Genomic DNA, 230,686 nt, shown 5'->3' with positions numbered 1-230,686 from the left:
ACAATGACGCCGCGTGAAAGCATGCCAGAAATCATCCAGAACATCATGCTGGCAGCCCCCAATACGCATTTTGTCATTCTGGCGCAGGCGGTGCTGTTCCGTGGCGCGGGGCTTAGTGTTGTCTGGCCGCAACTGCTTGCACTTTTCGTGATCGGATCGCTGCTGTTCCTGTTTGCGCTGCGCCGGTTCAGGGCATTCCTGAAATAGAAAACGTCTTTAAAATCAAAAGGATTTTTGAAAAATATGAGAATGTGATTCCAGGACGTGTTGTGGCATGGCTATTGCCATGCTTCCGACGGTGTTGCGAATCCGCATAGGCATTGCTATGCCTGTATGCAGAAGACGGTTCCGCCGTAAAAAGCGGATGAAAAGGGAACGCGGTGCGATCATTGGATCAAGGCCGCGACTGCCCCCGCAACTGTAACCGGAGAGCGATCCTCCTAAGACCGGAAACGGTCATGGCCACTGAACGCGAATGCGATTGGGAAGGTGGAGGTAAGGCAAAGACCCGGAAGTCAGGAGACCTGCCGTGTTCTGTCACCCATGCCTGGATACGGGGTGTGTCCATGCGCGGCTTTCCGTAGCGGTGACATTCGAACAATGTTGCCGCAGGTGCGGAAGTGAAACGCCAATCATTTCTCGGTCTGCGGTCTGGCTTTGCCCTCAGGCGGGAGAAATGAAATGCGCATATCCAATCATCTTGTATCTCTGGCAGCGACAGTTTCCATTCTGGTGCCGGCAGGCGTCATGGCGCAGCCTGTGGCAGTAAACGATGAGACGGTCGTACTGGATACGATCGTGGTCACGCCGCTGCGCCGCGCCGGTTCGCTGGCGCGTTCGACATCATCGATGATCGTGATTGACCGGGCAGAGATCGAGCGCTCTGCGGCAACCGATCTGCAGTCGCTGCTCACAAACTATAATGGCATCACGGTCAATGCGAATGGCGGCATGGGGGCGGCATCCTCACTCACGATACGCGGCATGTCATCGATGCAGACGGTGGTGCTGATCAATGGCGTGCGCACTGCTTCGGCTACGACCGGTGCAACTTCCCTTGCCAATATTCCATTGAGTGCCATTGAGCGTATTGAAATTGCCAAGGGGCCGCATTCGGCGCAATATGGCGCGGATGCCATAGGCGGTGTGGTCAATGTCATCACCAGACAGGGTGGGCTTTGCGGGGACAAGGCCTATTGCGGCAGTGTTTCGGCTGGTGTGCTTTATCCGTGGGGAGGCTATACCTCTGCCAATCTGCAAGGCCGCAGCACGGATGGGGTGGATTATGCCATCGGTGCTGCCCTGATTGGAACCGAGGGCTATGATTTCACCGCACCCGACTATTTTGGTCACGAGCCGGACAAGGATGGTTTCCTGCAGGGCTCGTTCAATCTCGCGCTGTCGAAGGATTTTGATTGGGGCAAGATCTATGCCGATGGCCTGTTGAGCCGTAGCCGGATTCGCTATGACAATAGCTATCCCTATCGCAACGAGGCCTATGCAACCGCTTTCACCGGCAAGGTTGGAACGCGCATCGACCACAGTGAGGACTGGTCGTCGACGGTTGAATTCAGCACAGGTCTTGATCATTCGCGCGATTTCCGCAAGGGTGTGCCGGGTTTTGACCGTTTCCAGACCGTACGTACGGGCCTGCTTGCCACAAGCACAAGGGAATTCGAGACCGGCAAGGTCTCGCATAGCCTGACGGGCGGTGTCGAAGCCTATCGTGAACAGGTCAATTCAACCACTGCTTATGATGAAAAGGCGCGCAATCTGGCTGCCGTCTATGGGCAATATTCGCTCGAATATGAGGCGCTTACAGTCGATAGCGGTGTGCGTTATGACTATAACCAGCAGTTCGGCGATGTCGTGACCTATAATCTTGGCGCAAGCTATGCGATCCTGCCGGACTTGGTCATGCGGTCATCCTTCGGCACCGGCTTCCGCGCGCCGACTTTCAACGAGCTTTATTATCCGTATTTTGGCAATCCCGATCTGCAGCCAGAAAAATCGCGCTCGTATGAAGTCGGGCTGAACTGGAAGGTGACCGAAGCAACGAGCCTTGATCTTGCCGTCTATCAAAACCGGCTCAAGGATGCGATCATCAGCGTCGCGCCGACCTATCTGCCTTACAACATTGCCCGCGCCAAGGTGACCGGCCTTGAAGTGGAACTGTCACACCGTTTCAATGAGCGCTGGTCGGTGAGGGGCAGTTTTGAGTATAAGCAGCCGATCGATGAAGACACCGGCAATGACCTGGCCTATCGCGAAAGGGTCAAGGCAGCAGGCGAGCTGAGCTTCAAGGCGCTTGACAGTCTCGATCTGACCGGCCGGCTGCGCTATGGCGGCTCGCGTTATGCCAATGCGTCCAATACGGAAAAGCTTGATCCCTATGTCACGGCCGATCTGGTGGCGGTCTATTCCTTTGATGAACAGTCAAAGCTCAAGGTTTCGGTGGAGAACTTGTTTGACAAGGATTATCAGACGGTATCCGGTTATGTTGCACCTGGCCGCACGATCAATGTCGGTCTGACGCGTAATTTCTGAGGACGGCTCGAATTGAATCGTGGCATGGCAAAGAAATGGAAAGTCGGACTGGCTCTGTGGCTAGGGCTGGTTGGCTGGGTCTTTTCTGCGGCTCATGCCACGCAAACAACCCCAAGGAAAATCGTCTCGATCAATGTCTGCACGGATCAGCTTGCCATGATGCTGGTGGGCAAGGATCAGTGGCTTTCCGTATCCCGGCTGGCGCTTGACCCGGAACTGTCCGTTCTTGCCGCTGAAGCGGAGAATTACCCGATCAACAATACAGATGCGGAAGAGATTTTTCTCATGAAGCCCGATCTGGTGCTGGCGGGTACCTATAATTCGCGCGCAACGGTTGCCATGCTGCGCAAGCTTGGGCTTCGGGTCGAGGAATTCGAGCCGACCCTGTCCTTTGACGATATTGCAGAGCAGATGCTGCGCATTGGGGCGTTGATCGGGCGTGAGGAAGAAGCCAGACGCCAGATCGCGCAGATGAAAGCTGATCTTGCGGCAATCAAGAGACCTGAACAGCGCAAGACACTCGCGCTTTATTATGCCAACAGCTATACGGCGGGCCGGGGTACGCTGATTGATGATGCTGTGCGGCTTGCAGGCTTTGACAATCTGACGGATCGCATTGGTGTGGAAGGGGCCGCACGCCTGCCGATGGAATTGCTGGTGATGGAAAAGCCGGACGTGCTGGTGTTGAGCAAACGCCAGTGGACGCCAGCGCTTGCAGAGGAAAATCTGGCCCATCCGGCGATTCATCGCATGGTGAGCGACGCACGACTGATTGAACTGGATGACAAGCTGACAGTATGTGGTGGGCCGTTCAGCGTGGAGGCCGTGGCACGTTTGGCGGAGGCCGGGCGTGACTGACACGATGCGTTATGGGCTGCTGCTGTTTGGACTGGTGCTGATCGTGGTGGTTCTGTCCTTCTGGTCACTGTTGACCGGGCCTGCACCCATTCCCATGCGCGACAGCCTGCATGCGCTTTTGTCGGGCGAGAGCGAGGCGATCGCGCTTGTTGTGCGTGAAATACGCCTGCCGCGCACTCTGCTTGCGCTGATGATCGGTGCGTCACTTGGGCTTTCCGGGGCTGCCCTGCAGGGCTATCTGCGCAATCCTCTGGCAGAGCCAAGCATTCTCGGGGTCAGTGCTTCGGCTTCGCTTGGGGCGGTGATTGCGATATATACCGGCCTGTCGCTGGCCTTTCCGCTGGCACTGCCGCTGATGGCGCTCGCGGGGGCAGTGGTTTCGGTCTTTCTGGTCAAGCTGCTTGCCGGGCGTGGTGCAAGCGCCCTTGCGGTGATCCTTGCCGGCGTTGCCGTCACCAGCCTTGCCGGGGCCATGACGGCGCTCGCGCTTAATATTTCGCCCAACCCCTTTGCGGCCATGGAAATCGTGTTCTGGATGCTTGGCTCGCTCGCCGATCGTTCGATGGTTCATGTGGCGCTGGTTGCCCCGTTCATTGTCATCGGCTGGCTCATGCTCTTGTCGCTGGGGCGCGCACTGGACAGTCTCACGCTCGGCTCGGATGCTGCAGAAAGTCTCGGTGTCAGTCTATCGCGGGTGCAATGGCTGGCGGTTCTGGGTACGGCCTCATGTGTTGGCGCCTCGACTGCCGTGGCAGGTGCAATTGGTTTCGTCGGTCTTGTGGTGCCGCATATTCTGCGCCCGCTGGTGGGTGCACGGCCGTCGCGTCTCCTGGTGGCAAGCGCGTTTGGCGGGGCGGCACTTCTGCTTGGCGCTGATCTTGTCGTGCGGCTGACCATGCGCGGTGATGAGCTGAAGCTTGGCGTCTTGACGGCTCTGATCGGCGCGCCATTCTTTCTGTGGCTGATCTTCAAATATCGGAGGCAGTTGCTGTGACTGTGCTGAGCGTTCAAAATCTTGGCGCCATGCTTGGCGGCAGAGCTGTCCTCAATGACATCAGCTTTGAAGCAGGTCGCGGCGAGCTGATTGGCCTGATCGGGCCGAATGGCGCAGGCAAGACAACGCTTCTGCGCTCAATTCTGGGGCTTGCGCCGGCAAAAGGCAAAATTGCGTTCGATGGCCGCGACATGGCTGCGTTGCGCAGGACTGAAAAGGCCGCATTGATTGCCTATCTGCCGCAAGAGCGGGATGTCGCCTGGCCTATTACCGTCGAGATGCTGGTTTCGCTGGGAAGACGGGCGCTGAAAGCGGCCTTTGTCGGGCTTAATGCGCACGATGCGGCAAAGATTCAAGCCGCCATGGAACAGATGGATATTGTGGGTTTTCGCGATAGGCCGGCCGATGCGCTATCCGGCGGTGAACGGGCGCGCGCGCTGATTGCGCGTGTGCTTGCCCAGGATACACCGCTGATTCTTGCCGATGAGCCGGTGGCAGGCCTTGATCCAGCACATCAACTGGGGCTGATGGAAAGTCTTGCGGCAGAGGCAAGAGACGGGCGCACGATCATCGTGTCGCTGCATGATCTAGGGCTTGCCGCGCAATATTGTACCCGGCTGATCCTGATGGACCGGGGGCAGGTGGTGGCGGATGGCGTGCCGGAGACCGTGCTGACGCAACAGCGCCTGAGCGATGTCTATGGGATCGAGGCGCATATCCTGCGCCTGGAAGGGCAGTTTCTCATTCTTCCAAAGGCACGTATTCAGCGCTGAAGCCAGTCTTTAACGGTGCTTGTGGAAGATCATGAACAGGGCAAAAGCGGCAAGGCCAACAGCCATGAAACCCTGAATGATAAAGATTGTATTCATCCTGATGACTTTTCACATGAGGTGGGGGAAGGGCATGCGGGTTGGAGGGAGGCTCTGCGTGGGCCGGCACTCCAGAGCCTGTTATATGCTATAGCACCCAATGGTAGTAAAGCGGCAAGAGCAACTTTATGTTGAGGCAAGCTGCAACGATCAGAGGGCGGCAAAGCCTTTCTTGAGGTCATCGATCAGGTCGGCTGTATCCTCAATGCCGATCTGCAGGCGGATGACCGGGCCAGGATAGTCGCGTTTGGTCACAGTGCGGTCACTCAGGCTCACCTTCACGGCGAGGCTCTCATAACCGCCCCAGGAATAACCTAGGCCAAAGATTTCCAGCGCATTGAGGAACCTGTAAGCCTCCGCATTGCCGCCTTGCTTCAGCACAAAAGAAAAGACGCCGGACGAGCCGCTGAAATCGCGCTTCCAGATATCATGACCCGGATGGCTTTCAAGGGCAGGGTGGAGAACCTGTGCGACGGCGGGATGATTTTCAAGCCAGCGGGCAATTTCGAGCGCGCTTTTGCGATGATGTTCCAGCCGCAGTTTCATGGTGCGCAGACCGCGCAATATCTGATAAGTGTCATCAGGTGCTGCGCAAAGGCCCAGCGTGCCGTGAGTTTCGAGCAGTTGCGGCCAGCATTTTTCATTGGCCGAAACCATGCCGAACAGAATATCGGCATGGCCGGACGGATATTTCGTGGCAGCATGAATGCTGACATCGACGCCAAAATCGAGCGGCCTGAAATAGAGCGGTGTCGCCCATGTATTGTCCATCAGGACAACTGCGCCAGCCTTGTGCGCCTCGTCAGCGATGGCCGGAATATCCTGGATTTCAAACGTATTGGAGCCTGGGGATTCGGTGAAGACGACCTTGGTATTGGGGCGCAGCAATTGTGCAATGTCTGCGCCAATTTCCGGCTGGTAATATTCCACCTCGACACCCATGCGCTTCAGGATCGTATTGGCAAAGTGCCGGGTTGGCCCGTAGACGGAATCGACGATCAGAGCATGGTCGCCGCAGGATAGAAAAGCAAGCAGCGGCAGCGTGACAGCAACAAGACCGGAGGGAACCAGAACCGTGCCGGCCGAGCCTTCAAGCCCATTGACCGCATTGGCCAGTGCATCGCTGAGCGGGGTGCCGCGTGTGCCATAGGTATATTTCTGCCCGCCCGTGGCCATGGTTTCGGCATTGGGGAACAGCACGGTCGAGCCGCGAACGACAGGAGGATTGACGAAACCGTAATAATCGTCTGCGGAATAGCCATCATGGGCAAGACGGGTGTTTATCCCAAGCTTCGACATATCAATCTTCTTGTTAGCCACGAAATCGCCTCCTGATGGTGATCTATCGCTTTACGCAATCCGTCTCATCGATAAGCCGCGATTCGTAGCGATGCAAGCCACGTCTTGGGAGGGAACAGGACGCAGTCTGCATGTATGGGCATGAATTGTGATCGGTCGCACTTCAGAAAGCAGGAATGAATGGGCACAACTGTGAAAGCCATGGTTTCAAATCCCTTTCGACTGGCGCTTGCGCTTGCGGGCGCGCTGTCAAGGCCAGCCTCTGCCGGTGCGCAACCCGTCTGGATGCAACGGATGACGCTGATGGTCGTGCTGCTCGTGCCGCTTGTCGTCCTGCTTCATGCCTGGGATGCGGACATTTCCCGTCAAGTGCAGGCAGGAACAGGGTTTTTCATGGATTCCGTGCGCTTTGCCACGGATTTTGCGCGCACAGCCTACTGGTTTGCCGCGGCCTTGCTGATCTGGTTGCTTTCGGCCCTGTTTCTTTATCCGGCCAGCCCCGTGCGCAACAGTCCGTGGCTGTTAAAGGCCAATTGGTGGGCAACACTGGTGCTGTTGTCGATTGTAGGGGCTGGCATTCCGCTAAAACTCATTAAAATTGCAGTCGGACGTGCCCGGCCCTATCTGCTTGAAAGCCTCGGCCCCAGGGCTTTTGATCCGTTCAATGGCGCAGATCTTTACCAGAGCTTTCCGTCGGGCCATTCCATGATGGCCGGCATTCTGATGGTGTCATTGTGGATATTTTTTCCATTTTTGCGCGTGGTGACGGTCATGATCTGCCTGTTACTTGTCTTCAGCCGCATGGCTATCGGGGCACATTATCCGAGCGATGTCGTTGCTGGATTTGCAACGGGTCTGATCATGACATGCTGTGTGGCCCGCTACATGGCTGCGCGAAATATTATTTTTTCAACCACGGACGGTTGCATGCTGCCTGACGTATAATTTGGTTGGCAGAGTGCTGCAGAAAGCCGTGACGGTTGGAATATCGTATTATTAAAATATTGAAAGAGAATAATAATTCAGTTTTATGTGTAATCTCTAAACTTCCTTCCATTCATTATTTGGAATATACCCAGTACTGGGCAAATTGTGTAAAAATCGTCATTTTGAATAAGGGGATTTCACCGCAAAGACAGGCTGTGGCGAGTTATTTGACTTGACCGGAGACGAAATTTCAACTTCGATATGGAGTGTGAAGGAGGCGGCTGAACTTCTCGTAATTAGGAAAAGAGGGCTCTACTGCTCGTTGAGAATGTTGGCTGCTAAATGGAAGGAGACAAGGGATCGGGGGGGCTGCCTCGGCCGAAACCTGTGTCTGACAAATAATATGATCAAGAGGCGCGGCAGATTTGGTTCTGCGTCTGTGCTCGTAGGGAACAAAGGTTGCAAGCCAGATGAAAAAAACTGCATTGATGGGCCTATTGGGGGTAGCTGCGCTGCTGGGCGCTGCAACAGGGGCATCGGCCGACACACTCTCGGATGTAAAAGCGAAGGGATATTTGCAGTGCGGCGTGAACACAAGCCTGCCTGGCTTTTCGGCTCCCAATGACAAGGGAGAATGGACTGGTTTCGACGCGGATTATTGCCGTGCTGTCGCTGCGGCGATTTTCGGCGATCCCAGCAAGGTCAAGTTTACACCGTTGAACGCGAAAGAGCGCTTTACCGCCCTGCAGTCGGGCGAAGTTGACGTGCTGATCCGAAATACGACCTGGACCATCAGTCGCGATACGTCGCTTGGCCTCGATTTCGCAGGCGTCAATTATTATGACGGCCAGGGCTTCATGATCAATGCCAAGAAGCTCGAAGGCATCAATTCCGCCCTCCAGCTTTCCGGCGCCTCCATCTGCGTTCAGTCCGGCACGACGACGGAACTGAACATGGCGGACTTCTTCCGCACCAATAAGATGGAATATAATCCGGTCGTGTTCGAAAAGGTTGAGGAAGCCAATGCGGCCTATGATTCCGGCCGTTGCGACGCCTATACGACCGACCAGTCCGGCCTTTATGCCATCCGTCTGACGCTGGCCAATCCGGAAGACCATGTCATCCTGCCTGAAATCATCTCCAAGGAACCGCTCGGCCCGGCTGTGCGTCAGGGTGACTCTAAATGGGCTGATATTGTGCGCTGGACGCATTATGCCCTGCTGAATGCCGAGGAATTCGGCATCACCCAGGCCAATGTCGAGGAAATGAAGAAGTCGGACAATCCGGAAATCAAGCGTCTGCTTGGCGTTGAGGCCGATACCAAGATCGGTGCGGATCTGGGCCTGGACAATGACTGGGTTGTGAACATCATCAAGGGCGTTGGCAATTATGGCGAAATCTTCGAGCGCAATCTCGGCTCTGGCAGCCCGCTCAAGATCGCCCGTGGTCTGAACGCCCAGTGGTCGAAGGGCGGCCTGCAGTACGGCATGCCTATTCGCTAGGATTTGGCGGCGCGTCACGGCTTGGTGGCGCGCCGTTCTTTCGTATGTCAGTCATCGGTGTTGCGCTGCCGCATCAATGTTGAGACGCGGCATCCGTGCGGCTGTTCGCAACCGTAAGACATAGGCCCATAACCGGATCTCTTTCCATGACCGGATCCTGTCTGTCGTATGGGGCACAATGGTCTGTGTGATGGGCCTTTGCCTGATGACATTGGCGTCTGACCTGTTTCAAACGCAACCTCGACGTGTCGATAGTTACGATTGCATTGTGCTCCGCTTCGGCCTGATCGGCAGGTGATGGTGGCAATTGGTGACTGGGCACAAGACACGGTGAATATATGGCATCCAATTCTTCAATGAGCGAAAACCAGGCTGGAGGTATCCCGTTGCTCTATGATCCGCGGGTGCGCGGAATCGTCTACCAGCTATTGGTTTTTGTGGCCATTGTCGCGCTGGTTTATTGGATTGTGGGCAATACAGTTGCCAATCTGCAGCGTGCGCATATCGCTTCGGGCTTTGGTTTTCTGCGCGGTCGTGCTGGTTTTGACATCAGCCAGACCCTGATTCCCTATACCAGCGATTCAACCTATGCGCGGGCGCTTCTGGTGGGGCTGCTCAATACGCTCTATGTCTCGGCGCTGGGCGTGGTGACGGCGTCCATAGTCGGATTTCTCGTTGGCATTGGTCGTTTGTCGCGCAACTGGCTCATCCAGAAATTATGCACGATCTATGTCGAGATTTTCCGCAACATCCCGCCATTGCTGGTCATTTTCTTCTGGTATTTCGGCGTTCTGTCGGTGCTGCCGCAGGCGCGTGCCAGCCTGTCGCTGCCGTTTGGCAGCTATCTCAACAATCGCGGCTTCTTTCTGCCTGCCCCCGTTTGGGGAGAGGGGGCAATCCTTGTCCTGGCAGCCTTGATTGCCGGCATTGTGGCAAGCATTGTCATTGCACGCTGGGCGTATAATCGCCAGATGGCCACAGGCAGGCAGTTTCATACTGCGCGCGCGGCAGTCGGGCTGATTGTCGGCTTGCCATTGCTCGCCTTCATCGTGACAGATTTCCCGGTCTCATTCGAATATCCGAAGCTGGGTGCCTTCAATCTGACGGGCGGTGTGCAGATCAAGCCGGAATTTCTGGCCCTGTTTCTGGCCTTGTCCTTCTATACCGCCGCCTTCATTGCCGAAATCGTGCGTGCGGGCATCATGGGGGTCAACAAGGGACAGACTGAGGCGTCCTATGCCTTGGGCCTGCGCTCGGGGCCGACCATGCGGCTCATCATCATTCCGCAGGCCCTGCGCATTATCATTCCGCCGCTTTCAAGCCAGTATCTCAACCTGATCAAGAACTCATCGCTTGCTATTGCCATCGGCTATCCGGATCTGGTGGCTGTTGGCGGCACAATTCTCAATCAGACAGGCCAGTCAGTGGAAATCGTGGCGATCTGGATGACGATCTATCTCGGCATCAGCCTGATTACCTCCGCTTTCATGAACTGGTTCAACGCCAAGATGGCTTTGGTGGAGAGATGAGCATGGCAAATACAGATATCCATTACGTTCGCAGCCATATGGTTGCACCGGAAGCACCGCCACGCTCGGTTCATGGCATGGCGCATTGGCTGAGAACAAATCTTTTCTCCTCGCCGCTCAACAGCATGCTCACCATTTTTGGTCTGCTGCTGGTGGCATGGTTCCTGCCGCCAGTCATTCAATGGCTGTTCATCAATGCCGTGTGGACGGGAGAAAACCGTGCTGTCTGCTCGACCATTGCGCAGGGCGGTATCCAGCCGGATGGCTGGTCGGGCGCCTGCTGGGCTTTTGTCAATGCCAAGCTGGGACAGTTCATTTATGGACGCTACCCAATTGATCAGCGTTGGCGTGTCGATGTCACGGCCCTGTTGTTCGTGATCCTGCTCGTGCCGCTTCTGATCCCGCGCATCAAGCACAAGGTGTTTAACGCGATTCTGTTCTTCTGTGTCTTCCCGGTCGTGGCCTTTTTCCTGCTGGTCGGCGGCTGGTTCGGGCTTCCCTATGTGGAAACCCCATTGTGGGGCGGGCTGTTGGTGACGCTTGTTCTGTCCTTTGTCGGCATTACCATGTCACTGCCGCTTGGCATCCTGCTGGCGCTCGGGCGCCGTTCGCATCTGCCGGTCATCAAGGCGCTGTCGGTGATCTTCATCGAGACCATTCGCGGTGTGCCGCTGGTGACGGTCCTGTTCATGGCAAGCGTCATGCTGCCTTTGTTCCTGCCGCCAGGCATCACCTTTGACAAGCTGTTGCGTGCCCTGATTGGTGTGGCCCTGTTTGCCTCAGCCTATATGGCCGAAACCATCCGTGGTGGTCTGCAGGCCATTCCGCGCGGCCAGTATGAAGGAGCTGACGCATTGGGGCTGAGCTATTGGCAGAAAATGGGACTGATCATCCTGCCGCAGGCGCTCAAACTCGTCATTCCGGGCATTGTGAACAGCTTTATCAGCCTGTTCAAGGATACAAGCCTTGTCTATATCATCGGCATGTTCGATCTGTTGGGTATTGTTCGACAGAACTTCGCAGATTCAAATTGGGCATCGCCACAAACACCAGCGACAGGATTGGTTTTTGCCGGTTTTGTTTTCTGGATTTTCTGTTTTTCCATGTCACGATATTCTATATTTGTAGAACGTCGGCTCGACACGGGTCACAAACGATAAATGAAGGGAATTCTGGAGATGAGTGCACAGCCAAGCACCCTTCCACAATCAGATGTCGAAGTTGACCGCTCGAAGATGCAGGTCTCGAAGACCGACGTCGCTATCGAAATCATCAACATGCACAAGTGGTATGGTGATTTCCATGTTCTGCGGGACATCAACCTGAAAGTCATGCGCGGTGAGCGCATTGTCGTGGCAGGTCCGTCGGGTTCGGGCAAGTCGACCATGATCCGCTGCATCAACCGTCTGGAAGAACACCAGAAGGGCAAGATCATTGTTGATGGAACAGAGCTGACCAGTGATCTGAAGAAGATTGACGAAGTGCGCCGCGAAGTCGGCATGGTGTTCCAGCACTTCAATCTCTTCCCGCATCTGACCATTCTGGAAAACTGCACGCTGGCGCCGATCTGGGTGCGCAAGATGCCAAGGAAACAGGCGGAAGAGGTGGCGATGCACTTCCTCGAACGCGTCAAGATCCCGGAACAGGCGCATAAATATCCGGGTCAGCTTTCTGGTGGTCAGCAGCAACGCGTGGCGATTGCCCGCGCACTCTGCATGAACCCTAAGGTGATGCTGTTTGACGAGCCGACCTCAGCGCTTGATCCGGAAATGGTCAAGGAAGTGCTGGATACGATGGTAAGTCTTGCTGCCGAAGGCATGACCATGATCTGCGTCACGCACGAAATGGGCTTTGCCCGTCAGGTTGCAAACCGCGTGATCTTCATGGATCAGGGGCAGATTGTTGAGCAGAACTCGCCTGAGGAATTCTTCGACAATCCGCAGCATGAGCGTACCAAGCTCTTCCTGAGCCAGATCCTGCATTAACGGTACCGTTTCGGTTTGTGCTGAACACCCGTCAGTCGCTGGCGGGTGTTTTGTTTTGGCCTTCCGGGACACCGTCTCTGAAAGAAACATGCCGTCCTTTCAGGACCTGGGCCTGTCATCTCAAGGCCAGGGATCGGTCCTGGCAGACAGCTGATCAATCCAGGAAGCATGTCATCCGATACCAGCGGGGGATTGGGCTGCGAATGCCGGGTCGCTTCCAGGAAGGCTCAAGCGATCCGAATCCGGCATGTATCATTCCTGTGCGGCCTTCAGGGGAATGATCGAAATCCCGCAATCAGGCCGCAATGGCGCCTGCGGCATCATACTCATAGAGCCAGTCTAGATCGGCAAGGAAGGCATCTGCGCTGCGGGCGGCAAAGAGCAGGTTGCGGCCAAGCGCGAAAATGCCGGTTGCATGATAGGCAAAGCGGTTCATCTGCCCCCGTTTGGCGACGGTGGCAAGGCGGGCCTTGCGAACGGTATCGAATTTACGCAAGCCGGCGGATCTGTCCGGCATGTCGAGGGCCGCGGCAAGGGCAGCGGCATCCTCAATCGCCATGGCTGCCCCTTGTGCGGCAAATGGGGTGACGGCATGCGAGGCGTCTCCGAGAAAGATGGTTCGATCAGCGCCAACAAATTGCGCCTTTGGCATCTGGAACAGAGGCCAGTATGTCCAGTTTTCCGTTGCCGCCAGAATATCGCGCACTGGCTGCGACCATTGTGCGAAATGCTTCCGAAGCCTTGTGCTGTCTCCGCTGCGCGACCATAGCTTGCCCGGATTCTCACCCTTGGTGATTGCGACGAAATTGAAGCTTTTGCCTGCCTTCACCGGATAGGCGATGAAATGGGAATTCGGTCCAAGCCAGGCGGATACGGCGGTTTTTTGCGCAAGTGCGCTGGCAAAGGAATCGGGCAGACTGTCTGTTGCGAGCGTCGTGCGCCAGGCAATATGGCCGGAAAATTCCGCACCGTCGAGACGCGCTTCCGCGCGCGCCTGCGACCAGACGCCGTCGCAGGCAAGGTGATAATCGACATCAAGCGATTGCAGTTTGCCATCGCGCTCGATCACGCAATGGATCGTTGCACCATTCACCGACCTGGTGCTGACCGTGGCGTTCAGGGCGATGGTGATGTTTGCGTGTTCGCGGCAGGTTTCAAGCAGGGCGGCCTGCAGATCTGCACGGTGGCAGACCCAGTAAGGATTCTGCCATCTTTGTTCGGCCTTTTGCCCTAGCTCCATGGCAAGCAACGGGCGGGCGCTGCGGCCATCCACCAGATAAAGCGTGTCAGGCGTGACAGCATTGGGCGCCAGATGGTTTGCCACGCCGAGACGCTGCAAATGCCGCATCGCATTGGGAGCAAGCTGCAGACCGGCGCCAACTTCGGTGAGTTTGGCTGCCTTTTCGACAATCAGCACCTTCCAGCCACGTGCAGACAACTCAAGTGCCGCGCTTAAACCTGCAACGCCGGCACCGGAAATCAGAATTTGCCCATGACGGGAACTGGTCATATGATCAGCGGCGCAACACCGTCCCAGTTTCAGGCAGCCTGTTCGGCCGAAATGTCATAGGTGCAGCCGGCTGGCTGCGTTTCATCTGCATGCAGCGCGGCATTGTAACGGTAATGCGTCGAGCAATAGGGGCAGACGATCTCATGATCATCGCCCATGTCGAGATAGATATGCGGATGATCGAAAGGCGGGTTGGCGCCAACGCACATGAATTCCTTCACGCCAATTTCGATGCTGTTATGACCAGCGTCGTTCTGGAAATGCGGAATGATGTGATCGGACATGACAGGCTCCGGCTCTTGTGAATGAAGGCGCTATATTCCCGAAAGGATTTAGCGCGAAAGTCTTGTTTCCGGAAGCGTTTTCATCAATTCTGAAGACAATGCAAGTGAATTGCTGTCAAACTGTCATGGAAGAACCATAGTCTGGGTGGGAAACTGGCATGAGCTGAAACGGGGCTTGCCTTAAAAAGTGAACAAAAACAGTGCTGTGGCAGTGAGTGCAGACCATGACGCAAAATGCGACGCAAAGATCCGACAATTTTGCAGCCAAAATATCGCAAGGCGCGCCAGCTGATGCGATGCAGACGGGAACAGTCATTTCCCTGATGGAAAGCCCGGAACGGTTTGTAAACCGCGAATTTTCCTGGCTGCAATTCAATCGCCGTGTCCTTTATGAGGCAGCCAATCCGCGTCAGCCGCTGCTGGAACGGCTGCGTTTCCTGTCGATCTCGGCAACGAATCTCGATGAATTTTTCATGGTGCGCGTTGCCGGTCTGGCAGGGCAGGTGCGCGCCGGTGTGGCCATGCGCAGTGCCGACGGTCGCACGCCGCAGGAGCAGCTTGAATTTGTCCTGGAAGAAGTGGAGCGCCTGCAGGCAGAACAGCAGGACAGGCTGCGCGCCTTGCGCAAGGAACTTGAACAGGAAAATATCGAGATCGTGCGGCCATCTTCCCTGTCGAAGGCCGAGAAATGCTGGCTCGAAAACCATTTTCTCGATACGATCTTTCCGGTTCTGACGCCGCTTTCCATTGATCCGGCCCATCCCTTCCCGTTCATTCCCAATCTAGGCTTCACTATCGGCCTGCAGCTTGTGCGCCGTCTCGACAATCACCCGATGACTGCGCTGTTGCGCATTCCGACCGCGCTCAAGCGCTTCATCCAGCTGCCCAACGAGCAGAGCAATATTTATCGCTTCATTACCATCGAGGATGCGGTAAGCCTCTTTATCGGCCGCCTGTTTCCCGGCTATGAGGTACGTGGTGCAGGTACTTTCCGCATCATTCGCGACAGCGATATTGAAGTGGAGGAAGAAGCGGAAGATCTCGTGCGTCTGTTTGAAACGGCACTGAAACGCCGCAGGCGTGGTCAGGTGATCCGCATTGAATTTGACCGCGACATGCCGCCTGCCTTGCGCAGCTTCGTGGCAAGCGAACTGGGCGTTGCGGAAAACCGGATCAGCGTGCTTGATGGCCTGCTTGCGCTGAACATGATTTCAGAAATCGTCGCGATCCCGCGCGATGATCTGAAATTCGTTCCCTATAATCCGCGTTTTCCGGAACGCATCCGCGAACATGGCGGCGACTGTTTTGCTGCCATTCGCGAGAAGGATCTCGTCGTTCATCATCCTTATGAGTCGTTTGATGTCGTGGTGCAGTTTCTGCGGCAGGCGGCGGCCGATCCGGATGTGCTGGCGATCAAGCAGACGCTTTACCGCACGTCCAATGACAGCCCGATCGTACGCGCGCTGGTGGATGCGGCAGAGGCAGGAAAATCCGTCACGGCGCTGGTCGAGCTGAAGGCGCGCTTTGACGAAGAAGCCAATATACGCTGGGCGCGCGATCTGGAACGGGCTGGCGTGCAGGTAGTTTTCGGCTTCTTTGAATGGAAGACCCATGCCAAGATGTCGCTCGTGGTGCGGCGCGAAGACCAGAAATTGCGCTCCTATGTGCATCTTGGCACTGGCAATTACCATCCGATCACGGCGCGCATCTATACGGATCTGTCCTTCTTCACCACGGATCCGGATATTTCGCGCGATGTTGGCAATGTTTTCAATTTCATCACCAGCTATGCCCAGCCAACGGATGAGATGAAAGTCGCTATTTCGCCGATTTCACTGCGCCAGCGCATTCTCAAGCATATTGAGGATGAGATTGCCAATGCACGCGCCGGAAAACCGGCGGCGATCTGGATGAAGATGAACGCGCTGGTTGATCCACAGATTATTGACGCGCTTTATACGGCAAGTCAGGCGGGGGTGCAGATCGAGTTGGTGGTGCGCGGCATTTGCTGCCTGCGTCCGGGTGTTCCGGGCCTGTCCGACAATATCCGAGCCAAGTCGATAGTCGGCCGTTTCCTTGAACACAGCCGCATTTTCTGCTTCGGCAACGGGTATGATCTGCCGTCGCCCAATGCCATTGTCTATATCGGCTCGGCGGACATGATGCCGCGCAATCTCGACCGACGTGTCGAAACACTGGTGCCCATCACCAATGAAACGGTGCACCAGCAGGTACTGTCGCAGATCATGTTTGCCAACATACTTGATAACCAGCAGAGCTATCAGCTACTTGCGGATGGTACCTCTCGCCGGATAGAAAAGGCAGACGAAGAGGAAGCTTTCAACGCGCAGGAATATTTCATGACCAATCCAAGTCTTTCTGGTCGCGGCAAGTCGCTGAAGTCGTCAGCTCCTCATCTTATCGCGCATCGCAAGCGCGTACAGGCGGAAAGAAACACCACCGCATGAGTCCAGCAATCGCGCAAGGTCGCCTGAAGGGCCTCAAACCCGTTGCCGTCATCGATATTGGCTCGAACTCGGTTCGCCTTGTCATATATGAAGGCATCGTGCGTTCACCCACCGTGCTGTTCAATGAAAAGATCCTGTGCGGGCTTGGCAAGGGACTGGCCAAGACCGGACGTCTCAATGAAAAATCCGTGGAAGCGGCCTTGCGGGCGTTGAAACGTTTCCGGGCCCTGGCCGAGCAGGCCGACGCCATTTCCATTCATGCGCTGGCTACGGCTGCCGCGCGCGAGGCAAAGAACGGCCCGGACTTCATTGCGCAGGCGGAAGCCATTCTAGGCCGTCATATTGAAGTCTTGTCCGGCAAGCAGGAAGCCTATTATTCCGCGCTTGGCATCATTTCCGGTTTTTACAAGCCCAAAGGGGTGGCAGGCGACCTTGGCGGCGGCAGTCTCGAACTGGTCGCCGTTGATGATCATGACATAGGCGAGGGGATCACATTGCCGCTTGGCGGCCTGCGGCTGCAGGATATGGCGAATGAGAAATTGTCCGAGGCTGCCAGGATTGCGCGCAAGGAGCTTGCACGCGCTGCACTGCTGCAGGCCCATGAGGGGCAGATATTCTATGCAGTTGGCGGCACATGGCGCAATCTTGCCAAGCTGCACATGACACAGAAGAACTACCCACTGCATGTCATGCATGGCTATGAGATCGAGACAGGAGAGGCGATCAGCTTTCTGAAGCGTGTCGCCAAGGGCAATCTCGATGCGCTGCGCGGGATTGATTCCATCTCGAAAAACCGCCGCCAGCTTCTTGCCTATGGCGCAACTGTCCTGCTTGAGACGATCAAGCGCATGAAGCCGTCAAAAATCGTCTTTTCGGCGCTTGGCGTGCGTGAAGGCTATCTTTATTCGCTGTTGCCTGCGAGCGAACAGCGGCTTGATCCGCTGTTGTCTTCGGCAGAGGAATTGGCGGTGCTGCGCTCGCGTTCGCCGCGCCATGCACGGGAACTGGCTGTCTGGACGACCTTGTCGCTCCAGGCTCTCGGGATGGAAGAAAGCGAGGATGAGACGCGCTACCGGCAGGCAGCCTGCCTGATGGCGGATATAAGCTGGCGTGCGCATCCGGATTATCGTGGCTCGCAGGCACTGAACATCATTGCGCATGGCTCGTTCAGCGGCATTGATCATCCGGGCCGCTGCTATATGGCTCTGGCCAATTATTACCGCCACGAAGGTCTGGTGGACGACGATATTGCACCGGAAATCATGAAGCTGGTGCCGCAGCGCCTGCGCGAGCGCGCCAAGCTGCTGGGCGCGCTGTTGCGTGTGGTCTATCTCTTGTCGGCCTCCATGCCAGGCGTCATTCCGCGGCTCGTCTGGCGGCAAAATGGCGATGTGCTGGAACTGGTCGTGCCAGGCGATCTGGCGGATCTGATCTCAGACCGTCCGGAAGGACGCCTGCAGCAGCTTGCCAAGGTGACAGGTCGCGATATTCGCTTTGCCATCAGCGAGGAGCGGGAAGGGGCATAAGCAGGTGTGGGGCGCAGCACCGGTCAGCGCCGCTAGCAGTTCCAGGAAAAGTGGGAACCGGTTTTCCGCCTGGAACTGCGACAAACAATCAAGCAGTTCCAGGAAAAGTGGGAACCGGTTTTCCGTCCGGAACTGCGCATCAGCGTATTCGTCAATCTGAATTGCTCTATGTTCAGTCAAGCGGCACGACGCGAATGCGGCGGTTTTCAAAGCGGAGAGCGATCTTGCCATCAATCAGGTCAAGCGCCTTCTGACCGAACAACTCACGCCGCCAGCCATGCAGGGCCGGGACATTGGCCTTTTCGCCTTCACTGGCAATCTTTTCAATGTCATCGGAACTGGCGACGACCTTGGCGGCAACGCCATGCTCTTCGGTAACGAGTTTCAGCAGCACTTTCAGAAGATCGGCTGCTGCAGCACTGCCTTCTGCCGATTGTGGCTGCTTGGGCAGGCGCGGCAGTTCCTCCTTCGGCAGGGCAATGGCTGCCTGTATGGCCTCGATCAGCCCGGCGGCCTGTGACGAGCGCTCCCAGCCTTTTGGAATGGAGCGCAGTCGTCCCAGCGCTTCCGATGTGCGCGGCTGCTGTTGGGCAATTTCGGCGATGGTATCATCTTTCAGGATACGGCCGCGCGGCACATTGCGTTCCCGTGCGGCGCGCTCGCGCCATGCGGCAACACTTTGCACAATGGCCAGCTCAATCGGCTTCTTCACCCGCGCCTTGACCCGGCGCCATGCATCATCCGGATGCATGTCATAGGTTTCCCGGGCGCACAGAACGGCCATTTCCTCTTTTACCCAGTCGGCGCGGCCTTCCCTTTCAAGCGCACTCTTCAGATGGAGATAGATGTCGCGCAGATAGGTGACATCGGCCAGAGCATAATCGAGCTGTTTTTCTGACAGCGGACGATGGCGCCAGTCGGTAAAGCGTGAGGATTTGTCAATATGCTTGCCGGTTACTCTCTGCACCAGCTGGTCGTAGGAAATGGAATCGCCAAAGCCGCAGACCATGGCGGCGACCTGTGTGTCGAAGACCGGCGCGGGGATGAGGTTTCCGAGATGAAAGATGATCTCAATGTCCTGACGCGCAGCGTGGAACACCTTCACGATTCTTTCATCGGCCATGAGCCGGAAGAAGGGCGCAAGATCAAGCCCCGGCGCCAGCGCATCAACCAGCGCGGTCTGGTCGGGTGAGGCCATCTGGATCAGACATAATTCCGGCCAGAACGTCGTTTCCCGAATGAATTCGGTGTCGACCGTCACGAAATCGGACCTGGTCAGAGCGGATACGGCCTCTTCAAGGGCCTGTGTCGTAGTAATGAGTTGCATGACGATCTGTTTAGACAATGAAGCCGGATTTGTCTCGGTTGAATTTGCGTGCGAGAATGAGCCAAATCGCGCGAAGCACAAGCGAAAATCGCACTTTTTTCCGCAATGCGTGTATGTGCACGTTAATCCGAAGGCCCGGAGAAGGAATGCAGACTTGACAAAAGCCGGTCAAAATGCGCTTTTCCGCCAGAATTTGCAGTCTCTTGCTGCACTGACTTATCCTATTCCAAAAGGCAGAAATCATGCACCGTTACCGCAGCCATACCTGCGCAGCCCTTCGCAAGGCGGATGTGGGTTCGAATGTCCGACTGTCAGGCTGGGTTCACCGCGTCCGTGACCATGGCGGCATTCTGTTTATCGACCTTCGTGACCATTATGGCATCACGCAGATTGTCGCCGATCCTGATTCGCCAGCTTTCAAGGTTGCCGAAACCGTTCGTGGCGAATGGGTCATTCGCGTCGATGGTGAAGTGAAGGCCCGCGCCGAGGAAGCCATCAATCCGAATCTGGCGACTGGCGAGATCGAAATCTTCGCCACCGAGATCGAAGTGCTTTCTGCGGCCAAGGAATTGCCGCTGCCAGTCTTCGGTGAACCGGACTATCCGGAAGATATTCGTCTGAAATATCGTTTCCTTGATCTGCGTCGCGAAACGCTGCACAAGAACATCATGAGCCGCACCAAGATCATTGCCGCGATGCGTCGCAGCATGACCGAGATCGGCTTCAATGAATTCACCACGCCGATCCTGACGGCTTCCTCGCCGGAAGGCGCGCGCGACTTCCTCGTGCCAAGCCGTATCCATCCGGGCAAGTTCTATGCGTTGCCGCAGGCGCCGCAGCAGTACAAGCAGCTTCTGATGGTGGCCGGTTTCGACCGCTATTTCCAGATTGCGCCGTGTTTCCGCGATGAGGATCCACGTGCCGACCGTCTGCCGGGCGAATTCTACCAGCTCGACCTTGAAATGAGCTTTGTGACCCAGGAAGAGATCTGGGAAACGATGGAGCCGGTCATTCGTGGCATTTTCGAGGAATTCGCCGATGGCAAGCCGGTAACGCAAAAGTTCCCGCGCATTCCTTATGACGAAGCCATCCGCAAATATGGCTCGGACAAGCCTGACCTGCGCAATCCGATCGTGATGGAGGAAGTGACCGGACATTTTGCCGGTTCCGGCTTCAAGGTCTTTGCCAACATGATCGCCAATGACCCGAAGGTCGAGGTCTGGGCAATTCCGGCCAGGACTGGCGGCAGTCGCGCCTTCTGCGATCGCATGAATTCATGGGCGCAGAGCGAAGGCCAGCCGGGTCTCGGCTATATCTTCTGGCGCAAGGAAGGCGACAAGCTGGAAGGCGCTGGCCCGATTGCCAAGAATATTGGCGAGGAACGCACTGAAGCCATCCGTCAGCAGCTTGGTCTGGATGATGGCGATGCCTGCTTCTTCGTTGCTGGTCTGCCGTCCAAATTCTACAAATTTGCAGGTGAAGCCCGTACGCGCGCCGGCGAGGAGCTCAACCTCGTTGACCGTGACCGTTTCGAACTGGCCTGGATCATAGACTTCCCGTTCTATGAATGGGACGAGGACAACAAGAAGCTCGACTTCGCGCATAATCCGTTCTCCATGCCGCAGGGCGGTCTGGAGGCGCTGGAAACCATGGATCCGCTCGAAATCAAGGCATATCAGTACGACATGGTCTGCAATGGCTTTGAAATCGCCTCAGGCTCGATCCGTAACCAGCTGCCGGAAGTCATGGTCAAGGCCTTCGAAAAGGTCGGTCTCAGCCAGAAGGATGTGGAAGAACGTTTCGGCGGGCTCTACCGCGCCTTCCAGTATGGTGCACCACCGCATGGCGGCATGGCTGTCGGCATTGACCGCGTGATCATGCTGTTGGTGGGGGCTAAGAACCTGCGCGAGATCTCGCTGTTCCCGATGAACCAGCAGGCGCTTGATCTGCTGATGGGTGCGCCGTCGGAAGTCACGCCGGCGCAGCTGCGCGATCTGCATATCCGTCTGGCACCGGTTCAGAAGAGCTGAGAATTTTAAAAAGGCTGAAAAAACCCGGCCTTGGCCGGGTTTTTTTATAATCTGATTCTGATCAGTTATTGGCTTCCACGCCGACTTTCAGCAGCTGGACGATTCTTGTCGGATCAACGGAGGCCGTTGCGACGATCGTGGCAAAGGTCACGGGATTATCCGGCGTTGCGCTGATGGTGAAGGATTTCGGATCGCTCATGAACTTGTTGACGGCATTCGACAGTTTCTGCGTCAGCTCGGGATCGTTGAGCTGGGCGGCAATCATCGGAGCCATGGCCTTGATCTGGTTGCTCAGCATGGCGGGATCAGTGCCCTGTTGCTTGGCGAAATAGGCCAGCAGTTTCTGTACCATGTCGTCATTGTCAAAGCGGATGGACATGTTCTTTATGCTGAGCTGTTGGATCAGCGACAGAAAGGCAAGGCCGGCGGCCGAGTCATCCTGCTCCTTGGTTTCAGCAATCGCCTTCTGCGTTTTTTCAACGGCATCAATGAATGCAAGGTCGTAGCCGCCCATGCTCAGGGAGAGATTGAGCTTGCCAATCTTCCGGGCGTCCAGTTCAAGCTGATCGACTGTCAGTTCACCCGACATGGGCGACCAGCTGCCTTTTGAGTTCAGGGATGCTTCAAACTTGTCGATACCGAGAGGCTCAAACGCCGCACTGCCATTTTTCGGCACATTGACCGTGATCGAGTCGATGCCCCATTCGTAGCTGATCTTCTCCGGCTTGTTGGAGGAATCCACGGTCAGATTCAGCCCCTTATAGGCGATGACATTGCCAGTTGTGCCGCTTGCATTGATTTCATCGATATGCACGCGATCAGCCGCAATGAATTTATCGACAGGGTTGGCAGGCTTTTCCGAAGGAATACGATAATTGTCTAGGCTCATGCCGGAAAGGCGGATGGTTACATCTTCCTTTACCACCTTGTCTGCCTGATCGGAGGCTTCCTCATCATTGTCAGCATCATCCGCCGCAATGGAGATTGTGGTGGTCGTCCTGATGGTGAAATCCGGAACAGTGACATGCTGGACCAGATAACCACCGTCTGGCGTATCCTGGACGTTTTGCAGCGTGATGTTGCCGACCGAGATCTTGCTGTCAGGCTCGGATGCCAAGGCATAGGACGTGCCCTCAAGTATGATGTCCATGCCGTCTGCCCTGACCCCGGTAAACTCAATGCTGGCTCCCTGCCGGGCAACCACAGCCTTGAGGCGTTCTGCCACGGCATTGGCGTCAGCGGCGAAGGCTGCGGTGCCAAGGAGGAGCGATATAGCCGTTCCGGTTGCCAGAAGGCGAACGGTTGGCAGAACAGTATAAGGATTTTGCATATAGGGCTCCCGAATTATCCATTTTGAAAACAAGTTGTAAAACGAAACGGCGATTTTTCAAACTGACTTTGATTCGCATCATAGAACCGGGGATAAGCCAGATTGGGCTGCCTAATTGACTGGAAAAGGCGGTGTAATTGCGGCGAATGTACTGGATTGGTTCTCATCCGTACTTGCTGATGATTCGCGCAATTGGTACTAGGTGATATGGGTAAAAGTCTGATTCCGCCTGGCGATGGCGAAGATAATATTGAACGGATTGATCTGAAATCCGCTCTTGAAGAGCGTTATCTCTCATATGCTCTGTCCACGATCATGCACCGTGCGCTGCCGGATGTGCGCGACGGGCTGAAGCCCGTGCATCGGCGCATCATGCATGCGATGCGGCTTTTGCGGCTTAATCCTGATCAGGCCTATGCAAAATGCGCGCGTATTGTCGGTGATGTGATGGGTAAGTTCCATCCGCATGGCGATGCGTCGATCTATGATGCTTTGGTGCGTCTGGCGCAGGATTTTGCCGTGCGCTATCCGCTTGTCGATGGGCAGGGCAATTTCGGCAATATCGATGGCGATAATGCTGCCGCCATGCGCTATACTGAAGCGCGCATGACGGAAGTGGCGATGCTGCTTCTGGAAGGCATCAATGAAAATGCGATCGATTTTCGTCCGACCTATAATGAGGAGGACGAGGAGCCGGTTGTTTTGCCGGGCGCTTTCCCGAACCTGCTTGCCAATGGCTCATCCGGCATTGCAGTTGGCATGGCGACCAATATTCCGCCGCATAATGTGGCGGAGATCTGCTCGTCCGCGCTTTATCTCATCAACCATCCTGATGCGACAGTTGAAGAGCTTTTGACCTCGCCGGAAGAGTGGGAGGCGCTGAAGCGCGAAGCGGAGACCGATCCGTCGGCCTTGCTGAAATGCAAGGTGCGTGGCCCCGATTTTCCGACTGGCGGTGTGCTGGTTGAGGACTATGCCAATATTGTCGAGGCCTATCGCACGGGGCGCGGTGCTTTCCGCACTCGCGCGCGCTGGCACAAGGAAGAAGGCAATCGCGGCACCTGGGTCATTGTGGTAACCGAAATTCCCTATCAGGTGCAGAAGTCGCGCCTGATCGAGAAGATCGCCGAACTGTTGATTGCCAAGAAGCTGCCGCTGCTCGACGATATTCGCGATGAATCGGCAGAAGACATCCGCATCGTTCTTGAACCGAAGAGCCGCACGGTTGATCCGGAGCTGTTGATGGAATCGCTGTTCAAGCTGACCGAGCTTGAAAGCCGCATTTCGCTCAACATGAACGTGCTGTCGCATGGCAAGGTGCCGAATGTGTTGTCGCTTGCCGGCGTGCTGCGCGAATGGCTTGATCACCGCAAGGAAGTGCTGGTGCGCCGCTCGCAGTTCCGGCTGGAGGAGATCAACAAGCGGCTGGAAATTCTGGGCGGCTTCCTGATTGCCTACCTCAATCTGGATGAGGTCATCCGCATCATTCGTGAGGAGGATGAGCCGAAACAGGAATTGATGAAGGCCTTCAACCTGACCGACATGCAGGCGGAATCGATCCTCAATATGCGCCTGCGTTCGTTGCGCAAGCTTGAGGAATTCGAGATCCGCAAGGAATTTGATGCGCTGACTGTCGAAAAATCCGACCTTGAAGCGCTTCTTGCGTCCGGCACGCGCCAGTGGAAAAAGATCAGCGCGGAAATCAAGGCCGTGCGCGACAAGTTTGGGCCGAATACCAGGCTTGGCAAGCGGCGCACGACCTTTGCCGAGGCGCCGAACCACGACATTGAAGAAATCCAGCAAGCCATGATCGAACGCGAGCCGGTCACGATTGTCGTGTCGGAAAAGGGCTGGCTGCGCGCGATGAAGGGGCATCTGGCCGACTTCTCGACATTGTCCTTCAAGGAAGGTGACAAGCTGAAACTGGCCTTTCATGCCGAAACAACGGACAAGATCCTGTTCCTGACCACGGGCGGCAAATTCTTTACCATTGCCGCCAATACGCTGCCGGGCGGTCGCGGGCATGGTGAGCCGATCCGCATTCTGGTCGACATGGACAATGATCAGGATATCCTGACCGCCTTTGTCCATGATCCATCAGCCAAGCTGCTGCTGGTCTCGCATGAGGGCAATGGCTTCATCGTTCCGGAAAGCGAGGCGGTCGCCAATACCCGCAAGGGCAAGCAGGTGATGAATGTCAAACTGCCGGATGAGGCCAAGCTGTGCCAGCGCGTCAATGGCGATCATGTCGCGGTGGTGGGCGAAAACCGCAAGATGCTGATCTTCCCGCTGTCGGAAATTCCGGAAATGACACGCGGCAAGGGCGTGCGTCTCCAGAAATACAAGGATGGTGGCGTTTCCGACGTGCGCACCTTCTTCATGGCGGATGGCCTGACATGGCAGGATTCGGCAGACCGCACCTTTACACGCAAGAAGGAAGAGCTGATTGAATGGATGGGCGCGCGTGCTTCGGCAGGCCGTCTGGTGCCGAAGGGATTTCCGCGCTCCGGCAAGTTCTGACAGCATCTCGTGCCATTCGAAAGGGCATATCCCAAAACTAAACCCCGCTGATGTCAGCGGGGTTTGATTTTGACGGCAAGCGGTTTTGAAACTGATTCAAAAAATGCCGCATGCTGTTGTTCTTGTTATTATTCCGGCGGGGGCTTTGCCGGAATAATCGCTTATTCGCCGCCGGCCTGCACCGGATTTGGGCGGCGCTTTTCAATGGCATATTTCAGCAAGGCGGCAGTGCGGAAAATACCGTGAGCGAATTTGCCGTAAGGCAGCGTCAGGAACAGGCCCATGACGAAGCCAAGATGCAGCGCCAGCAATAGCGGCATGGCGGCCGTTTCGCGCAAGCCCAGAAGGGCAAGGCCGGTCAGGCTGATGAAGAACAGGAGCGCGATGAAACCACGATCCATGCTCTTCTGACGTTCATCGATCTGTTTCGGATTGCGGCGCAGATTGAGCCAGAACAGGCCGGCCGGGCCAACCAGAAGGCCGATGCCGCCAAGTGTTCCGAGAATGACCGGCAGGCTGAAGATCGGATATGGCGCTTCATAGGCCCAGAGATAATGGTAGAGCGTTGCCACAGAGGTTGCGGCAAAGCACAGCATGAAGCCATAGAAGGTGAAATGATGGAACAGGCGACGACGATGGGTGAAGGCATCGTCCTCATTGTTGCAGCCATCACCATGACCGCCATCGAGATATTTCAGCGTCAGCACATTCTGCGCCGTTTCACCGACGGTTGCCGGGATGGAGACCGGCTTGCCCGGTTCTGAAATTTCGCGCCAGAAGCGGGTGACGCCGATGGCAAGGGCCAGAATGGCGAAGCAGAACACGACGCCAAAGACGAGCGCCAGCGTATTATGCGGGAAGACCGCATAGAAATTGGCGCCAAGGCCCGGCACGAACAGGCTGCCCGAGGCCATGATCGTTGCGATCAGGAAGGCGGCAAGGCCAAGGCTCACCGACATGGCAACCGTCAGGCCATTGCGGCGGTAAAGCTTGCCCAGGGATTTAGGGAAAGCATATTCGATATAGGTGTCGCGGCGGATGCTCGCCAACGTCTTTGGCACATTGACGCCGAATTCATGCGGCGGGGCATATTGGCAGGCATAAAGACATGCCGAGCAGTTGTGGCAAAGATTGGCGAGGTAATGCGTGTCTGCGACATTGAAGTCGAGACGGCGCGTCATGGCCGGGAAGACTGCGCAGAAGCCTTCGCAATAGCGGCAGGCATTGCAGATGTGCAGGATGCGATCAGCCTCAGCGGAATTGGCTTCCAGTTCGCGTTCGGCCTCTTGCGCGAGGCTCATGAGGGATTGGGTTGCCGCCATTTCAAGCGCTCCTCGATTGTTCTGCGCCGCGTGCGGCTGCGGCCGCACGTGTTCCGGCGATGCGGCCAAAGGCCGTACCGATGCTCATTCCAACGCCAGCCGTGTAGCCTTTGCCGAGCACGTTGCCGGCCATCATTTCACCAGCCACGAACAGATTGGGACTTGGCACGTCGTTGAAGCGGACGGCTGCGGTTTCATCCACCTTCAGGCCGAGATAGGTGAAGGTGATGCCCGGACGCAGTGCATAGCCATAGAAGGGCGGTGTATCGATGGTCTGTGCCCAGTGGGTCTTGGGTGGGGTAAGGCCTTCCGTTCTGCAATCATCAAGCACGGTGTGATTGAAGGTGCCCGGACGCACGGCTGCATTATAGCTGCTGAGCGTTTGCATGAAGTTTTCAACCGGAAGCCCAAGCTTTTCAGCCAGTTCCGGCAGGCTGTCAGCTTTCACGCCGGGGAAGACCGGTGGCATGAAACGGCCAACGACCTTGCGGTCGATGATCGAATAGCCGATCTGACCCGGCTGCTGGGCAACAAGGCGTCCCCAGATGGCATAGCGCTTTGGCCAGAAATCCTCACCTTCGTCATAGAAGCGTTCGCCATCGCGGTTGACGACCACGCCAAGCGAAACACAGTCGATACGGGTGCAGATGCCACCATCATAAAGCGGTGCGCGGGCGTCGATGGCCACGCAGTGCCCCTGTGACGGATCGCCGATGATGTCGGCGCCCGCCTTCATCATGAATTTGAGCAGAACGCCCTGATTGAAGCGGGTGCCGCGAATAAGGAAATTGTCGGCTGGCCATTCGCCGCGTTCGTTCACCCCCCATGCCTCGCGCAGCCATTCGCGGTTCGATTCAAAGCCGCCGGCAGCCAGCACGCAGGCCTTCGCATGGATCAGCTCACCGCTTTCTGTCCTTGCGGCAATAAACTTGCCGTCTTCAAGCACCAGTTCGCTGATCGGTGTTTCGTAGCGGATCTGTACACCGAGTTTTTCCGCGCTGCGGTAATAGGCATTGACCAGCGCCTTGCCGCCGCCCATGAAAAAGGCGTTGGTACGGGCAACATGCAATGCACCGGAAAGGGGTGGCTGGAAGCGCACGCCATGCTTGCGCATCCAGTCGCGGCAACTGGATGAAGCGCGGATGACCAGGCGGGCCAGATGCTCGTTGGTCTGGCCGCCTGTCACCTTCAGAAGATCCTGCCAGAATTCTTCTTCCGGATAGGAGTCAACCAGCACGTCCTGCGGCCCATCATGCATGCAGCGCAGATTGCGGGTATGCTGGGAATTGCCGCCGCGCCATTCCTTTGGGGCTGCTTCAACCAGAAGCACGGATGCGCCAGCCTCACGCGCCATCAAGGCCGCGCAAAGCGCCGCATTGCCGCCGCCGATGACCAATACGTCGATCACGTTTGTTCTCCTTAAAGTTTCAGCGCAGCTTTAAGGAAGTCGTGTCGCGCGAGCCATCATCAGTTGCTTAATGCTTCTTCATGAATCGTGAAGGGTGGTGCCGATCCATTGGCCGCTGTTGACGAGATGGGCCACGGTCTTGCGCAATTGTGCTCTCAGCGCCAGAGCAGCCGGCGACAGTTCATGTTCCGGCAGGCTGACCAGAAGATTGGTGCGCTGTGCGCCCGCATCGGTGATGGCATGGACATCAAGCCTTGTCACCGAACTGCGTGCCAATGCCGCACCCGGCTGGATCGTATAGGCAATGCCGGCCGAGACCGCTTCCATGATGACGGCAAGGGAATCAATTTCCATGACGATATTGGGCACGATATTGACCGCCGCATAGGCGCGATCCAGCGTGTTGCGCAGGCCATGGCCGCGGCTGGGCAGAATGAGCGGCAGACCGGTCGTTGCAGCAAGGCTGATCGGGCCCTTGGCAATCTCAGGCCAGGGCTGTTCGCCCTTCTGTTCGGCTGGCCGGCCAATCAGGAACAGACTTTCGTCAAGCAGGGGTGTTGCTTCGCCGCGTGCCAGTGTGACGGCTTCGGCATTGAACAGGACGGCAAGATCGATCTGGCGCGTCTTGAGCATGCTTGCGAGATGGCCGGACATGCCTTCCACCAATTGCAGGCGGATATTGGGATAGCGCTTTTCCATGGTCTTGATGAGAGGAAGCGCCAGAATGGAGGCGGTTGTCGGTGCAAGGCCGAGCGAAACAACGCCGGAAAGGCGCGCACCCTGCGCGGCAGCAACGGCAGCATCAATATGGCGCAGCGCCAAAGTGGCGTGGCGGCAGAAAGCCTCGCCTGCTTCCGTAGGCGTCACGCCAGAAGCGCCGCGCACGAGAAGGCGGGCAGACAGTTCGCTTTCCAGACGGCTGATCTGCTGGCTGAGCGCGGATGTCGCCATGCCAAGCTCTGCCGCAGCCTTGCCAAGGCTGCCGCATTGTACGGCCGTCACAAAATATCGAAGCTGGCGCAACTCCATCATGAAATCCTGATGATTGATCAGCCCTATCAATCACATTGTGCCGCCGTATGAAAGAAGGGATGCGCATCTGATGTGCGCGGGAGAGGGCAAGTCTTAACCTTCGTAGCGTTTCCAGCCATTGGCTGTCAGATGTTCCTGCGGCGTGAAGCGGGTCTTGTACCGCATCTTGCGTGAGCCTTCGACCCAATAGCCGAGATAGACATAAGGCAGCCCGGCGGCACGTGCGCGTTCAATATGGTCAAGGATCATGAATGTGCCAAGCGAGCGTTCCGGCATGTGCGGCGAGAAGAACGAATAGACCATGGACAGGCCGTCGGACATGACATCGGTCAGGGCCGCAGCCACCAGTTCACCATCGTTCTTGGGATCCATGAAGCTTTCAGGCCCACGTTTGCGATATTCGATCACTTTGGTGTCGACATGGGTGTCTTCCACCATCATGGCATAATCAAGCACGGTCATGTCCGACATGCCGCCGGCATGATGGCGGGCGTCGAGATAGTCGCGGAACAGCGCATATTGTTCGGTGCTGGGATGGGCGCCCTGGGGACGGCCGATCAGGTCGCGATTGTGCTGCCAGACGCGTTTCATATTGCGCGTCATCTTGAAATCCTGCACGACAATGCGCACGGAAACGCAGGCACGGCAATTTTCACAGGCCGGACGATAAGCGATATTCTGGGAGCGACGGAACCCACCCTGGGTCAGGAGATCATTGATCTCGGCGGCCTTGTCACCGATCAGATGCGTAAACACCTTCCGTTCCATCTGGCCTTCCAGATAGGGGCAGGGAGACGGAGCCGTCAGAAAGAACTGCGGCGACTGTTGCGGTTGATGGGTCATTCAACATCCACAAAGGCGGTTTCACACCATCATCATAACGCAACAATTGAACCGGCTGCATAAAAGGTCAATAGGCATTATGGACAGCCGGCCTGATCGACGAAACCGCGGGTCCTGTCAGCGGTCAGAGCGGATCATCACGGTGCCAAGCAACAGGTCATGCACGCCGCGCTTGCGATCAAGCACCAGCATGGCCAAAAGAATCAGCGGTGTCAGAATCACATTGAGGCCCCAGAACAGTACCGTGTGCGCCACGGCGACAAGCGGATCAATCCGGACGCCATCAAGGCGTACCAGCTTGATATTCATCATCTGCATGCCTTTGGTTGCCTGCTGCTCGCCGCCGAGCGTACGGGCGACATAGAACAGTGCCACCAGCGGAAACATGATGGCATAAAGGCTCCAGCCCAGACCAAATGTCAGCAGGCCCAGAAATGCAATAAGGACGGCCGCTGGAATGCACAGCAAAAAGACGATCACATAATCAATCAGGAAGGCCATGACACGGCGGGTGCGCACACCTTCATAAAAGGCACGGCTGTCATATTGTGGTGTCATGATTTCTCCATGCAGAATATTGTCGGACATCATTCCTTCCAGTCGATATGTGCAGTATCAGACCGGTCTTTCTGCAAAACTGCGCTGATCAGAACGCATGCAACCCAGACGATCAGGTTCTACTGCCTGTAACAGTTTTGTAAAAATGGGGCTGGTATCCCTTCTATTCAAGGGAAATCAGTAGAGCATGGAAAAAAAGCGGTTTTGTGCCGTCAAAGTTATTTAAGCCGCTGCGCCGCATCAAGGGCGAAATATGTCAGGATCCCGTCACAGCCAGCGCGCTTGAAGGCAAGCAGGCTTTCCATCATCACCTTTTCCTCGTCAATCCAGCCATTCAGGGCGGCAGCCTTGATCATCGCATATTCGCCGGAGACCTGATAGGCGAAGGTCGGCAGCCGGAAGGTTTCCTTCAGCCGGTAGACAATATCGAGATAGGGCAGGCCGGGCTTGACCATCAGCATGTCAGCCCCTTCGGCAATGTCTTGTTCAGCTTCGCGCACCGCATCTTCGGAATTGGCCGGATCGACATAATAGGTTTTCTTGTCGCCCTTCAATAGGCCAAGCGTGCCGATCGCATCCCGATAAGGGCCATAAAAGGCTGATGCAAATTTGGCCGCATAGGACATGATCGGAATATGGTTGAAGCCATTTTCGTCAAGCGCCTTGCGGATGGCGCCAATGCGGCCATCCATCATGTCGGAAGGTGCAATCACATCCGCGCCGGCTTCGGCCTGGGACAGGGCGCCACGCACGATCATCTCGACCGATTCGTCATTGACGATCTCGCCATTGCGCAAGATGCCGTCATGACCATGGGTGGTGAAGGGGTCGAGGGCGGCATCGGTGATGATGCCGATTTCCGGCACTTCCTTCTTGATGGCGCGCACGGCGCGATTGATCAGATTGTCCGGATCCGTGATGTAGGAACCGTCTTCCGTCTTCTTTTCCGGATCCTCGCGCGGGAATGGGGCAATTGCCGGAATGCCGAGTTTGGCGGCCTTTTCTGCCATGCGTACGGCCATATCGACCGAATAGCGTTCAACGCCCGGCATGGCCTCGACAGGCTCTGCAACACCGGTGCCGGTGGTCAGGAAAAATGTCCAGATCAGGTCATTGACTGAGAGTTCGTTTTCCAGAACCAGCCGGCGCGACCAGTCGGTGCGACGCAAGCGCCGCAGCCGGCGCCCTCCGGTAACCTCGTCAATATGCGCACTGGCGCTTGCGGACGAAAACTGGGACGGGCGGTCTTTCATTGGCTTATCCTGATCTGACATATCCTTGCATGGGCAGATTGCCATGCGGAGTCGGTTTATAACCGGAAAAGTGGCAAAACCAAGTATAATCACGCAGATCGACAATCTGGTGGGATTGACGAAGGGGCACGCAATTTTTACCCCTGTGCATGGAAGGGAGAAATGACATGCAGTTTGACTTTGGGGGCGACGACGAAATCCGTTTCGAGCGTCAGGGAAAGGCTGGTCTGGTGCGTCTTACCCGCACTTCGGCGCTCAATGCATTGACTCATGACATGATCAAGGCGCTGGATCGCGCCTTGCGCACATGGGAACAGGATCCAGAGATTGCCTGTGTCATTGTGGAAGGCGAGGGGCGTGCATTCTGCGCCGGTGGCGATGTCGTTGCTGCTTACAAGGCCGGCCAACAGGGCGCGCCTGCCTATGATTTCTTCCATGACGAATATGTGCTCAATGCGCGTATTGGCCGTTTCCCAAAGCCTTATGTCTCGTTTCTCAACGGCATTGTCATGGGCGGTGGTGCTGGCATTTCGGTACATGGCTCGCACCGCATCGTCACCGAAAACACCCTGTTTGCCATGCCGGAGACCGGCATCGGCTTTTTCCCGGATGTCGGTGGTGGAGCTTTCCTGCCGCATCTCAAGCATAATTTTGGCTTCTATCTGGCGCTTACCGGCAACCGCATTCGCTGGGGGGATTGCCTGCAAAGCGGTATTGCCACCCATGCGGTTCTGGCAAAGGATCTTGACGCGGTGCGGGAAAAACTGATTGCCACGGGGGATGTCGAGGCAGCACTCACCAATCTGCAATATCCGGATTATGAGACATCGGCGGAAGCGCGTCTGATCATTGCGGACTGCTTTGAGGCAGCAAGCTTGAGCGCCTGTCTCGGTGCGCTTGAACAGGCCATGAATGCCGGCAGCAAGGATGCAGCCGACATCCTCAAGGTGATTGCAACGCGCTCGCCGACCAGTCTTGCCGTCACCTTCCGTCAGATCAATGAGGCGCGCCTGCTCAAGCTCGATGATGTGATGCGCATGGAATACCGTATTGCCTGCCGCATGCTGGAAGGACATGATTTTTATGAAGGCGTGCGTGCAGTACTGATCGACAAGGATGGCGCACCGGTCTGGCAGCCTTCCGATCTCGATTTGGTGACGGCAGATCAGGTGAATGCCTATTTCGCTCCTTTGGGTGAGAAGGAACTGGTCCTCTGATGCAGGAGATAGCGCTTAGCCAAACCAACCGTTTCAGTGATCTCGACTGGGCATATACCCTGTTTCTGCGGCTTCTTGCGCTGTTCGTTCTTGGTGAAGGCGTGCTTTACTGGGTGCGTCTGATCGGCATTTTCCCGGGGCTTCTGTGGCGTTTTGACCTGATGCCCTGGATGTGGCAAACGGCCTGCGTGGCGCTGGCCGTGCTTTTACCCGTGGCGGCTTGTGGCCTGTGGATGCGCACACCCTGGGGGGCGATCCTCTGGTTCATTGCTGCGGTTGGTGAGATCATGATCTATGCGGTTTTTGACCGCTATTTTGAATATCGGCCCTTCATTGCCGTCTTCAATGGTGCCGCCATTCTCACCTTTATGGTCTTTGTCATTCTGCTGCATCTGGAGCGGCGCAAGCAGATGCGCGCAAAGGCACTTGTTTGACGTCTTGCTTTCTTCTACAGAAAGAGCTGAAATAATAGGCAAGACTGACGGCGGTGGTATGACTTCATGAACCCCCCTGTCTGCGGTTACTTCGGTTGAAATGCTGGAGTACGTCCGGGCAGGGAAAGCTGTTTTAGCGTGTGCATCCCAATTTTCTTCAAATTGGGACATGATTAAGCCATAAAAAACCACTTAATCATTATAATACAACGCATGGGGATTATGCTATCGGACGCGCAGAGACCCAGCATGATTGCTGTTTCTACCGCCGAGTTACAGGGACAATGCCGTTTATGCGGTGCAGCCTTTCCGGGACGACTAGACGATGACCAAGACCGATAAAACTGCTGAAGCTTTCACTGTGGATCGCCGCCGCTTCCTGCGCGGTGCAGCAACTGTCGGACTGACAGCTGCCGTTTCCTCTGTTGCTTCTGCCTCTTTTGCCCAGCAGGCGCTCAATGATGTGCTTGCTGCGCCGCGTCGGGGAAATTGGGATGATCAGTTCGATGCACGTGTTCCAAGCAGCAAGACTGTTGCAACCAACCAGCCGGTGATCAGCGCACAGACCATCGCCGATGTGCAGACCGCAATCGGACAATATATGGATATTGTCGCGCGTGGCGGCTGGCCGGAAGTGCCGGGCCAGGCCAAGCTTCAGCTTGGCATGAGCGATCCGGCGGTGCAGGCCTTGCGTCGCCGTCTCATGGTCACGGGCGACCTGCCGCAAAGTGCGGGTATTTCCAATGCGTTTGACACTTATGTTGATGCGGCGGTGAAGCGTTTTCAGGCGCGCCATGGCCTGCCGGCCGATGGCGTCATGGGACAGTTTACCTATGCGGCGATGAATGTGAGCGCGCCTGCGCGCCTCAACCAGTTGCAGATCAATCTGCAGCGTCTCAACGAGCTTGTGGCGACCGGCGGCTCTGAACCACGCTTTGTCATGGTCAATATTCCGGCCGCACGCATCGAAGCGGTGGAAAATGGCAGCGTCGTACAGCGCCATACTGCCGTTGTCGGCAAGATCGACCGCCAGACGCCGATCCTCAATTCCAAGATCCATGAGGTCATCCTCAATCCTTACTGGACGGCGCCAAAGTCGATCATCCAGAAGGACATCATTCCGCTGATGCGCAAGGATCCGCAATATCTGGCCAAGAACAAGATCCGCCTTTACGACCAGTCCGGTCAGGAAGTTGCACCGGAAAGCGTCGACTGGAATACGGACGAGGCCGTAAAGCTGATGTTCCGTCAGGATCCGGGCAAGATCAATGCCATGTCCTCGACAAAGATCAACTTCCACAATCCTTATGCCGTTTACATGCACGATACACCGCAGAAGAGCTATTTCAACAAGCTCATGCGCTTTGACTCCTCGGGCTGCGTGCGCGTGCAGAATATTCGCGATCTTGACGTCTGGCTGCTGAAGAACACGCCGGGCTGGGATCGTCGGGCGATTGAAAGCACCATTCAGTCGGGCGTCAATACGCCGATCCAGCTTGCCGATCCGGTGCCGTTGCATTTTGTCTATATCAGCGCCTGGTCAACCGGCGGTGGCGTCGTGCAGTTCCGTGACGATATTTACAAGCTGGATGGCGCTGCAGAGCTGGCGCTAGGCAGCGCCACCTGATTCGTGCCGATTGATCGAGATTGCAGCCGCCCGGAGATCGACCGGGCGGCTTTTCATATTTTTCACCGGCTTAAATCCATTTGTCGTATTTTGGTATAAATTTTTCGGATTGCGACCATTGGCCTTGCAGCAACAAGTATGATAATGCCGCCACAGCCATTTCGCTTTTGCCGGGTTAATCAAAGGGTGTGGAACCATGTCGCACGACAACACCAGGAATGCGTTTTCAAACGCGTTCTTCAACGCCAGCCTCGAAGAGGTCGATTCCGAGATTTTTGCTGCAATTCGTAAGGAACTTGGCCGTCAGCGCCATGAGATCGAACTGATTGCTTCGGAAAATATTGTATCGCGCGCTGTTCTGGAAGCGCAGGGCTCGATCCTGACCAACAAATATGCCGAAGGTTATCCGGGCAAGCGTTATTATGGTGGTTGCCAGTATGTTGACGTTGTTGAGGAGCTGGCGATTGAACGCGCCAAGAAGCTCTTCAATGCGGAATTTGCCAATGTCCAGCCCAATTCCGGCAGCCAGATGAACCAGGCGGTGTTTCTGGCGCTTCTGCAGCCGGGCGACACATTCATGGGGCTTGATCTGAATTCGGGCGGCCACCTGACGCATGGTTCGCCGGTCAATATGTCCGGCAAGTGGTTCAACGTCGTTTCCTACGGCGTTCGTCAGGATGATCACCTGATCGACATGGACGAGGTTGCGCGTCTGGCACGTGAGAACAAGCCGAAGCTGATCCTTGCTGGCGGCACGGCCTATTCGCGCATCTGGGACTGGAAACGCTTCCGTGAAATCGCTGATGAAGTCGGCGCCTATCTCATGGTTGACATGGCGCATATTGCCGGTCTGGTTGCCGGTGGCGTACATCCGTCGCCAGTGCCGCATGCCCATGTTGTCACCACGACGACGCACAAGTCGCTGCGCGGCCCACGTGGCGGCATGATCCTGACCAACGATCCAGACATCGCCAAGAAGATCAATTCGGCTGTCTTCCCTGGTCTGCAGGGTGGGCCGCTGATGCATGTCATCGCTGGCAAGGCGGTTGCGCTGGGTGAGGCGTTGAAGCCGGAATTCAAGCTCTACGCACAGAATGTCGTAAATAATGCACGCGCTCTGGCGGACGAGCTGAAGGCACAGGGCCTGAACATTGTTTCGGGTGGTACAGACAACCACCTGATGCTGGTCGATCTGCGTCCGAAGAACGCAACCGGCAAGCGGGCGGAGGCTGCCCTTGGTCGCGCCAACATCACCTGCAACAAGAACGGTATTCCGTTCGATCCTGAAAAGCCGTTTGTCACTTCCGGCATCCGTCTTGGCACGCCGGCTGGCACGACACGTGGTTTCGGCACCGCCGAGTTCAAGGAAATCGGCGCGCTCATTGCCGAAGTTCTCGATGGCCTCAAGGTTGCCAATTCGGACGAAGGCAATGCCGCAGTTGAAGCAGCAGTGAAGCAGAAGGTCATTGCCCTGACCGAACGCTTCCCGATGTATGACTATCTCGGCTGATCGGAACTGCATCGTTTTTTAAAAAAGCCCCATTCATTTTCGGTGAGTGGGGCTTTTTGTTATTGTCTTGTCTTGTCTGGTCGCGTCGGGTTGATAGGCTATGGTGCCGGGAATCAGCTGCGGCCACGTCCCTGAGGCCAGCTCCAGTGTCGGGAGAGTTCCATGCGTTGTCCCTATTGTCAGTCTGAAGATACGCAAGTGAAGGATTCACGGCCCGCCGAAGAGGGCGCGGTTATTCGCAGGCGTCGGGTCTGTTCCGTCTGTGGCGGTCGTTTCACCACATTTGAGCGTGTGCAGTTGCGCGATCTGATGGTGATCAAGAAAAGTGGACGGCGCGTGCCATTTGATCGTGACAAGCTGACGCGCTCGATTGAAGTTGCACTGCGCAAGCGCGATGTCGATGTGGAACGGGTGGAACGCGCCATTTCGGGCATTGTGCGCCAGCTTGAAAGTTCGGGTGAAGCGGAAGTGACGTCCGAGGAAATCGGACGCCTGGCCATGGATGCGCTGAAAGGCATCGATGATATTGCCTATATCCGCTTCGCCTCGGTCTATCGCAATTTCAGCAAGGCGGTTGACTTTCACAATGTTATCGATGAACTGACCGCGTCCGAGGATGTGGAAGAGTAGAACGGCATGAGCGCAGCCGGAATGACCGCATCTGACATTGCAATGGATGACCAGCGCTTCATGGCAACGGCCATACGGTTTGCGCGCCGGCACAAGGGACTGACCGGCACCAATCCCTCCGTCGGCACAATTCTGGTCAGGGATGGCGTGATCATCGGGCGTGGTGTTACGGCGCTGGGAGGCAGGCCACATGCCGAGACACAGGCCATTGCCGAGGCCGGAGAGGCAGCACGTGGTGCAACCGCCTATGTGACGCTTGAGCCCTGCGCCCATCATGGCAAGACGCCACCTTGCGCGGAAGCACTGGTGCGTGCTGGTGTGGCACGCGTGGTGGTTGCGACGACAGATCCGGATGAGCGGGTGAGCGGCAAGGGATTTGCCATTCTGCACGCGGCCGGCATCGAGGTCGTCACCAATGTACTGTCCACAGAAGCAGCCGATGATCTTGCCGGCTATTTGATGCGCTCTTCCAGAAAACGACCGGAAGTGACGCTCAAGCTTGCGCTGTCGACCAATGGCATGATCGGCCTTCAGGGCGAAGGCCAGGTGGCAATTTCCGGTGTGGTCTCAAGGGCACAGGCCCATATCATGCGCGCGCAAAGCGATGTGATCCTGATCGGGATCGGTACGGCGCTGGCGGATGATCCGCTGCTTACCTGCCGTCTGCCAGGGCTCGAACAGCGCTCGCCTATCCGGCTGGTGCTGGATGATCATTTGCGCCTGCCATTGACATCCAGGCTGGTGCGCTCGGCCGCCGAAATTCCCGTCTGGATCGCCTGCCGCGAGGATGCGCCGGAGACAAGGCGCGAGGCGCTGATCAATGCCGGTTGCCGGGTTCTTGCCAATGAAAGCTTTGAGGGGCGCATTTCCCTGCCGGAGCTGATGGATGACTTGGCCGCGCAGGGGATTGCGTCTGTGCTTGTTGAAGGCGGTGCACGGATTGCCGAAAGCTTTCTGGATGATGATCTGGTGGATCGTCTGGCGATTTTCCAGTCGCCGAACGAAATTGATGCCGCGCGTGGTATTGCCGTTCGCGGGCTTTCAACCCATATCTCAGAAAAATACAAGAAACTGAGACAGTCGCATTATGGTGACGACTGCTATATCGAATATGTAAGGGGGGCCTGATGTTCACAGGCATTGTCACGGATATCGGCAAGGTCGAACGGATCAAGCCACTGAATGAAGGCGTTTTGCTGCGCATCGAAACGGCCTATGATCCTGAAACAATCGAGCTTGGCGCATCGATTGCCTGCTCTGGTGTCTGCCTGACGGTCGTGGCCCTGCCGGAAAAGAGCAGCAATGCGCATTGGTTTGAGGTCGAGGCCTGGGAAGAAGCATTGCGGCTGACCTCGATTGCAACCTGGCAGGTTGGTACGCGGATCAATCTGGAACGTTCGCTGAAGCTCGGTGATGAAATGGGCGGGCATCTGGTTTCCGGCCATGTCGATGGACAGGCGGAAATCATCGCGCGCAAGGAAGAAGGAGATGCGGTGCGTTTCACCCTGCGTGCGCCGGAAACGCTTGCCCCCTTTATTGCCCAGAAGGGGTCGGTTGCGCTGGATGGCACCTCGCTGACGGTCAATGACGTGCAGGACAATGAATTTGACGTTCTGATCATCCGCCACACGCTGGAAGTGACCACATGGGGGGAGCGCAAGGTGGGTGACAGGGTCAATATCGAAATCGACCAGCTTGCACGTTATGCAGCAAGGCTTGCGCAATATAGGAAATAGGCTTAGAGCCTAAAGCCAAAGAGCCTGCAGGGCATTTCAGTTTCAGGCGTTGATCGCATCTTTGCGGTTCGCAAAACATTGTCACGGAGTATCCCATGTCCAAGTACGAGGCGCGTGCGCCGCATCTGCTCATTGTCGAAGCACGTTTTTACGACGATCTGGCCGATGCGCTGCTGGATGGCGCAAAAGCCGCTCTTGATGAAGCTGGCGCGACCTATGATGTCGTAACCGTTCCGGGGGCATTGGAAATTCCGGCGACCATTTCCTTTGCGCTGGATGGCGCTGACAATGGCGGCACGCACTATGATGGCTTTGTGGCACTGGGCACGGTCATTCGCGGCGAAACCTATCATTTTGACATTGTCGCCAATGAATCCTGCCGTGCGCTGATGGATCTTTCGGTCGAGGAAGGCCTGGCGATCGGCAATGGCATTCTCACGGTTGAGAATGAGGAACAGGCCTGGGCGCGCGCACGTCGTGACGACAAGGACAAGGGCGGCTTTGCCGCACGCGCAGCCCTGACCATGATCGAATTGCGCAAGAAATTCGGAGCCTGATGATCATGGGCGCTCCTGCAGAACCACGTCCGCATAACAATGCGCCGCGCACGGCCAACAAGCGCGGCGCGGCCCGTCTTGCCGCCGTTCAGGCGCTGTACCAGATGGATGTTGCCGGCACGGGCGTGATGGAAATCGTGGCTGAATATGAAGCCTTCCGTCTCGGCAAGGAAGTGGATGGAACGCAATACCTCGATGCTGATCCGCAATGGTTTCGCGCCATTGTCGCGGGCGTTGTCGATGCCCAGCTCAAGCTTGATCCGCTGATCCATCAGGCATTGACGGAAGACTGGCCCCTGTCACGTCTGGACTCGACGCTGCGTGCCATTCTGCGCGCCGGCGCATGGGAGCTGAAAAGCCGCAAGGATGTGCCGACTGCGGTCATCGTTTCGGAATATGTCGATATCGCCAAGGCCTTCTATTCGGATGATGAGCCGAAGCTCGTCAATGCGGTGCTTGACCGTATCGCCTTTGTCGTTCGCGGTGAAAGCCGCAATGCCAGGCTGCGTCCGAAAGGCTGAGTTTTCCTGTTTTCTGACATGAGGGATGGCTGTGAGAAATCACAGCCATTTTGCATTGTATGGCGGCAAGAACCGCTTGACCTTTATTAAACCGTTTCGCATGCTGCCCATGCGGCATTGAGAATGCTGAAATGCGTGACATTGCGTTGTCCTGACCAGAGGCAATGTCCATGACAGACTAACCGTTGAAGCCCGGTTCCGCTTTTGGCTTCAGGCACTTCGATGCCGCTCTTCTATGATCCGGGAGGGGGTTCGGATCAGATTCCACGCGTGGACTGCCGACGACCGCTATGCGGCCGCCGTTGGTTACGCAAGCTCATGGGAGTTGGCTTTATGGAAGCTGGAGTGTCTGTTCTTCTGCTCGTCATTGTCTGTGGCGTGTTATCTGTTCTTTATGCAATCTGGGCGACACGATCGGTTCTGGCAGCCGATCAGGGGACGAGCCGCATGCAGGAGATTGCGGGCGCGATCCGGGAGGGCGCGCAGGCCTATCTCGCCCGACAATATTCAACCATTGCCATTGTCGGGATTGTTGTCTTTCTGCTGGCCTGGTTGCTGTTGTCGCTGACGGCAGCAATCGGCTTCCTGATTGGGGCGGTCCTGTCGGGCATTACCGGCTTTATCGGCATGAATGTGTCGGTGCGTGCCAATGTGCGCACGGCGCAGGCAGCCTCGCTCAGTCTTGCCGATGGTCTGGAGCTCGCCTTCAGGTCAGGCGCCATTACCGGCCTTCTGGTGGCCGGTCTCGCACTTCTTGGCGTGTCGGTCTATTATTTCGTGCTGACTGTCTGTCTTGGTTATGCGCCATCTGATCGTGTGGTCATTGACGCATTGGTGGCACTTGGCTTTGGCGCATCGCTGATTTCGATCTTTGCGCGTCTGGGCGGTGGCATTTTCACCAAGGGTGCGGATGTCGGTGGTGATCTGGTCGGCAAGGTGGAAGCAGGTATTCCGGAGGACGATCCTCGCAATCCGGCAACCATTGCCGATAATGTCGGCGATAATGTCGGTGACTGTGCCGGCATGGCGGCAGACCTGTTCGAGACCTATGCGGTGACCGTGGTTGCGACCATGGTTCTGGCGGCGATCTTCTTCGGCGCCTCGCCAATGCTTGCCACCATCATGCTTTATCCGCTGATGATTGGGGGAGCCTGCGTGATCACCTCGATTGCAGGCACATTTTTTGTCAAGCTTGGTGTCAATGGTTCGATCATGGGGGCGCTCTACAAGGGGCTGATCGCAACCGGCCTTCTGTCCATCCTTGGTCTGGCGGTTGCCAATATGCTCACCATTGGCTGGGGTGAGATCGGCATTGTTGCAGGCCAGAGCATTACCGGGGCCAGTCTCTTCATCTGCGGACTGATTGGTCTGATCGTTACCGGGCTGATCGTGCTGATTACCGAATATTACACCGGAACCAACAAGCGTCCGGTCAATTCGATCGCGCAGGCTTCCGTCACCGGCCACGGCACCAATGTCATTCAGGGCCTTGCCGTTTCGCTTGAATCAACCGCACTGCCTGCCATCGTCATCGTTGGCGGCATCATCACCACCTATCAGCTTGCCGGTCTGTTCGGTACGGCAATTGCTGTCACCGCCATGCTGGGCATTGCCGGCATGATTGTCGCGCTAGATGCCTTCGGTCCGGTCACGGACAATGCCGGCGGCATTGCCGAAATGGCGGGGCTTGATCCGGAGGTGCGCAAGTCAACCGACGCGCTTGATGCGGTGGGCAATACGACCAAGGCCGTCACCAAGGGCTATGCCATCGGTTCGGCAGGTCTTGGCGCGCTGGTGCTGTTTGCGGCCTATTCCAACGATCTGGCCTATTTTGCGGCCAATGGCGAAACCTATCCCTATTTCGCCAATATGGGGCCGGTGTCGTTTGAACTGTCCAACCCTTATGTGGTGGCAGGGCTCATCTTCGGCAGTCTCATTCCCTATCTCTTTGGCGGTATAGCGATGACGGCGGTAGGTCGCGCCGGCGGTTCGGTGGTCGAGGAAGTGCGCCGTCAGTTCAGGGAAAAGCCTGGCATCATGACCGGGGCGGAGCGTCCGGATTATGCGCGCGCAGTTGACCTTCTTACCCGCGCGGCCATTCGTGAAATGATCCTTCCCTCGCTTCTGCCGGTGCTGGCGCCGCTGGTGGTCTATTTCGGCGTTCTGCTGTTTTCCGGTTCCAAGGCGGCAGCCTTTGCAGCGCTTGGCGCTTCACTGCTTGGCGTAATCATCAACGGGCTGTTTGTTGCCATTTCCATGACGTCGGGCGGCGGCGCATGGGATAACGCCAAGAAAAGCTTTGAGGATGGTTTTACCGACAAGGACGGGGTGAAACATCTGAAAGGCTCCGAGGCGCACAAGGCGTCCGTCACCGGTGATACGGTGGGCGATCCTTACAAGGATACGGCCGGGCCAGCTGTCAATCCGGCGATCAAGATCACCAATATTGTGGCGCTGCTGCTGCTTGCCATTCTGGCACATCTGGCTTGAATGGAGTGACCTGCAAAAGAAAACCCGCCGAAAGGCGGGTTTTCTTGTGAACTGACGGAGCGATCAGATGCCGGGGCCGGCTGATGGCGCCAGCGATGTTGGCGCTTTCGAGACACCCTGAATGATCTGGCCAAGGAAGGTCTGATCCTTGCCGCCGGTTGGCGTCGTGCGGGTGATATAATCGAAGATCTTGCCATCCTTCAGGCCGTAATTGGCAATCTGTGCAACCTTGCCGTCCTTGTCGAAATAGATGGCAAGGATGGTACGATCAATGACTTTCGGCTTCATGAACGCCGCCGCACGATAGCTCTTCTGCGAAATATAGTAGAAGACTTCATTGTCGAAGGTTGCAGTCGTGGATGGCGTACCCATGGCAAGAAGCACCTGTTCACGGCTGGAGCCGACGGGGATCGAGGCCAAAGCTTCCTGGTCAATGATATAGCCTTCCGTCAGTGTTTCAGACGGATTGAGCGTTGAAGCTGTGTTGCATCCGGCCAGTGCGGCCGAAAAGAGAATTACCGTGCTTGCGAGGAGTGTGCGCTGTTTGTATGCGCTCGTTAAAAATCGCTGCAACAAGGACCTCTCCATAATTGAATATCAGCGCGGCACTTTCGCCGTCTCAAGAACTTCGGTAAACCACCTTGCTCCCAGATGCAACTCATACGGTCAAACAGATATGATTCTTCGATTATTTCGTCGCAAGTCGAAAGCAAATGAGGCCATCTGTCTTCGTGCCTACGAAGCGATCGTGGCGGCGGCGCGGCAAAAAACATTTTATGCACATTTTCTGGTGCCAGATACACCACTTGGCCGTTATGAGATGCTTTCCCTGCATATATTCTTGGTGCTTCACCGGATGAAGGGGCGTGGCCCGTCCTTGCAGGCCTTGGCGCAGGATATAGCGGACGAGTTCTTCAAGGATGTCGATCATTCCTTGCGCGAGCTTGGAATTGGCGATCAGGGTGTGCCAAAACGCATGAAAAAACTGGCGCGGATGTTTTATGGTCGTGTGCAGGCCTATGAGCGCGCGCTTGATTTCGCTGATAGGGATGGGCTTGCCGAGGCATTGACCCGCAATATTCGTCCCGATCTGGCTTTTTGGCCTTATGCTGCTTATCTCGCTGATTATATGTGTCGCTGCCGTGACCGTTTGAACGAGATTGATGATATGGCATTGGCCGCAGGTGAAATTGAATTTTACGATGCCGCGCGAATCGTGTCCGCGTCGGATCCGGCTGAGCAAGAAGCCGAAGGAGAAAAGATCAATGACTGACAAGCCGGCGCTGACCTATCCTGTTCCGGTTCTTCATCTTCCGCAAAAGGGTGTGATCGTCAAAATTGGCACGGATGAAAAGGAACGTGCGGCATTGGCGAGGACGCATGGACTGGAAGCCGTCAATGCATTCGATGCGGAATTCCTCGTAACACCCTGGAAAAGGGATGGAATTCGTGTCCGAGGCAAGATTGCGGCCGAGATTGTTCAGGCCTGTGTGGTCACGCTTGAGCCGCTGATCAACAGGATTGAGGAAGAGGTGGATACGATTTTCGTGCCTGAAAATTCGCGACTGGCGCGCATTCAGCTTGATGAAAGCGGGGAAATGCTGCTTGATGCGGATGGAGATGATATTCCGGAAACATTTGCCGGTGACCGGATTGATGTTGGTGCGGTGGCGGAAGAATTTTTCGAACTGGCGATTGATCCATATCCACGCAAGCCCGGCTTGCCGGAGGAAACGGCACCGCTTACCTTCGGCGATGACGAGAACAAGCCTGAAAGCCCATTCGCAAAACTGGCGCAATTGCGCGATAAGACGTGAAATGATGTGATTTGGCAGAAATTGGTTGTGCGACGATACAAAACCATTATTTTCGCGGAAAACCATCTGGCACATACGAGGGATGGCTCCGGACTGCATAGGAATAATCAAGAGTGATCAAGATTTCGATTGACGCCATGGGCGGCGATTTCGGCCCTGAAGTTGTCATCCCCGGCGCAGCGAAGGCGTTTGAACGCCATCCAGATATTCGCTTTCTCTTTTATGGTTTGCCTGAACAGGTTGAACCGGTACTGGCTCGTTATCCAAAACTGGCAGCTGCTTCCGAATTTCGCCCAAGCCTCATGGCGGTCAAGATGGACGACAAGCCAAGCCAGGCCTTGCGCTCTGGCCGCGGCAAGTCTTCCATGTGGCAGGCCATTGAAGCGGTCAAGACGGGGGATGCTGATGCCTGTGTTTCGGCGGGCAATACTGGCGCGCTAATGGCGATGTCGAAATTCTGCCTGCGCATGATGGCGGATGTGGAGCGTCCGGCCATTGCCGGTATCTGGCCGACCTTGCGCGGCGAAAGCATCGTGCTCGACATTGGCGCAACGATTGGCGCGGATGCGCGTCAGCTGGTCGATTATGCCGTCATGGGGGCAGGCATGGCGCGCGCGCTGTTTGAAGTGCGCAAGCCGACGGTTGGTCTGCTCAATGTGGGTACGGAAGAGGTCAAGGGCCTTGATGAAATCAAGGAAGCCGGCCAGATCCTGCGCGACACGCCGCTTGATGGTCTTGAATATGTTGGCTTTGTCGAAGGCAATGATATAGGCAAGGGCACGGTTGATGTTGTCGTGACGGAAGGCTTTACCGGCAATATTGCACTCAAGACGGCAGAAGGCACGGCGCGTCAGATCGCCGAACTGCTGAAACAGGCAATGAGCCGCACGCTGCTTGCAAAGATCGGCTATGTTTTCGCAAAAGGCGCCTTTGATCGCCTGCGCGAAAAGATGGATCCGAACAAGGTCAATGGCGGCGTTTTCCTGGGCCTCAGCGGCATTGTCATCAAGAGCCATGGCGGCGCCAATGCCGATGGTTTCTGCTCTGCAGTGGAAGTGGGGTACGACATGGTGCGTAACCGGCTTCTGGAAAAAATCGAGGCCGATCTGGCGCATTTCCATCAAAGCCATCCCCATGTTCATCCACATGAGAACAGTGCTGCGGTCAAATGATTGATATTCTGTATTATTTGATGATACGGAGCATCAGCACAATTTTTAGGCCGTAGATTTCCGGATGCGAGCCTATAATCAAGACAGGATATTGACGATGATACGATCCGTCGTACGTGGTATTGGTGCAGCGCTGCCGAAGCGGGTGATGAAAAATGCCGACTTCGAAGGCGTAGTCGACACTTCTGACGAATGGATCGTTCAGCGGACAGGTATCCGTCAGCGCCACATTGCCGGTGAAGGCGAAACCACGGTTTCGCTGGGGGCGGCGGCTGCGCGCGCAGCGCTTGAAAATGCCGGCCTGCAGCCATCCGATATTGATTTGATCGTGCTTGCCACCTCTACGCCAAATCATACGTTCCCGGCCAGTGCGGTGGAAATCCAGCGTGAGCTTGGCATCACCAAGGGGTTTGCCTTTGATTTGCAGGCGGTATGCTCCGGTTTCATCTATGCCCTTACCACGGCTGATCTCTATATTCGCGGCGGTATGGCGCAGCGTGTCCTGGTGATCGGCTCGGAAACCTTCTCGCGCATTCTGGATTGGAAGGATCGCACAACCTGCGTTCTGTTCGGGGATGGGGCAGGCGCACTGGTGCTTGAGGCAGCCGAAGGCAAGGGGCTGACCTCTGATCGGGGCGTTCTGGCAGCCAATCTGCGTTCTGATGGCTCGCACAAGGAAAAGCTCTATGTCGATGGTGGTCCATCCACGAATCAGCAGGTTGGGCATTTGCGCATGGAAGGCCGTGAAGTGTTCAAACATGCAGTCGGCATGATCACCGATGTGATAGAGGCCTCCTTTGCGGAGACCGGTCTGGGATCGGAGGATATTGACTGGTTCGTGCCGCACCAGGCCAACAAGCGTATTATTGATGCATCCGCCAAGAAGCTAAATATTGCCGAAGAAAAGGTGGTCATCACGGTTGATCAGCATGGCAATACATCCGCAGCTTCCGTGCCGCTTGCCCTTGCAACTGCCGTCGCTGATGGCCGCGTCAAGCAGGGTGATCTTGTGCTGCTGGAAGCAATGGGTGGCGGATTTACCTGGGGGGCGGTGCTTCTTCGCTGGTAAGTTGCAAAAATGATTAGCTGCAATTGAACTGTTGGCTTGACCAAGCCGCTTTTATCTGTGTAACGTCCTGTCATGTAAAGATATTATCTGTTTCAACGCTAACCAGGCAGGTTCGGTTATGGGAGGCAAAACGGTCACGCGGGCTGATTTGGCAGAGGCAGTATATCGTAAGGTAGGGCTGTCCAGGACTGAGTCCGCTGCACTAGTCGAGATGATCCTCGATGAAGTCTGTGATGCGATCGTCAATGGCGAAACGGTAAAGCTGTCATCCTTTGCGACGTTCCAGGTTCGCGACAAGAATGAGCGTATCGGCCGTAACCCCAAGACGGGTGAAGAAGTGCCGATTTTGCCGCGCCGGGTCATGACGTTCAAGGCTTCGAATGTACTCAAGCAGCGTATTCTGGCGGAGCACAAGAAGCGTGCAGCTCAAAACAAGAAGTCCTGACCAGAAATGCCGTTGATGACGGCATTTTTCATCTGAGCCTGGGCCAGGCTCGACATCTCATGTGTTTCTCGAATGCGGCGGGCTGGCCGTTGTGGTGTGACAGGCATGCTGCGGTGTGGGTTCTCTGTCTGACCTGTGGCTGAGTGTATTTCTGCCATCAGTGTATTTCTGCCGTCATTGTCGGTGCGATTTCTTCCACGATCTCGGGCTGTTCTGATCCCTCCCGAAGGGATGACGTCTTGCTGCAGCCCCTTGCTGCAGCGCGTGCAAAGCCTGTCTGTATGGACACGCAGTCGCCAGAATTTCTGCCATTTCATCAAGCATTGGGGCAGGATGTGCATAAGACCGCATTATATTATAATGACAGGCAACTATTTGATTCGCTGGTGTTATGCGTTTGTTGCAATTTCCGACTTTTCCAGAAGTGAGCGATGTGAAAAAAATAAATCAGCGTTTGTGATGATTCCTCTCGTATTCGGGGGCATGCGAGAATGGCCGGTCATTTCATTTGCGTGCGGAGCGGATGGCGATCAATGAACCGGCATAGAGGCGTAAGCCGAATGAAGGCGCATTGAAGTCGCAACAACAGGATGAACGACTCTACAGGTCGTTCTCGTTGAAAGGGCAGATGGATGGACAAGAGCCCCGATGCTTACAGGACGATCAGCGAGGTCGCGGAATGTCTCGACCTGCCGCAGCATGTGCTTCGTTTTTGGGAAACGCGTTTTACACAGATCAAGCCGCTGAAGCGCGGTGGTGGACGGCGTTATTATCGGCCGATCGACGTTGAACTGCTTAAAGGTATCCGTCACCTGCTTTACGATCAGGGCTATACGATCAAAGGCGTGCAGCGCCTTTTGCGTGAGAACAATACGCAATTCATCATTGCGCTGGGCAATGGTGATGTGCAGGCCATAGAGGCCATCACGCGACAAAAGCAGGCAACAGCCGAAAAACAGGCGGCAGAAGAACGCTCTGAGAGCGAATTGGCGCTGCCGGGCGGCATCAAGCCGGCACAACCTGCGCGCAAACTGTTTGGTCTGTTGCGCGGCGAGGATGATGGTCCGGTCGGGGCGGATGGCAAACGCCCGTCCAAGGACAACCGCTCCCTGCTGCAGGAGGCATTGTTCGATTTGCTGGAATGCAAGCGCCTGCTGGATCAGGTGCGATAGGATGAGGGAGGCGAAAGCCTCCCTTTCGTTTCAGCCAGAAGTCGCTTAACTGGACGACAGTTTCAGGCCGGCAATGCCGGCAAGGATGAGCAAGGCGCTCATGATGCGGGAAAAGGTTGCCGCTTCTCCAAGCACGACAATGCCGAGCACCAGGGCGCCCAGGGCACCAATGCCGGTCCACACCGCATAGGCTGTGCCAAGTGGCAGATTGCGCATGGCAATGGCCAGCAGGGCGAAGCTTGCAATCATGCTGATGAGGGTAATGATGCTCGGAACGAGCAGGCTGAAGCCTTCGGACTTTTTCATATAGAACGACCATACGACTTCAAGAAGGCCGGCAATAGCCAGATAAATCCATGCCATTTTGATTTCCTGTCTGGAAAATAGTTTCAAGAATGGTGACGCAAAAAGGTCGCAGCATTCTGCAATGCAGAATGGCACATTCATCGATCAGTTTTCGGGATTGGTTCGCTTGCCATCGGTCACAGGATACCTCTCATGGGGCCGTCCCCGATGCAAACCAGGATGCAGGTCGTCCTGCATGAGCTTAACTTACAGATCAAGACAATATTTTCAATCGCTGACAGACTGATATTGTAAAAATAATCGGGATTAGGGGGAGAATCCTTATCCTGCATTACATTGCATCGCATTCACGGCCATGACATGAAGACGGGAGGTAGGTCCATGCGCGTTTCAAGACGGCACTTTATTGCAACCACGACTGTCGCCGGTGCTGGGCTGCTCATGCCGCAGCGGGCAGGAGCGGAAGGTTCTGCCGCGGCAAATGGCGACAAGGTGCGCAAGGGCGCAGTCGAAAATCCCGGCTTTTTCCGGTTCATGCTGGGGGACCTGGAAATTACCACACTGAGTGATGGCAGGCGTTCCGCAAACAATCCGGAAAAGATCTATGGTATCGATCAGGATCCCAAGGTGGTTGCAGCCTTGCTGGAGGAAAATCTCCTGCCAACTGGTCATTTGGTGAATGGTTTCACGCCCGTGCTGATCAGGACGGGCGGGGAGCTGATCCTGTTTGATACCGGGCTTGGCGCGGGCGCGCGTGATGCGGGGCAGGGTAGACTGATCGAACAGCTGAAGGCTTCCGGCGTCATGCCGGAGGATGTGACGCTGGTGGCGCTCACGCATTTTCATGGTGATCACATTGGCGGCCTGATGGAAAATGACCGGCCAAGTTTTCCCAATGCGCGTTATGCCTTCGGCCGGAAGGAATTTGATTTCTGGACAGATCCGGCACGGCTCGACAGTCCGCAGAAAAACAATGCCGCCCTTGTGGCCAAAAATGTGAAGCCGCTGGCCGACAAGGCGGTCTTTCTTGATGACAGGGCAGAGCTTGTGCCGGGCATTCAGGCGCTGGCCGCCTATGGCCACACACCAGGACACCTCATTTTCCGCGTCACTGCATCCGATGGCAGAACGCTGATGCTGACGGGCGATACGGTCAATCATTTTGTGCTGAGCCTGCAGCGGCCGGATTGGCATGTCGCCTTCGACATGGATAAGGAAATGGCCGCGCAAACACGCAAGCGCGTGCTGGACATGATCGCCACGGATCGCTTGCCCTTTATAGGCTATCACATGCCATTCCCGGCCCTGGCCTATGTGCAGAAGAATGGCGATTCCTATCGCTATGTGCCGGAAACCTATCAGTTGCGTGAAATCTAGGCACCTCCTGCATTGCTTTCTGTCGCATCAGGCGGGAAGCAATGTCTGTTCCCCGTGGCTAGGCAAGCTTTACGCATGGCTGTGGTTTTTCATAAAGTTTATCGAGTTGCCATATTCGGCTGCTAGGAGGGGGCAGTCAGTCCCTTTTGCTGCAACGCTTGGAAGGATAGCCGATGCGCTACGCAATCTATTTCACTCCGCCGCCGAATGATGCGCTGACCATGATTGCCGCCAACTGGCTTGGACGCGATGCATTCAGCGGGGCGAATGTCAAATTGCCATCACTGCGCGCGATTGAGGGACTTGATATTGCAGCGCTTACCGAAGAGCCGCGACGCTATGGTTTTCATGCCACGCTGAAAGCGCCATTCCGTCTTGCGGAAGGCAAGAGCGAAGGCGAGCTTCTGTCAGCCTTGCTGCATTTTTCCGCCTCGATCACGCCATTCACGATTCCGCGTCTGGTGATCCGGCGGCTTGGTGATTTCTTTGCCCTTGTGCCCGATGCGCCGGTATCGGAGCTCAATCAGCTGGCCAATGATGTTGTTGTTGCCTTTGACCGATTCCGGGCGCCGCTCAATGCGGTAGAGACTGCGCGTAGAAAGCCGGAAAAACTGACCGAGAACCAGCGCCATCTCCTGGAACGCTGGGGATATCCTTATGTCTTTGATGCGTTCCGCTTTCACATGACACTGACGGGTGCCGTGTCGGAAAAGGATCAGGATCTGGTGGAACGGCAATTGGCGGCCTTTTTCGCTCCCGTGCTCGATGAGCCGGTGGAAGTGGGCAATATTGCCCTGTTTGTCGAGCAGGAGCCAGGTGCACCGTTCGAGGTTCATTCCCTGCATCCGCTATCGGCTGGCGTACCTGTGAGCCAAAGGGTAAAGCCGCAGCATATCAGCGACTAGAGCGTTTCGGGCCTTCACGGAAATGCTGATTACTTCAACATGTTGTTTTTCCGTAGTTCCGGACGGAAAAACCGGTTTCATTTTTTATGGAATTACTTTTCGCTTTTCCGCCGCGGAGGCAGAGGCTGTCAATTGCCCGAATGCTGTGGCAGGATGAAACGACTATGAAGGGGATTGGTGGCGATCCCGGCAGGATTCGAACCTGCGACCATCGGCTTAGAAGGCCGGTGCTCTATCCAGCTGAGCTACGGGACCAGTTGGATGGCGGTTTTGCCGCCATCAGCATGCAGACAGACGATCAATGCGTCCAGGGTTGCGTGCGGTCGTGACGGAAATTGTCCGAATAGGACACCTTGCGACGCTTTGGTTCATGCGGTTCGAAAACGGTGTAGGGAATGAGGTTGCGAACCGCGTAGGCCACGGCATCTTCCTTGCTGTCAAAGAAAATGCGGATCTGGCTCTTCATATCGCTCGTTGAGGTATAGCCCATCAATGGCTCAACCTTGCGCGCCTTTTCCGGTTCATATTCCAAAAGCCACTTCTCGGTCTTGGCCTTGCCGGACTGCATTGCAGTCTTTGCTGGACGATAGATGCGAGCAACCATTTTGACGAACCTTGCGCTGTACTTACCTTGCCTTGTAGGCAAATCCACGTTTGGCAATAGTAGACAGGAATGGCTGTGTCAACGCGATAAAATCGCTCGTAACAAGCCACTTGCGTGTAAAATATAACAGTCGAATTCCGGGAAGAAAATGGTCGGAGCGGCAGGATTCGAACCTGCGACCCCCTGATCCCAAATCAGGTGCGCTACCAGACTGCGCTACGCTCCGTGTCCCATCGGACGCTGATTTCCCTAGAGAATTCGTTTTGCTAAAGCAAGGGGAAATTTCACCAAGTGGATAATTTTTCTGAGTTTATGCCGGTGAAGGCTGAAAAGCCGGTATTTCCAGCCTGAAAGGCAGAAAGGATCCGTGCAGCCGCCGGGGCAGAAATGGCTGCCATCATGCCGGGTGGTCTTGTTGATTCTCGATGCAATGGCGGCAGGCTGCTTCTGCAGTCCCATGAATATATGCGCAATCTGCCACCTGCATCTTGTCGTTGTGATTCCGGCACTCATGTCCGCCATGATGTGGGAGGCGAAAATTTCTGGATTTTCAGATGGAGGACTGGCCTGTTTTCCGCCTGCCTTTCGAACCTGTTCTTCAGGCCGCTGTTTTCATTATGATTTTAAAAGACTGCAGCGGACTGAATTATTTTGAAGCAATTTATATTAAAAATAGCCAGCTTATCCTTATCAATCATCTGCCGATCGTTCTGGACTTCCATTGTTGAAGTAGATGCTAATGGAGGTTTTTATGAAATTGATTTTATTACGGTTGGTATGATGGTCGCAACGACGAGTGCCGTCATGGTTTGGCAGCCATGCCACAACAGATGGCAATGGTGCAGTCTGTGGCCAGAAATCAGTTGGGTATTTTGTCCTGTTGCCAGGAGAAAGGCTATATTGACGGAGAGGCCGTGGAAATTCAGGCCAAGATGCCTGACCATGGTGCCGGCTCCTGACAACAAGATGGCGGCAGATGCAGCAGAAATGGTCGGCAAGAACGGCATGCTTCTGTGATGGGCTTGGAAATGAAGCTTGCTGACACGGCAAGGGAACAGGGCGTTGATGAAGCGCAGCTCTGCAAGACCATGGCGGATCTGGTCAGGCAGGTCGGCGCAAACATGCCGAAATAGACCACGGCGCATCAGGCCTGTATATGGGATGGAGAGCGGCTGCATTGGTTTCAGATTAGTGCAGCCGTCCTTCATGATTGGTAACTGCAAGGTCGGCACGCAAAACGCCAGACGCTAAATCAGTATCATCAGGAACAGTAAAAGTATTTGCAGGGTTAATATGGCAAGGCTGATGTGATAATGTATTCTTATATTTTCACGGCGCGAGAAATAGATAAATATTCCCGCTGATATTACACAGATCGACAGCTCGATATAGGTGTCGGAATCAACATTGCCGAGCGTGCAGTCAATCAGAGCGGAATTGAATCCGTTGAGGATAAAAAGCGCATAGAACCACTTTTTGATGCGCATGAAATAAGTATCAAAGTTGCCATCATAGCTGTCGCCCTGCGGCGTGATTAATGCCGTCAGAAAGTAAAAGCCAAAAGCATACAGGATTGACGCTATGTAATAAGCAAAGGAAATATTGGTGAATTCAGCATCGTCAATAATATCCCACCACCAGTTGATGATGAAAATCGAAAAGGTGATGATCCATGAAATCTGCAGGCGGCTTGGCTTGTGATCATCCTGAAACTGAATGAACTTGGCCGCCTCGATCGCTATGCGCGACATGCTCAGGCTGACAAACATGGCCATCAGAATGCGGATATGGAAAAAATATTCGATGGCAGAATTGGGTATCTCATCCGGCAACATAAGCACACCTGAACGGGTTGTAATTCGTCTGAGAATTGCACCATGATTGCATTGCTTGATCATAAGCGATCAAGTTTATTTCTCATGGTGTGAAATATTGTAACCTATCTATTTTTATATACTGAACAACATTTTGATTGTTCCTGTTGCCATTTGTGTGATTGTGGATGTCTGACGTGATTGTTCTTCCATCGGTCTGGCGCATCTGTTTCGTCGGTCGTTTTGCCGCTTGTGACTGTCTTCGCCGCATGACAAGCTGAAATCCAATGAGGGATCAGCATGATTGAGTCGCCCTGTATCAATGTCTGCAGCATTAAGCCGCCCTATGACTGGTGCAGGGGGTGCGCGCGGACAATTGACGAGATTGCGCGTTGGGCGAGCCTGTCTGATCAGGAGCGTCAGGCCGTCCTGCAAAGGCTGCCAGATAGAAAGACCTTGATGGAGCAGACATTCAACTTGCGGGGTGGCATGTGATGCAGCGTCTGCTCTGGATACTTCTGGCGGCAATCGCCTTGCTGCTGGTCATTCTGGTGTCGAATGGCAATGCCCCCCTGTTCGGCTTGCCGAGCGATTCGATTGCTGAAACCGCTTATCTGGGCATGTGGGGTGGGGTGATTGCCGCTGGCCTGCTTGGCTCTGGCATTAGGCTTGGCAATTTCATCCGCAACATGTTGATCTGGCTTGCAATTATTGCCGGCCTGATGGTCGGCTATCATTATTTTCATTCAGGACTGGTGTAAGTCAGGCCGCGTTTGCGCGCGCTTCCTCAATTGCCGCATAGGCAGTGCGCAAAACGGCACTGTTTGCGCCTTGGCGTGTGGCGTCAGTAGATAGGATTTGCCGCCAGCGACGTGCGCCGGGCTGACCATTGAACAAGCCAACCATGTGGCGGGTGACATGCGACAGCCGGCCGCCAGAGGCAATGTGGCGATCCGCATAGGCGCACATGGCCTCGATGATGACATCCATGCTCATGGGCTGTCGGTCATCGGCATAAAACAGCCTATCCACATCAGCAAGCATTTCAGGATTATGATAGGCAGCACGACCGACCATCACGCCATCCACCTGTTGCAGATGGGATTGAACCGCTTCAAGCGTGGTGATGCCGCCATTAATGCCGACGAAAATGTCGCCTAGGCGCTGTTTCAGGCGATGGACACGCGGATAGTCCAGGGGAGGGATGTCGCGGTTTTCCTTGGGTGACAGGCCTTGCAGCCAAGCCTTGCGGGCATGAACCCACAGCCCATCGGTGCCTGCATCGAGAACCAGATCGGCAAGTCTGTCGAGGGCGATTTCCGTATCCTGATCATCAACGCCAATACGGCATTTAACCGTTACGGGTATTGCGACGGCTTTTTTCATGGCCTCGACGCAGCGCGCCACCAGTTCCGGCGTCTGCATGAGACAAGCGCCAAAGGTACCCGATTGCACGCGATCGGATGGGCAACCAACATTGAGATTGATTTCATCATAACCGAAGTCGGCGCCAATTCTGGCAGCTTCGCTGAGCTTGGCGGGATCTGAACCGCCAAGCTGCAGGGCAATGGGATGTTCGCTCGTATCAAAACCCAACAGCCGTTCGCGCGGGCCATGAATGGCGGCGTCAGCAACCACCATTTCGGTATAAAGAAGGGCATTTCTGGAAAACAGGCGATGAAAATAGCGGCAATGCCTGTCCGTCCAGTCAAGCATGGGCGCCACGGCAAAACGTGGCTGCCTGCCGATCTGTGTGCCGTTCATAGGGTGATGATAGCCTATATTCATCTTTGCCGAGCTGTTATTGCCGCAGATCGCTCCGGATAAGCCTGCATTCGCTGTAACACGATATTTTATCGCTTCGTACAGGAAGAAGGCGTCTTCCAAAGGTCGTGTGGCTGTATCACAAGCCGCTCTTTGGTTCAAAGCCGGAATGGATGGGCAGCCGGCAATAAAGAGGGCGATGAGGCATGTGGGAATTTACAATGCATGACGGCCAGGCGGATGGCCTCCTGGAGGGCAGGCACAGGGCTTTAAAACAAAAGGACGCTTATTGACGGGAACAAGGCCAATTCCTGTTGAGGCGGCCAACCTTTTCTGCAATATGGCCGATGGGGGTTCTGATGCATATCACTCGTCTGCTGCATACCGCAAATTTCTGGAAGGCACATAAGGCGGTCAACCGGGACAAAAGCTGGGCCGAAGTTCTCCCGATATTTTTCTTTCACCGTGATGGTGTTCTTGCAATTCAACGGCTGACCAATCGTTGGACGCGGATTTTTGGCTTGTCCAGAGTCGACATTTACAAGGGCATCATCAAGCATGAGATCTGGTCACATGAACGTATTGGCCAGACCTTGGTCGATATGCAGAAGCAAAGTGATGCGAAGAAAGCCGGACAGGTTGTGCTGACCGATGAAAAGCCGCGCTATCTCGAAGGCCCGCTGGTTGTTGTGCAAACCCAGGGACGCGCCTTCATTATCGATGGTCGCCGTCGGGCAAATGTCTGGCGTACCAAGGAAGGAAACTATCCGGTCATCATCATTTCCGCATAGAAGATGATGACATGCGCTGCTATCACAGCCAGTGAACGGGCGCTCATTCTTTTGCTGAAAGCATAATTCGGGAGAAGCTTTTCCTGCGCAATCATGCCTGTCTGAATGAAAAGACGGTGAGTAACCGTTGTGGCTTAAACGGTCAGGCCAGCCAGTGGTTGCGGCGGCTTTGACGAACTCCATGAAATTGGCGAGCGGTTCATCATGACATATGGCGTACCGTCTGGACCGTACGCCATTTACAACAGGGTGTCAGGGCATATGCGGTTTTGTCCGTGCATGTCTTGTGTTTGTCGTTTGAGCGGTTCTCTGCAAGCGCAATGATATCCATTGCCGGTTTTCAAAAACCGGATTTGAATCTGATTTGCAGGGTCAAGGGATCCCAAACAGCAAATTGTCACTGCGATCCTGCTGATTCAACAAAGGGACTGGCAATATATCGCTATGTCGCGTCGCAATACGCTATGCAGACAGGCTGACATCCTCCTGTCAGCCTAATGTCACCTCGTGGCAGTCATGTGTTGATGAATTCAGTCTCGTGCCTGAAAGCCAGACATGATTCGCCTGATAAACCTGACGATTGCACAGGATGCATAGAGAACAAAACCGTAGTCTCTGCCGCAGTTGTAAGGGAAGAACAGGATTAAATTTCAGAAAGGAAATGGTGGGTGATGTAGGGATCGAACCTACGACCCGCTGATTAAGAGTCAGCTGCTCTACCAACTGAGCTAATCACCCACTCGCTTACCAAGGCAGCGGCCTCAGTGAAGTGAGCGGGGATATAGCGATGTCTTTTTCGCCTGTCCAGCCTTCTGTTGCGGAATTTTGGAAAAAAAATCACACAGGTTTAAAAAATCCCGGAAAACCGGGATTCTTGCCTGTGATTTTTTGTGTTGTGCGGCAAGATCACATGACAGGAAAGACCTTGCCGCTGGCAATTCTGTCAGGAAGCGAGAATCAGGTCTGCCAAAATCCATCGTTTGGGTGAATCTGTGCCGCTGAGAAGATGAGGGACAACAGACGAGCATCTTACGGGCGGGTACAGGCTTGTGGATGGGGTGAAAGCCCGTTTTCGTGCGGAGTGGTGGTTGCGGAAACGCTAAAGTGTACTATCGTGATAGTCGTAAATTTATAATTCTTGATTGTCGGCGATTGGCATATAAAAGACTAGATTGGTTGTTAACTGTTCCGCATCATGGGAATTGATAACGGTACAATTAACATATTGGTGAAGGCATGATGGTATTATTCCGTCATGCATTTTTGCTGATTTGATTTGAGTGATCCGGCTTCTCGGGTTGCCATTGAGGATAGAATGGAAAACTTGATCAGCGATCTGGGCCAGTTCATTTCCGATCATCGGATGTGGGCCGCACCGATCGTAGGTTTGATCTCATTTGGTGAATCCCTGGCCATTATCGGAATGTTCATTCCGGCCACGCCAATCATGATTGCAATTGGCGGCCTGGTCGGGGCGGGGATTGTCGAGCCGATTCCGGTCATCATCGGTGCTATCATTGGGGCCGTGATTGGCGATATTCTGTCCTATTTACTCGGCTGGTGGCTTGGCCGCAGCATCATTCACAAATGGCCGCTGAACAAGCATCGCACCGGCGTGGCGCGTGCACGCCTTCTGTTCCGCCGCTATGGATTTGCCGCAGTCTTTGTCGGTCGCTTCTTTGGACCTGTGCGTTGTACGGTGCCGATGGTGGCTGGCATGATGTCAATGGATCAGACCCGATTCCAGACAGCCAATGTTCTGTCAGCGATTGTCTGGGCACCAGTCATGTTCCTGCCGGGGTGGCTTGCTGCGCGTGGAGTTGGTGCATTTGCGCATTTGAACGGCGATAACATGTTCTGGATCGCTGTTGGGATCACCGTTTTTACAGTTGTTGCCACGGTGATAGGCGTGCGCATGTTCAAGGGCCGCTCACGCGGCCACAGGCGGCGCCGTGTTCAGATGACACCGGCTGAATAGCATTCCTGTTGCGCAGGGGCGATCTTGCGCATAATATTGGAGAATTCGTTAACTGATACGCAGATGCTCGGGCAGATCATGGCTTGGAGCGGCGTCTTGAAAGGGTTATTCGCGCTTAATGCCAGATGGCAATTCTGACGATCCGTCTTGTCGAAGTCCGTTTTCCCGTTTGGGGCGGAGCGAACGGCGCGTTCAATCTCTAATCACAATCAATTCTGGCGATGTGCCCTGCACACGGTCTGTTCTGCGCTGCGCTCGCAAAGGCGCGGCGCTGACGTCGTTCGCCGTCTATTCTGACCTCTAGGGAGCTCACTCATCATGGACTGGTCCATGGACTGGATTGCCGACCCCAATGCCTGGATAGGCCTTGTGACATTGGTGGTGCTGGAAATCGTTCTCGGCATCGACAATCTCGTCTTCATTGCAATTCTGGCTGAGAAACTGCCAGCGAATCAACGCAACCATGCCCGGCTGCTTGGCCTTTCGCTGGCACTTGTCATGCGACTGATCCTGCTTGCCTCGATCTCGTGGGTGGTCACATTGCGCCAGCCGCTGGTCACCGTGCTTGGTCTGTCCTTTTCCGGCCGTGACATCATCATGCTGCTTGGCGGCCTGTTTCTGCTTGCCAAGGGCACGATGGAATTTCACGAGCGACTGGAAGGATCGCATGGCAGCAAGACAAGCCGGGTCGCACATGCGGTTTTCTGGCAGGTGATCGTGCAGATCGTGGTTCTGGATGCGGTTTTCTCGCTCGACAGTATCATCACCGCAGTCGGTATTGTCCAGCATTTGCCTGTCATGATGATCGCCATCATCGTGGCCGTCGGGGTGATGATGCTGGCGTCCAAGGCGCTGATGGATTTTGTCAACCGCCATCCGACAGTTGTCATTCTCTGCCTCGGTTTCCTGATGATGATCGGCTTCAGCCTCGTGGTTGAAGGTCTCGGCTATCATATTCCGAAGGGCTATCTCTATGCCGCAATCGGCTTTTCGGTTCTCATCGAGGCGGCAAACCAGACGGCACGGCACAATCGTGAAAAGCTGGTGACGACCAATGATCTGCGTGAACGCACGGCAGGGGCGGTTCTGCGCCTGCTGGGCGGTACGCGCGGCGAAAGCCCGCTGTCGGATACGGTTGACGTGATCGCACAGCAGACGGCCGCCAATGAAGTGTTCCTGCCGGAAGAAAAGGAAATGATCCGCGGCGTGCTCGATCTGGCGGAGCGGCCGGTGCGTTCCATCATGTCGCCGCGTAATGAGGTGGAATGGATTGACCTTGATGAGGATGAGGAAGAAATCATCCAGACAATCCGCAACCTGACCCATTCGCGCGTGGTGGTGGCACGCAATCAGGTGGATGAATTCAACGGTGTTGCGCTGGTCAAGGACCTGCTGCTCTATCTGGCTGACAAGAAGCCGATCGAATGGGACACGGTGGTCAAGCAGCCACTGGTCGTGCATGAAAATGCAAATGTTCTCAATGTGATGGAGCAATTGCGCAAATCAACGATTCAACTTGGCATCGTTGTCGATGAACATGGCTCGTTTGAAGGCGTGGTGACGCCGACCGATATTCTGGAAGCCATTGCTGGTGAATTCCCCGACGAGGATGAGGAGATTTCCGAAGCCGTGTCTGACGGGCAGGGTGGCTATTATGTCGATGGCTTTGCGGATATTCGCCGCCTGAGCGGCTTGCTTGATCATGATCTGGTTGATGAGGATGACCGCTATACGACGCTTGCCGGTTATGTGATCTGGCATCTGGGTCATTTGCCAAGTGGCGGCGAAACTTTTGTTGCCGATGGGCTGGAGTTCCATGTCGAGTCGGTCAATGGCCGACATGTCGAGAAGGTCAGGATCCGCCCGGTTGCGGATTATGAGGTCTGAGGTGGAATGATTTTGCGGGCCGGACAGCGCGGCTCGCAATATATTTCTTTCTGTAAAGCATGATCAAATTAGTAGGATATTGACTTTATATCCAAACCTGCAAAAATTAACATATTGTTTACAAATGGGACAATCTGTGACAATCCATCCGGCAAGTACAGCACAGGATGGCGGGGCGTGTTTGGAGGGGTTATGAAGCGCACTGTTGTAGGGCTGATCGAGAGGCTAAAGACTTGCGTGCTGCAGGTGACAGCTTTCTTTGAAAAGCCCTGGAGTCGGATCAAGCTCAATTCCGAGGAAATTGCCGAGCGCCGTCGCAACCGTCTGGAGGCGAATGAACAGAACCTCCTGTGGTGCTGGCAGCATCGTGGTTTCTGGTAAGATCGTCTTTCATTCCGTCCTGCGCGTGTCTTTCCGGCTGGGGATAGCAAACAATCTTTCTTCATGATGTTTTCTGGATAGCTATTGGCATATTGCAAGAGCCATATATTCAGGCCGGACCCTTGGTTCCGGCTTTTTTGTTGGTTTCATGATGCGGTGAAGAAGTAGAAAATTTTTCCAACTTTTCAGGATGTGCTAGATGGTGCATCCAAGACTGCTTAAAAAAGTAGATTATATATTTAAATCAATGATTTAGGTTGATTTTCATTGTCGCTCCGATAGATTTCAATTCCAGAACTGGCCGACTGGATGCGGCTTCATTTGAGAAATTGCGATCGTTGGGTGATAAAATGAGAAAATTTATTCTACTGTCGGCCTTGGCTCTCGGGCTGGGTGTGGGTGCCGTCAAGGCGGATGAGCCAAAAGAGATTTTGAACGTTTCCTACGACATTTCCCGTGAGCTGTTTGAGCAGGTCAACAAGGCATTTATTGCTGACTGGAAGGCCAGAACGGGGGAAGAGCTGAAGGTCAACCAGTCGCATGCGGGTTCGTCCAAGCAGGCCCGTTCCATTCTGGAAGGGCTTGAGGCGGATGTGGTAACCTTCAATCAGGTCACCGATGTTCAGGTTCTGCATGACAAGGGTGACTTCATTCCGGCTGACTGGCAGAAGCGTCTGCCGAACAATTCATCGCCCTATTATTCCTTCCCATCCTTCCTGGTGCGTGTGGGCAATCCGAAGAACATCAGGAACTGGGATGATCTGGCGCGCGATGATGTGAAGGTCATCTTCCCGAATCCAAAGACCTCCGGCAATGCGCGCTATACCTATCTGGCTGCCTATGCCTATGCGCTCGATGCCAACAATGGTGACCATGACAAGGCGCGCGAATTCGTCGCCAAGGTTTTCAGGAATGTGCCGGTGTTTGACACGGGTGGCCGTGGCGCAACGACCACTTTCGCAGAACGCGGTATTGGCGACGTCCTGGTAACTTTTGAAGCCGAAACACGCGGCACGCAAAAGCAGCTTGGTGCGGACAAATATGATGTTGTCGTGCCGCAGATCAGCCTGCTTGCAGAATTCCCTGTCACGGTTGTTGATAAGGTTGTCGGCAAGCGCGGCTCGCGCAAGATTGCTGAAGCCTATCTCAACTATCTCTATACGCCTGAAGGTCAGGAGATTCTCGCACAGAATTTCAACCGCGTGCATGACAAGTCTGTCATTGAAAAGCACAAGGATATTTATCCGGAAGTGCGCCTTCTGACGGTCGAAGATGTGTTCGGCGGTTGGGATAAGGTGCAAAAGGAGCACTTTGCCGAAGGCGGTGTGCTTGATCAGGTCTTCACGAAGAAGTAAGCGAATGAACGGGCGGGAAATCATTCCCGCCCGTTTTGGATAAGAGCAGTGGCACTGTTTGGTCGAAAGCAAAATTCTGTATTGCCAGGGTTCGGATTGAGCCTCGGTTTGACTTTATTCTATCTCACGGTCATCGTGGCGTTGCCGCTTCTGGCGATGATCCTGAAGACGGCAAGTCTTGGCTTTGCGGATTTCTGGGCGATTGTCACGTCTGAGCGCGCTCTGGCGACCTACCGCATCACGCTGTCAACGGCAGCATTGGCAACCGTGTTCAATGGCCTGTTCGGCCTGCTTTTGGCTTGGGTGCTGACGCGCTATGATTTTCCCGGCAAGCGGCTGATGGATGCGGCGGTTGATCTGCCCTTTGCCCTGCCGACGGCCATCGCAGGTCTGGCGCTGGTCACCATTTTTGCAAAAAATGGCTGGTTTGGGCAATATCTGGAGCCGCTTGGCATTCAGGTGGCCTATGCGCCGCTTGGTATTTCCATTGCCATGGCCTTTACCAGCATTCCATTCGTCATCCGCACGGTGCAGCCGGTGCTGGAGGACATGACCGGGGATTATGAAGAGGCCGCCCGCAGCCTTGGTGCGCGCCCCTGGCAGATTTTCATACATGTGATCTGGCCAACCATTTTCCCCGCTTTTCTGGCAGGCGTTTCACTGTCTTTTGCGCGCAGTCTTGGTGAATTTGGCTCCATCGTTTTCATTTCCGGCAATCTGCCGTTTGAAACGGAAGTCACCTCGCTGCTCGTCTTTATTCGTCTTGACGAATATGACTATCCGGCAGCGGCGGCCTTGGCCTTTGTGATGCTGGTTGCGGCCTTTTTCATGCTTTTTGTCACCAATCTTATTCAGGCAAGGCGGTTACGTTATGCAGAGCGCTGATATGGGTGGGTACAAGGCGCACAACCCAATCCGCTTCCTGTTGATCGCGCTGGCGACGGTCCTGTCGATTTTGTGTCTTGGCGTGCCGCTGGCGGTAATTTTTTCCTATGCATTCAGCAAGGGGCTTGGTGTTTTCTTTTCCGAGATCCTGAAGCCTGATACGTTGCATGCGATCTGGCTCACCGTGCTGACGGCGCTTGTGGTCGTGCCGATCAATATGGCCTTTGGCGTCTGTGTCGCCTGGCTGGTGACAAAATTCCGTTTCCCCGGTCGCAGGCTCCTGATCACCTTTGTCGAGATACCGTTTTCGATTTCGCCCATCGTGGCCGGCGTGACCTATCTGTTTCTCTATGGTTCGCAGGGGCTGCTTGGGCCGTTGCTGGATGCCTACGATATCAAGATCATGTTCACGGTCCCGGCAATCTGGCTGGTCAGCCTGTTCGTCACCTCGCCCTTTGTGGCGCGTGAACTCATTCCACTGATGGAAGTGCAGGGCAGTGATGAGGAAGAGGCGGCCATGACGCTTGGCGCCAATGGCTGGCAGACATTTTTCCACGTCACCCTGCCCAATATCAAATGGGCGCTTCTCTATGGTGCCGTGCTCTGTAATGCGCGGGTGATGGGTGAATTCGGGGCGACTTCGGTTGTCTCGGGTGCAATTCGCGGCAAGACCAACACATTGCCGTTGCAGGTGGAACTGCTGTTCAATGACTATAATGTCGCCGGAGCCTTTGCGGCTGCATCCACGCTGGCCATCATTGCCTTGATCACGCTGGTTCTGAAATTCCTGCTGGAACGTCGCCAGTATCAATGATGGTGGATGAACGAAAGCCGCCCGTCGGGAGGAGGAACGGGCGGCCTGTCGCGGCGCCAATGAAGCATCTGCCCGAACTTTGGGAGAGCTGTGTCAGGCTGCCTGGGAGAGGGAGCTTACCGGAAAGCTGTGCTGAGAATGCTCAGCCCTCCTGTGTTCGCGCTTCAGGGATGAGGCCAGAATATAGCCCTCAGGCCAACGGGTAAAACCGCTTGCCACATTGATGTGACCGGCATGGCCCAGATCAACAAAGCCTGAACCCCAGACATGCGCCAGCGCTTCTGCCTTGGCAAAGCTCATATATTCGTCATTGCGGCTTGCAACCACGATGGAGGGGAAGGCCAGTTCATGGCGCGGCAAAGGTGCGAAGCTTTTAAAGCGCGGATCGCGGCGCGCCATGGTTTCTGCATCGGCCGGCGCAACGAGCAGGGCGCCTGCCACATGCGCGGCGGAAGGCCGGCTTGAAAGATGTGCAACCAGCACGCAGCCGAGGCTGTGGGCAACCAGAATCGAGCCCGGATTTTCCGCCAGTTTGGCCTCCAGCGCATGCAGCCAGTCGGACAGAACCGGGTAATGCCAGTCGTCCTGTTCAACCAGGGTTGCGGACGGATCGTCATCCAACCATTGGCGCTGCCAGTGGCCTGCTTCCGATCCCTTGTAGCCGGGGATAATCAATGTGGCAGCCATGTTCGGTTACCTCTTGGAAAAGCCGTGGGAGGGCGGTGAACTTCACTTGTGTGAATTATTTTTCCAAGATACGTCTTTTATATGCCTGTTATAAGAAAACAAAATTCATTAAGTGGATAAACGGTAAAAAATAATCCTCCTTGTCAGGTGCGGGGCGGATGGTTGGTTTCACTGGTTTTCCTTCTGCTTCTCGTTCCAGCGCAACAGGAACTGCGCTTTCTCAAAAACGAGTACCACGATCAGCGAAATCGCAAAGGGAACAAGCAGGTAGAGCAGACGGAAAACAATCAGCGCTGCCAGCACGTCGGCCTTGTCCATATCCGGCAGGCCAAGCAGGAACACCAGTTCCAGAACGCCAAGACCGCCCGGTGCATGCGAAATGAGGGCGGCAGAAAAGGAGACAAGGAAAATGCCGAGCACGATCAGGAAACCAGGATTACCAGCATTCGGCAGGGCAAAATAGATGATGGCTGCAGCGCCAATCAGTTCCAGCGGGCCGACGACAAGCTGATGCAGGACGACTTCCAGACGTGGATATTCCAGCCGGAATGAGCCGATTTTGAGCGGGCGCAGGCCAAGCCAGCTGCCAAGCAGGTAAAGAAGGACAAAGCCCAGCATGGCAAGCGCAATGCCAATGGCAATGGGTGGGGTGAGTTCTTCATTGAAACGCAGCAGCAGATCCGGCTCAAGCAGCAGGGTCATGCTGGAGGTCAGCAGCACGCCGAGAAGAAAGGTGAATGAACAAAAGGCGATGAGAAAGGCGATTTCGCTTGCCGGCAGACCCTGCGATGAATAGGCCCGATAACGCACAACCGCACCTGAAATGACCGATGCGCCAATATTATGCGACAGGGCATAGGTGGTGAAGGAACATAAGGTGACGAAAAGCCAGGAAATCTTGCGACGCAAATGGCGAAGCGCAACCATGTCGTAGCCGGCAAGGGCAGCATAGGCGAGGAGTGTTGCCCCTATGGCCAAAATCCAACGGTGGACAGAAATATTGGCAAGGCTGTCTATGACGTCATCGAGTGAAATGCCGCGGAGTTCCCGGTACAGCAGCCAGGCCGAAATTGCGACAGCAACCACGCCGACGACAGGCCATATATAATCCTTTGCTTTCATTAACCGATCAGCGCCCTTCTTGTTGGTTCATGTCATCATGGCTGACCGTATCATGTGCCATGATGCCATCTGTTGTCTCGTCTTTATTGACATTAAGACCGCGCAAAAGTGCATTTGCGATCTCTTCCTCGCCAAGCACAACCATATTTGCACCAAGATCGCGCAAATATTGTGTCTCCGCCGGCCCATAGGCGCGCGCAATGATACGCAATTGCGGATTATGGCTGTGCGCCATGGTTATGATACGCCCTGCCTCAAAGGCATTGGGAATGGTCATGACAAGATCTTTCGCAACCAGCGGATTGGCAGCGGTCAGTACTTCCGCTGATGCGGCATTCCCCTTGATGATTTCGGTGTCTTGTTCATTGAGAAGGGCACTGATTTTGGCCGAGTCATCAATCACAAGAAATGGCTGGTTCATTTTGCGCAGCTGATCAGCAATGCGTGAACCGACGCGTCCATGGCCGACAATGATCGTGTGGCTTGTGAGGCTGGTTTGCGGGATGGTCGCCGTTTCAGACGTCTCGTCGGGCGTTTCACCGGCGTCATCCGCATTGGCCCTGTCGCCAAGCCGGCTTTCGACCCAGGGACGGATGCGTTCAACCAGCACAAACATTACAGGATTGAGAAAGATTGACATAATGGCGCCAGCGAGCACCAGATCGCGTCCTTCTGCAGGCAGAAGATGAAGCGATACACCTAAGCCAGCGAGAATAAAGGAAAATTCGCCGATTTGTGAAAGGCTGGCGGAAATGGTCAGGGCTGTGCTGACGCTATGTCTGAAAGCACGTACGATGAAAAAGGCAGCGACCGATTTGCCGAGCAGAATGATGGCCAGTGTCGCCAGAAGCGGCAGCGGATCGCGGATCAGGCTTGCCGGATTAAAAAGCATGCCGACGGAGATGAAGAACAGCACTGCAAAGGCATCGCGCAGTGGCAGCGATTCTTCTGCCGCGCGGTGGGAGAGTTCGGATTCACTCATCACCATGCCGGCGAAAAAGGCGCCGAGCGCAAAGGATACGCCAAAGAGATGCGCCGCACCAAAAGCCACACCGAGTGCAATGGCAAGAACACCCAGCCGGAACAATTCGCGCGAGCCGGTCTGTGCAATGAGATTGAGCAGCCAGGGAATGAATTTACGTCCGACGATCAGCATCAGCACGGCAAAGATGCCGACCTTGGCAAAGGTGAGAACAACGATGCCGCCAAGGCCAAGACCAAGAGCCTGACTGAGCCAAACGGAAATGACATCGCCGCTATTGGCATCATGTTCTCCACCGCTTGCACCGGCCAGTGCCGGCAGAAGGACCAGCGCCAGCACCATGGCAATATCCTCGACAACCAGCCAGCCGACGGCAATGCGTCCGCGTTCGGTGTCGATCAGATGGCGTTCCTGCATGGCGCGGATCAGCACCACGGTGCTGGCGGTCGACAGGGCAAGGCCAAAGACAAGGCCGGCCTGGATATCCCAGCCAAGAGCCAGGCCTAACAATGTGCCGAAGGCGGCGGCAGCGGCAATCTGGGCAAGCGCGCCCGGAACGGCGATGGCCTTTACGGAAAGAAGATCCTTGACGGAAAAATGCAGGCCCACGCCAAACATCAGCAGGATGACGCCGATTTCTGCCAGTTGCAGGATCAGCCCCTGATCGGCAACGAAACCGGGGGTGTGGGGGCCTGCGATAATGCCGGCAAGCAAATAGCCGACAAGCGGAGAAATTTTCAGGCGGCTGGCAATGGCGCCAAAAATGAACGCAAGACAAAGGCCGATCACGATCGTGGCGATCAGTGGCGTGTCATGAGTCATGCTTTGCCATACCGTTGTCTGGTTCGAGGAATTGCGAAGGAAGGCAGCCGGGCAGGAGACTTCCCGCCCGGCAACGTGTTTATTTCTGCGCGGCGGCTGCTTCTTCCGCAGCCTTGTGCATTTCCTGACGATGCTGCCACCAGTCTCCGAGCAGGAGCAGGATCGGTGCGGCAATGAAGATCGACGAGGAGGTCGCGATCACAATGCCGAACAGCATTGGCAGGGCGAAGTTGTGGACGGCGCTGCCGCCCCAGAAGGCCATCGGGAACATGCACAGGAAGGTGGTGACGGATGTATAGATACAGCGCACCAGCACCTGATTGATACTCATGTCGATGATTTCGCGCAGCGGCTTCGACTTGTAGAGACGCATGTTTTCGCGCATGCGGTCATAGACGACCACCTTGTCGTTCACCGAATAGCCTATGATCGTCAGAAGGGCCGCAATGGCGGTCAGGTTGAAGTCAAGCTGCGTCAACGCGAAGAAGCCGACAATCTTTGTCGTGTCGAGGACGAGGGTAATGATTGCGCCAAGCGCGAAATACCACTCGAACCGCCACCAAAGATAGGCCAGCATGCCCAGCGCCGACAGGATGACGGCGATGAAGCCTGAACGCGCCAGTTCGCCGGAGACCTTTGGTCCCACGACTTCCGTGCTTTCAATCTTCACGCCGGGATCAAGCTCGGTAACGGCAGTGCGGATCTTGGCGACTGCCGCACTTTGCGCTTCCTCGCCTCCATCCTGACGCTGGACGCGGATCAGCACCTGATTTGGGCTGCCGGCGCTCTGCAGGGCCACTTCGCCCAGATCAAGCGAGCCAAGCTTTGCGCGCAGCTGGGCAAGATCGGCAGGCTGTGAGGTGGTGATTTCGGCCTGGATACCGCCTTTGAAGTCGATGCCGTAATTGAGGCCCGGCTTGAAGAACAGGATGATCGAGGCGATCGACAGCACGATGGAAATACCAATGCCGAAGAAGCGCGCATTCATGAAACGGTAGCTGGTATTTTCCGGCGCAAAGCGGATATAGGGCTCGATATGCAGCACCTTCAGCTTGCGGCGTCGTACCCACCAGGCCATCGCAATGCGCACCAGCGTCACGTCGGTAAACATGGAAATGGCAATGCCGAGCATCATGGTGATGGCAAAGCCGCGAACCGGGCCGGTGCCGAACATGAACAAGAGCAATGTCGAAATCAGCGAGGTAACGTTGGAGTCGACAATGGTGGCAAAGGCATTATGGAAGCCCTTGTCGAGGGCAGCCATGGCGCCGAGCCCCTTGCGGGTTTCTTCGCGGATACGTTCATTGATGAGAATGTTTGCGTCAACCGCAATACCGATACCCAGAATAATGCCGGCAATACCGGGCAGGGTCAGTGTCGCGCCGATCAGGCTCAGGGCCGAGAAGGTCAGCAGAGTGTGCAAGAACAGCGCGATATTGGCGATCAGGCCCCATGTGCCATAAAGCAACAGGATGAAGACGGCCACCAGTGCAAAGCCGATGATGCCGGTGATCAGGCCCATCCTGATTGCGTCGCCGCCGAGATCCGGGCCGACGGTGCGTTCCTCAATCACGGTGAGGGGTGCAGGAAGCGCACCTGCGCGCAGCAATGCTGACAGGACAACCGTATCCTGAACCGTGAAGGAGCCGCTGATCTGGCCCGATCCACCGGTGATTGGCTCACGAATGACCGGCGCACTCAGCACCTTGCCGTCAAGCACGATCGCGAAAGGACGATTGACATTCTTCGTGGTGATGTCCGCAAACTGACGCGCACCGAGGCTGTCAAAACGGAAAGAGACGATCGGTTCGTTGGTACGCTGGTCAAAGCCGGCACGGGCATCGGTCAGGCGTTCGCCTGAAAGGGCGACCTGATCCTCGATCGCATATTTCTGCATTGGATCCTTGGCGTCCGGCATGATGGTTACACCGGGCGGCGGCGGATCATTCGGATTGGCGTCGGAGACCATGTGGAAGGTCATCTTCGCGGTGCTGCCAAGAAGCTGGCGCAGTTCGGCCGGATCCTGCAGGCCGGGCAGCTGAACGACAATACGGTCAGAACCGACGCGCTGGATTGATGGTTCTGCCACGCCAACCTGGTCAACACGCTGACGGATGATCTCAAGACTCTGCTGCAGTGCGGCATCGAGGCGATAGTTGAAACCGGCCTCGGTCAGGGTAAGACGGATCTGGTTGTCATTGGCCGTGACATCAATATCATTGATTGGCGTGCCAAATCCGCTGGTGTTTACCTGCGAAATCAGTGTCTTTAACGCGGTTTCCGCACGGGCGCGCTGTTCCGCATCAGGGATCGTCACGATGACGGCATCACCAACGATGCGGATGGACTGCGGCTGGATGCGTTCTGCGCGCAGCTTGCTGCGGGCATCATCAAGAAGCGCGCGCAGGCGATCTTTTTTCAGGCTCGCCGCGTCGACTTCCAGAACGAGATAGGAGCCGCCGCGCAGGTCAAGACCAAGGGTGACCTGTCGTTTCGGGAACCACGACGGCAAGGCGTCGAGTTGCTTCTGGGTGAGGAAGTTGGGCAATGCAATGATAACGCCGATCAGGACGATCAGGCCATAAAGCACAGTTACCCATTTCGAAGTACGCATATTTCAGGTTCCAGATATGCACGCCTGCGACAATTGCTGAAGCCTGTCGGTGGCGATTGGTGGATGGTCTGTCGTACGGAAAAACCGTTTCAGTTGAAAATATTATACATGCCTTGGCGGCGCGCGGGCCGAAACTGAAGCAAGGCTTTTATCCACAAAGGGGGCAAGAATAAGAAGGCTGAGGACAGAACGCCCATCAGCAAGCGCAAGTCCGGCCTGCGTGGCAGGCAGGGCTGCACCCGAAACGCCATCAGTCTGCGATATCTTGCCTTTCTGCGCATGGGATGCGGTCAGAATGGCCCGCATGACGGGAATGGTCGGTTCGGATTGCTGTTCGGCCGGAGGGGCTGCCTGTCTGTCAAAAGGGGTGGTCCAGGCGAAATGGTGCAGGCGCCGGAGAAGGGTATCGCCGTGGTGGGTGACTTCGAACGACAGAAGGAGGCCTGCCAGCACAAGCAAAAAAACGGCTGCCGTGACCAGCATGTCATGATGCTGCCGGTTCCGCTTTTTGCTGTGAATGCCTATCATCAAAATGCCCAAACTTCCGTTAGAATCGTTGCGAAATCAAATCCTGCATTAAAATTGTCCCGAATCCTCATTAAACATTTGTGCCACGACGAACAAGAAAATACTCGTGTCCGCAATCAGTGAGGCTTTCCGTGCCGTATGGTTGTCTGCTATCGGGAATGGTTGGCAAGATCATCGTTTGAAGCCTGTTTGAACCGGCAAGGCAGAAACCGGGGCAGAAGTGAAATCGAGGCAGAAGTGAAATTGGCCTTCCTATCATCAGTCCGTTCTGTCGCATTTGCGCTGCTGGTGCTGTCCGCTTCCTTCGGCACCTTGTCTGTCGCGCATGCGCAAGGCGAAAAAGCACATGCTGTTCATGAACAGGCCGCAACAAAGGCTGCGTCCGCACAGGCGGAACAGCCACAGACCACTAGCACAGATGAGTTCGTTGCGCCTTCCCTGAATATTGCGCAGCAACAGAAGCCTGTCATCGACGATCTGAAAAAACAGGCAAAAACGCTGGAGGCTCAGCTTGAAAAGGCGGCCGCCAGCGATGAGGCGCTGGCCAATCTCAAGATACAGCTTGATTCCCTGTCCAAGCGGCTGCTCGATGCCGGCGTCACGTTCCGGCCGCGCCTTGCCGAAATCAACAGCCGTCTCGATCAGCTTGGGCCGGCACCGGCCGACAACCAGCCGCCGGAGCCGATCGCCATCGCAGAGGAGCGCGCACGGCTTTTGGCAGAAAAGGCCGAAATCAACGCCATCATCGGTGAGACGGAAAGCACATCGGTTGCCGTCAGTCAGCTGGCAAGCCAGGTGTCCAATCTGCGGCGTGAGCTGTTTACCAAGACCCTATCGCAGCGAGTAAGCATTGACGCGGCGCTTGGGCCGGATGTGGTGGCTGTCGCAAGCGCGCAGATGCAGTCGCTCTGGCGCGTGGTACAATCATGGTGGCGCTTTGTCATTGCCTTCAAGCTCAATTCATTTCTTGCTGCGGCCTTCTTTGCGCTGGCAACGGCGCTGGTGATTCAGTTTGGCGCAAGGCGCCTGTTGGGGGCGATCTATGAACGCGATCCGGCGATTGAAAGGCCGACCTATCTGAGCCGCCTTCTGGTTGCGTTCTGGTCAACGGTCATCCCATCGGCAGCGGTTGCGGCCTTTCTGGCGACAACTTATCTTTTATTGAACTATTTCAATGTTTTGCGAACAGATATTGCCTCTCTGCTGCAATCGCTGTTCTTTGTTCTGGGGCTTGTCTATTTCATTCATCGTCTGGCCTGGGCCACGATCAGCCCCGACATGCCGGCGTGGAAACTCGTGCCGGTTGCGCCCCGTTCGGGACGCATTCTGGCCTGGCTGATCACCGCCACCTCGCTGACGACCGGGCTTGATTCCTTCTTCGGTACCGTCAACCGGATCCTGTCCTCGCCGCTGTCCCTGACAGTGGCCAAAAGCCTGCTTGCGACCGTGATGGTTGGCGTGTTCATTCTGTTGATCGCCTTTCTCAAGCCGATCCAGCGCAATCAGGACGATGCGGTGCGGCCTTGGCCGCATGCGTTCAAGGTGTTCCTGATCTTTCTGGGACTTGCGCCAATCATTACCGGCGTGTCCGGCTATATTGGTCTTGCCCGTTTCATTTCGCAGCAGATCGTGGTGACTGGCGCCTTCCTTGTGACCATGTATCTCGGCTTTCTTACTGGTCGGGCGATTGGTGGGGAACAGGCTTTTGCATCCAGCAAGATTGGCAAGACGCTGCATGCGCGTTTTCATTTTGATGCCACCACGCTGGATCAGTTTGGCCTGCTTGCCGGCATCCTGATCAACCTCGTCGTGGCGATGATCGGCATCCCGCTGGTTCTGATGCAGCTGGGTTTTCAGTGGGCGGAGCTGACCACCGCCTTCTACAGGCTGATGACAGGCTTTCAGATCGGCAGTATTTCGATCTCGCTGATGGGGCTTCTTACCGGGCTTTGCCTGTTTGCCGTGGGCTATCTTCTGACGCGCTGGTTCCAGAACTGGCTTGATAACAGCGTCATGGCGCGCGGACGGGTCGATGCGGGGGTCCGAAACTCCATTCGCACGGTGGTTGGCTATGTGGGGCTGTGCCTTGCAATGCTGGTCGGCATTTCCGCTGCCGGCTTCAATCTTTCCAATCTGGCGCTGATTGCCGGTGGTCTTTCGCTCGGTATCGGTTTCGGCTTGCAGAATATCGTCCAGAATTTTGTCTCTGGCCTCATTCTTCTGGCCGAGCGGCCGTTCAAGGTGGGCGACTGGGTCGAGACCGGCGGTGTCAGCGGTGTGGTCAAGAAAATCAGCGTGCGTGCGACGGAAGTGGAAACCTTCCAGAAACAGTCGATCATCGTGCCGAATTCCAGCCTGATCAACGGCAATGTCGGCAACTGGACGCACAGAAACAAGCTTGGCCGGATCGAGATCACGATTCAGGCAGCCTACACGCCGGAACCACGTCGTCTGCATGCCTTGCTGCTTGATATTGCGCGCGGGCATCCAGCGGTGCTGAAAAATCCGGAGCCATCTGTCGTGCTCAAGGACATGACGGGTTCGCAGCTTGTCTTTGATATGCTGGCCCATGTTGCCGACATTACCTCGACCAGCAGCATCAAGAATGAGCTTCGCTTCCAGATCATCGAGCGTTTCAACGAGGAAGGCTTCTCGCTCACCACGGCTTTGACCAAACTGGTTCTGTCTCCTTCCGAGCTCGACAAGCAGGCCGAGCTGCAGCATGAAGGCCATCAGCATGTGAAGGCAAAGGTGAGGGAGGCAAAGGCTGCCACAGAGCCAAAAGATGATGATGAATGACCTCGATAATCATATTCAGTTCATGTTCAGCTTGTTTCCAGTAAGGATAAATGGTCAATTTGCAGTTCATCGCTGCGTCTGATACGAGAAACAGGAATTCTTCCAGATATAGACAGGTGAGGGTAAGATGATGAGCGAAGGCAAGATGAAAGAAACACAGTGGCTGGGCCTTGGCATCACGTTGATTCTTTGCCTGTTCTCTACCAGTTCCCTTGCTGCCGTGATCATCAATAACGAAAATACTGATCAGATCATCACTGTCACTGAAGGTGCGTCCAAACACGAGATGGTCATTACGGTCGGTGAGCAGACGGATTTCTGCGCGGGCGGATGTTTTGTGATGCTGCCAAATGGTGATCGCGAGGCGCTGACCGGCTCGGAGACAATCATTCTGCAGGATGGCAAGGCAACCATAAAATAGGGCTGGGCTTCTGCTCTGGTCGTTGGTTCATTGTGATGGCATGTGATCGTGGGGAAAACCCGCAGCGACTTCCATGCATTGCAGTCGGGTTTTGTGTTCAAAGCCCCGATAGTCTTTGCCTTGATGAAATTGATCATTACGTTCTGCATGCCCCGAAACCGGTTTCTGCCGGTTGTACGGGGCTTGCAATTTGGGGCGCAATCGGTTAACGACGCGCCTATTCCACACACGGGATTGGGCTTTTGCCGGAAAATCCGGCCTTAGCCTCCGGTGGCGAGCAGTCGCCTCAGCCCGTGGAGGTTCAACCGGAAAAGGAAGATTACGATGGCTTTGCCTGATTTCAATATGCGTCAGCTTCTGGAAGCTGGTGTACACTTCGGTCACCAGACCCACCGCTGGAACCCAAAGATGGCTCCGTACATCTATGGTTCGCGCAACAATATCCACATTCTCGACCTGTCCCAGACCGTTCCGCTGCTGCACAATGCGCTGAAGGTTGTTTCGGACACGGTTGCCCGTGGTGGCCGCGTTCTGTTCGTTGGCACAAAGCGTCAGGCTTCGGACATTGTTGCTGATGCTGCCAACCGTTCGGCTCAGTACTATGTCAATGCACGCTGGCTCGGCGGTATGCTGACCAACTGGAAGACGATTTCCAATTCGATCCAGCGTCTGCGCAAGCTCGATGAAATCTTGGCTGGCGAAGCGCAGGGCTTCACCAAGAAGGAACGTCTGAACCTTGAACGTGAACGCGAAAAGCTGAACCGCGCCCTTGGTGGTATCAAGGACATGGGTGGCGTTCCGGATCTGATGTTCATCATCGATACCAACAAGGAAGCAATTGCCATCCAGGAAGCCAAGCGTCTTGGTATTCCGGTCGTTGCAATCATCGACTCCAACTGCGATCCGGATCAGATCGACTATCCGATCCCGGGCAATGATGATGCTTCGCGCGCTATCGCCCTTTACTGCGATCTCGTTGCTCGCGCAGCACTCGACGGTATTGCACGTCAGCAGGGTGCGCTTGGCATCGATATTGGTGCCCAGGCCGAGGCTCCGGTTGAGCCGGCCCTCGACGCTCCGGCTGAAGGCGCTTGATCCTGATCCATACTGTCCACCCGCTCCGGCGGGTGGAACTGATTTTGTTTCATTCCGGCGCATGAGAGTGATTCCGAAAAGGCGTTCAAGATTTTCGGCTTTATCAACTTTCTTCAGAAAGGCGCTGGTTCAATGTTGGCACACCCATCCGGTGTGCCTTCGCTTTCGTGAAAGGCGACACAATGAGCATTTCCGCATCACAGGTTAAAGAACTCCGCGAACTGACCGGCGCTGGCATGATGGACTGTAAAGCAGCCCTCGCTGAAACCAATGGCGACATTCAGGCTGCAGTTGACTGGCTGCGCGCCAAGGGTATTGCCAAGGCTGAAAAGAAGGCTGGCCGTACGGCTGCTGAAGGTCTGGTTGCCGTTGCATCTTCGGGCAACAAGGCCGTTGTTGTTGAAGTCAACTCCGAAACCGACTTCGTTGCACGCAACGATGCCTTCCAGGATCTGGCCCGCAAGATCGCTGCTGCAGCTCTGACCACCGATGGTTCGACCGAGGCTGTTGCCAATGCCGACATCGAAGGCAAGACCGTTACCCAGGCTGCCAAGGACGCTGTTGCAACCATCGGCGAAAACATCACCTTCCGTCGTTCGGCCGCTCTGTCGGTTCCGCAGGGTGTTGTTGCAACCTATATCCACAATGGCGTTGCCGACGGCCTCGGCAAGATCGGCGTTCTGGTTGGCATTGAAACCGCTGGCGACATTGAAGCTGCCAATGCATTCGGCCGTCAGGTTGCAATGCACGTTGCCGCCATCAACCCGCTGGCGCTGACGGCTGAAGATGTTGACCCGGCTGCTGCTGAACGCGAAAAGGCCATCTTCATTGAGCAGGCTCGCGAATCCGGCAAGCCAGACAACATCATCGAAAAGATGATCGAAGGCCGTATGCGCAAGTTCTATGAAGAAGTCGTTCTTCTGTCGCAGGCATTCGTTGTCAATCCGGATCTGACGGTTGCAGCTGCCCTCAAGGAAGCTGAAAAGGCAATCGGCGCTCCGGCCAAGATCACCGGCTTTGTCCGCATAGCGCTCGGCGAAGGCATCGAGAAGGAAGAAAGCGACTTCGCTGCTGAAGTCGCAGCCGCTGCCAAGGGCTAGTTCATAATTTGGCCTGAAAAGGCGTGTGATTAACCGGGGCATCGCGTGACAACGCGATGCCCTTCGTGTATCCGAACCAGACGAACGCAGAATGTCATTAACGGAGTTTATTCAATGTCCGGCAAGCCCGTGTTTAAACGCATCCTTCTGAAAGCTTCTGGTGAAGCGCTGATGGGCGAACAGGGGTTCGGCATTGATGTTTCGATTGCAGACCGCATCGCCAATGATATCAAACAGGCGCGCGCGCTTGGCGTGGAGGTTGGTGTCGTCATTGGTGGCGGCAATATTTTCCGCGGCGTCGCAGTTGCTTCCAAGGGCGGTGATCGCGTGACAGGCGACCATATGGGCATGCTGGCGACGGTGATCAATTCGCTGGCGCTGCGCACATCGCTGCACAAGATTGGCGTGGATGCGGTTGTACTGTCGGCTATTGCCATGCCCGAAATTTGCGAAAGCTTCTCGCAGCGACAGGCTACCGCCTATATGAATGAAGGCAAGGTCGTCATTTTTGCAGGCGGTACGGGTAATCCGTTCTTCACCACTGATTCGGCTGCTGCTCTGCGTGCGGCTGAAATTGGTGCTGATGCGCTGCTCAAGGGCACGCAGGTCGATGGTATCTATACGGCCGATCCGAAGAAAGACCCAACCGCGACACGGCTTGATCGGCTGACACACAAGGAAGTGCTTGATCGCGGGCTTGCGGTCATGGATACGGCTGCGGTTGCGCTTGCGCGCGAAAACAACATTCCGATAATAGTTTATTCAATTCATGAAAACGGCGGTTTGACCGAAATACTGCAAGGCAAGGGACGCTGCACGATCGTTTCTGACAACTGAACGGTCGCAGTCTTGCTGCGTAGCGAAGGAGAAAATGTATGAGCGATGCTTTTGACATCAACGACCTGAAGCGCCGTATGGAAGGCGCAATCAATGCACTGAAGCATGACCTGGGCGGTTTGCGTACGGGTCGCGCTTCGGCAAGCCTGCTTGAACCGATCACGGTTGAAGCCTATGGCTCGACGATGCCAATCAATCAGGTTGCAAACATTTCCGTGCCTGAGCCGCGCATGCTGTCCGTTACTGTCTGGGACAAGAGCATGGTTGGTGCTGTTGAACGCGCAATCCGTGATTCCGGTCTTGGTCTCAATCCGATCACCGATGGCACGACGCTGCGCATTCCATTGCCGGAACTCAACGAACAGCGCCGCAAGGAACTGGTCAAGATCGCCCATCAATATGCCGAACAGGCGCGCATTGCCGCCCGTCACGTCCGCCGTGATGGCATGGACACGCTGAAAAAGCTCGAAAAGGATGGCGAGATCAGCCAGGATGACAGCCGCAGCCTGTCGGAAAAGGTGCAGAAGCTCACCGACGACACGATTGCGGAAATGGACAAGATCGTAGCCGTCAAGGAAGGCGAAATCATGCAGGTTTAATCCTGCATGACTTCGTGCAAAAAAGGAAATCCGGGATGTCCGATCCGCGCCACATAGCCATCATCATGGATGGCAATGGTCGCTGGGCCAAGGCACGCGGCTTGCCGCGCAGTGCCGGACATCGTGCGGGTGTTGAGGCTGTGCGTGCAGCAGTGCGCGCGGCGGGTGATCGTGGGCTTCAATATCTCACGCTCTATGCTTTTTCTTCTGAAAACTGGTCCAGGCCGAGCGGTGAGGTGAATGATCTGCTCGGTCTTTTGAAGATGTTCATCAGGCGCGATCTTGCCGAGCTGCATCGCAACAATGTATGCGTGCATATTATTGGCGAGCGCGACAGTCTGGCAGATGACCTTCGTGGCCTGCTGCATGAGGCGGAGGCGCTGACCCGTTCCAATACGGGGCTCAACCTCATCATTGCCTTCAATTATGGTGCGCGTGATGAGATTGTGCGCGCGGTCAAGCGTTTGGCGCGTGAGGTGGAACTGGGCCGGCTCAGTCCCGATTCCATTTCTGCCGAGCTGATTGCGGCCAATCTCGATACGGCCGGCATTCCTGATCCCGATCTGATCATTCGCACCAGTGGCGAATTGCGCCTGTCCAATTTCCTGCTGTGGCAGGCAGCCTATACCGAATTCCTGTTTTTGCCGCATCATTGGCCTGATTTCAGTGCGAGGGATATGGATGCGGCCTATGAGGCGTTCCGTCAGCGCGAGCGCCGGTTTGGCGGCGTCAATGCCATTGATGCCAGAGCCGATGATGCGAGCTTTGATGCACAATTTGCTGAGGCAGACAGCAAAGGTGCGATCGTATAATGTCTCGCCGGAATAAAATGTGCTGCAATTTTCATTCCGGATGGATTATGACCGATGTTCGGATCAGCAATGCATTTACGTGTCAGCCCGTTTGAAAGGCCTTGATGTCAAATCTACAGACCCGTATCCTGACTGCCATCGTGCTTGGTGCCTTGACTCTCTGGCTGACCTGGATCGGGGGAGTGGGCTTCACCGTATTTTCCGTGCTGATTGGTTTGGCCATGTTCTATGAATGGCTGAACCTGACCCTACCAAAACAGACCGCATTCTCGAAAATTTTCGGCTGGATCTGGCTGGTGGTGACCGGCCTGCTTCTGGTGCTCAATCAGCCGGCGCTTCTGATTATCGGTTTTCTGCTGCTTGGTTTCCTTATATTGCTGGTTGCGGGCTGGAAGCGTGGGCGGGCCTGGCCTGCTGCGGGGCTGCTTTATTGTGGTGCCTCGGCGGCCTCGCTTGCGCTGTTGCGCGGGGATGAGCCATTTGGCTTTACGGCTATCATCTTCCTGTTTGCAGTGGTGTGGTCGACGGATATTGCCGCTTATTTCAATGGCCGCGCTCTGGGTGGGCCGAAGCTTGCGCCACGTTTTTCACCCAACAAGACCTGGTCGGGTGCCATAGGCGGGGCGGCGGCGGCCGTTGCTGGCGGCATTCTGGTAGCCTCGCTGGTGGTTGAGCCCGGCAACTGGCTCGTTCCTCTACTGGCACTCATTCTCTCCATCGTCTCGCAAATCGGGGATCTCGCCGAATCGTGGGTCAAGCGGCAGTTCGGTGCCAAGGATTCGGGCACATTGCTGCCGGGACATGGCGGTGTGCTTGACCGGGTTGATGGGCTGGTAGCCGCAGCAGTCACACTATACCTGATTGGCGCTATTATCGCAGAGCCGGATGTGCCCTCGGCCATTTTCTTTAGTCTGTGACAGCAGGGTGCTGCGGCGGCCCAGAACCATAGGTGTGACTTTCAAACATCCGCTTGAGAAGCGGATGCCACAAGACGACGGATAGGGAGCGAAAAGGTGCAGGACGTGATATCGAATCTTGTGCAAGGTGGCGGCAGTCTGCTGATCGGAACGATCGTACCTTTTCTCGTTGTTCTGACCGTCGTCGTCTTTGTGCATGAGATGGGTCATTATCTGGTTGGCCGCTGGTGTGGCATTGGTGCGCAGGCTTTTTCCATCGGCTTTGGGCCGGAGCTGATCGGTTTTACCGATCGCCACGGCACACGCTGGAAGCTGTCGGCCATTCCGCTTGGCGGCTATGTCAAATTCATCGGCGATGAAAGCGCCACCAGTTCGCCAGTCGGGGTCAATCATTCCAGGCTGAGCGCTAATGAGCGCAAACGCGCCTTTCACACCCAGCCTGTCTGGAAACGCGCAGCGACGGTGTTCGCCGGACCTGCCTTCAATATCATCCTGACAGTGGTGATCTTCAGCGTGTTCTTTGCGCTTTATGGTCGCGTCATTGCAGATCCGCTGATTTCCGGCGTGCAGCCAGACAGTCCGGCGCAGGAGGCTGGCTTCAGGCCGGGCGACCGTTTTGTCAGTGTGGATGGCGAAAAGATCGATACTTTTGCCGATGTACAGCGGATTGTTTCCGGGCGCAGCGGTGATGTGCTGAACTTTACCGTTGAACGTGACGGTAAGCTTGTCGAGCTGCAGGCAACACCCAAGCTTGTCGAGCGCACGGATGCGTTGGGCAATACGATCAGGATTGGCGTGATCGGTGTCGAAACTTCGCAGGAAGTCGCCAATTTCAGACACATTGAATATGGCCCACTCGAATCGGTTCGTCAGGCGTTGATCGAGACCGGTCACATCATTGTGCGCACCGGCGCGTTCTTCAAACGGCTGGCCATGGGGCGCGAGGACAAGTGCCAGCTGGGGGGGCCTGTCAAGATTGCCAACATGGCCGGCAAGGCCGCAAGTCACGGCATCAGCTGGCTGGTACAACTAACGGCTATGTTGTCGATTGGCATCGGATTACTCAATCTGTTCCCATTGCCGCCGCTCGATGGTGGGCATCTGTTGTTCTATCTTGTCGAGGCAATCAAGGGCGGTCCGGTATCCGCGGGAGCGCAGGAATGGTTTTACAAGTTCGGATTCATTCTTGTCATGGGATTCATGAGCTTCGTGCTTTTCAACGACCTGTTTGCCTGCTAGATCTGAATAGACTGTGAGGGGAGAGCTGAATCAGCTTGTCTGTTTCTGCGGCCATGATGGCAATGAGATATGGTGCTCATGGCCGTACGGCATTAATGCTTTGGAAACTGGAGATGAGACTTAGGAAAAGTGAAGCATTCTGTTTACCATAACTGTCAAATCGCGTGGCGCAGATGTCACGCTCGCAGCCTTAAGTAAACAGAAATTAACACCTATGCTTGCTTGTATGGAAAAACCCGTTATGACGGTTTTAATCCATACGTGCTTTTCTGGGGAAATCGTCCCGGGGATAGAATGAAACGAAGGTTCGGAAAGCCTATGACGGCAAGTTCTAAGTTTTTTGGCGCCGCATCTGCGCTCGCCATGTCGGTCGCGCTTGTAACTTCGGGTACGGTAGCGGTATCGCTGGCGACGGTTAATGCTGCGTCAGCTGCTGTTGTCAGTCGTATCGAGATTCGTGGCAATGCGCGCGTTGATGCGCAGACGATCCGCGACAATCTTGATATTCGCCCCGGCAAGCCATTCACGAATGCTGATATCGATGCCGCGGTGAAGCGTCTTTACGCCATGGGGCTGTTCTCTGACGTTCGTATTCATCAGTCTGGTGGTACGCTGATCGTCAATGTTGATGAACGCTCGGTCGTCAACAATGTCCTGTTCCAGGGCAACAAGAAGATCAAGGATCCGGATCTGGAGCGTACCGTTCAGCTGAAACCGCGCTCGGCCTTCGATACGGCGACGCTGGAATCAGACAAGGAAGCCATCAAGGCCGCCTATGCACGTATTGGCCGCAGTGACGCCACTGTGAATGCGCGCACGGTTGACCTTGGTCAGGGGCGCGTCAATGTTGTCTTTGAGATCAATGAAGGTTCGCGTACCAAGATCGAGGATATCATCTTTGTTGGCAATCAGGCTTTCAGTGGCCGCCGTCTGCGTGATGTGATCTCGACCAAGCGCTCGAACCCGCTGTCGTGGCTCACCCGCAATGACGTTTATGATGAGGCGCGTCTGCAGGCTGACGAGGAAGCGCTGCGCCGCTTCTATTACAACCGTGGCTATGCTGACTTCCGCGTTCTGTCTTCGGATGCGGTGCTTGATCCGGCGACGAACAAATACACCATCACCATCACGGTGGATGAAGGTCAGCGCTATACCTTTGGTGACATTTCGGTTGAATCGACGGTTGATGGTGTTGATACGGATCGTCTGGCCGCTCTGGTCAAGACGCGCACGGGTCATGCCTACAGTGCCAAGGAAATCGAAGATTCGGTTCTGGCCATTACTGAAAATGTTGCCGGTAATGGCTATGCCTTCGCCAGGGTTGAGCCGCGCGGTAACCGCGATTTCGAAAACCACACCATTTCGGTCGTTTATAGTGTCGATCAGGGTCCACGCGCCTATATTCAGCGCATCGAGATCCGCGGTAATGACAAGACGCGTGACTATGTCATCCGTCGTGAATTTGACGTGAATGAAGGTGATGCCTTCAACCAGACCCTGGTCCAGCGCGCAAAGCGTCGTCTGGAGGCTTTGAACTTCTTCCAGAGTGTCAATATATCGACGGCTCCGGGAGCGGAGCCGGATCAGGTCATTCTGATTGTTGATGTGGTTGAAAAGTCGACGGGTGAATTCTCGATCGGCGCCGGTTATGCAACCGGTGGCGAGTCGCCTGGCGCCCAGATTGAAGCTTCGATCACCGAGCGCAACTTCCTCGGCCGTGGTCAGTATCTGCGCATCAGTGCGGGTGGTGGTCAGGATCATGCCCGTAACTACAGCCTGTCGTTCACGGAGCCATATTTCCTGGGTTATCGCGTCTCAGCCGGCTTTGACGTCTATCGCCGTACCTATCGCGTCAACAGCGACTATGATGTCGAACAGACTGGTGGCACGATCCGCTTTGGTCTGCCGATCACCGACAATTTCTCGCTTGGTCTGGCTTACAATCTCGTTCAGGAAAAGTACGACCTGTTCGAGAGCAAGGATCCGGACTACTATGCGCCGGCTCTGCTTGAGGCTGCTGAAAACAGCCCGTGGCTGCGTTCGTCGGTCAGCTATTCGCTTACCTACAACAGCATTGACGACATGAATAACCCGCATGACGGCATCTATGCCAAGTTCCTGCAGGAATTCGCTGGTCTCGGTGGGGATGCGAAGTACATCAAGACCACCTTCAAGGGTACCTATTACCAGACCCTCATGCAGGAAGCTGACATTGTCGGTATGCTGGGTATTGGTGGCGGTTATATCCATGAATTTGGTGATGACGGTGCGCGTATCTTCGACCTGTTCAAGAACAACTCCGACATCATCCGTGGCTTCCGCTTCAACGGTATTGGCCCATATCAGGATTCGGCTAGTGGCAAGCGCTATTGGCTGGGTGGTACCACCTATTTCAATGCAACGGCGGAAGTTCAGTTCCCGATGCCACTCCTGCCTGAAAGCCTTGGTGTGCGTGGTGCGCTGTTTGCCGATGCGGCAACGCTCTATGGTAACCGTTCTGAACTTGGTGGCCAGCCGGTTGAAGGTGACGATGCCAAGCTGCGCGCTTCGGTTGGCGTCAGCCTGATGTGGGCTTCGCCATTCGGTCCGCTGCGCTTCGACTATGCAATCCCGGTTGCAAAGGCTGACAGCGATCGTGTTCAGAACTTCAACTTCGGTGTTTCGACCAAGTTCTGATAGATTTGCCTTTTCCCGGGGGTAATACCCCGGGAAAGAAAGTGTATTGATGGCAGATCCTCTCTTTTTTACGCCGTCGCGAGAGATAACGATAGGCGATATTGCTGATTTTACTGGTGCTAAACTTCTGAACCGAAGTTTGGCATCGCGTTCTGTTATCCGATTGGCATCTATTAACGATGCGAGTGCGGATTCCCTGATCTTTGTTGATGGCCGAAAAAATGCCGAGTCGCTTGCGGGCGTGAAGGCGGCTGGCGTTCTATGTCCGGAATCGGTTGCCGATACTGTACCCTTCGATATAGCAGTGCTGGTTTCAGCCAATCCGCAACGGGATTTTGCCTCCATTGGACGATTGCTGTTTCCGTCTTCCGTGCGCCCGAAAAGCTGGCTTGGCGAAACAGGTATTTCGGATGGCGCGATCATTCATCCAAGTGCAGTCATTGAAGAGGGGGCAACCGTCGAGGCGGGGGCCGTCATTGGCAAGGGCGTTACGATCGGATCTGGCACATTGGTTGCCGCAACGGCGGTCATTGGTGAGAATTGCCAGATCGGCCGCGACAGCTATATTGCGCCGGGCGTTTCCATTCAGTGTGCTTTCATCGGCAATCGTGTCTCGCTGCATCCGGGCGTGCGCATTGGGCAGGATGGATTCGGCTATGTTCCAGGGCCAGCCGGGCTTGAAAAAATGCCGCAGCTTGGACGTGTCATCATTCAGGATGATGTCGAGATTGGCGCCAATACGACGATTGATCGCGGCGCGCTGAGCGACACGGTGATTGGCGAAGGTACGAAGATCGATAATCTGGTTCAGATCGCCCATAATGTCCGCATCGGCCGGTTCTGTGTCATTGCCGCCCATTGTGGCATTTCCGGCAGCTGTGTGATTGGGGACCAGACCATGCTGGGTGGCCGTGTTGGTCTTGCCGATCATCTCAATATTGGTTCGCGTGTGCAGGTGGCTGCTGCGTCCGGTGTCATGAACGATATCCCGGATGGAGAACGCTGGGGCGGAATTCCGGCACGGCCCATAAAGCAATGGTTCCGCGATATTGCGAATATTCGCAGCATCGGGAAGTCGAGAAAGGAGCAATCCTCAGATGAGTGAAATCCATCCAGAGAAGTTGGAAGCGGCAGATATTCAGGCACTTCTGCGCGCGCTGCCGCATCGCTATCCGTTTCTGCTTATTGACCGTATTGTCGATATCAATGGTGATCAGTCTGCGACCGGCATCAAGAATGTCTCGATCAATGAACCGCATTTTACCGGTCATTTTCCGAGCCGGCCGATCATGCCGGGTGTTCTGATCATCGAGGCCATGGCGCAGACGGCAGGTGCCATCACTGTGCTGAATTCGGGCGAGGGTGCGCCACCACTGGTTTATTTCATGACCATCGACAAGGCGAAGTTCCGTCGTCCTGTCGTGCCGGGCGATCAACTCAAACTTCGCGTGAACAAGTTGAAACAGCGCGGAAACATCTCCAAATATGCTTGCATCGGCGAAGTGGATGGTCACAAGGTTGCTGAAGCCGAGATTTCAGCCATGGTAGGCGGATCAGAATAAGTATATCACGGATGATGGTCATATATCATTCCTGATATGCGTGAAGACTAATCGTTAGGGCGCCGACGGAACGAGCAGCTCTAGAGGGCATAAGCGAAATGCGCGAGACTTTTATTCACCCGACTGCCTTGGTTGAGCCAGGCGCAGAGCTGGGGCAGGGTGTGTCAGTTGGCCCGTTCTGCCATATTCAGGCCGGAGCGGTCATCGGAGATAATTCCGAATTGATGAGCCACGTGGTCGTCACTGACGCGGCGCGTATTGGTGCAGGTGCCAAGATCTATCCCCATGCCATTCTTGGCTGTGATCCGCAGAATGGCAAGCATAAGGGTGGCCCGACCACGCTGAATGTTGGCATCAATTGCCAGATCCGCGAAGGTGTTACCATGCATCGCGGTTCCGACAACAGCCGCGGCTATACCAGCATTGGCGATAATTGCCAGTTTCTGGCCTATTCGCATGTTGCGCACGACTGCGACGTGGGCAACAATGTCACCTTCGCCAATAATGTGATGGTTGGTGGCCATACGGTGATTGGCGATTATGCCATTCTTGGTGGCGGTGCGGCAGTGCATCAGTTCGTCCGCGTTGGCCATCATGCCTTTGTTGGCGGTATGGCGGCACTGGCTCATGACCTCATTCCTTATGGCAGCGCCATTGGGGTGCACGCCTATCTTGGTGGTCTCAACATTATCGGCATGAAACGTTCGGGCATGAAGCGCAGCGATATTCATGATGTGCGCCATGCGGTGCACATGCTGTTCGACCGCACCAAGCCGATCCGTGAACGGGCGAAAGACGTTCTGGAAAAAATGCCGCATTCGCCGATTGTCGCGGATCTGATCGCCTTTGTTCAGACGGGCAACAAGCGCGCCTTCTGTACCCCACCCCTGGGTGCTACCATTGGCGGGGCATGGGATGACGACGAAGACGAATGATCGCGTCACAGGCGTAAACGCCAGGGATCGCATTGCGATCATAGCCGGGAACGGATTGCTGCCGATCAGTGTCGCGGCGGCGCTAAAGGCGGATGGAAATCCGCCTTTCCTGTTACCGCTGCGCGGTGAGGCTGCGGCGGAATTATATGGTTATGAACATCAGGAAATCTCGACGGTTGACTTTGGTGTGCTGATCAAGGTGTTACGTCAGGCCGGCGTCAGGCGCGTGGTATTGGCGGGCGGTGTCAAAAATCGTCCACATCTCACGGATATCAAGTTCAACTGGCCGACGCTTTGTGCTGCGGCCTATATGTTCGGGGCACTTGGCAAGGGTGATGATGCGCTTTTGCGTGCCTTCATGCGCCTGCTTGAGCGTTTTGGCTTTTCGCTTGTTGGTGCGCATGAGATCGTACCGCATTTGCTGGCACCAAGACCCGGTACACGGCTTACCTTGGCTGTGCCCGACCGGCAGGCGTGCGAGGATATTACCCTTGCCAAGGAGGCGGCCTTGCGGCTTGGTGATCTGGACATCGGGCAGGGGGCGATAGCGGCTGGCGGGCGCGTTATTGCGCTTGAGGGGGCGGAAGGTACCGATCTCATGATCGAGCGTGTGGTTGAGCTGCGCGCTGCGGGGCGCATACCGCGTCGCGGCGGGGTGCTTGTCAAAATGGCCAAGCCGCAGCAAGATGAGCGCGCCGACCTGCCTGCCATTGGCGTGCAGACGGTGGAAAATGCCGCACGTGCGGGCCTGTCTGGCATTGCCGTGGAAGGACAGCGTTCTTTCATTCTCGGGCTTGCCGAAACAATCGCAAAGGCGAATGAAAAGGGCCTGTTCATTACAGTAGTGGGGCGGAAAGCAAAGGACATAGTGGAGTGACAGACGCCAATCGCCGTCCGCTGAAGCTGGCCGTGGTCGCGGGCGAAGAATCCGGCGACCTGCTTGGCGCTGATCTGGTGGATGCCTTGCGCGACATGACCGATCGCCCGGTAGAGCTGGTCGGCGTAGGGGGCGAACATCTGGTAGCGCGCGGTCTTGACAGCCTGTTTGATCCGCATGAGATTGCACTGATTGGTCTTGGGGCTATCCTGAAGAAACTGCCGCGTCTGATCATGCGTATTCGCGAAACGGCAAAGACGATTGTAGCCGCCAGGCCGGACTGCGTCTTGTTGATCGACAGTCCTGATTTTACCCACAGGGTTGCTGCAAGAATCCGCAAGTCTGATCCATCCATTCCGATCGTCAAATATATCGCGCCCAGTGTCTGGGCATGGCGGCCAGAGCGTGCGCCGGCCATGCGCACCTATATTGACCATGTGTTGACGGTGCTGCCGTTTGAAACGGCCGTCATGGAACGGTTAAAGGGCCCGGAATCGACCTATGTTGGCCACAGGCTGACGCGCTACCCGCCGCTAGTGCAAACGCGCGCGAAACAGCTTGCGCGCGAAGCAGAGCGCGAAGTGGGCGGCCGGAAAACCTTGCTGGTTTTGCCCGGATCGCGGCGCAGCGAAGTGCAATCGCTGATGGCGCCCTTTGGCGATGCGATTGCGGAACTGTCTGCCCGGGTAAGCGAGCTGGAAGTCATTCTGCCGACATTGCCACGCATTGAAGCCATGGTGCGTGACCTGTCAAAAAACTGGCCGGTCAAGCCGGTCATCGTGGTCGGCGAGGAAGCAAAATGGCAGGCCTTCGCCAAGGCGGATGCAGCCTTGGCTGCCTCTGGCACCGTGTCGCTGGAACTTGCCCTGTCGCGTATTCCGACAGTGCTGTGTTATATGCCGGACTGGTTTGCCCGCAAGTTTCTTGTGCCGAGAATTACGATCTGGAGTGCGGCACTGCCCAACATCATCGCCGACCAGCCGGTGGTGCCTGAATATTTCAATGAATTTGTGCGGCCGGGCAAGCTTGCCCGTTATCTTGAGCGGCTGATGCAACCGGGCAGCGCCAGACAGGCGCAGCTTGATGGTTTCGACCGAATCGAAACCATCATGGAGACCGACCAGCCGTCCGGCATCATCGGCGCTTCGGTGGTGCTTCGTCTTGCTGAACATGCTCGCCCTGTCATGGGCAGAACGTGATTGGAAACTGATTCAAGAAAATCTGCAAACTGTTGTTCCGAGAGGCTTGTCTCGCTCTGTCCGACATTGTGGGCATGGCTGAAGCCACCGTTTGGGGACAAAATAAAGGCCGGCAGTTTCCCGCCGGCCTTTTTGATTTCAAGCAGTACGCTTACTTGCGCTTCGAGATCGGAACATAGTCGCGTTCGCTAGCCCCGGTGTAGAGCTGGCGCGGACGGCCGATCTTCTGCTGCGGATCTTCGATCATTTCCTTCCACTGTGCGACCCAGCCAACGGTACGGGCAAGCGCGAACAGAACCGTGAACATTTCGGTCGGGAAGCCAAGCGCCTTCAGCGTGATGCCCGAATAGAAGTCGATATTCGGATAGAGCTTCTTTTCGATGAAATAGTCGTCTGTCAGGGCGATCTTTTCGAGCTCCATTGCAACGTCGAGCAGCGGATCGTCCTTGATACCAAGTTCGGCGAGAACCTCATGGCAGGTCTTCTGCATGATCTTGGCGCGCGGATCATAGTTTTTGTAAACGCGATGACCGAAGCCCATCAGACGGAACGGATCGTTCTTGTCCTTGGCGCGGGCAATATATTCAGGAATGCGGTCAACCGTGCCGATTTCAGTGAGCATGTTGAGCGCTGCTTCGTTTGCACCACCATGGGCCGGGCCCCACAGGCAGGCAACGCCAGCCGCAATACATGCAAACGGGTTTGCGCCCGAAGAGCCAGCCAGACGAACAGTCGAGGTCGAGGCGTTCTGCTCATGGTCGGCATGCAGAATGAAGATGCGATCCATGGCGCGGGCGAGAACCGGGTTGACCTTGTATTCCTCGCATGGAACGGCAAAGCACATGTGCAGGAAGTTCGACGCGAAATCGAGGTCGTTCTTCGGATACATGAAAGGCTGGCCGATGTGGTACTTGTAGGCCATGGCAGCCAGCGTCGGCACCTTGGCGATCAGGCGGATCGAAGCGACCATGCGCTGATGCGGGTCGGTGATATCGGTCGAGTCGTGATAGAAGGCCGACAGGGCACCGACACAGCCAACCATGACAGCCATCGGGTGAGCATCACGACGGAAGCCGGTGAAGAACTTCGTCATCTGCTCATGGATCATGGTGTGTCGGGTGACACGCTCATCGAAATCTGCCTTCTGAGCGGCCGTTGGCAGTTCACCGTAAAGCAGCAGGTAGCAGGTTTCGAGAAAGTCGCCATGCTCGGCAAGCTGGTCAATTGGATAACCGCGGTACAGCAGAACGCCTTCATCACCATCAATATAGGTGATCTTGGATTCACAGGATGCCGTCGAAGTGAAACCAGGATCGTAGGTGAAAACCTTTGCATTCTTGTAGAGCGGGCCAATATCAACGACATCCGGACCGACGGTGCCTTTTCGCACAGGGAGTTCGAAAGTCTTGCCGTCGAGGGTAAAGCTGGCTGTCCGTTCTGACATCGTTTTTCCTTTCGTATCCTTCTCGCCGTTGGGTACGGCTTATATCTAATCGCCTGTTTTTTCCTGTAGTAATATTCTTGAATTCAGGCTCCAGATAGCAACAGGAACCCCCCATTCCTATAAAATGCTACAGAATTTAAACGCCAAACTATCCAAAACCGTACATGATGCAATGCACAATTTGGCCTAAATTCAAACCTTCCGTCACGCCTTCGTGAAAACCGGCATATTAAACGATTTGATCGCGTATACGGCCCAAAGATTCTTCGCGGCCAAGCACGGCAAGCACATCGAAGACGCCCGGAGAAGTGGCGCGTCCTGTTAATGCGGCACGCAAGGGTTGCGCAATCTTGCCAAGTTTCAGGCCGGACTTTTCGGCAAAGGCGCGCACGATGGCGTCAAGTGATTCACTTGTCCATTCCTGGGCGGCCTCAAGTTCTGGCAGGATGGATTTCAGCACGGCGCGGCCTTCATCATTCAGCAGGCTGGCCGCTTTTTCATCCAGTGCAAGCGGACGTTTGGCAAAGATGAATTTTGCACCATCGGCCAGTTCAACCAGCGTCTTGGCGCGTTCTTTCAGGCCCGGCATGGCGGCAAGAAGCTGTTCTGTGCCCTTTTCTTTGATTGCAGCCAGAAGATCGGTGCCGTCTTCAATTTCCGGCAGGACTGAAATCAACGCATCCAGAAGTTCCCTGTCGCTGCTGGCGCGCATATAGACGCCATTGATGGCCTCCAGTTTCTGGAAGTCGAAACGGGCAGCCCCTTTGTTGATGTCCTTTACGTCGAACCATTCAATCATCTGTTCGGTCGACATGATTTCATCATCGCCATGGCTCCAGCCAAGGCGCACCAGATAGTTGCGCAGGGCAGCCGGCAGATAGCCCATGGCACGATAGGCATCGACGCCCAATGCGCCATGACGCTTGGACAGCTTTGCGCCATCAGCGCCATGGATCAGAGGAATATGTGCCATCTGCGGCACATCCCATCCCATGGCCTTGTAGATGATGGTCTGGCGGGCTGCATTGGTCAGGTGGTCATCGCCGCGAATGATATGGGTGACCCCCATGTCATGGTCGTCCACGACGACGGCATGCATATAGGTCGGTGTACCATCCGAGCGCAGGATGATAAAATCGTCCAGATCCTTGTTCGGGAAACGCACTTCGCCCTGAACGGCATCATGAACGACGGTTTCGCCTTCGCGTGGTGCCTTGATGCGGATAACAGGCTTGACGCCCGCAGGGGCCTCTGCTGGATCACGGTCGCGCCAGCGGCCGTCATAGCGTGGCGGACGGCCTTCAGCGCGGGCCTTTTCGCGCATTTCTTCCAGCTCTTCCGGTGTGGCATAGCAATAATAAGCCTGACCGCGGGCGACCAGCTCTTCGGCCACTTCACGATGACGCGGAGCGCGTTCAAACTGTGAAATTGCTTCGCCATCCCAGTCAAGGCCAAGCCAGGTCAGGCCATCAAGAATGGCTGCGGTTGCGGCTTCCGTGGAACGCTCACGATCGGTGTCTTCAATGCGCAGCAGCATCTTGCCGCCGCAATGCTTGGCGTAAAGCCAGTTGAACAGCGCAGTGCGCGCACCGCCAATATGAAGAAATCCCGTGGGCGAAGGGGCAAAACGGGTGATAACCGGTTTCGACATGATAGCTCCACTATGCCGCGCGCCGCCGTCAATCAGCAGGCTTGAGGCGCGTTCGAAAAGATGAATCCCGTCAGTTGATTCCGGCGGGAAGACGTTGCATCGGGGAAAGCACAGGTTGGCGGTTCACCAACATGCAATTCCCATTTTCGTTGCGGTTCATGTATCACAGACAGCCGTGCGCGCAAGGGCCTAGAATGACTTTCACGAAGTTGAGAAGGCAGAATTGCAGTCAAAACAAATGATTGCATTGCTGCTCGCAGATTGCCTTTTGGTTGTATCTGAATTGCGCTATCCTCCATGCAGGCAATGCTGCGGGCCAGCAGCAGATTACGCAGTCAGGCGGGGGAATGACGCGCGTATTGAAAGGGAACGAAACCGGCGAGGCAAATGAGCGCGCACTCCTTGCGGGTGCTGCCGAGGTGGCTTTTCGCGCCAGGACGCCGGAGAGGGAGCAGGCTTTCGCGGATGGCTCTGACAGCCTGCCATTACAGCCCTCCGATGCTGGCGCGAAGCATCCTTCATTTTTTGAAACATGCAGGTTTTATGGCGCGCGGCAGTTCCAGTTGTTGCAGGGGGCAATTGCGACGGAAACCGCGCGCGGCACGGCTTTTCTGTTCCTGCCGGTTTTCATGGGAATGGGGGCGGTTATCTATTTCACCTTGCCATTCGAGCCAAACTGGACACCGCTTGTTGCCCTGACATGTCTGACTGTATTGCTGCGCTATGGTGTGCGGCATCATTTTGTTGCGGCCAGTCTCACCAATCTGGCGCTGGCCATACTGGTCGGGCTTCTTGCCGCAAAATGCGAGACAGAGCGGCGCGCCACGCAAATTCTGGGTTCTGATGTCACGACTTACCTGACAGCACGGGTTGTGATGCTTGAACAGCAGGATAAGGACAGTTTTCGCATCACGCTGGATGTCCTTGACACTGCGAGACCCCAATTGCGCCATGCACCGCAGCGCGTACGGGTGACAGCGCACGATATTCCCGCTGCAACATCTGTCGGAAGCGGACTTCAGGGTTTTGTGCGCCTGCGCATGCCATCCGGCCCGGTTCGTCCGGGCAATTATGATTTTGCCTTCAACAGCTATTTCACGGGTATTGGTGCCAATGGTTTTTTTCTGGGTACGCCCAGACTGGTCAACGTACCTCCGGCAGAGGGAATCCATGGGCAGGCAAGCAGCTGGATCGCTGCCCTGCGCGTACGGATATCGGAGCGGGTTGAGACCACACTTGCCGGGGAGGATGGCAGTGTTGCGGCAGCGTTGATTACGGGAATCCGCGCCGGGATCAGTGACAAGACCAATGAGGATCTGCGCAAGGCAGGTCTGGCGCATATCCTGTCCATATCGGGGCTTCATCTGGCGCTGGCGGCGGGAGTGGTCATGGTATCCCTGCGCTCGCTCTTTGCGCTGTTTCCCGGTTTCAGTCTGCGCTATCCGGTGAAAAAGATCGCAGCCTTTCTGTCGCTGTTGAGCTGCACGTTCTATCTTGCTCTGTCGGGCGCGGATATCGCCGCACAGCGCAGCTATATCATGATCGTCGTCATGCTGCTTGCCGTACTTTCCGACCGGCGCGCCATGAGCATGCGCAATATTGCCATTGCAGCCATGCTGACCATCGCCATCACGCCGCATGAAGTGCTGGGGCCGAGTTTCCAGATGTCATTTGCAGCCACCGCCGCGCTGATTGCAGCCTATGCGTGGTGGCTGAAAAGACATGCCGGTAATGAGCAGCCTGCGCCAGTGGGGATTCCCGGCGCAAGCCCGTTTGCCAGCATGATTGCAAGACCGGTGTTCTTTACCGCCGCAACATCAATTGTCGCCGGAGCTGCCAGCGGTGTTTTTGCCGCCTATCACTTCAACAATACCGCTCCGTTAGGACTCGTCGGCAATGTTCTGTCGCTGCCTGCCATATCCCTGATCATCATGCCATTTGGCGTGCTGGGGCTGTTGTTGATGCCTGTTGAGCTCGACTGGTTGCCATTGCAGATCATGGGGTTCGGCGTCTGGCTGGTGCGTGCGATTGCAGAAAATGTGGCTGCATGGGCGCCGGATGGCAATCCAGGCGCCATGCCTGTGCCCACACTTCTCAGCTGGGCATTGGCGATCATCCTGCTCGTTACGCTCACGACGTGGTTAAGGCTTCTGGCTGTACCACTCATGGTCATCGGTCTTGTTGTCTTCATCCGCGCGCCAATGCCCGACATTCTCGTCTCGGAAGATGCAAAGCTTGTGGCCGTGCGGCTTTCCAATGGCGATATGGCGCTTAATCAGACGCGTCCGTCCAGGTTCACGAAAGATAATTGGGGCAAAGCCTATCTCGTCCGTGCCTTCCTGCCGCCCCGCCAAAGCAGCAGTGGCGCGGTAGCATCTATCACGGACGATAGTTTTCTCTGTGAGGAAGGGCTATGCGCAATCAGCCTGCGCGATGGGCGGATGCTGACCTATACGAACCGGCCGGCCATGGAGGAGGCTGCCTGCAATATTGGTGATATTGTCGTTCTGGCAATTCCCGGAAAATCCTTGCGCTGCAAAGATCCGGACAAGCTGACCATCACACGCCAGCAGCTTGCTCTGGCCGGTGCACTGGAAATCTGGCTGGAGGACAGGCACTGGCCGGACGGGGCACCAGCCGCTCGTGCCATGACAGTCTTGGCTGCTGAAAACGATGATGGTGGGGTAGAAGCGGAAATGAAATGGCCGGAAAGGCAAGACGGGCTTCCTGTTTCCAGGGCCATGCTGACCGAAGACTGGTCGCAACCGGCAAGTCTGATGGCGGGGGACCATGGCATCGTGCTGCGCTTTGCCATAGGCGTGCCAGTGCGGCCATGGCATGAGCACAGACTCCATTCACGCGCAGCACGCGGATTGCCTGATAGTTATCAGCAGCAGAAACGTCTGGCACAAGAATAATCCGACAGGGGCAATGGAAGATGAGAATGACTAGGCAGGCCTGTTTGCAATAACAGAAAGAGGGTTGATAATCTGATTCAGGAAAACAGATTATTTTGTTGATTTATAATAGTTTTGTTTTCATGCATGTTGACGGTCGGCACGCGACATCAAGCAGCAAATCTGTCCATTTCAAATCTGTCCATTTGAAGCGCCACATGCGGAAGCGCGATCTGGCGCATTTCGACAGTGTATCATAAGGGGGCACCTTGACGAGGGCGCATTAATAGCGGCGTATCAACCCCACCAGCTTGCCCTGTACGCGTACGCGGTCAGGGCCAAAGATCCGGGTTTCATAGGCCGGATTGGCTGCTTCAAGCGCGATGGAGTCGCCCTTGCGCCGGAAGCGTTTCAGGGTTGCTTCTTCATCATCGACCAGAGCCACCACGATTTCACCCGGCGTTGCGCTGTCGCTGCGCTTGATGATGACCGTGTCGCCATCAAAAATGCCGGCCTCGATCATCGAGTCGCCCTTGACTTCAAGTGCATAATGCTCACCGGGGCCGATCATTTCCGGTGGCAGGTTCAGCATGTGGGTCTGATTCTGGATGGCCGAGATTGGTACGCCGGCTGCAATGCGGCCCATGACAGGCACGGAAACCGTGCGGGTCGAGTCATTATTGGCCGAGATGGGAATTGCATTGTTCGGCAGTGGTGTCTTGCCGAGACTGCCTTCGATCACGCTTGGCGCGAACTTCTTCTTCGCATTGAGCCCAGGGGCGATGGAATCAGGCAGGCGGACAACTTCCAGCGCGCGTGCCCGGTTGGGAAGCCTACGGATGAAGCCGCGTTCTTCCAGCGCCGTGATCAGACGATGGATGCCGGATTTCGAGGCAAGGTCAAGCGCTTCCTTCATTTCATCGAAGGATGGCGGAATGCCCGTTTCTTTCAGTCGCTCGTGTATAAACAGCAAAAGCTCGTGCTGTTTGCGGGTTAACATGCGAACGGCCCTCCGACAGAATCGAGAAAAACAAAACCAGAACGAACACTATATGTTCCAGTCTTGTTCTGCAATGGTTTTAAAAAGATTAAAGCCTGTTCCGCTTTTCAAAAGACCGAAACGTCATGTTTGTCGGGCATCTGCCGGGTGGGTTTACGATTTGGCAGTAAAAACAGAACGATAGGTGCTGATTTTCCGCTCTTTATCATAAGGGAACGATCTCGCAGTCATCGCCGGCCCTGGCGGCTGGTGCATTTTCGCGCCTGATCAGAATGGCGTCGCTCCTTGCCAGAGCTGTCAACATGGAAGAATCCTGCACCGGAAAAGGCGTAGCGACAAGCCGTCCTGTTGCATCTGATTCCAGCTTGACGCGGACGAAATCCCGGCGTTCGCCATTGGTTGGCATGTCGACACCGAGGATGGCTGGCTGCGGTGTGACGGTCTGTTTCAGGCCTGTGAGTGTCGCAATGAGCGGGCGCAGGAAGACGAGGCTGCAGATGAAGCTTGAAACCGGATTGCCGGGCAGTCCTAGAAAATGCACCACTCGGCCGCTAATGGTTTTTCGTCCATACATGAGCGGCTTGCCGGGGCGCATGGCGATTTTCCAGAAGCCGATCTCGACCTGATTTGCCTTGAGGGCGGCGGCAACATAATCATGGTCTCCGACAGAAGCGCCGCCAGAGGTGACAATAATGTCGGATCCGCGTGCAATCGCCGCGTCAATCGCGGTGGTGATCATGTCGAGATTATCATGCAGAATGCCCTGGTCATCAGCAATGCCGCCGGCGCTGCGGACGATCGCGCCGATGGCATAATTATTTGATGCAATGATCTGATCCGGGCCGGGAGGCGTGCCGGGAAGCACGAGTTCATTGCCGGTTGCAAGGATGGCGATGCGCGGCCTTTTCGCCACCGTCACGGTGGCATTGCCGCTTGCAGCAGTCAGGGCAAGGTGACGCGCATCAAGTCTTGTTCCCGTTTCGACCAGCATCTCGCCCATGGTAAAATCAAGTCCGGCACGACGGATATGGCGGCCCTTGCTGACACCATCAAGAATCGTAACCTGATTGCCGGTACGCGCGGTGTTTTCCTGTATGACAACCGTATCCGCGCCATCAGGCAAGGGGGCGCCTGTGAAAATGCGCACGGCCTGTCCGGGGTGAAGCGTGCCAGTAAAATGCATGCCCGCAGCCGATTCGCCAATGATTTCAGCCGTAAAAGGGTAGGTGACCGGCTCTGGCGCAATCAGCGCATAGCCATCCATGGCCGAGCAGTCGAAAGGCGGCTGATTCAGTCTGGCGATGACAGGTTCTGCCAGAATCCGGTTGCCAGCCTCGGCAATCGGCACGGTTTCTGTACCGGTTGGCATGACGGAGGACAGGATGCGCTCAAGCGCTTCATCGACGGACAGCATGGACATGTGCGCCTCTGTTACGGCAGGTGAAATCAGATTTTCCAGTCGCCCGATTTGCCACCGGATTTTTCAACCACACGAATTCCCGTGATTTCCATGTGTTTGTCGGCTGCCTTGGCCATGTCATAGATTGTCAGACATGTGACGGAAACGGCCGTGAGTGCCTCCATCTCCACACCTGTGCGGCCCTTGAGTTTGGCGATGGCACGAACATGGAGCCCCGGCAGATCATGATCCGGGGTGATGTCGACGGCAACCTTGCTCAGCATCAGCGGGTGGCAAAGCGGAATGAGATCAGCCGTTTTCTTGGCTGCCATGATGCCTGCAATGCGCGCTGTTGCGATGACGTCACCCTTGGCCGCATTGCCCTCCAGAATGAGGGCAAGCGTTTCCGGTTTCATTTTCACCGCGCCTTCGGCAATGGCGATGCGATCCGTTTCGTCCTTGTTGCCGACATCGACCATATTGGCCGCGCCAGACTGGTCGATATGTGTGAGCCTGGATACCATGGTCAGGCCTTGCCGGTCAGTAGTTCATGCGTGGCGACCGCCACATCGGCCTTGCGCATCAGGCTTTCGCCGATCAGGAATGTACCAATACCGGCTTTTTCCAGCCGCAGGCAGTCATCATGGGTAAAAATGCCGCTTTCACCGACGAGCAAACGGTCTGACGGCACCATCTTTGCGAGTCGTTCGGAAACAGCGAGATCGACTTCAAAGGTGCGCAGATTGCGGTTATTGACGCCCACCAGTTTCGATGACAGTTTCAACGCGCGTTCCATCTCGGCTTCGTCATGCACTTCGATAAGCGCGTCCATGCCAAGTTCAAAGGCGGTTTCCTCAAGCGCCCTGGCAAGGTCATCATCCACACTGGACAGGATGATCAGGATGCAATCGGCACCCCAGCTGCGTGCTTCATAAACCTGATAGGTGTCGAACAGGAAATCCTTGCGCAGGGCAGGCAGGTTGCAGGCAGCGCGTGCCTGGGTCAGGAATTCTGGTGCGCCCTGAAAGGATGGTGTGTCGGTGAGTACGGAAAGGCAGGCAGCCCCGCCAAGTTCATAGGCCTTTGCCAGTGCTGGCGGGTTGAAATCGGGCCGGATCAGCCCCTTGGACGGGCTTGCCTTCTTGATTTCGGCAATCAGCGCAAACTGTCCGGCAGCGCGCTTTGCTTCCAGCGCCTGTTTGAAGCCACGTGTCCTGTCCTGATCAACAAGGCGCGCCTTCAGTTCATCAAGCGGCAGCTTTGCCTTGGCAGCGGCAATTTCCTCGCGCTTATAGGCTTCAATCTTGCGGAGAATGTCGGTGGACAATGCTTGTTCCTCGATCAGGCAGACATGCCGTTGGAAACGGCAATCAGTTTCTGCAATACGGTCAATGCCGCGCCAGTATCAATTGATTGTGCAGCAAGCTCAATGCCCTGTCTTATATCTTGAGCCTTGTCGGCAATGACAAGTGCTGCACCTGCATTGAGGAGTACGATATCACGATAGGCGTTTTTCGCGCCATCCAGCACGGCGCGCAGTGCAACGGCATTTTCAGCCGCATCGCCACCTTTGAGCGCCTGCGGCTCGACACGGGCAAGTCCGACTTCTTCCGGCGTGATTTCAAACAGGCGAACCTTGCCATTTTCGAGCGCGGCAATTTTCGTCGCCCCGGTGGTGGTCATTTCATCAAGACCGTCGCCATGCACAACCCATGCGGCAACCGAGCCAAGATCCTTCAGCACATGGGCGACAGGCTCGACCCATTCCGGCGAATAGACACCAACCAGCTGACGCTTGACGCTGGCCGGATTGGAGAGGGGGCCCAGAAGATTGAAGATCGTGCGTGTGCCGAGCTCAACACGCGACGGGCCGACATGGCGCATGGCCGAATGGTGCATGGGAGCAAACATGAAACCAAGGCCGGTTTCGCTGATGCAGCGGCTGATGGTTTCGGCATCGGCTTCAATATTGATGCCCAGGGCGGCCAGCGTGTCGGCCGCGCCGGAACGAGAGGAGAGCGCGCGATTGCCATGCTTGGCCACCGGAACGCCAGCGCCTGCAACTACCATGGCGGCACAGGTCGACACATTATAGGAGCCGGACTGGTCGCCGCCGGTGCCGACAATATCGATGGCATTTTCAGGGGCGTTGACCGGCAGCATGCGCGAGCGCATGGAGGCAACCGCCCCGACAATTTCCGGCACGGTCTCGCCACGCACGCGCAGCGCCATCAGAAAACCGCCAATCTGCGATGGCGTGGCCTGACCGGACATCATGATGTCGAAAGCAGCCTCGGCATCCTCACGCGACAGCGGCACGCCAGAAGCTGCCTTGGCGATATATGGTTTCATATCTGCCATTTGCTTATCCCCTCGATCAGAATGCCAGGACGCGGTTGAGAAGATCCTGGTTGACCCTGACCGGATATTGTTTCTGCAATTCACCAACAAGCTGTTCCAGAACATCATCGGAAACAGCACGGGCAAGATAGTTCCGCTGTGCCTCAGGAATGGAGTCTGCGCCCGCACCAGCCGGTTCGGTCACGGACGTCACTTTGAACAGGATCTGCGCATTGCCCGCCGGGGCCGGGGCTATGCCGACGAGACCATCGGGACCACGGAAAATCTGCGCTGCCGCCGCTGATCCGATGCTGGCATCATTGGTTGCGCGCGTCACACCCATCCTGGTCTGCTTTTCAAGTCCCAGTTCGCTGGCAAGTGCATCAAGCGTTGTGCCACCATCAACGCGTTTCTTCAGCTCCTCCATGCGTGCTGTCAGGCGACGGGCAGCTTCTTCTTCCTTCCAGGCAGCAATGACCTTGTCCGTGACCTCATCAAGCGTGCGATCATGCGCCGGGGTGATGTCATCGACCTGATACCAGAGATAGCCATTGTTGCCGAGCGTCAGCGCATCATTGTCAAAGCCCTGATCAGCCTGAAACACGGCTGGCAGCAGCGCCTGTGTATTGGGAAGATCAACAGGCTTGCCGGAAGGATCATTGCCTTCCGCATCAACCGCTTCAATGGTCACGGTCTTCAGATTGAGCTTCCTTGCCGTATCGGCCATGGAATTGCCTTCCGAACGATCCTGCTCATAGGCGTCATGCACGCCGGAAAGGTCATTGAGTGCCTGATTGGTTGCAAGCGTGTTGCGGATTTCATCCGAGACGTCTGCAAGTGTCTTGGTATGACCTGGTTCGATGGCGGTAACGCGCAACAGAACCGGACCAAAGGCACCCTCGACAACATCGCTGACACCGTTCAGTGGCAGGGCAAAGGCCGCTTCGGCAATGGCGCTGTCCGGCAAGGCGCTCTTTTCAAAAGTACCAAGCTTCAGATCATCACCCGTCTTGCCCTGTTCCTTGCCGATATCCTCAAAGCCTGTTCCAGCCTTGATCCTGTCGAGTGCGGCCTTGGCTGAAGCCATGTCGGTAAAATTGATCTGCTCGATCGTGCGCTTTTCAGGCGTGCCGTAGCGATCCTTGTTCTTGTCGTAATAGGCCTGAATTTCTTCCTGCGTGATCGCAGCCGGATCGGCAATGTCGGATGGCTCAAGCTTCACATAGGTGAATTTGCGGTATTCCGGCGCCTTGTACTCGTCCTTGTGCTCGTCAAAATAGGTCTTCAATACATCATCGGACGGATTGGGGATGGCGTCCGGCTTTTCGACCGGAACCGTCAGGAAATCGACATTGCGGCTTTCACCCTGGTAAAGGGCAAGGGCCTTGAGCATGGTTGCTGGCATTTTCAGGCCATCGGTCGCAGCTTCCACAATCTGCTGGCGGCGTGCCACCTTGGCGCGGTTTTCCAGATAATCGTCGGGGCGGATTCCTGCCTGACGCAGAACAACATTGAACAGCTGGCGGTTGAAACGTCCGCTGGCGTCATGAAAGGCCGGATCTTCCGCGGTCAGCCGGGCAATGCCATCCTTGGACAGGCCAAGCTGCATGTTGCGTGCCTGTTCATCCAGTACGACACCGGCCGCAAGCTCGCTCAAGACCTGATTGTCGAGCCCTATCGCTTTTGCCTGTTCGCGCGTCAGGCGTTGACGGAACTGCTGTGACAGGCGGCTCAACTGCTGTTCGTAGGCAAAGCGGAAATCATCCGGGCTGACTTCTGATCCACCTGCGATCAGGATAGCATTGCCATTGATTCCGCCACGGAAGACATCTGCAATGCCCCAAACGGTGAAACTCAGAATGAGTATGCCAAGCAGGATCTTGGCTATCCAGGATTGGGCGGCTGAGCGCAGGCTTTCAAGCATAGCAAACCCTTTGAAACTGATGTGTCGCCCGGCATCATCCGGGCACTCCTTGCCTTGGGGATAACCTTAAGCAAGCCGGATATGCAAGCGTCTGATTCAATAATGCTCCGTAGAACAATTGCATTGCGGCACGAATATGCTTAGTCAGAGCAAAAAATCGATGCAGAAAATCTGTGGCATCGTGAAAGCGTTACGCCAAGGCGAGGGAGAATGACATGACCCCAGGAATCCGACCATTTGTGGCTGGCAACTGGAAAATGAATGGAACGGGTGAGTCTCTGACAGAATTGCGCGCGATTGCCGCCGGTCTCAGCTCGGATCTCGGCCGTAAGCTTGATGCGGCGATCTGTGTGCCGGCAACGCTGCTCTCTCGTGCGGCTGAAACGCTGGAAGGCGAAACGCTTGGTCTTGGCGGGCAGGATTGCCATGCAAAGGTGTCTGGTGCCCATACGGGTGATATTTCAGCGGAAATGCTGAAGGAAGCCGGCGCAACCTATGTCATTGTCGGTCATTCCGAACGCCGCACCGATCATCACGAGACCAATGAGATGGTCAATGCCAAGACAAGGGCTGCCTGGGCTGCCGGTCTTGTCGCCATTGTCTGCGTGGGTGAAACGGCGGATGAACGCAAGGCGGAAAAGACGCTGGATGTGATTGGCGCGCAGCTTGCCGGCTCTCTGCCGGATGATGTGGACGCCAGCAACACGATCATTGCCTATGAGCCGGTTTGGGCAATTGGCACGGGACTGACACCAACCGTGCAGGATGTGCGGGCAGTGCATGCCTTCATGCGTGAACAGCTCATTGAACGCTATGGCGCCAAGGGCGCGCATCTGCGTCTTCTCTATGGTGGTTCGGTCAAGCCATCCAATGCCGGCGAACTGCTTGGCGTTGCCGATGTGGATGGCGCGCTGGTCGGCGGGGCAAGCTTGAAAGCGGCCGATTTCCTCGCCATATGTGAGACCTATCGCAATCTCTGAGCGAATTACCTTGGCGCAAATCGGGGGGGCGGGGCTTGGATTATGCGGCGATAGCGTGTAAAGAGCGGCAACAAGATTGTTATGTTGCAGCCTCGCTTCATCGCCGGTCAGGCAAAGGTAGCTGGCAGTACAAAGATATAAAGAACTGTAACCTATGCAGACAGTAGTCATTGTCATTCATCTGTTGATCGTGCTGGCTCTCGTTGGCGTCGTGCTCATTCAGCGCTCGGAAGGCGGTGGTTTGGGAATTGGCGGCGGTTCGGGCTTCATGACCGCGCGCGGCGCAGCCAATGCCTTGACGCGCACCACGGCCATTCTGGCGCTTGGCTTTTTCATCACCTCGCTGACGCTTGGCATCATGGCGCGTTATGGTGAACGTCCGACGGATATTCTGGATCGTATTCCTGAAGCAGTGGGGGGACAGTCTGCGCCTGCAAGTGGCGGTGGCATTCTTGACCAGCTTGGCGGGCCGGGCAGCAACAGCGCGCCGGCAACGCAAGAATCAGCACCTGCACCGGCAGAACAGCCAAGTGACATTCCGGCAGCGCCAAGTGAACCTGCAAGCCAGGTGCCAAGCGCACAGTAAGCAGGCCCATTTTGGACATGGAAAACCGGCTCGTGAGGGCCGGTTTTTATTTTATTAACAAAATGGGAGCAAACTGTTGCAGCTACGCAATAGTGCGGTCGAATCGTTCGGCGGATGTTGAGGCCGAATTGAGAAGGCCGCCGAATTGCGTTATGGACAGGCAAAACGTCAGTTGACGCAAAAGAGCGACCGAACCGTCACTGCATTTCAGGCTTTTGGAATATGACCATGTTTTCACGCCAAATCCTCATTGCTGGCATTGCCAGTTTGTGTCTGGGAGGGGCAGCATTTTCCGCACCAGTCAATGCGGATGCGCAGGCAGCTGCGTCTGCCTCCAATGTCAACAAGGTCAACCTGACCACGGATGCGAAAGCAAAGCCTGGCAAGGCAAAGAAGAAGAACACTGCCAAGGCTGCAGCAAAAACGGTCAGTCTGAACAAGTACAATATCGATCCGAAATACCGCGCCCAGGAAGTTGCGTTTTCTGGTTACAAGCCAGGCACGATCGTGATCGATCCGAAACAGCGTTTCCTCTATTTCGTTGAAACGCCAACCACCGCGCGTCGTTACGGCATTGCCGTCGGCAAACAGGGACTTGAATTCAAGGGCAAGGCAACGATCAACGCCAAGCGCGAATGGCCGCGCTGGATTCCGACCAAGGAAATGATCGAACGCGATCCGGCCCGGTATGGCAAATACAAGAACGGCATGGATGGTGGTCCGGGCAATCCGCTTGGCTCGCGCGCCATGTATCTGTTCCAGGGCAACAAGGATACCTATGTCCGTATTCACGGCACGATCCAGCCATGGACGATCGGCAGCTCGGCCTCCAATGGCTGCTTCCGTATGACCAATGAAGATGTGATGGATCTGTTTGATCGGGTCAGCATTGGTACGGAAGTGATCGTTCTTTAATCTGCTCTGAAATCGGTGCAATGGCCGGACATTGTCCGGCCATTTCTGTTGCCGGCTCCCATGATGAGAAGCCTGTGGATTTTGGGCTTCGGCATAGAAAAGATGGGCAGTGATTGGTAAGAGATCACCAGAGCTGTCCGGAGAGAATTCTCCGGTTTTTCTTTGTTCAACGCCGATTCTTGCTGCTGATCGTGTCAAATTCGCTAGGCATTGTGAAAAAGTTGCAGGCGAGTGCATTTTTTTGTGGCGGAATCAATCAGGACAGTCTAACGAGGTAAGCCCATGGCGCGATATGTTTTCATCACAGGCGGCGTGGTTTCCTCCCTCGGAAAAGGCATTGCCGCAGCAGCACTGGCTGCACTCCTCCAGGCACGCGGCTACCGCGTGCGTATCCGTAAACTCGACCCTTATCTGAACGTCGATCCCGGCACGATGTCGCCTTACCAGCATGGTGAGGTGTTCGTCACTGACGATGGTGCCGAAACCGACCTTGATCTCGGTCACTATGAGCGATTCACCGGCCGTCCTGCCAACAAGCAGGACAATATCACTACCGGTCGCATTTACCGTAACATCATCGAGAAGGAACGCCGCGGCGATTATCTCGGTGCGACGGTTCAGGTCATTCCGCATGTGACCGATGAGATCAAGAGTTTCATTCTTGAAGGTAATGAGGATTTTGATTTCGTCCTGTGCGAAATCGGCGGCACGGTTGGCGATATTGAAGCCATGCCGTTCCTGGAGGCGATTCGTCAGCTGGGCAATGAGCTGCCGCGTGGTGCGGCTGTCTATATCCATCTGACCCTGATGCCTTATATTCCGGCGGCAGGTGAACTGAAGACCAAGCCGACGCAGCATTCGGTCAAGGAACTGCGTTCGATCGGCATTGCACCGGATATCCTCCTGGTGCGCGCAGACCGCGAAATTCCGGACTCGGAACGCCGCAAGCTGTCGCTGTTCTGCAATGTGCGTGAAAGTGCGGTCATTCAGGCGCTTGATGTGGCCACCATCTATGATGTGCCGATGGCCTATCACAAGGAAGGGCTTGATTCGGAAGTTCTGGCCGCATTCGGCATTGATCCGGCACCAAAGCCACGCATGGATCGCTGGGAAGAAGTTTCCAGCCGTCTGCACAATCCGGAAGGCGAGGTCACCATCGCCATTGTTGGCAAATATACCGGTCTGAAGGATGCCTACAAGTCGCTGATCGAGGCGCTGCATCATGGGGGCCTTGCCAACAAGGTGAAGGTCAATCTCGACTGGATCGAGTCGGAAGTCTTCGAACATGAGGATCCGGCACCTTATCTAGAAAAGGTTCACGGTATTCTCGTGCCGGGTGGCTTTGGCGAGCGCGGTTCGGAAGGCAAGATTCTGGCGGCGAAATTTGCGCGTGAACGCAAGGTGCCATATTTCGGCATCTGCTTTGGCATGCAGATGGCCTGTATCGAGGCTGCGCGCAATCTGGTCGGCATCAAGAATGCCTCCTCGACCGAATTCGGTCCGACCGATGAACCGGTTGTTGGCCTGATGACGGAATGGCTGCGTGGCAACATGCTGGAAAAGCGTGCCGAAGCCGGCGATCTCGGCGGTACGATGCGTCTTGGTGCTTATGAAGCGGCACTCAAGCCAGGCTCCAAGATTGCGCAGATATATGGTGCGACCGAAATTTCGGAACGTCACCGCCACCGCTATGAAGTCAATATTGACTACAAGGATCGCCTTGAAGCAGCCGGCCTGCAATTTGCCGGCATGTCGCCCGATGGCGTTCTGCCGGAAACGGTGGAATATCCTGACCATCCATGGTTCATCGGTGTGCAGTACCACCCGGAACTGAAGTCGCGTCCGTTTGAACCGCATCCGCTGTTTGCCTCCTTCATCGAGGCGGCAATCGAGCAGAGCCGTTTGGTATGACGCATGAAGAATGATCTCGCGCGCAATGCCCGTGCGGTTGACCATCTGGTGCTTCCAGTGGCGCAACTGGCTGAGGCGCGCGCGAGACTGACCCGGCTGGGTTTTACGGTTGCGCCCGATGCGCAACATCCTTTCGGCACTGCCAATGCGTGCAGTTTTTTTGCCGATGATACCTATCTCGAAATGCTGGCTGTGGATCGCCCGGCGCTTTATCAGGCGGCAAATGTGCGCTCAAACAGCTTTACGCTGCGCGATCAGGCCTATCGTTTCCGTAATGGCGCGGATGGTTTTTCCGGCATTGCCTTCAAGACCGCGGATTCACGCGCCGACCATGCCGAATTCAAGCGCAGGGGCATTTCCGGCGGACAGATGGTCGAGTTCTCGCGTGCCTTTGTCAATGCCGAAGGCAAGCGCGAAAAGGCAAGCTTCCGGCTGGCCTTTGCCGCGGATCTGCGTGCACCAGATGCCTTTTTCTTCACCTGCCAGCGTCTGGCCTATCCGAAGACGGATCGCTCGCATCTGACCGTGCATGCCAATGGCGTTGTGGGCTTGCGCAGCATTCTCATGTGCGAGACGGAGCCTGGGGATTTTGCGGCGCTGTTGCAGGGCCTCTTTCATGCTGCGATGACAAAGGGCAATGACGGAACACTGGAATTCCGGCTCAGCAATTGCAATATAGAGGCAATCCCGGCAAGGCTGTTTGCGAGCCGCTTCGGTGGCCATGTGCCAGACCTGCATGGACGCGGCCTGCGGCTTGCCGGATTGATATTCAACACTGCTTCGCTTGCCGTGCTGGAGCAGCTTCTTGATCGCAACGGTGTCGCTTTTGAACGGAAGGACGGCCGTATTCTGGTGCCGGCAGCCTCAGGGCAGGGCACGCTGTTCCTATTTGAAGGTGTCAATCAATGACCGCGCAAACGACTGTCAAAGCTGGCAATGTGACTTTCTCCAACAGCGCGCCTTTCGCGCTGATTGCAGGCCCGTGCCAGATGGAAACGCGTCAGCATGCCTTCGACATGGCTGGTCGTTTGAAAGAAATCACCGACAGGCTCGGCATTGGCCTTGTCTACAAGTCAAGCTTTGACAAGGCCAACCGCACCTCGCTCAAGGCGCAGCGCGGTATCGGGCTTGAAAAGGCGCTGGACGTTTTTGCCGACCTGAAAAAGGAATTCGGCTTTCCGGTGCTGACCGATATTCACACCGAGGAGCAATGTGCCATCGTGGCGCCGGTCGTGGATGTGTTGCAGATTCCGGCCTTTCTGTGCCGCCAGACCGATCTTCTGGTTGCCGCGGCCAGGACCGAACGTGTGATCAATGTGAAGAAGGGCCAGTTTCTTGCTCCCTGGGACATGAAGAATGTTCTGGCCAAGATCACAGAAAGTGGTAATCCGAATGTGCTGGCAACCGAGCGCGGCGTCTCATTCGGTTATAATACGCTGGTCTCCGACATGCGCTCACTGCCAATCATGGCTGGCTTTGGTGCGCCGGTGATTTTTGATGCGACTCATTCGGTACAGCAGCCGGGCGGGCAGGGGACATCTTCCGGCGGTCAGCGTGAATTCGTCGAGACACTGGCACGTGCTGCCGTGGCTGTCGGGGTTGCGGGGGTCTTCATCGAGACCCATCAGGATCCTGACAATGCCCCTTCTGACGGGCCGAACATGGTGCCGATCGATAAAATGGAAGGGCTTCTGGCAAAATTGATGGCTTTTGACCGCATTGCCAAGGGGCTTTAAAAATTTAAGTAAGAATTTCATGAGGCGAGGGATTTTCCTTCGCCTTTTCGTTCTGTAAGGAACTTTTGCAAAGGATTTCTGCAAAGCGCCCGTCTGTTGACATGGCGATCTCTAGAGAAGGACTGGTTCCTATGACTGCAATCATCGACATCCTCGGCCGCGAGATTCTCGACAGCCGTGGCAACCCGACCGTCGAAGTTGACGTGATTTTGGAAGATGGCTCGTTCGGCCGTGCGGCTGTGCCTTCAGGCGCATCGACAGGCGCACATGAAGCCATTGAGCTGCGTGACGGTGGCAGCCGTTATCTCGGCAAGGGGGTTGAAAAAGCCGTTGCAGCGGTCAATGGCAAGATCTTTGATGCCATTGCCGGTCTTGAGGCTGAAAACCAGCTGCTGATCGACCAGACGCTGATCGAACTCGATGGCACGCCGAACAAGGGCAATCTCGGTGCCAACGCCATTCTCGGCGTTTCGCTGGCCGTAGCCAAGGCTGCAGCACAGGCAACCGGCCTGCCGCTTTATCGCTATGTCGGCGGTGCCAATGCCCACGTCCTGCCGGTGCCGATGATGAACATCATCAATGGCGGCGCACATGCGGACAATCCGATCGATTTCCAGGAATTCATGATCCTGCCGATTGGTGCCTCGTCGGTGCGTGAAGCCGTGCGCTATGGTGCGGAAGTTTTCCATACGCTGAAGAAGCGCCTGAAAGATGCTGGCCACAACACCAATGTTGGCGATGAAGGCGGCTTTGCGCCGAACCTGAAAAGCGCACAGGCGGCACTTGATTTCATCATGGAATCGATTGTTCAGGCTGGTTTCAAGCCGGGTGAAGACATTGCGCTTGGCCTTGACTGCGCTTCGACCGAATTCTTCAAGGACGGTAATTACGTCTATGAAGGCGAGCGCAAGATCCGTGATCCAAAGGCTCAGGCAAAATATCTGGCCAAGCTGGTGAACGATTATCCGATTGTCACCATCGAGGACGGCATGGCCGAGGATGACTGGGAAGGCTGGAAATATCTGACCGACCTGATCGGCAAGAAGTGTCAGCTCGTTGGCGACGATCTGTTCGTTACCAATTCGGCACGCCTGCGGGATGGTATCCGCATGGGCGTTGCCAATTCGATCCTGGTCAAGGTCAACCAGATCGGCTCGCTGTCGGAAACGCTTGATGCGGTCGAAACCGCACACAAGGCTGGCTATACGGCTGTCATGTCGCACCGTTCGGGCGAAACCGAAGATGCAACCATTGCCGATCTTGCCGTTGCAACCAATTGCGGTCAGATCAAGACCGGTTCGCTGGCCCGTTCCGACCGTATGGCGAAGTACAACCAGCTGATCCGTATTGAAGAAGAACTGGGCAAACAGGCGCGCTATGCAGGCCGCAGCGCTCTGAAATTCCTCTGAGACGGCTCATGATCTCTTGCAGCGGCGCCCTTCGGGGCGCCGTTTTTATTTCGCATCCATCCATATAAGCCCAAGGGGCGTCCATTTGGTGGAAATGGTGCAGAAATGCGAGAGTAGTCAAGGCAATCTGCCTAGGGCAATTCCGTTTCACGGAAACGCTGATTGCTCCACCCTGTTGTTTGTCTGCAGTCGCGGGTAGAAACCGGTACCCACTTTTCCTGGAACTGCTTTGGGTTCGGTGACTTGACGCAAGGCTGCGGATATTTCGGGTGTGACGTGGCTCATCCGTTCGACAGGGCCATCCTGTTTGATTGACCTGTCGAAAAAGACCTGAAAAGGTCTCGCAAGACTTCGCTTTCTCTGCGCCATCCCGACGGTTCACGTCATTTCAGCCAAGGCTTCCATGTTGCGTGACAGCCGGCCGCATGTGGCTGAAGAAGGCGAAAGTTTCGCGCAGTGTCTCGCATGGTAAATCTCTGTTAAGCAAAATGATGCTTCATGGTGCAATTCGGTTTGGTGATCAGGAAACCGGATTCGCCGGATCTGAATTCCCGAAAGGAAGCGGACATGTGGACCAAGCAGAAGCGTAAATCGATCCGTGGCTATTTCATCATGCCTTTGCTCACGGCGGCGTTTCTCAGCTATTTTGGCTATCACGCCTATCATGGCGAATTTGGTCTTTATGCCCGTATGCAGCTTGAAGAGCAGAAGGCCGAGCTCATCCGGCAGCTTGCCGATATTGAGGCCGAACGCAAGGCGCTGGACGCGCGTGTCGCGCTTTTGCGCGACGGCTCGATCGAAAAAGACATGCTTGACGAACAGGCTCGTCGGGCGCTTAATCTCTCCCATACAGACGAATTGACGATCATTGTTCCGCGTGGCGGGCGGTCGAATTAACCGAAATCTGGTTAATAGTGTTTTTGTCTTGTTATTATAAGGCCTTGGCAGAGTGTCAGCTTTGCTTTAGGTGTAATTGTATCATGATTAAGGCCTGTGTAACCTGACATCATAAATATAAATAGGGAGCGTTATATGGCACCGAGAGCAAAAAAGGCGTCTGCCAGCAAAGCGCAGACTTCGCCTGTGCAGACTGTCAAGGCACCTGCGCCAGCCAGTTTTGACAAGTCTCAGGAACTGAGCGCTTACCGTGAAATGCTTCTGATTCGCCGTTTTGAAGAAAAGGCCGGTCAGCTTTACGGTATGGGATTTATCGGTGGTTTCTGTCACCTTTATATCGGTCAGGAGGCTGTCGTTGTCGGCATGCAGATGGCCCTGAAGGAAGGTGACCAGATCATCACCTCCTATCGTGATCACGGACATATGCTGGCAACCGGCATGGAGGCGCGCGGTGTCATGGCCGAGCTGACCGGCCGTCGTGGAGGCTACTCCAAGGGCAAGGGTGGCTCGATGCATATGTTCTCGAAAGAGAAGGGCTTTTACGGCGGCCATGGTATTGTCGGTGCGCAGGTTCCGCTTGGAACGGGTCTGGCCTTTGCCAACAAATATCGCGGCAATGATCATGTTGCCGTCATCTATTTCGGTGATGGCGCGGCCAATCAGGGGCAGGTCTATGAGAGCTTCAACATGGCCTCGCTGTGGAAGCTTCCTGCAATTTATGTGATTGAAAACAACCGCTATGCGATGGGCACGTCCGTCAGCCGTTCTTCGGCCGAGACGGATTTTTCCAAGCGCGGTATTTCGTTCAATATTCCAGGCATTCAGGTTGATGGCATGGATGTTCGCGCCGTGAAGGCTGCAGGCGACTATGCGATTGAATGGGCGCGTTCCGGCAAGGGGCCGCTTATTCTGGAAATGCTGACCTATCGCTATCGTGGTCATTCCATGTCGGATCCGGCGAAATATCGCACCAAGGAAGAAGTGCAGAAAATGCGCTCCGAACATGATCCGATTGAACAGGTCAAGCAGCGCCTGATCGAAAAGGGCTGGGCAAGCGAAGACGAACTGAAGGAGATCGACCGGCAGGTACGTGAAATCGTCGCTGATGCTGCCGAGTTTGCTCAAAATGATCCAGAGCCGGATGTATCCGAGCTCTATACGGATGTTCTGCTCTAGGTTCGAGGAAGGTTTGTCATGTCTGTAGAAATTCTCATGCCCGCCCTTTCCCCGACGATGGAAGAGGGCAAACTGTCCAAATGGCTGAAAAATGAAGGCGACAAGATCGTTGCCGGTGATGTCATTGCTGAAATCGAAACCGACAAGGCAACGATGGAAGTCGAGGCGGTCGATGAAGGCACGCTCGGCAAGATTCTCGTTGCGGCTGGCACGGAAGGCGTGAAAGTGAATACGCCGATTGCCATCCTGCTGGCCGAGGGGGAGACGGCTGCTGATGTTGCTGTCCCTGCCGCCAAGACGGAAGCGCCGAAGGATGTGGCTGTTGAAGCGTCGGCTGCTGTTTCCACTCCAGCAAGTGTACCGGCACAGCCGAAGGTGGAAGTTGCCTCTGATCCGGATATTCCGGCTGGTACAGAAATGGTATCGATGACGGTGCGTGAGGCGCTGCGCGATGCGATGGCGGAAGAAATGCGCCGTGATGACGATGTCTTTATCATGGGCGAAGAGGTTGCCCAGTATCAGGGGGCCTATAAGGTCACGCAGGGTCTGCTTGATGAATTCGGCTCGCGTCGTGTGGTCGATACGCCGATCACCGAGCATGGTTTTGCCGGTGTTGGCGTGGGTGCGGCCATGGCTGGTCTGAAGCCGATCGTTGAATTCATGACCTTCAACTTCGCCATGCAGGCGATTGACCAGATCGTCAATTCGGCGGCCAAGACGCTTTATATGTCGGGCGGCCAGATGGGCGCGCCGATTGTCTTCCGCGGACCTTCCGGTGCGGCTGCCCGTGTCGCAGCGCAGCATTCGCAGTGCTATGCGGCCTGGTACAGCCATATTCCGGGCTTGAAAGTCGTCATGCCTTACACGGCGGCTGACGCCAAGGGCCTGCTCAAGGCTGCGATTCGCGATCCAAATCCGGTGATCTTTCTCGAAAACGAAATTCTCTATGGCCAGCATTTTGATGTGCCGAAGCTTGATGATTTTGTGCTGCCGATCGGCAAGGCGCGCATCCACAAGCAGGGCACGGATGCAACCATTGTTTCCTTCGGTATTGGCATGACCTATGCGGTCAAGGCAGCCGAAGAACTGGCGGCCATCGGTATTGATGTTGAAATCATCGACCTGCGCACGCTGCGTCCGATGGATATTCCGACGGTTGTGGAGTCGGTGAAGAAGACCGGCCGTTTGGTCACGGTCGAGGAAGGATTCCCGCAGTCATCCGTTGGTACGGAAATTGCCACCCGCGTCATGCAGCAGGCCTTTGACTATCTCGATGCGCCGATCCTGACCATTGCCGGCAAGGACGTGCCAATGCCTTATGCTGCAAATCTTGAAAAGCTTGCCTTGCCAAGCGTTGCCGAAGTGGTGGAAGCAGTCAAGGCCGTAACTTACACTGCCTGAGGAGGGACTGGATATGTCGATCAATATTACCATGCCAGCGCTCTCCCCAACGATGGAAGAGGGCAAGCTGGCGAAATGGCTGGTCAAGGAAGGTGACAGGATCCAACCTGGCGACGTGATTGCTGAAATCGAAACCGACAAGGCGACGATGGAAGTGGAAGCCGTTGACGAGGGAACGATCGCCAGGATCGTCGTCCCGGCCGGTACGGAAGGCGTCAAGGTCAATGCGGTGATTGCCATTGTTGCAGCCGATGGCGAGGATGTTGCTTCTGCAGCTGCGGCGTCTGCGCCGAAGACAGAAGCCAAGGCCGAGCCTGCCAAGGTGGAAACGTCGAAGGTTGAAGCCGCCAAGCCGGAAACCAAACCGGTTGAGACACAGGCCCCTGCGGCACCGGTGGCAGCTCCGGTTGCGAGAGGAGAGCGTGTGTTTGCCTCACCATTGGCACGTCGTCTTGCCCGGGAAGCTGGCATTGACATTGCAGCCCTCACCGGAACCGGCCCACATGGTCGTGTTGTCCAGCGTGATGTGGAAGCAGCCATCAAATCGGGCGTGGCCAAGCCTGTTGCTGCCGCTGCATCTGCGGGCGCATCCGCTCCGGCTGCGACAGTTCCGACCGGCATGGCTGATGAAACCATTCTCAAGCTGTTTGAGGAAGGTTCCTATGAAATCGTTCCGCATGACAATATGCGCAAGACGATTGCTCGCCGTCTGATGGAATCAAAGCTGACGGTTCCGCATTTCTATCTGACGATTGATTGTGAACTGGATGCGCTTCTGGCACTGCGTGCTGAAATCAATGCGAAAGCACCAAAGATCAGGACGGATGCTGGTGAAGTTCCGGCTTACAAGCTGTCTGTCAATGATATGATCATCAAGGCAACCGCACTTGCATTGCGCGATGTACCGGATGCCAATGTGTCGTGGACTGAGGGCGGCATGATCAAGCACAAACGCTCGGATGTCGGCGTGGCCGTGTCCATTCCGGGCGGTCTGATTACGCCAATCGTGCGTCATGCCGAAACCAAGACCCTGTCTGTCATTTCCAATGAAATGAAGGATCTGGCCAAGCGTGCGCGTGAGCGCAAGCTGAAGCCGGAAGAATATCAGGGTGGTTCGACCTCTGTCTCCAACCTTGGCATGTTCGGTGTGAAAGACTTTGCCGCGATCATCAATCCGCCGCATGCAACGATCTTTGCAATCGGTGCCGGTGAGGAACGTGTTGTGGTCAGAAAGGGCGAGATGAAGGTGGCGAATGTCATGTCCGTCACCCTGTCAACCGACCACCGTGCCGTTGATGGTGCGCTTGCAGCGGAACTTGCACAGGCCTTCAAGCGCTATATTGAAAACCCGCTTGGTATGCTGGTCTGATCAATCATCAGCAAAGGCGTCGCATAGCGTGCGACGCCTGAGGTTTTTCAATGGCTGGACAACTGAAACTACGCCCGGCTGAACGCCGCGAAGCCGCAGAGATCGCCATTCTGGCCGATATCTCTTCACATGGCTTTGCGTCCTGGCTTTGGTATGGCGCTGTGCTTGAAGGCTGTTGTGAAACGGCCATGGAACGTGGGCGCGATTATTTTCGCGCGGATGGACCGCAAGCCTGGCAAGGCGTTACCATGGCGGAATGGAATGGCGAGGTTGCTGGCCTGTCGATCGGCTTTACGCTGAATGAAAGACAGAATGCGGCCCCGGAGAAACATCCTGTTCTGGCGCAGCTTGAGCGGTTGAAGCGCAGGGTCATGGGAACCCGTCTGATCGACAGTATCGGCGTCTACCGGCCATTCCGCGGCAAAGGTATCGGACGCGCATTGCTTCAACACGAAATCGGGCTTGCGCGCCGCAATGGAAACCTTGGCATAAGCCTCATTACCGAAAGCACCAATGTGGTGGCCTTGTCGCTTTATGCCGCGCATGGTTTCAGGGAAATTGAACGGCTCGAAGCGCTGGAGCGCATCGGGCAGGACAAGAAACATGACTGGGTGCTGCTCACCCTTGATCTGGAATAATGCAAAGGCAGGAAGCTATGGCCGAGATTTACGACGTAATTGTTATCGGATCGGGACCTGGTGGTTATGTCACCGCGATCCGCGCGGCACAATTGGGGCTGAAGACTGCTATTGTTGAACGTGAGCATCTGGGCGGCATCTGCCTGAACTGGGGCTGCATACCGACCAAGGCACTGCTGCGTTCTGCCGAGATCCTGCATTTTGGTGAACATGCTAAGGATTATGGTCTGAAGCTTGAAGGCAAGATCACGCCGGACATCAATGCCATCGTGCAGCGCTCGCGCGGTGTTTCTGCGCGGCTCAATGGCGGTGTTGCCTTCCTGATGAAAAAGAACAAGATCGATGTGATCTGGGGCGAGGCAAAGCTGGGCAAGGGTGCCACAGGCGGTAATCCGGCGGAAATCTCTGTCCGCAAATCCTCCAAGCCGGTCATGCAGCCGCAAAATCCGGTGCCAAAGGGAGTTCTGGGCGAGGGTACATACAAGGCCAGGCATATTATTGTTGCCACTGGCGCGCGTCCTCGCGTGTTGCCGGGCATTGAGCCGGATGGCAAGCTGATCTGGACCTATTTTGAAGCCATGGTGCCGCAGGAGCTGCCAAAGTCGATGCTGGTCATGGGGTCAGGGGCAATCGGCATTGAATTTGCCTCCTTCTATAATGACATGGGCGTGGATGTGACGGTTGTTGAGCTGATGCCGCAGATCATGCCGGTGGAAGATGCCGAAATTTCTGCCATTGCACGCAAGCAGTTGGAAAAGCGAGGTCTGAAGATCATCACCGAAGCCAAGGTCTCCAAGGTGGAGAAGGGTGCCAATTCCATCACTGCCCATATCGAAACCAAGGATGGCAAGGTGCAGACGCTGACGGTGGACCGTATGATCTCGGCTGTAGGCGTTCAAGGCAATATTGAAAATCTTGGTCTGGAAGCGCTTGGCGTCAAGACGGATCGCGGATGCATTGTCATTGACGGTTATGGCAAGACAAATGTGCCGGGCATTTATGCCATTGGCGATGTTGCCGGCCCGCCAATGCTGGCGCACAAGGCCGAACATGAAGGTGTGATCTGCGTTGAAAAGATTGCAGGCGTGCCGAATGTCCATCCGCTTGACAAGTCGATGATCCCGGGCTGCACCTATTGCAACCCGCAGGTGGCTTCAGTTGGTTTGACGGAGGCAAAGGCCAAGGAAAAAGGCTACGATATTCGCGTTGGCCGTTATTCCTTTGGTGCGAATGGCAAGGCGATCGCCCTTGGCGAGGATCAGGGACTGGTCAAGACCATCTTCGACAAGAAGACCGGCCAGCTGCTCGGCGCGCATATGGTGGGCGCTGAAGTCACCGAACTGATCCAGGGCTTCGTGGTTGCCATGAATCTGGAAACTACGGAAGAAGAACTGATGCATACGGTCTTCCCGCATCCAACGCTTTCCGAAATGATGAAGGAAAGTGTGCTTGATGCCTATGGCCGCGCATTGAACGCATAGGAGAAAACGCATTCCGCTGATCGAAGATGGAAGGCCGTGGCGTAGAGCTGCTCTGCCAGTGATCAAATGGTGTGGCGTGACGGGGCTGGCACTGGGGTTTGCTGCCGGCACCTTGAGCATGTTGAGCGGCAACACCATATCGGTCAACGGAATGCCGATCGCCGGATGGGCAGGTGTCTGGACATTGACGCTTGCTCTGGGCATGGGCGGCTTCATTCTTGGTCTGATTGTCGCCTTGCTTGTACGCGCATTGGGGCTCGCTGCACGACGATAACCATGGTGCCAAGTTGACAGGGCTTGGGTGAAAGATTACGACCGAACCAGTTATGGGCCTTTGTAAATGGATGCAAAAGGCCTGAAAGGCAGGAACCAGAATGGTTACAGTTCTCGATACAGTGAATCAGACAAAGCGTGTGCGCCATCCCGAAAAGGCGCATCGTCCTGACAGTGAAGTGTTGAGAAAACCGGACTGGATTCGCGTCAAGGCGCCAGTGTCACGCGGTTATAATGAAACACGTGATATTGTCCGCTCCAACAAGTTGGTAACAGTCTGTGAAGAAGCAGGCTGCCCGAATATTGGCGAATGCTGGGAAAAGAAACATGCGACCTTCATGATCATGGGGGAAATCTGCACCCGTGCCTGTGCATTCTGCAATGTTGCGACCGGTATACCGGCCCCGCTTGATCCAAACGAGCCGGAAAATGTCGCCAAGGCGGTAAGGCAGATGGGGCTCAGCCATGTGGTGATCACCTCAGTTGATCGAGACGACCTGCCGGATGGCGGAGCGCAGCATTTTGCCGATGTCATTCATGCCATCCGCAAGGCTGCGCCAGGTACGACGATTGAAATTCTGACACCGGATTTCCTGCGCAAGGAAGGCGCACTTGAAATCGTGGTGAAGGCGCGTCCGGATGTGTTCAATCACAATCTGGAAACCGTTCCGTCGAAATATCTGAAAGTGCGCCCTGGTGCGCGTTATTTCCATTCCATACGCCTGTTGCAGCGCGTGAAGGAACTCGATCCAACCATTTTCACCAAGTCCGGCATCATGTTGGGTCTTGGCGAAGAGCGTAATGAGGTGTTGCAGCTCATGGATGATCTGCGCTCTGCAGACGTTGATTTCATGACGATTGGCCAATATTTGCAGCCGACACGCAAGCATCATCCGGTCGTGCGTTTTGCCACACCGGAAGAGTTCAAGTCATATGAGACGATCGGCAAGACAAAGGGCTTCCTGCTGGTTGCCTCAAGCCCGCTGACGCGTTCTTCCCATCATGCGGGTGAAGATTTTGCCCGATTGAAGGCTGCGCGTGAAGCGCTGCATGCGCAAAGAGCTTCCTGACCTATGCCGCAATTTTCGTCTGTAAAGCGTGTCCATCATCGGGCTGAGCAGATGTTCGCGCTCGTCTCCGATATTGAAGCCTATCCGCAGTTTTTGCCCATGTGCGAGGCCCTGACCATTCGCTCGCGCAAGGAGCGCGATGGCAAGACCTTGCTGATTGCGGATATGACGGTTGGCTACAAGCTGATCCGCGAAACCTTTACCAGCCAGGTGCTGCTCAAAAAGGACGAAAACGTCATTGAAGTGAAATATGTCGATGGGCCATTTCGCTATCTCGACAATCGCTGGACATTCAGGCCAGTAGGGGATGGCTCCGAATGTGATGTCGAGTTCTTCATTGACTATGAATTCAAAAGCCGTACGCTCGGCCTTCTCATGGGCACGATGTTTGATCTTGCCTTCAAAAAATTTTCGGATGCGTTTGAAAAACGCGCCAATGAAATCTATGGCGCCTGATCATTTGGATCGGTTTAAGAGCTGTTTTGGGCGTCCTGTTTCGGCCAAGTGTTTTCATTGAGAAATCTTGCAGAATTTCAGTCATGATCAACTAATCTGGCCTGCATAATTGCCGAGGCAGTTTGTACGGATATTCAGGCAAGGCTTATATCTGGTAATGGCGCAATTTTTTCATCTGCATTGTTTTATTGCAGGCTTTGTTCAGTGATCTCAGACGGCTTTCCTCATGGGATGAAGATCTTCAGATTTTACGGAAGGCCGCAGTTTCAAAGACGAACGGATCGGAATCAAAACCTCTGGTTTTGATGGCTGCCAAAATGCGGCATGATTGATCTGATTCCTGGTTCAGTACGCCATTGTCTTGATTTGAACGGACGAGGAGGGGAGATGCTCTGCACTGATCTGTACTGCAGAGCCATATGTTGCGCTTTCATTAAAAGGCTGACGTTTAAAAATCATGCCGATATGCGCGAAGGCATGCGTTGAAAATGATCGCGCAGGATTTCAATCAATCCCATCACCAGAATATGCATCCGCCAGCGCGGATCACGCTGCTGGAATATAGTCATAAAAAAATCCGGCTGATTGCTCAGCCGGACTTTTTCTAACTCAATCCGTAAGGATTAGAAGCTACGCTGGAAGCGGATGATACCACCGACGGCATCCTTGATGCCGGTAATTTCGCGGTCCGGATGATCGCTCGACCAGCTGGTGTAGTTGACTTCTGGGGTGATGACGAAGCCAGGAACCAGTTCGTAAGCTACGTTAGCAGCCAGAGCGGTCTTGCCCCAGTCTTCATATGCAGCCTGGAAGTTGACAGCAGCCTTTTCGGTAGCCTTATACTGCAGACCACCCCAAACAGCCCACTTGCCACCCCAAGAACCGTAGTACTGGAACGGGGTTTCTTCCTTGGAGTATGCACCCTGCAACCAAACCGAGAACTGGTCGGTTACGTTGACGTCGCCACGAACCTTGAATGCCCAGTCTTTGGAAACCGAGTCGTAACCAACGACACCAGCGATCGAACCCCAGCCGCCAGCATACTTGGCGCCACCAACGATGTGCGGGACATAACGATCGATTACGTAACCTTCACCACCCTGTTCGAGAGCTACAACAGCCGAGAAGCCATTGCCAGCGTCAAAGGTGTAAGCGATCTTGCCGGTACGATAGTCCTGATCATGGCCACCGCCAGAATTTACAACGTCATCGTTGATGATGTCGCCGAGGTAACCGGTGAAGGTGTGGAATTCGGATTCATCGATACCGACCTTGAAGCCGCCGAGGGTGATGTAGGCGAATTCCATTACAGTGCCGGAAGTGGTGGAACCATATACATCATCTTCACCGGAGCTGTCCGCAGCATAGTTGAAGCGCAGTTCGGTGTAGGTCTTGAGGGTACCGAGTTCGGTTTCCGAACCGGTGCTTACCTTGAGAGCGAAACGAGCGCCCTTGTCCCAACCCTTACGGTCTTCACCGGTGTACGGATCGTCGCCAGCTTTTACGTCGTAACGGACATAACCATGAATGCGAAGGCAGGTTTCGGTGCCTGGGATGTAGAAGTAGCCAGCGCCGTATGCATCGCAAACGCGGACATATTCAACGGCTTCCGGTTCAGGAGCGACAACAGCGTCAGCTGCCTGAGCGCCGGTTGCTGCAACGAGGGCTGCAGCCGATCCAAGGAGAATGGTCTTAATGTTCATCGTTGACTCCGAGTTTGGGAGGGTAGAATCTCAATGTGAATGATTATGGTTTCCTTCATTCGGCGCCGGTGTGCAATAGCAAACCTATCGGCTTGGGTTCTATCCTTTCCATTAGTTGCAGAATTGTCACAATTTGAAAAAGCACGCCTGTATTTTTGCAGGTTTTCAAGGGGTTCTGATTGAAGATATTAAGGAATAATTAACGGGCTTGTTCTCTGGTTGTTCTGAAGGGGGCGAGTTTTGCGCCTGCAAGAGGGGCGGGTTTTACCTGCTCATATGTGCTGAAACACTCGATCAGGTTTCCGACTTATCTCTCAATATGGACTGCCCTTGTGTACTCATCCATGCATTCATGGGAGCCGATGCCATCGATCTGTGCGGTGTACTCAAATGAATGTACCTGACTGCTGTATCCGGTCAGGCTGTGTGACCTGTCTGCATATTATTGACTGTTAACAGCTCTTCTGAAGCCTTTGATCGACGCGCTCTACCCCTCATGATATGAAGGGAAGTCGTGTCTCAACGGATGGGCAGGGCATCAGCAGCAGGGGCGCATCCCGGGCATGCTCTTTATAATATATATGGTGGAAGAAGCGCTTCAGAACGGCAACTGACAAGGAAGGCACTTTGGCAACACTGAAGGGAAATGGCAGCGAGGCACATGCGACCCCGATGGATGGGTTGTGGCAGAATGAGCCTGAACGTGCTTTGGATGAACCTTCCTTGCTGATCGACGTGCAGGGGTTCGAAGGGCCGCTTGATCTGCTGTTGCATCTTGCGCGCAATCAGCGGGTTGATCTGGCGCGCATCTCGGTGCTGGCGCTTGCGGAACAGTATCTGCATTTCATTGAACAGGCGCAGGCCTTGCGACTTGAGCTGGCGGCAGACTATCTCGTCATGGCAGCCTGGCTTGCTTATCTGAAATCAAGGCTGCTGATCCCGAAACAACAGGATGATGATGGTGCGACGGGTGAGGAACTTGCCGCTTCGCTGCAATTCAGGCTGAAGCGCCTGGAAGCCATGCGCGATGCGGCGACAGCCCTTGTCAATCGGCCAAGGCTTGGCCGCGACGTTTTTGCCCGTGGCATGCCGGAAGTCGTGACTTTTGACCGGACAAGCAAATATTCCGCGACGCTTTATGATCTTCTGGTCGGCTATACGTCGCAAAGACAGAAAGCGGCTGTCACACAGGTTCAGATTGCCAAGCGCACCGTATGGTCATTGAAGGAGGCCCGCAGGGCACTTGTGCGTCTTGTCGGCTCTGGCGAAGACTGGGTGTCGCTTGACCGTTTCCTGATCGATTATGTCCTGTCGCCCTCGGAACGGGCATCAGCACTTGCCAGTTCCTTTGCCGCCAGTCTGGAACTGGTGCGCGAGGGCAAGCTTGAATTGCGGCAGAATATGCCATTTGCACCGATCTATGTGCGCGCGACCGATGAACTGAATGAACTGGATGAGGATGATAATGAGTGAAATGTCTGGTCATCATCAGTCCGACCATGATGAGGCCGCCGAGCCTCAGGATCATGTCGCACACAAATCGGCTGATTCGATTGTTGAATTGGCGCGCATTGCAGAAGCCCTGATCTTTGCCTCAAGCGAACCTGTTTCCGAAAATGCTCTGGCAGAGCGTCTTCCGGCGCAAGCTGACCTGAAAGCTGTGCTGGTGCATTTGCAACAGCTTTATGACGGGCGCGGGGTGCATCTGGTCAGGGTTGGCGGTGGCTGGGCCTTTCGCACCGCGCCTGATCTTGCCTATTTGATGAAGCGCGAGGCCGTGCAGCAGAAGAAACTGTCACGCGCGGCAATGGAAGTGCTCGCGATCATTGCCTATCACCAGCCGGTCACGCGCGCTGAGCTTGAAGATATTCGTGGCGTGGAAACCTCCAAGGGCACACTTGATGTACTGATGGAAACCGGCTGGATCAAGCTGCGCGGCCGGCGGCGCACGCCGGGGCGTCCTGTCACTTATGGCACGACGGAGGCCTTTCTTGATCATTTCGGGCTGTCAGAGATCAGGGATCTGCCGGGGCTTGAGGAATTGCGCGGGGCGGGGCTGTTGTCTGCGCGCATGCCGTCCGGCTTTGCGGTTCCGGTGCCCAATGTTGCTCCGGATGAGCTGACAGAGGAAGAGGAGCCGCTGGAAGATATCGATTTTGAAAGTCTGGGCCTGCTTGCGCCGCGCGGTGAAGAGACATGATGGAAAAATCTCGTTCGAAATTGCGTCTGCGCAATTCTAATGTTTGAAAGATGTGGTGAAAGCGCTTACATCGTTAGCGAACGATGAGTTTATGCATATACCGCGCGATGCGGTACTGAGAGGAATAAAATGGGTAGCTTATCTATCTGGCACTGGCTGATTGTACTGGCGGTTGTGCTGCTTCTGTTTGGCCGTGGCAAGATTCCGGAATTGATGGGTGATGTGGCAAAGGGCATCAAGAACTTCAAGAACGGCATGGCAGAGGATGACAGCAAGGAAGAGCCGCGCACCATCGACGCCAAGGCCGAAGAAGTGACCAAGGACGCAAAAAAAACCACAAAGTCCTGATTTTCAGGGACAGGCCGCTGGCATTGTGTCAATGGCTGGGGTGTTTGTGGTTGGGGGCTGCACTTTTTCAGGATGGTGCGGTGCATGCCGTTTCTGACAATGGTCTTCATGTCATGGCTGGACAGCATGAGGGCAATCCCCGTTGCTCATGGTACGATTGGAGCATGATTTGACTGTCGCCCGGATCTTTATGCGCGTTCGGCGCCGGATATTTGCGTAATGCTGGATGTTGGTTGGTCAGAAATATTGGTCATTGCGATCGTCATGATCGTTGTCGTGGGGCCAAGGGATTTGCCGAAAATGTTGCGCGCCTTTGGCAAGGCGACAGCACGCATGCGGGCGACTGCGAACGAGTTTCGGCAGCATTTTGATCAGGCGATGCGCGAAGCCGAGCTTGATGACGTGAAAAACATCATTGATGAGGCGCGCAGTCTCGATCCACGCTCGAAGCTGACCGAGGTTTTTGATCCGATTCGCAGCGTCGGCGAGGATCTGCGCAGCAGCCTGCACACCACCGTCGCTTCGCCACAAACGCCAGAAACAGTCATTCAGCCGGTTGACAAGGTTGAAACGCCTGCTCCTGTTGCTGCTGTCGCTGAAACTGCGGTGCAGACACAGGAAAATGCGGAAGCTTCGCCAAGGAAGTCGACGAAGGCGGGAAAGGCAACAAAAACTGCAGGCAAGGCTGCCCATCCGGATTCCGGCGAGGCGTCAGCACCGGCGAAAACAGCCAGGGCGACAAGCAAGTCCGCCAGTGGTGAAAAGCCCAAAAAGACGGTTGCCGCAAAGACCGGGGCTGCGGCAAAAACGACAGTGAAAACAAAGCAGCCTAAAAAGGCGAGCACTAAACGGACAGGAACTGAAGCGTGAATCGTGACGAGGATGAAATCGAACAGAGCGCTGCGCCTCTGCTCGACCACCTGATCGAACTGCGCCGCCGCCTCATTTGGGCGATCCTTGCCTTTTTCGTGGCATTCATCATCTGTTTCATTTACGCCAAACAGTTGTTCAATCTGCTGGTTCTGCCTTACCAGTGGGCGATTGACTGGGCGGGAATGGATCGCTCGAAAGCCGAGCTGATCTATACGGCGCCGCAGGAGTTTTTCTTCACGCAGGTGAAGGTTGCCATGTTTGGCGGTCTCGTGCTGGCTTTCCCGGTCATCGCCAATCAGGTTTACAAGTTCGTTGCGCCAGGTCTTTACCGGCATGAACGCATGGCCTTCCTGCCATTTCTGATCGCCTCGCCCATCCTGTTCCTGATTGGCGGGGCGCTGGTCTATTTCTTCTTCACGCCCATGGTGATGTGGTTCTTCCTTGCCATGCAGCAGACGGGCGGAGCAGGCGAGGTGCAGATTTCGCTGTTACCCAAAGTGTCGGAATATCTCAGCCTTATCATGACGCTGATTTTCTCTTTCGGCCTGGTGTTCCAGCTTCCTGTCGTCACCAGCCTGCTTGCGCGTGTGGGGCTGGTCACTTCGGAAGGTTTGAAAGACAAGCGCAAATATGCCATCGTCATTTCCTTCATCGTCGCAGCGGTTCTGACGCCGCCTGACCCGGCAAGCCAGATCGGTCTTGCCTTGCCGGCGATCATTCTCTACGAGATCTCGATCATTCTGGCGCGCATGATCGAAAAGAAGCGCGATGAATCGCAAGCCGCATCTGATACGGATGGCAGCGCTTCATCCTGATCAGTTGCCCTTCTTCCTCAGGTCGCGGTTCGCGGCCTGAACTTTGTTCTAGAACATGAAACGGCTTTCCTATGCTCGATATCAAATGGATTCGCGAAAACCCGCAAAGTCTGGATGAAGCGCTTGCAAAGCGCGGTGTGCAGCCGCTGTCTTCGCAACTGATTGCGCTGGATGAAAAGCGCCGTGAACATGTCGGCAAGGTTCAGGCTGCGCAGGAACGACGCAATGCCGCCTCCAGGGAAATCGGCAAGGCCATGGCGGAAAAGGATGCTGTCACAGCTGAAAAGCTCAAGGCAGAAGTAGGCGAACTCAAGAATTTCCTTGCCCATGCGGAAGATGAAGAGCGCCGCCTGCTCAAGGAGCTGAGTGACGCGCTTTCGAGCATTCCGAATATTCCACTTGCGGATGTGCCGGTTGGCAAGGATGAAAACGACAATGTCGAGCTGCGCCGGGTGGGCGAAAAGCCGGTCTTCGCGTTCCAGCCGAAGGAACATTTCGAGCTTGGTGAAGCGCTTGGACTTATGGATTTTGATCGTGCCGCCAAGCTTGCCGGTGCGCGGTTTACGGTTCTCAAAGGTCCGCTGGCGCGGCTTGAGCGGGCGCTTGGCCAGTTCATGCTGGATCTGCACACGCAGGAACATGGTTATACGGAAGTCGTGCCGCCATTGATGGTGCGTGACGAAGCTGTCTATGGCACGGGGCAGTTGCCGAAATTTTCAGAAGACCTGTTCCGCACCACCGATGGGCGTTGGCTCATTCCGACGGCAGAAGTGCCGCTCACCAATCTGGTGGCGGACGAAATCGTCGATGTGAAAACCTTGCCGCATCGCTATACTGCCTTGACGCCATGTTTCCGTTCGGAAGCCGGATCTGCGGGGCGCGATACGCGCGGTATGCTGCGCCAGCATCAGTTCATGAAAGTGGAAATGGTATCGATCACGGATGCGGAAAGCTCGATTGCCGAACATGAACGCATGACGGCCTGTGCAGAAGAAGTGCTGAAGCGTCTAGGTCTACATTTCCGTACGATTGTTCTGTGCACGGGAGATATGGGCTTTGGCGCGCAGAAGACCTATGACATTGAGGTCTGGCTGCCGGGACAGAATACCTATCGCGAAATTTCAAGCTGCTCTGTTTGCGGCGATTTCCAGGGCCGGCGCATGAATGCGCGCTATCGGCCGGAAGGCGAAAAGGCGACGCGGTTCGTGCATACGCTCAATGGTTCGGGCGTTGCCGTTGGCCGTGCACTGATTGCCGTCATGGAAAACTATCAGGAAGAGGATGGCAGCATTCGTATTCCTGATGCACTTCAACCTTATATGGGTGGCCTCAAGCGGATTGAAAAGGCCGCATAAGGTTTAAGGACAAACTTCATCAAGGGGTGTGACGGTGCGAATTCTGTTGACGAATGACGATGGTATCCATGCTGAAGGTCTGGCCGTGCTGGAGCGTATTGCCCGGACGATCTCGGATGATGTCTGGGTGGTTGCGCCGGAAACGGATCAGAGCGGCCTTGCCCATTCGCTGACGCTGTCGGAACCGTTGCGCCTGCGCAAGATTGATGAGCGCCACTTTGCCCTGCGCGGCACGCCGACCGATTGCGTGATCATGGGCGTGCGCCATGTCTTGCCGGAAGTGCCGGATCTCATTCTGTCTGGTGTCAATGCCGGTGCCAATATTGCCGATGACGTGACCTATTCGGGTACGGTGGCCGGCGCAATCGAGGGAACGCTTCTGGGCGTGAAATCGATCGCCCTGTCGCAGGAATATGCCTATGAGGCAGATCGGCGCATCATCCAGTGGGATACGGCAGAGACGCATGCGCCATCACTCATCAAGAAGCTGGTTGCGGCCGGCTGGCCTGAAGGGGTTCTGATCAATCTGAACTTTCCCAATTGCACTGCCGATGAGGTCAAGGGCACACGTGTGACGAGGCAGGGCAAGCTCAGCCATAATGTCCATCTGGATGAACGCCGCGATGGTCGCGGTTTTCCCTATTTCTGGCTGCATTTCGGCCGCAGCAAGGCAGAGGTTGCCGCCGACAGCGACATTGCCGCCATCCGCGCCCAGACGATCTCGGTCACCCCTTTACAGCTTGATCTGACGGCAGATAAAGTTCGTGCCCAATTGAGTGAGGCTCTAGAGGTTCAGGCATGAGGCAGGGATCGGCTGAACGACCTCGTCTATCCAGCAAGGAGGAATTCGCTGCTTTTGTCATGCGCATGCGCGCCCGCGGCATTGATGATTCCCGTCTGTTTGCCGCCATTGAGGCAACACCACGCCATAGTTTCATTGGTGCGTCCTTTGCCCATCTTGCCTACAGTTCCCGCACCATTCCGCTCGATTGCGGCGAATATATTGAGGGCATTGATGAACAGGCGCGAGTTCTGGCAGCATTGAATGTAGAGTCGGGCCACCGTGTGCTGGAAATCGGCACCGGATCGGGTTTTACCGCCGCCGTGTTGTCGCTGCTTGCCGGGCGTGTGACGACAGTTGAACGCTATCGCCGGCTGTGCGACCGCGCCTTGCAGCAGTTCGTCTCGCTGAAGCGTGAGAATATCATGGTCAAGCATGCCGATGGACGTCATGGCCTGCCGGGCGGCCCGTTTGACCGTATTCTCATCTGGCTGGCCTGCGAGGAGATCCCGCGTCATTTCACTGAAATGCTGGCGACCCATGGCGTTCTGATCGCCCCGATCGGCCCCGGCGATGGCCAGCAGATCATGACACGCATCGCCAAGATTGGCAGCCGCTTCGAGCAGGAGGCGATCATGGCGGTACGTTATCAGCCCTTCATCGAAGGCGTGTCATCTGTCCTGTAAGGTGAAAATCTGATCCGTGGCAGCTTGCTGAAGCGGCCTTGCGCGTGCTTCCGCTTGCGAGGAAGCGGGCAGGGCGTGGCTTGCTGCCATTTCAGCTTATGGTGTTCAATTGGTGAATAAATTTTGCCAGAGCTAGCACTTCTTAACCAGCAGGTAACATTAACGCGTTTTAATCGTCTCATGAGGTTTCGAGTATGGGCGAGTTGAAAATGCGTATTCCAGTATTGCAGCACAGGACACGGCGCCTTCTGCGGAATGTCGCAATCGTGATGATTGCCGGCTTTGGCGCTGGTTGCAGCGCGGACATGACGCGCTTCACCGACGGAATTTTCACAGGATCGACGGCAAGGCAGCAGCATGTCATGCATGCGCAGCCAGCCAATAACACCTATGCCGCCGCACCGATCGCCGCTGCTCCGCGTGGCAGCGCTGTGCAGCGCAGCACGCTTCAGCCGGTTTCATCTGCGCCCCTTGCCGAGCCAGCGCCGCAAGCCGCGCCCGTTGCCTCAGGCAGTGCCAGCAATCCGGTCAATAAGGCGGTAAGCCGCGCCGATGGTTCTGCCAATACCACAGGCACGCAGCTTGCCAGTGCAGCAACGGCTGCACAAGGTGCAACCGCCGGTGCAGTCAATGCCGCCCGGGAAAAGACGCTTGGTCAGTTGCCGGCTGGCGGACAGGAAGCGCCAGGCAAGAATCTCGCAGCGATGCCGAAAACGTCTGCTGCAGGCGGTGGATATATCGTGCAGGCTGGCGATTCGCTTTATTCCATTGCCAGGAAGCACAATGTGCCGGTCGAGCAGCTGAAAAAGGCCAATGGTCTGAGCGATGGCGCCATTCGCGTTGGCCAGTCGCTGATCATTCCGGCTGCAACGGAAACCTCCACGCAGGTCGCTGCTGTCGCGCCCAAGCCGGAAAAGCCTGCTGAAACCAGCAAGGTACAGCCTGTCTCGACCCCGCCCAATGCGGCAACCACCGAGGTTAAGCCCTATACGCCGCCACAGGCAAGCAACAAGGTGATAGAAGAGGCGGAAAAGGACGACACGGCTGCTCCGTCCTCAACCGGCATCCAGCAGATGCGCTGGCCGGTGCGTGGCCGCGTGCTGGCAAGCTTTGGTCAGCGTGATGGCGGTTCGGTCAATGACGGCATTGACATCATGGTGCCGGAAGGAACGCCGGTCAAGGCTGCCGAAAATGGCGTCGTGATTTATGCCGGTGACGGCCTGAAGGAGTTCGGCCAGACGGTTCTGATTCGTCACGACAATGGTCTGGTCACGGTTTACGGCCATAACAGCCAGATTCTGGTACAGCGCGGACAAAAAGTGCGCCGTGGTGAAGAAATTGCCAAGTCCGGCATGAGCGGGAACGCAAAATCGCCAAAATTGCATTTTGAAGTACGCAAGAACTCAACGCCGGTTAATCCGTCGAAATATCTCGAATCTTGATGTTCTCAATCTCAATGTGATGAAAAAAGCGGGCCGCAAGGTCCGCTTTTTGTTGTGCGTTGAACAATTCAGTTTTGGCGAACCCCTGAATTCTTCTGACTTGTTGTTTCGCAGTTCTGAAAACCGGTTTCCACCGTCCTGGGCCTAATCCATCTTGACGCCGAGACGGCCGGCAAGATCCTGAATATATTGCCATGCGACGCGACCAGAGCGGTTGCCCCGGGTCGTTGCCCATTCCAGCGCTTCGGCGCGACGTTTGTCGGCGTCATAGTCGAGTTTGTAATGCGCCGCATAAGCCTCGACCATGGCAAGATAGTCGTCCTGACTGCATTTGTGGAAGCCAAGCCACAGGCCGAAACGATCAGAAAGCGAGACCTTTTCCTCGATGGCCTCGGACGGGTTGATGGCCGTCGAGCGCTCATTGTCGATCATGTCGCGCGGCATGAGATGGCGGCGATTGGATGTGGCATAGAAAATCACATTGTCGGGGCGGCCTTCGACGCCACCTTCAAGGGCTGCCTTCAGCGATTTGTAGGACGTGTCATCATGGTCAAAGGAAAGGTCATCGCAAAACAGGATGAAGCGATAGGGCGTTTCCTTGATGAGACTCATGAGGGCTGGCAGGCTGTCAATGTCCTCGCGATGAATTTCGACGAGCTTCAATGGCTTGCCATTTTTCATTTCCGCATTGATGGCGGCCTGGGCTGCCTTGACGAGTGATGACTTGCCCATGCCGCGCGCGCCCCAAAGCAGCACATTATTGGCCGGAAAACCATTGGCGAAACGCCGCGTATTCTCAACCAGCTGGTCGCGCACCAGATCAACGCCGCGAATCAGCGAAATATCGACGCGATTGACACGGCTGACCGGTTCGAGCTGCAGTTTTTCCGGCGCCCAGACAAAGCAATCCGCCCTGTCCAGATCAGGAAGTCGTGGTTCCGGCGGCGCCATGCGCTCCAGAATGGCCAAAAGGCGATCCAGTTTCTTCGACAGAATGTCTTCTGCTGTCATTTCAGGCTCTCCAGTAATAGGCGGTACGCCTTAGCACGCCTTTACGGGCACGAAAAGTGCGGGAGCATATCCTGTGTTCGGGCAAGTCCGGTTGCAATTGTTGCCTCAACCATAGTATTGCCATTACAAATCTGCCTTCATGTTTTCTTAAGGAGTATCCCATGTTCGTAACCCCGGCCTACGCTCAGGCAGCCGGCGCAGGCGGCGCCCCAGACATGCTCATGAGCATTCTGCCGTTCATTCTGATCTTCGTGATCATGTATTTCCTGATCATCCGCCCACAGCGGACGCAGATGAAGAAGCGTCAGGAAATGCTGGCAGCTGTTCGCCGTGGTGATACCGTTGTCACGGGTGGTGGCATTGTTGCCAAGGTTCAGAAGGTTGTCGATGACAATGAACTCGAAGTCGAGATCGCCGAAGGCGTTCGCGTCCGTGTTCTGCGCTCGACCCTGATGGATGTGCGCGTCAAGGGCGAGCCTGTCGCAGACAACAAGAACAAATAATCATTTCCTTGCAATCAGGGGCACTGTAAGGATTGGCTAACGATGGCCGGTCAATATGGGGCCTGAATTATGGATTCTCTTGGTGAGGATCTCATATGGGAAAGAGTGTCGGTTGTTGCCGATCGCTTGGAAAACTTCCGGAGTGCCGTTTGCGGCGCTCCGGATTGCCTGTTTCGGTGAAGCATTCCGACGACGGGCGTGCTTTGTCGAAATGCATGGACACACGGATGGAGCGCTGATCCTCTAGGCCGCTCTGGAATGGAATTGCTGCCCGATGCTCTATTTCTCTCGCTGGAAATCGATTCTGATATGGCTGGTGATCATCGCCAGCTTCATTGTCGCCGCTCCCAATTTTGTCTCGCGCGAGACAGCAGCGAAATTTCCGGGTTTCTTGCCGCATGAGCAGGTTGATCTGGGCCTTGACCTGACGGGCGGTTCAAGACTTGTCCTGCAGGTGCCGCAGGCCAGGGAGAAAAATCTGGCGCTGACGGAATCGATCATCTATCAGCGTCTGCAGGAGCTTGGCTATAACAATCCGGATGTTGACATTGAAGGCAACAACACCATCCGCGTCGAGGTTCCGGGCCTTTATGATGCACAGCTGCTGAAGGATATTCTCAGCGTACGCGGCAGCATGTCGTTCCGCATGATTGACGATTCTGTTGATGTCAATGAAGCCATTCGCGGTGCGGTGCCGGACGGAAGCGAAGTCCTCTATTCGTCAGATGATCCGCCGGTTGGCTATCTAGTAAAAAAGGAGCCAATTCTCACTGGCGCCAATATTGCAGACGCAACGGCCACCTTGTCGGATGATGACAATGAGCCGATGATCCTGCTCAAACTTGATGCAGAAGGCCGCAAGCGGCTTGCCGATGCAACGGCAGGCGGCGAGATCAAGAGCTTTGCCATCGTCGTCGATAACCAGATTGTTTCGATGCCGTCCATTGAAGGCCAGCTTGACACGGATGAGCTCGAAATTACCGGGGCCTTTGATCTTGATGTCGCCAACAATTTGGCGGTGGTGTTGCGCTCCGGCGCCTTGCCGCAAAGCGTGACGGTGTTGGAAGAGCGCACGGTTGCCTCAGCACTGGGGGAACATTATGCCGGGGCCGCCTCGACGGCTGCCATTGTCGCAGCCCTGCTGGTCGGCCTGTTCATGGTGCTGTCCTATGGCATTCTTGGCGTGATTGCCATGGTGGCGCTGGCGGTCAACATCATCATCCTGCTGGCTGTTCTTTCCCTGATCGATGCCACGATCAGTCTTGCCAGCATTGCCGGCCTTGTGCTCACGATCGGCATGGCGGTGGACGCCAATATTCTGATCTATGAACGCGTGCGCGAAGACCGGCGCAAGGGCTATTCTGTCGTACAGGCGCTGGAATCGGGTTTTTACCGCGCCCTGTCGACCATTATTGACGCAAACCTGACCACCTTGATTGCCGCGCTGGTTCTGTTTCTGCTTGGCACGGGTGCAGTGCATGGCTTTGCGCTGACGGTGGCGCTTGGCATTGGCACGACGCTGTTTACGACGCTTACCTTCACGCGCTGGCTGATCGCACAGTGGATCCGCCTTGCCAAGCCGAAGGAAATTCCGAGGCGCTGGCTGAAGCTGGTGCCGACGGTGACACATATTCCCTTCATGCGTCTGCAATTCATCACGCTGGCCATTTCGGTGCTGGCCAGCGCCATTGTCGTGGCACTCTTCGTCAATATAGGCTTCAATTACGGCATTGATTTCCGTGGCGGCGCGATGGTGCAGCTTGAAGCGCGCAATGGCGATGCCAATCTGCAGGATATTGATGAGCGCCTGAGCGAGCTCAACATTGATAATGCGCGCGTTTTGCCGACGGATTCGCCGGACGAAGCGTTGCTGATGATTGGCAGCCAGGATGTGGGCGATGATGCGGAACAGACAGTTGCGCTGAAACTGCGCGGCGAATTTGAACAGGACTATATTTTCCAGCGCGTCGAGGTGGTTGGCCCGACAGTGTCCGAACAATTGTCGCGTATGGGCATTGTCGCGGTTATCCTGTCGCTGATCGGCATTTTCCTGTATGTCTGGTCACGTTTCCGCTGGCAGCTTGCGCTGGGTGCTGTGCTTTCCACGCTGCATGACGTGATCATTCTGGCAGGTGTTTTTATCGTCTTCCGGCTGGAGTTCAACCTGTGGAGCGTGGCGGCGATGCTGACGATCATTGGCTATTCGCTCAATGATACGATCGTTATCTATGACCGTGTGCGTGAAAATCTGCGCCGCTATCAACGCGCGCCATTGCCTGCGATCATTGATGCCTCGATCAACCAGACCCTGTCGCGCACATTGCTGACATCATTTGTGACTTTCCTTGCGCATATGCCACTTTATCTCTTTGGTGGTCAGGATATCCGCATGTTTGCGCTGGCGCTGAGCATCGGTATTGTAGTGGCAAGCTATTCGTCGATCTTCATTGCCGCACCATTGCTGGTACAGTTTGGCCTCAAGCCGCGGCAGGTTGATACGCCACAGGATGAGGCAGTCGAGGAAGAGCTGGAACAGTCACTCACTCTGGATATGTGAACATGATCAAGGGAATTGAGATCCGCGACGCCCATTTTCCGGGGCGTGCCCCGATTGATGCCTATGGCAATGGCGGCTTTCGTTTTGCCGACATGTCGCATCGCGGATCCATCCTGTGCCTGCCATCGGGCATTCATGGCTGGATACCGAAAACACCGCCCATCCTGGGTCTTGATGATCTGACGCTTGTGCTGGAACAGGCTTCGGATATTGAAATTCTCCTGGTCGGCACAGGCATGGATCTGCGCCGTCTGCCGGAAGATGTACGGGCCGTGCTGCGTGAACATCGCATTTCCGCTGATCCGATGAGTACAGGGGCGGCAGTGCGTACCTATAATGTGCTTCTGGCGGAAGACCGCGCCGTGGCTGCCGCGCTGATTGCCGTGGACTGAACGTCAATGAACGAGAATGAAGCACATTGCCTTGCGCTGCTGCGCGAAGCGGATCCGGATCGTTACCTTTCGGTGCTTTATGCGCCGGAAGACAGGCGTGGCGCACTGGCAGCCCTTTATGCCTTCAATGCCGAAATTGCCCGCATCCGCGATCTGGTGCATGAGCCGCTGCCGGGGGAGGTGCGCCTGCAATGGTGGCGTGACCTGATCAATGGCACGGAACATGGCAATGTTGCAGGTCATCCAGTTGCAGCAGCACTTGTCGCGGCCATTGAGCGCTATGATCTGCCGTGCGCAGCATTCGACAATTATTGCGAGGCGCGCATCTTTGACCTTTATGATGACCCAATGCCAAGCCGCAACGATCTGGAAGGCTATTGCGGTGAGACAGCTTCTGCCATCATCCAGCTTGCCGCACTCATCCTAGATCGGGATGCCGCCCTGGCCAAGGCTGAACTGGCAGGCCATGCCGGCGTGGCACAAGCCGTAACGGGCCTGTTGCGCCTGTTGCCGATCCATCGCCGGCGCGGGCAGGTCTATGTTCCGGCCGATATGTTGGCTGCGGTCGGCACAGACAGGGAAGCGCTGCTTGGAAATACAGACAGGTCAGCGCATGAGCGTGTCGTCCAGGCTCTGCTTGCACTGGCGCGCGAACATTATGCGATTGTTGCGGCAGGGAAAAAATCCCTGGAAAAAAGCCTTCTGCCAGCCTATCTGCCGCTTGCCCTGACGCCTGCCTATCTCAAGGCCGTGGAGCGGCTTGGCGGCCGAGCCATGGATCAGGTTGCCGATATTTCGGCCATCCGCAAGCATTGGCTGATGCTGCGTGCCAATCTTGCATGAGGCCTTGATAGTGGGAGGCCTCAATTCCGTACGGAACAACGGTTTTCATTTTCCCGGCGTTTCTTAAATCAAAAAATCAGGTTTCTTCCTCAATTTTTTGATATTTAATGAAAATACCGCAATGAGAAGATGGTATCGCGCCATGCGATGTGCGCCCTTGAGGGCGCACAAATTTCAGTCTTCAATACCAAGCCAGGCACGGCAGTCCTTCAACGCGCGCGCTGCAAGTGCCTGTTTCTTGGCGATGGTCTTTTCCTTGCCGCGCAGACGCCTGCCTTCCGGCTTTGGCACATCCACCGGCGGGAACAGGCCGAAATTGATATTCATCGGCTGGAAGGAGCGCTTGCCCGGTTCTTCATCGCTGACAATATGACCGCCAGTGATATGGCCAAGCAGGGCACCGAAGGCTGTTGTCGGCGGCGGCGGCACGACGGTCTGACCAAGTTTTTCAGCTGCAGTGAAGCGGCCGGCAAGCAGGCCGATGGCAGACGATTCGACATAGCCTTCACAGCCTGTCACCTGACCGGCAAAGCGCAAGGTCGGGCGTGCTTTCAGCCGCAGGACATGATCGAGCAATACCGGCGAGTTGAGATAGGTGTTGCGGTGCAGGCCGCCAAGACGGGCAAATTCTGCATTTTCCAGTCCGGGGATCATGCGGAAAATGCTGGTCTGCGCGCCATATTTCAGCTTCGTCTGGAAGCCAACCATATTGTACAGCGTGCCCAGTGCATTGTCCTGACGCAATTGCACCACCGCATAGGGCTTGACGTCAGGATTATGCGCATTGGTCAGCCCCATGGGCTTCATTGGCCCATGGCGCAATGTCTCATGCCCGCGTTCGGCCATGACTTCAATCGGCAGGCAGCCATCGAAATAGGGCGTGCCTTCCCATTCCTTGAAATCGGTCTTTTCACCGGCAAGCAGGGCGGCGACAAAGGCATCATACTGCTCCTTGGACATTGGGCAGTTGATATAGTCCTTGCCGGTGCCGCCGGGACCAACCTTGTCATAACGTGACTGGAACCAGCAGATGTCCATATTGATTGAATCAAAATGGACGATTGGCGCAATGGCATCAAAAAAGGCGAGCGCATTGGCGTCGGTTTCGGCTGCGATTGCTTCGGCAAGGGCCGGTGCGGTCAACGGGCCGGTGGCAATGATTGTCGTGCCCCATTCGGCAGGTGGCAGAGAGGTGATTTCTTCACGCTTGATCGTAACCAGCGGATGGGATTCGAGCCTGGCGGTCACGGCCTGCGAAAAACCTTCACGGTCAACGGCGAGCGCGCCGCCTGCCGGAACCTGATGCGCATCGGCGCAGGCCATGATCAGCGAACCGGCAAGGCGCATTTCCGCGTGCAGCACGCCGACCGCATTGGTTTCAGCATCATCCGAACGGAAGGAGTTGGAGCAGACAAGTTCGGCCAGTTGCCCGGTCTTGTGTGCGTCTGTACTGCGCACCGGGCGCATTTCATGCAGGATGACAGGAACGCCTGCCTGCGCCAGTTGCCATGCGGCTTCCGAACCGGCAAGGCCACCGCCAATGATGTGTACGTGGGAAAGATCAGTATTCTGTGACATGGCCTTTCCTTATCCGCTTTGCGGTTGGCCATCAATGGCAGAGCTGGATGATCATCAGAAAAGGAGCCACAAAACAAAATGGCATCCATCGCGGGAGGAGGACGATGGATGCCATATAGGAAGACCGGCCAGGAGGAGGAGTGCCGGTCTTGATATCGCAAAGCCGGGAGGAGAAATGCTTTGCGATAATCCAGACCTGTTGGGAGGAAGAGACAGGTCTGGCAAACTTAATGCGCTCTGCTTCAGAGTTTCCCGGTTTCGGGAAATGCAATTCTTTCAACCCGTCCTTGAAGGGGGCTCTTACGTGTGAAACGCGTTATCAGCGTCCCTTGACCTTGCGGGCAACGTAGGGAATGTCGGCGCGGGAAATACCGATATCGCTCAGTTCGCGAGCAGAAAGCTGGTTCAGCTCATTGAGCGCATTGCGATAGCGACGCCAGTTCTGATAGTTGCGCAGCAGGTTCATTGTTTCATCCCTCACATCAACGGGGTGCGTATTGTTCACTCGTTTGTTTCTGATAGCTATATAGGCGATTGCAGGGAAAAGTTGCAGAGCCGAGTTTGCATAGCTGATTTGACGCCTTTGCATTGCAAATTAAACCGATTTGAACAAATTGCCATGATTTGGCCATTTTCATCTCCCGGTGCTTTGATAAAGCTGATTTGGTGTGCTGTTTGCGCGTTGCCCGCTTTCCTGTATTGTTCCGGGCACATTGTTTGAAGGCAGATTCTTCAGGAGCTGATTTGTCCTTTGTCCTGTCTGTCGAGCGGCTGATAGACCGCTGGCAACGCGAAAAACTGATTGATGATGAGACTGCTTCGCGACTGCGCGCGGATTTGGAGAAAAATTCTTCCGCGTTCAGCCTTGGATCTGTTCTGGCGACGCTTGGCGGTCTGTTGCTTGGCGCGGCCATCATCATGCTGGTGGCAGCCAACTGGCAGGATATGCCAAGGATCATGCGGATCGGCATGGTGTTTGCCCTGATCTGGATTGGGTATATCGGCGGTACATGGCGGCGTCTTGTCGGGGACCGGATCTGGTCCAATGCGCTTTATATCATTGGTGCTTCCGCCTTTGGCGCCAGCATGGCTCTTGTTGGCCAGATGTATCATCTGTCGGGTGATATGCAGACGGCAGCCATGGTATGGTGCTTTGGTGTGACTGTTGCCGCATTACTGTTGTGCGCGCCGATTCTTGCGGCATTTGCAGCCTTTGTCGGCTGCTTTTATCTGGCAACGACGGTCTCGGATCTGTTCAGCACGGATGTGCAATCGCCCTATCAGTGGATCGGGCCGCTGATGTTCCTTGCTGGCGTGGCCGCTGCCCTGTTTACCCGCTCGCGTGCTGCCGCCCATTGCTGGGTCCTGTTTGCCATTGCCTGGCTCGTGTTGCTTTATTTCGATACGCTGAATGAGACTGTGCTCCAGTTCGTGGCACTTCTGGGGCTTGTCCTGCTGTTTGCCGAAGCATTCGCCCATGATGCATTGCAGCGTCTGACGCATTTTGCCAGGCCGCTGGCCACCTATGGTCTGCTGCTTGCCTATATTGCGCTGGGGCTTTTGCAATTCAGATATGGGATGATTTATGCCAGCCCCATGAACAGTTTCATTCTGTGGAGTACTGCCCGGCTTGTTTTGGTAGTGGCAGCGCTTGTGTTGTGTGGGCGAAGGAACGCAAGCCTGCGTTCATTTGCCTATGCCGGCTTTTCCATTGAAGTGCTTTCTCTTGCCTTTGAAACGGTCGGCACGATCATCGGCACATCCGGCTTTTTCCTGACGGCGGGCATTCTGGTTCTTCTGCTTGCGGTTTTCGTGCGCCGGATGGAGCGGCGCTTTGCGCGGAAAAATGCTGAGGAGGCAAGACCATGAAAATGTCTGCCAGATGGCTTTATGCCGGGGCGGTGCTGGCCTCACTCATGCAGACGGGGGTGCTTTATGCCAGTATTGAACAGCGTGCCAGCATTCTGCGTTCCGGCAAGGTTGTGGAACTGTTGAGCGAGCCGGTCGATCCGCGTGATCTGTTGCGCGGTGATTATGTTGTGCTTGACTATGCGATTTCCAGCATTGCGCGGTCTGACATTGCAGGCAAGACCGTGCCCGGTCAGCGTGATGTCTACGTCGCACTTAAGCCGGGCGCAAATGGGCTTTGGCATTTTTCACGGGCATCCCTTACGCCATTGGCGGATCTTGCGCCGGAAGAAGTGCAGATTCATGGCAAGAGCCGGTACGACATTCCTAACGATCCTGAACGCATCATTCGCATCCATTACGGGATTGAGCGTTTTTATCTGCCGGAAGGACAGGGTCGGGCCGTCGAAGATGCGCAGCGTGATCGCGCCATCACAGTGATGGTTGCTGTGAACAGGCATGGCGAGGCCGTAATCAAGGCGTTGAAAGACAACGGCAAGCAACTTTTTGAAGAACCGCTTTACTAAGACATTCATCTGTTCAAACCAGTCTCTGACTGGAAAGCCATGTAAGTCGGTAAGGATCGGATCCTTTCGGAAAGGCATGCAGGCCTTTTGGAATTTATACTGGAAACAATACGGTATACCCTCCTTTCCACTTTGACTTGGCTGGATAGGGTGTTATAGAGACCGCGCATCTGGGCAAACCTGTGATCAGGCTTGCTGGGGCAGACATTTGCGGATGTGGCGAAATTGGTAGACGCACCAGATTTAGGTTCTGGCGGGAGACCGTGGGGGTTCGAGTCCCTCCATCCGCACCATGTTTCTCAATATTGCTGATTATGAACGTGCATTATCTGGGGCGATGGTGTGCGTTTTCTGGAAATCCTGCTGCGCTCTTTGCGAGGTGAGCATTTCGCATGTGGCAAACCATGAGAAATGCTCTGTTCCGTGGCATTCCTATCCGCAAGGCCGCCTCCTTTGGGGAAGCGGCCATGAATTCTAACCATTGGCCAGATACCATGAGCGGCGTGCGCTTGATTGACCAATGGCATAGATGGCAAAGCCAATGACCGCCGTTGCCGGTGCCGAAAGTTCTGCCGAGCTTCCGCCCCAGACATGCAGAATGATGCCGACGGCGGCTGCAATGAACCATGATGCAATGCCAAGCGGATTGAAGGATGGCACATGCGAGGCGCGATATTCGATCTCGTTGCCAACAAGCGTGCTGTAGCGGTCGATCATGATATGCGCCATGGCAACGGCAACCCATGCGACAACAAATATGCCCTGATAGGCAAGGGCCTGCAGCAGATAACTGAAGACATTGGCCAGCATCAGCACATAGACGATGCCGCCGACAATGATCGCCCATGCCACCCGGCCAAGCGAGACCTTGCTGAAGAGCTCAACCAGAGATTCCAGATTGACTGCGGCCAGATAGTAATTGGCGGTATTGATGCGGGTCTGGGTGACCCAGACAAAGAGCAGACCCCAGATACCCATGAGCTTGAGCAGGGCAAGCAGAACGCTTACTTCCGACAGGTCGCCGAGATCAGGCACGGTGCCAATCATGAGCATGCCGAAAAGGCCGCTGACGAGAAAGGCCATGGCATAGAAGGGCATGCCGAAATTGAAATAGGCGTGATAATCGGCATCTTCCTCGCGGCCAAAACGGGCATAGTCGAAGGTGAACATCATCAGCACCCACACGCCCATGTAATAGACAAAGCATGACCACCAGCCGCCTGCCGGCGCGCCACCTTCCGGGCCGAGATTGAGCCACTTGTCGCTATAGCCATGAGTGCTGATGGCAAGCACGACAGCGACAATCAGGCCAAGAATATAGAAGGGCAGCAGAAAGCCGTTGAACTTGTCGAGCCAGGTCTGGATGCTGCCGAAAATCAGTGGAACACTGTAAAGAACCACGATCAGCGCCGCAACCGGATAGGAAATGGACGGGATGATCGTGTTGATGCCAACCGCAATGACCGACCCTTCAAAAACGGCATAATAGGTGGCGGTGGCGCAGAAAATGAGCGTTGCGAGGCCAGCCCCCACATTGCCGAACAATACACGTGAGAACAGCGCCACGGACAGTCCGGTGCGAATGGCATAGCGGCTGAGTACCGCGTTGATCAGTCCATAACAGATGACGGACAGCACAATGCCGATGATGGCATTGCGCGTGCCGAAATTGAGCGCCATGGCTGCGCCCACGACAATATAGAACACCGCGCTGCACACAGCCCACCAGGCCATGGTGAGGCCACCTTTGGCCATGCGTGCCTGTGGCGGCACGGCAATTGCTGAAAAATCCGAATTTTCGGCTTCGGAAGCCGTCACGTGTCCTGTCATTTCGTTCCCCTTCTTCGATATGTTGCGCCCCACCTGAAAATGGGGCGCATGTAGTCATTTGTTACGGGTCAAGAGATAACTGCCGCTTTCATGCAAGGTGCAGGTCCAGTCCGGTTCAATGACGATGGTCGTGGTGACTTCCTCAATGATTGCAGGGCCGTGAATGGTGTCGCCTGCACCGAATTTGGCGCCGTCATAGACGGGCGTTCTGGTTGCCTTGCCAGACTGGTCGAAGATCGCGTCGCGATGGCCTTTTAGCGCCTGATCGATATTGCCGCCTGCCGGATATTGCGGCACACGCAGCTTTTCGATCTTGCCATAGATGGTGGATTCCAGATTGACGACTTCCACCGTACTTTGACGTTCGGCATAGGTGTAGAGTTCTTCATGACGGGCATGGAAGGCCTCTTTCACCTTATCAATGGTCGAGGCATTGATCGGAAAATTGTCGATCGTAACGGTGCATTCATGCACCTGACCGACATAGCGCATGTCGAGCGAGCGCTTGATCTCGATATTATCGGCATCGAAACCGTCGGCCTTGAGATGTTCGATGGCCTTGGCCTCGATTTCCCTGAACAGCGTATCAATCCGCTCATAAGCTGCGTCATTGTCCAGGCGCTGCGGTGCCGGGGCCATGTAATTATATTTGACGTCAGAAATGATCTGACCAAAGGCGCAAAGCCCCGATGCCAGCTTGGGAAGGATGATCGTATCAATGCCCATTTCGCGGGCAAGTGCCGTGATATGGGCAGCCGTTGCGCCACCGGCACCGACCAGCACGAAATCGCGCGGGTCATAGCCGCGTTCAACCGAAACGCGACGAATGCCATTGACCATGTTGTTATTGACGATGGCGAACATGCCATAGGCAGCCTGTTCGATGGTGATGCCGAGCGGGTTGGCGACACGCTTGATGGCTGCGCGTGCCTTTTCCACGTCAAGCGGGAGCTTGCCGCCAAGAAGTCCTTCAGGATTAAGGTAGCCCAGAACCAGATTGGCATCTGATGTGGTGGGCTCCGTGCCGCCGCGTCCATAGCAGGCAGGTCCCGGTTCTGAGCCGGCCGATTGCGGGCCGACCTGCAACAGGCCAAGCGGGTCAATCCAACCGATCGAGCCGCCACCAGCGCCCAGTGTCTCAACCTGAATCATTGGAACACCAATACGATAGCGTAGAAAGTCAATGTTCTTGTTGAGGTTGGTCTGGCCATTGCGGGTAAGCGTAATGTCGAAGGATGTGCCGCCCATATCCACGGTGATGACATTCTTGTGGTTGAATGGTGCACCGACATAAAGCCCTGCCTGTGGCGCGGAAGCCGGGCCTGAATTGATGGCATAGACGGAGCGGTCGCTCATGACCTGGCCAATGGCAAGACCGCCATTGGACTGGAAATAGCGTACCGGCTGCCTGGCGCCGAGCTTCCTGAAATAGGCATCCACTGCATTGACATAGCGGCGCATGACGGGGGCGAGATAGGCATTGGTCACAGCCGTTGATGTGCGGGTATATTCACGCACCTGCGGGTAAAGCTCGCTGCCAATGGTTATGATGACATCGGGCATCATTTCCCGCACGATTTCTGCCGCGCGCCGCTCATGCGTTTGATCGAGAACAGACCAGACAAAGGATATGGCGACGGATTCAACTCCCTCTTTCAGGAAGAGTTCGCAGGCTGCCCGCACATCCTCCTCATGCAATGGCGTGCGGATCGTGCCATCTGACAGGACACGCTCGCGCACACCGCGGCGCAGATAGCGTGGCACCAGCATGGTGGCTGCCGGATATTCCGGGTCGTAGCGGAAACCGTCTTCCTTGTGGCCATTGCGGATTTCAATCGAATCCTCGTGGCCTGCCGTGCAGATCAGCCCGGTCTTGCCTCCGCGATGGGTAATCAGCGCATTGAGGCCAACGGTCGTGCCATTGATGCACAGGTCGCAGTTGGAAATGATTTCCTCGATCGGTTTGCCAAGGTCGGCTGAAATCAGTTTCAGGCCATTTTCAATCGCGCGCGTCGGGTCGGACGGCGTCGAAAGCGCCTTGAACAGCTTGACCTCGCCGCTGGTGCGATCTGCGATCACGAAGTCGGTAAAGGTGCCTCCGGCATCAATGCCGAGACGATAATGGTGCATAGTCATTTCAGTTTTCCTCAGGCAGCAGAGCGCAGGCGTTCGGTCTCGGCCATGTCGACTTCGAGCGTTTCGGGATTGATGATGACGACGCCGTAATCGAGCCGCGCGCCTTCGATCGAGACGAGGTTGTTGCGCACATCCTCGACAACCTTTTCGATCGGCCGCTCGAACGGATTGCCATAGCCGCCGCCGCCGGGATTGAGATTGGTGATGGTCTCGCCGGGGCGGATGGTCTCAATGATGTTCTTGCGTTCGACCTGAACCTCGCCATTGCGGCGGATTTCAACCCGGCCAACCTTGGTGTCGATCATGGTCGATCTTGCACCAGCGGCGCCCATGGCCGGAATGCGCCGGCCTTCACCAAAGCCAATACAAAGCATCTCGCCGTTGAGCGGCTCCACTTCCCATGCGGTGCCAGAGCCACCGCGGAATTTTCCTGCCCCACCTGAATCGGTCATCAGCGAATAACGATGGATGATGATCGGATAGGAATATTCCAACAGTTCCACGTCACCGGAGGTCAGCGCACCAAAGCAGCATTCCGGGCCAACCGCATGCCAGCCATCCTGTTTTGGCGTTGCGCCGCCGCCGGAAATGATGGTTGCCAGCACCATGGTGACGAATTCCTCATTGGTACGGGAATCGCGTCCGGCAATGTTGAGCCCATTGGCATGGCCCCAGGAGGCGGCCACTTTCGATGGCATGGCCTTTTCAAAGGCAAGCCGTACCGCATCGGTAAGCGTTTCCATCGGTGTTGTGGTGCAATTCATGTGCGGAGCAGGTTCCTGCGCATTGCACAGCGTACCCTTCGGGCCAAAATCAACCGTCACGCAGCGATAAAGCCCTTCATTATAGGGTGGCGGCAGGGCGGCAAACATCATGAGGCCGAGATAGACGCCGGAATGGGAATTGCCCTCATAGGAATTGATGAAATAAGGCACCTGCGGCGGACTGCTGATGGCGATATGGCAGGTGTCTCCCTTGATGGTGACGGTTGCCTTGATCTCGAAATCGCCAAAGCCATGGCCGGCATCTTCGAGAATGGACGTGCCTTCATAGGTGCCATCCGGCACCGAGGCAATCAGCGTGCGCATGTGTTTGTCTGCCATGTCGAGCAGCGTGTTGATGCAGGCATCAACCTGTTCCTTGCCATATTTGTCCAGCATGGCAATGAGGTTGCGTTCCCCCACCTGACAGGCACCGATCAGGGCGCGGAAATCGCCTTCCTGGTCACGGCGCGCGCGCATATTGGTCAGGATCATGTTGAGGACATCGTGGCGTGGCTTGCCGCGTTCCCAGATCTTGACGGGCGGAATGCGCAGGCATTCGGCATAGATTTCCGTGGCATTGGGGTTGTAGCCTGCCGGTACAGGGCCACCAATATCAGTGAGGTGGCCCTTGCAGACCGTCCAGTAAACCAGCTCGCCCTTGTAGAAGACGGGCTTGTACATGCAGGTATCGATGGCGTGGCTGCCGCCATATGCCGGGTCATTGTGGAGGATGATGTCGCCTTCATGGATGTCGTCGCCGAAGAAGGCTGCGACGGCCTTCATTGCGGGGATGAGCGAGCCGAGATGGATCGGAATATCCTGTCCCTGCAGGATCATCTCCGGCCGCGCGTTGAAAAGGGCGGTTGAATAGTCATGTGCCAGATTGAAGACGGAAGAACGCGCCGTCTTTTCCAGCGCGAGTGTCATTTCACGCTGGGTCGTTTCAAGTATACCGCGCACCACCGAAAGGGTGATCGGATCTACCTTGGTTGATTTGGTATCAAGCATCGTGTTCACGCGAGTTAATGGCGTAAACCGACGGTTCGGAAACCGTAATGATCAGTCCGAATATGTGTTCCCTCTGCCGCCGGTATCTTACGCACCGTTGAAGCCTGATCAGTCTAGGCAGAGAATTTGGCGGGCGTCTTTGCAGCGGAAGCACAACAGATTGCGCGGGAATGCAATCAGTATCATTCTGTTTGCCTAAGTTACATCATGTGAATAGCTTGATCATAAAACAGGGGGAGCCGCATGAAGCTTAGCATTTCAACAGATGCAACACGTGCGCCGGATCGCAGTCGTTATTGGCAGGAGGCAATCGCGTCTGCTTATTTTCCACTTGATCTGCGCTGGCGGGATACCGACAACTTCTCAGGAAAACTGACATCGTGGCAGTTCGGTGATGTTTCGATTTCACGCCTGTCCTGCGATGCCTTGCAATATTTGCGCCTACCGCATCATTTTAATGGCGTACGGGAAGAGGAATTCCTGGTCACCGTGCCGACCCGGTCTGAAGTGGCTTTTGCGCAGGCCGGACGGGATATCAAGTGCAAGCCCGGTGGCTTTTTTCTGGAACGCAGCAGCGAGCCCTATGAATTCAGCCATGCAGATGCGGCCGATATGTGGGTGCTGAAACTCAAGGGGGATATGCTGAACGGGCGGCTGCGTTCGCCGGACAGGTTCTGCACGCTACAGTTTGACGCCAATAATGGTGCTGGTGGCCTGTTCACGGACATGCTGCAAATATTGCCAGACCGTTTTGATGCGATGAGTGCGGAAGCGCGCGCAACCGTTGGCCGCCAGCTTGTCGATCTGCTTGTCCTTGCCATCAAGGCGGATGAGCGTGTTCTGGTGTCTGGCAGCTCAACCGTGCGCAGTGCGCATCTGGCGCGGATTGAGGCCTATATTCGCGCCAATCTGCAGGATTTCCGCATGGATCCGGAACGGATCGCCAGGGCGTGTGGAATTTCAACGCGCTATCTGCATGAGCTGTTCAGGGATACTGGCACAACCGTGCGCAACTGGATCCGTGAACAGCGCCTGCTTGCCTGTCGTGATGCGCTGGCTGATCCCAACAATGTGCAGACGGCAGCCGAGATCGCCTATAGCTGGGGTTTCAGTGATCAGACACAGTTTTCCCGCGCATTCAAGGCGCAGTTCAATGTTCCGCCGGGTGAATATCGGCTGAAATGCCTGACACTGAACCAAAACCGACAAGAGGCGATGCGACAATAGCCCGTTTCCGGGCTATTTCTGCCTGTTCGTTCAGCGTTCTGCTTCCGTGGAGCGCTGTTGGGTTTTCCAGTTTGCCGCGACCCAATAGGGCGCTTCATCAGGTGTCAGTTGTGGCTTTCCGGCGCAGAAATCAGCCGCCCTTTCGCCAATCATGATCGTTGTGGCATTGGTGTTGGCGGTCACGACATGCGGCATGACGGAGGCATCGGCAATGCGAATGCCGGTCAGGCCATGTACCTTCAGGTCGGGGGCAACAACAGATGAACCTTCCTGCCCCATGCGGCATGAGCAGCTGAGGTGATAGGCGGTATAGACGCGCGCGCGCATCCAGTCATCCAGCGCCTTGCCATCGCGCAATGCCTCGCCGGGATCGATCTCTTCGCCGCGAAATTCATCAAAGGCTTTCGCCGCCACGATCTCGCGCGTGATGGCGATGGCTTCGCGATAGGTCTGAAGGTCAGCTTCATTATCAAGGAAATTCACCGTGATGGCGGGTGCATCAGCGGGATTGGCCGATTTCAGCGTGATGGCACCACGCGAATTGGCATTGAGCAACGTCATGTGGATCTGGAAGGAGTCGATCCTGTAGGGCTTGTAGTTGTCGTGCGAAATGCCAAGCGGGAAGAATTCCAGCTTGATGTTCGGCTTGCGAATGCCGGCGCGGGTGCGCAGATAGGCTGCTGCTTCAAACTGGTTGCTGGCAGCGACACCCTTGTGGAACAGGAACCAGTTCAGCCCGACAAGGATGCGTCCCGGCCATTCGGCATGCTGGCGCAGGGTCACGGGCTTTTTGCATTTATATTGCAGTTGCAGATCCGGGTGATCCTGAAGCTCCGCACCAACCAACGGATTGTCGAGCACGACCTCGATGCCATGCTGGCGCAGCTCTTCCGCCGGGCCAACGCCTGAGAGCTTGAGAATGTGTGGTGAACCAACAGCACCTGCAGAAAGGACAACTTCTCGGCCGATGGCAACGCGCTCGCGCTTTCCATTGCGTACAAACTGAACCGCTGTGGCCTGTCTATCTTCAAAGATGATCTTTTCGACCAGCGCGCCCGTTGCAATTGTGAGGTTAGGGCGCTTGCGCACTTCTGGGGTCAGATAGGCGCGGCCTGTGCTTTGACGTTTGCCTTTCCAGATTGTCTGTTCACCCGATGCAAAGCCCTCATGTTGTGCGCCATTATAGTCTTCGGAAATGGGATAGCCCAGTTCACGCCCAGCCTGCAGGAAGGCAGCATTCAGCGGATGCCTGGAAAGATCCGGTCGTGTGATACGCAGCGGGCCATCGCCACCCCGATAGCGGTTTTTTCCTTCAGGAGCAGTTTCCATGCGCCGGAAATAGGGCAAGACATCAGCATAGCCCCAGCCGGTGCAGCCGTGGACATCGCGCCATTCGTCATAGTCCTGCGGATTGCCGCGGGTATAGACCATGCCATTGATGGACGATGAGCCGCCAATCACGCGCCCGCGCGGCTGGCCAATCCGCCGGCCGCCAAGGGCTGCTTCCGGTTCGGTTTCAAATGCCCAGTTATAGTCCGTTGCATTCAGAAGCTGGTCGACGGCAAGTGGCATATCGATCTTCCAGCTTTTATTGTCCGGCCCGGCTTCCAGCAGCAATACGTCAAATCTGCTGTTTTCTGACAGCCGCGCAGCAATCACGCTGCCGGCCGAGCCAGCACCAATGACAACGAAATCGTATTTTGGCTTCAATTGTTGCATGGCGTTTCCGATCCAGGCCGAAGAATGGTGATCTCAGTTGATTAGAAGAACTGGTCGCGCACCGGGCGGGTTGCGTCCCAGGCCTTGCGGGTGATCTCGCTCACCTTCCTGAAATGATCGTCATGGGGCTGCGCATAGAAGGCGGCACGTGAAAGCTGCAATGCACCTTTTGAGCGCAGATGTGCCGTGGTTTCAGCCATCATCAGCGCCATGAGGTTCGGGTTGAGCACAGGCACATCGGCAGGCTTTCCGCCCTTCATGAGATATTTCTGATAGGAAGCGGAAATGATGGTGCAGTTGAGGATGACAGCTTCGGCACCGGTCTTTTCAACAGCGCGACGGCTTACCTCGATCACATCGGCTGCGACTGCATCGGTGTCATTGACCATGTCGCGCACATACCAGTCGATGACATCATAGCCGACGATCAGGTCTTCCATGCCGGAGAGCCTGGCATTGTCCTTCATCAGTGAGCAGGCCTTGACGTGATCGGCGACAATGACTGCCGTGCGGCCATGATAGGCCAGAAGCTGAAGCGATGCTTCCATGGGGCCAATGATCGGCATGTTTGTCAGTTCGCGGCCAACACGCACACCCGGATCATAGCAGCAGCCGCAGATGACGGCGTCATAGCCGGCCGCTTCAGCATCCTGAATGGCCGCATAAAGCGCGTTTTCGACAAAGTGCTTGGGGTAGAAATAATCCATGTCGGACGGGCAGCCCTCGAGATGGGTGATATCGAGCGTGGTGCCTTCCATCGCGTAATGGGACAGGGTCTCGTGAATGAGTGAATCATAAACCGTGGTGCCGAACGGATTGATGAAATTGATGCGACGAGACATGGATAACTCCAGTTCTGATGGTGGCGCTCCTCTTCAAGTTTGTCAGGAAAACGCCGTATCATTTTGTTATTAAACATATCTTTGTGATGAATAGCTTGCACCTTTCCAAAGATATGCCTGATTTCATCGGCCGGGAGGCATTGCCTTCTGCCTGATAAATCCGTACAGGTCAAATATATATACTGAATAGTCGGAATGTGAAGTGGGAAAAACAATATCCGTAATCGTTATCTGCAAGTCCGCTGCCCCCCCTCCTTGTATGGGAGGATGAGTGAAACAGAACATATAATCAAAATATTTGTCTTGTGAGTATAAAAATTCGGTGTAATAGTTTTGTTGATGGTTGCTCCTGATGCGTGGGAATTCTGATTCACGTGGGGGGTGGAGGCGGGCGCGTGCGATGCGGTGAATATGGTTGCGGCCTGTCCCGGTTGAGGAGTGGCGCCGGGTGCGGGCATGTGTGCTGAAGGGCAGAAGGTGAAGCCATGCTCGCTCAGCGGAATCTGTCGTCTGGCCAGATGAAGTTTGAATGGGGAAATGGAGATGTCCACTGTCGAAAGGTTTGACTATGTGATTGTCGGCGCTGGTTCAGCTGGCAGTGTGCTGGCCAACCGTTTGAGTGCGGATCCGGCGGTCAAGGTGCTCGTGCTGGAGGCGGGTGGACCGGATCGCCGCTGGGATTTCCGCATCAATATGCCGGCAGCGCTCGTCTATCCGTTACAGGGCAAGACCTACAACTGGCAATTCCTGTCAGAGCCGGTTGACGAGCTGAATGGCAGGCAGTTTCCCTATTTTCGAGGCAAGGTTCTGGGTGGCTCCTCCACCATCAACGGCATGGTCTATGTGCGCGGCAATGCCATGGATTTTGACAATTGGGCGGCAGAACCCGGGCTTGAACACTGGAGCTATCGTCACTGTCTGCCCTATTTCCGTCGCTCCGAAACCTATTCGCGTGGCGGCGATGCCTATCGGGGCGACAGCGGGCCGCTGCATGTCAGCCGTGGTGTGCCGGAAAGCATCCTCTATGACGTCTTTCTGGAGGCGGCAAAAGAGGCGGGCTATTACGAAAATCCCGACATCAACGGCTATCGTCAGGAAGGCTTTGGCTATTTTGATGCGACCATTCATGAAGGTGTGCGTGAAAGCGCAGCACGCGCCTATCTGCATCCTGCCATGAAGACGCGCAAGAATCTGACGGTCGTCACCGGTGCGATGGTGGCTTCGATCGTCATGCAGAATGGACGCGCTTCAGGTGTTGCCTATAAGAGCGAGGGGCAGAGCCGTGTGGCGGAGGTGAATGAGGAAGTCATTCTGTGTGCAGGAGCCATCCAGTCGCCGCAGGTGCTGATGCTCTCGGGCATTGGTCCTGCCGATGAGCTGCGCCGCCATGGTGTCGAGGTCAGGGTTGATCTGCCGGGTGTCGGCCAGAATCTGGCCGACCATCTGGAATGGATCGTTTCCTATCGTTGCAAGAAGCCGGTTTCCTATTTCGAAGCCACCAAGCCATTGAAACAGGCAGTCATTGGCGCGGAATGGTTGACAAAGGGTACGGGGCTTGGCGCGTCGAATTTCTTCGAGGCGGGCGGTTTCCTGAAATCATCGCCGGAAAAGCCCTATCCTGATGTACATCTGCATTTTGTCGGCCTTGCTGCCGAATATAGCGGGCGCCTGTCGGCACCAGGACACAGTTTTCAGGTTCATTTGAGCCCGGGCCTTCCGGCAAGCCGCGGCTTTGTCACCCTGCGTTCCAGCGATCCGCTGGAGCCGCCGGTCATTCAACCCAATTACATGACCGAGGAAGTGGACTGGATTGATGCACGCAATGCGATCGAGCGCTCCTTTGAGGTGTTGGAACAGTCAGCCTTGGCCGAATTCAGGGGCGAGCGCATTCTGCCGGATGTCGATCTGAAGGATAAGGCCGGGCTTGATCGCTTCATCCGTCAGCATGCCGAAACCGGCTATCATTATGCCGGCACATGCCGCATGGGTGAGGGGCCGAATGCGGTGGTTGATGGCCAGTTGCGTGTCCATGGCACACGCGGCCTGCGTGTGGTTGACGCTTCTGTCATGCCGCGGCCAACCAATGGCAACACCAATGCACCTACCATCATGATTGCTGAAAAGGCAGCCGACATGATCCTGCGGCGTGAACCGCTCGCACCTTCCGATGCACCCGTTTATTACGGCTGATGTGCCATTCCAGAACAAGCAATGCTCTCAGGGGACAAAATGAATTTGCAGCCAAAAGCCTCACACTTCATCAATGGTGAATATGTTGAAGACACAGCAGGCCGCGTCATCGATGTGGTCTATCCGGCAACCGGTGAAGTCATTGCGAAACTCCATGCCGCTACACCGGCGCTGATCGAAAAGGCGCTTAATGCGGCAGCTGCTGCGCAAAAGGAATGGGCCGCGCTACGCCCGGTTGAGCGTGCGCGCATTCTGCGCCGAGCCCATGATCTTGTGCGCGCCAGAAATGATGAAATCGCCCGTGTTGAATCCACTGATACCGGACGCGCATTGTCGGAAACGCTTTATGTCGATGCGGTTTCGGTAGCTGAGGCACTGGAATTCTATGCCGGTGTCATTCCGGCCTATAATGGCGAGACGATCAGCCTCGGCAACGCCTTTGCCTATACCCGCCGCGAACCGCTTGGCGTCTGTATTGGCATAGGCGCATGGAACTATCCGTTCCAGGGAGCAGGCTGGAAATCAGCGCCTGCACTTGCCGCTGGCAATGCCATGGTATTCAAGCCATCGGAAAATTCGCCGCTCTCTGCACTGATCCTTGCTGAAATCTACAAGGAAGCAGGCCTGCCGGATGGTCTTTTCAACGTCGTGCAGGGCCATGGCGATGTCGGTCAGGCGCTGGTCGAACACCCGCTTAGTGCAAAAGTGTCGCTCACCGGTTCGGTGCCCACGGGCAAGAAGGTGTTGGGGCTTGCAGGCTCCCTGATGAAACATGGCACGATGGAGCTTGGCGGCAAGTCGCCCCTGATCATTTTCGAGGATGCGCCGCTGGAAAATGCCGTGCGTGGCGCGCTGATGGCCAATTTCTATTCGACCGGACAGGTCTGTACCAACGGCACGCGCGTTTTCGTGCATCGCTCTATCCATGACCAGCTGGTGGAAAAGGTGGTTGAGCGGGCGCGGGAGATCAGGATTGGCGATCCGCTCGACCCGGAAGTTACCATGGGGCCATTGATCAGCAAGGCGCAGCAGGAAAAGGTGCTGAACTACATTGCCCTTGGCAAGGAAGAAGGCGCAAAGCTCGAAATGGGTGGCGGCATCCCTGCCATGCAGGGCATGGAGGGCGGTTTCTGGATCGAGCCGACGGTCTTTACCAATGTGACCGATAACATGCGTATTGCACGTGAGGAAATCTTTGGCCCGGTCATGTCGGTTCTTGCCTTTGATGACGAGGAAGAAGTGATCGCACGTGCCAATGATACGGAATTCGGCCTTGCCGCCGGTGTGTTCACCAACAATCTGCCGCGTGCGCACCGCGTCATCGCCAAGCTTCAAGCCGGCATGTGCTGGATCAACAATTACAATCTCGCGCCAGTCGAAGTGCCATTTGGCGGCGTGAAATCATCGGGCGTCGGACGGGAATGCGCAATGGCCGCTCTCGATCACTATACCCAAATCAAGAGTGTCTATGTCGAAAGCGATGACGTTGTCAGCGTCTTCTGATCAGGTTTCTGAAATATGACAAAATATGATGCGGTCATTATCGGCGCTGGCCACAATGGTCTGGTTTGCGCAGCATATCTGGCAAAGGCAGGCATCAAGGTCTGTCTGATCGAACGCCAGCCCTTTGTCGGCGGCGCGGCGATCTCGCGTGAGGTCTGGCCGGGTTTCAAGGTCTCGGTTGCCTCATACTGGATGTCATTGCTGCAGCCAAAGATCATGCTTGATCTTGAGCTGTTGCAAAATGGCGTCGAAGTCATTCCGGTTCCGCCGTCCTTCCAGCCATTCGAAAGCGGCAAGAGCATCGTCTATTGGGACGATGAGGCCAGAATGGTGCAGGAAATTGCGCAGTTCTCGAAAAAGGATGCGGAGAATTATCCGAAATTCGTGGCGCACATGAACGGGATGATCCCCTATATTCGCCGCCTTCTGTTCGAAACGCCGGTCGATCCGTCGACCGGCAAGATCAAAGACCTCGGCAAGACCATGGCTCTTGCCTGGCGCATGAAGGATATCGGCTCGCGCATCTATGATATCTGGGATCTGCTGACGCTGAGCGCCTATGATTATCTGAAACGCTGGTTTGAAAGCGATGAGGTTTTGACCGCCTATGGCTGTTATGCCTCCGGTTCAGCCGGCCTGATCAGCCCGAAGACGCCGGGCTCGGCCTATGTACTGGCGCGTCCTTTGATGCGTGACAGCACGACGCCTGCCGGTGGTGGCGGCCTCATCCGTGGCGGCATGGGTTCAATTTCCGATGCGCTTTACAAGGTTGCGACCCGATATGGCGCAGAAGTCATTACCGGTCATATGGTCAGGAAGGTCAATATCGAGAAGGGCAAGGCCACCGGCGTCATCCTTGATAATGGTGCGCGCATTGATGCAAAAATCGTCATTTCCAATGCGGGCGCCAAGGCGACCTATTTTGATCTGATCGGCAAGGAGCACTTGTCAGAGGAAGTCATAGGCCAGGTCGAACGCCACCGTACCGAATCGATTGCCTTCAAGATCAATCTGGCCACCAGGGCGCTGCCGCGCTGGACGGCCTATGATGCACGCAATCTGGATGCGCCCAATCCGGGTTCGGTGACGATTGCGGAAAATTCGGTCGAGCTTGAGGATGCCTTCCGCTCGGCCCGCAATGGCGAGATGGCAAGACATCCCTATCTGTGGATCACCACGCCAAGCGCCTATGACAATACGGTTGCGCCGGAAGGCATGCATGTCGTGCAGATCATGGGGGGGCATGTGCCTTACAGGCTCAATGGTCGCGAATGGAATGACGAAACGCGCAAGGAGCTTCTCGATATTGTGCTGAAGCAGATCTGCCGTTATGCGCCGGGCTTTGACAAGGAAGTGCTGCACGCTCAGATCCTGACCCCGCCAGACATTGAAAAGATGTTTGCCATGATTGGCGGTCATGTCCACCACGGCGAGATGAGCCTTGATCAGGTCTTCTTCAGACGTCCGATTGCCCATTATGCCGATTACCGTACGCCGGTGAAGGGCATGTATATGTGCGGTGCGGCGTGTCATCCGGGAGGCGGCGTGACGGGTGTGCCGGGTCATAATGCAGCGCGCGAGATCCTGTCTGATCTCGGCAAATCATTTCCTGCCGGAAAGCTTCGCTGAAATTCAGTCAATCGTCCAATCATGGAGATTCCCGGATGAACAGTCTGGACGAACAGGTCATCATTATCACTGGCGGCGAAACGGGTATCGGGCGCGCAACCGTGTTACAACTGGCCGGCCTTGGCGCGCGCGTCGTCATTGGCGGGCTGCTCGAGGATGAGGGCAGCCGCACGCTTGAAGCAGTCGCAGCAATTGGCGGCAAGGCTGAGTTCCACAAGGCGGATGTGCGCGATGTCCATCAGGTCGATGCGCTGATTGATGGCGCAGTGGCAAAATATGGCCGAATCGATGGTCTGGTCAGCAATGCCGCCATTTTCGATGGTTTTGCCAGCTGCATCGACACCACGGATGCGCTGTGGGATCAGATCATGAATGTCAATGCGCGCGGCACCTTCTATGCCTGCCGTGCTGCCTTGCGTCATATGGTGCCTGCCGGGAAGGGGCGTATCGTCAATGTGTCGTCGATTGGCGGTGTGGTTGGCATGGCTGACGGCGCATCCTATACGGCGTCAAAACATGCGGTTGTCGGCTTTACCAAACATATCGGCTGTTTCTATGCCAAGAACGGCATTACCGCCAATGCCGTCTGTCCTGGATCGATCGAGACGGATGTGCGCAGCAATTCCAAAAAAATTCTGGGCGATGATGCACCAGATATGGGCGGCGTTGGTGCCAATCAGGACTGGCTGAAACAGGCTGTCCCCATGCAGCGCAAGGGCAGCCCCGAAGAGATCGCCCATATGATTACCTTCCTGCTTTCGGACAAGGCAAGTTACATAACCGGCCAGTCCTTTGTCGTTGATGGTGGATGGACTGCAAAATGATGTATGAAGCTTTCACTCCGGAAGAAAAAGAGATCGTCAATACGGTCACGCGCTTCATTGATGAGCGAGTGCGGCCCAATGTTGCCGCGCTTGAGCGCGCCGGTGCCTATCCGGATGATCTGGTGCAGGAAATGAAGGATATGGGCCTGTTTGGCCTTGCCGTGCCGGAAGAATATGGCGGGCTTGGCCTGCGCTATCCGGTGCTGGCGGCGGTGTTTGAAGCGATCAGCCGTGGCTGGACGACGCTTGCCGCCTATATCAACAGCCACAGCACGGTTGCCTATGCCATCAAGACCTATGGCACTGAAGAGCAGAAGCAGAAATATCTGCCGGGGCTTGCCACGGGCGAGCATCGCGGCTCGCTCTGCCTGACGGAGCCTGGATGCGGTTCCGATCTGCAGGCCATTCGCGGGCTTGCGCGCGATGAGGGCGACCATTATGCGCTGACGGCAAGCAAGACATTTGTCACCAATGGTGCCAAGGCAACCCTGCTTCTGACGCTGGTGAAGCATCCGAAACAGGAAGGCGAAACCAAACCGAAAATCAGCCTGCTGATTGTCGAAAAGACCTTTGATCATGTTGTCGTGACGACAACCTTTGAAAAGACGGCGTTCCATCTGGTTGATACGGTTCAGATCGAGATGGACAATGTCAAGGTGCCAAAGGCCCAGCTTCTTGGCGGTGTCGAAGGGCTTGGTTTCCGGCAATTGATGGATTCGCTCGAAATTGGCCGTATCGCTATTGCCATCAGCGCGGTTGGTGTAGCTGCCGCTGCCTTGTCAGAAGCCAGACGTTATGCGTCCGAGCGCGTCACCTTTGGTGTGACAATCGACAACCATCAGGCGATTCAGCTCAAGCTTGCCAATATGGCGACCAAGCTCGTTGCCGCACGGCTGATTGCCATGGAAGCAGCCTGGATGAAGGAGCGCGGTGGCCGCTGTGACATGATCACGGCCATGGCCAAAATGTATGCCAGCGATGCGGCGCTTGAAATCGCGCATGAGGCGGTGGTTGTGCATGGTGGTGCCGGCTATATCCAGGAATATACGGTTGAGCGGCTGCATCGTGAGGCACTGCTTTACACGATTGGCGAGGGCACCAATGACATCAACCGCATTGTCATTTCCCGCCGCATGAAAGGCGATGAGGAAATGAACTATCTTGGCCTTTATGCCTGATTGTTTTGACAAAAGCGCCGGTCTGATACGTTCAGACTGGCACTTTTGTCTTTTGCAATGCTTGATCAAGACACAAAAAGGCCGCCGAGGGGGTGCTCGGCGGCAGTTTCATGGGGGCTATGGTTATTTCATCAGGCGTGGTTCGCCAACATCGCCGACCTTCTTGTCGAAGCCGGCGGCAACCAGATCCTTGACGATGTCCTCACGCTGTTTTTCGATGCTGGCGTCAAGCGCCTTGCCAAGGGATTCATTGCCCTTGGTGTAGAGGATGCCGGCCTGGGCTGGTTCAACGCTGGCCGGAACGCGTTCATCCGGCTGTGCGAGCTTGATGGTGATGCCCTTGTAACCACCGGCACTGTTCTGCGTATAGACGCCATAATTGTAAGCATCGACGCCGACATCAATGCGCCCGGCTTCAAGATCCTGCGCCAGTGCGACTGCGGTTGGATAGAGCTTCAGCTTGTCCCCCAGCAGTGCCTGCAGGGCAGGTACCCACTGATAGCCCTGAACCGTGCCGACATTCTTGCCAATCAGCGATTCAACCGTATCGGAGCCGTCCTTGGAGAAAATACCCATCGGATCAAGATAGGTCGGAGCCGAAATGCCAAGCACTTCCGCGCGTTTTTCGGTTCTGTTCCAGCTGCCGATGGCAACATCTGCCTTGCCCGATACGACCGACTGAATGGTTGCAGCCGGATCCATCACCAGAGCCACGACCTCAAGGCAGTTTTCCTTGGCGGCCTTTTCAATGATCGTTGGATCAATGCCGCTGATCTTGCCATCTGGTGCCACAGCGGTGAATGGCGGGTAGTCATAGGCTGCGACTGTCAGCTTGCCGCTCGTAATCGTGGTGACCGTTGTCTGGCATTCCTCGGCATAAGCCGCAGATGCGCCGACGGTCAGCATGAGCGCCAATGGTAGCAAGGTCTTTTTCATGGTCGTGTTCCCTTCGTGAAGCAAATCAGTCTTGTTGGCAGCCTGAACGGGTATCTGCTGCTGCTTGTGATTGGTTTTCGGGGCTCAGTCCCAACTGGGTGGGCCAAACCCGATGACGCCCTCCATTCCCTAGCGTCATAATAAATCCTGATAGGTTCAAAAACTGACTAATCAGTATTTATACATAGGAGTTTGAGCATTGCAACAGGTTTGATATGGTCGAGGTAAATGAAATCACATGAGGCTGAGCGCATTGATTGCATGTAATGCAGACGCAAGACAGGTTTTCGCTGCAGCCATTTCGGGAAGCGCCATCATTCTGCAAGACTTGCCTGTGCAGGCCCCATTGCAGGCAGAATGGTTGCGGCAAAGGCAAAGCGCAGAATGGTTTCGGGCGTCCGTCTTGTCTGCCAGAGCGTGGGCTCATCGTCCAGGTAGGGCGCATTGCGGCCGGTCAGTGCTGGCGCGCGGGATGAAAATTCGCTCGCCATGTCTGCCTTGTTGAGGCGCCTTGCCCAGTCGGCACAGGCATTTTCAACAATTGCCAGACCGGCCAGCCGGGTAAGGCCGCGCGCGCGCCACTGGTCTGCGACATCAGAAGCCAGATCAAGCGCAAGCTGCAGATCGCCATTTTCAGCCTCGGCAAGGGCCGCAAGAAAGCCTGTTTTCAGCCCTGCGCCATAGGCCCATTTCAACAGATTTTCAGTTTCGATGGATTTATAAAAATCAGGATATTTTTTCGCAAGCCGCATGTGGAAGGCATTGGACGGGGCGACAAGCACCTTGTCGCCAAGCAGATGCTGATCCATGAGGCTTTGCCAGCGGACCCTGGCGGTTTTGGCAAGCTGCAAGGCCTGTGCGGCTTTGCGCGCCTGCAGCGCAACAACGCAATCAAGATGGACTGCGACATAAGCGACAACTGCCTGTTCAAAGGCGGGCAGGGCACTGGCTGCCCTGCCGGCAGAGATCGGCGCATGGATTGTTTCACCGCGCAATAATGCGCGGCCAAGCAGCCATAATTGCTGGACAATATCGGGTGCAGGCGAAATGTCAGACGCCGATATAGGCGATGCGGACATGCTCATCATCCATCATTGCGGCAGCCTTGCCCCGCAGGGCAATCCTGCCCTGTTCCAGCACGGCGGCCTCTTCGCTGAGGGACAGTGCCACATTGGCATTCTGTTCCACCAGGAGAACCGATTTGCCTTCCTTGTTGATCATGCGGATCACATCCGCCATGGCGGCGACCATGACGGGCGAAAGCCCCATGGATGGCTCGTCCATCAGGACGAGTTTGGGGGCAGCCATGATGGCGCGGCCAATGGCCAGCATCTGTTGTTCGCCGCCGCTCAGCGTATTGGCATATTGCCTGCGCCGTTCGGCAAGACGAGGAAACATGCTGCAGATCTGATCAAGATCGCGTTTGACCGCAGCCGCATCCGAGCGCAGATAAGCACCGATCTTCAGATTTTCTTCCACCGTCAGTTCCGGGAAAACATGCCGGCCTTCCGGTACATGGGCAATGCCGCGTTCGACGATCGCCTTGGGGGAGAGGTTCTGGATCGGCTCGCCCTCAAACAGGATCTCGCCGCTGCTTGGCTTCTTGAGGCCGGAAATGGTGCGCAGGATGGTGCTCTTTCCGGCGCCATTCGAGCCAATGATGCAGTTCACCGAGCCTGAAGCAAAAGCGATCGACACATCGCTGACCGCAATGGCACGGCCATAATGGACGGTAAGGTTGCGTAACTCGATCATAGGCTGGTTCCCAGATATGCGGCCATCACTTCAGGATGCCGGCGCACTTCCTCCGGTGTTCCTTCCGTGAGCACTTTGCCGAAATTGAGCACGGTAATCACATCGCAAAGACGCATGACCGTGCGCATGTCGTGCTCCACGAGAATGACGGTCGTGCCACTCTGCCGGATACGCTCCAGCATTTCGACCAGACGATCCTTCTCACCTGCCGTCATGCCGGTAAAGGGCTCGTCCAGTAGGAGAACGCGCGGTCTGGCCGCCAGTGCAATGGCAATGCCGAGAACGCGCTGCTGACCATGGGACAGGTCGCGCGCCTTGGCGTGGCGCAGGTTCGACAATTGCGCAAATTCAAGGATTTCATCCGTTTGCGCGCACTTCATGGCTTTTGTGCCGGATGTCTCGACCAGCCAGTCGAGCAGGCGCGGCCTGATTGTGGCGAGCATGCCGTTTTCGACATTTTCCCCAACCGTCTGATCGGGAAACAGCATGGTTCCCTGGAATGTACGCACCAGTCCCTTCAGAGCGCGGGCACTGGTGGAAAGACTGGTAATATCAACACCATCCAGCTCAACGCGGCCGGAAGTCGGCTTGTAAAAGCCGGTGATCAGCGAAAAAAGGGTCGTCTTGCCCGCGCCATTGGGGCCGATGAGGCCATGAATGGTGCCGGGCCTGACTGAAAAACTCACCTGATTGACGGCAACAAGACCGCCAAAGGCCTTTGTGACACGATGCAGGGTCAGTGGCATTCATGCGCCTCCTTTGTGTCCCGGCCATTCAGGCTGCTGTTGCCGGTTTTGCCAAAGGGAATGAGGGAAGAGAGGCTTTCAAGTCCTTGTGGACGGAAAAGCATGACCAAAATCAATATGATGCCGTAGATTCCGGGGCGCAGTTCCTCTGCAAAGCGCAATGATTCATCAAAGATCATCAGAATGATGCCTCCAAAGATCACGCCATAGAATGTGCGGGTGCCGCCAACGATTGCCCAGATCATCAGATAAAGCGCAAAATTGAGGTTGAAGCGGTTTGGCGTGACTGACCCGAAGGCGTAGGCAAGAAGCACGCCTGCAACGCCAGCGAAGGCCGCCGAAATGACAAAGGCCACGCGGCGATAACGGCGGGTATCGATGCCAACGGCTTGGGCAAGCAGATCCTGCTGTTCGATGGTGCGCCAGATTTTGCCCAGGCGACCACGTTCAATCAGCCAGATGATGAACAGGCAGAGTGCAACGATTGCAAGCGTCAAAAGATAGAAATTGAGCGGTTTGCCAAAATCGATCTGAAAGCCTGCGAAATCGAGATAGGGGGCGGAAATACCGGAAAAGCCACGTGTTCCGCCAAAATATTTCATTTTACGCCAGATGAGGCGGATGGCTTCGGCAGCGCCAAAGGTTCCCATCAGGAAATAGAAGCCGCGCATCTTGAGCAGCGGAAAGCTGAGAATGCCGGCAATGATGGCGCTTGCTGCCGCGCCAGCAAGAAGCACGATCGGGAAAGAAGCGCCATAATCCTTCACCATGATGGCGGCCGTATAGGCGCCGACACCTTGCAGGACGACATGGGCAAATGACCATTCGCCCGTCAGCACGACGATTCTGTAGCTCGACAGCATTAGCACCACAATGGCGATTTCCGTGCTGAATGAGGTGTAATAGTCACCTGCAAGCAGCGGCACTGCAATGGCGGCAACAGCCAGAATGGTGACCAAGATCAAATCGGGAAATTTCTCAGCCATGGATTAAACTTTCTGCGCTTTGCCCATCAGGCCGCTTGGCTTGACAATCAGCACGAGGAGCATGAGGCAAAGGCCGGCAATGGTGGCAATCGTGCTGTCGAAATAGGAAGCGACAAAGGTGAACAGGGTCGAATAGAGCACGGCTGCGATGATCGCCCCTTCCATGGAGCCAATGCCGCCCAGAATGATGACCACGAAAGCGGTGATGATGATTGGCTGTCCCATGAAGGGGCTGATGCGCACTACAGGCGCCATCAATGCGCCGGCGGCACCGGCAAACCGGCACTCAGCGCCATGGCGCTCATGGAAATGCGGCCAATGGAAATGCCCTGAAGGCTTGCCGCATCCTTGTCCTGCGCAACCGCACGTGTGGCCCAGCCGAATTTGGTTGTGCGCAGGATTGCTGCCAGTGCGAAAAGGATGACCAGTGTTGCGGCAATCACAACCAGCCGGTGCCATGGGATGTTGACCTCGCCAAGGCGCAGCACGCCCTTGATCGGAGCATCCACCAGCGGATTGCTGTTGATGCCGAACAACCAGACCACCGCTGTCTGCAGGATCAACAGCACACCTACGGTTACGATCAGCGCGCCCATGGGGTTGTCTTTCAGCCGCCGGAACAGCAGCAATTCCATCAGCGCGCCGATGATTGCCGTCACAAGGATGGCACCGACAAAGCCAACCCAGTAACCCGCGCCTAAAGAGGTTCCAATCCACCAGACGGCATAGGCACCGACCATGTATAGTTCACCGTGCGCGAAGTTTTCAACGCGCATCACGCCGAAAATCAATGCGAGACCTACAACAACCAGCGCCGTAGCGGCGCTGGCCATTGCAGAATTTATTAAGGTTTCGATAAAGAACTGCATCAGGTAGGGCTCGCCTGCAAATCAGCGTTTCTGGTCTGGCATGAGCGATTCTTCACGGAAACGCTTTTCGACAATGTCCTTGTGCGCATCGAACCAGCCGGCCTGATCGCCGATCTCGACGATTTCCACCTTGCCGTCCTTCACTTCGACAACCGGCCAGTTGCCAACCAGCGCATTGTCATTGCCGAACAGATCCTTGCCCCACCAGCGGGCTGCGCCGAACAGGTGCTTTGGCGGATTGGCCTTCATGCTTTCCAGAAGTGCATCCGACTCAAAGGTACCTGCGGTTTCGACGGCCTGTTTCCAGACTTCAAGTGCAGCCGGGAATTCCCACGAGGTATTGTTCCACTCATTCGGGTGGGTCTTGTTATATTCCGCATAGAAGGCGGCCATGTCCGGAAAACCGGGCGTGAACTTGTTGATGTTGGGATCGTCAAAGCGCGGGAAGAAGGCGATGGAGCCTTCCATGAATTCTTTGCTGGTGCGCGCAACCATATCCGGCAGCAGTTCAAGGCCGGCATGCAGGATGCGCCCCTTGTAGCCCTGGGTATAGAGCTGTTCGACCAGAAGAAGGGCAACCGACGGATAGGTCGTGTCGATGCAGACGACATCCGGCTTTGCAGCCAGCATGGAGCTGACAATCGGGGCAAAATCCGTGGTCGAATTGTCAAAATAGGTGTCGTTGACAATTTCAAATCCGTTGGCATCAAAGGCAGCACGCCAATAGGCAAGGGAGGTGCGCCCCGTGACGTCATCCTGCGCGCACATGGCAACCGTCTTGAGGTTGGGCTCAACCTTGCGCAGATAGTCGGCGCCAAGACCGAAATAGAACGGATGGACTTCGATCGGGGCAAGAAGATATTTCGCATCCGGGTTGAGGTCGGAGACGTAAAGCGTTGATGTCAAAAGCTTGTTTCGGTTCGAGAAATCCTGGATTGCCGACCAGTCATCGCCGCCGATCACCATGGTGAACTTGACATCCTGATCCACAAAGGAGCGTGCACCCTGCAGGGTATTTTCCGGCACATAGGCGCCGTCAAAGGAGACAACCTCAACATCATAGCGCTCACCATTGACGTTCAGACCGCCGGCCTGATTGATCAGCTTGGCCCAGACTTCAGCGCCATTCTTGGCAGGCAGGCCCCACAGGGCGAGATCGCCGGAAAGCGGCGCCAGCGCGCCAACCTTGACGGTTTTATTGGCCGCACGGGAAATTGCAGGAAAGACCAGCGTGGCTGCGGTGGCAGCAGCGGTGACAAGGGTCTGACGGCGTGTCAGTTTCAATGGTGTATCGGACATGTTCACTCCTCATATTATTGTTTTATGGCTTGTACCGACTAATCCGTAAAAAAGACCGACTAGTCAGATTATGACGCTTTCGTCGTTTTCTGCAAGTGCGGATTGTGAAAATATTGAATGGGTCTCGTGTTGATTGGGCCCGGATTTTCGCGGTGACTTCAGCACGGGACAGAACCGATGGGCGCAACATCGCGCCGGGCTGTGCAGGCTTACTGTTGGCACACTGCCATGGCCTTCGTATCATTGTGCGTTTCCCGCCGGCATTCCTGCCAGCGGGTGGTGACTGTTCGTCTGATTATTGGCTGGAAAAATCAGGCTTTGACGCATTCCAGATGCGGCGCGCACGCTTGAACTCTGCTTCAAAATGCCCGTATGGCTTCATGTAGAAGCCGGTGCGGGCGAGGGTATAGGCACCCTTCTGATGCAGATCGGCGAGGCTTTCGGCCATTTTCAGGGCAAGCAGGTTTGGATTTAGGATCGGTACTTCGGCAGGTTTGCCGCCTTCCATCAGATATTCCTGATAGATTGCGGCAATGATGGTGCAGCCCATGATCACCGTTTCCGCACCAAGTTTTCTGGCTGCCGTGGCGGACAGATTGACGACATCGCGTGCCACGGCTGCACGGTCATGGATCATGTCCTTGACAAACCAGTCGATGGCCTCAATGCCCTTGACCGTATTGCCCTGACCGCGCAAGCGTGCCTCGTCATAAAGATATGGCACTGCCTTGCGGTGGTCGGTCAGCACCATGGTGGAATAGCCGAAATTGGCGGCCATCTGGAAGGATGCCTCCAGCGGGCCGATGACCGGAATATCGACCAGCTCACGCGCCACCCGCACGCCGGGATCATAAAGGCAGCCGACAATGACCGCATCGAAACCGGTTTCCTCCGAGCGCATGACCTCTTCATAGAGTGCCTGCTCGATCATGTGTTTGTTGTAGAAGAAGTCGATGTCGGGCGGGCAGTTTTCCAGATGGGTGACGACCATTTCCGTGCCGTCGGCGCAATAATGGCCGAGCGTCTTCTGGATGATCTCGTCATAGGCGACAGAACCAAACGGATTGATGAAATTGATCCGGCGCATGTGTTCCCCCTTATCTCTGCTGCCGGCTCAAAACGACCAGCCGGCGGCAGCGAGATCCGTATCCAGTGAGCGGTGCGTGCGGTCATATTCGGCATTGCTGTCGGGAATGATGCGGTTGATGACACCAGACTGCAGCTCCTCCGAAATATGGGCGATGAGGCCAGGGAAGGTGGACTGAAGGGCAAGGCCTGTCATTTCTGCTGGCGTAAAGCCCATCTGGGTCATGATGCCTGCCAGCATGCCGACATCGTTCATGACAAGATCTGGCTTGCCGGTTGCCTGACGGAAGGCTTCATGAACGGCGGCATACCATTCATTGGCTTCACCCCAGACGCCGAATTCCTTGGCAAAGGCTTTCAATTTTTCAGCGCGAGGATCAACTCCGCGGAACACCGGATGGCCAAAGCCCGGCACACGGCGCTTGGCAGCGCGCAGTTCGGCAACAAGGGCTGCGGCATGTTCTTTCATGTCGAGGCCGGAGGCTTTCCACTTGGCAACGCCTTCGAGAATGAAACGGCCTGCATCTTCCGGCGAGACGGCAAAGGCGCCAGCGCCCAGCATGGCGGCAGACAGGCCTGCAGTCATCTGCGGATTGACCGAGACAATGGCGCGGGCGGCGATGGTGCCAGACTTCTGCAGGGCATAATCCAGAATCGACGACAGGATCACATCCATCATCCTGGCTTCGCCCGGGGTCGGGATGCGGCCGCGAATCAACAGATAGCTGATGGCAGAGAAGCTGAGCTTGCCGATGACGTCCTGCATCGGATAGCCGCGCAGATAGATATCTTCCGGCGTGATTTCACTGACCGAGGAAACCCAGAAAGATGGAGAGGATGCAGTCATGTATTCGACTCCCTTGTGGTTGGGGTTTGCTGCCCCCTCATTTGTACTTCTCAGTTAAAATTCTGGAACAGGAGGCATCACATGACAGACTCGTTAGCGCATAAACAAAACTCAATCAAACTAAAAAATACTGATTGTAATGTTTAAAATACCGATTAGTATGTGTTTCGACGATTGCCCGCAAGGGCGGCAAGAATTCAAGACATACAGGAGATGGCGATGGCTCTTGAGGCAGTTAATTCCCCGGGACAATTCTGGCCCGGCGTTTCACAGGGCATTCTGGGGCAGGGCAGCAAGATTTTCGTCTCGACCGGCCATGTCGGCACGGATGCATCTGGCGAGCCGGTAACGGAATCAGTCGAGGCGCAGATCGTGGCGCTGTTTGAAAATCTGAAGGCGACGCTTGCCGCGGCCGGACTTGGCTTTGAGCATGTGATGCGTGTGACGACCTATGTGAAAAGCTTTGATCCTGAATTCATGGCGACTTTCCGCGCGGTGCGTGCGCGCTACTACAATCAGGACTGTCCGCCAGCCGGTGTCATGGTGCAGGCCGGGCTTTATGATCCGCGGCTGCTGGCTGAATCCGAGGTTATCGCGATCGCACCGTAAAGCGCCCCCCTATGGAGCAAAGTTTCGCAAAACAGCGTGACCATAAAGCAATCATGCAGGGTTTCCTGTATGTCGTACAAGAGAACTCTCGCAAGTGCAGAACAAGGCAGCGCATCAGCTGTGGCATAATTAAAGGGAATGAAAATGTCCGATTTTTCTGGACGCATCATGGTAGTCACCGGTGGAGAAACCGGCATTGGCCGTGCAACCGTACTGGAACTTGCCAATACGGGCGCTACGGTTGTCATAGGCGGCATTCTGGCAGACAAGGCGGAGGAGACCATTGCTCTGGCCAAGGATGCAAGCGGTTCGGTTGAATTCGTTCAGACCGATGTGCGCGACGTCAAGGCCGTTGATGCACTGATTGATGGCGCGGTCGCCAAATATGGCCGCATTGACGGTCTGATCTGCAATGCCGGCATTTTTGATGGTTTCGCATCGGGTATTGATACGAGCGATGCGCTCTGGGATCAGATCATTGATGTCAATCTGCGCGGCACCTTCTATGCCTGCCGGGCTGCGCTGCGCCATATGACGAAGCAGAAATATGGCCGCATCGTCAATGTCGCTTCCGTTGGTGGCCTGACCGGCATGGCCGATGGCGTTTCCTATACGGCCTCGAAACATGGCGTCGTCGGGCTTACCCGTCATCTTGGCTGCTATTATGCCAAGGATGGCGTGACGGTGAATGCCGTCTGCCCGGGCGTGATCGTAACGCCGCTGCGCGACAATTCGACCCGGATTCTGGGCGAGGATGCTCCGGTCATGGCGGGTGTTGGCGTAGATCCGGAATGGCTGCCGCGCACAGTACCAATGGCACGCAAGGGTGAGCCGGAAGATATTTCCGCCATGATCGTCTTCCTGCTTTCCGATCGTGCTAATTACATCACCGGTCAGTGCATGACCATCGATGGCGGCTGGACGGCCAAGTAATGCAGGGCGGCTTTGCCGCCCTTTTTCGCGTTCCGGCATGAGGGGCTTCATGACAACGGTCTGTCTTACATTTGATTTTGATGCAGTATCGCTGTGGCTCAGCAGTTTTCGCACCACCTCGGTTACGCCCGTATCTCGCGGCGAATATGGCGCGACTGTTGGCCTGCCGCGCCTGCTGAAACTGCTGGATGGAAAAGCCGTCAAGGCAACCTTTTTTGTGCCGTCGCATACGGCCATTTCCTATCCCGCCGAGACACGCGCCATCCGCGATGCAGGTCATGAAATCGCCCTTCATGGCTATGTGCATGAAACGCCGCTTGGTCTGGATCGCGACGAGGAAGCGCGCTTGCTGGATGCGTCGATTGCGCGTTTGCGCAAGGTGCTTGGCAACGACTTTACACCGCAGGGCTACCGCTCACCGGCATGGGATCTGTCGGTCAACACGATCGATCTGTTGCTTGAGCGCGGCCTGATGTATGATAGTTCCATGATGGGCGATGATTTCCGCCCCTATTTCGCCCGCAAGGGTGATCAGCTTGATGATGAAAGTTTCCGTCCGGGTGAGACAAGTGCATTGATCGAGATGCCGGTTGCATGGGAACTTGATGATTTCCCCTATTTCACATTCCTCAACAAGCCGCTCTATTCAGGCCTGCGTGATCCGGCCGAGGTTGGCCGCATCTGGCAAAGCGAATTTGATTATTGCCACGAGGAAGTTGAAGGCGGTGTTTTCACGCTGACCACCCATCCACAGATCATTGGCAGAGGTCCGCGCATCCGCATGCTGGGCGCTCTGATCGATCACATGAAATCAGCGGGCGATGTCCGTTTCCTGACCATGGCCGAAGCTGCAGGTGAAGCGCGCTCGACACTGACCGCCATTTCATCTGGCCACTGAATTCGCATAGAGAAAATCCGATGTCAGATATCAAGTCCAAGCCACAAAACGTTTTTCTTGCCCTTGCCGCCAGCTTGCAGCCGGATCCAGAGCGCACGGCTCTGGTTTTCAATGAAACCAGCTTTTCCTATCGTGAATTTCTCGATCTCAGCGAAAATGCAGCGCGCAAGCTTGTTTCACTCAATATAGGCAAGGGCGACCGCGTTGCGGCCATTGCCCAGAACCGCCCGGAAATGCTGGTTCTTTATTATGCCGCAGCGCGCATTGGCGCGATCTATGTACCCATGAATCCGAATCTTTCGGAGACGGAACTGGAATATGCCTTTGGCCATTCCAAGGCAAAGATCCTGTTCCATGATGCGCAGTCGGGTGAGGGTGTCGCCGCCAAAATCCCGGCAGAGCAGCGCCGCCCGATCGAAAGCCTGATCGAGCCTGCAGGTCCGGTCGAGCTTTCGCCAGCAGACAGCATCACTTTGGACGATGATTTTCTCATCATCTATACATCCGGCACGACGGGGCGGCCAAAGGCGATCTTGCTCGATCATGCCGCACAGGTGGGGGCAGCGCTGTCCCTTGCCGAAATGTGGGCCATCGGGCGCGATGACATCACGCTTGTCGCTCTTCCGCTTGGCTTTCTCTACGGGCTTTCAACTGCTTCCGCGGTTAGCCTGCAGGCAGGCGGCAAGGTCGTGCTGCTTGCCCGTTTCCGTCCGCAGGACGTTTTGGAAGCCTTGGTTGCCCATAAGGCCACGATTTATCATGGCGTTCCGACCATGTATTCCATGATGCTGGAATATTGCGAACAGCAGAACCGTGATTTTGACTTGTCGCATGTGCGCGAAATCATCTGCGCTGGTGCACCGCTGCCGCTTGAAATGCGCCGCCGTTTTGCTGCCCGTTTCCGCAAGGAACTGCAGAACTATTATGCCATGACCGAATGCACGCCGGTCTTTGGCCGCTATAGCCGTGATCCGCAGCCGGTGCCGGAAGGCTCGGTCGGCAAGGCAGCGCCGGGACTTGCCTATCGCATCGTGCGGAGCGATGGCAGCGACTGCGCACCGGGTGAGCAGGGCGAAATCCTTGTTCGGGCAGCTGCGACCGTCAAGGAATATTACGGTGCGCCGGAATTGACGGCGAGTGCCATGGTGGATGGCTATTTCAAGTCGGGCGATCTTGGCTATTTCGATGCTGATGGCTTTTTCTTCATTACCGGCCGCATCAAGGACATCATCATTCGCGGCGGCGCCAATATTTCACCAAGCGAAGTGGAAGAAGCCTTGCTCAGCCATCCAGCCGTGCAGGATGTCTCTGTTGTCGGCGGGCCGGATCGCATTTTTGGCGAAGTGCCGGTTGCCTTTGTCATCCGCCGCGCCGGAGCAGAGGTCTCTGTCGAGGAACTCATCGCCCATGCAGGCGAATGTCTGGCCGATTTCAAGGTGCCGCGTAGCATTCATTTCATCGAGTCCTTCCCGCTCGGCAAGACGGGCAAGATTGACAAGAACGCCCTCAAGGCAATGCTTGAAAGCAAGTAAGCGCCATGGATATTGAAACATACCGCCGCCTTGATGGACTGGAACTGGCCTCGCTTCTGAAAAGACGCGAAGTCACGCCGCTTGAACTGATGGAAATTGCGCTTAAGCTTGGCGAACGCTTTCAGCCTGCGCTCAATGCGCTGTGCCATGTTGATGCCGATCTGGGGCGCAAACTTGCAAAAGAGGCGACAGAAAAGGGCGCTTTTGGTGCTTTGCCATTCCTGCTGAAGGATTCCGGCCTTGCCTCGACCACGCTCAAGGGCTCGATGGGGTCGCGTCTGTTTGCAGGCATGGGCTCTGCGGTCAATGCCACGCTGACGGAGCGTTTTGTGGCGGCCGGCTTTTTGCCCTATGGCCGCACGACGGTGCCGGAATTCTGCATGGCGCCGACGACGGAGGCCGTCGTCTATGGTGGGCCGACGCGCAATCCATGGGATCTGACGCGCTCATCGGGCGGGTCAAGTGGTGGTGCTGCGGCAGCCGTGGCCGCAGGGATTGTGCCCGTGGCACATGGCAATGATGGCGGCGGTTCCATCCGCATTCCCGCATCCTGTTGCGGCGTCTATGGGCTCAAACCATCACGCGGTCTGGTACCTTTTGGGCCGCTGCGCGGTGAAGGCTGGGGCGGGCTTGCCTGTGATGGTGTGTTGTCGCGTACGGTGCGTGATACGGCGGCAGTCATGGATGCGATTGCCGGCATGGAGCGCGGCCAGCCCTATGCTGCGCCTTTCCGCCCCAAATCCTATTTGGAACTGCTGGAGCGTCCTTTTGAGCAACCTTTGCGCATTGCGCGCTGGTCGAAGGCCTGGGACGATATTGTGATTTCGCCAGAGAATATCGAGGCACTTGATCACGCAACGCGTGTGCTTGAAGGGCTTGGCCATGAGGTGATCGAGGCCGAACTGCCACCGATCAAATATGCAAGTTTCATTGATTCACTCATCGATGTGATGGCGGCCAATGTGGCGGTCACTGTGGGTGGCGTCTTGCGCGGGCGACCGAATGCCGATCTGCGCGAATTGCTGGAGCCTGCCATTCTTGATGCCTATCAGATTGGCCGCAACATGCCTGCGGAACGCTATGTGCTTGCCATCACGCGCTTCCACAATATTGGCCGTTCGCTGGAAAATTATATTGCCGATTATGATTTCATTCTGACGCCCACGCTGACGGAGCCGCCGGTGAAGCTGGATGAAATCTCGATGCAGAATGATTTCCGCAGTTTCCGCAAACGGGCAGGGCGCTATACGACCTTCCTTGCCATACTCAATGCATCCGGCCAGCCGGCAGCCAATATTCCGCTCCATCGCAATGCTGATGGCTTGCCGATTGGCGTGCAGCTGATTGCGCCATTTGGTGGCGAGGCTGATCTGATGCGGCTTTCTGCCCAGATGGAACTGGCCGAGCCCTGGAGCCATTATCTGCCGGAAATACCGGAATGAGTGAAGGCAACACACATCAAAAAGCCGGCAGCAGGTGCCGGCTTTTTGTTTTCATATTTGGTCAGTGAAATCAGTTCACGCGACAGCCATCCAGAATGATGCTGACGAAATAGTCGGCCACCTGTGCCGGCTTGAGGGCGCGGTTTGGCTTGTACCAGGTATGAGTGAAGTTACAGATGCCAACAATGCTGGTGACGATGATATAGGGCGGCATATCCTTGAAAATGCCGTCCTTGACGCCGCGCAGATAGGTGTTGGTAAACAGCTTGTCGAATTCGCGCTTTTTCTCGTTCACGGTCTTGCGCTGCTCTTCGGTGAGTTCCGAGACGTCGCGGAAATAGATCGCCGTCCATTCGCGCTTGTCCATGACGTTGAGCGCATGCTGACGGATCATTTCGGCAAGCTGTTCATCGGCCGGAATGTCCTTGGAGACAATGGCCTGCATTTCTTCCCACCAGGTATTGTGGATCTTGTTGAAGATTTCCCACAAAAGCTGATTTTTATTCTTGAAGTAATAATAGACGACCGACTTGGTATAGCCGAGTGATGCGGAGACATCATCAATCGTAACTGCCCGATAGCCGCGCTCTGCGAACAGTTCAGCCGCGGCAGCGAGAATCTCGTCCTGCACATAGGCTTGCTTACGGGCTTTCAATTCATCGCGGCGCGTCACGTTCATGGTGGTCCAATTCTGTTTTCTGTGCCCTGCAGATGCGATGGGCATCCTGTGTAATTTTCATCCAGATCTATGATGGTACCAATCCATAGCTTTGAAAAAACTGACTTTCAAGTCCCAAGAGGTTGGTTCCGAAACTCTCTGGCATCAAAAAGATTCTTATTGGTTTTTATAAGAACCAATTGTGTTGACAAACATACTAATGAGTATGTAAATGGTCTCTATAGTATCAGCCGGGGAAAGCCGCAGAGTCGGGATCATCCGGAAACAATGCCAATAAATATACGGAGATCAGCATGGACGCCTCAAACGCAGCGGGAAAAGATACCCTCAACGTCGGGCCGAACGCGTTGTTTTTTGATCAGTTCGTTGTCGGTGATGAATGGAAGAGCCCGCGCCGCACAATCACAGAGGCAGATATCGTGATGTTTGCCGGTCTGACCGGTGACTATAACCCGGTTCACACCGACGAGGAATTTGCCCGTCAGACCCCGTTTGGCACACGCATCCTGCATGGGCCTGCCGTTTTTGCCATTGCGACCGGCCTTGAATTCCGCCTTGGCCTCAAGGAGGGCACGGCGATCGCGTTTCTGGGCATGACCTGGGATCTGAAGGCGCCGGTCAAGATCAATGACACGATCCATGTATATCAACGTGTTGAATCGGTGCGTCCAACCAAGAATCCTGCGCGCGGCATCGTCACCTTCTGGGTTGAGGTGCGCAATCAGCATGATGAAGTCTGTCAGCAGGGGGAATGGAAGGTCATGTTCCACGCCCGTCCGAACCAGGCTTGATGCATTGAAGCATTGCAGGCCTTTACAGTGATCCGGCTTATGAGCAACAGGGATCGCTGTTACAGAAAACATGGGTGCGCATGCCGTTCTGAGTCTGCGCAACCAGCCATTGCCAGAGGGTCGTGGCGCAGGGTTGATCGATAAATGGGCTGGCCCGAAGCATTTTGTTTTGGGCATTAGGAGGAAGTCTTGGTCGCGGAACAGGAATTGAACACCAAGGTTCCCAAGGAAGCATCCACCATCCTTGAGGTTCGGAATTTGCGCAAGGCGTTCGGCACGCATGAAGTGCTGAAGGACATCAGTTTTTCCATGCGCAAGGGCGAAGTGGTGGCGATCATCGGGCCGAGCGGCTCGGGAAAGAGTACGCTTCTGCGCTGTCTCAACCAGCTGGAATCGGCTTCCGGTGGCACGATCACCATTGATGGGCTGACCATTCATGCCGACCATCGCCTGCGCCGTCAGGAGCTGATGGCGCTGCGCCGCAAGGCGGGCATGGTGTTCCAGTCCTTCAACCTGTTTCCGCACATGACAGTACTGCGCAACATCAGTCTGCCGCAGGAACGTGTTCTGGGGCGTAGCCGTGCGGAAGCCGACAAGCGTTCGCTGGCACTGCTTGAGCGCGTTGGTCTTGTCGACAAGGCCGGTCAATATCCGGCGCGCTGTTCGGGCGGCCAGCAGCAGCGCATTGCCATAGCGCGCGCCCTGGCGCTTGATCCGCAGGTCATGTTGTTTGACGAACCAACCTCCGCACTTGATCCGGAGGTTGGCCTGGAAGTTCTGGCGGTCATGAAGGAACTGGCCGATGCGGGCATGACCATGGTGGTCGTCACGCATGAAATGCATTTTGCCGAAACGGTTTCCGACCGTGTACTCCTGATGGCGGACGGCCATATTCTTGAGGATGGCCCAAGCAAGGAAGTCATGCGCAATCCGAAATCAGAACGCGCCAAGCGCTTCCTCCATGCGGTTTTGAACAGATGAACTGGGATTTCGCCTATCTCATCCTGACCGGCCTGCCATGGACCCTTGTGGTAACGCTTGGCGCCTTTGCAATCGGGCTGGTGCTTGGCATGCCGCTTTGCGCCATGCATGTGTCGAAGAACCTTGTCCTGCATTATCTGGCCATCGCCATCATCATCTTCCTGCGTTCCATTCCCCCCATCGTCTGGCTGTTCCTGCTTTTCTTTGGTCTGGGGTCAGGCATTATCAGCATTGGCGCCATACCGGCGGCAATCATTGCCCTTGGCCTGGTGACGGCCGCCAATATGGCGGAAATCTATCGCGGCGCCCTGAACAGCATCCACAAGGGGCAGTGGGAGGCAATTACTGCACTCGGTCTGCCACGCTTTTCATCCTTCATTGACGTGATCATGCCGCAGCTCTTTCGCGTCACGCTGCCATCGGCGGCCAGCTATCTCATTGGCCTGCTGAAGGATTCTGCGATCGCTTCGACGGTTGGCGTTATGGATATCGCTTTCCTTGCCAATTTCGTGGCACGCAAGAGCTTTGATGGCCTTGCTCCCTTTGCCTTTGCAGGCCTTCTCTACATTCTGATCAGCATACCGATTGCGCTGATTGCCCGTGTGACCGATGCACGACTGAGACAGAAGGTGGCACAATGATAGACGTGCTTGAATTCTGGGCGACTTATCTGCCGCAATTGCTGAATGGTCTGGCCGTCAGCCTGAAAGTGACGGGCGCCTCTCTCATGATCGGTATTCCGCTTGGGTTGATCCTTGCCCTGACCGTACAGGCCAAGTCATTGCCGATCCGCTGGCTCAGCCTGATCATTGTCGAGATTGGCCGCGGTGCGCCGGCGCTGATCCTGCTGCAATTTGCCTATTTTGGCCTGCCCAATTTGGGGTTGAGCCTCACCTCCTTCATGGCTGCGGTGGCAGCCCTCAGCTGGAGTACGGCCGCCTATACCAGCGAGATCATCCGTGCCGGGTTGCAGGCCGTGCCGCGCGGGCAGATCGAGGCATGCGATGCGCTGGGCATGAGCCTTGCCGATCAGCTGCGCTTTGTCATCGTGCCGCAGGGGTTGCGCGTGGCCGCACCTGCATTGCTCGGCTTTGCCGTGCTGATGCTGCAGGCCTCATCGCTTGCCTTTACCATCGCGCTGCCGGAATTGCTTTCGCAGGCTTATATGATCGGCACATCGACCTTCCGCTACATGACCATTCTGGTTCTGGCTGGTGCGCTTTACGCCAGCATCTGTATTCCAGCGACACTTCTTGTGAGCTGGTTTGAACGCCGTCTCGATCGTCACATCTGACAAGGGGAACGACGGAATTTTCATTCAAAATGGAGGACGACACATGAAAAAGCTTCTGATGAGCGTAGCCGTGTTGCTGGCAACGCATTTTTCCGTCGCGGTTGCTTCGGCGCAGGACTGCACGACGCAAGTCAAGACCATCACCCCGGGCACGCTGATCGTTGCCGGCTATGATTATGCGCCATTTTCCGTGCCAAAGCCGGATGGCTCGCTCGGCGGCATCGACTTTGACATTGTTGCGGCTGTCGCGGAAGAAAACTGCCTGAAGGTTATGCCTATGGCGGTTGATCCATCGGCTGCCGTTCAGGCTGTCGTGGCCGGCAAGGCGGACGTTGCCATCGGTGGCTGGAACCGTACGGAATCCCGCGCCAAGGTGCTCGATATTTCCACGCCCATGTATCTCGATCCGACCGCCATCTTCTCAAAGGAAGGTATCGACACGATCAAGGGGCTGGAAGACAAGACGGTCGGCACGGTTTCCGGCTATCTGTTCGTGCCGCAGCTTCAGGCCATTCTTGGCGACAAGCTGAAGCTTTATCCGAATACGGTTGCTCTGGCGCAGGATCTTGATGCCGGTCGTATCGATGTGGCTGTTGATGGCTATACTTACGGCATCTATTCGCAGAAGAATTCCGGCGCCTATAAGGGCATCCAGATCAAGATCCCGCAGCCGGATGAGCGTGTTGGCTCGACCGTTCGCCCGCCGCAGGCTGGTGTTCTCTACACCAAGGGCAATGAAAGCCTCGGCAAGGCACTCGATGCCGGCATAGAACGCCTGCGCAAGGAAGGAAAGATCAAGGATGCGGTGGTTGCCGCAGGCTTTGATCCGGCTCTGGCAGAAGTTGGCGAGCCTTATTTCGTCAAGTAAGGCACGCACTATACGCGCCAGCTGACCCCAGGGCGGAAGGCTTTCCGGTCTGGGGTCTGCTCGTTCACGATAACAGGAATTGCAATATGACCCAGCCTGTCACCACCATTGTTGCGCCACTTACAACCTGGACCGGGGAAGTGATTGAAGAGTGGCTGGATTATAATGGGCATATGACCGAGCACCGCTATCTGCAGGTCTGCGGCGAGGCATCCGATCATCTCTACGGGCTGATCGGGGTTGATTTTGCGCGGGCCGAGGAGGGCGCTTTCTACACGCTTCAGACCCATCTCGTACATCTGAAGGAATGCCGTCTGGGCACGCCCTTGAAGGTGACGTCAGAAATTCTTGGCCATGACGACAAGCGGCTGCATCTTTATCACCGCATTTTTGATGGCGCGGGCAATCTGCTTGCCACGGGCGAACACTTGTCGATCCATGTCGCCCATGGCAAGTCTGGCCCGGCCTCACCCGCAATGCAGCAGAAAATCGCCGAAATCCATGCTGCCTGTGTTGGTCTGCCATTGCCCGCCGGAACGGGCTCGGTTCTTCACAAGCCGCTTGCCATTCATCGCAGTTGAAACTTGTTCCATTCAGTGAAAAAGCCGCGTCTGGTTTCGGGCGCGGCTTTTTGATGGGGCATTGTGGGATCAGGTGTTGTACTGACCGGCCTGCCAGTTGCGCCGTTCGCGCCAGTCAGGCGGGGTATTCTTGAAGCGATCAAGCGAAAGCTGATCAATAGGCATCCGCGTCTTGCCTTCCAGCAAGAGTTCTGCCACGGCGATGCCTGCCGATGGCGCCATGCCAAAGCCATGACCGGAACAGGCAGCCGTCACCAGACCTTCCGGATTGTTGAAACGGTGAATCGTCGTCATCTGATCGGGTGCGATATCAATGATACCAGCCCATGAGCGCAGGAACTGTGCGCCCTTCAGTACCGGCATGGCTTCAATGGCGCGCCGCAGAATATTGCGCACGATCGGTGTGTTGGGCTTCGCCGCTTCCTTGCCGATTTCAAGGTCAACCCACTCGTAAGGGCCTCCATTCATATGAATATTGCCGCGTTTGGTCTGGCGGATCGAAAGACCATTGCCGATGAAAGCCTGTTCAAACAATGGCGGCATCGGCGTGGTGACGAGGGCTTCGAGCCGCACCGGCGCAAGCGGGAAATGGATGCCAAGCGGCTTTAACAGCAAGGTATTGTGGGCTGCGGCACAAAGGGCAATACGGGCGCAATGGATTTCGCCTTCCGGCGTGCGCACGCCCTTGACCTTGCCGCCCTCTGTCAGGATTTCCAGAACCGGCGTATATTCGCGGATCTCGCCGCCAAGATCGGTAAAGGCCCAGGCAAAGGCCTGCGAGGTGCGCTGCGGATTGGCATGGCCTGAGCGGTTGGTCCAGATGCCGCCGAGACAATCGGGGCTGAGGCAAGGGATCAGCTTGCGCATGGAATCGCCGTCGAGAAATTCAAACGGGATGCTGGTTTTCGAGAAAGTTTTGTAAAGCTCCTTCAGCTCATCCAGCTCGCGTTCATTCATCGCGGCCCAGATGCGGCCCTTTTGCGTCCATTCGGTTGGATAGCCCAGCTCATCATCCAGCCCATCCCACAGCCTTTCTGCTTCCTGTGCCAGCGGGCTTTCTGCCGGTGTTTCGCCGCGCAGGCTGAGATAGCCGGTAGCGCGCGATGAGGCTTCATAGGCGGTTGCTCCCGCATCCAGCACCAGAACCTTTGCCCCGGCTTTCTGGGCGCGGTAAGCTGTCGACAAACCGATGATACCCGCACCAATAACAATGACGTCATAATTCTTCATGGTCTTTTCCGACATAGATTGGGTTAGGACTGGCGGGTTTCGTATGGCCACATCTGCCAGTTCAGCCGGATTTCGTCCGTCTCGTCATTATCGGCAATCAGGCCAAGATCGATTGGGCGCAGCGGGAAGCGGTAGCTGGCAGGCCGTATGGTTTCAAGACCGATGCCGAAACGCTGCGACAGCGTGAAGGCGGCCTCATCGCGGCAGCGCTTGCCCTGACAATGGCCCATGGAAACACGCGTCATGCGCTTGACGAAATCCTGGTTGAGGCACGGCGCTGAATTGTCATCGCTGTGTACGAGCGGGGTCTGCGGATGACGCAAGCCTTTTTCCAGATAGCGTGGCGGGGTGATGCCGCAGAATTCCGCGCGGCTGACTGTCTCGCACTGGCATAAGATGACATCATCGCCGCCCGTCTCATGCAATGCGCGGATCCAGCGCTTGATATAGTCGGTGGCATTGAACGCCGGCTCCGGCAAGGGGGCAGGGCGCCTGTCTTCCGCCGCTCCGTCAATACGGGCAAGAATGGCAGATCGCATGGCCTCGTCAGCTCCCGTTGCGGCTGCAAGCCAGAACACGCCGTCAAGGCTGGTTTCGCCCTGAACACTGATTTCGGGCAGCCAGGAGGCCAGCGCAGGCTCATAGCGCATCCTGCAGCCCATGGCGGCAGGCAGTTCAATATTTGGCAGGGTTGCAATGGCAACGGCAATGGTATCGCAGGCGATTTCTGCGCTCTCCTTGCCGTCGAGCGAGACGAGCTTTGCGCCCTTGACTTCGGTTTTGCCGGTGGCCTCAGAGATGACATGACCCAGATGAACAGGAATATTGTGTTCGGCCAGAAACTGTGTGGCTTCAGGCCCCGCAACCACGCTATCGCCCGGTTCAACCACGCCTGTGACGGTCACACCACGGGCAAGGGCTGCGCGGACAACGCGCATGGCAAGTTCGGATGAGCCGAGCACCAGAAGACGTTCGCCCTCAAAGACCTGATAGAGATCAATAAGCGCCAGCGCAGCCTTGCCGCCCAGAACGCCCGGCAATTCCCACCCCTTGAAGGACGGCACAAAATCGCGCACGCCGGTGGTGATGATCAGCGCGTCATGTTCGAGCATTTCATTGTCTTCACGCGTTACCAGTCCAACGCGCGGGGTGCCGACATGAACGCAATTGGGGCCATTGCGGAAAGCGCCCCAGAGAATGGTTGAAACGCGCAGATCAATGCCTGCTTCCAGACATTCCATCAGTTGGGGACTTGCCTCCAGTACGGATTGGGCGATGGAATTGTCGTTCATCAGCGCAGCCGGCAGGGCTGCGCCGTAAAACCACGGCGCATCGAAGGACATATCCTTCATGGCCTGTGGGTGTTCATCGACGAGAGTGACTTGATGGCCGGCCGCCTGTGCTTCAAGGGCGATCTGGCAGCCAGCTTCACTGGCGCCAACAACCACGATTCTGCGCGAGGACATTGTTGTGCTTCTCCGCCGGTCTCAGGCTTCGTTGATCTGGGCGAGACGTTCAATCGCCTCGGCATATTCGAGGATCATGTCGTACATCACATTTTTCACGGTGGTCGGCTCATTGACACGTCCGACGATTTGACCGGCCGAATAGGTCATCCAGTCCTTGCGTCGCGCACGCTCGACACGGCGGAAGGGCTCGCCGGACAAGATCGACTGCAACGGCGTTGTCTTGAGCGGTTGTGGTGCATCCGGGCGCAGCCAGGCTTCAGTATATTTTGAGCGGATGGCACGGCAGGATTTGCCGGTATAGCCATAGGTGATGATCGCATCTTCCGGCCTTGCGGCATAGAGCACTTCGCGCATGTCTGGCGTCAGTTCGCTTTCAACCGTGCCAAGCCAGATCGTGCCACACCACACACCTTCCGCGCCAAGGGCAAGGGCTGCTGCCATCTGACGGCCGCGGCCGACGCCGCCTGCCGCCAGAACCGGAACCGGGGCAACGGCGTCGATGATTTCCGGCCACAGCACGAGCGAGGTGATCTGGCCGGTGTGGCCGCCTGCTTCCGAACCTTGTGCGACAATCAGGTCAACGCCTGCCTCGACCTGCTTTTGCGCCTGGCGTACGGAGCCGACAAGAGCGCCGAATTTTGCGCCATGGTCATGAACACGCTTGATGATATGGTCGGGAGCAACCCCAAGGGCAGAGACGACCAGCTTGACCGGATGGCGCAGTGCAACGTCAAGCAGCGCTTCGCTGGCTTCCGGGCTGAAGGCAAGATTGCGCGCATATTCGGCATACCATCCCTTTTCCTCGTCTTCCGGCAAGGGCGGCACACCATCCTCATCCAGCAGGTGATTGATGAATTCGCGGTGTTCTTTAGGAAGGATATCGCGCGGACTTTCCTTGAAATCAACCGTGGTCGAGGTGGAGGAAAACACCATGTCGACACCATAGGGCAGGCCGTCAATGTGATCATCGATCCATTTCAGTTCCTGTTCCAGATGTTCTGGCGTCATCCATGCTGCACCCAAAACACCAAATCCACCGGCCTTTGATGTTGCAACAACAACATCGCGGCAATGGCTGAAGGCGAAGACAGGGGCTTCGATTCCAAACATCTCGGTGGCGGCAGTCTTCATGACGTCTCTCTCTCTTTGCATGGGCAGGTGCGCGAAATGCGCATACCATTAAGATCAAAAAAAAACTCATCAGTATGAATGACCTCATCCGATCTTCATGTCAACAGGTACAAATTTGAAATTTTGACTAGACAAAAAATACTCATTGGTATTATTACAAACCAATTGGTATTTTTGCTCGGCCATGCTGGCAGAAATGCACAGAGGCTGGAGGGTTGGTCGTGCGGCGACGATCCGCGCCAGCCTTGCAATGACTAGCTTGCAATCCCGGAGGATCAGGAAGTGAAAATTCTCGTGCCCGTGAAGCGGGTCATCGACTATAACGTCAAGGCGCGTGTGAAGAGTGATGGCAGTGGTGTTGAGCTCACCAATGTCAAGATGTCGATGAATCCGTTCGATGAAATCGCGGTGGAAGAGGCAATCCGCTTGAAGGAAAAAGGGATTGCGAAAGAAATCGTCGCTGTATCGATCGGTGTCAAACAGGCGCAGGAAACCTTGCGCAATGCTCTGGCCATGGGCGCGGACCGGGCCATTCTGATTGAAGCGGCGTCTGACGTTCATGTCGACATCGAGCCGCTTGCCGTCGCCAAGCTTCTGGCGGCAGTCGTCAAGGAGGAACAGCCTGATCTGGTGCTTGCCGGCAAGCAGGCCATCGACAATGACATGAATGCAACAGGTCAGATGCTGGCGGCATTGCTTGGCTGGGCGCAGGCAACTTTTGCCTCGGCCATCAGCGTTGAGGACGGCAAGGCCAGTGTCACGCGCGAAATCGATGGTGGTCTGCAGACGATTGAAGTGAAGCTTCCTGCCGTCATCACGGTTGATCTGCGTCTCAACGAGCCGCGCTATGCAACGCTGCCCAATATCATGAAGGCGAAGAAAAAGCCGCTCGAAGAAAAGACGGCGGCCGATTATGGCGTCGATATTGCCCCGCGTCTGACGGTTGTGAAAACCGTTGAACCGGAAGGCCGCAAGGCTGGCATCAAGGTTGGTTCGGTTGATGAACTGATTGCAAAACTCAAGGACGAGGCAGGAGTTATCTGATGTCTGTATTGGTACTTGCGGATGTAAATAGCGGTGCGCTGGCGACCAATGCGGTGGCCAGGGTCGTTTCTGCGGTCAAATCGCTTGGCGATGTGCATGTGCTGGTGGTTGGCCCGGAAGCGGCAGCCAGGGAAGCAGCCAGACTGGATGGTGTGAGCAAGGTTCTGCATGCCGATGATGCCGGCTACGGCCTTGCCGAAAGCGTGTCGGATCTCATCGTCTCGCTTGCTCCCGGCCATAGCCATATTACCGGCGCGGCCAATCCACATGCCAAAAATATCCTGCCGCGCGTGGCGGCACTTCTTGATGTCATGGTGATTTCGGATGTGATTGCCATTGCTGATGGCGAGACCTTTGATCGCCCGATCTATGCCGGCAATGCCATCCAGACAGTCAGGTCAAATGACAAGGTGAAGGTTTTCACCATTCGCACGTCAGCCTTTGCCGCGGTGGACATGAACGGTAATGCGCCAATCGAAGCCGTAGCGGCAAAGTCGAGCGCGCTTTCAACCTGGGTCAGGGATGAAATTGCCGTTTCCGACCGTCCGGAACTGACCTCGGCAAGGATTGTCGTTTCCGGTGGTCGCGGCGTTGGGGCGAAGGAAAATTTTGCAATTATCGAGGCTCTGGCAGACAAGCTTGGTGGTGCGGTTGGTGCTTCGCGTGCGGCCGTAGATTCAGGTTTTGCGCCAAGCGACTGGCAGGTTGGCCAGACTGGCAAGGTGGTCGCGCCTGAACTCTATATCGCAGCCGGTGTTTCGGGCGCGATCCAGCATCTGGCAGGCATGAAGGATTCCAAGGTCATTGTGGCGATCAACAAGGACGAGGAAGCGCCAATCTTCCAGGTGGCGGATTATGGACTGGTCGGCGATCTTTTGACGCTCGTTCCGGAGCTGACCGGCAAGCTGTAATCCGGACTGAGGCTCCCCAGCTTTTTCCTGTACATTGCAAAGCCGGTCTGCGCTGGATGAGCAATCATCCAGCGCAATGCAATTTCCGCTTCGTCACTGTTTTCTCTCCTTCCGGGTTTGTGTAACCTGCCATTGAGGGGAGCTGGGCGATGAAACCATTCAATCAATTTCTGTCTGTCTCATTATTTGCCATTGTGATGGCCATGCCTGTCTTTGCCGCCGAGCCGGTTGATCCGGATATCAGGAAAGCGGCTGGCCGTTATGATCTGTGGGAAGATTATGAAGGCGGCACGGTTTGCACCATCAATCTGACTACAAAACGCACCATTGGCGGCTATGTCATTGACGGCAAGGAAGACTGTTTTGCCAGATTGGCGCTTGATGGCGATCCTTTTGCCTGGTTCCTGACCGATGCGGGGGATGTGGTCATCATTGATGCAACGCGCAAGCGGCTTGTGACATTGGAACATCACAAGGACCGCGAATATTATGCCGTACGCCAGAATGAAGGCAGGGCCAATCTCAATCTGACGCCGCCTACGCCCTGATCGGGGCAGGTATCTTCAAGAAAATTATTGCCATCACGGCCGCAATCGGTTTCGACTCAAATGCGCAATGGAAAAGTTTTAATGAATCGTCAATGAATCGATGACATGACTAGCCTGAATGGAGTGTGACCAGCCTTTTGGTTACGGCATTGTGTAACGAGTGTATTGCGTATGAATTCGAAGCACGTACCGAATCTGCGGGCCAGTTCAGCCTTGCCGCAGCACAAATTGGGTAGGCCGATCGTCGTCACGCTGATGGCATTGGCCGTTGCGCTCGCAGGCTGTGCATCCGGGCCGCAAGGCAAATCCAAGCCAAAACGCTCCAAGGAATATTTTGCCGAGTCCAAATATGGCGTGAAGGCAAGTCCGCGCGTGACCAATGTCAAGGGCAGGCCCTTGCCGCGCGGTGGCGGACGCAATCAGGTCGGTAAGCCATACAAGGTCAAGGGTCGCTGGTATTATCCCAAGGAAGTCAAGAAGTATGCGGCTGTTGGCCGTGCGTCCTGGTATGGTGATGCCTTTCACGGTCGCCTGACGGCAAATGGTGAAATCTATGATGCCACGCATCTGACGGCTGCGCATCCGACCCTGCCTTTGCCAAGCTATGCTCGCGTCACCAATCTTGAGACGGGGGCTTCCGTCATTGTGCGCGTCAATGATCGCGGCCCCTATGAACAGGATCGCATCATCGATCTTTCGCAAAAGGCAGCGGAAATGCTGGATTATCAGCATCATGGCATTGCCAATGTGAAGGTGGAATATGTCGGCCGCGCGCCGCTGGATGGTCAGGACGATGCTTTCCTGCTTGCCTCCTATCGTCCCGGCAAGAATGCACCAATCGGCGAACCGGCAACCGGCGTGATGATGGCGATGAATGGACCAACGCCAACAGCACTGGCATCTGAGGCGGCCGCTGCCGCTGCTGCTGCAATGCCTGCGCCAGTTGTGGCACCAGTGCCGCCGGCCATTCCGGCAGAACGTCCGGCGGCAATGCCTGTGCCGGAAAACCTGCCTTTTGCCGTCAATCCGGCCTATGGCGATGGAACAGCTCCGATTCCGGCAGCGCGCCTGACGCGCTCGAATACAGGCGGACAGCGTATTGCCGGCATGGCCGGGTATGCGCCTGACCAGACCATGTTGTCATCTTATGCCGAGCAAAGGACCTATGGCCATATTCTGACTGAAAGCATTGCAGGCACTGACTGGAGGACGGCAAGCGGCAATGCACAAGGTGAATATGTCGAGCTTGGCCTGTTTGAAAGGCTCGCCGATGCAAAGCGGATCGAAAAGGCCTTGTCGGGACAGGCAAGGATCACGCGCAACCGGGTTTCGACCAGGGAAGGCCTGCGCTATGAACTGAAGGCGCAGGCGCTTTCCGGCGCCAATGACGATCTGTTGCGCGCAGCATGGCAGCTTGGCGTGCAGGATGCCTTTGTCGTGCGGACGCAATAACGGCAGGGACAGGATCTTGCCTGTTTGGCCATGGCATGCTGAGATCAGGGCATATTTAATCCATATATGCTTGCCTGCATGGCGGGGTTGGGGATGAGACGCGCCAGACAGATTGCCTGCGTCATTTTCGGCTTGTTGTGTGGTCTTTATCCAGCGGCCTCTTTCAGTGCGCCTGAAAATCAGGCTGATGTCACCATTGCACCGCAGGTTCTGTTGATTGATGGCGGCAGCGGCACGATCCTGCTTTCCAAAGATGCGGACAAGCCGATTCCGCCGGCATCGCTTGCCAAGCTCATGACCGCCGAAGTGGTGTTCGATGCGCTCAAGAGAGGCGAGATCTCGCAGGACACACCCTATGTCGTGAGTGAACATGCCTGGCGCACGGGTGGCGCACCGTCCGGCACGTCGACCATGTTTGCCAAGATCAAGTCAAGTCCCACGGTTGCCGATCTGTTGCAGGGCATGATCGTGCAGTCGGCCAATGATGGCGCCATCGTGTTGGCGGAAGGGTTGGCAGGCAGCGAAAGCGCCTTTGCCGAGCGCATGAATGAACGCGCCCGTGCGCTTGGCCTCACCGGCTCGCATTTCGTCAATGCCACCGGCCTGCCGGCAGAGGGGCAGGTGGTGACGCTGCATGACATGGTGAAACTGGCCAAACATATTCAGTCCAGCTACCCCGAATATTATCACTATTATGCCCAGCCGGAATTTACCTGGAACAAGATCACCCAGCGCAACCGCAATCCGCTTCTGCCGCTGAAAGTTGGCGCGGATGGTCTGGGCACAGGCTATACGGAAGCCTCCGGCTATGCGCTCGTCGGTTCAGCCGAACAGAATGGCCGCAGGCTGTTTCTTGGCCTCAGCGGACTTGCCAGCAGCAAGGATCGCGCGGAAGAGGCACGCAAACTGATCCAGTGGGGCATGAACAATTTTGATCGGGTCAGGCTGTTTCGTGCCGGCGAGGTGGTCGGTTCGGCCGAGGTTTTTGGTGGCACGCAGGCCCATGTCGATCTCTCCGTGCCGGATGACGTCGAATTGCTGTTGCCTAAACGGGGGCGCGAACGGCTGAAAGCACGCATTCTCTATCAGGGACCGATCGCAGCACCGGTCAAGGCAGGAGCTCAACTGGCCGAGATTCAGTTTGAGTTAAATGGCAGTGTTTTAAAAAAACTACCTGTTTTTGCTGCAAAAAATGTGGAGACAGGAACGCTGTCGCAACGGGCTTTTGGCGCGGTGAAGGAACTTTCCACCGGTTGGTTGCGCAAATTCTTCTGAAGGCTCGACCTGGCTGCCAAAGGCCGATAGAACAAAATATCGAATATGGTCGAACAAATGGAATCCGTGCGTGTCGGGATTGTTCATTACATTTGAAGGTGGCGAAGGGGCAGGCAAGTCAACCCAGATTGCCAGGCTGGCAAGCCATCTGACTGCTTTGGGCTTTGATCCCGTGATGACGCGTGAACCGGGCGGTTCTGCTGGTGCTGAAGCCGTGCGTCATGTGATCTTGAGCGGCGGGGCAGAAAGCTATGGCCCGGCGATGGAGGCGCTTCTCTTTGCCGCTGCACGCGCGGATCATGTTGACCAGCTGATCCGTCCGGCGCTTGAGGAAGGGCGTATTGTACTTTGCGACCGTTATATTGATTCGAGCAGAGCCTATCAGGGCGTGACTGGCAATCTGGCCCGTGAATTCATGGCCGCGGTTGAACGTATCGCGATTGATGGCGTTAAGCCTGATATGACCATCATTCTCGATCTACCTGCGGAAACGGGCATGGCCCGGGCCGGAAAAAGACGCGGCCATGGCAATGCAGACCGGTTTGAAAAGGAAGATATTGCCGTGCATGAAGCGCGCCGCGCTGCTTTTCTGGCGATTGCTGCTGAAGAGCCTGAGCGCTGCAAGGTGGTCGATGCCGATCGCCCCATTGATGACATTGCCGCGGAAATTGCCGAACTGACGGACAGGCTTTTACGTGACAGGGGGCTGTTGTGATCGAAGAACTCGACGTTCCCAAGGCTTATGATTCCATTGAAGGCGTGCCGGAGCCTGCGGCCAATGATCTTGTTGCCGGTCATGAGGAGACGGCCCGTTTTCTGGCGCAGGTCTATCAGGAAGGACGTATGCATCACGCGCTGTTGTTTGATGGGCCGCAAGGGGTGGGCAAGGCGACGCTTGCCTTTCATCTGGCGGGCCACATGCTGGCGCATCCGGACGGCGCTACCGCGCCAGACCGGATTACAAGGCCGGATTTTTCCAAACCGCTGTGGCGGCAGATTGCAGGCGGCGTTCATCCGGCCGTTCTGCACATCACGCGCCCGTTCGACCAGAAGACTGGCAGGTTCAAGACCGGCATTACGGTTGAGGAAATCCGTCGTGTCACGCATTTTTTGACGCGAACGGCCTCCGATCATGCCTGGCGCATCGTGATCGTTGATCCGGCCGACGACATGAACCGCAATGCGGCGAATGCGCTGCTCAAGACGCTGGAAGAGCCGCCGGCGCGCGCGCTGTTCATTCTGGTGTCACATTCTGCCGGCAAGTTGTTGCCGACCATCCGCTCGCGCTGCCAGACGATCAGCTTCAAGCCGCTGGATGATCAGAGCCTGACAATGGCGCTTGCACATGTGGGGCAGGCGGTCGGGCTGACTGCGGGGGCGATTGAACCCACCCTGCCAGAGCGTTCGGAGGGCAGTGTGCGCAAGGCGCTTCTGCTTGTTGCCAATGGCGGCATTGAGATTGCCGATACGGTGGATTCCATTCTGCGTGGCGAGCGCTTCGATTTGTCAAAAGCGCAGGCGCTTGCCACTGTCCTGACCGGGCGCGAGGCAGAAGTGCAATATGAGCTTTTCCGTGACCATCTGCTGGGGCGTATTGCCGAAGAAGCGCGCCGGCATGCCTGTGATGGGCAGTTGCAGCGCGCCGAACAATGGTCGCGCTACTGGAGCGCATTGGTGCGCGAGACGGTTGAGGCGGAAACCTATAATCTCGACCGCAAACAGGCGGTCATGCTGCTTCTGGAAAAAACCTTCCGTGCTTTTCGCGATGGAATGCCTGCCTTTGCGTGACATGACAGTTGAGTTGCGTTATGTCAGCCACAGACTTATTTGCCTTGAGCGCCTCTGATCATTGATGTGCGCTTTCAAACCTTGAGAGACCGGGTCCGTTAATGAGCCGAGAAAAATATTATATCACCACTGCAATCGCTTATCCCAATGGCAAGCCGCATATTGGTCATGCCTATGAACTGATTGCCACCGACGCCATGGCGCGTTTCCAGCGCCTGAATGGCAAGGATGTCCATTTTCTCACAGGCACGGACGAACACGGTATCAAGATGCTGCAAAGCGCGCGCAAGGAAGGCATTACGCCACGCGAGCTGGCCGATCGCAATTCTGAAGCCTTCCGCCGTATGGGCGTGATGCTGAACAGCTCCAATGATGACTATATCCGCACCTCGGAAGAGCGTCATTACAAGGCAAGCCAAGCGATCTGGCAGGCAATGGCTGCCAATGGCGACATTTACAAGGGCGGTTATGCCGGCTGGTATTCCGTGCGTGATGAGGCCTATTATAGCGAGGAAGAAACCGAAGTCCGCGAAGACGGTGTTCGCTATGGCCCGCAGGGCACACCGGTCGAATGGGTCGAGGAGGAAAGTTATTTCTTCCGCCTGTCCAATTATCAGGACAAGCTGCTTGCGCATTATGAGCAGAATCCGGGCTTCATCATGCCGCCAGAACGGCGCAACGAGATTGTCAGCTTCGTGAAGTCGGGGCTGAAGGATCTGTCGATCTCGCGCACGACCTTTGACTGGGGCATTCCGGTTCCGGGCGACGAAAAACACGTCATGTATGTCTGGATTGACGCGCTGACAAATTATATCACTGCGCTTGGCTATCCCGACATGAACAATGAAAAATGGGCCTATTGGCCGGCTGACGCGCATATTATCGGCAAGGATATTACGCGTTTCCATGCCGTCTATTGGCCAGCCTTCCTGATGTCGGCAGGCATACCGCTGCCAAAGCGCATCTTTGCGCATGGTTTCCTGTTCAATCGCGGCGAGAAAATGTCGAAGTCGGTCGGCAATGTGATCGATCCGTTCGATCTGGTCGAACGCTATGGCCTTGACCAGCTGCGCTATTTCCTGTTGCGGGAAGTGCCGTTCGGTCAGGATGGCAGCTATAGCCATGAAGCCATCGTCAACCGTACCAATGCCGATCTTGCCAATGACCTTGGCAATCTGGCGCAGCGTTCGCTGTCGATGATTGCCAAGAACTGTGAAGGCAAGGTGCCGGTTCCAGGTGAGTTTAGCGAGGCTGACAAGGCCATTCTCGCACAGGCGGATGAAGCACTGGCAACCGCGATCAAGGTCATGGACGATCAGGCGCTGCATCTGGCACTTGGTGCGATCTTTGCCGTGGTGGCCGAGGCAAACCGCTATTTTGCCGGTCAGGAGCCATGGGCATTGCGCAAGAGCGATCCGGCGCGCATGGGCACCGTGCTTTATGTCACGGCGGAAGTCATTCGCCGCATCGGCATCATGGTGCAACCGTTCATTCCGCAATCAGCTGAAAAGCTGCTCGACATTCTGACCGTTCCTGCTGATGAGCGCCAGTTTGTCCATGTGGCTTCGAGCCCGCTCAAGGGCGGCACGCCATTGCCGCCGCCACAGCCGATTTTCCCGCGTTATGTTGAAGCGGAAGAACAGAACTGAGTTTTCAAGATGCTGGTTGATAGTCACTGTCACCTCGACTTTGCCGATTTCGAGCCGGAGCGCGATGCGGTTGTGCAGCGCGCGCTCGACGCCGGTATCAAGCGCATGGTGACGATCTCGACGCGGGTGCGCAAGTTCGACACGATCCGCGCCTTGGCGGAAAAATATGATGCCGTTTACTGCTCTGTCGGCACGCATCCCAACAATGCGCATGAAGAGCTGGATATAACGGCGGATGATCTCGTTCGGCTTGCCGACCATCCGAAAGTCGTGGCCATCGGCGAGGCGGGGCTTGATTATCACTATGACTACGCGCCGCCGGAAGCGCAGCGTCAGGGCTTTCTGGTGCATATTGAAGCAGCACGGCGCACACAACTGCCTCTCGTCATTCATGCCCGCAGCGCCGATGAAGATATGGCGCAGATTCTGGAAGAGGAAAGCGCGAAGGGAGCCTTCCCCTTCATACTGCATTGTTTTTCCTCCGGCATGGAACTTGCCAAACGTGGGCTTGCGCTGGGTGGTTATATCTCCTTTTCCGGCATTCTGACCTTCAAGAATTCGGCCGAAATCCGCGAAGTGGCAAAGATCGTTCCGCATGACCGGCTGCTGGTTGAAACGGATGCACCCTATCTTGCGCCAGTGCCACATCGCGGCAAGCGTAACGAGCCGTCTTTCGTGCAGCATACGGCGGCGGCTCTGGCCGAGGTGATTGGCGTTGACCGGCAGGAGATCGAACGCATCACCAGCGAAAATGTGGCACGTCTTTTCTCCAGGATGCCAATGCCAGCGGAGGGGCTTTAACCGTGAAGCCCCCGCGCAATGTGATGCGTTTTACGATCTTGGGGTGCGGTTCGTCGCCCGGCGTGCCGCGCATTAATGGCGACTGGGGCAATTGCGACCCGAGCAACCCGAAGAATCGGCGGCGCCGAACCTCGCTTCTGGTCGAACGTTTCGACGAGGCGGGCAAAAGCACAGTGGTAGTCATTGATACAGGCCCTGATTTTCGTGCACAGATGATTGATGCGGAAGTGCGTTCGCTTGATGCGGTCGTCTATACTCATTCGCATGCGGATCATATTCATGGCATTGATGATCTGCGCACCTATGTGGTGGAGAACCGCCGCCTGATGGATGTCTATGCCAATCGCGACACGCGCAACCGGCTTTATGAAGCCTTTGGCTATTGTTTCGAAACGCCGCCTGGCTCAAGCTATCCGCCCATTCTGTGCATGCATGAGATAGCTGCCGGAACGCCATTTTCGATCGAGGGGGCAGGCGGGGCAATTCGTTTCGTACCGTTCCGCCAGAAACATGGCGATATTGAATCGCTTGGCTTTCGCATCGGCAATGTCGCCTATTGCACCGATGTCAGCGATTTTCCGACCGAAAGCCCGCAATATGCACGCAGCGCGGATGTGCTGATCATTGGCGCCTTGCAATATCGCCGCCATCCCAGCCATTTTTCGCTGGAACAGGCATTGGAATGGATCGAGGCGCTGGCGCCGAAACGCGCGATCCTCACTCACATGCATGTGCCGCTTGATTATGACACGGTGATGCGCGAGACGCCCGACCATGTCGAGCCCGCCTATGATGGCATGCGGTTTGAAATTCCGCTGTAAATTTGAAGTTCCACTGTAAGGAAGACAGGCCCGCCTTGTTCTTCAAGGCGGGCCTTGTTCTGTCTGCCGCCTGTTCAGGCCTTTGCTTCCTTGGATGGAAAGGGTGTGACATTGTCGGGCAGTTCTGTTTCCGGCTCGTCGTCAATTGTCAGACCGCCGGCACGCAGAAGTTCGGTAAAGCGTCCGCCGCGATGCGCCAGTTCTTTGAAACTGCCACTTTCAATCAGATGGCCCTTGTCCATGAACAGCACCAGATCAGCCGAACGCACAGTGGAAAGGCGATGGGCGATGATGAAGGTGGTGCGGTCATGGCTCAGTTCATCGACGGCGCGCTTGACCTTTTCTTCCGTTTCGACATCAAGCGCACTTGTTGCCTCATCGAGCACCAGAATGGGCGCATTCTTGAGAATGGCGCGGGCAATTGCCAGACGCTGACGTTCGCCGCCGGAAAGCAGCGAGCCGCGTTCGCCGACAACCGTGTCATAGCCATGGCTTTTCACGAGAATGAAGTCATGTGCGGCTGCGGCCTTTGCTGCGGCCTGGATTTCCGCCTGTGAGGCGTCAGCGCGACCGACGCGGATATTGTCGGCAATCGAACGGTTGAACAGGCCGGAATCCTGGAACACGGTGGCAATGGCATTGCGCAGGGAACGCCGGCTGATTGTGCGCGTATCGACATTGTCGATCAGAATCCGCCCTGCGGCCGGGTCATAGACACGTTGCAGCAGATTGATCAGCGTCGTCTTGCCTGCACCCGTCGGGCCGACAATGGCAACCGTCTGGCCAGGCTTGACCGTGAAGGAAATGTCATAGACACCCTGACCGGAATTCGGGAATTCAAAGGTGACATTGTCAAAGACAACCTCGCCCTTGACGTTTTCGAGATCCTTTGCCCCCTGCGGTTCCTGACGGTCAGCGGTTGCATCTTCCATTTCGAAGAATTCCTCGAGCTTGGCACGCGAGGTCACCGTCTGGTTGATGAAGGCACTGATCTGGTCGAGACGGCCGATCATGAGCTGGGCAAAGCCAATGAAGGCAACGACATCGCCCACCAGCATCTGGCCTCTGGAGACAAAATAGGCGCCCAGCATCAGCACGATCACCATGGAGAAGGTCGAGGCCATGCGGTTGAGGCCATTGGCAAGTGCCCACCAGTTGAGCACCGGGAACTGAGCTTCCTTGAGATCGCGCGCATAGTCGCGCAATTGCTGCGTTTCACTGGCAATGCGGTTATAGCTTTGCACCACAGAGACATTGCTGATCGTGTCGCTGACATGCTCGAACAGCTGGTGATGGTGTTTTTCAACCGCAGTCTGGCCGTCCTTGGTCTTGCGCATGACAAGCTGGCCGACCATGACATAAATGACACCGAGCACGATCAGGACCAGCGACATGCGCAGATCCATTTTCATGGCGACCGGGATCAGTGTGCCAAGCGCCACGATCGTGGTCAGGTGCTGGCGCATGAATTCGAGCCACAGCGTAAACAGCGAGTCGGTGGCGCGGATCAGCGTATGCAGCGCATTGGACGTGCCACGCTTCTGGTGCCATGCAAGCGGCATGGTGATGAGACGCTCATAGGAATCGATCATCACACCGAGGCGGCGACGATGGGCGAGGCGGTCTGCGCCGCGTGCGACAAAGACAGAAGCGACGATATTGAACACGCCAAGACCAGCCCACAGAATGAGCTGGATGGTGACATTGCCGCGGTCGGAGATTGCCTGAATGACGCGACCGAACAGAATTGGCTCTGCCAGCATGACCAGCGCCACAAGAATGCTTGCAATGCACATGGTCGTTGTCGCAAGCCGTTCGACTGCAAGATATTGCATGGCTCGCCAGTAGATCTTGAGCAAAGACACCTGAAACTCCTGCTCGTTCGGTTTGGCAGCCAACTCTGCCATTCCCGCGCTAAATGGTTGGTTATTTTCATTCTATCAAGGGCTGGTGGCGCACAGAAGTGGCAAAGACATGTCCAGAATGACCATAAATTAAAACCGTTTGTAACCGAGCGTGAATTGGTTGGGCCCTGACGCAAACAGATTTTCACGGAAACTCCGAATTGCGCCAGCATTGTTTCTTCGCAGTTCCGGACGGAAAACCGTTTCCCGCTTTTCCTGGAACTGCTTGTATCCCGTCAGACCTTGCATGCCATTGCAGATCATGGAGTTGCAGATAATGTTGCAAAGCACTCTGGTAATCGTGCCGTTGCGCGTTTATTGAGAGCAATCAATGAATATTTCATGCTGGCGCTGAAGCAGGCATCAATCGGGTTATCCATGGCAGGCGTAGAACAAAGAGTTGTGGCAGCGGATGAAAGCGGCATGCGGCTGGACCGCTGGTTTAAGGTGCACTTTCCGGGGCTTGGCTTTGGCCATCTCCAGAAATTGCTGCGTTCAGGTCAGATTCGTGTTGATGGCGGACGGGCCAAATCCGATACGCGGCTGCAGGCCAATCAGACCATCCGCATTCCGCCGTTGGGGGTGGATGAGAAAAAGAGCGGCCCGCTGACGGCGCGTACCATACGCGATCAGCATGATGGCGATGTGCTGGCGCAGATGCTGCTCTACGAGGATCCGAAGGTTCTGGTATTCAACAAACCGGCTGGTCTTGCCGTGCAGGGCGGGTCGGGCGTTTCACGCCATGTGGACGGCATGCTGGAGGCATGGCGCAACAAGAAGGGCGAAAAGCCGCGCCTTGTGCATCGTCTCGACCGCGATACGTCCGGTGTGCTGGTGGTGGCCCGTACCCGTGCGGCAGCGCAGGCGCTTACCGCTGCCTTCCGCGAGCGTGATACCAAGAAGACCTATTGGGCGCTGGTGAAAGGCGTGCCGCGCAAGCAGGAGGACAGAATCTCGACCTGGCTGGTCAAGGAGCAGACGCCAGATGGCGACAAGATGCGTGTGTGCAAGCACGGCGAGCCGGATTCCGACCATGCCGTATCCTATTACCGAATGATCGACAAGGCGGCCAATAATCTGGCCTGGTTGGAGATGGAGCCCTATACGGGGCGCACGCATCAGCTGCGTGTCCATGCCGCCCATATTGGCCATCCAATCATCGGTGACCCGAAATATTTCGAGGCAGACCAGAACTGGGAATTCCCCGGCGGCATCCAGAAGCGCCTGCATCTGCATGCACGGCGCATTCGCATTCCAAATCCGTCAGGTGGCATTCTTGACATTACGGCGCCGTTGCCGCCGCACATGGTCCAGACATGGAACCTGCTCGGCTTCGATGAGGCAAGTGCGGAAGACTGAATATCGTGACCAATACGCTGCAATCCGAACGGCCATTGCCGACGAACGCGCCGCTCGATGGGTTTGCCACGGCGCTCGTCATTGCCATCATGTTCAGCTGGGGCCTCAATCAGGTTGCCATCAAGGTGGCGATCCGCGGCTTTGATCCGATGCTGATGGCTGCCGGACGCTCCGCGCTTGCCGGCCTGTGTGTCTTTTTATGGTGCCGGTTGCACGGCATTCCGCTGTTTGCGCATGATGGCACGCTTGCAGCCGGCATGGCGGCAGGGCTCTTGTTCGGCGTCGAATTTATCATGATCTTCATGGCCATGGACATGACCAGCGTTGGCCGCGTGACGCTTTTGATGAATCTCATGCCGTTCTGGGTTGCGATAGGCGGGCATTTCCTGCTTGGCGAGCGCATGTCGCTGCGTGCCGTCATCGGCATGGTGATTGCCTTTATAGGCGTCTATATCGTCTTTTCCGATCGCGTCGGGCGGCCTGGGCCGCTTGCGCTTTATGGCGACATCATTGCCATTTGTTCCGGCTTTCTGTGGGGAATGACGTCACTCGTCATCAAGCGCAGCCGACTGGTCAGTGCACCGCCAGAAAAGGTCCTGCTCTATCAGCTTGTCGTAGCCTCCGTCGTGCCGTTGCCGCTTCTGGGCGCAGCCGGGCCCATCATTCGCGATGTGAACATGCTTTCCATCATCGCCTTTCTGTTTCAGTCACTGTTCGTGACGGCATTCACCTATCTTCTATGGTTCTGGATGTTCCGCCGCTATTCCGTATCGAAACTGTCGAATTTTGCCTTTCTCACACCGGCTTTCGGCGTGATCCTGAGCGCGGTCTTGCTGGGTGAGCATTTGAGCTGGAAGATGTTTGCCTCCCTGTTCCTGATTGCGGCGGGCCTGTTTGTCATCAACCGGCCACCACGCAAGGCGATTGTCCGATGAAACTCGTGTTGTTTGATTGCGACGGAACATTGGTGGACAGCGGCGATACAATCCACCGCTGCATGGTGGAAAGTTTTATCGATGCCGGCCTTACGCCACCGGAAAAACAGGCCACGCATTCGATCATCGGCCTGTCTCTGCCTTTGGCCATTGCGCGGCTTCTGGGGCGCGAGCCGGACGAGCAGGCGCACTGGCTGGCACAGCGCTACAAGGAAAATTTTGTCAGGATGCGCCAGAGCCCGGATTTTTCCGAGCCGCTTTATGACGGTATCCTGCCGCTTCTACAGCAGCTGGCAGGGCGTGATGATGTGCTTCTGGGCATTGTGACCGGCAAGTCGCATCGCGGCGTGCGTTCGATCTTCGAGCATCATGGCATTGGTCGTCATTTCAGCGTCGTCCGCACGGCCGATGACTGCCCATCCAAGCCGCATCCGGCGATGGTGCTTGAATCCTGCTCTGAAATGGGCATAGAACCCGCGCGCACCATTGTGGTTGGCGACGCCATTTATGATATGCAGATGGCGCGTGCCGCAGGTGCGCTCGCCACGGGCGTGTCATGGGGCTATCATGATGATGTGGCCCTCGTCGAGGCCGGAGCCAGACATATTCTCGGCGTGCCTGCCGATTTTCACGCTGTCCTTGCGACGCTGGATCGGTGATCTTTAATCATGCAATGCCTGATCCCATCAGGCGATGGAACTGGATGAATCATGCGCGATATTCTGAGTGACCTCGAAGCTGGAAAACATCTCTCCGACGAGAATCCGATCGTGCGCGCGCAGAAACAGATGCAGGCGCAGCTGCCGAAGCGTTTTTATGAGAAGGCAGAAGTGGCTGAGGTGGAGGGTGGCTTTACCGTTCATCTCGACGGGTGTTCGGTCAAGACGCCGGCGCGCGCGCTTCTGCTTTTGCCAACACGTGCTGCGGCAGAAATGATCGCGGCAGAATTTCGTGCACAGGAAAAGGTAGTCAATCCGGGCAGAATGCCAGCAACGCGACTGGTCAATACGGCGCTTGACGGTATTGTGCAGGATCCGCAGGCGGTGATGGAAGATATTCTGCGCTTTGCTGGCACGGACATGCTCTGCTACCGCGCGGATGCGCCCAGGGAACTGGTTGAGAGGCAGACCCGGCACTGGGATCCGCTAATCGACTGGATGGAAGGGCTTGGTGCGCGCTTTGTGCTGGCGGAAGGCGTGATGCATGTCGAACAGCCGCGGGAGGCGATCACCGCCTATGGCGTGCATCTGCAGACGTTCAATGATCCGATTTCGCTTGCCTGCCTGCACACCATGACGACGCTCACCGGGTCGGCCATCATCGCGCTTGCTGTTGCCAAGGGTGAGCTTTCCGTCGCCGAGGCATGGAAGGTCGCGCATATTGATGAGGACTGGACCATCGAACAATGGGGCGAAGATGCCGAAGCCATGGCGAGGCGCAAGCTGCGCGAGGAAGAGATGATCACGGCCGCCAATATGCTGCAGGCGTTGCAGCCATGAAGCCTGAGGCGTGATTCTTTGTCAGGATCGCCCACCGATGCTGAAACATGCAGAAGATCACAGGCCCGCTTCAGGCCCGAGCAATTCAGATTTTCATGGAAACGCTGATTGCTGCAACATGTTGCTTTCCGCGGTTTCGGGCGGAAAACCGGTTTCCACCTTTCAGGGCTTCTGGAAACAGAAACCCCGCTCCGGCGGGGCAGACTGCTGACAAAGCTCCAAGGAGGCAAAATACCCTCAGTTTCACGAAACGTCCCGGATTCAAGGGCGAACAAACCGGAATCAAAACCCCTCGTTTTTGATCGCCGTCAAAAATCGAGGGGTTGTAATCAGTCTGACCCGGTCTTGCCGGGGTTGCTTGTCATCAAGCTGGCCCCGGTTTCCTGCGGGCAAAGGCGCGACGGCAATCCGCCGCGCCCTCTGGCTTGATTAGACCGAGTAGTACATGTCGAATTCGACCGGATGCGGCGTCATTTCGAAACGCAGAACTTCGGCCATCTTCAGTTCGATGAAGGCATCGATCTGGTCGTCGGAGAATACGCCGCCAGCCTTGAGGAATTCACGATCCTTGTCGAGCGACTGCAGAGCTTCACGCAGGCTGCCGCAAACGGTCGGGATCTTCTTCAGTTCCTTGGCAGGCAGATCGTACAGATCCTTGTCCATAGCCTGTCCCGGATGGATCTTGTTCTTGATGCCGTCCAGACCAGCCATCAGCAGGGCAGCGAATGCCAGATATGGGTTTGCCGACGGATCCGGGAAACGAACTTCCAGACGCTTGGACTTCGGCGAGGAGCCGAATGGAATACGGCAGGAAGCCGAACGGTTGCGAGCCGAGTAAGCCAGCAGAACCGGAGCTTCATAGCCTGGGACCAGACGCTTGTACGAGTTGGTCGATGGGTTGGTGAATGCGTTCACTGCCTTGGCATGCTTGATGACGCCGCCGATGAAGTACAGGCAGTTTTCCGACAGGCCGGCATATTCATTGCCAGCGAAGGTCGGCTTGCCGTCTTTCCAGATCGAGAAGTGAACGTGCATGCCCGAACCGTTATCGCCGAAGACCGGCTTCGGCATGAAGGTTGCGGTCTTGCCATAGGCATTGGCAACCTGATGCACGACATATTTGTAGATCTGCATCTTGTCGGCGTTGCGCAGCAGCGTGTCGAACTTGACGCCAAGTTCGTGCTGTGCGGATGCCACTTCGTGGTGATGCTTTTCAACCGTTACACCCATTTCGGAGAGAACGGAAAGCATTTCCGAACGCATGTCCTGAGCGCTGTCGATCGGTGGAACCGGGAAGTAACCGCCCTTGACACGCGGACGGTGACCGAGGTTGCCGGTTTCGTAATCGGTGTCGTCGTTGGAAGGCAGTTCGGAGCTGTCAAGCTTGAAGCCGGTATTGTATGGATCGGCCTTGAACTTGACGTCGTCGAAGACGAAGAATTCAGCTTCCGGACCAACATAGACGGTATCACCGATGCCCAGTGACTTCAGATAGGCTTCTGCCTTCTTGGCGGTCGAACGTGGGTCGCGGCTGTAGGATTCGCCGGAGATCGGGTCAAGAATGTCGCAGAGAACAACCAGGGTCGACTGAGCGAAGAACGGATCGACATGAGCAGTGGTCGCATCTGGCATGAGAACCATGTCAGATTCATTGATGGCCTTCCAGCCAGCAATGGACGAACCATCGAACATAACGCCGTCAACGAACATGTCTTCGTCAACCAGGGCTGCATCCATCGTGACGTGATGGAGTTTACCCTTCGGGTCGGTGAAACGAAGGTCGACAAACTTGATGTCGTTGTCTTTGATCTGTTTGAGGATATCGTTGGCGGTCGTCATTTTAAATTCCTGTTTGCACGACGATTGTAGGTAGGTGTTTACTGCTTAGATCGCATCCACGCCGGATTCACCGGTACGGATACGAATGACTTCTTCGACGTTGGAGACGAAAATCTTGCCATCACCGATACGGCCCGTCTGGGCAGCCTTGCGGATGGCCTCGATTGCACTATCGACATTTTCATCAGCGACGACGACTTCGACTTTTACCTTCGGCAGGAAGTCGACAACATATTCGGCGCCGCGATAGAGTTCGGTATGACCTTTCTGTCGGCCGAAACCCTTGGCTTCGATGACAGTAATCCCCTGCAAGCCGACTTCCTGAAGAGCTTCCTTCACTTCATCCAGCTTAAAGGGCTTAATGATGGCTTCGATCTTTTTCATCAGAGAATGGTCTCCGCTTTTGCTCGGAAAGGGCGTTGTGCCCGTTTCGATTTAATAGAAGCATGAAGTGTGCCAGTTTGAAAAAATGGGAAATATTTTTTTCAAAAAGTGCCATTTCGTGGCCAGAGTGGCATTTATTGCCGCCCAAAAGCAAGGCGGTAAACGCCGCAGCTAGCCCACATTCCGCCTGGTCGGCGAAGAAGTGATTAAAAAATAGTCATTGTGCAGCATAAATAGGCGCATCATGCAATGGTGGACTGTGTTATATTATCAAAAAATGCTAAAATAACATGCGCCTATACAATTCCGGCTCAAATCATTATCGTTTTGCCTCAGGCTGACCAATGACACGAACACTGAAGGGGAAGCACCGTGCTGGAATTGCTTACGCCGCAGGAAATGGCAAGGGCAGATCGGAAGACCATTGAATCCGGCGTGTGTGACGGGTTTTCCCTGATGCTTGCCGCAGGGCGCGGGGTTGCCGATGTGGCGCTCAGCATATTTGGCCGCTCTGGTCGGGTCGCGGTCCTGTGTGGTTCCGGCAATAATGGCGGGGATGGCTATGTTGCCGCGCAATATCTGCTGGAGGCCGGGGTTGCGGTTGTCTGTTTTGCGCTTGCCCCGCCGCAGCCGGGTACGGATGCCATGCGTGCCTCGCTTTTTTATAAGGGGGATGTCTTCGATCTCGATCAATATGCGCCGGGCTCTTTCGCCGGCGTGATCGACGCCCTGTTCGGGGCTGGACTGGCGCGGCCGGTCACGGGGGCTGCCGCGCATGCGATCGCCGCGAGCAATGCGGCAAAAATCGCCGTTGTTGCGGTTGATCTGCCAAGTGGCATTTCCGGTGAGGACGGGCAGGTGAAGGGGGTGGCGATGGAAGCGCTTGCCACCGTTACCTTCTTCCGTAAGAAACCGGGACATCTCTTGCAGCCGGGCAGGGCGCATTGTGGCGTGCTGCATGTTGTCGATATTGGCATTCCCGATCATGTTCTTGGCGATATTCGTCCGCGCCAGTTTGAAAATGGCCCCGACCTGTGGCGTCTGCCCTGCCTTGCGGTCAATGCACATAAATATAGCCGTGGTCATGCGGCAGTCTTTTCCGGCGGCGCGCATGCGACGGGCGCGGCCCGCCTGTCGGCCATGGCGGCTGCCCGCAGCGGTGCGGGCGCGGTAACCCTGTTGTCGCCGCCGGACGCAATGGCAGTCAATGCCGCGCACCTGACCAGCATCATGTTACGCGAGACGCGCAGCGTCAGGGATGCGGAGCAATTCATGCGTGACAGGAAAGTCAGATCCGTGGTGATCGGGCCGGGCTATGGCAATGCCATTCTGGCGCGGGATCATATAGCCGCGCTGCTGCGTCATGATGCGGGTGCCGATGGATTGCACGGGATTGTGGTCGATGCCGACGGGCTGACGGCATTTGAACCAAATCCGCAGCTTTTGTTCGAGGCAAGGCGTGGTGGTGCAGCGCTTGTCCTGACTCCGCATGAAGGAGAATTCCACCGTCTTTTCCCGGATATCGCGGCTGAGGATATTGCCAAGACCGAGAAGGCGCGACAGGCGGCACGGCGTGCCAATGCGGTTGTGGTCTATAAGGGGGCTGACACGGTCATAGCTGCGCCGGATGGCATGGCTGTCATCAATAGCAATGGCTCGCCGCTGCTTGCAACCGCAGGCTCTGGCGATGTGCTTGCCGGTGTGATTGCCGGCCTGCTTGCACAGAACATGGCGGCTTTTGATGCGGCATGTGCGGCTGTCTGGATGCATGCGGAAGCGGCGCGCCGTTTTGGTCCTGGTCTGATTGCCGAAGACCTGCCGCAGCAGCTGCCGGAAGTGCTGCAGGCGCTTGCCCGGCACGACTGAGTAAGGCTAGACGACCTGAACAGTCAGAGATAACATATTGAAAATATTATGCAGATACCTTGTCTGCCATTGATCCGATCAACGCTTCGGCAAGTGCAATGGTCAGCTCGTCATAATGCGAAATGACACGGCTTGGTTCGTAATGCTGGACGGGCAGATCGGTATAGCCGAAATCAACCGCGATCACCGGAATTCCGGCAGCTTTCGCCGTGTCGATGTCGGTGCGGCTGTCACCCACCATGATGGCGCGATCGGGCTTGCCCCCGGCTGCCGCGATCGTCTGCAACAGGTGGCGCGGATCGGGCTTGCGGAAGGGGAATGTATCCGCACCGCAGATGGCGGCAAAGCGGGAAGCCTCGCCCATGGCGGTCAGAAGCTTGACCGCATGCAGTTCGAACTTGTTGGTACAGACAGCCAGTTCAAAACCATGGGCGGCAAGCCGGTCCATGGCGTCAAGTACGCCGGGAAAGAAGGTCGAATGTCCCGGCATGTTGTCGGCATAATGTTCGCGGAAAGCCACGACCAGTTCATCGATCATGGCATCGTCATAGGCCTTGTTGGCGGCCTGAAAGGCGCGCTCGATCATGACGCGTCCGCCCTGACCGACAAAACGGCGCAGGGCTGCACTGTCTGCCGGTGCAAGACCGGACAGGGAAAGGCAATGGTTGAGGCTGTTGAGAAGATCAGGCGCCGTATCAACCAGGGTGCCGTCGAGATCGAAAACAACGATGGGCTTGCCAGAGGCTAGGGACATTTCAGATTACCTGTGCAATATAGGGAGCCTATTGCTAACGGATTGGCGCCTTGGGCTCAAGTCTGTGTCCTTCATCAAGTATGTTACTTTGACGAGGCGTTTCAATGCTGGGGGTGATTTTCTTGCGTATCTGGATATGACATACAAAATTCTGCGTAATTGGGCGAATAGATGCTTGGTCATGCCATGCTTCGCATGCTAGTCGATTTGGCGTGATTTGCAGAAAAGCCTCAGGAAGTCGTTACATGGATGAAGCACGCAAATTGAAGATTGCGGCCGCTGCTGAAGCGCTGACTTATGTCAGGAATGGCATGCGTCTTGGGATCGGCACGGGTTCGACAGCGGAAGAATTTGTGCGTCTTCTGGCTGAAGAGGTCAAGGATGGGCTTGAAATTGTTGGCGTTCCGACTTCGGAGCGTACTGCGGCCCTGTGTCGTGAACTGGGTGTTCCATTGACGACGCTGGATGAAACCCCACATCTCGACCTGACGATTGACGGCGCAGATGAGGTGGATGCAAGCCTGCGCCTGATCAAGGGTGGCGGCGGCGCGCTGCTGCGCGAAAAGATTGTTGCGGCTGCATCTGATTCGATGATCGTGATTGCCGATCAGTCCAAGGTTGTGGATCCGCTCGGCCGCTTCCCGTTGCCGATTGAGGTCAATCAGTTCGGCCTTGGGGCTACTTTGCGCGCGATTGAGGCTGCGGCTGCGAAATGCGGCCTTGCTGGCCCGCTTAACCTGCGGCAAAAAGACGGTGCGCCTTTCGTAACGGATGGTGGGCATTATATCGTGGATGCATCTTTTGGCCGTATTCCCGATCCAGAGACATTATCGAATGCTCTCTTCGCGATACCTGGTGTTGTGGAGCACGGACTTTTTATCGGATTGGCGCAAGCTGCAATCATTGCAGGCACTGACGGCATCCGAACCATGAAACGGCCTTGAATTGCCCAATAATATGGGTGCTTGGAATTGTTTGAACGGAGTTAAAACAACATGATCTCGGCAAAAGGCTTTCGCCGTCTGATTGCACCGATTACCGTAGTCGCGCTGATGGCCGGAATTCACTCTGCCTCCGCACAGGATGCGACCGAATCCCAGCTTGCTGCGGCTCGTGCCGCGATTGCCGCGATTCACGCAACCGAGCAGTTTGACCAGATCCTGCCCAATGCTGCGCGTGCGCTGAAGGCAGAACTGATCCAGAAGGATCCAAACCTTGAAGCGCTCATTACCAAGACGGTGGATGAAAAGGCGTTGGCGCTGGCAGCCCGCCGTGCCGATCTCGAAAACGAGGCCGCACGCGTTTATGCCAAGGCTTTCACCGAGGAAGAGCTGAACGCAATCACGACCTTCTACAATTCGCCGGCCGGCAAGAAGCTGATCGAGGAAGCGCCGGTCATCACGCGCGAAGTACTGAAGGCTGCCCAGATCTGGCAGAACGGCATTGCCCGTGATCTGGCAGAACAGGTGGGGGAAGTGCTGGCCAAGCAGGCTGCTGCGGCAGGTGCGGCTGCACCAGCCCCGGAACAGGAACCGGCAAAGCAGTAAGGCGTTCTGTGGCGGTGATATGATCAGCCCGGCCCCTGCGCCGGGCTTTTATTTGGATCACTTCATCTGTTGTGTGAAGCAAATCGTTTCATGTCCAGGATTTAAACTGCAATAAAGCAGTTCCAGGAAAAGTGGACGCCGGTTTTCCGCCCGGGAACTGCGACAGGCAATAAAGCAGTTCCAGGAAAAGTGGACACCGGTTTTCCGCCCGGGAACTGCGACAGGCAATAAAGCAGTTCCAGGAAAAGTGGGAACCGGTTTTCCGCCCGGGAACTGCGGAAAAGCAACATGTTGGAGCAATCAGCATTTTCATGAAAATCTGCATTGCTCCAGCGGGGCATTCGGAACCAGACTGTGGGGCAGAAAGACGGAGATGACCATGAACGGCTATGATTATGACCTTTTTGTTATTGGCGGTGGTTCTGGTGGTGTCCGTGCCGGCCGCCTTGCCGGAGCGATGGGCAAGAAGGTTGGCCTGGCGGAAGAATATCGCATGGGTGGCACCTGCGTCATTCGCGGCTGCGTACCGAAGAAGCTTTATGTCTATGCCTCGCAGTTTTCCGAACATTTTGAAGATTCCGCCGGTTTTGGCTGGAGTCTGGGTGCTGCGCGGTTCGACTGGCAGAAGCTCGTTGCGGCCAAGAACAGGGAAATTGCCCGTCTGGAAGGGCTTTATCGCAAGGGGCTTGAAAGCAATGCGGTCGAGGTCTTTGCAAGCCGTGCCGAGCTTGTCGATGCGCATACGATTGAACTCAAGGCCGATGGCCGGCGGGTGACAGCCGAACAGATCCTGATTGCCACGGGCGGGCGGCCGAACAGGCAGGAAAGCCTGCCCGGTCATGAATTGTGCATCAGCTCCAATGAGGCCTTTGACCTCGAGCAATTGCCGGAAAGCATCGTGATTGCGGGCGGCGGCTATATTGCGGTTGAGTTTGCCAATATTTTTCATGGGCTTGGCGTTAAGACGACATTGGTCTACCGCGGCAGGGAAATCCTGTCGCGCTTTGATCATGATCTGCGCCAGCTTCTCCAGGAGACCATGGTGGCAAAGGGCATCAACATCATTCTGGGCGCGGTTTTTGACAGGGTGGAAAAGCGCGCGGCAGGCGGCTTGCGCGTCAGCCTGTCCAATGGCGAAGTGCTGGATGTGGATCAGGCCATGCTTGCGCTGGGGCGTGTGCCGAATACGGCGGGGCTTGGGCTGGAGAGGGCAGGTGTTGCGACCGACAAGGCTGGTGCGGTTGTTGTCGATGACTATATGCGCACCAGCGTACCACATATCTGGGCAGTGGGCGACGTGACCAATCGCGTGCAGCTTACCCCTGTTGCCATCCATGAGGCCATGTGTGTGCTGGAAACGGCGTTCAAGAACAATCCGACCCGGCCGGATCATGAGCTGATTGCTACAGCCGTCTTCTCGCAGCCGGAAATCGGCACGGTTGGCATTTCGGAGGAAGAGGCAGCCAGAACCTGTGCGGACGTCGAGGTCTATCGCGCGCTGTTCCGCCCGATGAAGAACACGCTTTCCGGCCGCAATGAAAAAATGCTGATGAAGCTGGTGGTGGATGCGAATAGCCGCAAGGTTCTTGGCGTCCATATCATGGGCCAGGATGCGGGCGAAATGGCACAGCTTCTTGGCATTTCCCTGAAGGCGGGCGCAACAAAGGACGATTTTGACCGCACAATGGCGGTGCATCCGACGGCGGCCGAGGAACTCGTCACCATGTATACGCCAAGCTATCGCATCATCGATGGCAAGCGCATCGACTGATCCGGGCTGCAACGCTCCGCTCATAAGGGGATGCGTACATAATCGTCGCGGGCAGGGCCGAAGGCGACAATTGTGCTGGTATATGCGGCGCTCCTGCATTATATCAACGCGACCACGCTTGCGGGTATCCCAAGGCTGGGCCGGTATTGTTTACAGAACGGGCCGGCTTGGATTGGATGTCCGTTTTCGTGTAAGGAGGATATAATCCGAACCAAAGCGGATATTGAACAGGTGCACTCATGACGAAGAACTGGACCCCACATTCCTGGAGAGAAAAGCCGATCAAGCAGGTGCCAGTCTATCCAGACGCACAGGCTCTCGCCGATGTCGAGGCTCGTCTTCGCACCTATCCGCCGCTGGTTTTTGCCGGCGAAGCGCGCAAGCTCAAGTCCCAGCTTGCCGAAGTGGCGGAAGGCAAGGCCTTCCTGTTGCAGGGCGGCGATTGCGCCGAAAGCTTCGCCGAACATGGTGCAGACAATATTCGCGACTTCTTCCGTGTCTTTTTGCAGATGGCGGTCGTTCTGACCTTTGGCGCATCCAAGCCGGTGGTCAAGGTCGGCCGTATTGCCGGTCAGTTTGCCAAGCCGCGTTCATCCGATGTCGAGGTCAAGGACGGCGTCGAGCTGCCATCCTATCGCGGCGACATCATCAACGGCATCGAATTCGATCCGGTTGCCCGCATTCCGGACCCGCAGCGTCAGGAAATGGTCTATCGTCAGTCTGCCGCAACGCTGAACCTGCTGCGCGCCTTTGCGCAGGGCGGCTATGCCAATCTTGAAAATGTGCATCAGTGGATGCTGGGCTTTGTCGGCAATAGCCCGCAGGCAGAGCGCTATGCAGCACTGGCCAAGCGCATTTCCGAAACCATGGATTTCATGCGCGCCATCGGCATTACGGCGGACAGCAATTCCGCGCTGCGTGAAACAGATTTCTACACCAGCCATGAAGCGTTGCTTCTTGGTTATGAAGAAGCGCTAACCCGTGTCGATTCTACCTCCGGTGACTGGTATGGCACATCGGGGCACATGATCTGGATCGGTGACCGTACGCGCCAGCCTGATCATGCTCATGTCGAATATTGCCGCGGCATCAAGAACCCGCTTGGCATGAAATGCGGTCCGTCGCTGCAGCCGGATGAGCTCATTCGCCTGATCGATCTGCTCAATCCGGACAATGAACCGGGTCGCCTGACGCTGATTGCACGCTTCGGTTATGACAAGGTTGGCGATCATCTGCCGCAGCTGATCCGCGCTGTTGAGCGTGAGGGCCGCAAGGTTGTCTGGTCGTGTGATCCGATGCATGGCAATACGATCACCGCTGGCGGATACAAGACTCGTCCATTCGATCGCATTCTCAAGGAAGTGGAAGCCTTCTTCCAGATCCATCGCGCAGAAGGCACGCATCCGGGCGGCATCCATATCGAAATGACCGGCAAGAACGTCACCGAATGCACGGGCGGTGCGCGTGCAATCTCGGCAGACGATCTGCAGAATCGTTACCATACCCATTGCGATCCGCGCCTCAATGCCGATCAGGCGCTGGAACTGGCCTTCCTTCTGGCAGAACTGCTCAAGAAGGAACGCGATGCAAGCGATACCAGCCTTGTTTCGCAGGCAGCAAGCGCCTGAATGGGGCAAAAATCATGATCGATTCTGCGGGCGGGGTTTTCCCGCCCGCTTTGTTTGATGCGGCAGGCGGCAAATATTTCCATTTTGCCCAATTTGCTCTAAGGCTTTGGCATGATCAGTGACACGAGAATCTTTCCATGCTCCGCATAGCCATTGCTCAGCTTAACCCCGTCATGGGCGATATCGCCGGTAACCTTGCCAAAGCCCGTGTGGCGCGCAAACAGGCGGCTGACGCCAAGGCAGATCTCATTCTTTTCAGCGAACTGTTTATTTCCGGCTATCCGCCGGAAGACATGGTGCTGAAGCCAGCCTTTGTTAAGGCCTGCAAGGTGGCAGTGCGGGAGCTGGCGCAGGATACGGCAGATGGTGGCCCCGGCGTGATCATCGGCACGCCATTGCAGCGCGAAAGCGGGCTGCATAATGCCGTCATGGTGCTTGATGGCGGTGCGGTGATTGCCGAGCGCTACAAGGTCGATTTGCCCAATTATGGCGAATTTGACGAAAAGCGCGTGTTCCAGCCCGGGCCAATGCCGGGACCGGTCAATTTCCGCGGCGTGCGTCTGGGTATTCCGATCTGTGAGGATATCTGGCATGTCGAGCTTGGTGTGGTGGAGACGCTGGCCGAAAGCGGCGCGGAAATTCTTCTGGTGCCCAATGGCTCGCCCTATCATCGCGACAAGATGGATCGCCGCCAGCAGGTGGTGCTGACACAGGTTATCGAAACCGGTCTGCCACTTGTCTATGTCAATCAGGTGGGCGGCCAGGATGAGCTGGTCTTTGATGGTGGCTCTTTTGTGATCAATGCCAACAAGCAGCTTGCGTTGCAATTGCCGCAATTTGCCGAACAGCTTGTGATCACCGACTGGGAACGTAGGGCTGGTGTCTGGCAATGCGCGGATGGCGAAAAGGCCATTCTGCCAGTTGGCATCGAAGCCGATTACATGGCCTGCGTGCTGGGCTTGCGCGACTATGTCAACAAGAATGGTTTCAAGGATGTGGTGCTGGGCCTTTCGGGCGGCATCGATTCAGCCTTGTGCGCGGCGATGAGCGTTGATGCGCTGGGCAAGGATCGCGTGCGCTGTGTCATGCTGCCTTATCATTATACGTCGGAAGATTCGCTGAAAGACGCGGCCGATTGCGCCAGGGCGCTTGGCGTTCGCTATGACATTGTGCCGATCGCGGCCCCGGTTGAAGGTTTCATGGCAGCCTTGCAGCCGATGTTTGCCGGCACGACCAGCGGTGTGACGGAAGAAAATCTGCAAAGCCGTGCGCGCGGTACCATCCTGATGGCCATTTCCAACAAGTTCGGCTCCATGGTGGTGACGACCGGCAACAAGTCGGAAATGTCGGTCGGTTATTGCACGCTTTATGGCGACATGAATGGCGGCTTCAATCCGATCAAGGATGTGTACAAGATGCGCGTCTATGCCATGTCGGAATGGCGCAATGCGCATGTGCCGGCTGGCGCCCTTGGACCTGCGGGCGAGGTGATCCCACACAATATCATCACCAAGGCGCCTTCAGCCGAATTGCGCGAGAACCAGACTGACCAGGATTCACTGCCGCCTTATCCGGTGCTGGATGATATTCTGGAATGTCTGGTCGAGCAGGAAATGGGCATTGCCGATATTGTTGCGCGCGGCCATCCACTGGACGTCGTGCAACGCATCGAGCATCTGCTCTATCTTGCTGAATACAAGCGCAGACAGTCTGCGCCCGGTGTCAAAATTACCAAGAAGAATTTTGGCCGGGATCGGCGTTATCCGATTACGAACCGATTCCGCGACCGCTGAAAGAAACCATTATGACTGTTACCGTTCGTTTTGCTCCGTCGCCGACGGGTTATATCCATATTGGCAATACGCGCACCGCGCTTCTGAACTGGCTGTTTGCACAAAAGAATGGCGGCCGCTTCATCCTGCGCTATGACGATACGGATGTTGAGCGATCCAGGGATGAATATGCGCGTGCCATTGCGATTGACCTCGACTGGCTGGGGGTCAAACCTGATCAGGTCGAATATCAGTCGAAGCGCTTTGATATCTATGCGCGTTCGGTCGAACAGCTGAAACGTGCCGGTCTGCTTTATCCCTGCTATGAGACGGCAGAGGAGCTGGAACGCCGCCGCAAGCTGCGTCTGGCGCGCCGTCTGCCGCCGGTTTATGGCCGTGAAGCGCTGAAACTGACAGACGAACAGAAGGCAGCTCTCGAAGCAGAAGGTCGCAAGCCGCATTGGCGCTTTCTCCTGCCCAATTATGACAGCGACCCATTCGTCACCAGACGCACGGAAGTCCATTGGGACGATCTGGTGCGCGGGCCCCAGACGGTTGATCTGGCTTCCATGTCCGATCCGGTTCTGGTGCGTGAGGACGGCACTTATCTCTATACGCTGCCATCCGTGGTCGATGATATTGACCTTGGCGTCACGCATATCATCCGCGGCGACGACCATGTAACCAATACCGGCGTGCAGATTGCCATTTTCCGCGCCCTTGGCGCAGAGCCGCCGGTTTTCGGCCATCATAATCTGCTGACCACGGTTTCGGGCGAGGGCCTGTCAAAGCGCACCGGCGCCCTGTCGGTTGGCTCGCTGCGCGAGGCGGGTTATGAGCCGATGGCGATTGCCTCGCTTGCCGTTCTGATCGGCACATCGGAAAGCGTCATTGCCGCTGCAGATATGGCTGAACTGGCAGAACATCTTGATCTGGCAGGCATTTCCAAATCAGCGGCCAAGTTCGATCCGGCCGAGCTTGATACGCTCAACCGCGCACTCCTGCATGAAATGCCATTTGACAGGGCCGCACCACGCCTTGCTGCCCTTGGCATTGACGGGGAAAAGGCCGAGCCGTTCTGGAACGCTGTGCGCGGCAATCTGAACCGCTTTCAGGAGGCCCGGTTCTGGTGGCAGATTGTCACCGGCGACCTGCCGGAAAAGCCGGAACTGGACGAACAGGATCTTGCCTTTGTGCGAGAGGCCTTTGATCTGCTTCCGGCTGCGCCATGGGATGGCCAGACCTGGAAAAACTGGACGGAAGCCATCAAGGCTGCAACCGGGCGCAAGGGCAAGAACCTGTTCATGCCCCTGCGGCTTGCCCTTACGGGACAGCCTCATGGGCCGGAGCTGGCTCAGCTTCTGGTTGTGATGGGTCCGGCAAAAACGCTGGCCCGACGACCCTGACCTTTGGGTTGGCCGTATAGGCACGCTCCGCGCCCGTGACCTGCGGGGCAGGCTGCGGCAGGTTTTTCGGCATGGTGAGCGGCTGATTGACCGTTATCCTTGCCGGTTTTGGCGCAGTCTCATCCACGGCAGTCGTGCTGTCTTCTTCGGAAGGCGGCGTGACAACGATGCGCTGGAGCTTCATATAATTCCATGCGACATAGGGGTCTTTCTTGCCGGATGCCGGTTTCGTTTTTTGTGCCGGCTTTTTCGTGCGAGCCTGCTCTTGCGTTTTTCGTGTCTCTTCAGAGCGGGGAAACGTGACCGAACATTGCTTCACATAGGCGGGCTTGACCGGCTTGTTGGCAAGGATCTTTTCAATCTCGGTCAGTGTTCCGCTCAGCGTCTGAATTTCGCTTTCCAGCGCCTGTTTGCGCGCAAGCAGCTGTTTGCAGGGATTACCTGTCTTCGTGCTGGCACAATTTGTCCGGGTCAGGAGCCTTTGCGTTGTGTCCAGTTTTGCTTTTGCCTGGTTCAGGCGTTTCGTGATGGGAGCGATCTTGGAGCTCAGCAGGTTGCGCTCCCGAGGTGAACAATCCTGAATTGAGTTGGTTGTGCTACAGCCGTAAAGGGTTGTTGCTGCAATAATGTGTATAGCTACAAGCTTGAGTTTACATCCACTTGCAAGTCTCACCATCGATGACCCCCGTGATCAATGATTACAGGGATGAATGCGGCTGAACAAAGCTTCTGTCAAGAATCAAAACAAAACGGCGACAGACTATGCTGTCTGTCGCCACAGGAATGATAATTATTATTATTTTTTTGAAGTTTTTGTTGATCGTTGCAGTGCTTCGACTATTGCCAGCGCAGTAATATTGACGACTCCGCGTGATGTCACGGATGGCGTCAGGATATGAGCCGGCTTGGCTGCGCCAAGCAGGATCGGACCGACATGCAGGGCTTCCGTCATGATCTTGACGACGTTCAGCGTGATATTGGCTGCATCAAGATTCGGGAAGACGAGCAGATTGGCTTCACCCTTGAGGCGGGAATTCGGGAAGACGCGGTCGCGCAGCGTCTGGGACAGGGCGGCATCGCCATGCATTTCACCGTCTGATTCAAGATCCGGCGCACGCTCGGCAAGAATGGCCGCTGCCTGACGCATCTTTTCTGCGCTTTCCGATTCCTTGGAGCCGAAATTGGAATGGGAAACCAGGGCCACCTTTGGCTCGATGCCGAAGCGGCGAATTTCCTTGGCCGCAAGGATGGCGGTTTCTGCCACTTCCTCGGCGGTTGGATTGACCTTGACATAGGTGTCGGTCAGAAACAGCGCGCCACGCTGCGAAATCAGCAGGCTGAGGGTTGAGAAATTGCTGACGCCGGGCTGCATGCCGATCACCTGGCGTACCGAGCGCAGATGCCGTTCATAGCGGCCTTCCAGCCCGCAGAGCATGGCGTCCGCCTCATTGCGCATGACGGCGAGCGCGGCAATCACGGTCGAATTGGTGCGAACTATGGTGCGCGCGCCTTCCGGCGTGATGCCCTGGCGGCCGGTCAGCGACAGATAGAGATCGACATAATCGCGATAACGCGGATCATCTTGCGGATTAATCAGGTCAAAATCGGAACCCGGACGGATTTTCAGACCATAGCGTTTCAGGCGCGTATCGATGACTTGCGGGCGTCCGACAAGGATCGGTCGGGCTATGCCTTCCTCGATCACCACCTGTGCCGCACGCAGGACGCGTTCATCCTCGCCATCGGCATAAATGACGCGCAGGGGCTTGCGCTGCGAACGCGCTGCGGCAAAGACCGGCTTCATGATCAGGCCAGAACGGAAGACAAAGCGGTTGAGCCGGTCGATATAGGCTTCCATATCCTCGATCGGGCGGGTCGCCACGCCGGTCTCCATCGCGGCCATGGCAACGGCGGGTGCAATGCGCAGGATGAGGCGCTGATCGAATGGTGATGGAATGATATAGTCCGGGCCGAAGGTCGGCGTGTCGCCGGAATAGGCGCGGGCGGCAATGTCGGACGGTTCCTCACGCGCAAGGGCCGCAATGGCATGCACGGCGGCAAGCTTCATTTCCTCATTGATGGCGGTTGCGCCGACATCAAGCGCGCCACGGAAAATATAGGGGAAGCACAGGACATTGTTGACCTGGTTTGGATAGTCGGAACGGCCGGTGCAGATCATGGCATCGGCGCGGGCAGCGCGCGCCTCTTCCGGCATGATTTCCGGCTTCGGATTGGCAAGCGCCATGATGAGCGGCTTTTCCGCCATGCGCTGCAACAATTCCGGCTTGAGAACGCCGGCCGCTGAAAGGCCGAGGAAAACGTCAGCGTCATCAATGACATCGGCCAGAACGCGCGCATCGGTTTTCTGCGCATAGGCCGCCTTCCAGCGATCCATCAGGACGGTGCGGCCTTCATAGACCGTGCCTTCAATATCGTTGACCCAGATATTTTCGCGTTTTGCCCCGAGTTTGACCAGCAGATTGAGGCAGGCAAGGGCGGCAGCGCCTGCGCCGGAAGTGACGATCTTGGCATTCTCGATTTTCTTGCCGGCCAGATGCAGGCCGTTCAAAACCGCCGCCGCCACGATGATGGCCGTGCCATGCTGGTCGTCATGGAAGACGGGAATATTCATCTTCTCGCGCAGGCGTTCCTCAACCTCGAAACATTCCGGTGCCTTGATGTCCTCGAGGTTGATGCCGCCGAAAGTCGGCTCAAGTGCCGAGACGACATCGACGATATGATCGATTTCATGCGCGTTGATTTCAATGTCGAACACATCAATATCGGCGAATTTCTTGAACAGGACAGCCTTGCCTTCCATGACCGGCTTGGAGGCAAGCGCACCAATATTGCCAAGTCCCAGCACAGCCGTGCCATTGGACACGACGGCAACCAGATTGCCGCGTGCGGTATAGTCGGCCGCCGTTGCCGGATCCTCATGGATGGCAAGGCAGGGGGCGGCAACACCTGGCGAATAGGCGAGTGCAAGGTCACGCTGGTTTCCAAGTGGCTTGGTTGCCTGAATCTGCAGCTTTCCGGGTGTGGGGTAGCGATGGAAAAACAGCGCTGCTTCATCAAAATCGGAACGCGTGGTTGCTGGCTGGGTGGGCTTTTTTGTCATGTTAATCTTGCTTTCCAGTTCTGTGCGCAACCCGAACGGTATGGCGCGAAGGTGCTCAAATGCACGCTGGTTCTGAAGAATGTTTTCGATCTGGGGCTGCTTGATATCTTAAATCACTGTATTTTACCAATTGCTATCAGGATTGCGAATGGCTTTCACCAGTTTTGCAACCGCATGGATGCCATCAGGATGCCGCTGCAATCAACCGGATTCTGGTTTAAATACCAGAAACTTCGTGCCCTTACGCCTTGCTGCATGTGATGCATGAAGGTCTTTTCAAGCATATGTAAAAACGCATCCTCTTCTCATCCCCTTACAAGCAGGGTTTCTGACTGAAATGGCTCGCAATTAAAGAGGATTACAATCTACCCCTCTTGTAATTATAATTTCCCACTATGTTAATATAATTGACAGGAGATCGTTGAATGATCAAACATAGTGGAATTATTAATTCTGAAACGATCTTTTCAAGGATTGGTAAAAAAGAAATAAATTTCAATTTATTCGGTCGTTCAGTCACAGAAATGCTTGATCGGCCAAGAATTGAGAGAGCGTTACATCTTTACTGGAATGGATTGTTTGATGATATGCCAAGCGGAGAAGCGCTGCAGAAAGCGCTGGGTTGGGCGAGGGTACAGGTCTACCAATATGTGCAGGAAATCGAAGAATGCTTTCAGGATCTCTCTGATGCGGAGTTTCTGCGCGCATTGATCGCGCGCCTGCCGGATGGGGACACGCTGGAGGCGGCACTGCAGCTTGTCGCAGCGCCGGCAGTGTTCATTCCCTTTATCCATCATCTGCGCAAGGGGACAGGCTGTGGCACCACGATCTGCCCACATGCCGATGTCTGTCATGATGTTGATACCTTGCGCATGTATTATGGCATGATGCCGGATGAAGACACGCTGAAAGCCTACAGTCTCTATCTGCAGGCTATGGCGGATTGCAGTTTTTCACCGGCTGCCAGAGCAGCACGCATCGTTGCCGCAACCGGGGCGGGCTATGTCTCTTCTGTTGTCAGCGCCTTTTCTGCCTTCAAGGGCATGACTGTTGAGAATGAGAAATCGGAAATCCTGATGACACTTGACGCCATTTATTTCCCCGATCGGGTGGAGGGCTGGATCAAGCGTGCCGTCAATGAGAACGACCTGCATGGCATTCTTGAAAAAGGCACGGCAAAAACCGACTGGCAGATCGAAATCCTGAAACAGGCACTGGAAATGCTTGCGCGCAATCCGGATGAAAACACGCCTGACCGCGCTCCCCTTGTCGAGGCGATCGAGACAGCGACACGGAAACTTTGCCCGAAGGATGCCGAAGGTAACATGCTCAAGCCCAGCGTTGCTTTCTACCAGGAAATCTTGCTGGAAAAACTGGGATTTGAGCCCTGCAGCTATATCAATCTGAAGGCGCTGAACCAGGTGGTGGAATGGATTGCCCATGCAAGGGATGAATATCTGATCACCAATACCCAGGTCTGAAACATCATAAATGTAAACAGGAACAGGTGATTATTTCCAGCTTTCTGTTAACGCTTGTGCTGTTCCTAAATGCTTCCTGACAAGTCAGTTATGCATTCATCTGTCCAGCCGATGTGCGTCTGTTACGGACGCACATCGGATTCGGACAGTCAGCATCAAGGACATGTCAGGGCTGAAGGCGTTGCGGATGATCAGCCCCACAGGGCTGCTTCCGGCGGATAGACCAATGCGCCCTCATAGCGCAGCGCCGGTTCACGGTCGCGGGCAAGCAGCAGAGGCCCGTCGAGATCAACCACATCTGCTTCCTGCGCCAGCATGACCGCAGGCGCCATGCCGAGCGAGGTGCCTACCATGCAGCCAACCATGATCTTCAGGCCAAGCGATCTTGCCTTGTTGCGCATGGCCAGCGCTTCCGTCAGGCCGCCGGTCTTGTCCAGCTTGATGTTGATGGCATCATAGCGATTGGCGAGGTCTTCCAGCCCCTGCGACGTATGCGCGCTTTCATCGGCGCAGATCGCGACCGGATGCGGAATCCCGGCCAGCAATGCGTCATTGCCGGCGGGAAGCGGCTGTTCAATGAGCTGAATGCCGGCTTCAGCGGCAGCCTGCATGTTTTCGGCAAGATTGTCTGCCGTCCAGCCTTCATTGGCATCGATGATGATGCGGCTTCTGGGGGCGGCCCTGGCTACGGCATGAATGCGCTCGACATCGTTTTCGCCGCCCATTTTCACCTTGATCAGCGGATAATGCGCACGCTTTGCCGTTGCCTCAGCCATTTCCTCGGCAGTGCCGAGTGAAACGGTAATGGCGGTTTCAAGTGGGTGGGGGGCGGCAATGCCAAGACGCGCGGCGACGCTTTGGCCCATGCGCTTGGATTCAAGATCCCATAAGGCGCAGTCCACGGCATTGCGTGCAGCTCCCGGCTTCATGATGGTCTGGATGTCCTGGCGCGTTGCACCATTGATGATGGCCTGACGTGCGGTGGCAATTTCAGCCGTCACGCTTTCGACCGATTCGCCATAACGAGCATAGGGCACGCATTCGCCATGCCCTTGATGGGCACCATCGCGAATTGTGCACAGCACGATTACTGCTTCCGTTTTGGAGCCGCGTGCGATTGTGAACTTGCCGGCAATAGGGTAGCGTTCAACGGCAATATCGACGGAAATGGGCATGGTGGGATCCCTGGAAGGCACAACTATTTCGGTCGCGATACGACTCGTATAAGAAGGCAACATGTTGACCGATAAAGCTGACAAAGCAAGTGCTGTTGCCGATAGCACACCGAAGATCGATCTTGTCGATGCAGATGGTGTGCATCTTGTGCAATTGCGTGGCGACTGGGTTTCGCATTGCGTTCATCTTGTCGATGACAGGATGCGCGCCCTTGAAAAGACTCTTGCGGGTCGGGAGGTCAGCATAGATCTGTCGCAGCTTTCCCGGCTTGATACGGCCGGGGCATGGTTGTTTGAGCGCTTGCGCCACAGGCTGGAAGCCGCCAACAGTATCGTGCATGTTCAGGGCGCGCGCGAGACATGGCTGCCTTTGATCAATGAGGTGAGCAATGCGGTTGAGCATACGCTCGATCTGAAGCCGCAGCGCCGTCCGTCCTTCATCCTGGCATTTCTGGAGAGTATTGGTCGCGGTGTCTACTCCACCTTGGATGATTTCAAGGTGGCCATGCACATTCTTGGCGCAACGATCCGTGGCGCACAGTTGAAATATGGGCGCGGCTCCGGGGTGCCCATACCGGCTGTCGTGTCGCAAATGGACCGGATGGGTGTCGGCGCCATTCCGATCATCGTGCTGATGTCAACAATCGTCGGTGCGATCATTGCACAGCAGGGCGCCTTTCAGTTGCGTAATTTCGGCGCTGAAATCTTTGTTGTCGATCTCGTCGGCATTCTTGTATTCCGGGAGCTCGGCGTATTGCTGACCGCAATCATGATTGCCGGTCGATCTGGCAGTGCCATTACTGCGGAAATCGGCTCGATGAAAATGCGCGAGGAAACAGATGCGCTGACGGTGATCGGGCTCAATCCGGTTGGCGTGCTGGTTTTCCCGCGCCTTGTCGCCCTCGTCATTATCCTGCCATTGCTGACGATCGTGGCTGATCTTGCCGCTCTTATTGGTGCGGCAGCCGTGTCCTATTTCTATTCCAATATCTCGCCGGAAGCCTTTGTCAGCCGCCTGCATGATGCTGTCGCGCTGAACACCTATTTTGCCGGCCTGATCAAGGCACCGTTCATGGCCATGATCATCGGCATTCTGGCCTCGGTCGAGGGCATGAAGGTGGGCGGCAGCGCTGAATCGCTCGGACGCAGGGTGACGGCGTCGGTTGTCAAGGCGATTTTCGTGGTCATTGTCGTCGATGGGTTGTTTGCAATGTTCTATGCGGCGATTGATTTCTGATAACCGGCTGGCAACCTTGCGGTTCTGCGTCTCACAGGACACAGGCAGCAAAAAAGTGGCTTGCCGATCGATTAGCAGTTCAGCGTATAAGAAAGCTCGTTTAAAGAAGAGGCATGGTTAATCGTAACGACCACGGGTCGCAGTCGCAAAACAGCGAAACTATCGAGGCAGGCGCGCCATTGATTTCGGTGCGCGATGTCACGGTTTCGTTCGGCCGTGAGCCGGTGCTGGACAAGCTTTCACTGGATATCTTCAAGGGCGAGGTGCTTGGCTTCATCGGGCCGTCGGGCTCTGGCAAGTCGGTGCTGATGCGCACCATCCTTGGCCTCAACAAGAAACAATCGGGCGAGATTGAAATCTTCAACCGCAATATTGATCGGCTGAACGAAGTCGAGAAAATGGCGATTGATATGCGCATGGGGGTGCTGTTTCAGCATGGTGCACTGTTTTCCGCGCTGAATGTGCTGGAGAACATTCAGGTGCCGATGCGCGAATATCTCGACCTGTCGCCGAAACTGATGAATGAACTGGCGCGGCTGAAGATCGATCTGGTCGGGCTGAAGCCAGATACGGCAGAAAAATATCCCTCCGAACTGTCTGGTGGCATGATCAAGCGGGCAGCCCTTGCCCGCGCACTGGCACTTGATCCGGACATTGTGTTTCTCGATGAGCCGACATCAGGCCTTGATCCGATCGGTGCGGCTGATTTCGATGATCTGATTGCAAATCTGCGCGACACAATGGGGCTGACAGTCTATATGGTAACGCATGATCTCGACAGCCTGTTTGCGATCTGCGATCGTATTGCAGTGCTTGGGAACAAGAAAATTCTCGTGAGCGGCACCGTTGAAGACATGATGACGGTGGACGCCCCTTGGGTTAAATCCTATTTTCGCGGTAAGCGTGCGCGTCAGATCGATTTTTCTGCGCCGTCAAGGCGGCGCATGGGTCACCGTGTGCAAACTGGATAAGAAATGGAAACAAAAGCCAATTACGTCCTCGTCGGAGTGTTCACACTGATCGTCAGCCTGCTGGCTTTCGGTTTTGTGTACTGGATTGCGCGTTATGGTGAGGCGCGCGATTCCGTGCCGCTCGATGTGCGTATTCCAGGTTCGGTGACGGGATTGGGCATTGGCAGCCAGGTTCTGTTCAATGGCATCAAGGTGGGCGATGTGCGCAGCCTGCATCTGGATGAAAGCAATCCGGGCATGGTGATCGTGCAGACGCGTGTGAATGCATCAACCCCGATTACCCGCTCGACCAAGGCTTCACTCGGGTTTCAGGGGCTGACTGGTCAGGCCTATATCGAGCTCAAGGGAGGCAGACTGGATGAACCCAATCTTCTCACTGAAGCCGAACATGAAAACACGGTTGCCCGCATCGATGCGGATCCGTCGGCGGTGAACAATCTGCTTGCAACGGCACAGGATATTTTTGCCCGTGCCAACAATGTGCTTGGCGAGCTTGAGAGCTTCACCAATGAAGCGCGCGGTCCCCTGATCGAGACGATCAACAACGCCAAGGTCTTCACGGATGCTCTGGCCAAGAATGCCAATGTGATTGATGAGCTCGGCTCCAATGCTGGCAATATCAACCAGATCATTACTGATGCCAAGGACATGATGGCGCGCCTCAACACGGCGTCCATGCAGGTCGAAGGCATTCTCGAAAAGGCCGACCAGCTTCTGTCAAGCGACAACAAGGATGGTGTCGTGGCACAGGCCAAGGCAACGCTTGAGGCAATCCGCAAGACCGCTGACAATCTCGACAGGAATCTGACGCCGATTGCCAATAATCTGGAGCGCTTCTCCGGTCAGGGCCTGCGTGACGTACAGGCTACGGTGAACGAAAGTCGCCGCGCCATTCAGCGCATTGAACAGGCCATTACCGAGCTTGAGCGCAATCCACAGCGCCTGATCTTCGGCGGCGAGGGCAGCGTGCCGCAATATAATGGGAGGACTCGCCGTTGACCTTCAGGCAAGGACTTTCCAACAGAACTTTTCGGGATACGAAATTGCGTGATCATCTGATGGGGCGTCGTTCCATGCGCACTGCATTCATATCGCTTGGTTTGGCACTTGCCTTGGCTGGATGTGGAACCACGCCCAAGCTTGACACATTCAGCCTGAGCGCAGGCCAGGTGGCCAAGACGGCGCGCAGCCACAAGTCCATGCAGCTTCTGATCCAGCCGCCAACAGCGCTCAAGGCGCTGGACAGCGAGAATATTGTCGTCAATACGGCTCCGGGATCGATTGAATATCTGGGCGGTGCGCAGTGGGGTGACCGCCTGACCAACATTGTTCAGGCGCGGCTGGTACAGTCGTTTGAAAATTCCGGCCTGTTTGGCGGTATTGGCCGGCCGGGCGATGGCCTGGCGATCAATTATCAGGTGCTGACGGATCTGCGCGTCTTTGGCATCCGCGCCTATGGCGGCGCACGCACGGCAGTTGTCGATATTGCTGTCAGGCTGATGAATGATTCCAGCGGTGAAATCCGCGCCACCCGCATCTTTACGGCGACAGCGCCGGTACGCGGCACCAGCAATGCCGATTATGTCCGGGCGCTCAATACGGCCTTTGAACAGGTTTCGGCTGAAATCGTCAACTGGACGGCGGCAACGCTCTGAGAGCCTTGTGCGCTCTTCATCCGGTTTCCGTTTGGGAAATCACATCTGCTGAGAATATTTTTCCCATCTTGCTGGAAGTTGTCCGGGTGCGATCATCTGCAAGCGTGATTAGCGGTTGTTCCGCTTGCTGCGAATGTTGCTGAACGCCTGCTTAAATTGGAACAGCGGCATGTCAGACTTGCTGAGCCTGCAACGATTTTTGACGTGGATTGGTTGCGCATAGAAATAGCAGGTCGGCTCCAAGCACGATGGTGTTTTTGAGGGTCGCTTCGGTGAGCATCCACTGTGTATGGCCAAGTTATGGCGTTGAAAGACCAAGGTGACGGGATCTCTCATTCAAGATTGCTTACGCAAGCGATCCCGTTCAGCGGCCTGTTGCCTATCAGATGCCGATTGCCACGAAGTCACTGGTCTTTCGCGGAATCTCGTTTTCAGACAGCCAACGTCTAACGAGGACAAAGTGCGTAGGCTCGAACAAGCTTTCTTGACAGATTTGGCCAGCATGACTGGCCAGCAATGGTGAGATTATCAAGGGTGTCCTATCGGATATATTATGTCGAGGTTGGCTGTCATCCTGGGCACGCATTGAGGTAATAAGAATCCTGATTGCCAATCGCACATACCAAGGTCGTTACAGGTTTATCAGTAGATCCTTTCGCTCATCCATTTGGCCAAGAGCGTTATCGCCTATATAGGTTTTTGGAAGCAGGACAATCCGGTAACAAAAAAGAGCCCATGCATATCAAGTGCATGGGCTCTTACGGCATTTCCTTGAGTGCCAATATTAGCGCAGGCGACCGCTTGCATGGGCCAGCATGGTGTAAACCTTGCCGGTGTCAGAGGTCAGATAGGTCTGCGTGACGATATTGTCGCGGTCATTGCGGGCAACATCTTCAAGCAGGCGCTCGAAGTCGTCCATATAGCGGTCTACCGCGCGGCGGAACTCGCTATCGGTCTGATATTTCTTCTTGATATCGTCAAAGGTCTGCTGCCCTTTCAGTGTGTAGAGGCGGCGGGTGAAGACATTGCGCTCACCGCGACGATAACGCTCCCACAGTTCAATCGATGCCTCGTGGTCAATGGCGCGGGCAATATCGACCGAAAGCGAATTCAGCGATTCAACCACATGGGTTGGCGTGCGCGTGGTGCTTATCGGTGCCGGTTTTGGCGCAACTGCTTCCTCTTCCTCACGCGATGCGCGAGCCAGCAGATTGGAAACCCAGCCGGTGCGCGGCCTTTCAGCTGTTGCGACCGAGGCGGCCGGCTGAGCCGGTTCTGGTGCGCGTGGGCGCTGCACTGGCGGCAGGTCGGCAACCGGCATAGGGCTCGGTGCCTTGACCTGGGCGGGACGCGGCTGAACCGGGGCCATGCGGCTTGCCGGGCGTTCGGCGCGGCTTGCGCCGACATCAACCAGACGGCCAGACTTGTTGACGATGGCAGCCAGTTCCTTGAGGGCGTTGATCTGTTCGCTCACAGCCTTGCGCATTGCGCTTGTGGTTTCCTTGGCTTCCGCAGGCATTTCCAGAATGCCGCGCTTGAGTTCGCCACGGGTGGTGTCGAGCTCAGTGCGGATTTCATTGGCTGTACGGCGGATGTCATCGGTTGCGGCGGCAAATTTTTGTGCTGCCTGTTCGACGATCTGCGAAACGCTTTCGCTGATCCTGTTTGCCGAGGCAAGCGTCTGGCCTTCGGCGCGCTGCAGGGCGGTGGAAACCAGAGCCTCGAAGGATTTCATCAGCTTTTCAATGCCTTCAGACTTTTCAACCAGACCATTAGCCAGTTTGTCGAGTGCCTGATGACGATCTTCCAGCGTGCTGGTCAGGTTGTTTTGTGCTGCATTGATCATGTCGGAGGCGGCCGACAGAACCTTGCTATGGGCTTCGAAACGGTTGGAAATATCGGCAATCTGCAGCAGCGTGTTGTCGGACAGGGTGCGCAGCGTGCCAATATTGCTGTCGATCAGGCCAGTCGAATTCTGGAAGATTTCGGCAGCGCGATTGGTGTTTTCCACGAAGCTGGACGTAGTGCCCATCAGGCGGCTGTCAAGCTCGGCAAGGTTGCGTGCCGCCGTCTCAATCAGCTGGCCAAGCTCATTGTTCGAGCTGGACAGGCGTTCGATCAGTTCATTGACATTGCCGACAAGGCCGCTCTTGGCTTCCTGAACGGCGGCAATGGTTTCAGCGGTGCGGCTTGCCAGTGCATTGACGAGGGCTGCATTTTCCGCGCGCAGACGATCGGTTGCGGCATGGGTTGCCTCTTCAAGCTGCTGCGCCAGCCCACGGCCGCCATCGGCCAGACGCGCAATCAGCGGTTCTGCCGTTTCGGCCAGGATTCTGGTGATTTCCTGCGAGCGGGCGGCAAGAACGGCATTGAGTTCACGTGTGCGCTCTTCCAGCGTGACGGCGGTTGTATCGGTCACCTGGGCAATGCGTGCCTCGACGCTGCCAAGCTCCATCGTGATGCGCGAGCCGATCTCGCCAAGACGGGAGGCAATCGCATCCGCACGTTCAACCAGACGGTTTTCCGTGCCGGTGAGGTTTTCAACCACACGTGCCGAGAAGGCTTCGCTGTGGCCGGCAAGCAGGTGGCTTGCATTGGCAGCCGTATCGGCAATGCGCTGTTCAATCGTGCCCAGTTCACCCGTCAGGCGGCTTTCGATTTCGCCGAGACGGTTGGCGATGGTGTTGGCCTGTTCGCCGAGGCGTGCCTCGGTACCGGAGAGATTTTCAACCAGACGCGCGGTAAAGGCCTCACTTTGGCCGACGATGATTTCGCTTGCCTTGTTGGCGCTGTAGACAATGCGTTGTTCGATATTGCCGATTTGGTCTGTAAGACGGTTTTCAATCGAGCCAAAGCGGTTGGCGATGGTTTCTGCCTGTTCGCTGAGGCGCGTTTCGGCGCCGGTGAGATTGTCGACGATGCGCGCTGCAAAGGCCTCGCCTTGACCGGCAAGCGTTTCGCTTGCCTTGGCAGCGGTTTCGGTAAGACGTTGTTCGATATTGCCGATTTCGCCGGCAAGGCGGTTTTCAATGTCGCCCAGACGTTCGGCGATCGATTCAGCCTTCTGGCTGAGGCGGAATTCCGTGCCGGAGAGATTGCTCATCAGGCGATTGCTGAAGTCTGCGCCGATACCTTCCAGGGCCTCACCAGCCTTGGTTGCTTCGCTCGAAAGGCGGCTTGCAGCTTCGCCAATCTTGTCGCGCAGGCTGGCGGCAACGACGCCGGCGCTCTGTTCCAGCGTACGGCGGACATTGTCGACGCCAATGGCGAGCGCCTTTTCCATTGTCTGGGTGCGTTCTGCGATAATGCCGGTCTGGTTGTCGAAGCTGCGGTTGATGGCGTCACTGGTTTCGGCAATGGTATCACGCAGCTTGGCAGTGCGCTGTTCAAGGGTTGCGGCATGCGCCGTCAGCGCCTCATTGAGGGCAGTTTCATTATGGGTCAAGGTTTCGCGCATGACGCCGGCATGGGTCTCGATGGCCTGCTGATGATGGGCAATCATCGAGGCAAGACCTGCATCATGTTCGTTCAGGGCTGCCTTGAGGCCGTTCGTACGCTCATCGAGAACCGCGGCCAGCGCGTTCTGCTTGTCAGAGATCAGCGACTCGATGGCATTTGCGCGCTCATCGAGGGTATTGGCAAGCTGGGCTTGCTGGGCATTGAAATTGTCGCGCAGGGCCTGATGGCGCGCATCCAGCGTATCGACATGTGCGCTGAAGGAGGCGTCAAGCTGAGCGGCATGTTGCGCCATAGCCTGTTGCAGGCTGTTGGTGCGCTCGGCCAGAATGGCGGCATGCTGTTCTGCCGTTGTGCTGAGCGTCGAGGTGGTTGCGGCAATGGCATTGCGCAGATCGGAAGCGCGCGAATCCAGTGCCTCGGTCAGAACATCGCGGCTTTCTGCCAGCGTATCGACGAAATTGGCCGTCTTTTCCTGCAGGATGGTGCCGATATTGGCTTCGACGGAAGCCAGGCTTGAGGCAATTGCTGCCTTGGTCTCATCGATCATCGTATTGAACGATGCACGGCCGCCATTGAAGGTTTCGGCAATTTCACGCGTGCGGGCGATCAGATTTTCATTGATCTGGCGTGAACGGGCTTCAAGCGCCGCGTTGAGCTTCTCAGTGCTGCTGTCGAGCGCCTGTGCGCGGGCCTCAAATTCCGACACCAGCGAGCGCCCCCGTTCGGAAAGCGTCGAGTCGAGATTGGCAAGACGCGTATCGAATTCGCTGACCATGGCCTCGGTGGCCGTGCCAAGCAGTGAGGCAATGCCTTGCGTGCGTTCATCAAGCGCGTCGCCGATACGCTCGGAAATGGAGCGTGACTGCTCATCCAGCGTGGCAATGCGGGTGTCAAGAATATTGGCAAATTCCTGCCCGGAGGCGGTGATGCGCTCACCAATCGCGCCGGTGCGCTTTTCAATCGCTTCGGCAATCGAATTGCCGCTTTCATTGATATTGCCGATCAGGCGTTCACCGGATTCATTCAGAAGTGTGCTGAGCTGCTTCGAGGCCGAGAGCACATTGTCGCGGATGATATTGGATGCGCTCGACAACTCTTCCTTGAGCTGCTCATGCGCGCCGGAAATGGAGGAGCGTACGCGTTCGGCATGGCTGACGATTGCCTCGCGCTCATTGCCGAGTTCGCTTACCAGAGAGCGGATGCGCACTTCATTGTCGGCATAGGTGCGTTCCAGCTGGTTGACTTCGGCCTGAACCAGGGTTTCAAGCTCAACCGCGCGGGCGAGGGTGCGTTCAATGCCTTCATTCATGGCATTGACTTCACGGCGCACGGCCTGACCAATGGTGGTGATGCGGTCGCTGGCAATGGCATCCGGCTGAAGCAGCTTGAGGGCAGCTTCAGACATGGAGCGTGCGGCGGCATGCATTTCCTGCGCGCGTCTGACAAGCTGGGCAAAACCATAGAACATGGCAACCGGCAAGGCCACGCCCGCGGTCAGGCCAAGGCCAGCCGGCGAGGTGAAGAAGTCCCTGGTTGCCTGAAGATTGGTGAATAGATCCGGATTGATGGCGCGTCCAAGCGCAGCACCACCGGCAGCCCACAGAACGCTGATTGCGGTCGTCGTCCAGAACAGTCTGGAAGTCTGTTCGGTCGTGCGGCGATGGCGCGCCGTGCTGGCTGCGAGGTTTTCACCCCTTGAATCGTCATTGGCCGGTTTGCGGGTGAGTGCGGCCGCAGCGCCTGATGACGCGATGGCCGCTGGCTTGGCCGTGGCTTCCGGTTTGGTCGTGGCAGTCTCGTCGGCAGGCAGGTTCGCGGCAGGCGCTACGGCCTTGACCACTGGCGGAATGGGCGGGGCTGCAGGTGTAACAATGACAGAAGCGGCAATCGGCGCAGGCTTTTCCTGTTCAGACAGCCTGTTTGCCGTTTCATCAGCACGCGGGCCAACGGGTTCGGCGTCACGAACCTTCTGTTCGGCAACGAGCTCTTCGGCAGCACGCGAAATCTGCGCTTCCAGATCGTCAACCGAGAAGCCAGAGTCCAGATCGTCCAGCGTCAATTCAACGTCCAGATCTGCAAGATCGTCGTCAAAATTGATGTCGAGCGCTTCTTCCAATGCCTTCTCAACTTCCAGGTCTAGCTTTTGTGCCTTGGATTTTGACGCCATTGTGTGCCTACCTTGTACTCATTTACCACGACGGCTGGACTGCCGAAGCAACAATACCATACTTATCCGCCAACTTTACATCGTATCGGTTCGGTTGCGTTAAGGAAATAGGCGAAGCCGCCTAGGGTTCAAATCTTTAAATATAAGGTTAATGCAAAAGTGCGCTATGCTAAAAAATTAAGTAAAAGCAATTACTTAGTTGTTTTCTTATTGTGGAAATTCTAAAAGTCTTTTCCTGAAAGAACCGCCTTCCAGCCTGTTTGGCGTTAACCACTTCTCGTTTGTGGTGTGTGATTGAATGCTTTTCGTAACATAAAGTTGCATTGAAAATGTATGGACTCATTATCCGGCCAATTGCAACTCTTATCGTTAGGTCGTATTGGCGAAAGGGAAAAATTACCCAATGCAATGTGCGGGGCGCGCGCGGGACGGAGTGCTGTTTGGCGGCCCTGTATGCAAAGAGGCTCAGTAATGACAAGAATCATATTTGTTTCTGCGGACGGTTCCATGCGCACGGAGGTAGATGCCGACAATGGCGCTAGCGTCATGGAAGCTGCCATCCGTAATGGTGTGCCCGGCATTGATGCCGAATGTGGCGGTGCCTGCGCCTGTGCGACCTGTCATGTCTATGTCGACGAGGCATGGGTCGATATTGTCGGCCATCCGGAGTCCATGGAAGAAGACATGCTCGATTTTGCCTTCGATGTCCGTCCGAACAGCCGTTTGTCCTGCCAGATCCGGGTGAAAAACGAACTCGACGGTCTCGTCGTCCAGGTTCCTGAACGCCAGAGCTGATCTGTCGCACAATCGAAGCGTATGTCTTGCAAGCGCAAAGCTGTTGGGCGGCATGCGCATAAAGCGGCCTTGCGAAGGGCGCCCTTGAAATGGGCGTCCTTTGGCATGCGAGAACATGCAGGCGGGTAAGCCGCAATGCTCTGACCATATTGTCTTTGTGCAGTTGCGGCTGGAAACCGGTTTTTCCCTTTATGGAGCCTGGCGGCTTTCGCGCTGTTTTCGCTTTTCAAGATTTTTGATCAGCAGACGTTCAAAACGCTTTTCAAAATTGATCGTTTCCACGCGATCAAAGCGTTCCTGTGCCTTGTCATGCTCGGCCAGGAGTTTTTCGGTGAGCCGGTCAATATCCTTGCGCAGTTCAGCACAATCCTTGCGGGAATGCAGGGCGCGTACCTTGCGTTCCAGCTCATTGGCATGGGTGCGGGCGATGATGATGTGACTTTCCTCATGCCGGCGGATATCCTTCAGCAAGGTATCCCATACAAGCTGGATGTCACCCTCGGCTCTGGAACGATGTTTCCAGACAGGCAGTGAGATCTTGGCATAAACATTGACGCGAATGTCCTGCACCTTGCATGATTCGCCTGCGTTTTTGCCATATTTGACCTTGGCGTCAAACCGGATTTCCGTTGCACCGGGGTGGTGCTGGCCTGTCTTTTGCAGAAAAGGTCCGTTTTGCGACAGCGCATGATCAAGTTCGGCTGCCGTTTTCCCATAGATGGGAAAATAGGTGTATTTGCGCACCACATTGGCAGCATGCGCCCCGGTTGCGGGCAAAGTCAGAAGGACGCCTGCCAGAACCGTGTTCGCCAGAACCAATAATTTTTTGCCCATGTCCTGGCACCTTTCAAAAAAACAGAGGTAATTTCAAAATATGAGATCGCAAGCATGGCACGCAATCGTCAAGAGAACTATAACGCCGTCCAGACATATTCACGAACCGACATCGTTCGGATTGCGGTGCGGCATCAGGATTAGCAGCAATGACTAAATTATGGCAATTGGCACATGGGCGTTCGCTTCCATTGGGGGACAAGGCGGTCATCATGGGCATCCTGAATGTCACGCCGGATTCCTTTTCGGATGGAGGTCAATATGTCGAATGTGACAAGGCCATGGCCGCAGCCGAAAAAATGCTGGAAGAGGGGGCTTTGATCATCGATGTCGGCGGCGAATCCACCCGTCCGGGCGGTGCGCCCGTTGACGAGGCAACGGAAATTGCCCGCGTTGTTCCGGTCATTGAAGCGCTTGGCAAGCGGTTTGACTGCATCATTTCGATCGACACCTATCGCGCCGCCACGGCGCGGGCGGCAGTGGAGGCGGGTGCGCATATTGTGAACGATGTTTGGGGATTGCAGCGAGAACCAGCAATTGCGGATATTGCCCGGCAAAGCGGGGCCGGCCTCGTCATCATGCACACCAGCCGCGAACGCATGGTCGAACCTGACGTGATTGATGACCAGTTCGTGTTCCTGAACAGGTCACTGAAGATCGCTGCGCAGGCGGAGATCGATCCTGCGCGCATTGTTCTGGATCCGGGGTTCGGCTTCGGCAAGGAAACGGCAGACGATGTTGCGCTGATGGCTCGCCTGGGCGAATTGCAGCAGTTTGGCTATCCGATTCTGGTTGGTACGTCGCGTAAACGCTTTGTCGGCGCGATAACTGGCGTGAATGAGCCTCTGAATCGCGATATAGGTACAGCAGCGACTTCGGTTGCCTTGCGGCTGGCGGGTGCAGACATTTTCCGTGTGCACAATGTCGCCTATAACAGGGAAGCGCTTGCCGTTGCGGATGCAATCCTGCAGGCGCGCAGGGTCGATAACAGGAAGTAGAACCGTGTACACAATACGGATCATGAACTGCGCATTTTTCGCGCATCACGGCGTCTTTGATGAAGAACACAAGCTTGGCCAGCGTTTTTATGTTGATGCCATTCTTGATGTCGAGGCCGGCTCTGCGCTTGAAAATGATGATATTGACGGCACAGTTCATTACGGCATCGCTTTCTCGGTGATTGAAGACATTATCATGGGCCGGCAGCGTTATCTGATCGAGACGCTGGCGCTGGATGTTGCCAAGGCCCTGGTTGAACGTTTTCCGCAGATCACGCGGGCGGAAATTACCATCCGCAAGCCGAATGCGCCGGTGCCGGGCGTTCTCGATCATGTCGAAGTAACCGTGGTCTATCCGCAGTGAGCGGCGGTCATCACAGCGCGCGCGCATGGCTTGGCCTGGGCGGAAATATCGGCGATCCCATCAGAACCATGGGAGAGGCGTTGCGCCTGCTTGAGGCACGCGGCGACACAAGGATCGTTGCGGTGTCCCCCGTCTATCGCACACCTCCCTGGGGCAAGACCGACCAGAACTGGTTCTATAATGCCTGTGCGGTGATCGACACGGATCTGCCGCCGGTTGTGCTGATGCAGACCTGTCTGGACGTTGAAAGGGCGCTCAAACGCGTGCGCATTGAACGCTGGGGGCCACGCACGGTTGATATCGATATTCTTGCCATGTCAGACCCGGCTGGCCATCCGGTTATCCTCAACGAGGACAGGCTGACCCTGCCGCATCCGCGCATGATGGAACGCGCCTTCGTGCTTGTGCCGCTCAATGATATTGCGCCCACATTGGTGATCAATGGACAAAACATTGCCGAAGCCATGGCACATTGCCAGCGCGATGGCATTGAAAAAGCCCGCACGGATGCGGGCTGGTGGAAAGAAAGCAACTGAACAGGAGCGACCAGAGCCAAAATCTTTCTTGGGCGCCTTTTAATCTTTCTTGGGGACCTTTTAATTTTTGGCAATGGCGCCGATGGCCATATCATCGACGCGCTTCAGGTTCAGGCCGATGACCGGCACAAGTTCATTGTCCACGCGCACGGAAACCGTGACATTCATCGTATTTTCATCGCTGATGCGCGCCAGCATGGCACCATTGAGCTGCTTGCGGTTCAGTCCCAGTACCACCTTGTTGCCGTTCACGGAACCGGACACGACATCAAGTCCCTTTCCTTCGGCGCCATCATTGAACTTGCCGGAATAGCCGGTGTTGGAGCGGGTAATGGTTGCCTTCATCGGCTGGGTGAAGACGCCAACGCGGCAGGAACCATCCAGCGTCATGCCAACTGCCTTTTCCGGTGTTGTGCCGGACAGGGTGCAGACGAATTTCGTGCCCTTGTATTTGCCGGCGACGATCTCGCCCGGCCCCGACCACTGGCCTTCTATATTTTCAAAGAAACGTTGATCCTTGTCTGCGGCCAATGCCGGTAATGCAACAAGGGTTGCAGGCAGAAGCAACAGACAGGCAGCAATGGTCTTTTTCATGATCAGCTCTATTCCAGAACTCGTCAGCCGCAGCAGGCCGACATTACACCGTTGGTTACCCAGTCCGAAATCGAACAGACGCGTCCATGACCAGATAGCCGGTTTGGCATCAGGTACATTGCTGGAAACAACGTCGGGAAAACCGCCACGCCGATCCGCTCGATTCTGATGCGCAATGCTTTCTTGCACATATTCGGATCGAATGGTTAATGCTTGGTTTGCAATTTGCTGAAAGCCACTTCAAAATCACGCCTTGTCCTTGCTGCGTGGGGATTTGGTGGTTGCATCGCCATTCAGCCGCGCCAGATCACCAATAAAATCGCTGATGCCGGGTCTTTTCTCGGCATGAAACGGGAAGGGACGCACGACATCCATGGCGGCAATGCCAATGCGGGCGGTCATCAGGCCATTGACCACGCCTTCGCCAAGCTTGGCCGAAAGACGCGAGGCCAGGCCATGGCCGACAAGCTGCTGAATGACGCTGTCGCCCATGGCAAGTGTGCCGGTCACCGCCAGATGGGCCAGAACCCGGCGGCTCAGCGTGATGAAACCAAGCATGCCGGGGCGGGCGCCATAAAGCTGTGACAGCCGCCTGATCAGGCGCGCGGATTCAAAGATCACATAGCCAATATCAACCAAAGCGCGCGGGCTGATAGCCGTTACAATCGAAACGCGTTTGGAGGCGTTGAGGATGAGCGTGCGTGCTTCGCGATCAATCGGGCGCAGGATTTCAGTCTCGGCCAGCCGGATCAGGTCGCGGCCATCAATGATCTCATTGGATAGGCCGTCAAGAATCTGTCTGCCACGCGCGGTTTCTGGCAGATTGCGGGTAATGTCATGCAATCGGACAAGGCAAGCGCGCGCCGCCTTCATGTCATCGCGTTCATAGGCGTCGGTAGTTTCCTTGCGCAGGGACTGTGCCGAAGCAAGCCGGCGCAGCGCCAGAAGCTCCCGCGTTACAATGGCAAGAAATGCAGCAAGGGCAATGATGGCAACAACAAAGGCTGTCCAGCCAAGCCAGTCTGCGCGGGCAAACAATGCCCTGATCAGGTCTTCTACCCAGATTGCAATGGCAAATGACAGGAGTATGCCAAGAGCGCTCAGCAAAACACCGCCAAGCGACCATTTGCGCCGCGCTGCCTCATCAAGTGCAGGCTCAAGCACCGCATCGGGCACAGCATCCTCCAGTGCAAATATATCGACATCCGGCACCACCTGTTGCAGATCCCTGACCGCACGCGGGCGGCGCGGGGCTGCAGCTGGTTGCGGATCCACAGTCTTGCCGGAAGCAGGCTGTTCCAGAATGAATGCCGCTGGCTTGCGGGGCTTGGCATCGCTCATTGCAATCGGTCTCCAATGAGAAACTGTATGGCCCGGTCGAGACGAATATGCGGCAGGGACAAGGTCAAGCCGTCAGCCGTCTGCTCCAGACGTGGCGGACGGAAGCGGACAAAGCGGATGAAATGTTCCGTCGCGTGATTGTTTTTTTCAAAAATTACATCAGGATTTTTCGGTAAATCACCGGGAAATATAGCTGTTTCTGTTTCGCCGTCAAAAATCTCACCGTCAATGCGTTCGCCTTTCAGCGGGGTGCCGACGATCACCGGCAGGGCTTCCTTGCCCTGCCTGACGGTCGCTTCATGGGTGGCGCGGACGGCCGCCATGGCCAGCACATCAATATCGGCGCCGGAAAAATCCGCCCGTTCCATGGCGCGTTCAACCAGTCGGCGCACGATGGCCTGCAGGCGGTCATGGCTTTCATGATGCAGCTGGTCTGCCTTGGTGGCGGCAACGAGAATGCGGCCGATGCGGCGCTGGATCAGGCCGGTCAGAAGATTGGTGCGGCCCGGCCTGAAACAGGACAGGATATCGGTGAGGGCGCGTTCCAGATCAGCGACAACGTCCGGGCCGGCATTCATCGCCTGCATGGCGTCGATCAGCACGATCTGGCGATCAAGACGCGCAATATGCTCGCGGAAGAAAGGTTTGACGACATGGGTCTTGTAGGCCTCGTAACGGCGCTCCATCATGGCGGCGAGTGAGCCGGGCTTGAAATCGCTGTCTTTCAGCTTCGGCAGGGGCGCGAAGGTCAGCGCGGGCGAGCCGTCGAGATCGCCCGGCATCAGAAAACGGCCCGGGGGGAGTGTGGAGAGCGCGCGTTCATCGGCCTTGCCGGCGCGCAGATAGTCGGTGAAGCTGCGCGCAAGCCTTTGTGCGATCAGCTCATCGGCCGCATCGGCAGGATTGACGCTTTCGGCCTCATTGATCCAGCCCTTTGCCAGATCATGATGGGTCGGCGCATGGGCAAGAGCAAAGGAGTCGGCACTGAATTCGGCATAGCTTTTGCCAAGCAATGGCAAATCGAGCAGCCATTCGCCCGGATAATCAACAATATCAACGGATAGGCGTCCCGGCGATAGCCAGCGTCCCCAGGCCGATGCCGTCTCATATTCAATGGTCAGGCGCAGCTGCGATATGGCTCGGGTGGAATCTGGCCAGATGCGTTCATTGAGCAGTGCTGCCAGATGTTCCTCATATTGAAAACGCGGTACGGCGTCGTCTGGCTGTGGCTCCAGCAAGGCACGCGAAATGCGCCCGGATTTATAGGCCTCGAACAGCGGCAGCCTGCCGCCATGCAGCATGTTATGCACGAAAGCCGTGATGAAAACCGTCTTGCCAGCGCGCGAAAGCCCGGTCACGCCCAGCCGCAGCGCGGGAGAAAAAAGGCCACTGGCACGATCTGCCAATGTGTCCAGCGCAATTCTGGCTTCATCGCCGAAACTGGTCAGTTTTGCCAATTATGCCTCGCCCTGCCTGTCGTTGCGCACGTCAGCGCAAAGGAAATGATTGTCTTCACGTGTGTCTTGTCTCCCGAAAATGGTTTCTGCTTTTCCTGGAACCGCAACTGTTCTTTTCGCAGTTCCGAACGGAAAACCGGTTCCCACATTTCCTGGCACTGCCTTAGAAATAAGGTGCCGAGCCGGCCAGATGCAAGAATGGCAGGGCAGTCAGTCAGGAAATTTTATCGGGCAGGGGAAAAGTCTCAAGAAAGCCTGCGCCTTCATCAATCTCCGTCAGGCTTTTGTCAAAGCGGATCGTCGCAAGACCTGCCGGAGGAAAGCCGGCATGAAGATTGTGCAGGCTGTCGGGATGACCTGCGCCGCACAGGGCAAGTGCAAGATCTTCCATCGTCGGATTGTGGCCGACCAGCATCAGATGTTCGACATCGCCATATTTGCGGATTGCGGCCAGATATTCAAACGGTCCGCCACTATAGATCGTCCCATCCAGAACGGTTTCGACATTGATCCCAAGCCGTTCAATCAGGCCGTAAGCGGTTTCCTGGGTGCGTTTCGAGGTCGAAAGCACAACCCGATCCGGGAAAAGTTCTGCTGCCTTCATGCTCTCCGCCAGCCGATCCAGCGACTGAATGCCTTCCGAATCCAGCGGCCGGTCAAAGTCACGCATGCCGGGTCTGGCCCAAGCCGCCTTTGCATGACGAAGGAGAAGAAGAAAACTCATGGTTGAACTCCGCTGGCTAAAGGCTTTTGGCGGCAATGTTTGCGGGCGCAAGAAATGCCAGAATTTTATCAGCTGGCGTAATTTTTTAACCACTTATGGCCGCTTTTTAACATTATTCTTTGTCGCAGTGATTGTTTTTTGAAGAATTCATAAAGCTGTCATATCCGACGGGGTGCAACCATTGATTATTTCTTATCGAATAAGTTTCAGCAAATCAGCTATTTAAAAATATGAATTTATTTGCATTTTCTATCGGGTTTGTAGAAGTGGACAGTTTGTTGGCAGTGAAGCCTAAAAATAATGCACTAAAAAGTAGTGGAACACGATTGTTTCGTGTTGTGTCCTGCAAATGATGGACTTATATAACCGCACGCGTCTCTTTGATGTGGGGTGATTCAGAATGAGTGAATTGATAGACCTTAACTATAAGCCCACTGACGACGAGCCGTTCATGAATGAACGGCAGAAGGCTTACTTCCGTGCAAAGCTTATTGCCTGGAAGAACGAAATCCTGCGTGAAGCGCGCGAAACACTTGAAGCGCTGCAACAGGAAAGCGCCAATCATCCTGACCTGGCTGACAGGGCTTCATCAGAAACTGACAGGGCGATTGAATTGCGCGCCCGTGATCGCCAAAGAAAACTGATCGCCAAGATTGATGCAGCACTCAATCGCATTGAGGAAGGCACCTATGGTTTCTGCGAAGAAACGGGTGAGCCGATCAGCCTCAAGCGGCTTGACGCGCGTCCGATTGCAACGCTGTCGCTTGAGGCGCAGGAGCGGCATGAGCGACGCGAGAAAGTCTATCGCGACGAATAGGCTTTACCCTCTGCCTTGATCTGTATATGGCTGTTTGAAATGGCTGCATTTTTGCAGCCATTTTCTTTAAGCACCGTGATCGCTCTATGTGGCTGTCCGGCAAGTTGATATGTATATTGTTTTGAGTTGTTTTATGCCGCTTTTGAACCAATTTTATCCAGACAATGCTTTCAGAATGAATATTATGGTATCAACAGGCGTTGTTTAAACTGAACAGATATTAATTTGTGTCCTATTTTATTTTATGCTAAAAAATCATTCGTTTTTCTATATGAAGAACCTTATTGTCTGGAATGGGTTGCTGGACATTTCAATTCCTAAGGTGACTGATGGGCAAGCGGTTGGGCTTTTTGCTTGAAAGCGCGATTAAATCTGGTGAAATTAGACCGTATTTCCAGCCAATCGTCCGATTGTCTGACCGGCGCATAGTTGGTTTTGAAATCCTGTCACGTTGGCACAGGCGGGATGGCAGCATTCTGCAGCCGCTTGAGTTCATTCCTCTGGCTGAGGAAAGGGGGCTGATTGGCAATCTGACCGAGTCAGTCCTGCGTCAGTCTTTGAGTGCAATCGAGCATTTGCCCAAGGATCTATTCCTGTCACTCAATATTTCACCAAGCCAGCTCAAAAATACGTCCATTTTGCGTATCATCAAGGATGCGGCGGCAGATTATGGCTTTTTCCTGCCGCGTCTGAAGATTGAAATTACCGAAACGGCGCTGATTGAAGATACGGATCTTGCCAAGGCGACCATTCTGGAACTGATGCAGCTGGGTTGTCACATTGCGATGGATGATTTCGGCACCGGCTATTCCAGCTTGAGTTGGTTGCAGCATTTGCCGATTGATACGATCAAGATCGATGCCAGTTTTGTCGGTTCCATGCTGACGGAGCGTGAAAGCCGCAAGATCGTCATGGCTATCATCAGCCTTGGCCAGAGTCTTGACATTGGTGTCGTTGCGGAAGGAGTCGAGACGGAAGAACAGGCAGAAGTCCTGCAACGTGCCGGCTGTCAGATGGCGCAGGGCTATTATTTTGGCAAGCCGGGTCCGATTTTGAATGTTGATCTGCCGGCATGTGAGGAGCCGGTATTGCAGGCAGGCATCCCCAATCATGGTCTTACGGTCGAGCAACGTGCCTATCAGATTGCGGCAATCTATACGGACAACAATACCTGTATGGGTTTTGTCGATCCGGACTTCCAGATCATAGATATCAGCCGGAAATTTGCCAAAGCTCTTGGGTCGACGGTTAGCGCATTGCGTGGCACGGATCTGGCGAGTCATTTCAATCTGAAACAATGGCAGGTCCAGGAAATTGTCAGCACCTTGCGTGAAAAAGGCCATTATCCGCCGTTTGAGGTGCGTTTGCCGAATAGCGTTCAGCTTGTTTCTGTCAGTCCAGTTCTGGATGAGATCGGCGGCCTGCTCGGTTTCAGTGTTTTTGGCATTGATGTCACTGAAAAGAAGAGGCAGCAGGAAATCCTGCAGGAAAGCGAGGAACATTACCGTCTGATCGCCCTGTTGAGCCCGCGCGCCTTCTGGCAGGCGGATGCCAATGGCAAGGTTATCCGGGTCGATAGAAAATTCAATCTGACCATGCAGACTTCGCCTGACGAGGTGAATGAGGATCACTGGCTGGAATTCATTTTCCCGGAAGACCGGGCCAAGATACAGGCTGAATGGCAGAAATCCGTGGAAACTGGCGAAATTTTTGAAGCCGAGTTTCGCTATTGCCGTCCGGATCAAGATGTCCGCTGGCTCCGCGTCTATGCCGCGCCGCAGAAAGACGGGAATGATCGTGTCTTGCGCTGGTTTGGCCAGTGTGAAGATATCACGACGCGCAAGCTGGCGGAAATTGGCCTCAGTGAACGCGAGGCGGAATTCCGTTTTCTGGTTGAAAATTCACCACATCTGTTCTGGATTGCCGACCAGAGAGGGCGCTTTACCGGGATCAATCCACGTCTTGCAGCCCTGTTTGAGATTACCAGTGCTGAAGCACAGAATTTTGGCTGGCTGGACAGGGTCTATCCCGAAGACCGCGCATTTTCGGGCGCAGCTTTCCGGGATTGCATTCATCAGGGACGACCCTTTGATATCTATTATCGCCTTCTTTTAAGTGGCGGACGTATCCAGTGGGTACGCAGCTGGGGTGCAGCCAAAGTAACCGATGGTATCATTACCGGCTATTACGGCATGGTGACGCCGATTGACGATAAATTTTCGAACATTTTGCAGGAAAAGATTGATGAAGATACAGAAAAGTATGTTCCCACCGGCTCGAATTTGTACCTATAAGTAGCTAAGTTTCTCAATTTATTGTAATAAATATGATGAGTTCACTTCATGTAAAGTGATTCATCCTGCAGATCGTTGTTGTCATGCATTCGTCTGTCCTGCCCTTGGCATGATAGATATGGGCGGGCCGGAGATGAACAAGCAAATCCCATCTGAACTGTCGAATGGTCGGCTTGATACGTCCTATTCTGACACGATCCGCTCCAGCGACCTTCCGCTGTTCATCAGTCCGGAAATCAAGACTATCCGCAGCAGCCAGAAATTCGGCTGGAAAAGCCTGTTTGCCGTCCACACGGTTGAGACGCCCCATAAGGGCTATCCGAATACTACCCGTTTCTATGTGCTGAGAGCCCGACTCAAAATTCCATTTTTGCGATACGCCTCGTCATTCGCCTGATTGAGGAGATGACCATCCAAGCTTGTG

Annotated in this window: 208 protein-coding genes, 4 tRNA genes and 1 riboswitch (1 of these 213 cut by a window edge); of the genes, 142 read left to right on the top strand and 70 right to left on the bottom strand. The window is 55.7% G+C overall.

Going from position 1 to position 230,686, the window contains the following annotated elements:
- The 5 genes from ACFO1V_RS09010 to ACFO1V_RS08990 all read left to right on the top strand — a co-directional run.
- Window positions 1-207 carry the end of an ABC transporter permease gene (locus ACFO1V_RS09010; RefSeq protein ID WP_374829256.1) on the top strand. Its footprint begins 906 nt before the window's first position, so only the last 207 of its 1,113 coding nucleotides appear in the window; its start codon lies off the left edge, out of view; the stop codon is at window positions 205-207.
- Between the two features lie 119 nt (window positions 208-326).
- Window positions 327-546, top strand: a riboswitch (cobalamin riboswitch).
- A gap of 135 nt (window positions 547-681) precedes the next feature.
- Window positions 682-2,547 carry a TonB-dependent receptor domain-containing protein gene (locus ACFO1V_RS09005; RefSeq protein ID WP_445438782.1) on the top strand — a complete coding sequence of 622 codons (1,866 nt, stop codon included), beginning with the start codon at window positions 682-684 and terminating at the stop codon, window positions 2,545-2,547.
- 24 nt (window positions 2,548-2,571) lie between these two features.
- Window positions 2,572-3,405 (top strand): ABC transporter substrate-binding protein, encoded by an 834-nt coding sequence (locus ACFO1V_RS09000; protein WP_374829258.1) that lies wholly within the window; start codon window positions 2,572-2,574, stop codon window positions 3,403-3,405.
- A 4-nt stretch (window positions 3,406-3,409) separates the two neighbouring features.
- Window positions 3,410-4,399 carry a FecCD family ABC transporter permease gene (locus tag ACFO1V_RS08995; RefSeq protein ID WP_374829660.1) on the top strand — a complete coding sequence of 330 codons (990 nt, stop codon included), beginning with the start codon at window positions 3,410-3,412 and terminating at the stop codon, window positions 4,397-4,399.
- Window positions 4,396-5,172: an ABC transporter ATP-binding protein gene (locus ACFO1V_RS08990; RefSeq protein WP_374829260.1), complete on the top strand. Its 777-nt coding sequence runs from the start codon at window positions 4,396-4,398 to the stop codon at window positions 5,170-5,172. Before ACFO1V_RS08995 ends, ACFO1V_RS08990 begins: the two co-directional genes overlap by 4 nt.
- A 246-nt stretch (window positions 5,173-5,418) precedes the next feature.
- Here ACFO1V_RS08990 and ACFO1V_RS08985 read toward each other — a convergent pair whose 3' ends face one another.
- Window positions 5,419-6,588, bottom strand: coding sequence for a cystathionine beta-lyase (locus ACFO1V_RS08985; RefSeq protein WP_374829262.1), 1,170 nt, complete (start codon window positions 6,586-6,588; stop codon window positions 5,419-5,421).
- 159 nt (window positions 6,589-6,747) lie between these two features.
- On the opposite strand from ACFO1V_RS08985, the gene ACFO1V_RS08980 reads away from it, so the two are divergent.
- From ACFO1V_RS08980 to ACFO1V_RS08960, 5 genes are all read left to right on the top strand, one after another.
- A complete protein-coding gene (locus ACFO1V_RS08980) occupies window positions 6,748-7,512 on the top strand; it encodes a phosphatase PAP2 family protein (protein WP_374829264.1) in 765 nt (254 codons plus the stop codon).
- Window positions 7,513-7,964: 452 nt separating this feature from the next.
- On the top strand, window positions 7,965-8,996 hold the full coding sequence (locus ACFO1V_RS08975; protein WP_374829266.1) for an amino acid ABC transporter substrate-binding protein: 1,032 nt from the start codon (window positions 7,965-7,967) through the stop codon (window positions 8,994-8,996).
- A 338-nt stretch (window positions 8,997-9,334) separates the two neighbouring features.
- The gene (locus ACFO1V_RS08970; protein WP_374829268.1) at window positions 9,335-10,525 is read left to right on the top strand and encodes an amino acid ABC transporter permease; all 1,191 of its coding nucleotides are present in this window, start codon (window positions 9,335-9,337) and stop codon (window positions 10,523-10,525) included.
- A gap of 2 nt (window positions 10,526-10,527) precedes the next feature.
- Window positions 10,528-11,685, top strand: coding sequence for an amino acid ABC transporter permease (locus tag ACFO1V_RS08965; RefSeq protein WP_374829270.1), 1,158 nt, complete (start codon window positions 10,528-10,530; stop codon window positions 11,683-11,685).
- 18 nt (window positions 11,686-11,703) lie between these two features.
- On the top strand, window positions 11,704-12,510 hold the full coding sequence (locus ACFO1V_RS08960) for an amino acid ABC transporter ATP-binding protein (RefSeq protein ID WP_374829272.1): 807 nt from the start codon (window positions 11,704-11,706) through the stop codon (window positions 12,508-12,510).
- A 295-nt stretch (window positions 12,511-12,805) separates the two neighbouring features.
- Here ACFO1V_RS08960 and ACFO1V_RS08955 read toward each other — a convergent pair whose 3' ends face one another.
- Window positions 12,806-14,020, bottom strand: a complete 1,215-nt coding sequence (locus ACFO1V_RS08955) for an FAD-binding protein (RefSeq protein ID WP_374829274.1) — start codon at window positions 14,018-14,020, stop codon at window positions 12,806-12,808.
- Window positions 14,021-14,049: 29 nt separating this feature from the next.
- Window positions 14,050-14,304, bottom strand: coding sequence for a zinc-finger domain-containing protein (locus tag ACFO1V_RS08950; protein WP_374829276.1), 255 nt, complete (start codon window positions 14,302-14,304; stop codon window positions 14,050-14,052).
- Between the two features lie 296 nt (window positions 14,305-14,600).
- Here ACFO1V_RS08950 and ACFO1V_RS08945 point away from each other — a divergent pair, with 296 nt between their 5' ends.
- The gene (locus ACFO1V_RS08945) at window positions 14,601-16,772 is read left to right on the top strand and encodes an RNA degradosome polyphosphate kinase (protein WP_374829278.1); all 2,172 of its coding nucleotides are present in this window, start codon (window positions 14,601-14,603) and stop codon (window positions 16,770-16,772) included.
- Entirely contained in the window at window positions 16,769-18,298 is a 1,530-nt protein-coding gene (gene ppx, locus ACFO1V_RS08940) for an exopolyphosphatase (RefSeq protein WP_374829280.1), read from the top strand. Before ACFO1V_RS08945 ends, ppx begins: the two co-directional genes overlap by 4 nt.
- 172 nt (window positions 18,299-18,470) lie before the next feature.
- Here the strand turns inward: ppx and rnd are convergent, their stop codons facing one another.
- Window positions 18,471-19,625: a ribonuclease D gene (rnd, locus tag ACFO1V_RS08935; protein ID WP_374829282.1), complete on the bottom strand. Its 1,155-nt coding sequence runs from the start codon at window positions 19,623-19,625 to the stop codon at window positions 18,471-18,473.
- A gap of 242 nt (window positions 19,626-19,867) precedes the next feature.
- On the opposite strand from rnd, the gene aspS reads away from it, so the two are divergent.
- Window positions 19,868-21,655, top strand: coding sequence for an aspartate--tRNA ligase (gene aspS, locus ACFO1V_RS08930; RefSeq protein ID WP_374829284.1), 1,788 nt, complete (start codon window positions 19,868-19,870; stop codon window positions 21,653-21,655).
- 61 nt (window positions 21,656-21,716) lie between these two features.
- Here aspS and ACFO1V_RS08925 read toward each other — a convergent pair whose 3' ends face one another.
- Entirely contained in the window at window positions 21,717-22,985 is a 1,269-nt protein-coding gene (locus ACFO1V_RS08925; protein WP_374829286.1) for a hypothetical protein, read from the bottom strand.
- 207 nt (window positions 22,986-23,192) lie between these two features.
- Between ACFO1V_RS08925 and ACFO1V_RS08920 the strand changes: the two genes are divergently transcribed.
- Window positions 23,193-25,505 carry a DNA topoisomerase IV subunit A gene (locus tag ACFO1V_RS08920; RefSeq protein ID WP_374829288.1) on the top strand — a complete coding sequence of 771 codons (2,313 nt, stop codon included), beginning with the start codon at window positions 23,193-23,195 and terminating at the stop codon, window positions 25,503-25,505.
- A 161-nt stretch (window positions 25,506-25,666) separates the two neighbouring features.
- Here the strand turns inward: ACFO1V_RS08920 and tcuB are convergent, their stop codons facing one another.
- The 6 genes from tcuB to hemB all read right to left on the bottom strand — a co-directional run bounded on the left by tcuB (window position 25,667) and on the right by hemB (window position 31,921).
- A complete protein-coding gene (gene tcuB, locus ACFO1V_RS08915) occupies window positions 25,667-26,806 on the bottom strand; it encodes a tricarballylate utilization 4Fe-4S protein TcuB (protein ID WP_374829662.1) in 1,140 nt (379 codons plus the stop codon).
- A gap of 22 nt (window positions 26,807-26,828) precedes the next feature.
- Entirely contained in the window at window positions 26,829-28,235 is a 1,407-nt protein-coding gene (gene tcuA / locus ACFO1V_RS08910; protein WP_374829290.1) for an FAD-dependent tricarballylate dehydrogenase TcuA, read from the bottom strand.
- 78 nt (window positions 28,236-28,313) lie between these two features.
- A complete protein-coding gene (locus ACFO1V_RS08905; protein ID WP_374829292.1) occupies window positions 28,314-29,267 on the bottom strand; it encodes a LysR family transcriptional regulator in 954 nt (317 codons plus the stop codon).
- A gap of 93 nt (window positions 29,268-29,360) precedes the next feature.
- Window positions 29,361-30,110, bottom strand: a complete 750-nt coding sequence (locus tag ACFO1V_RS08900; protein WP_374829294.1) for an arginyltransferase — start codon at window positions 30,108-30,110, stop codon at window positions 29,361-29,363.
- Window positions 30,111-30,227: 117 nt separating this feature from the next.
- The gene (locus tag ACFO1V_RS08895) at window positions 30,228-30,698 is read right to left on the bottom strand and encodes an RDD family protein (protein WP_374829296.1); all 471 of its coding nucleotides are present in this window, start codon (window positions 30,696-30,698) and stop codon (window positions 30,228-30,230) included.
- Between the two features lie 188 nt (window positions 30,699-30,886).
- Window positions 30,887-31,921, bottom strand: coding sequence for a porphobilinogen synthase (hemB, locus tag ACFO1V_RS08890; protein WP_374829298.1), 1,035 nt, complete (start codon window positions 31,919-31,921; stop codon window positions 30,887-30,889).
- Window positions 31,922-32,088: 167 nt separating this feature from the next.
- Between hemB and ACFO1V_RS08885 the strand changes: the two genes are divergently transcribed.
- The 10 genes from ACFO1V_RS08885 (at window position 32,089) to ACFO1V_RS08840 (ending at window position 42,643) form a co-directional block, all read left to right on the top strand.
- On the top strand, window positions 32,089-33,138 hold the full coding sequence (locus ACFO1V_RS08885) for an enoyl-CoA hydratase/isomerase family protein (protein WP_374829300.1): 1,050 nt from the start codon (window positions 32,089-32,091) through the stop codon (window positions 33,136-33,138).
- A complete protein-coding gene (locus tag ACFO1V_RS08880) occupies window positions 33,138-33,572 on the top strand; it encodes a DUF6163 family protein (RefSeq protein WP_374829302.1) in 435 nt (144 codons plus the stop codon). The genes ACFO1V_RS08885 and ACFO1V_RS08880 overlap by 1 nt, the downstream gene beginning before the upstream one ends.
- A gap of 325 nt (window positions 33,573-33,897) precedes the next feature.
- Window positions 33,898-35,199 carry a L,D-transpeptidase family protein gene (locus tag ACFO1V_RS08875; protein WP_374829304.1) on the top strand — a complete coding sequence of 434 codons (1,302 nt, stop codon included), beginning with the start codon at window positions 33,898-33,900 and terminating at the stop codon, window positions 35,197-35,199.
- 196 nt (window positions 35,200-35,395) lie between these two features.
- Window positions 35,396-36,709 (top strand): serine hydroxymethyltransferase, encoded by a 1,314-nt coding sequence (gene glyA, locus ACFO1V_RS08870; protein ID WP_374829306.1) that lies wholly within the window; start codon window positions 35,396-35,398, stop codon window positions 36,707-36,709.
- 162 nt (window positions 36,710-36,871) lie between these two features.
- Window positions 36,872-37,339, top strand: coding sequence for a transcriptional regulator NrdR (gene nrdR / locus ACFO1V_RS08865; RefSeq protein WP_374829308.1), 468 nt, complete (start codon window positions 36,872-36,874; stop codon window positions 37,337-37,339).
- A 6-nt stretch (window positions 37,340-37,345) separates the two neighbouring features.
- Window positions 37,346-38,467: a bifunctional diaminohydroxyphosphoribosylaminopyrimidine deaminase/5-amino-6-(5-phosphoribosylamino)uracil reductase RibD gene (gene ribD, locus ACFO1V_RS08860; RefSeq protein WP_380075075.1), complete on the top strand. Its 1,122-nt coding sequence runs from the start codon at window positions 37,346-37,348 to the stop codon at window positions 38,465-38,467.
- Entirely contained in the window at window positions 38,467-39,075 is a 609-nt protein-coding gene (locus ACFO1V_RS08855) for a riboflavin synthase (RefSeq protein ID WP_374829312.1), read from the top strand. Before ribD ends, ACFO1V_RS08855 begins: the two co-directional genes overlap by 1 nt.
- 95 nt (window positions 39,076-39,170) lie before the next feature.
- Window positions 39,171-39,632 carry a 6,7-dimethyl-8-ribityllumazine synthase gene (locus tag ACFO1V_RS08850; RefSeq protein ID WP_374829314.1) on the top strand — a complete coding sequence of 154 codons (462 nt, stop codon included), beginning with the start codon at window positions 39,171-39,173 and terminating at the stop codon, window positions 39,630-39,632.
- A gap of 5 nt (window positions 39,633-39,637) precedes the next feature.
- Window positions 39,638-40,153 (top strand): transcription antitermination factor NusB, encoded by a 516-nt coding sequence (nusB, locus tag ACFO1V_RS08845; protein WP_374829316.1) that lies wholly within the window; start codon window positions 39,638-39,640, stop codon window positions 40,151-40,153.
- Between the two features lie 333 nt (window positions 40,154-40,486).
- The gene (locus tag ACFO1V_RS08840; RefSeq protein ID WP_374829318.1) at window positions 40,487-42,643 is read left to right on the top strand and encodes a sodium-translocating pyrophosphatase; all 2,157 of its coding nucleotides are present in this window, start codon (window positions 40,487-40,489) and stop codon (window positions 42,641-42,643) included.
- Between the two features lie 63 nt (window positions 42,644-42,706).
- On the opposite strand, the gene ACFO1V_RS08835 is transcribed toward ACFO1V_RS08840, so the two are convergent.
- Window positions 42,707-43,219 carry an outer membrane protein assembly factor BamE gene (locus ACFO1V_RS08835; protein ID WP_374829320.1) on the bottom strand — a complete coding sequence of 171 codons (513 nt, stop codon included), beginning with the start codon at window positions 43,217-43,219 and terminating at the stop codon, window positions 42,707-42,709.
- A 100-nt stretch (window positions 43,220-43,319) separates the two neighbouring features.
- On the opposite strand from ACFO1V_RS08835, the gene ACFO1V_RS08830 reads away from it, so the two are divergent.
- The 6 genes from ACFO1V_RS08830 (at window position 43,320) to ACFO1V_RS08805 (ending at window position 48,318) form a co-directional block, all read left to right on the top strand.
- Window positions 43,320-43,916, top strand: a complete 597-nt coding sequence (locus ACFO1V_RS08830) for a ubiquinol-cytochrome C chaperone family protein (protein WP_374829664.1) — start codon at window positions 43,320-43,322, stop codon at window positions 43,914-43,916.
- A complete protein-coding gene (locus ACFO1V_RS08825) occupies window positions 43,909-44,460 on the top strand; it encodes a YceD family protein (RefSeq protein ID WP_374829322.1) in 552 nt (183 codons plus the stop codon). Before ACFO1V_RS08830 ends, ACFO1V_RS08825 begins: the two co-directional genes overlap by 8 nt.
- Before the next feature lie 113 nt (window positions 44,461-44,573).
- Entirely contained in the window at window positions 44,574-45,632 is a 1,059-nt protein-coding gene (plsX, locus tag ACFO1V_RS08820; RefSeq protein WP_374829324.1) for a phosphate acyltransferase PlsX, read from the top strand.
- Between the two features lie 97 nt (window positions 45,633-45,729).
- Complete coding sequence (locus ACFO1V_RS08815) at window positions 45,730-46,701, top strand: beta-ketoacyl-ACP synthase III (RefSeq protein ID WP_374829326.1); 972 nt, start codon at window positions 45,730-45,732, stop codon at window positions 46,699-46,701.
- Between the two features lie 118 nt (window positions 46,702-46,819).
- On the top strand, window positions 46,820-47,146 hold the full coding sequence (locus tag ACFO1V_RS08810; protein WP_374829328.1) for an integration host factor subunit alpha: 327 nt from the start codon (window positions 46,820-46,822) through the stop codon (window positions 47,144-47,146).
- Between the two features lie 632 nt (window positions 47,147-47,778).
- The gene (locus ACFO1V_RS08805) at window positions 47,779-48,318 is read left to right on the top strand and encodes a MerR family transcriptional regulator (protein WP_374829330.1); all 540 of its coding nucleotides are present in this window, start codon (window positions 47,779-47,781) and stop codon (window positions 48,316-48,318) included.
- A gap of 45 nt (window positions 48,319-48,363) precedes the next feature.
- Here ACFO1V_RS08805 and sugE read toward each other — a convergent pair whose 3' ends face one another.
- On the bottom strand, window positions 48,364-48,681 hold the full coding sequence (gene sugE / locus ACFO1V_RS08800) for a quaternary ammonium compound efflux SMR transporter SugE (protein ID WP_374829332.1): 318 nt from the start codon (window positions 48,679-48,681) through the stop codon (window positions 48,364-48,366).
- A 324-nt stretch (window positions 48,682-49,005) separates the two neighbouring features.
- On the opposite strand from sugE, the gene ACFO1V_RS08795 reads away from it, so the two are divergent.
- Window positions 49,006-50,001 (top strand): MBL fold metallo-hydrolase, encoded by a 996-nt coding sequence (locus ACFO1V_RS08795; RefSeq protein WP_374829334.1) that lies wholly within the window; start codon window positions 49,006-49,008, stop codon window positions 49,999-50,001.
- A 173-nt stretch (window positions 50,002-50,174) separates the two neighbouring features.
- On the top strand, window positions 50,175-50,906 hold the full coding sequence (locus ACFO1V_RS08790; protein WP_374829336.1) for a DUF1045 domain-containing protein: 732 nt from the start codon (window positions 50,175-50,177) through the stop codon (window positions 50,904-50,906).
- A 178-nt stretch (window positions 50,907-51,084) separates the two neighbouring features.
- Here the strand turns inward: ACFO1V_RS08790 and ACFO1V_RS08785 are convergent.
- From ACFO1V_RS08785 to ACFO1V_RS08770, 4 genes are all read right to left on the bottom strand, one after another.
- Window positions 51,085-51,161, bottom strand: a tRNA-Arg gene (locus ACFO1V_RS08785).
- A 43-nt stretch (window positions 51,162-51,204) separates the two neighbouring features.
- Window positions 51,205-51,510, bottom strand: a complete 306-nt coding sequence (locus ACFO1V_RS08780; protein WP_374829338.1) for an ETC complex I subunit — start codon at window positions 51,508-51,510, stop codon at window positions 51,205-51,207.
- A 149-nt stretch (window positions 51,511-51,659) separates the two neighbouring features.
- A tRNA-Pro gene (locus tag ACFO1V_RS08775) sits at window positions 51,660-51,736 on the bottom strand.
- 23 nt (window positions 51,737-51,759) lie between these two features.
- Window positions 51,760-51,969, bottom strand: coding sequence for a hypothetical protein (locus ACFO1V_RS08770; protein ID WP_374829340.1), 210 nt, complete (start codon window positions 51,967-51,969; stop codon window positions 51,760-51,762).
- A gap of 95 nt (window positions 51,970-52,064) precedes the next feature.
- Here ACFO1V_RS08770 and ACFO1V_RS08765 point away from each other — a divergent pair, with 95 nt between their 5' ends.
- Window positions 52,065-52,238, top strand: a complete 174-nt coding sequence (locus ACFO1V_RS08765) for a hypothetical protein (RefSeq protein ID WP_374829342.1) — start codon at window positions 52,065-52,067, stop codon at window positions 52,236-52,238.
- A 21-nt stretch (window positions 52,239-52,259) separates the two neighbouring features.
- On the opposite strand, the gene ACFO1V_RS08760 is transcribed toward ACFO1V_RS08765, so the two are convergent.
- Together ACFO1V_RS08760 and ACFO1V_RS08755 are read right to left on the bottom strand one after the other, a co-directional pair.
- Entirely contained in the window at window positions 52,260-52,718 is a 459-nt protein-coding gene (locus ACFO1V_RS08760; RefSeq protein ID WP_380075074.1) for a hypothetical protein, read from the bottom strand.
- Window positions 52,719-52,757: 39 nt separating this feature from the next.
- Window positions 52,758-53,408 (bottom strand): hypothetical protein, encoded by a 651-nt coding sequence (locus tag ACFO1V_RS08755; protein WP_374829346.1) that lies wholly within the window; start codon window positions 53,406-53,408, stop codon window positions 52,758-52,760.
- Between the two features lie 216 nt (window positions 53,409-53,624).
- Here ACFO1V_RS08755 and ACFO1V_RS08750 point away from each other — a divergent pair, with 216 nt between their 5' ends.
- Together ACFO1V_RS08750 and ACFO1V_RS08745 are read left to right on the top strand one after the other, a co-directional pair.
- Window positions 53,625-53,819: a DUF1289 domain-containing protein gene (locus tag ACFO1V_RS08750; RefSeq protein ID WP_374829348.1), complete on the top strand. Its 195-nt coding sequence runs from the start codon at window positions 53,625-53,627 to the stop codon at window positions 53,817-53,819.
- Window positions 53,819-54,085 (top strand): hypothetical protein, encoded by a 267-nt coding sequence (locus ACFO1V_RS08745; RefSeq protein ID WP_374829350.1) that lies wholly within the window; start codon window positions 53,819-53,821, stop codon window positions 54,083-54,085. The genes ACFO1V_RS08750 and ACFO1V_RS08745 overlap by 1 nt, the downstream gene beginning before the upstream one ends.
- 1 nt (window position 54,086) lies before the next feature.
- Here ACFO1V_RS08745 and dusA read toward each other — a convergent pair whose 3' ends face one another.
- A complete protein-coding gene (gene dusA, locus ACFO1V_RS08740) occupies window positions 54,087-55,088 on the bottom strand; it encodes a tRNA dihydrouridine(20/20a) synthase DusA (protein WP_374829352.1) in 1,002 nt (333 codons plus the stop codon).
- 521 nt (window positions 55,089-55,609) lie between these two features.
- Between dusA and ACFO1V_RS08735 the strand changes: the two genes are divergently transcribed.
- Window positions 55,610-55,879, top strand: a complete 270-nt coding sequence (locus tag ACFO1V_RS08735) for a hypothetical protein (protein WP_374829354.1) — start codon at window positions 55,610-55,612, stop codon at window positions 55,877-55,879.
- Window positions 55,880-56,541: 662 nt separating this feature from the next.
- On the opposite strand, the gene ACFO1V_RS08730 is transcribed toward ACFO1V_RS08735, so the two are convergent.
- Window positions 56,542-56,617: transfer RNA gene (locus ACFO1V_RS08730), tRNA-Lys, on the bottom strand.
- 49 nt (window positions 56,618-56,666) lie between these two features.
- On the opposite strand from ACFO1V_RS08730, the gene ACFO1V_RS08725 reads away from it, so the two are divergent.
- The 7 genes from ACFO1V_RS08725 (at window position 56,667) to cysW (ending at window position 63,179) form a co-directional block, all read left to right on the top strand.
- Window positions 56,667-56,867 carry a hypothetical protein gene (locus ACFO1V_RS08725; protein WP_374829356.1) on the top strand — a complete coding sequence of 67 codons (201 nt, stop codon included), beginning with the start codon at window positions 56,667-56,669 and terminating at the stop codon, window positions 56,865-56,867.
- Between the two features lie 327 nt (window positions 56,868-57,194).
- Window positions 57,195-57,857, top strand: coding sequence for a DedA family protein (locus ACFO1V_RS08720; RefSeq protein WP_374829358.1), 663 nt, complete (start codon window positions 57,195-57,197; stop codon window positions 57,855-57,857).
- Window positions 57,858-58,175: 318 nt separating this feature from the next.
- On the top strand, window positions 58,176-59,744 hold the full coding sequence (locus ACFO1V_RS08715; RefSeq protein ID WP_374829360.1) for a TerC family protein: 1,569 nt from the start codon (window positions 58,176-58,178) through the stop codon (window positions 59,742-59,744).
- Window positions 59,745-59,936: 192 nt separating this feature from the next.
- The gene (locus tag ACFO1V_RS08710; protein ID WP_374829362.1) at window positions 59,937-60,125 is read left to right on the top strand and encodes a hypothetical protein; all 189 of its coding nucleotides are present in this window, start codon (window positions 59,937-59,939) and stop codon (window positions 60,123-60,125) included.
- A 350-nt stretch (window positions 60,126-60,475) separates the two neighbouring features.
- Window positions 60,476-61,480, top strand: coding sequence for a sulfate ABC transporter substrate-binding protein (locus ACFO1V_RS08705; RefSeq protein ID WP_374829364.1), 1,005 nt, complete (start codon window positions 60,476-60,478; stop codon window positions 61,478-61,480).
- Between the two features lie 48 nt (window positions 61,481-61,528).
- Window positions 61,529-62,365 (top strand): sulfate ABC transporter permease subunit CysT, encoded by an 837-nt coding sequence (gene cysT / locus ACFO1V_RS08700; RefSeq protein WP_374829366.1) that lies wholly within the window; start codon window positions 61,529-61,531, stop codon window positions 62,363-62,365.
- On the top strand, window positions 62,352-63,179 hold the full coding sequence (cysW, locus tag ACFO1V_RS08695; protein ID WP_374829368.1) for a sulfate ABC transporter permease subunit CysW: 828 nt from the start codon (window positions 62,352-62,354) through the stop codon (window positions 63,177-63,179). Before cysT ends, cysW begins: the two co-directional genes overlap by 14 nt.
- Before the next feature lie 93 nt (window positions 63,180-63,272).
- Here the strand turns inward: cysW and ACFO1V_RS08690 are convergent, their stop codons facing one another.
- The 5 genes from ACFO1V_RS08690 to ACFO1V_RS08670 form a co-directional block, all read right to left on the bottom strand.
- The gene (locus ACFO1V_RS08690; RefSeq protein ID WP_374829370.1) at window positions 63,273-63,866 is read right to left on the bottom strand and encodes an alpha/beta hydrolase; all 594 of its coding nucleotides are present in this window, start codon (window positions 63,864-63,866) and stop codon (window positions 63,273-63,275) included.
- A gap of 168 nt (window positions 63,867-64,034) precedes the next feature.
- Entirely contained in the window at window positions 64,035-64,988 is a 954-nt protein-coding gene (locus ACFO1V_RS08685; protein ID WP_374829372.1) for a lysylphosphatidylglycerol synthase domain-containing protein, read from the bottom strand.
- Window positions 64,989-64,995: 7 nt separating this feature from the next.
- On the bottom strand, window positions 64,996-66,792 hold the full coding sequence (locus ACFO1V_RS08680; protein WP_374829374.1) for a cation:proton antiporter domain-containing protein: 1,797 nt from the start codon (window positions 66,790-66,792) through the stop codon (window positions 64,996-64,998).
- A 79-nt stretch (window positions 66,793-66,871) separates the two neighbouring features.
- Complete coding sequence (gene secD, locus ACFO1V_RS08675) at window positions 66,872-69,406, bottom strand: protein translocase subunit SecD (RefSeq protein ID WP_374829376.1); 2,535 nt, start codon at window positions 69,404-69,406, stop codon at window positions 66,872-66,874.
- A 102-nt stretch (window positions 69,407-69,508) separates the two neighbouring features.
- Window positions 69,509-69,889, bottom strand: a complete 381-nt coding sequence (locus ACFO1V_RS08670) for a hypothetical protein (protein ID WP_374829378.1) — start codon at window positions 69,887-69,889, stop codon at window positions 69,509-69,511.
- A gap of 288 nt (window positions 69,890-70,177) precedes the next feature.
- On the opposite strand from ACFO1V_RS08670, the gene ACFO1V_RS08665 reads away from it, so the two are divergent.
- From ACFO1V_RS08665 to lpxB, 15 genes are all read left to right on the top strand, one after another.
- Window positions 70,178-72,733: a mechanosensitive ion channel domain-containing protein gene (locus ACFO1V_RS08665; RefSeq protein WP_374829666.1), complete on the top strand. Its 2,556-nt coding sequence runs from the start codon at window positions 70,178-70,180 to the stop codon at window positions 72,731-72,733.
- Between the two features lie 130 nt (window positions 72,734-72,863).
- Window positions 72,864-73,154 carry a hypothetical protein gene (locus tag ACFO1V_RS08660; protein ID WP_374829380.1) on the top strand — a complete coding sequence of 97 codons (291 nt, stop codon included), beginning with the start codon at window positions 72,864-72,866 and terminating at the stop codon, window positions 73,152-73,154.
- 324 nt (window positions 73,155-73,478) lie between these two features.
- Window positions 73,479-74,249 (top strand): 30S ribosomal protein S2, encoded by a 771-nt coding sequence (gene rpsB, locus ACFO1V_RS08655; protein ID WP_374829382.1) that lies wholly within the window; start codon window positions 73,479-73,481, stop codon window positions 74,247-74,249.
- A gap of 182 nt (window positions 74,250-74,431) precedes the next feature.
- Window positions 74,432-75,349: a translation elongation factor Ts gene (tsf, locus tag ACFO1V_RS08650; RefSeq protein WP_374829384.1), complete on the top strand. Its 918-nt coding sequence runs from the start codon at window positions 74,432-74,434 to the stop codon at window positions 75,347-75,349.
- Window positions 75,350-75,463: 114 nt separating this feature from the next.
- Window positions 75,464-76,186 carry a UMP kinase gene (gene pyrH / locus ACFO1V_RS08645; RefSeq protein WP_374829386.1) on the top strand — a complete coding sequence of 241 codons (723 nt, stop codon included), beginning with the start codon at window positions 75,464-75,466 and terminating at the stop codon, window positions 76,184-76,186.
- 38 nt (window positions 76,187-76,224) lie between these two features.
- Complete coding sequence (gene frr, locus ACFO1V_RS08640; protein ID WP_374829388.1) at window positions 76,225-76,785, top strand: ribosome recycling factor; 561 nt, start codon at window positions 76,225-76,227, stop codon at window positions 76,783-76,785.
- 14 nt (window positions 76,786-76,799) lie between these two features.
- Window positions 76,800-77,597 carry an isoprenyl transferase gene (locus ACFO1V_RS08635; protein ID WP_374829390.1) on the top strand — a complete coding sequence of 266 codons (798 nt, stop codon included), beginning with the start codon at window positions 76,800-76,802 and terminating at the stop codon, window positions 77,595-77,597.
- A gap of 104 nt (window positions 77,598-77,701) precedes the next feature.
- Window positions 77,702-78,514, top strand: a complete 813-nt coding sequence (locus ACFO1V_RS08630; protein ID WP_374829392.1) for a phosphatidate cytidylyltransferase — start codon at window positions 77,702-77,704, stop codon at window positions 78,512-78,514.
- Window positions 78,515-78,619: 105 nt separating this feature from the next.
- The gene (gene rseP / locus ACFO1V_RS08625) at window positions 78,620-79,753 is read left to right on the top strand and encodes an RIP metalloprotease RseP (protein ID WP_374829394.1); all 1,134 of its coding nucleotides are present in this window, start codon (window positions 78,620-78,622) and stop codon (window positions 79,751-79,753) included.
- A gap of 318 nt (window positions 79,754-80,071) precedes the next feature.
- Window positions 80,072-82,429: an outer membrane protein assembly factor BamA gene (gene bamA / locus ACFO1V_RS08620; RefSeq protein WP_374829396.1), complete on the top strand. Its 2,358-nt coding sequence runs from the start codon at window positions 80,072-80,074 to the stop codon at window positions 82,427-82,429.
- A 49-nt stretch (window positions 82,430-82,478) separates the two neighbouring features.
- The gene (gene lpxD, locus ACFO1V_RS08615; RefSeq protein WP_374829398.1) at window positions 82,479-83,534 is read left to right on the top strand and encodes a UDP-3-O-(3-hydroxymyristoyl)glucosamine N-acyltransferase; all 1,056 of its coding nucleotides are present in this window, start codon (window positions 82,479-82,481) and stop codon (window positions 83,532-83,534) included.
- Entirely contained in the window at window positions 83,527-83,991 is a 465-nt protein-coding gene (gene fabZ / locus ACFO1V_RS08610; protein ID WP_374829400.1) for a 3-hydroxyacyl-ACP dehydratase FabZ, read from the top strand. The genes lpxD and fabZ overlap by 8 nt, the downstream gene beginning before the upstream one ends.
- Before the next feature lie 98 nt (window positions 83,992-84,089).
- Window positions 84,090-84,926 carry an acyl-ACP--UDP-N-acetylglucosamine O-acyltransferase gene (lpxA, locus tag ACFO1V_RS08605; RefSeq protein ID WP_374829402.1) on the top strand — a complete coding sequence of 279 codons (837 nt, stop codon included), beginning with the start codon at window positions 84,090-84,092 and terminating at the stop codon, window positions 84,924-84,926.
- Entirely contained in the window at window positions 84,907-85,803 is an 897-nt protein-coding gene (locus tag ACFO1V_RS08600; RefSeq protein WP_374829404.1) for an LpxI family protein, read from the top strand. Before lpxA ends, ACFO1V_RS08600 begins: the two co-directional genes overlap by 20 nt.
- A complete protein-coding gene (lpxB, locus tag ACFO1V_RS08595) occupies window positions 85,800-87,002 on the top strand; it encodes a lipid-A-disaccharide synthase (RefSeq protein ID WP_374829406.1) in 1,203 nt (400 codons plus the stop codon). The genes ACFO1V_RS08600 and lpxB overlap by 4 nt, the downstream gene beginning before the upstream one ends.
- Before the next feature lie 151 nt (window positions 87,003-87,153).
- On the opposite strand, the gene gltA is transcribed toward lpxB, so the two are convergent.
- The gene (gene gltA, locus ACFO1V_RS08590) at window positions 87,154-88,446 is read right to left on the bottom strand and encodes a citrate synthase (RefSeq protein WP_374829408.1); all 1,293 of its coding nucleotides are present in this window, start codon (window positions 88,444-88,446) and stop codon (window positions 87,154-87,156) included.
- 229 nt (window positions 88,447-88,675) lie between these two features.
- The gene (gltX, locus tag ACFO1V_RS08585; RefSeq protein WP_374829410.1) at window positions 88,676-90,097 is read right to left on the bottom strand and encodes a glutamate--tRNA ligase; all 1,422 of its coding nucleotides are present in this window, start codon (window positions 90,095-90,097) and stop codon (window positions 88,676-88,678) included.
- 347 nt (window positions 90,098-90,444) lie between these two features.
- Between gltX (ACFO1V_RS08585) and ACFO1V_RS08580 the strand changes: the two genes are divergently transcribed.
- Window positions 90,445-93,015, top strand: coding sequence for a ComEC/Rec2 family competence protein (locus ACFO1V_RS08580; protein WP_374829412.1), 2,571 nt, complete (start codon window positions 90,445-90,447; stop codon window positions 93,013-93,015).
- A gap of 262 nt (window positions 93,016-93,277) precedes the next feature.
- Here ACFO1V_RS08580 and lexA read toward each other — a convergent pair whose 3' ends face one another.
- The 6 genes from lexA to ACFO1V_RS08550 form a co-directional block, all read right to left on the bottom strand.
- A complete protein-coding gene (gene lexA, locus ACFO1V_RS08575; protein WP_374829414.1) occupies window positions 93,278-93,994 on the bottom strand; it encodes a transcriptional repressor LexA in 717 nt (238 codons plus the stop codon).
- A 205-nt stretch (window positions 93,995-94,199) separates the two neighbouring features.
- A complete protein-coding gene (locus ACFO1V_RS08570) occupies window positions 94,200-95,414 on the bottom strand; it encodes a molybdopterin molybdotransferase MoeA (protein ID WP_374829416.1) in 1,215 nt (404 codons plus the stop codon).
- A 26-nt stretch (window positions 95,415-95,440) separates the two neighbouring features.
- A complete protein-coding gene (gene moaC / locus ACFO1V_RS08565; protein WP_374829418.1) occupies window positions 95,441-95,917 on the bottom strand; it encodes a cyclic pyranopterin monophosphate synthase MoaC in 477 nt (158 codons plus the stop codon).
- 2 nt (window positions 95,918-95,919) lie between these two features.
- Window positions 95,920-96,720 (bottom strand): indole-3-glycerol phosphate synthase TrpC, encoded by an 801-nt coding sequence (gene trpC / locus ACFO1V_RS08560; RefSeq protein ID WP_374829420.1) that lies wholly within the window; start codon window positions 96,718-96,720, stop codon window positions 95,920-95,922.
- 14 nt (window positions 96,721-96,734) lie between these two features.
- Window positions 96,735-97,754 carry an anthranilate phosphoribosyltransferase gene (gene trpD, locus ACFO1V_RS08555; RefSeq protein ID WP_374829422.1) on the bottom strand — a complete coding sequence of 340 codons (1,020 nt, stop codon included), beginning with the start codon at window positions 97,752-97,754 and terminating at the stop codon, window positions 96,735-96,737.
- 16 nt (window positions 97,755-97,770) lie between these two features.
- Window positions 97,771-99,657 (bottom strand): peptidyl-prolyl cis-trans isomerase, encoded by a 1,887-nt coding sequence (locus ACFO1V_RS08550; RefSeq protein ID WP_374829424.1) that lies wholly within the window; start codon window positions 99,655-99,657, stop codon window positions 97,771-97,773.
- Between the two features lie 215 nt (window positions 99,658-99,872).
- On the opposite strand from ACFO1V_RS08550, the gene tpiA reads away from it, so the two are divergent.
- The 16 genes from tpiA (at window position 99,873) to ACFO1V_RS08470 (ending at window position 115,955) form a co-directional block, all read left to right on the top strand.
- Window positions 99,873-100,637, top strand: a complete 765-nt coding sequence (tpiA, locus tag ACFO1V_RS08545; protein ID WP_374829426.1) for a triose-phosphate isomerase — start codon at window positions 99,873-99,875, stop codon at window positions 100,635-100,637.
- A gap of 154 nt (window positions 100,638-100,791) precedes the next feature.
- Window positions 100,792-101,223, top strand: coding sequence for a preprotein translocase subunit SecG (gene secG, locus ACFO1V_RS08540; protein ID WP_374829428.1), 432 nt, complete (start codon window positions 100,792-100,794; stop codon window positions 101,221-101,223).
- A gap of 228 nt (window positions 101,224-101,451) precedes the next feature.
- Window positions 101,452-102,138: a L,D-transpeptidase gene (locus tag ACFO1V_RS08535; protein WP_374829430.1), complete on the top strand. Its 687-nt coding sequence runs from the start codon at window positions 101,452-101,454 to the stop codon at window positions 102,136-102,138.
- A 282-nt stretch (window positions 102,139-102,420) separates the two neighbouring features.
- Entirely contained in the window at window positions 102,421-104,049 is a 1,629-nt protein-coding gene (locus ACFO1V_RS08530; RefSeq protein WP_374829432.1) for a CTP synthase, read from the top strand.
- Window positions 104,050-104,052: 3 nt separating this feature from the next.
- A complete protein-coding gene (locus tag ACFO1V_RS08525) occupies window positions 104,053-104,958 on the top strand; it encodes a VOC family protein (protein ID WP_374829434.1) in 906 nt (301 codons plus the stop codon).
- Window positions 104,955-105,785, top strand: coding sequence for a 3-deoxy-8-phosphooctulonate synthase (gene kdsA / locus ACFO1V_RS08520; RefSeq protein WP_374829436.1), 831 nt, complete (start codon window positions 104,955-104,957; stop codon window positions 105,783-105,785). Before ACFO1V_RS08525 ends, kdsA begins: the two co-directional genes overlap by 4 nt.
- A gap of 131 nt (window positions 105,786-105,916) precedes the next feature.
- Complete coding sequence (gene eno, locus ACFO1V_RS08515; RefSeq protein WP_374829438.1) at window positions 105,917-107,194, top strand: phosphopyruvate hydratase; 1,278 nt, start codon at window positions 105,917-105,919, stop codon at window positions 107,192-107,194.
- 567 nt (window positions 107,195-107,761) lie between these two features.
- A complete protein-coding gene (locus ACFO1V_RS08510; RefSeq protein ID WP_374829440.1) occupies window positions 107,762-108,091 on the top strand; it encodes an FtsB family cell division protein in 330 nt (109 codons plus the stop codon).
- Between the two features lie 135 nt (window positions 108,092-108,226).
- Window positions 108,227-109,267, top strand: coding sequence for a pyruvate dehydrogenase (acetyl-transferring) E1 component subunit alpha (gene pdhA, locus ACFO1V_RS08505; protein WP_374829442.1), 1,041 nt, complete (start codon window positions 108,227-108,229; stop codon window positions 109,265-109,267).
- An 18-nt stretch (window positions 109,268-109,285) separates the two neighbouring features.
- Entirely contained in the window at window positions 109,286-110,668 is a 1,383-nt protein-coding gene (locus ACFO1V_RS08500) for a pyruvate dehydrogenase complex E1 component subunit beta (RefSeq protein ID WP_374829444.1), read from the top strand.
- Window positions 110,669-110,681: 13 nt separating this feature from the next.
- Window positions 110,682-112,037: a pyruvate dehydrogenase complex dihydrolipoamide acetyltransferase gene (locus ACFO1V_RS08495; protein ID WP_380075073.1), complete on the top strand. Its 1,356-nt coding sequence runs from the start codon at window positions 110,682-110,684 to the stop codon at window positions 112,035-112,037.
- Window positions 112,038-112,087: 50 nt separating this feature from the next.
- Entirely contained in the window at window positions 112,088-112,675 is a 588-nt protein-coding gene (locus ACFO1V_RS08490; RefSeq protein WP_374829446.1) for a GNAT family N-acetyltransferase, read from the top strand.
- A 17-nt stretch (window positions 112,676-112,692) separates the two neighbouring features.
- Window positions 112,693-114,156, top strand: coding sequence for a dihydrolipoyl dehydrogenase (gene lpdA, locus ACFO1V_RS08485; protein WP_374829448.1), 1,464 nt, complete (start codon window positions 112,693-112,695; stop codon window positions 114,154-114,156).
- 76 nt (window positions 114,157-114,232) lie between these two features.
- Window positions 114,233-114,430 (top strand): hypothetical protein, encoded by a 198-nt coding sequence (locus ACFO1V_RS08480; RefSeq protein ID WP_374829670.1) that lies wholly within the window; start codon window positions 114,233-114,235, stop codon window positions 114,428-114,430.
- A gap of 100 nt (window positions 114,431-114,530) precedes the next feature.
- Entirely contained in the window at window positions 114,531-115,499 is a 969-nt protein-coding gene (gene lipA / locus ACFO1V_RS08475; protein ID WP_374829450.1) for a lipoyl synthase, read from the top strand.
- Between the two features lie 3 nt (window positions 115,500-115,502).
- Complete coding sequence (locus tag ACFO1V_RS08470) at window positions 115,503-115,955, top strand: type II toxin-antitoxin system RatA family toxin (protein ID WP_374829452.1); 453 nt, start codon at window positions 115,503-115,505, stop codon at window positions 115,953-115,955.
- 623 nt (window positions 115,956-116,578) lie between these two features.
- On the opposite strand, the gene ACFO1V_RS08465 is transcribed toward ACFO1V_RS08470, so the two are convergent.
- Window positions 116,579-117,658, bottom strand: a complete 1,080-nt coding sequence (locus ACFO1V_RS08465) for a porin (RefSeq protein WP_374829454.1) — start codon at window positions 117,656-117,658, stop codon at window positions 116,579-116,581.
- A 672-nt stretch (window positions 117,659-118,330) separates the two neighbouring features.
- On the opposite strand from ACFO1V_RS08465, the gene ACFO1V_RS08460 reads away from it, so the two are divergent.
- The 9 genes from ACFO1V_RS08460 (at window position 118,331) to ACFO1V_RS08420 (ending at window position 126,158) form a co-directional block, all read left to right on the top strand.
- Window positions 118,331-119,131 (top strand): segregation and condensation protein A, encoded by an 801-nt coding sequence (locus ACFO1V_RS08460; protein WP_374829672.1) that lies wholly within the window; start codon window positions 118,331-118,333, stop codon window positions 119,129-119,131.
- The gene (gene scpB, locus ACFO1V_RS08455; protein ID WP_374829456.1) at window positions 119,124-119,858 is read left to right on the top strand and encodes an SMC-Scp complex subunit ScpB; all 735 of its coding nucleotides are present in this window, start codon (window positions 119,124-119,126) and stop codon (window positions 119,856-119,858) included. Before ACFO1V_RS08460 ends, scpB begins: the two co-directional genes overlap by 8 nt.
- Window positions 119,859-119,987: 129 nt before the next feature.
- Window positions 119,988-120,206 (top strand): twin-arginine translocase TatA/TatE family subunit, encoded by a 219-nt coding sequence (locus tag ACFO1V_RS08450; protein ID WP_374829458.1) that lies wholly within the window; start codon window positions 119,988-119,990, stop codon window positions 120,204-120,206.
- Window positions 120,207-120,425: 219 nt separating this feature from the next.
- Window positions 120,426-121,076, top strand: a complete 651-nt coding sequence (tatB, locus tag ACFO1V_RS08445; protein ID WP_374829460.1) for a Sec-independent protein translocase protein TatB — start codon at window positions 120,426-120,428, stop codon at window positions 121,074-121,076.
- Window positions 121,073-121,894 (top strand): twin-arginine translocase subunit TatC, encoded by an 822-nt coding sequence (gene tatC, locus ACFO1V_RS08440; RefSeq protein WP_374829462.1) that lies wholly within the window; start codon window positions 121,073-121,075, stop codon window positions 121,892-121,894. The genes tatB and tatC overlap by 4 nt, the downstream gene beginning before the upstream one ends.
- A gap of 71 nt (window positions 121,895-121,965) precedes the next feature.
- Window positions 121,966-123,249 carry a serine--tRNA ligase gene (gene serS / locus ACFO1V_RS08435; RefSeq protein WP_374829464.1) on the top strand — a complete coding sequence of 428 codons (1,284 nt, stop codon included), beginning with the start codon at window positions 121,966-121,968 and terminating at the stop codon, window positions 123,247-123,249.
- Between the two features lie 34 nt (window positions 123,250-123,283).
- Complete coding sequence (surE, locus tag ACFO1V_RS08430) at window positions 123,284-124,051, top strand: 5'/3'-nucleotidase SurE (protein WP_374829466.1); 768 nt, start codon at window positions 123,284-123,286, stop codon at window positions 124,049-124,051.
- Complete coding sequence (locus tag ACFO1V_RS08425) at window positions 124,048-124,716, top strand: protein-L-isoaspartate(D-aspartate) O-methyltransferase (protein ID WP_374829468.1); 669 nt, start codon at window positions 124,048-124,050, stop codon at window positions 124,714-124,716. Before surE ends, ACFO1V_RS08425 begins: the two co-directional genes overlap by 4 nt.
- A gap of 194 nt (window positions 124,717-124,910) precedes the next feature.
- Window positions 124,911-126,158, top strand: a complete 1,248-nt coding sequence (locus tag ACFO1V_RS08420; protein WP_374829470.1) for a peptidoglycan DD-metalloendopeptidase family protein — start codon at window positions 124,911-124,913, stop codon at window positions 126,156-126,158.
- Window positions 126,159-126,302: 144 nt separating this feature from the next.
- On the opposite strand, the gene ACFO1V_RS08415 is transcribed toward ACFO1V_RS08420, so the two are convergent.
- On the bottom strand, window positions 126,303-127,169 hold the full coding sequence (locus tag ACFO1V_RS08415; protein ID WP_374829472.1) for an ATP-binding protein: 867 nt from the start codon (window positions 127,167-127,169) through the stop codon (window positions 126,303-126,305).
- Window positions 127,170-127,330: 161 nt separating this feature from the next.
- Between ACFO1V_RS08415 and yajC the strand changes: the two genes are divergently transcribed.
- The 4 genes from yajC (at window position 127,331) to ACFO1V_RS08395 (ending at window position 131,464) form a co-directional block, all read left to right on the top strand.
- On the top strand, window positions 127,331-127,672 hold the full coding sequence (gene yajC / locus ACFO1V_RS08410) for a preprotein translocase subunit YajC (RefSeq protein WP_374829474.1): 342 nt from the start codon (window positions 127,331-127,333) through the stop codon (window positions 127,670-127,672).
- 274 nt (window positions 127,673-127,946) lie between these two features.
- Window positions 127,947-130,229 carry a protein translocase subunit SecDF gene (gene secDF, locus ACFO1V_RS08405; protein ID WP_374829476.1) on the top strand — a complete coding sequence of 761 codons (2,283 nt, stop codon included), beginning with the start codon at window positions 127,947-127,949 and terminating at the stop codon, window positions 130,227-130,229.
- A gap of 2 nt (window positions 130,230-130,231) precedes the next feature.
- Window positions 130,232-130,621: an Mth938-like domain-containing protein gene (locus ACFO1V_RS08400; RefSeq protein WP_374829478.1), complete on the top strand. Its 390-nt coding sequence runs from the start codon at window positions 130,232-130,234 to the stop codon at window positions 130,619-130,621.
- Between the two features lie 6 nt (window positions 130,622-130,627).
- Window positions 130,628-131,464, top strand: coding sequence for a phytoene/squalene synthase family protein (locus tag ACFO1V_RS08395; RefSeq protein ID WP_374829480.1), 837 nt, complete (start codon window positions 130,628-130,630; stop codon window positions 131,462-131,464).
- A gap of 174 nt (window positions 131,465-131,638) precedes the next feature.
- Here ACFO1V_RS08395 and trmFO read toward each other — a convergent pair whose 3' ends face one another.
- Window positions 131,639-133,042, bottom strand: a complete 1,404-nt coding sequence (trmFO, locus tag ACFO1V_RS08390; protein ID WP_374829482.1) for a methylenetetrahydrofolate--tRNA-(uracil(54)-C(5))-methyltransferase (FADH(2)-oxidizing) TrmFO — start codon at window positions 133,040-133,042, stop codon at window positions 131,639-131,641.
- Between the two features lie 319 nt (window positions 133,043-133,361).
- A complete protein-coding gene (locus ACFO1V_RS08385) occupies window positions 133,362-133,508 on the bottom strand; it encodes a DUF1127 domain-containing protein (protein ID WP_374829484.1) in 147 nt (48 codons plus the stop codon).
- 278 nt (window positions 133,509-133,786) lie between these two features.
- Here ACFO1V_RS08385 and ACFO1V_RS08380 point away from each other — a divergent pair, with 278 nt between their 5' ends.
- The 3 genes from ACFO1V_RS08380 (at window position 133,787) to ACFO1V_RS08370 (ending at window position 135,770) form a co-directional block, all read left to right on the top strand.
- The gene (locus ACFO1V_RS08380; protein ID WP_374829486.1) at window positions 133,787-134,911 is read left to right on the top strand and encodes a DUF2157 domain-containing protein; all 1,125 of its coding nucleotides are present in this window, start codon (window positions 133,787-133,789) and stop codon (window positions 134,909-134,911) included.
- A complete protein-coding gene (locus ACFO1V_RS08375; RefSeq protein ID WP_374829488.1) occupies window positions 134,908-135,477 on the top strand; it encodes a GDYXXLXY domain-containing protein in 570 nt (189 codons plus the stop codon). The genes ACFO1V_RS08380 and ACFO1V_RS08375 overlap by 4 nt, the downstream gene beginning before the upstream one ends.
- A gap of 210 nt (window positions 135,478-135,687) precedes the next feature.
- Window positions 135,688-135,770: transfer RNA gene (locus tag ACFO1V_RS08370), tRNA-Leu, on the top strand.
- A 181-nt stretch (window positions 135,771-135,951) separates the two neighbouring features.
- Here the strand turns inward: ACFO1V_RS08370 and ACFO1V_RS08365 are convergent.
- The 3 genes from ACFO1V_RS08365 to capB are packed head-to-tail and all read right to left on the bottom strand — an operon-like array spanning window position 135,952 to window position 141,215.
- On the bottom strand, window positions 135,952-137,307 hold the full coding sequence (locus tag ACFO1V_RS08365; RefSeq protein WP_374829490.1) for a purine-cytosine permease family protein: 1,356 nt from the start codon (window positions 137,305-137,307) through the stop codon (window positions 135,952-135,954).
- 54 nt (window positions 137,308-137,361) lie between these two features.
- The gene (gene capA / locus ACFO1V_RS08360; RefSeq protein ID WP_374829492.1) at window positions 137,362-139,443 is read right to left on the bottom strand and encodes a caprolactamase subunit alpha; all 2,082 of its coding nucleotides are present in this window, start codon (window positions 139,441-139,443) and stop codon (window positions 137,362-137,364) included.
- An 11-nt stretch (window positions 139,444-139,454) separates the two neighbouring features.
- The gene (capB, locus tag ACFO1V_RS08355; protein ID WP_374829494.1) at window positions 139,455-141,215 is read right to left on the bottom strand and encodes a caprolactamase subunit beta; all 1,761 of its coding nucleotides are present in this window, start codon (window positions 141,213-141,215) and stop codon (window positions 139,455-139,457) included.
- Between the two features lie 243 nt (window positions 141,216-141,458).
- On the opposite strand from capB, the gene ACFO1V_RS08350 reads away from it, so the two are divergent.
- Entirely contained in the window at window positions 141,459-142,442 is a 984-nt protein-coding gene (locus tag ACFO1V_RS08350; protein WP_374829496.1) for an AraC family transcriptional regulator, read from the top strand.
- Window positions 142,443-142,472: 30 nt separating this feature from the next.
- Here the strand turns inward: ACFO1V_RS08350 and ACFO1V_RS08345 are convergent, their stop codons facing one another.
- On the bottom strand, window positions 142,473-144,161 hold the full coding sequence (locus ACFO1V_RS08345) for a choline dehydrogenase (RefSeq protein WP_374829498.1): 1,689 nt from the start codon (window positions 144,159-144,161) through the stop codon (window positions 142,473-142,475).
- Between the two features lie 41 nt (window positions 144,162-144,202).
- A complete protein-coding gene (locus ACFO1V_RS08340; RefSeq protein ID WP_374829500.1) occupies window positions 144,203-145,003 on the bottom strand; it encodes an aspartate/glutamate racemase family protein in 801 nt (266 codons plus the stop codon).
- A 537-nt stretch (window positions 145,004-145,540) separates the two neighbouring features.
- On the opposite strand from ACFO1V_RS08340, the gene ACFO1V_RS08335 reads away from it, so the two are divergent.
- The 5 genes from ACFO1V_RS08335 to ACFO1V_RS08315 are packed head-to-tail and all read left to right on the top strand — an operon-like array spanning window position 145,541 to window position 152,327.
- Window positions 145,541-147,193: a choline dehydrogenase gene (locus ACFO1V_RS08335; RefSeq protein WP_445438783.1), complete on the top strand. Its 1,653-nt coding sequence runs from the start codon at window positions 145,541-145,543 to the stop codon at window positions 147,191-147,193.
- Between the two features lie 39 nt (window positions 147,194-147,232).
- Entirely contained in the window at window positions 147,233-148,696 is a 1,464-nt protein-coding gene (gene betB / locus ACFO1V_RS08330; RefSeq protein ID WP_374829504.1) for a betaine-aldehyde dehydrogenase, read from the top strand.
- A 15-nt stretch (window positions 148,697-148,711) separates the two neighbouring features.
- Window positions 148,712-150,325, top strand: a complete 1,614-nt coding sequence (locus ACFO1V_RS08325) for a phytoene desaturase family protein (RefSeq protein ID WP_374829506.1) — start codon at window positions 148,712-148,714, stop codon at window positions 150,323-150,325.
- A gap of 35 nt (window positions 150,326-150,360) precedes the next feature.
- Window positions 150,361-151,149: an SDR family NAD(P)-dependent oxidoreductase gene (locus ACFO1V_RS08320; RefSeq protein ID WP_374829508.1), complete on the top strand. Its 789-nt coding sequence runs from the start codon at window positions 150,361-150,363 to the stop codon at window positions 151,147-151,149.
- Window positions 151,146-152,327 carry an acyl-CoA dehydrogenase family protein gene (locus tag ACFO1V_RS08315; RefSeq protein ID WP_374829510.1) on the top strand — a complete coding sequence of 394 codons (1,182 nt, stop codon included), beginning with the start codon at window positions 151,146-151,148 and terminating at the stop codon, window positions 152,325-152,327. Before ACFO1V_RS08320 ends, ACFO1V_RS08315 begins: the two co-directional genes overlap by 4 nt.
- A 123-nt stretch (window positions 152,328-152,450) precedes the next feature.
- Here ACFO1V_RS08315 and ACFO1V_RS08310 read toward each other — a convergent pair whose 3' ends face one another.
- The 10 genes from ACFO1V_RS08310 to ACFO1V_RS08265 form a co-directional block, all read right to left on the bottom strand.
- A complete protein-coding gene (locus ACFO1V_RS08310) occupies window positions 152,451-153,263 on the bottom strand; it encodes a substrate-binding periplasmic protein (RefSeq protein WP_374829512.1) in 813 nt (270 codons plus the stop codon).
- A 314-nt stretch (window positions 153,264-153,577) separates the two neighbouring features.
- Window positions 153,578-154,342 (bottom strand): hypothetical protein, encoded by a 765-nt coding sequence (locus ACFO1V_RS08305; protein ID WP_374829514.1) that lies wholly within the window; start codon window positions 154,340-154,342, stop codon window positions 153,578-153,580.
- The gene (locus ACFO1V_RS08300; protein ID WP_374829516.1) at window positions 154,314-155,018 is read right to left on the bottom strand and encodes an ABC transporter ATP-binding protein; all 705 of its coding nucleotides are present in this window, start codon (window positions 155,016-155,018) and stop codon (window positions 154,314-154,316) included. The genes ACFO1V_RS08305 and ACFO1V_RS08300 overlap by 29 nt, the downstream gene beginning before the upstream one ends.
- Window positions 155,015-155,764 carry an ABC transporter ATP-binding protein gene (locus tag ACFO1V_RS08295; RefSeq protein ID WP_374829518.1) on the bottom strand — a complete coding sequence of 250 codons (750 nt, stop codon included), beginning with the start codon at window positions 155,762-155,764 and terminating at the stop codon, window positions 155,015-155,017. Before ACFO1V_RS08295 ends, ACFO1V_RS08300 begins: the two co-directional genes overlap by 4 nt.
- The gene (locus tag ACFO1V_RS08290) at window positions 155,755-156,750 is read right to left on the bottom strand and encodes a branched-chain amino acid ABC transporter permease (protein WP_374829520.1); all 996 of its coding nucleotides are present in this window, start codon (window positions 156,748-156,750) and stop codon (window positions 155,755-155,757) included. Before ACFO1V_RS08290 ends, ACFO1V_RS08295 begins: the two co-directional genes overlap by 10 nt.
- Window positions 156,751-156,753: 3 nt before the next feature.
- Window positions 156,754-157,005, bottom strand: a complete 252-nt coding sequence (locus tag ACFO1V_RS08285; RefSeq protein WP_374829522.1) for a hypothetical protein — start codon at window positions 157,003-157,005, stop codon at window positions 156,754-156,756.
- Window positions 157,005-157,619, bottom strand: coding sequence for a branched-chain amino acid ABC transporter permease (locus ACFO1V_RS08280; protein ID WP_374829524.1), 615 nt, complete (start codon window positions 157,617-157,619; stop codon window positions 157,005-157,007). The genes ACFO1V_RS08285 and ACFO1V_RS08280 overlap by 1 nt, the downstream gene beginning before the upstream one ends.
- 21 nt (window positions 157,620-157,640) lie before the next feature.
- Window positions 157,641-158,918 carry an ABC transporter substrate-binding protein gene (locus ACFO1V_RS08275; RefSeq protein ID WP_374829526.1) on the bottom strand — a complete coding sequence of 426 codons (1,278 nt, stop codon included), beginning with the start codon at window positions 158,916-158,918 and terminating at the stop codon, window positions 157,641-157,643.
- 295 nt (window positions 158,919-159,213) lie between these two features.
- Window positions 159,214-160,005, bottom strand: a complete 792-nt coding sequence (locus ACFO1V_RS08270) for an aspartate/glutamate racemase family protein (protein ID WP_374829528.1) — start codon at window positions 160,003-160,005, stop codon at window positions 159,214-159,216.
- A 27-nt stretch (window positions 160,006-160,032) separates the two neighbouring features.
- Entirely contained in the window at window positions 160,033-160,851 is an 819-nt protein-coding gene (locus tag ACFO1V_RS08265; RefSeq protein WP_374829530.1) for a citryl-CoA lyase, read from the bottom strand.
- Window positions 160,852-161,070: 219 nt separating this feature from the next.
- On the opposite strand from ACFO1V_RS08265, the gene ACFO1V_RS08260 reads away from it, so the two are divergent.
- From ACFO1V_RS08260 to ACFO1V_RS08240, 5 genes are all read left to right on the top strand, one after another.
- Complete coding sequence (locus tag ACFO1V_RS08260; protein WP_374829532.1) at window positions 161,071-161,460, top strand: RidA family protein; 390 nt, start codon at window positions 161,071-161,073, stop codon at window positions 161,458-161,460.
- A gap of 144 nt (window positions 161,461-161,604) precedes the next feature.
- On the top strand, window positions 161,605-162,393 hold the full coding sequence (locus ACFO1V_RS08255; RefSeq protein WP_374829534.1) for an SDR family NAD(P)-dependent oxidoreductase: 789 nt from the start codon (window positions 161,605-161,607) through the stop codon (window positions 162,391-162,393).
- A 49-nt stretch (window positions 162,394-162,442) separates the two neighbouring features.
- Window positions 162,443-163,291, top strand: a complete 849-nt coding sequence (locus ACFO1V_RS08250; protein WP_374829536.1) for a polysaccharide deacetylase family protein — start codon at window positions 162,443-162,445, stop codon at window positions 163,289-163,291.
- Window positions 163,292-163,311: 20 nt separating this feature from the next.
- Window positions 163,312-164,823 carry a class I adenylate-forming enzyme family protein gene (locus ACFO1V_RS08245; RefSeq protein WP_374829538.1) on the top strand — a complete coding sequence of 504 codons (1,512 nt, stop codon included), beginning with the start codon at window positions 163,312-163,314 and terminating at the stop codon, window positions 164,821-164,823.
- A 5-nt stretch (window positions 164,824-164,828) separates the two neighbouring features.
- Entirely contained in the window at window positions 164,829-166,265 is a 1,437-nt protein-coding gene (locus tag ACFO1V_RS08240) for an amidase (protein WP_374829540.1), read from the top strand.
- 70 nt (window positions 166,266-166,335) lie between these two features.
- Here ACFO1V_RS08240 and ACFO1V_RS08235 read toward each other — a convergent pair whose 3' ends face one another.
- Window positions 166,336-166,944, bottom strand: coding sequence for a TetR/AcrR family transcriptional regulator (locus ACFO1V_RS08235; protein ID WP_374829542.1), 609 nt, complete (start codon window positions 166,942-166,944; stop codon window positions 166,336-166,338).
- 293 nt (window positions 166,945-167,237) lie between these two features.
- Between ACFO1V_RS08235 and ACFO1V_RS08230 the strand changes: the two genes are divergently transcribed.
- The 6 genes from ACFO1V_RS08230 to ACFO1V_RS08205 all read left to right on the top strand — a co-directional run bounded on the left by ACFO1V_RS08230 (window position 167,238) and on the right by ACFO1V_RS08205 (window position 171,459).
- Window positions 167,238-167,735 (top strand): MaoC/PaaZ C-terminal domain-containing protein, encoded by a 498-nt coding sequence (locus ACFO1V_RS08230; RefSeq protein ID WP_374829544.1) that lies wholly within the window; start codon window positions 167,238-167,240, stop codon window positions 167,733-167,735.
- Window positions 167,736-167,975: 240 nt separating this feature from the next.
- On the top strand, window positions 167,976-168,716 hold the full coding sequence (locus tag ACFO1V_RS08225) for an amino acid ABC transporter ATP-binding protein (protein ID WP_374829674.1): 741 nt from the start codon (window positions 167,976-167,978) through the stop codon (window positions 168,714-168,716).
- Window positions 168,713-169,357, top strand: a complete 645-nt coding sequence (locus ACFO1V_RS08220) for an amino acid ABC transporter permease (protein WP_374829546.1) — start codon at window positions 168,713-168,715, stop codon at window positions 169,355-169,357. Before ACFO1V_RS08225 ends, ACFO1V_RS08220 begins: the two co-directional genes overlap by 4 nt.
- Window positions 169,354-170,010, top strand: a complete 657-nt coding sequence (locus ACFO1V_RS08215; RefSeq protein WP_374829548.1) for an amino acid ABC transporter permease — start codon at window positions 169,354-169,356, stop codon at window positions 170,008-170,010. Before ACFO1V_RS08220 ends, ACFO1V_RS08215 begins: the two co-directional genes overlap by 4 nt.
- 43 nt (window positions 170,011-170,053) lie before the next feature.
- A complete protein-coding gene (locus ACFO1V_RS08210; protein WP_374829550.1) occupies window positions 170,054-170,878 on the top strand; it encodes a substrate-binding periplasmic protein in 825 nt (274 codons plus the stop codon).
- Window positions 170,879-170,964: 86 nt separating this feature from the next.
- Window positions 170,965-171,459 (top strand): thioesterase family protein, encoded by a 495-nt coding sequence (locus ACFO1V_RS08205; RefSeq protein WP_374829552.1) that lies wholly within the window; start codon window positions 170,965-170,967, stop codon window positions 171,457-171,459.
- A 69-nt stretch (window positions 171,460-171,528) separates the two neighbouring features.
- Here the strand turns inward: ACFO1V_RS08205 and ACFO1V_RS08200 are convergent, their stop codons facing one another.
- From ACFO1V_RS08200 to ACFO1V_RS08190, 3 genes are read right to left on the bottom strand one after another with little or no spacing between them, the layout of a single operon-like run.
- Window positions 171,529-172,689 carry an NAD(P)/FAD-dependent oxidoreductase gene (locus ACFO1V_RS08200; protein ID WP_374829554.1) on the bottom strand — a complete coding sequence of 387 codons (1,161 nt, stop codon included), beginning with the start codon at window positions 172,687-172,689 and terminating at the stop codon, window positions 171,529-171,531.
- A gap of 23 nt (window positions 172,690-172,712) precedes the next feature.
- Window positions 172,713-174,155 (bottom strand): FAD-dependent oxidoreductase, encoded by a 1,443-nt coding sequence (locus tag ACFO1V_RS08195; protein ID WP_374829556.1) that lies wholly within the window; start codon window positions 174,153-174,155, stop codon window positions 172,713-172,715.
- Window positions 174,156-174,176: 21 nt separating this feature from the next.
- Window positions 174,177-175,289, bottom strand: a complete 1,113-nt coding sequence (locus ACFO1V_RS08190) for an NAD(P)H-dependent flavin oxidoreductase (protein WP_374829558.1) — start codon at window positions 175,287-175,289, stop codon at window positions 174,177-174,179.
- Between the two features lie 282 nt (window positions 175,290-175,571).
- On the opposite strand from ACFO1V_RS08190, the gene ACFO1V_RS08185 reads away from it, so the two are divergent.
- From ACFO1V_RS08185 to ACFO1V_RS08140, 10 genes are all read left to right on the top strand, one after another.
- Window positions 175,572-176,333, top strand: a complete 762-nt coding sequence (locus ACFO1V_RS08185) for an electron transfer flavoprotein subunit beta/FixA family protein (protein ID WP_374829560.1) — start codon at window positions 175,572-175,574, stop codon at window positions 176,331-176,333.
- Window positions 176,333-177,244, top strand: a complete 912-nt coding sequence (locus ACFO1V_RS08180) for an electron transfer flavoprotein subunit alpha/FixB family protein (RefSeq protein WP_374829562.1) — start codon at window positions 176,333-176,335, stop codon at window positions 177,242-177,244. Before ACFO1V_RS08185 ends, ACFO1V_RS08180 begins: the two co-directional genes overlap by 1 nt.
- 149 nt (window positions 177,245-177,393) lie before the next feature.
- Window positions 177,394-177,792 (top strand): AprI/Inh family metalloprotease inhibitor, encoded by a 399-nt coding sequence (locus tag ACFO1V_RS08175; protein ID WP_374829564.1) that lies wholly within the window; start codon window positions 177,394-177,396, stop codon window positions 177,790-177,792.
- 171 nt (window positions 177,793-177,963) lie between these two features.
- Window positions 177,964-179,244: a septal ring lytic transglycosylase RlpA family protein gene (locus ACFO1V_RS08170; RefSeq protein WP_374829566.1), complete on the top strand. Its 1,281-nt coding sequence runs from the start codon at window positions 177,964-177,966 to the stop codon at window positions 179,242-179,244.
- Between the two features lie 93 nt (window positions 179,245-179,337).
- Window positions 179,338-180,519: a D-alanyl-D-alanine carboxypeptidase family protein gene (locus ACFO1V_RS08165; RefSeq protein WP_374829568.1), complete on the top strand. Its 1,182-nt coding sequence runs from the start codon at window positions 179,338-179,340 to the stop codon at window positions 180,517-180,519.
- A 70-nt stretch (window positions 180,520-180,589) separates the two neighbouring features.
- On the top strand, window positions 180,590-181,234 hold the full coding sequence (tmk, locus tag ACFO1V_RS08160) for a dTMP kinase (RefSeq protein ID WP_374829570.1): 645 nt from the start codon (window positions 180,590-180,592) through the stop codon (window positions 181,232-181,234).
- Complete coding sequence (locus ACFO1V_RS08155) at window positions 181,231-182,307, top strand: DNA polymerase III subunit delta' (RefSeq protein WP_374829572.1); 1,077 nt, start codon at window positions 181,231-181,233, stop codon at window positions 182,305-182,307. Before tmk ends, ACFO1V_RS08155 begins: the two co-directional genes overlap by 4 nt.
- A gap of 101 nt (window positions 182,308-182,408) precedes the next feature.
- Complete coding sequence (gene metG / locus ACFO1V_RS08150; RefSeq protein WP_374829574.1) at window positions 182,409-183,956, top strand: methionine--tRNA ligase; 1,548 nt, start codon at window positions 182,409-182,411, stop codon at window positions 183,954-183,956.
- Window positions 183,957-183,965: 9 nt separating this feature from the next.
- Window positions 183,966-184,757 carry a TatD family hydrolase gene (locus tag ACFO1V_RS08145; protein WP_374829576.1) on the top strand — a complete coding sequence of 264 codons (792 nt, stop codon included), beginning with the start codon at window positions 183,966-183,968 and terminating at the stop codon, window positions 184,755-184,757.
- Between the two features lie 2 nt (window positions 184,758-184,759).
- A complete protein-coding gene (locus tag ACFO1V_RS08140; RefSeq protein WP_374829578.1) occupies window positions 184,760-185,578 on the top strand; it encodes an MBL fold metallo-hydrolase in 819 nt (272 codons plus the stop codon).
- A 74-nt stretch (window positions 185,579-185,652) separates the two neighbouring features.
- Here ACFO1V_RS08140 and ACFO1V_RS08135 read toward each other — a convergent pair whose 3' ends face one another.
- On the bottom strand, window positions 185,653-187,443 hold the full coding sequence (locus ACFO1V_RS08135; protein WP_374829580.1) for a glucan ABC transporter ATP-binding protein/ permease: 1,791 nt from the start codon (window positions 187,441-187,443) through the stop codon (window positions 185,653-185,655).
- Between the two features lie 417 nt (window positions 187,444-187,860).
- Here ACFO1V_RS08135 and ACFO1V_RS08130 point away from each other — a divergent pair, with 417 nt between their 5' ends.
- From ACFO1V_RS08130 to ACFO1V_RS08115, 4 genes are read left to right on the top strand one after another with little or no spacing between them, the layout of a single operon-like run.
- A complete protein-coding gene (locus tag ACFO1V_RS08130; RefSeq protein ID WP_374829582.1) occupies window positions 187,861-188,841 on the top strand; it encodes an RluA family pseudouridine synthase in 981 nt (326 codons plus the stop codon).
- A 17-nt stretch (window positions 188,842-188,858) separates the two neighbouring features.
- Window positions 188,859-189,776 (top strand): DMT family transporter, encoded by a 918-nt coding sequence (locus tag ACFO1V_RS08125; RefSeq protein ID WP_374829676.1) that lies wholly within the window; start codon window positions 188,859-188,861, stop codon window positions 189,774-189,776.
- Window positions 189,773-190,435, top strand: coding sequence for an HAD-IA family hydrolase (locus ACFO1V_RS08120; RefSeq protein ID WP_374829584.1), 663 nt, complete (start codon window positions 189,773-189,775; stop codon window positions 190,433-190,435). The genes ACFO1V_RS08125 and ACFO1V_RS08120 overlap by 4 nt, the downstream gene beginning before the upstream one ends.
- Window positions 190,436-190,486: 51 nt before the next feature.
- Window positions 190,487-191,275: an ATP12 family chaperone protein gene (locus tag ACFO1V_RS08115; RefSeq protein WP_374829586.1), complete on the top strand. Its 789-nt coding sequence runs from the start codon at window positions 190,487-190,489 to the stop codon at window positions 191,273-191,275.
- Between the two features lie 429 nt (window positions 191,276-191,704).
- Here the strand turns inward: ACFO1V_RS08115 and glnA are convergent, their stop codons facing one another.
- Window positions 191,705-193,114 carry a type I glutamate--ammonia ligase gene (gene glnA / locus ACFO1V_RS08110; RefSeq protein WP_374829588.1) on the bottom strand — a complete coding sequence of 470 codons (1,410 nt, stop codon included), beginning with the start codon at window positions 193,112-193,114 and terminating at the stop codon, window positions 191,705-191,707.
- A 45-nt stretch (window positions 193,115-193,159) separates the two neighbouring features.
- Entirely contained in the window at window positions 193,160-193,498 is a 339-nt protein-coding gene (locus ACFO1V_RS08105) for a P-II family nitrogen regulator (protein WP_374829590.1), read from the bottom strand.
- 372 nt (window positions 193,499-193,870) lie between these two features.
- Here ACFO1V_RS08105 and ACFO1V_RS08100 point away from each other — a divergent pair, with 372 nt between their 5' ends.
- Window positions 193,871-195,364, top strand: a complete 1,494-nt coding sequence (locus ACFO1V_RS08100; RefSeq protein WP_374829592.1) for an NAD(P)H-hydrate dehydratase — start codon at window positions 193,871-193,873, stop codon at window positions 195,362-195,364.
- A 46-nt stretch (window positions 195,365-195,410) separates the two neighbouring features.
- On the opposite strand, the gene gph is transcribed toward ACFO1V_RS08100, so the two are convergent.
- Complete coding sequence (gph, locus tag ACFO1V_RS08095; protein ID WP_374829594.1) at window positions 195,411-196,118, bottom strand: phosphoglycolate phosphatase; 708 nt, start codon at window positions 196,116-196,118, stop codon at window positions 195,411-195,413.
- Window positions 196,119-196,363: 245 nt separating this feature from the next.
- Here gph and rpiA point away from each other — a divergent pair, with 245 nt between their 5' ends.
- From rpiA to gltX (ACFO1V_RS08065), 6 genes are all read left to right on the top strand, one after another.
- Window positions 196,364-197,062, top strand: coding sequence for a ribose-5-phosphate isomerase RpiA (gene rpiA / locus ACFO1V_RS08090; RefSeq protein ID WP_374829596.1), 699 nt, complete (start codon window positions 196,364-196,366; stop codon window positions 197,060-197,062).
- A gap of 51 nt (window positions 197,063-197,113) precedes the next feature.
- Window positions 197,114-197,665: a DUF2059 domain-containing protein gene (locus ACFO1V_RS08085; protein WP_374829598.1), complete on the top strand. Its 552-nt coding sequence runs from the start codon at window positions 197,114-197,116 to the stop codon at window positions 197,663-197,665.
- A gap of 379 nt (window positions 197,666-198,044) precedes the next feature.
- Window positions 198,045-199,436: a glutathione-disulfide reductase gene (gene gor, locus ACFO1V_RS08080; protein WP_374829602.1), complete on the top strand. Its 1,392-nt coding sequence runs from the start codon at window positions 198,045-198,047 to the stop codon at window positions 199,434-199,436.
- Between the two features lie 239 nt (window positions 199,437-199,675).
- On the top strand, window positions 199,676-201,064 hold the full coding sequence (locus tag ACFO1V_RS08075) for a class II 3-deoxy-7-phosphoheptulonate synthase (protein WP_374829604.1): 1,389 nt from the start codon (window positions 199,676-199,678) through the stop codon (window positions 201,062-201,064).
- Between the two features lie 137 nt (window positions 201,065-201,201).
- Entirely contained in the window at window positions 201,202-202,857 is a 1,656-nt protein-coding gene (locus tag ACFO1V_RS08070; RefSeq protein WP_374829606.1) for an NAD+ synthase, read from the top strand.
- 11 nt (window positions 202,858-202,868) lie between these two features.
- On the top strand, window positions 202,869-204,242 hold the full coding sequence (gene gltX / locus ACFO1V_RS08065; RefSeq protein ID WP_374829608.1) for a glutamate--tRNA ligase: 1,374 nt from the start codon (window positions 202,869-202,871) through the stop codon (window positions 204,240-204,242).
- Here gltX (ACFO1V_RS08065) and ACFO1V_RS08060 read toward each other — a convergent pair.
- Entirely contained in the window at window positions 204,160-204,918 is a 759-nt protein-coding gene (locus ACFO1V_RS08060; RefSeq protein WP_374829610.1) for a hypothetical protein, read from the bottom strand. The genes gltX (ACFO1V_RS08065) and ACFO1V_RS08060 overlap by 83 nt on opposite strands.
- 120 nt (window positions 204,919-205,038) lie before the next feature.
- Entirely contained in the window at window positions 205,039-207,363 is a 2,325-nt protein-coding gene (locus ACFO1V_RS08055; RefSeq protein ID WP_374829612.1) for an NADP-dependent malic enzyme, read from the bottom strand.
- 425 nt (window positions 207,364-207,788) lie between these two features.
- On the opposite strand from ACFO1V_RS08055, the gene ACFO1V_RS08050 reads away from it, so the two are divergent.
- Window positions 207,789-208,844, top strand: a complete 1,056-nt coding sequence (locus tag ACFO1V_RS08050; RefSeq protein ID WP_374829614.1) for a citrate/2-methylcitrate synthase — start codon at window positions 207,789-207,791, stop codon at window positions 208,842-208,844.
- Between the two features lie 191 nt (window positions 208,845-209,035).
- On the opposite strand, the gene dgcA is transcribed toward ACFO1V_RS08050, so the two are convergent.
- Window positions 209,036-210,019: an N-acetyl-D-Glu racemase DgcA gene (gene dgcA / locus ACFO1V_RS08045; RefSeq protein ID WP_374829616.1), complete on the bottom strand. Its 984-nt coding sequence runs from the start codon at window positions 210,017-210,019 to the stop codon at window positions 209,036-209,038.
- A 61-nt stretch (window positions 210,020-210,080) separates the two neighbouring features.
- On the opposite strand from dgcA, the gene ACFO1V_RS08040 reads away from it, so the two are divergent.
- From ACFO1V_RS08040 to ACFO1V_RS08025, 4 genes are all read left to right on the top strand, one after another.
- On the top strand, window positions 210,081-211,256 hold the full coding sequence (locus ACFO1V_RS08040) for an ABC transporter permease (protein WP_374829618.1): 1,176 nt from the start codon (window positions 210,081-210,083) through the stop codon (window positions 211,254-211,256).
- Window positions 211,257-211,369: 113 nt separating this feature from the next.
- Complete coding sequence (locus ACFO1V_RS08035; RefSeq protein ID WP_374829620.1) at window positions 211,370-212,227, top strand: ABC transporter ATP-binding protein; 858 nt, start codon at window positions 211,370-211,372, stop codon at window positions 212,225-212,227.
- A 3-nt stretch (window positions 212,228-212,230) separates the two neighbouring features.
- Window positions 212,231-213,226 (top strand): MlaD family protein, encoded by a 996-nt coding sequence (locus tag ACFO1V_RS08030; protein ID WP_374829622.1) that lies wholly within the window; start codon window positions 212,231-212,233, stop codon window positions 213,224-213,226.
- A gap of 56 nt (window positions 213,227-213,282) precedes the next feature.
- The gene (locus ACFO1V_RS08025) at window positions 213,283-213,882 is read left to right on the top strand and encodes an ABC-type transport auxiliary lipoprotein family protein (RefSeq protein WP_417323460.1); all 600 of its coding nucleotides are present in this window, start codon (window positions 213,283-213,285) and stop codon (window positions 213,880-213,882) included.
- Between the two features lie 784 nt (window positions 213,883-214,666).
- Here the strand turns inward: ACFO1V_RS08025 and ACFO1V_RS08020 are convergent.
- Window positions 214,667-219,508: an apolipoprotein A-IV repeat region-like domain-containing protein gene (locus tag ACFO1V_RS08020; RefSeq protein WP_374829624.1), complete on the bottom strand. Its 4,842-nt coding sequence runs from the start codon at window positions 219,506-219,508 to the stop codon at window positions 214,667-214,669.
- A gap of 471 nt (window positions 219,509-219,979) precedes the next feature.
- On the opposite strand from ACFO1V_RS08020, the gene ACFO1V_RS08015 reads away from it, so the two are divergent.
- On the top strand, window positions 219,980-220,303 hold the full coding sequence (locus tag ACFO1V_RS08015) for a 2Fe-2S iron-sulfur cluster-binding protein (RefSeq protein WP_374829626.1): 324 nt from the start codon (window positions 219,980-219,982) through the stop codon (window positions 220,301-220,303).
- A gap of 189 nt (window positions 220,304-220,492) precedes the next feature.
- Here the strand turns inward: ACFO1V_RS08015 and ACFO1V_RS08010 are convergent, their stop codons facing one another.
- Window positions 220,493-221,137: a DUF922 domain-containing Zn-dependent protease gene (locus ACFO1V_RS08010; protein ID WP_374829628.1), complete on the bottom strand. Its 645-nt coding sequence runs from the start codon at window positions 221,135-221,137 to the stop codon at window positions 220,493-220,495.
- Window positions 221,138-221,286: 149 nt separating this feature from the next.
- On the opposite strand from ACFO1V_RS08010, the gene folP reads away from it, so the two are divergent.
- The 3 genes from folP (at window position 221,287) to folK (ending at window position 223,035) form a co-directional block, all read left to right on the top strand.
- Window positions 221,287-222,135 (top strand): dihydropteroate synthase, encoded by an 849-nt coding sequence (gene folP, locus ACFO1V_RS08005; protein ID WP_374829630.1) that lies wholly within the window; start codon window positions 221,287-221,289, stop codon window positions 222,133-222,135.
- Between the two features lie 4 nt (window positions 222,136-222,139).
- Window positions 222,140-222,499: a dihydroneopterin aldolase gene (gene folB, locus ACFO1V_RS08000; RefSeq protein ID WP_374829632.1), complete on the top strand. Its 360-nt coding sequence runs from the start codon at window positions 222,140-222,142 to the stop codon at window positions 222,497-222,499.
- 68 nt (window positions 222,500-222,567) lie between these two features.
- Window positions 222,568-223,035: a 2-amino-4-hydroxy-6-hydroxymethyldihydropteridine diphosphokinase gene (folK, locus tag ACFO1V_RS07995; protein WP_374829680.1), complete on the top strand. Its 468-nt coding sequence runs from the start codon at window positions 222,568-222,570 to the stop codon at window positions 223,033-223,035.
- A gap of 60 nt (window positions 223,036-223,095) precedes the next feature.
- Here the strand turns inward: folK and ACFO1V_RS07990 are convergent, their stop codons facing one another.
- The 4 genes from ACFO1V_RS07990 to ACFO1V_RS07975 all read right to left on the bottom strand — a co-directional run bounded on the left by ACFO1V_RS07990 (window position 223,096) and on the right by ACFO1V_RS07975 (window position 227,151).
- On the bottom strand, window positions 223,096-223,629 hold the full coding sequence (locus tag ACFO1V_RS07990) for a hypothetical protein (protein ID WP_374829634.1): 534 nt from the start codon (window positions 223,627-223,629) through the stop codon (window positions 223,096-223,098).
- 246 nt (window positions 223,630-223,875) lie between these two features.
- Window positions 223,876-224,970 (bottom strand): YcjF family protein, encoded by a 1,095-nt coding sequence (locus ACFO1V_RS07985; protein ID WP_374829636.1) that lies wholly within the window; start codon window positions 224,968-224,970, stop codon window positions 223,876-223,878.
- Window positions 224,967-226,427: a YcjX family GTP-binding protein gene (locus ACFO1V_RS07980; RefSeq protein WP_374829638.1), complete on the bottom strand. Its 1,461-nt coding sequence runs from the start codon at window positions 226,425-226,427 to the stop codon at window positions 224,967-224,969. Before ACFO1V_RS07980 ends, ACFO1V_RS07985 begins: the two co-directional genes overlap by 4 nt.
- 214 nt (window positions 226,428-226,641) lie before the next feature.
- The gene (locus ACFO1V_RS07975) at window positions 226,642-227,151 is read right to left on the bottom strand and encodes a SixA phosphatase family protein (RefSeq protein ID WP_374829640.1); all 510 of its coding nucleotides are present in this window, start codon (window positions 227,149-227,151) and stop codon (window positions 226,642-226,644) included.
- Here ACFO1V_RS07975 and ACFO1V_RS07970 point away from each other — a divergent pair.
- From ACFO1V_RS07970 to ACFO1V_RS07955, 4 genes are all read left to right on the top strand, one after another.
- Window positions 227,150-227,293, top strand: a complete 144-nt coding sequence (locus ACFO1V_RS07970) for a hypothetical protein (protein WP_374829642.1) — start codon at window positions 227,150-227,152, stop codon at window positions 227,291-227,293. The genes ACFO1V_RS07975 and ACFO1V_RS07970 overlap by 2 nt on opposite strands.
- Before the next feature lie 258 nt (window positions 227,294-227,551).
- Window positions 227,552-227,968: an RNA polymerase-binding protein DksA gene (gene dksA, locus ACFO1V_RS07965; protein WP_374829644.1), complete on the top strand. Its 417-nt coding sequence runs from the start codon at window positions 227,552-227,554 to the stop codon at window positions 227,966-227,968.
- A 329-nt stretch (window positions 227,969-228,297) separates the two neighbouring features.
- Complete coding sequence (locus tag ACFO1V_RS07960) at window positions 228,298-230,262, top strand: EAL domain-containing protein (RefSeq protein ID WP_374829646.1); 1,965 nt, start codon at window positions 228,298-228,300, stop codon at window positions 230,260-230,262.
- Between the two features lie 133 nt (window positions 230,263-230,395).
- Window positions 230,396-230,659, top strand: a complete 264-nt coding sequence (locus ACFO1V_RS07955; protein WP_374829648.1) for a hypothetical protein — start codon at window positions 230,396-230,398, stop codon at window positions 230,657-230,659.
- Window positions 230,660-230,686 lie beyond the last annotated feature (27 nt).

The sequence above is a fragment of the Daeguia caeni genome (genome assembly GCF_042653845.1).
Lineage (GTDB): Bacteria > Pseudomonadota > Alphaproteobacteria > Rhizobiales > Rhizobiaceae > Brucella > Brucella caeni.
This window is presented reverse-complemented; position numbering and strand designations above follow the sequence as displayed.

Bases quoted from the DNA above. Each gene is read 5' to 3' on its own strand.
- ACFO1V_RS09005 (WP_445438782.1), top strand. From the start codon at position 682: ATGCGCATATCCAATCATCTTGTATCTCTGGCAGCGACAGTTTCCATT.
- ACFO1V_RS09000 (WP_374829258.1), top strand. From the start codon at position 2,572: ATGGCAAAGAAATGGAAAGTCGGACTGGCTCTGTGGCTAGGGCTGGTT.
- ACFO1V_RS08995 (WP_374829660.1), top strand. From the start codon at position 3,410: ATGCGTTATGGGCTGCTGCTGTTTGGACTGGTGCTGATCGTGGTGGTT.
- ACFO1V_RS08980 (WP_374829264.1), top strand. From the start codon at position 6,748: ATGGGCACAACTGTGAAAGCCATGGTTTCAAATCCCTTTCGACTGGCG.
- ACFO1V_RS08975 (WP_374829266.1), top strand. From the start codon at position 7,965: ATGAAAAAAACTGCATTGATGGGCCTATTGGGGGTAGCTGCGCTGCTG.
- ACFO1V_RS08970 (WP_374829268.1), top strand. From the start codon at position 9,335: ATGGCATCCAATTCTTCAATGAGCGAAAACCAGGCTGGAGGTATCCCG.
- ACFO1V_RS08965 (WP_374829270.1), top strand. From the start codon at position 10,528: ATGGCAAATACAGATATCCATTACGTTCGCAGCCATATGGTTGCACCG.
- ACFO1V_RS08960 (WP_374829272.1), top strand. From the start codon at position 11,704: ATGAGTGCACAGCCAAGCACCCTTCCACAATCAGATGTCGAAGTTGAC.
- ACFO1V_RS08955 (WP_374829274.1), bottom strand. From the start codon at position 14,020: ATGACCAGTTCCCGTCATGGGCAAATTCTGATTTCCGGTGCCGGCGTT.
- ACFO1V_RS08950 (WP_374829276.1), bottom strand. From the start codon at position 14,304: ATGTCCGATCACATCATTCCGCATTTCCAGAACGACGCTGGTCATAAC.
- ACFO1V_RS08945 (WP_374829278.1), top strand. From the start codon at position 14,601: ATGCAGACGGGAACAGTCATTTCCCTGATGGAAAGCCCGGAACGGTTT.
- ppx (WP_374829280.1), top strand. From the start codon at position 16,769: ATGAGTCCAGCAATCGCGCAAGGTCGCCTGAAGGGCCTCAAACCCGTT.
- rnd (WP_374829282.1), bottom strand. From the start codon at position 19,625: ATGCAACTCATTACTACGACACAGGCCCTTGAAGAGGCCGTATCCGCT.
- aspS (WP_374829284.1), top strand. From the start codon at position 19,868: ATGCACCGTTACCGCAGCCATACCTGCGCAGCCCTTCGCAAGGCGGAT.
- ACFO1V_RS08925 (WP_374829286.1), bottom strand. From the start codon at position 22,985: ATGCAAAATCCTTATACTGTTCTGCCAACCGTTCGCCTTCTGGCAACC.
- ACFO1V_RS08920 (WP_374829288.1), top strand. From the start codon at position 23,193: ATGGGTAAAAGTCTGATTCCGCCTGGCGATGGCGAAGATAATATTGAA.
- tcuB (WP_374829662.1), bottom strand. From the start codon at position 26,806: ATGAGCCTCGCGCAAGAGGCCGAACGCGAACTGGAAGCCAATTCCGCT.
- ACFO1V_RS08905 (WP_374829292.1), bottom strand. From the start codon at position 29,267: ATGATGGAGTTGCGCCAGCTTCGATATTTTGTGACGGCCGTACAATGC.
- ACFO1V_RS08900 (WP_374829294.1), bottom strand. From the start codon at position 30,110: ATGACCCATCAACCGCAACAGTCGCCGCAGTTCTTTCTGACGGCTCCG.
- ACFO1V_RS08895 (WP_374829296.1), bottom strand. From the start codon at position 30,698: ATGTCCGACAATATTCTGCATGGAGAAATCATGACACCACAATATGAC.
- hemB (WP_374829298.1), bottom strand. From the start codon at position 31,921: ATGAAAGACCGCCCGTCCCAGTTTTCGTCCGCAAGCGCCAGTGCGCAT.
- ACFO1V_RS08885 (WP_374829300.1), top strand. From the start codon at position 32,089: ATGCAGTTTGACTTTGGGGGCGACGACGAAATCCGTTTCGAGCGTCAG.
- ACFO1V_RS08880 (WP_374829302.1), top strand. From the start codon at position 33,138: ATGCAGGAGATAGCGCTTAGCCAAACCAACCGTTTCAGTGATCTCGAC.
- ACFO1V_RS08875 (WP_374829304.1), top strand. From the start codon at position 33,898: ATGACCAAGACCGATAAAACTGCTGAAGCTTTCACTGTGGATCGCCGC.
- glyA (WP_374829306.1), top strand. From the start codon at position 35,396: ATGTCGCACGACAACACCAGGAATGCGTTTTCAAACGCGTTCTTCAAC.
- nrdR (WP_374829308.1), top strand. From the start codon at position 36,872: ATGCGTTGTCCCTATTGTCAGTCTGAAGATACGCAAGTGAAGGATTCA.
- ribD (WP_380075075.1), top strand. From the start codon at position 37,346: ATGAGCGCAGCCGGAATGACCGCATCTGACATTGCAATGGATGACCAG.
- ACFO1V_RS08855 (WP_374829312.1), top strand. From the start codon at position 38,467: ATGTTCACAGGCATTGTCACGGATATCGGCAAGGTCGAACGGATCAAG.
- ACFO1V_RS08850 (WP_374829314.1), top strand. From the start codon at position 39,171: ATGTCCAAGTACGAGGCGCGTGCGCCGCATCTGCTCATTGTCGAAGCA.
- nusB (WP_374829316.1), top strand. From the start codon at position 39,638: ATGGGCGCTCCTGCAGAACCACGTCCGCATAACAATGCGCCGCGCACG.
- ACFO1V_RS08840 (WP_374829318.1), top strand. From the start codon at position 40,487: ATGGAAGCTGGAGTGTCTGTTCTTCTGCTCGTCATTGTCTGTGGCGTG.
- ACFO1V_RS08830 (WP_374829664.1), top strand. From the start codon at position 43,320: ATGATTCTTCGATTATTTCGTCGCAAGTCGAAAGCAAATGAGGCCATC.
- ACFO1V_RS08825 (WP_374829322.1), top strand. From the start codon at position 43,909: ATGACTGACAAGCCGGCGCTGACCTATCCTGTTCCGGTTCTTCATCTT.
- ACFO1V_RS08815 (WP_374829326.1), top strand. From the start codon at position 45,730: ATGATACGATCCGTCGTACGTGGTATTGGTGCAGCGCTGCCGAAGCGG.
- ACFO1V_RS08810 (WP_374829328.1), top strand. From the start codon at position 46,820: ATGGGAGGCAAAACGGTCACGCGGGCTGATTTGGCAGAGGCAGTATAT.
- ACFO1V_RS08805 (WP_374829330.1), top strand. From the start codon at position 47,779: ATGGACAAGAGCCCCGATGCTTACAGGACGATCAGCGAGGTCGCGGAA.
- sugE (WP_374829332.1), bottom strand. From the start codon at position 48,681: ATGGCATGGATTTATCTGGCTATTGCCGGCCTTCTTGAAGTCGTATGG.
- ACFO1V_RS08795 (WP_374829334.1), top strand. From the start codon at position 49,006: ATGCGCGTTTCAAGACGGCACTTTATTGCAACCACGACTGTCGCCGGT.
- ACFO1V_RS08790 (WP_374829336.1), top strand. From the start codon at position 50,175: ATGCGCTACGCAATCTATTTCACTCCGCCGCCGAATGATGCGCTGACC.
- ACFO1V_RS08780 (WP_374829338.1), bottom strand. From the start codon at position 51,510: ATGGTTGCTCGCATCTATCGTCCAGCAAAGACTGCAATGCAGTCCGGC.
- ACFO1V_RS08770 (WP_374829340.1), bottom strand. From the start codon at position 51,969: ATGGGACTGCAGAAGCAGCCTGCCGCCATTGCATCGAGAATCAACAAG.
- ACFO1V_RS08765 (WP_374829342.1), top strand. From the start codon at position 52,065: ATGGAGGACTGGCCTGTTTTCCGCCTGCCTTTCGAACCTGTTCTTCAG.
- ACFO1V_RS08760 (WP_380075074.1), bottom strand. From the start codon at position 52,718: ATGAAGGACGGCTGCACTAATCTGAAACCAATGCAGCCGCTCTCCATC.
- ACFO1V_RS08755 (WP_374829346.1), bottom strand. From the start codon at position 53,408: ATGATCAAGCAATGCAATCATGGTGCAATTCTCAGACGAATTACAACC.
- ACFO1V_RS08750 (WP_374829348.1), top strand. From the start codon at position 53,625: ATGATTGAGTCGCCCTGTATCAATGTCTGCAGCATTAAGCCGCCCTAT.
- ACFO1V_RS08745 (WP_374829350.1), top strand. From the start codon at position 53,819: ATGCAGCGTCTGCTCTGGATACTTCTGGCGGCAATCGCCTTGCTGCTG.
- dusA (WP_374829352.1), bottom strand. From the start codon at position 55,088: ATGAACGGCACACAGATCGGCAGGCAGCCACGTTTTGCCGTGGCGCCC.
- ACFO1V_RS08725 (WP_374829356.1), top strand. From the start codon at position 56,667: ATGTCTTTTTCGCCTGTCCAGCCTTCTGTTGCGGAATTTTGGAAAAAA.
- ACFO1V_RS08720 (WP_374829358.1), top strand. From the start codon at position 57,195: ATGGAAAACTTGATCAGCGATCTGGGCCAGTTCATTTCCGATCATCGG.
- ACFO1V_RS08715 (WP_374829360.1), top strand. From the start codon at position 58,176: ATGGACTGGTCCATGGACTGGATTGCCGACCCCAATGCCTGGATAGGC.
- ACFO1V_RS08710 (WP_374829362.1), top strand. From the start codon at position 59,937: ATGAAGCGCACTGTTGTAGGGCTGATCGAGAGGCTAAAGACTTGCGTG.
- ACFO1V_RS08705 (WP_374829364.1), top strand. From the start codon at position 60,476: ATGAGAAAATTTATTCTACTGTCGGCCTTGGCTCTCGGGCTGGGTGTG.
- cysW (WP_374829368.1), top strand. From the start codon at position 62,352: ATGCAGAGCGCTGATATGGGTGGGTACAAGGCGCACAACCCAATCCGC.
- ACFO1V_RS08690 (WP_374829370.1), bottom strand. From the start codon at position 63,866: ATGGCTGCCACATTGATTATCCCCGGCTACAAGGGATCGGAAGCAGGC.
- ACFO1V_RS08685 (WP_374829372.1), bottom strand. From the start codon at position 64,988: ATGAAAGCAAAGGATTATATATGGCCTGTCGTCGGCGTGGTTGCTGTC.
- ACFO1V_RS08680 (WP_374829374.1), bottom strand. From the start codon at position 66,792: ATGACTCATGACACGCCACTGATCGCCACGATCGTGATCGGCCTTTGT.
- secD (WP_374829376.1), bottom strand. From the start codon at position 69,406: ATGCGTACTTCGAAATGGGTAACTGTGCTTTATGGCCTGATCGTCCTG.
- ACFO1V_RS08670 (WP_374829378.1), bottom strand. From the start codon at position 69,889: ATGCTGGTCACGGCAGCCGTTTTTTTGCTTGTGCTGGCAGGCCTCCTT.
- ACFO1V_RS08660 (WP_374829380.1), top strand. From the start codon at position 72,864: ATGAGCGAAGGCAAGATGAAAGAAACACAGTGGCTGGGCCTTGGCATC.
- rpsB (WP_374829382.1), top strand. From the start codon at position 73,479: ATGGCTTTGCCTGATTTCAATATGCGTCAGCTTCTGGAAGCTGGTGTA.
- tsf (WP_374829384.1), top strand. From the start codon at position 74,432: ATGAGCATTTCCGCATCACAGGTTAAAGAACTCCGCGAACTGACCGGC.
- pyrH (WP_374829386.1), top strand. From the start codon at position 75,464: ATGTCCGGCAAGCCCGTGTTTAAACGCATCCTTCTGAAAGCTTCTGGT.
- frr (WP_374829388.1), top strand. From the start codon at position 76,225: ATGAGCGATGCTTTTGACATCAACGACCTGAAGCGCCGTATGGAAGGC.
- ACFO1V_RS08630 (WP_374829392.1), top strand. From the start codon at position 77,702: ATGTCAAATCTACAGACCCGTATCCTGACTGCCATCGTGCTTGGTGCC.
- bamA (WP_374829396.1), top strand. From the start codon at position 80,072: ATGACGGCAAGTTCTAAGTTTTTTGGCGCCGCATCTGCGCTCGCCATG.
- lpxD (WP_374829398.1), top strand. From the start codon at position 82,479: ATGGCAGATCCTCTCTTTTTTACGCCGTCGCGAGAGATAACGATAGGC.
- fabZ (WP_374829400.1), top strand. From the start codon at position 83,527: ATGAGTGAAATCCATCCAGAGAAGTTGGAAGCGGCAGATATTCAGGCA.
- lpxA (WP_374829402.1), top strand. From the start codon at position 84,090: ATGCGCGAGACTTTTATTCACCCGACTGCCTTGGTTGAGCCAGGCGCA.
- ACFO1V_RS08600 (WP_374829404.1), top strand. From the start codon at position 84,907: ATGACGACGAAGACGAATGATCGCGTCACAGGCGTAAACGCCAGGGAT.
- gltA (WP_374829408.1), bottom strand. From the start codon at position 88,446: ATGTCAGAACGGACAGCCAGCTTTACCCTCGACGGCAAGACTTTCGAA.
- gltX (WP_374829410.1), bottom strand. From the start codon at position 90,097: ATGTCGAAACCGGTTATCACCCGTTTTGCCCCTTCGCCCACGGGATTT.
- ACFO1V_RS08580 (WP_374829412.1), top strand. From the start codon at position 90,445: ATGACGCGCGTATTGAAAGGGAACGAAACCGGCGAGGCAAATGAGCGC.
- lexA (WP_374829414.1), bottom strand. From the start codon at position 93,994: ATGTTAACCCGCAAACAGCACGAGCTTTTGCTGTTTATACACGAGCGA.
- ACFO1V_RS08570 (WP_374829416.1), bottom strand. From the start codon at position 95,414: ATGTCCATGCTGTCCGTCGATGAAGCGCTTGAGCGCATCCTGTCCTCC.
- moaC (WP_374829418.1), bottom strand. From the start codon at position 95,917: ATGGTATCCAGGCTCACACATATCGACCAGTCTGGCGCGGCCAATATG.
- trpD (WP_374829422.1), bottom strand. From the start codon at position 97,754: ATGGCAGATATGAAACCATATATCGCCAAGGCAGCTTCTGGCGTGCCG.
- ACFO1V_RS08550 (WP_374829424.1), bottom strand. From the start codon at position 99,657: ATGCTTGAAAGCCTGCGCTCAGCCGCCCAATCCTGGATAGCCAAGATC.
- tpiA (WP_374829426.1), top strand. From the start codon at position 99,873: ATGACCCCAGGAATCCGACCATTTGTGGCTGGCAACTGGAAAATGAAT.
- secG (WP_374829428.1), top strand. From the start codon at position 100,792: ATGCAGACAGTAGTCATTGTCATTCATCTGTTGATCGTGCTGGCTCTC.
- ACFO1V_RS08535 (WP_374829430.1), top strand. From the start codon at position 101,452: ATGTTTTCACGCCAAATCCTCATTGCTGGCATTGCCAGTTTGTGTCTG.
- ACFO1V_RS08530 (WP_374829432.1), top strand. From the start codon at position 102,421: ATGGCGCGATATGTTTTCATCACAGGCGGCGTGGTTTCCTCCCTCGGA.
- ACFO1V_RS08525 (WP_374829434.1), top strand. From the start codon at position 104,053: ATGAAGAATGATCTCGCGCGCAATGCCCGTGCGGTTGACCATCTGGTG.
- kdsA (WP_374829436.1), top strand. From the start codon at position 104,955: ATGACCGCGCAAACGACTGTCAAAGCTGGCAATGTGACTTTCTCCAAC.
- eno (WP_374829438.1), top strand. From the start codon at position 105,917: ATGACTGCAATCATCGACATCCTCGGCCGCGAGATTCTCGACAGCCGT.
- ACFO1V_RS08510 (WP_374829440.1), top strand. From the start codon at position 107,762: ATGTGGACCAAGCAGAAGCGTAAATCGATCCGTGGCTATTTCATCATG.
- pdhA (WP_374829442.1), top strand. From the start codon at position 108,227: ATGGCACCGAGAGCAAAAAAGGCGTCTGCCAGCAAAGCGCAGACTTCG.
- ACFO1V_RS08500 (WP_374829444.1), top strand. From the start codon at position 109,286: ATGTCTGTAGAAATTCTCATGCCCGCCCTTTCCCCGACGATGGAAGAG.
- ACFO1V_RS08495 (WP_380075073.1), top strand. From the start codon at position 110,682: ATGTCGATCAATATTACCATGCCAGCGCTCTCCCCAACGATGGAAGAG.
- ACFO1V_RS08490 (WP_374829446.1), top strand. From the start codon at position 112,088: ATGGCTGGACAACTGAAACTACGCCCGGCTGAACGCCGCGAAGCCGCA.
- lpdA (WP_374829448.1), top strand. From the start codon at position 112,693: ATGGCCGAGATTTACGACGTAATTGTTATCGGATCGGGACCTGGTGGT.
- lipA (WP_374829450.1), top strand. From the start codon at position 114,531: ATGGTTACAGTTCTCGATACAGTGAATCAGACAAAGCGTGTGCGCCAT.
- ACFO1V_RS08470 (WP_374829452.1), top strand. From the start codon at position 115,503: ATGCCGCAATTTTCGTCTGTAAAGCGTGTCCATCATCGGGCTGAGCAG.
- ACFO1V_RS08465 (WP_374829454.1), bottom strand. From the start codon at position 117,658: ATGAACATTAAGACCATTCTCCTTGGATCGGCTGCAGCCCTCGTTGCA.
- ACFO1V_RS08460 (WP_374829672.1), top strand. From the start codon at position 118,331: ATGGATGGGTTGTGGCAGAATGAGCCTGAACGTGCTTTGGATGAACCT.
- scpB (WP_374829456.1), top strand. From the start codon at position 119,124: ATGAGTGAAATGTCTGGTCATCATCAGTCCGACCATGATGAGGCCGCC.
- ACFO1V_RS08450 (WP_374829458.1), top strand. From the start codon at position 119,988: ATGGGTAGCTTATCTATCTGGCACTGGCTGATTGTACTGGCGGTTGTG.
- tatB (WP_374829460.1), top strand. From the start codon at position 120,426: ATGCTGGATGTTGGTTGGTCAGAAATATTGGTCATTGCGATCGTCATG.
- serS (WP_374829464.1), top strand. From the start codon at position 121,966: ATGCTCGATATCAAATGGATTCGCGAAAACCCGCAAAGTCTGGATGAA.
- ACFO1V_RS08425 (WP_374829468.1), top strand. From the start codon at position 124,048: ATGAGGCAGGGATCGGCTGAACGACCTCGTCTATCCAGCAAGGAGGAA.
- ACFO1V_RS08420 (WP_374829470.1), top strand. From the start codon at position 124,911: ATGGGCGAGTTGAAAATGCGTATTCCAGTATTGCAGCACAGGACACGG.
- ACFO1V_RS08415 (WP_374829472.1), bottom strand. From the start codon at position 127,169: ATGACAGCAGAAGACATTCTGTCGAAGAAACTGGATCGCCTTTTGGCC.
- yajC (WP_374829474.1), top strand. From the start codon at position 127,331: ATGTTCGTAACCCCGGCCTACGCTCAGGCAGCCGGCGCAGGCGGCGCC.
- secDF (WP_374829476.1), top strand. From the start codon at position 127,947: ATGCTCTATTTCTCTCGCTGGAAATCGATTCTGATATGGCTGGTGATC.
- ACFO1V_RS08400 (WP_374829478.1), top strand. From the start codon at position 130,232: ATGATCAAGGGAATTGAGATCCGCGACGCCCATTTTCCGGGGCGTGCC.
- ACFO1V_RS08395 (WP_374829480.1), top strand. From the start codon at position 130,628: ATGAACGAGAATGAAGCACATTGCCTTGCGCTGCTGCGCGAAGCGGAT.
- trmFO (WP_374829482.1), bottom strand. From the start codon at position 133,042: ATGTCACAGAATACTGATCTTTCCCACGTACACATCATTGGCGGTGGC.
- ACFO1V_RS08385 (WP_374829484.1), bottom strand. From the start codon at position 133,508: ATGAACCTGCTGCGCAACTATCAGAACTGGCGTCGCTATCGCAATGCG.
- ACFO1V_RS08375 (WP_374829488.1), top strand. From the start codon at position 134,908: ATGAAAATGTCTGCCAGATGGCTTTATGCCGGGGCGGTGCTGGCCTCA.
- ACFO1V_RS08365 (WP_374829490.1), bottom strand. From the start codon at position 137,307: ATGACAGGACACGTGACGGCTTCCGAAGCCGAAAATTCGGATTTTTCA.
- capA (WP_374829492.1), bottom strand. From the start codon at position 139,443: ATGACTATGCACCATTATCGTCTCGGCATTGATGCCGGAGGCACCTTT.
- capB (WP_374829494.1), bottom strand. From the start codon at position 141,215: ATGCTTGATACCAAATCAACCAAGGTAGATCCGATCACCCTTTCGGTG.
- ACFO1V_RS08350 (WP_374829496.1), top strand. From the start codon at position 141,459: ATGAAGCTTAGCATTTCAACAGATGCAACACGTGCGCCGGATCGCAGT.
- ACFO1V_RS08345 (WP_374829498.1), bottom strand. From the start codon at position 144,161: ATGCAACAATTGAAGCCAAAATACGATTTCGTTGTCATTGGTGCTGGC.
- ACFO1V_RS08340 (WP_374829500.1), bottom strand. From the start codon at position 145,003: ATGTCTCGTCGCATCAATTTCATCAATCCGTTCGGCACCACGGTTTAT.
- ACFO1V_RS08335 (WP_445438783.1), top strand. From the start codon at position 145,541: ATGGAGATGTCCACTGTCGAAAGGTTTGACTATGTGATTGTCGGCGCT.
- betB (WP_374829504.1), top strand. From the start codon at position 147,233: ATGAATTTGCAGCCAAAAGCCTCACACTTCATCAATGGTGAATATGTT.
- ACFO1V_RS08325 (WP_374829506.1), top strand. From the start codon at position 148,712: ATGACAAAATATGATGCGGTCATTATCGGCGCTGGCCACAATGGTCTG.
- ACFO1V_RS08320 (WP_374829508.1), top strand. From the start codon at position 150,361: ATGAACAGTCTGGACGAACAGGTCATCATTATCACTGGCGGCGAAACG.
- ACFO1V_RS08315 (WP_374829510.1), top strand. From the start codon at position 151,146: ATGATGTATGAAGCTTTCACTCCGGAAGAAAAAGAGATCGTCAATACG.
- ACFO1V_RS08310 (WP_374829512.1), bottom strand. From the start codon at position 153,263: ATGAAAAAGACCTTGCTACCATTGGCGCTCATGCTGACCGTCGGCGCA.
- ACFO1V_RS08305 (WP_374829514.1), bottom strand. From the start codon at position 154,342: ATGTCCGCATCGCCTATATCGGCGTCTGACATTTCGCCTGCACCCGAT.
- ACFO1V_RS08300 (WP_374829516.1), bottom strand. From the start codon at position 155,018: ATGATCGAGTTACGCAACCTTACCGTCCATTATGGCCGTGCCATTGCG.
- ACFO1V_RS08295 (WP_374829518.1), bottom strand. From the start codon at position 155,764: ATGCCACTGACCCTGCATCGTGTCACAAAGGCCTTTGGCGGTCTTGTT.
- ACFO1V_RS08290 (WP_374829520.1), bottom strand. From the start codon at position 156,750: ATGGCTGAGAAATTTCCCGATTTGATCTTGGTCACCATTCTGGCTGTT.
- ACFO1V_RS08285 (WP_374829522.1), bottom strand. From the start codon at position 157,005: ATGGCGCCTGTAGTGCGCATCAGCCCCTTCATGGGACAGCCAATCATC.
- ACFO1V_RS08280 (WP_374829524.1), bottom strand. From the start codon at position 157,619: ATGCAGTTCTTTATCGAAACCTTAATAAATTCTGCAATGGCCAGCGCC.
- ACFO1V_RS08275 (WP_374829526.1), bottom strand. From the start codon at position 158,918: ATGTCCGATACACCATTGAAACTGACACGCCGTCAGACCCTTGTCACC.
- ACFO1V_RS08270 (WP_374829528.1), bottom strand. From the start codon at position 160,005: ATGCGCCGGATCAATTTCATCAATCCGTTTGGTTCTGTCGCCTATGAC.
- ACFO1V_RS08265 (WP_374829530.1), bottom strand. From the start codon at position 160,851: ATGACTGCATCCTCTCCATCTTTCTGGGTTTCCTCGGTCAGTGAAATC.
- ACFO1V_RS08260 (WP_374829532.1), top strand. From the start codon at position 161,071: ATGGCTCTTGAGGCAGTTAATTCCCCGGGACAATTCTGGCCCGGCGTT.
- ACFO1V_RS08255 (WP_374829534.1), top strand. From the start codon at position 161,605: ATGTCCGATTTTTCTGGACGCATCATGGTAGTCACCGGTGGAGAAACC.
- ACFO1V_RS08250 (WP_374829536.1), top strand. From the start codon at position 162,443: ATGACAACGGTCTGTCTTACATTTGATTTTGATGCAGTATCGCTGTGG.
- ACFO1V_RS08245 (WP_374829538.1), top strand. From the start codon at position 163,312: ATGTCAGATATCAAGTCCAAGCCACAAAACGTTTTTCTTGCCCTTGCC.
- ACFO1V_RS08240 (WP_374829540.1), top strand. From the start codon at position 164,829: ATGGATATTGAAACATACCGCCGCCTTGATGGACTGGAACTGGCCTCG.
- ACFO1V_RS08235 (WP_374829542.1), bottom strand. From the start codon at position 166,944: ATGAACGTGACGCGCCGCGATGAATTGAAAGCCCGTAAGCAAGCCTAT.
- ACFO1V_RS08230 (WP_374829544.1), top strand. From the start codon at position 167,238: ATGGACGCCTCAAACGCAGCGGGAAAAGATACCCTCAACGTCGGGCCG.
- ACFO1V_RS08220 (WP_374829546.1), top strand. From the start codon at position 168,713: ATGAACTGGGATTTCGCCTATCTCATCCTGACCGGCCTGCCATGGACC.
- ACFO1V_RS08215 (WP_374829548.1), top strand. From the start codon at position 169,354: ATGATAGACGTGCTTGAATTCTGGGCGACTTATCTGCCGCAATTGCTG.
- ACFO1V_RS08210 (WP_374829550.1), top strand. From the start codon at position 170,054: ATGAAAAAGCTTCTGATGAGCGTAGCCGTGTTGCTGGCAACGCATTTT.
- ACFO1V_RS08205 (WP_374829552.1), top strand. From the start codon at position 170,965: ATGACCCAGCCTGTCACCACCATTGTTGCGCCACTTACAACCTGGACC.
- ACFO1V_RS08200 (WP_374829554.1), bottom strand. From the start codon at position 172,689: ATGAAGAATTATGACGTCATTGTTATTGGTGCGGGTATCATCGGTTTG.
- ACFO1V_RS08195 (WP_374829556.1), bottom strand. From the start codon at position 174,155: ATGTCCTCGCGCAGAATCGTGGTTGTTGGCGCCAGTGAAGCTGGCTGC.
- ACFO1V_RS08190 (WP_374829558.1), bottom strand. From the start codon at position 175,289: ATGAAGACTGCCGCCACCGAGATGTTTGGAATCGAAGCCCCTGTCTTC.
- ACFO1V_RS08180 (WP_374829562.1), top strand. From the start codon at position 176,333: ATGTCTGTATTGGTACTTGCGGATGTAAATAGCGGTGCGCTGGCGACC.
- ACFO1V_RS08175 (WP_374829564.1), top strand. From the start codon at position 177,394: ATGAAACCATTCAATCAATTTCTGTCTGTCTCATTATTTGCCATTGTG.
- ACFO1V_RS08170 (WP_374829566.1), top strand. From the start codon at position 177,964: ATGAATTCGAAGCACGTACCGAATCTGCGGGCCAGTTCAGCCTTGCCG.
- ACFO1V_RS08165 (WP_374829568.1), top strand. From the start codon at position 179,338: ATGAGACGCGCCAGACAGATTGCCTGCGTCATTTTCGGCTTGTTGTGT.
- metG (WP_374829574.1), top strand. From the start codon at position 182,409: ATGAGCCGAGAAAAATATTATATCACCACTGCAATCGCTTATCCCAAT.
- ACFO1V_RS08145 (WP_374829576.1), top strand. From the start codon at position 183,966: ATGCTGGTTGATAGTCACTGTCACCTCGACTTTGCCGATTTCGAGCCG.
- ACFO1V_RS08130 (WP_374829582.1), top strand. From the start codon at position 187,861: ATGGCAGGCGTAGAACAAAGAGTTGTGGCAGCGGATGAAAGCGGCATG.
- ACFO1V_RS08120 (WP_374829584.1), top strand. From the start codon at position 189,773: ATGAAACTCGTGTTGTTTGATTGCGACGGAACATTGGTGGACAGCGGC.
- ACFO1V_RS08115 (WP_374829586.1), top strand. From the start codon at position 190,487: ATGCGCGATATTCTGAGTGACCTCGAAGCTGGAAAACATCTCTCCGAC.
- glnA (WP_374829588.1), bottom strand. From the start codon at position 193,114: ATGACGACCGCCAACGATATCCTCAAACAGATCAAAGACAACGACATC.
- ACFO1V_RS08105 (WP_374829590.1), bottom strand. From the start codon at position 193,498: ATGAAAAAGATCGAAGCCATCATTAAGCCCTTTAAGCTGGATGAAGTG.
- gph (WP_374829594.1), bottom strand. From the start codon at position 196,118: ATGTCCCTAGCCTCTGGCAAGCCCATCGTTGTTTTCGATCTCGACGGC.
- rpiA (WP_374829596.1), top strand. From the start codon at position 196,364: ATGGATGAAGCACGCAAATTGAAGATTGCGGCCGCTGCTGAAGCGCTG.
- ACFO1V_RS08085 (WP_374829598.1), top strand. From the start codon at position 197,114: ATGATCTCGGCAAAAGGCTTTCGCCGTCTGATTGCACCGATTACCGTA.
- gor (WP_374829602.1), top strand. From the start codon at position 198,045: ATGAACGGCTATGATTATGACCTTTTTGTTATTGGCGGTGGTTCTGGT.
- ACFO1V_RS08075 (WP_374829604.1), top strand. From the start codon at position 199,676: ATGACGAAGAACTGGACCCCACATTCCTGGAGAGAAAAGCCGATCAAG.
- ACFO1V_RS08070 (WP_374829606.1), top strand. From the start codon at position 201,202: ATGCTCCGCATAGCCATTGCTCAGCTTAACCCCGTCATGGGCGATATC.
- gltX (WP_374829608.1), top strand. From the start codon at position 202,869: ATGACTGTTACCGTTCGTTTTGCTCCGTCGCCGACGGGTTATATCCAT.
- ACFO1V_RS08060 (WP_374829610.1), bottom strand. From the start codon at position 204,918: ATGGTGAGACTTGCAAGTGGATGTAAACTCAAGCTTGTAGCTATACAC.
- ACFO1V_RS08055 (WP_374829612.1), bottom strand. From the start codon at position 207,363: ATGACAAAAAAGCCCACCCAGCCAGCAACCACGCGTTCCGATTTTGAT.
- ACFO1V_RS08050 (WP_374829614.1), top strand. From the start codon at position 207,789: ATGATCAAACATAGTGGAATTATTAATTCTGAAACGATCTTTTCAAGG.
- dgcA (WP_374829616.1), bottom strand. From the start codon at position 210,019: ATGCCCATTTCCGTCGATATTGCCGTTGAACGCTACCCTATTGCCGGC.
- ACFO1V_RS08040 (WP_374829618.1), top strand. From the start codon at position 210,081: ATGTTGACCGATAAAGCTGACAAAGCAAGTGCTGTTGCCGATAGCACA.
- ACFO1V_RS08035 (WP_374829620.1), top strand. From the start codon at position 211,370: ATGGTTAATCGTAACGACCACGGGTCGCAGTCGCAAAACAGCGAAACT.
- ACFO1V_RS08030 (WP_374829622.1), top strand. From the start codon at position 212,231: ATGGAAACAAAAGCCAATTACGTCCTCGTCGGAGTGTTCACACTGATC.
- ACFO1V_RS08020 (WP_374829624.1), bottom strand. From the start codon at position 219,508: ATGGCGTCAAAATCCAAGGCACAAAAGCTAGACCTGGAAGTTGAGAAG.
- ACFO1V_RS08015 (WP_374829626.1), top strand. From the start codon at position 219,980: ATGACAAGAATCATATTTGTTTCTGCGGACGGTTCCATGCGCACGGAG.
- ACFO1V_RS08010 (WP_374829628.1), bottom strand. From the start codon at position 221,137: ATGGGCAAAAAATTATTGGTTCTGGCGAACACGGTTCTGGCAGGCGTC.
- folP (WP_374829630.1), top strand. From the start codon at position 221,287: ATGACTAAATTATGGCAATTGGCACATGGGCGTTCGCTTCCATTGGGG.
- folK (WP_374829680.1), top strand. From the start codon at position 222,568: ATGGGAGAGGCGTTGCGCCTGCTTGAGGCACGCGGCGACACAAGGATC.
- ACFO1V_RS07990 (WP_374829634.1), bottom strand. From the start codon at position 223,629: ATGAAAAAGACCATTGCTGCCTGTCTGTTGCTTCTGCCTGCAACCCTT.
- ACFO1V_RS07985 (WP_374829636.1), bottom strand. From the start codon at position 224,970: ATGAGCGATGCCAAGCCCCGCAAGCCAGCGGCATTCATTCTGGAACAG.
- ACFO1V_RS07970 (WP_374829642.1), top strand. From the start codon at position 227,150: ATGGTTGAACTCCGCTGGCTAAAGGCTTTTGGCGGCAATGTTTGCGGG.
- ACFO1V_RS07975 (WP_374829640.1), bottom strand. From the start codon at position 227,151: ATGAGTTTTCTTCTTCTCCTTCGTCATGCAAAGGCGGCTTGGGCCAGA.
- dksA (WP_374829644.1), top strand. From the start codon at position 227,552: ATGAGTGAATTGATAGACCTTAACTATAAGCCCACTGACGACGAGCCG.
- ACFO1V_RS07960 (WP_374829646.1), top strand. From the start codon at position 228,298: ATGGGCAAGCGGTTGGGCTTTTTGCTTGAAAGCGCGATTAAATCTGGT.
- ACFO1V_RS07955 (WP_374829648.1), top strand. From the start codon at position 230,396: ATGAACAAGCAAATCCCATCTGAACTGTCGAATGGTCGGCTTGATACG.